This is a genomic window from Microbacterium sp. NPDC089696, from assembly GCF_044749125.1.
GTDB lineage: Bacteria > Actinomycetota > Actinomycetes > Actinomycetales > Microbacteriaceae > Microbacterium.
The window spans coordinates 560,261-782,963 of the sequence record NZ_JBIVHF010000002.1 but is presented as its reverse complement, the minus strand read 5'-3'; the positions used below and the strand labels follow the sequence as shown (position 1 = coordinate 782,963).

Sequence of the window (222,703 nt, the reverse complement as noted above, 5' to 3'; positions counted from 1 at the left end):
ACAGGCACAGATGCTTGTCGAAGGCGAACTGCGCGGACAACCATCTCACGGCGTGCGCCGGCTGCCGGTTCTTTCAGAACGGCTCCGCAACGGAGTCTCGACCTCGGGAATGCAGCCCGTCGTGACCTGGAAGGGACATTCGCGCGTCGACATCGACGGGCAGGCATGTCTGGGCCCCGTCGTCGCCCACCATGCGATGGATCTCATTGTGTCAGCTGCTCGTGAGCATGGCATCGCGGTCGCGTCGATCCGCAACGCAGGACACATCGGCATGCTTGCCCCGTACGTCGAGCACCTCGCGACACAGTCATGCGTCGGAGTGGTCCTCACCGTGAGTGAGGCCCTCGTCGCGCCCCACGGCGGATCTCGGGCGATGGTAGGAACGAACCCCATTGGGATTGGCGTCCCGACGGCCGACGACCCGCTCATCCTGGACATGTCGACCGCTGCCGTCTCCGCAGGAAAGGTTCTGGACTACGCCGCTCGCGGTCAGGCCCTTCCGTCTGGCTGGGCAGTGGACGCGGCCGGGCAACCGACGACGGATGCCGTGGCGGCGACCATGGGGGCGATCTCTGCGTTCGGAGGCGCGAAGGGATATGCCCTCGGCGTCGCCTTGGAGCTTCTCGTCGGAGTGCTTGCTGGGTCAGCCTTCGGCCGCGATGTCTCCGGCACCTTGGATGTCGACCTCCCGCCGACGAAGGGTGACGTGTTCATCGCTATCCCCGTGCAGCCGGACTCGCCCGCATTGTCAGCGGCCGCGGCCTATCTCTCCACGCTGAGGCAGGAAGGTGCGCCAGGGTCTCCGGTACTCATTCCAGGAGATCGAGCGAGGCAGCTGCGCGCGAAACGCCTCGAGCACGGCATTCCTGTCGACGCTCAACTCTGGGACCAGATTCTCGAACTGCACGCCGCCTCATCAAGGAGCACTACATGACCACCAGCATCGGCGTTCTGCGCCTCCCGCGATCCATTCAGTTCGGCTTCGGATCACGCGAGGCCATCCTGCACGCGGCGCATCAGCTCGGTGAACGCGCGTTCATCGTCGTCGACCCGTTCCTCGCACCGAGTGCCGAGTTCCAAGGCATTCTCCGACAGCTCGACGAGGCAGGCGTCACCACGTGCGTTCACACCGAGGTCCTGCCCGAGTTGCCGGTGACCTCCCTGCAGGCTTCCGCCGAAGTCGCTGCCGCGTTCGCACCAGACGTGATCATCGGATGGGGCGGGGGAAGCGCGCTGGATGCGGCGAAGCTTGTCGCGCTCCTCGTCGCTCACGGTGGAACCCTCGCCGACTACTACGGGGAGAACGCGGTCCCCGGGGAAGTGCTCCCGCTCATCGCGGTTCCCACCACAGCAGGCACAGGATCCGAAGTCACGCCGGTCGCCGTTGTCGCGGACACCGAGCGTGAGCTGAAGGTAGGGATCTCAAGCCCCTACCTCATCCCTCACACCGCCATCGTCGACCCAGAACTGACGCTGGGTGCTCCGCCGACAGTCACGGCGTATTCCGGGATCGATGCGCTCGTTCACGCCATCGAGTCGTACACCGCTGCTGATCTGAGCACTGTCTTCAACGAAAGCCAGCCAGTGTTCATCGGTCGCAACGCCCTGAGTGACCCGCTGTCACTCGAAGCGGTACGCCTGATCGGGCCGCATCTCGAACGAGCGGTGAACACACCATCGGATCGCGACGCGCGTGCTGCAATGGCGAAAGGAAGCCTCCTCGCGGGGCTCGCCTTCGGTAACACCGGAACGCACCTTTCCCACGCGATCCAGTACCCCATCGGCGCCCTCACGCACACACCGCACGGACTGGGAACCGGACTGATGCTGCCCTATGTGATGCAGGCGATCTCCTCGGCGGTTCCCGAACGACTCGCTCGAATCGGAGATGCTCTCGGGACTGAGTCGACCGCGGAGGCCGCCATCGAGCGTGTGGCTCAGATCGTGCATCGAATTGGTGTGCCCGCCTCCCTCGCAGACATCGGCATCAAGCAAGGCGACCTTGGAAGAATCGCCGAGCTCGCTCTCTCATCACGTCGACTCGCCGGGATCTCCCCAGTCCCCGCCGACATCGACCTCCTCACGCACATCCTCACAGCCGCCCACGCGGGTGACCGCGCATCTCTGCGCGCATAAAGATCGGAGACATCGCATGGAACTGTTCACACGTCTGTACGTCGACGGCGCCTGGCGCGACGGCGCCGACGGCACGACATTCCCCGTCATCGACCCTGCTGACGGGACAGAGATCGCACAGTTCGCCGCAGCCAGCGAAGGCGACTGCCTTGACGCGGTCGCGGCGGCCGCACGAGCGCTCCCTGGATGGTCGGCCACTGCGCCACGAGCCCGCAGCGAGATCCTCCGCCGCGCATACGACATCCTCACGGATGAACTCGACGTCTTCGCGGAGATCATTGTGCGCGAGAACGGCAAAGCGTGGGCGGACGCGGTGGGCGAGGCCAACTATGCGAAAGAGTTCTTCCGTTGGTTCGCCGAGGAGGCCGTCCGCATCCCCGGCGAGTATCGTCTCTCGCCCGCCGGCGACAAGCGCATCGTCGTGACCCGACAGCCCATCGGAGTGGCACTGCTGATCACACCGTGGAACTTCCCCGCGGCGATGGCGACTCGTAAACTCGCCCCCGCCCTTGCCGCCGGCTGCACCGCGATCCTCAAGCCTGCACGAGAGACCCCTCTCACCGCTGCCTACATGGTCGATGTCATGGAACGAGCCGGCGTGCCATCCGGAGTCGTGAACTTGGTCACGCCGGTTCCGACTGGTCCCCTCGTCCGAAAGATGGTCGATCACCCGGCCGTGCGAAAGCTCTCGTTCACCGGGTCGACCGAGGTGGGGCGCGAACTCCTTCACGCTAGTGCAGACTCCGTGGTCTCCACGTCGATGGAACTCGGCGGCAACGCCCCGTTGATCGTCCTCCCCGGCGCGGACCTCGACCTCGCGGTCGAAGGTGCCTTCCTTGCGAAGATGCGAAATGGAGGCTCAGCGTGCACCGCGGCCAACCGTTTCTATGTGCACACCGACGTCCATGACGAGTTCGTGGCGCGCATGCGGGACCGCCTCTCGAGAGTGTCCTTCGGCAGTGGCCTGGATCCCGCAAACGACCTAGGTTCCCTGGTGTCGGTCGGCGAGCGGGACAAGGTGGCCGCCTTGGTGAGTGCGGCGGTAGACGACGGTGCGACGGTCGAGCTCGGGGGATTGACTCCTGACGTCGAGGGTGCGTTCTACCCGGCGACCCTCCTGACATCGGTAGAGCACGGAAGCCGCATCAACGCGACTGAGATCTTTGGTCCCGTCACAGCTGTCGTCCGCGTCCCTGACATCGGCACCGCTGTGCGGATGGCGAACGACACCGAGTTCGGTCTCATGGCCTATGTATTCGGTGACGAGGACGAAGCTATCGCCGTGGCCCACCGGCTCGAGGCGGGAATGGTCGCTGTTAACCGCGGGGTGGTGAGTGATCCCGCCGCGCCGTTCGGCGGGATGAAGCAGTCGGGCCTCGGCCGCGAGGGCAGCTCCGAGGGGATTCTCGAGTTCCTCGAAGAGCAGTACATCGCTCTGAATCCCTGACCTGAGTACAGCCGCGAAGCACCGTGGGACGGGGTCAGCGCACACGCCATCACACCTTCCTCAAACGTGACGGCGGACGACTCCATGCATCACGCCCCCAGGCCAGCCGAGGGCGCTACTGAACGAGGTAGCGCTCTCGGAAGGTGCGGAGCCGACGGCGATGGTTGGTCAGCCCAACCGCTGTTGTCCCGGGCTGTCGTGAACGAGGGGTCCTCGGCCTAGACGCGCAATTCTTGTCGTGGCCCAGGTCGCGCGGGTCGTCGTCGCTAGCGCAACGTTACGCAACGAACTATCGTGGGTTCATGACTACCGAAGTCCCTAAGCGAAAGCGCCGCAGGCCGAGCATTCATGCGGTCGCAGAGATCGCGAGCGTCGCACCATCGACGGTGTCGAGGTATCTCAACGGCAAACTGGAGATTGCTGCCGATACCGAAGAGCGGATCCAGTCCGCGATGACCGAGATCGGCTACATCAAACCACAAGCGGAGGAGTCCTCGACCAGGACGCCACTCATCGCAATCGTCGTTCCCCGAGTCGAGATCGCCTACTTCGCAGACCTGGCCGACCGTGTGGCTGATGCAGCAGAGAGGGCAGGGCTGGAGACGGTGATCTGCACCACTCGTAGCCGCGGCTTCAAGCGAGGATCCCTCATCGAACAGCTCTTGTCCCTCCCCATTGCGGGCGTCGTGTTCGCCGGAACCAATAGGCACAACGATGGCGTGCGTCAGTTCCAGGAAGCGGGTATCCCCGTCGTCGCCATCGCGGAGCCGGTGGAAGGTCTCGAACTCGATAGTGTGCGCGTCGACTACCGTTCGGGAGCCAATCAGGCTGTTGCATACTTGGCCAGCTTGGGGCACAAGTCCATAGGGATGATCGGGGGCCCCCCTTGGTTGGGATCGAATGTCGCCGCCAGATCGGGGTTCGAAGATGCACTGACGCAGTGCGGGCTGCAGCCTCGGCCAGAGCTTCAGCTGTTCGGTGAGATCAGCCGGGACTTCGGCTACTCCGCACTCTCGCAGCTGTTGCTCGAGACGGAACGTCCGACAGCGATCTATGTCACCGCCGATGAGATCGCGCTCGGCGTCTATTGGGCCGCGCGGGATCTTGGGGTGTCCCTGCCAGAAGAGCTCTCAATCGTCAGCTCGGATGACATCTCCACGGCGCAGTTCCTCACCCCGGCGCTGACATCTGTGCGGCTTCCGCGAGAGAAGATGGCCGACCGTGCAATCGACATCCTGCTCAACAGACTTGCCGGCGAGATGTCGACGAGTGTTGCAGACCTTGTCCTGCCCGTCACGTTGCAAGTGCGAGGCTCCGCCGTCGCTCGAAAGTAGTGGTCGCGCGAACAACATTCGCGAAACACTTGCGCAACGTTGCCTGAATGGTGCATGCTCTCTGTAATCGCTTTACACAGAGAGGTGCCTCACGATGGCTCGCTACGCACACGTCCCCCTTCCCGCCTTCGGACTCGGTGAGAACCCTGCCGAAACGACGGTGGAGGAGTACCAGCAGCGGATCGCCCAGGCGCGTGAGCTGATGAAGTCCAAGGGTCTCGACACGCTCGTCGTGTACGGAGACCGGGAGTACTTCGGTGACCTGTACCACCTGATCGGCATCGACCCGCGTTTCGAGGAGGGGCTGCTTGTCCTCACCGCTGATGACAGCACGATCATCCTCGGCAACGAGAACCTCGGCCGCCCCAACCGTGAGATCGGCCACAAGGTCGTCCTGTGGCAGGAGCTGAGCCCCGGTGGGCAGCGTCGCGACGCCGCATCGACCCTCGAGAGCCTGTTGCGCGGCGCCGGTGTTACCGCCGGATCCGTTGTCGGAGTCAACGGTCAGAAGCGTCTGAGCCCTGCATTCTTCGAGTCGGCGGCGGAGCAGTTCTCCGCTCCTGCATACCTCGTCGACGCCCTTCGGACGCTGGTCGGAAACGGCGAGCTGCGCGACGCGAAGGACCTGTTCACGCACCCCGACTTCGGTCTTCGCTCCGTCGCCACCGTCCACGACATCTCGCGGTTCGAGTTCGGCTCGAGCGTCCTCTCCCTCAGCGTTCTGCGCGCGATGGAAGGCATCACTCCCGGCGTGAACGCTGACGAGCTCAGCGACGGCTACTTCAGCCGCGGAGTCTCCGAGACCGTGCACCGCATGCTCAACTTCGGATACCGCGTCGGACTCGGCTCGCCGCGACCGCTTCCCGCGCGCCTCGGCGACAAGTTCCAGCTCGCGCAGGGCATCCAGGGCGGCCTGACCGCACGCGTCGGTGTCATCGCCGGCGGTGAGAGCGACCTTAAGCCCGAGCAGGCGGAGCTGTTCAACGCCCTCACCCTCAACTACTTCGATGTGCTCTCCGCATGGCACGAGACGGTGCGCGTCGGCGCTGACACCGCGGACGTGTTCGACGTCGTCGACGGTATCCGCGACGACTCCGTGTGGCAGTTCGCCCTCAACCCCGGCCACCAGCTGCACTACGAAGAGTGGAGCAACAGCAACTTCTGGAAAGACGACCACCAGATCCTCCGCTCCGGCTCGATGCTGCAGTGCGACGTCATCCCCGTCACTGCACGCGCAGACGTCGAGGTCGGCATCGAGGACGGGCTGGTCCTCGCGGACGCCGCGCTTCGCGACGAGATCGCGAACCTGTACCCCGAGCTGTGGGGCCGCATCCAGGCCCGTCGTAGCTTCCTCGCGGACAGCATCGGCGTGCAGCTGGACGAGTCCCTCCTGCCGCTGAGCAACACCCCTCTCTGGCACACCCCGTACGTGCTCGATGGTGCACGCAACCTCACCCGATAAGGAGCCGAGACCATGACACACGCAGACAAGACCATCGTCATTCGTGGCGACGGGATCGTTGACGGCACGGGAGGGCCCGTGAAGGAAGCGGTCGACATCGTTGTGACCGGAACGAAGATCGAGCGGATTGTTCCTCGGGAGTCGGAGACGTTCGCGGCCGATGTGGAGATCGTCGACGCATCCGGCTCGACTCTGATGCCGGGCCTCATCGACTCGCACATGCACTTCTTCGGTGTGCCGAGCCATCAGCTCCAGCGGCTTCCGAAGGAGACCGAGTCCTACCGCGCGCTTCGCGCGGCAGGCGAGGCCCGCAAGATGCTGCTCGCGGGCATCACGTCCGCTCGCGACCTCGGCTCGTCCATCGGACCGGATGTGCGCCGAGGCATCAACGAGGGACACATCCCCGGGCCGAAGCTGGTGACTGCTGGCGAGTTCATCACCACCACTAACGGCACCTGGGAGTACACGGACCTCCCCATTGAGTGGGCTCGTGAGCGGGACATCATCGCTGATGGCGCGGATGGGATGCGTGAGATCGTGCGTCGTCGGACGCGCGCCGGTGCGAACGTGATCAAGCTCGGTCTGTCCAAGGGGTATATCGACGACCAGTACCACGCGTGGGGCGATGACCCGAACATGCAGCTCGCAGCGATGACCCTCGAAGAGGTCGAGGCTGCGGTCGACGAAGCCCATATTCACGGCATCAAGGTCAGCGCGCACTGCATCGGTGAAGCCGCAGTCGTCCTGGCCCTGGACGGCGGCATCGACATCATCGAGCACGGCTACGCCATCACCGAGGAGACTCGGGCGCGCCTGGCAGCATCCGGGAAGCTCGTCGGTTCGACGATCTCTCAGCTGTACAGCCACCAGGCCGCCTACGTCGAGTACAACTACCCCCAGTGGGAACGGGATGTGTTCGACCGTCACACGACGCAGATGAAGATCGACTTCGTTCGCAGCCTCGCTGCTGGTGTTCGCTTCGTCCTCGGATCCGACCTCATCGGTTACCCCACCCACCCGCAGGACACCGCGGCACGCGAGTTCCAGTACGCGGTCGAGTGGGGAATGGGCCCGGAGGAAGCACTGGTCGCGGGGACCGCCCGTGGTGCGGAAGCCCTCGGTGTCGAGAACGAGACCGGCACGCTCGAGGTCGGCAAGTACGCCGACATCATCGCCGTCCCCGGTGACCCCATCGCGGACATCACTCTTCTTCAGCGACCGTCACTGGTCGTGAAGAACGGGCAGCTCATCCGACACGGCAGCAACATCCTCATCTGAAGGAAAACACAACCATGACACTCCTCAATGACAACGGCGTCTCCCTGAGGGAGGACGACCCGAACGAACCGTACATGCGGTTCCAGGATGTCGGGCTGCGCTACAGCGAGCGTGGCCCGGCGATCCTCTCCGACATCAACCTCGACGTGAAGAAGGGCGAGATCGTCTGTCTTCTGGGGGCAAGCGGGTGTGGGAAGTCGACGCTGCTGAACGTCGCGGCCGGATTCCTTGAGCCGACCCAGGGGAAGGCGCTCCTCCAGGGGAGCGAGATCTCAGGCCCGGGTGCGGACCGTGTGATGGTCTTCCAGGAGGACGCTGTGTTCCCCTGGTACACGGTTCGGCAGAACGTCGCCTACGGTCTGCGTGTGCGCGGTGTCTCGAAACAGGAGACGGCCGAGCTCGTCAACGATGCCATCAACCTGGTGGGGCTTACCGAGTACGCCGATGCGTACCCGCGTGAGCTCTCCGGCGGCATGCGCAAGCGGTGCGACATGGCCCGAGCCATCGTCCTTCGACCGGAGTCGATTCTGATGGACGAGCCTTTCGCTGCTCTGGACGTCATGACGAAGGAGCGGCTGCAGGTGCAGTTCCGTGAGATCAGTGAAGCACAGAACTCCACGTCTCTGTTCGTCACTCACGATCTCGAGGAAGCGCTGTTCGTCGGTACGCGCATCGCGATTCTTCGTAAGGGTGCGGGCCCGTTCCTCACCCTCGCAGACGTCCCGTTCGGCGCGCATCGAGAGGTGGAGATCAAGACGTCCCCGGAGTTCCAGAAGCTCCGTCGTGAGCTGGCTGATGTCATCGCCAGCGACCCCTCCCACAGGAAGGCCGCATGATGTCAACGACCACGCAGATTTCCACCCGATACCGTCGTCCGCCCAGCGCTTGGCGCAGCCGGAGCCTTCGGGCTATCGAGGCGCTCGTCGTGCCTGTCGCGCTCCTCGTCCTCTGGGCTGTGGTGACGTCCGCGGGCCTCATCGACACGCTGTTCCTGCCGAGCCCTGAGATGTTCTGGAACAGCCTGGTGGGTCTTGCGCCGCTGCTGCCCAGCGCAATCGGGATGACGGTCAGCCTCACCCTCGCCGGCTTCTTCATCGGCACACTCGGGGGCATCATCGTCGGACTGCTGCTCGCGTACAGCTTCAGGATCCGCAACTTGTTCGGTGGCGTGTTCGAGGCGTTGCGCCCCGTCCCGGTGTTCGCATTGATCCCGCTGTTCATCCTCTGGTTCGGTCTCGGCACGACACCGCAGATCATCCTCGTCGCCTTCGGCACCTTCGTGGTGCTGGTGGTGACGACGTTGGAAGCGATCCGAAACGTCAGTCCGGTGTACGTCAAGGCCGCGCTCAATCTCGGTGCCAGCCGCAGCTTCATCTACCGGACCGTCATCGTCCCCTCCATCACCCCGCACCTTGTCGGTGCCGTCCGAGTGAGCGCCGCAGCCTCCTGGGGGCTGGGAGTCGCCGCGGAGTTCATCGGCGCACAGGACGGCCTGGGCTACCTGATGCTCAATCGGCAGACGTTCCTCGACACCGCCGGGATCCTCGTCATCGTCGTGATCTACAGCCTCATCGCGTTCTTGTTCGACACCCTCATCCGCATCGGCCAGCGGCGACTGCTGCGCTGGACCGGTCGCAACCAGTTGTCCTCGCAAGTTGGTTCCGTCCTAGGAGTGAAGTAATGATGCAACACACCAAGCGCACTACCCGATCCCTTCTCGCCTCCCTTGCCGGCCTGTCTGCTGTCGTCGTCGCTCTCAGCGGCTGCGCGAGCGGCGCCGCCGAATCCACAGATGATGAGCTGACGACGGTGCGGATGTCCGTGCAACCGCTGCATCAGTACGTGGCCTGGGAGTTCGCGGAGCAGAGCGGCATGGCCGAGGAACTCGGTCTGGATCTGGAATTCACCTACCTTCCGCAGGTGGACACGGCCGTCCAGTCCCTCGCCCGCGGCGACCTCGACATGATTAGCACCTGCGGAGCATGCAACTTCCCGTACCTCGCGCAGTCGCCCGACCTTCGCGATGCCCTCATCATCAGCCAGTTCAAGGGGTTCATTCTCGTGGGGCAGGACGGGGCACCCAGCTATGACGCCCTCGTAGAGAGCGGGACGAGCCCGGAAGACGCACGCCAGGAGGTCTTCGACTACCTGAAAGGTCGCACCTTCGTCCTTCGCGAGTCGGCCTTCGGAGCGCTCGTGAACGGCCTGCTGAAGGAAGCTGGCCTCACCCGTGACGATGTCACGATCCTCGACGTCGCCGACGACGCACGTGCCGGCCAGGCGTTCCTGCAGGGCCAAGCGGACTTCTACATGGGCTCGCTCGCTCAGGAGTCCAAGCTTCTGCGTGATTACCCAGACCGTGCCGTCAACATGGGCGGCGCAGAGATCCTCGGCCCGGGTGGGCTCTGGTACGACACAATGGCTGTCGATCAGGACTGGCTGGACGAGAACCCCGAGACGATGGTCAAGATGGCTGCACTCTGGGCGCGCGTCGCCCGGTACGTCACGGAGAAGCCCGACGACGTCGTGCCGCTCATCACGGAACTCATCAACAAGAACTCCGGCTCTACCTTCTCCGATGAGGAGATCGAACAGCTGCTCAACGACTTCCTCGGCTTCGCGACCCTGGATCGCTGGGAGAACGACACCTACAACCCGGACAGCGACCTGTACTGGAAGAAGTCCATCGACTTCTACGCAGCCCAGAACGTCACCGACGGAGTTCTTCCTGAGAGCGTTGACGTCGACCAGCACTATGTTGACGAAGAGATCTACAGCCAGCTCACAGGCGACCAGGAACTGCTCGACTGGGTCAACGCACCTCTGACCTGAGCACGGCATAACTGGGCACGCGACCTGCGTCGCGTGCCCAGTTTCGTCCCCCCAAAACGTTCGACGACGAGAGAACACCATGGCGAAGACCCCGCGCACCCTTCGGCTCTCCTTTCCCCAGTGGCAAGGTGGAGACATTACCGGCTACCGCCTCGGAGCGATGGTGCTCAACCAACTGCTCCCGGCTCCGGGTCACATGATGAGCGAGGCAGTCGCCGTGCCACTGGCGCCGGCCGGCCGAACGGGACTGCTCGCAAGCGACGAAGAGAACCTGACGTCGTCCTACGGCCAAGTCCACGCGCAACTCCAGCAAGCCGTCAACATCATCACCCGCGCTGATCCCGACCGCATTCTGACCATCGGCGGCGACTGCGCCGTATCCATCGCACCGTTCGCATGGCTGGCGTCGAAGTACCCGGAGTTTGGCGTCGTATGGGTGGACGCTCACCCGGACATGTGGGCAGCCGATGCGCAGCCGCACGCGAACGCCCGGGCAGCTTCCATTCTCAGCGGCCAGGACGCCACCGAACTCGGCACGCTCCTTCCCACGACCGTTCCGGCCGACAAGTTTGTCTGGGTGGGTACTCGCGCGGAGGTCGTGCCGCAACTGGTGGACCTCGACCGGGTGTGGAGCAATCGCGTCCGGGTCGACGAGGTCGAGACCTCTCCGCGAACAGTCGTGGAGCGTCTGCGTCGCAAGGGCGTCCGACAGATTGCGGTGCATTTCGACCTCGATGTTCTCGACGCCGACGAGTTCCACGGTGTCGCGGTCGGAGAAGACGCAGGCATGACCTGGAAGGGCATCGCTGCGCTCCTACAGAGCCTGGACGAAGAGTTCGAGCTCGTCGGGCTCACCGTCGCTGAACACATCCCCGAGGGGCTGGAAACACTGCGCGAGATCATCTCGTCCACCTCGCTGATACGCCCGTCCTCTGACGCGCACTGACTTTCAAACCTCCCCCTCCACATCCTGATCCAAGGACCCGACATGACCCGTCCAGAAGAATCTCGCCAACTGGTCGAGACGAACTCTTTCAACCACGTTCCCGAGTCCGGGCGACATGGATCCGTGTTCGGCCAGACGCAGTTCTGGTTCATGATCAACGCGACCATCATCACCGCGTTCGCGGGGACCGTAGGACCTCTCGCCGGGCTCAGCCTTGGGTGGACGCTCGTGGCGATCCTCGTCGGCAACGTGGTCGGGGTGAGCTTCCAGGCCTTCCACGGAGCACAGGGTCCGCACATGGGGCTGCCTCAGATGATTCAGTCCAGAGTGCAGTTCGGTTCTCGAGGTGCTCTCATCCCCATTGCGGCCGCTGCCATCATTCAGATCGGTTTCGGCATCTTCAACCTGGAGACAGCGAGTCAGTCGCTCGGATCCATCACCACGCCCCAGCCCGTGATCTACCCTCTCGTGCTGGGAGTCGTCGCAGTCGCGGTAGCCATCGTCGGATTCCGCCTCATCATGGCGGTAGAGAGAATTGCCTCGTACTTCATGGTCGCGAACCTCGTGTTCCTCGCCATCGCCATCTTCGTCGTGCTCGACATGCGCACTCTGTTCAGTGTCGGCGAATTCGTACCTGCTGCATTCATCGCCCAGATCGCCGCGGCCGCCAGTTACCAGATCGCACTCGCCCCAATGGTCTCTGACATGACCAGGTATCTTCCGACACGTATCGGAACAAAGGCAGTGGTCGTGTCAGTTTTCTGCGGCACCCTTGTCTCCGCAACGTGGATTGAGGGGCTCGGCGCGGTGGCCGTCACCGCGTTCCCGGAGCAGGACGCCGTCAGCGCACTCGCGGAGATCGGCAACGAGTTCGGATTCGGACTCGGCACCATCATGCTTGTCATCGCGGTCGTGGTCACGCTCGCGACCTTCACCCAGGGGATGTACAGCGGTTCTATCGCGGCACTCAGCGGTATCGAAGCCTTCAAGCACCTCGAACCGACAGCACGACTTCGCGCGGTAGCGCTCGGCGTCGCTGGGGCCATCGTCATCGCTGCCAGTCTCCTCGTGCCAGCAGACATCCTGAGCAACTTCGGGGTCTTCCTCGCACTCCTCGGCTATCTGCTCATCCCGTGGACGGCCATCAATCTCGCGGACTACTACCTCGTGCGTCGTGGGAAGTACTCCATCACAGACATCCTGAAGCAGGACGGTGGCATCTACGGGAAATGGAACGCGAACGGTCTGATCAGCTACGTGATCGGGCTCGTATTCATGGTCCCGTTCATCGTGGTCCCGTTCTACACAGGTCCGGCCGCCGCGTTCATTGGCGGGACGGATCTGAGCTTCCTCATCGGTTTCATCGTGGCTGCGACCGTCTACGTCATTCTCAGCAGGCGTGTCGATCTGCGAACCGAGTTCGAGATCGTCGATGCCAGCCCAGTGAGCACTGGCACGATTCGTCAGGCAGCGCGGCGCTAGCTGGACCTGATGTAAGCGTGGTCCGGTCGAACGCGGACCACGCTTACAAGAGAGGCGTCATGAGGAGACCTATGGGGCCCACGGTGCATGGAACCGGTTCGCTCTAACTTGTCTCAAGGCTCTGCCGCGCCTGGAGATCACGACCCGCTCATGTCATACGATGCCGATAACGTGACCCGAGTCGGCGGGCAGCGTCGCGTAGGGGGGAACGCCAATGAAGTTGCTACGGGCACACATCCGGGGCATCGGGAGACTCGTCGACTCGACCATCAAACTCGACCAGAAGCTCATTGCAGTGGTTGGGCCTAACGAGGCTGGCAAGAGCACCTTGCTCAAGGCTCTCGAGATGGTGAACGGCGAGCTCACCTTGCCTCCGGAAGAGCGTTCCAGAGCGGTGGAGGTCGCCGACGATGACGACGTGGTTACTGTCGACTTCGAGCTAGGGCCCGACGACCTCGATGTTCTCAATGACTTGAACTTGGCGGTGCAGCCAAGGACTCTCTCGCTGTCTCGAGCCCCGGACGGTCAGGGATCTGTGGGCATCGTTCCATACCCGCGCACGGCGCTTGGCGATGTGGTTGAGCAGGTTGCCGTCTTTCGAGGGGCTGTCCCAGGTCTCGACGGGGTCATGCGGGTCGATACGGGGAACCCGAACGCGGACGAGAGCCCCGAAGAGTTTGAGCATAGAAGGTCTGTTACGGAAGACCTTCATGAGCTCGGGGCGGCTCTGGCCGCGTACTTCGAGGAGGCGCGCCGCGCGCGAAGCGTCGGGGACGAGCTCCTGTCATCCGGGCGAGATCTGTTCAAAGAGCTTGCTCGGTACTCGAGTCCGACGGCGCTGAGGTCGGCGTGGGCGAAGATCGAAGGCTGGCTCGCCAAGCCCTCGCCCGAGCCCATCGTCCGAGAGCGGCTGGTCAAGCGCATACCGTCAATGGCGTTGTTCTCGGATCCCGACCGGAACCTGAAGTCCGCCTACACGCTGGATCAGGCGCTGCTGAGCGACACTCCTCGTGCCCTCGCGAACCTCGCGCGACTCGCGGAACTTGATCTCGCAGCCCTGGTGGCCGCGGTCGAGACCAACCAAGTGTCGCGACGCAACACCCTCCGGAACCAGGCCAATCGCAAGCTCATCGCCCACTTCTCATCCGCATGGAAGCAGTCGTCGCTCGCAGTCGACCTCAACGTCGAAGGCAAGACCCTTCGGATCGGTCTGATCGAGGACGAGGTCTTCTCCTCGATCCTCGAAGAGCGGTCGCAGGGGCTCAGGTCGTTCGTCGCGCTCACGGCTTTCCTCGCATCGCGGGAGCTAGACGTTCCACCGATCCTGCTCATTGATGAAGCCGAGAATCACTTGCATATCAATGCGCAGGCCGACCTCGTGGAGATGCTGTCAAGGCAGGATCAAGCAGCGAAAGTGATCTACACCACACATTCGCCAGCCTGCCTACCCAGCGACCTCGGCGTCGGTATCAGGGCGGTCGTGGTCGACGGCGACGAGACCAGCCACATCGAGAACAGTTTCTGGGCTCAACGAGCCCCCGCGATGACTTCGCTGATGATGGCGATGGGCGCGTCGGCGGCCGCGCTCACCCCTGCACGCTGCGTTGTTGTGGCTGAGGGGGCCGGCGACATGATCCTTCTGCCTACGCTCATCCGGCTCGCAACCGGGCTGCCGCGCCTCCCCTACCAGATCGCGCCGGGGCTCTCCGAGCTGCCGTCCGACCTCTACCCGGAGCTCGACTTTCAGGCAGCGAAGGTCGCCTATCTCGTAGACGGTGATAGAGGTGGAGTGGAACTCGCCCGGACTCTTGGCAGAGCGGTTCCGAGCGACCTCATCGTCTCCCTCGGAGTGCCAGGTGCAGAGAACCTGCTTCGAGAGGCGAGCTACATGGCTGCGATGGAGAAGCATCGCGGCGAGCACGCGGCGGTTAGCGCGACGAGCGCGCTGGAACTCCCCGACCGCTTTTCGGCCTCGTGGGCGAACGCGGCCAGGGACTGGCTTAGTGAGTCGGGAGTCCGCCCACCCTCGAAGGTCGCGGTTGCTAGCGAGTTCGCTGAAGACCAGAACCTCGAGATCGACCCGGGGGTTGCTGATCTTCTCCGAGCAGTGCACGAACGATTGTGCGTAGCCCTCGGCCTGAACGCTTAACGCTGGCTACGGCTCGACGAGGTTCACTGCACCGAACGACAAAGCGGTGGAGTGAGGCGTCGTCGGGCGTTGACCGCGACTAGGCGCTCTCCGACCGACTTTTCTAGCGTCGGCCGAGGATCGACGGCCGTGGGCTCCCGGAAACTTCAGTCTGGAGTAAGTCTGGATTGTCCGGACTAGCTTTGGAAATCACAGTTCGTGAAGCTACTGGGTTGAAGACTTGTGGACCTCGCGTGAACACTCGGATCTATGCGGTGTTCCCCGTTTTGAGGTGGCTCGGTCCGAGGTGGGTGGTGTCGTTGAGCGTGGCGACGGTGTGGTTGTGGAAGTAGTCGTCCTCGACCAATCGGGTGATGCTGCCGGAGTTCACTGTGAAGCTCACGCGGTCGAGAGCGTCGATCGGCATTCCGATCCAGCGGGCGATGATGAAGGTCGCGGACCCTCCGTGCGTGACGATGATCTTCTGCCGGGCAGGGGCCCGCATGATCGTCTCCATGCCGGAGTAGACGCGACGTGCCCATTGCAGCTTGGTTTCGGCACCCTCCAGTCCCTCGTCGTGGTCCATGCGTTCACCGTTCGCAGGCGGCGGGACGAACCTCTCCCGGAACCAGGCGTCGGGCTTGCCCTCACCGACGCCGTAGGACTTCTCCCGTAGCTCTGACAGCCACACTGGCTCCAGTTCCAACCGTGCGCCGACGACTCCCGCTGTCTGGGCAGTGCGGCGAAGCTCAGAGCTGTACAGGGTTGCGCCCGGCGCGACGGTGCCCTTGAGAGCCTCGGCGATCTGTTGCGCCTGGTACAGTCCGCGTTCCGTCAGGTCCGAGTCGAACCAGCCCCCGACTCGTCCTTCGACATGGTGTGTCGCTTCGGGATGGGTGACGACGAAGATCTCTTTCACACCACTGATCCCATCATGTGGTCGAGCATCAGCGAGGGTCCGTGTCGAGCACTGCGCCGACGCCCGTGAGACGTGAGGGATCGGCGAGCACGTCGAGCGCGACGATCCGGTCATCGACGACGTCGAACGCCATGATCGACACGACCACGCCCCGCATGACGGCGGCGACGCCGGGCCTGCCATCGATTCGGATCGGGGTGGAGTGCGCCGCAAGTCTGCCGGAGAGGACGGCCTGCTCGGCGATGGCGCGAGCACCTTCGACGATCTGGGTGGATGTCCCGTAGTCCGCGCGCAGTGTCGCTCCGTCATCGAGGAGGGACAGCAGAGCCGTGAGGTCTCCGTCTCGTGCAGCGATCAGCCAGGCATCGACCATCCGTCGTTCCTTGCCGCGATCCGTGGCTCGGGGTTCGTCCGAGCCACGCACTCGTCGCCGGGCGCGTGAGGCGAGCTGACGGACGGCGTCCGAGGATCTGTCGAGCACCTCGGCGATCTCGTCGAACGGGCGGCCGAAGACATCGTGCAGCACCAGGGCGATGCGCTCGGCGGGGCTCAGCGTGTCGAGCAGGACGAGCAATGCGGTGCTGATCCGGTCGCTCTGCAGCACGAGATCTGCGGGGTCCGCATCGACCGCGGCAGGTTCGTCGCGCCACTGCTCGACCTGCCAGGACTGCTCGCGTGTGCGTCGCGGGGTGCGTAGCATATCGAGGCTCACGCGGGAGACGACGGTGGTGAGCCAGGCCTCGAGGTTGTCGATGGTGGTGACGTCGATGCGCTCGAGGCGCAGCCAGGTCTCCTGGATCGCGTCGTCGGCGTCGGCGGGGGAGCTGAGCAGTCGTGTCGCGATCGCTCGCAGCCGCGGACGCTCGGTCTCGAATCTCCTCGCAAGAATTCTTCGGTCGGTCATGTCACATCTCCTCATCGTTGATCGTCTTCATGTCGACGAGGGAGAGCCCTCGAATGTGACAGGAGACCATCACCATGAACACCCCACTTCTCGTGACCGGCGGTACGGGCACCATCGGACGCCGTGTCATCCCGCTGCTCCGGGCCGCAGGGCGCGACGTCCGCATCGCTTCGCGGAACCCACGGGCTGATGAGCCCGGTATCCAGCATGTCCGCGTCGACACCGTCAGCGGCGACGGACTCGCCGCCGCGCTCGGGGGTGTGGACGTCGTGCTCCACCTTGCCGGCGGCGCGAAAGGTGACGACATCGCCGCACGCAACCTCGCGCAGGCTGCTCGGGAGTGCGGCGTGCAGCATCTGATCCTCATCTCCGTCGTCGGGGCCGATCGGATGCCGATCGGGTACTTCCGCGCGAAGGCCGCCGCGGAGCAGGCGATCGCCGACTCCGGCGTGCCGTGGTCGATCCTGCGTGCGGCGCAGCTGCACGAGTTCGTGCTCCCGATCATCCGGGGGATGGCGAAGCTGCCGCTGCTCCCCGCGCCCGGGGGACTCCGCTTCGAGCCGGTCCACGCCGACGAGGTCGCAGCGCGACTCGCCGACCTTGCGCTCGGCGACCCTGCGGGCCGAGTAGCGGACGTCGCGGGTCCCGAGATCCTGGACGCGCGCCAGCTCGCGCAGGCGTACGCCGACATCAACGGCGGTCGCATCCGCCGGCCACTTCCTGTCCGCATTCCCGGAGGTGTCGGACGTGCGTACCGCGCCGGCGAGAACCTGGCCGGAGCACACGCGGATCGTGGCGCGCGGACCTGGCAGGACTTCCTGCACGAGTCGCACACTGATCCCGCCACCGCCGCTAAGGTAACCGGATGAGACTCGGGCTGTCGCACGTCATCGAGCCGCGACTGGCGCCGCTGGTGGAGGAGACTCGCGCGTTCTACGCGTCCAGAGGCACAGGAGTCGGACCGCGTAACCGCGACGAGCTGGTCGTCGCTCGGGCGGCCACCAAGCCCGCGGTTCCGTCTCACCCGCCGGCGGTAGAGAACGTGGTTCACCACGAGGGGCGAAGCGTCCCCATCCGCGTTCACCCTCCGACGACCGGCGACGTACGGGGCGCTCTTCTCGACGTGCACGGAGGAGGCTTCTACATGGGGAGCGCCACCGCGGACGACGTGCGGAACCAGGCCCTGGCCGACGCCCTCCGCATCGCCGTCGTCAGCGTCGACTACCGCCTGGCCCCGGAGAACCCTTGGCCTGCCGCCCCGGACGACAGCGAAACCGCCGCGTTGTGGCTCGCCGAGCACGCCGCAGAGCTGTTCGGCGTCGGTCGCCTCGCGATCCAGGGGTTCTCCGCCGGCGCCACGCTCGCCATGTGCACCCTCCTCCGTCTACGGGATCGTGGCGTGAAGGCGTTTGAGGGATCCGTGCTGCAGTTCGGCACCTACGACCTCAGCGGGCTCACACCGAGTGGGAGACTCATCGCGGACGAGTACTTCATCGAGGCCTACGTCGGGTCCGCACCGGATCGCACCGTTCCCGACATCTCACCGGTGTTCGCCGACCTCTCCGGTCTCCCGCCGACGCTCATGGTGATCGGCGAGGACGACATCCTGCTCGACGACAACTTCGCAATGTCCGCGCGTCTGGTCGCCGCGGCGAACGACGTCGAACTGCGGGTGTATCCCGTAGCGCCCCACGGATTCACGCGTCACCCGACGCCCATGGCGACGGCGGCGCAGACCGACATCCATGCATGGCTCGACGCGCTCTACGATGCGGGGAGGACCTGATCGAAGCACGCCGTCGAGTCGGGCGACGAGCGACTCAACGGGGGGCGACTTACGCGTCGGTCCGCGGAGGCAGTAGGTCCGCGTAGAACTGCGCAGCACTGGCAGCATCGATCGCGTGGGTCTCATCCTCGGCGACACCGCGTGCGCTGAGCCGCGCACCAAGAACAACGGCACGGATTTCCACGGCTCATCGACCTCAGTTCATGTAACAGTTCGAGCGATACGGGATTCAGCACGGAAAGAACTGGCTCTCGATCACACCGAGCGGTCCTCACGGAGCATTCGAGGAGGTTCGGCGGTCTGCGCGTGAGTGGGGGCCCTCATATTCGCTGTTACATGGATCCTCGATGGGTGAAGAAGCAAATCTCTGCTGGCAACGCGTCTGAGGCTGGGGCCTATGCCGAACACATCCTCGACCAGACGACGTACGCGTTCCGAATCCAGCACATTGGCTACCTGCGCCTCACGCCTCCGGTGCTGGCCCGAATCGCAGGGCGAGACGAACTCGTCGACAAGATCAATGAGAACGTCGACGTCATCACCTGGGGAGGCGCGTCTATGGACGCCGATTCGCGAGATTTCTATCGGCGAGAGTTGTTCCCGAACGTGAACATCGTCGCCGGGTTCGGTACTACCATGGCGTTGGGAAGGTGCGCAGCCGAGCGCCTCGGCGTCGATACCGACGACGCGATCCTCGATCCGACCATCGACCCGTACAGCACGTTTCAGGTGCGTGATCCCGACACCGGCGAAGTTGTTGAGTATGGCGAGCGAGGGCAGCTGGTCGTCCACCACGTGAGCAAGTCCTTCCTTCTTCCGAACAACGCGGAGCGAGACTCTGTCATCCGACGCGCACCTCACAACGCGGATCAGTTGGGTGACTCGATCGGGAGCATCGCACCTCTTGATGCCTTCAAAGGTGTGGAGGTCATCGAAGGCGTGTACTGACGAAGCAGAAGAGGTGGTGGGTCTTCGCAGACCCGCCACCTCTTCTCTACTCTCTTCCCTCCGGATTCGATCAACCGAAGTTATGTACGCCGTACGGCGACAACGTTATGTCCAATCCGCGAGCTCTGGGACGGCGTCGGTGTTGACCCGGAGTCCGATGCCCGGTTCGGTGGGCAGAGCGGGGACGCCGCCGTCAACGGGAGGTTCGCCGAGGAACAGTGGGGATACGCGTTGGTCGAGGCCCCAGTAGCTGGGGTTGGTGAGGTGTTCGATCCATCCGCAGTTCGGCTGGGAGAGTACGACGTGGAGCGTTGCGGCGGAGTAGACGTGGGGGATAACCTCGACGCTCGATCCGGAGGCCATCTGCGCGATGCGTCGCATCTCGGTGATGCCGCCGACGCGGTGCACGTCCGGCTGCAGTACGTCGGCGGCGCCGGCGTCGAGCAGGTGCTGGAAGCCGTAGCGGGTGAACTCGTGCTCGCCGGTGGCGATCTGCACGATGCCCATGTCGCGCAGGCGCGCGTGACCCTCGACGTCGTCGGGGATGAGAGGCTCCTCGACCCAGCGCAGCGAGAACTCGCCGAGTGCGCGGATCATCTCCATCGCGTAGGGACGATCCCAGCCCATGTACGCGTCGCTCATGATCTCGATGTCGTCACCGACCTCTTCGCGGATCGCGGCGATGTAGCGGAGGTTCTGCATCATGCCGGCGCGTCCTTCGGCGGGGCCGTAGCCCCAGTTGGCCTTGACGGCGGTGTAGCCGCGGTCGACGTAGTCGCGGGCCATGCGCTTGACCTCGGTGAGGTCGTCGTCGGGCTGGACCTTGCTCGCGTAGGCGATGACCGACTTGCCCGAGGCGCCGCCGAGCAGCTGGTAGACGGGGACGCCGGCTTGCTTGCCGAGGGCGTCCCAGATGGCGATGTCGATGGCGCTGATGGCCTCTATGGCGGCGCCCTTGCGCCCATAGACGATGGAGGAGCGATACATCTCTTCCCAGATGCGTTCCGTCGCGTGGGCGTCGAGGCCTTCGGCGATTCGTCCCAGGTGGGCGTTGACCATGAGCGCGGCCGCGCCGACGCCATCCTCGGAGTAACCGATGCCGAAGGTGCCGTCCTCGAGCTCGACGCGAACGACGATGATGCCCTGGGGCCAGGTGTACCAGGACCAGCCGTCTCCGCGGCGCGGGAAGGTGTTCATCGGGCTCGGCCCGCGGACGCTCTTCTGCTGCTGCCAGAAGTTGCCCCACATGGACTGGGCGACATGGCGGGCTTCGACGCTGACGATCTTCATGATTCCTCGCTCACTTCAGTGTGACGGCCACTGTGGTCGTGTGGGGCTAGTCTACTCTCAGATGCACATGTAGCATTACCGTTGCAAGGAATGCACCACAACGAAGGAGTCGACGTGCCTCAGATGGAAATGGATGTGGTGACCTGGGCTGGCCCGGATCACCTCGAGCCGCAACGACGCCCGAAGCCGGACGTCGCACCCGGATGGGTCGTGCTGCGCACGGATCGTGTCGGGATCTGCGGATCGGACCTCTCCATCCTCCATGGACATCACGCGCGTGCCCAGCCGGGAATCGTGATCGGCCATGAGTTCATCGGCACGGTCGCGGAAGCGGGCGACGGTGTGGACATCGCGGTCGGTACTCGCGCGGCGGTCTTCCCCCTGATCTCCTGCAAGGACCAGGCGGACGGCACGGTCTGTGACGCCTGTGCGGCCGGTCATGAACACGTCTGCGCACGTCTCGGCCTGTACGGCGTCGACGAGCCCGGCGCGTTCGCCGAATTCGTGGCCGTCCGGGCGCACTCGCTCGTGCGGCTCGCCGACGGCGTCGAAGACGCACTCGCGGCACTCGCCGAGCCGCTCGCTGTCAGCGTGCACGCCGTCGAACGCTCCGGCCTGGAGCCGGGTCAGTCGGTCGCCGTCTTCGGGGGCGGCCCCATCGGCATCCTCACCGCTCTCGTCGCCCGCCAGCGCGGTGCGAGCTCGGTCGTCGTGGTCGAGCCCAACGAATGGCGGGCGGGAGTCGCGCGTGAGCTCGGGTTCGAGGTGCTGTCGCCCGCTGACGCCGTCGGCAGCATTCGGGAGCGCACCGGCGGTGCCGGCGCGCACGTCGTCTTCGATGGTGCCGGTCACCCGTCTGTGACCCCGCAGCTGACGGATGCCGTCCGCATTCGCGGCACTATCGTCATCGTCGGCGTCTATGCGACCCCGCCGGCGACGGACCTACGCGCGGTGAACTTCCGCGAGCTCACCATCATCGGTACCCGCGTCTACCGGTTCGAGGACTTCGTGGCGGCGGTGGATCTGCTCGACGGAGACAAGCTCGGCCTGCGCGCACTCCCCGTGCTGCAGTTCCCGCTCGACGAGTCGGCGGAGGCGTTCACCCAAGCGCAGAAGGGGATCGGCAGCATGAAGGTGCTCGTCGCCCCGAACGGAGGACTGGTCCATGCCTGAGTTCGCACGCACAGGACGCCACGCACCCGGCGTCGCTGTCGTCGTCGGAGGATCCGGCGGCCTCGGGTCCGCCGCCGCCGAGCGGCTCGCGGCCGACGGACACCACGTCGTCGTCACCGGCCGTCGCCTCGACGCGCTCGACACCGTCGTCGCTCGGATCACCGATGCGGGCGGCCGCGCGGAGGCGCGAGTCCTCGATACCGCCGACCCCGCGGCTGTGCGCGAGGTCTTCTCGGCCATCGCCGATGAGGTCGGCACCGTGACGACCCTCGTGCTGTCGGCCGGTACCAACACGCCGCAGCGTTGGTGGTCGACGCTCACCGATGAGGACTTCACACGCATCGTCGACACGAACCTGTCCTCGGTCACCCGCTGCATCCTCCGGGTGCTGCCGGGGATGCGCGAGGCCGGTTTCGGGCAGATCATCGTGATCTCCTCGTGGGCAGGTTTCCGTTACATGTCCGTCGCCGGTGCCGCGTACGGCTCGTCGAAGACGGGCCTGTCCTTCCTCGTCGAGTCTCTCAACGACCAGGAGGGGCGCTCCGGCATCCGCAGCACCCTGCTCTGCCCGGGTGAGGTGGATACGCCCATCCTCAAGACTCGCAACCCTCCGCCCCCGCAGGAGGAGATCGACCGGATGCTCGTGCCCGAGAACGTCGCCGAGGCCGTGGGCTGGATCACCGCGCTCCCCAGCGGCGTGTGCGTCAACGAGCTCGTGCTCACCCCGACCTGGAACCGCATTTACGTCGCTGACTCCGCCTACCCGCCGAAGGCCGTCTGATGCGCGTCATCGTCAACGACGCGAACGTCGGACCGTGGCTCGAGCAGGACGCGACCCTCGCCGAGGACGGCATCGAGATCGTCCTCACGGATCCCGTGGGTGCACAGGCGATGCTCGCCGATGCGGACGCCTACGTCGGCATCTACTTCCCGGACGAACTGCGGACGGCGACGAGCGAGCGGTTCGCGTTCCTGCAGGTCACCGCCGCCGGAGTGGACCACATCGACCTCGACGCGCTCGCTCCCTCGGTGACCGTCGCCAACGCGTACGGGCACGAGCGCTCCATCGCCGAGCATGTGCTCATGGTCTCGCTGGTGCTGAGGCGTCGCCTCTTCGCAGCTGACCGGGCGCTGCGTGACGGGCGGTGGGCCAGCAGGCTCGTCGATCCCGCTGCCCCGAGCTTCACCACGCTCCGGGAAGCGAAAGTCGGCATCGTCGGCTGGGGGCACATCGCTCAGGAGATCGCGCGCACGGTTCGCGGCTTCGGTGCATCGGTCGCCGCGGTGACCCGTACCCCTGCGCGCGCGGAGGAAGCGGATCTGGCCGAGTGGATCGGCGGGTACGACGACATCGAGCGTCTGGCCGCCGAGTCGGACATCCTCGTGCTCGCCTGCCCGCTGGTCGAACGCACGCACCACATCGTCGACGATGCCGTGCTCTCCGAGCTCGGTTCGACCGGCATCGTGGTGAACGTCGCCCGAGGCGCCGTGGTCGACGACGCAGCACTGTATCGGGCGCTCGCCTCCGGCAGCATCCTCGGCGCAGCCATCGACGTGTGGGATGTGCCGGCCGGCACGGCGCCGGTCTCGACGCAGCCATTGGCCGAGCTCGACAACATCGTGATGACTCCGCACTACTCCGCGACGGCGACGGACACCTATCGCGTCAGGGCGGGGCAGGTGGCCGACAATCTGCGTCGTGTCCACCGTGGTGAGCAGCCGAGCACGCTGGTGAAGGCGGGTGTCCGGTGACGGCCTGTGATGTGCTGGCCATCGGCGAGACGATGGCCATGGTGACGCCGGTCGCCGGCGGCACGCTCAACGGCCGCTCCGCGCTGGTCCTGCATCCGGGTGGTGCGGAATCGAACGTCGCGGCGAGCCTCGCGCAGTTCGGGGCGAGGACGGAATGGGCGAGCGCCGTCGGGGCAGATGCGCTCGGTGACATGATCCTGTCAGAGGTCGCCTCTCACGGGGTGGGCACCAGCCACGTCCGACGTGACGCACACGCCCCCACCGGTGTGTACTTCAAAGATCCGAAACCCGACCGTACCGACGTGCTGTACTACCGTGCGGGCTCCGCAGCCAGCGCGATGGGCGTCGACCGACTGGACGACTGGACTCCTCTGAAACCTCGTCTCGTGCACGTCTCGGGCATCACCCCGGCCCTGTCGGCGACGTGCGAGGCGCTCATCGAGGCGGTGGTCGTGGAGCGGGTCTTCGGCGACGCCGTGGTGAGTTTCGACGTCAACCATCGCCCGCAGCTGTGGGCAGGGGATGCCGGACCGGTTCTCCGCAAGCTCGCCGCTCACTCGGACATCGTCTTCGTCGGGCGAGACGAGGCGGAGCGTGTGTGGGGGACCACGGATGCCGACTCGGTGCGGGCGATGTTCCCGGACGTGCGCCATCTGGTCGTCAAGGACGGTGATGTCGAGGCGGTGTCGTTCACCGACGGGGGACGTGTCGCCATGCCCTCGCGACACGTCGATGTGGTCGACCCTGTCGGCGCCGGTGACGCATTCGCGGCAGGATGGCTCATGGCGCACCTGCGCGGCGAGACCGAGCCCGACAAGCTGTCTCTCGGTCATTGGACGGCCGCCCAGGTGCTTCGCGCGGCGGGAGACCTCGCACCGCTTCCCGACTACACCGACGCGCTGAGCGCCGCCATACACGCATCGTCGCCTACGCTGACGATGCCCGCCTTCGACCGAGAGAGCTGACCATGTCGCAGACAGTGTCCCGCGCGATTGACATCGTCGATTACGTCTCCCGCGCCAACCGGACCATCGGCGAGATCGCCGACATGCTCGGCGTGCACAAGTCCACCGCGCTGCGGCTGCTGCAGACCCTCGAGGAGCGTGGCTTCGTCCGCCGAGGAGTCGACGGTCGCTACGGGATGGGGTTCGAACTCATCGCCCTCGGGCAGCTCGCTCTCGACCAGGTCGAAGCACGGACCATCGCGCACGATGCGCTCACGGAGCTCGCGAACTCCGCCGGACACACGGTGCACCTCGCGCAGCTCATGGGCGACACCATCGTCTACGTCGACAAGGTCGACGGACGCGGCAGCGTCGCGATGGGATCGCGTATCGGTCTGACCGCGCGCACGAACACGGCCGGGGTGGCGAAAGTCATCGGCGCCTTCCAGACACCAGAGGTGCAGGACAAGCTCATCGCCGGCGCGGACTTCCGCCGATACACCGACACCACCATCACAAGTGCGGACGCGATGCGGGAGGAGTACCAGCGGATCGTCGAACGCGGATGGGCGGAGGACGACGGCGAGATGGAAGAGTTCATCAACTGCGTCGCATTGCCGATCCGCGACGCACGCGGACGCGTCACGCACGGCATGTCGGTCACGGCGCTGCGCGCCGTGTCCTCGCTCGAGGAACTGCGTGAGCACCTGCCGGAATACCGCGAGACCGCGAACCGCATCTCTCGCGACCTCGGATGGAGGGGAGCGCTGTGAGCGACACCTACTTCTCGGATCGACTCTCCACGATCCCCGTCATCGGCATCTTCCGCGGGGCAACCCCGGAGCGCACGCTCGAACTGTGTGAGTCGGCGTGGGCGGAAGGGGTGGAGCTCGTCGAGATCCCCGTCCAGTCCGTCGACGCGCTCCCGTCGCTCGATGCGGCGGTCGCCGCAGCGGGGACGCGGGCGGTCGGGGCTGGGACCGTGACGACCGTCGAGCAACTCGAGGATGTGCTGCGTCGCGGGGCGGAGTTCATCGTGTGTCCCGGCCTGCACGTCGACGTAGTGCGCGAATGCATCCGCAGGGGCGTGCCGGTGCTGCCCGGCGTGGCGACGGCGACGGAGATCGCCGACGCGGTCGCACTCGGTGCGAGTTGGGTCAAGGCGTTCCCGGCATCCGTGCTCGGCGCCGACTGGGTCTCCGCCGTCCGTGCACCGTTTCCCGACGTGTCCTTCGTGGCGACAGGAGGGATCGACGCGTCCAACGCGCGGTCGTTCCTCGACGCCGGATGTCGGGGCGTCGCCGTCGGTTCGGCGTTCGGCTCGCCGGACGCTATCGCCGCCTTGCGCAGCGCGGTCGCCCCGAGCTGAACACCGCCGCGGATGCCGGCCGGGGGAGTGCTCCCGCGGCCGGTATTCGTCGTGCCTTTCACGCCCATCAGTCGTGGGAAATCGGCCTCGACACGGAGTTGACAGAGCCGCCCTCGCGTTCTTACTATTGTGTTTATTGCACACCTGTTGCAACATATGCATCAAGATCGAAGAGGATCGGAGCCTCACATGGCCACATCAGTCGCTCAGGCGCAGACGCCGGAGCAGCGCGCTGCGACAAAGCGCGTCGTCGTCGCGAGTTCCATCGGAACCGCCATCGAGTGGTTCGACTTCGCGCTGTACGGCGCGGCGACCGCTCTCGTGTTCGGCCCGCTGTTCTTCCCCGGAGAGAACAAGCTCGCCTCCACACTCGCATCGTTCGCCGTCTTCGCCGTCGCGTTCGGTGTCCGCCCCATCGGCGGCATCATCGCCGCGCACATCGGCGACCGTGTCGGCCGCAAGCCCGTCCTGATCTTCACCGTCACCCTGATGGGCGTCGCGACGGTCGGCACAGGCCTTCTGCCGACATACGACGCGGTCGGCGTGCTCGCGCCGGTTCTGCTGGTGCTGATGCGAGTTCTGCAGGGTGTGGGTGCAGGCGCGGAGTTCGCCGCAGCGGTGACCACGGTCTCGGAGTACGCGCCCACCGGACGCCGTGCCTACTTCACCAGCTGGATGCAGGCATCGGTCGGACTCGCCATCGCCTCGGCGACCGGTCTGTTCGCGCTCCTCACCCTCATCCCGACCGAGGTGCTGCAGGGCTGGGCATGGCGTGTGCCGTTCATCGCCAGCTCGGTGATCTTCGTCATCGCGATCTTCATCCGCCGCCGCATCGAAGAGACCCCCGAGTTCAAGAAGGTCAAGGGCGACGCCACGGCCGTCAAGGCAGAGAAGGTTCCGCTCATCGCCGCCTTCCGCGAGGCGCCCCGCGGCGTCATCGCCGGCTTCCTGTGCGGCACCGGCCTGAACGTCTGCGGCTACCTCATCAACACGTTCTCCATCAGCTACGTCGTGAACACCCTCGAAGTGGCGCCCATCGTCGGCACGCTCGCCGTCGTCTGCGGCACCGGCCTCAGCTTCCTCACGATCCCGCTCTGGGGCCGCCTGGCGGACAAGATCGGCTACCGGAAGGTGTTCGCCGGCGGCGCGATCTTCCTGCTGCTGTACATGGTCCCGTACTTCATGCTGCTCGGCACGAAGAACCCGGCGCTCATCATCCTCGCCGCGATGGTCGGATACGGCGTCGGACAGGGCGCCATGCTCGCTTCGCAGTCGGCATACATGTCCGAGCTCTTCTCGACCCGGTTCCGCTTCTCCGGCATCACCGTCGGCCGCGAGATCAACGTCGCCCTCCTCGGAGGCACCACACCCCTCATCGCCACGGCTCTCGTCGCCGCCGGCGGAGGCGAGCCGTGGCTGGTCATCGCGTTCGCTGCAGCAGCCCTGCTCGTGACGATCTTCTCCCTCGCCATCGCCAAGCCCGTAGGCATCGGCGACGAGGCCATCGACAACACGGAAGGTTCGACGACTCCGAAGGCCGCGGCCACCACTGCTTCCTGACGAGAAAGGCTGGGCCCGCTCCGCGCCGGGGCGGGCCCACTCTGCGACGAGCTCTCGTGTAACGCGGCTCGTCATCGGATAGGACGGCGTCCGCACCCGCGCTGAACGCCTCACGTCGTGCGTGAGTACGTGATGTCGAAGTCGTGCGCCCAGGTCCCCCCGTCGTCGCGAGATGCGAACCATGCGCCCGTAATCGTGTCGAGGGATACTCGCGCCTCGAACCGCTGATGGAATCCCGGGTCTTCGCGCTTCATGATCCACGTGCCGTCAGCGAACATCATCGTGTAGGCGCGTGATACGCCGCGCTCGTCGGCGTAGAGGACCTGATAGTCATCGCGGTCCTCATTCCGACCGATCACCTGCACAGCAGTCGGCGGGCCACTGGGGATGACCGATCTCAAGACGAGGAACGCGCCGCCGTCGAGCCAGGACCCTGTCATCTCACCGACGAGCGACGCGTTCGGCGGGACGAACTCCGCATTTGTGACAGTGATACGCCAGATGCCGACGAGAGCCGCCAGTGGGGCGAGCGCCGGATTCTCAAACTCCTCGAGCACCTGATGCCTCCGATGCGTGACTGTGTGAGTGACGATCCCACAACCGCGACGTGAGTGCTACCCAGTTGGAGCGCTGACTGTCGTGCTGCCCCCGAAGATGTGGGCCGTAGCGGCGTTCGGTCGGATAGCGCTGATGAATGAATCTATCGACGGCTTCGGCGTTGGGCTGGAGCGAAGGGATCGCCGAGACGCTCGAACGTGATCAACACCGCTAGTAGAGGTTCGCGCCGACATCGCTTCTCAGTGAGGCTACCGACGGCTTCGTGCCAGGGGTTTCGTCCTCCTTCCGTGCGCAGGGAGGCAAGGAACAAGTATGGACTGGCTTCGTCAGCGACCAACAATAGGCGGCTTCGTGCGCTGCGGCCACTTCTGGCTCGCGGTCGGTGCCAAGTCACAGTTCTGGTCGGGGCTTCGGTGAACTAATTGGCGCTCGGGTACAGACTCGTTTCTAGGGCGGTCTCCAGCCGAGAGATCGTCCGAAGGTCGGGCCAAACCGATCCGTTAAGCACGTGACGGATCGCGCCCTCGCTGATTCCTGCCGCCGCAGCGACCGAACGCACACTACGCTTCCCGATGGCATCTCGTAGGTTCAGAGCGAATCGGCGTGCAGTCTCAGCGGCCTGATCGGAGGAGGGCTGGTTCGGCCAAGAGGTTGAGAGATCAGCGGGCGACGGGCGTTCGTTGCGTGCCATTTCATCTCTCCCGTGAGACAATTGCGAGCGTTCCCAGTGTTTCCATGGATCAGTTCCCCGATCTGGTGCACTTGGTGTGACGAAGATCAACTTCAACCGTCATTTGGATCATTTAGGGCGACGTCTCATACTCGCGCGGCGGCGGGCCTCCCAGCCGGTGCGGACCATCTCGTCGACCGAGTAGCGCATCCTCCAGTCGAGGTCGCGAGCGGCGAGCTCGCCCGTCGCCACGATGCGGTCGGGGTCGCCCGCGCGGCGCGGGCCGATCTCGGGAGTGAAGTCGATGCCGGTGACACGCGCCACGGCATCCATGATCTGCTTCACGCTCAGCCCGTCGCCGGAGCCGAGGTTGTACGCGGGCTCGACCGGCTCCCCGGCCGCGAGTCGCTTCGCCGCGGCGACGTGCGCGGCCGCGATGTCACCCACGTGCACGTAGTCGCGCACGTTCGTGCCGTCGTCCGTGTCGTAATCGTCGCCGAAGATCTTCGGCGTGCGGCCGTCGAGCAGCGCCTCGAACACGATCGGGAAGAGGTTGTGCGGGCTCACGTCGTACACGGTGGGGTCGGCCGATCCGACGACGTTGAAGTAGCGCAGCGAGGTGTGCCGCAGCGGAGCGTCCGAGTCCGCCGTGGCGACGGCCTGGTCGCGGAGAAGCCATTCGCCGATCAGCTTCGACTCGCCGTAGGGACTGGCCGGGCGCTTGGCCGTGTCCTCGACGACGAGGGGCACGTCGGGCGTGCCGAACACGGCTGCGGACGAGGAGAACACGATGTTCCAGACGCCCGTCGACTGCATGGCCTCGAGGATCACGCGGGTGCCCTCGACGTTCTGGGCGTAGGTGTGCAGGGGGCGCTGCACCGAGACCCCCGCGTACTTGTAGCCGGCGACGTGGATCACGCCCTCCGCTCCGTACTCGCGCAGCGCGCTCTCGACGAGCTCGCGGTCGAGGATGCTGCCGCGCACGAACGGCACGCCTGCGGGGGCGAACGAGTCGACGCCGCTGGAGAGGTCGTCGATGATGACGGGGTCGAGGCCTGCGCCCGCGAGGGCGCGGACGACGTGGGCTCCGATGTAGCCGGCGCCGCCGGTGACGATCCAGGACATGCATTCCTCTCCTGCCGCGATGCGCGGCTCCGGCTCCATTGTCCCAGGGCGGTCAGGAGTCGCGGTGCGCGCCCGCCGAGGGGATGACGGTGAACACGACCGGTGGAGTGAAGCCGGAGGATGCGAACGCGGCGCGCACGGCCTCCGTCACCGCCCCCTCCTCGTCTCGCTCGATCAGCGCGATGGCCGCGCCGCCGAACCCTCCTCCGGTCATCCGCGCGCCGATCGCGCCGGCGCCGATCGCGGCGTCGACCGCGGTGTCGAGCTCCGGTACGGAGATCTCGAAGTCGTCGCGCATCGACGCGTGCGAGGCGACGAGGAGGTCGCCGATGGCTCGCGCTCCCTGCTCGCGGAGCGTGCGCACGGTGTCGAGCACGCGCTGGTTCTCGGTCACGACATGGCGGACGCGCCGGAACGTCACGTCGTCGAGCAGGTCCCGCGCGCGGTCGAGATCGTCGACGGACACGTCGCGGAGGCTCTCGGCCCCGAGCATCCGGGCGCCGAGTTCGCAGGAGGCGCGACGCTCGCGGTACCCGCCGGTGGAATGCGCGTGCGCGACGCGCGTGTCGATCACGAGCACGGCGAGGCCCGCCTCGAGGATGCCGACGGGCACGGGAACGGCGTCGAGCGAGCGGCAGTCGAGGAAGATCGCGGCGTCGGGCTCGCCGAGCATCGAGGCCATCTGGTCCATGATCCCGGTGGGGGCGCCGACCGCATCGTTCTCGGCCTTCCGGCCGATTCGGGCCAGGGCCGTGCGGTCGAGGCCTGCCGCCCACAGGTCGTTCAGAGCGGATGCCGTCGCGCCCTCGATCGCGGCCGACGACGAGAGACCGGCGCCGACCGGCACGTCCGAGGCGATCGCGATGTCGAGACCGGAGCCGACGACTCCCGTCCCGCGCAGCGCCCAGGCGACACCGAGCGGGTACGCCGCCCACTCCGGCACGCGCGGCTCCTCGCCGGCGGGCGTCGGGAACAGGTCGTCGAGGCCGTCGAGCGCGACCTCCACCGGCTCGTCCGCGAACGTCGAGACCACGCGGATGCGGTCGTCGTCGCGGCGGCCGACCGCGGCCACGGTGCGCTGCGGGATCGCGAAGGGGAGGACGAAGCCGTCGTTGTAATCGGTGTGCTCGCCGATGAGGTTGACGCGACCGGGCGCGGACCAGAGGCCCTCGGGGTCGTGCCCGGTCAGGCTCGCGAAGAGCGAGGAGGCGGTCGCGGGCGTGGTCATGCGGTCGCCTCGGGGATGCTCCCGACGGCGTCGCGCAGCCGGGCGGCGCCCTGCTCGGGCGTGACCTCGGCCGCCCAGGCGCCCATCGCGGCCTCGGAGCCGGCGAGGAACTTGAGCTTGTCCGCCGCACGGCGAGGACTCGTGAGCTGCAGGTGCAGGCGCACCCCGTCGCGGCCGCGGCGCACGGGGGCCTGGTGCCAGGCCGCGATGTAGGGCGTGGGCGTCTCGTACAGAGCGTCGACGCCGCGCAGCAGGCGCAGGTACAGCGGGGCGAGCTCGTCGCGCTCGGCATCCGTCGTCCCGGCGAGGTCCGCGACGTGCCGGTGCGGCATGAGGTGCACCTCGAGGGGCCACCGCGCGGCGAACGGCACGAACGCCGTCCAGTGCTCGCCGCGCAGGACCACGCGCTCGGAGCCCTGCTCGAAGTCGAGGATGCGCGAGAACAGATCGACGCCGGTCTGCTCGATGCTCTCGAGCACGCGGGTCGTGCGCGGGGTGACGTACGGGTAGGCGTAGATCTGCCCGTGCGGATGCGGGAGCGTGACGCCGATCGCCTCGCCGCGGTTCTCGAACGGGAACACCTGCTCGATGCCGGGAAGCGCCGACAGTGCGGCCGTGCGGTCGGCCCAGGCTTCGATCACCGTGCGGGCGCGGGTGACGCTCTGCGTGCCGAACGAGCCGGTGTGCTCGGGACTGAAGCACACGACCTCGCACCGTCCGACCGAGGTGCGGGTGCGGCCGAGGCCGAGCGTCGCCAGATCGTCGAGCCCGCGGGGAGGATCGACGGCGGGAGGGGCTCCGTCGTGTGCGGCGGTCAGCGCAGGGCCGAACGCGGGGGAGCGGTTCTCGAACACCGCGACGTCGTACTGCGAAGGCACCTCCGACGGGTTCGTCGGCGTCTGCGGGGCGAGCGGGTCGGCGTCGGCGCTCGGCATCATGACGCGATTCTGCCGGTTCGCCGCGACCGTGATCCAGTCGCCGGTGAGCACATCGAGTCGCATGGTGGCGGTCTCGCCGCGGGGGTCGAGCGTGCGCGCGTCGATGCCCCGGTCGGGGCCGAGGGTCGTGCCGGGGTCGTCGAAGTAGAGCAGCTCGCGACCGTCGGCGAGGGTGGTCGTGCGTTTGACGACCCCACCGCGGAGGGTCTCGGTGCGCGGCTCTGCGGCATTCTCCGTGTTCACGTCAACATGCTTGCACGCCAGGCGTGGTAACGTCAACACGATCAAGTTGCGGAGGGAAGGACGGCCGGTGAGCGACGACCCTCTCGTGAACGCCCGCTCGGATGCGGCGCGCTCGCGACGCGCCTCCGGAACGGGGCGCGTGTCGATGGCCACGGTGGCCGCTGCCGCCGGCGTCTCCGGGCAGACCGTGTCGCGCGTCGTGAACGGGAGCCCGCGCGTCGACCCCGAGACGCGCGATCGCGTCGAGCGGGCGATGGCCGACCTCGGATACCGTCCGCACCGCGCTGCGCGCGCCCTGCGCACCGGTCGCTCCCACACGATCGGCCTGGTCGTCACGACTCTCGCGACCGTGGGCAACTCGCGCATGCTGCAGGCCACGGCCGAGGCGGCGGCCGAACGCGGCTACGCCCTCATGCTCGTCACCGCGCGCGACTCGGTGGCCGACGCCTTCACGCGCCTGGCCGAGCAGGAGGTCGACGGCGCACTCGTGCTCAACGAGGCCTCGGCCCTCGTCCCCGCGGTGGAACGCCCCGCGGGTCTGCGGCTCGTCGTGGTCGACGCCCCGGCCGACTCCGGACTCGTCGTGGTGCACAGCGATCACGCGGGCGGCGCGGCGGCCGCGACCAGACGGCTGCTCGCGGGCGGCCACGCGACCGTGCACCACGTCGGCGGTCCGGAGGGCTCCTTCGCGGCGGCCGAGCGCGAACGCGGGTGGCGGGAGGCGCTCCAGGCCGCGGGGGTGGACGCTCCGCCGGTCGTGCGGGGCGACTGGTCGGCGGAGGCCGGGCATCTCGCGGGTGAGGCCCTGGCGACGGCGTCCGCGGTGTTCTGCGCGAACGACCAGATGGCCCTGGGGCTGCTGCGCGCGCTCGCCGAGTCGGGGCGCCGTGTGCCGCAGGACGTCGAGGTCGTCGGCTTCGACGACGTGCCGGAGGCGGCGAACTTCCGTCCGCCGCTCACCACGGTGCGCCAGGACTTCGCAGCGCTCGCGCATCGCGCCGTCGAACTGCTCGTCGCCGAGATCGAGGGCGAGCACGCCGACCCTCCGGCATCCACCGTCGTCCCGACGGTCCTGGTCTCGCGCTCCAGCACTCGCTGACCCGTCGTCGAGAGATCGGAAACGCCTCTGACGCGGGCGCTTCCGAGGCGTTATCCATCTCCCAACCTGTGCGAGAGGCGAGAGAGCGTTTACTGGGGCGGCTTGCGCCCACCGCACGCGCGTGTCATGATCTGGGAAAGCGTTTACCCGCACGAGCACCTCCCACGGAACGGATCACGAATGGCACAGGCGACCACCCGCGAGATCGGGATCATCATGAACGGCGTCTCCGGGCGCATGGGCTACCGGCAGCACCTCGTGCGGTCGATCCTCGCGATCCGCGAGCAGGGCGGGATCGAACTCCCCGACGGGTCGCGCATCACCGTGAAGCCGCTGCTCGTCGGCCGCAACGAGGCCAAGCTCGCCGAGCTCGCGGCGTTGCACGGCATCGAAGATTGGACGACCGACCTGGATGCCGCGTTCGCCGACCCGCAGTGGGAGATCTACGCCGACTTCCTCGTGACCAAGGCCCGCGCCTCCGCGATCCGCAAGGCCATCGCCGCGGGCAAGGCGATCTACACCGAGAAGCCCACCGCCGAGTCGCTCGACGAGGCCCTCGAACTCGCCCGTCTCGCCGATGAAGCCGGCGTCAAGACCGGTGTGGTGCACGACAAGCTCTACCTGCCCGGCCTGCAGAAGCTCAAGCGCCTGATCGACTCCGGGTTCTTCGGCCGCATCCTCTCGGTGCGCGGCGAGTTCGGCTACTGGGTGTTCGAGGGCGACTGGCAGCCCGCGCAGCGCCCCAGCTGGAACTACCGCACCGAAGACGGCGGCGGCATCATCTCCGACATGTTCCCGCACTGGAACTACGTGCTCGAGAACCTCTTCGGCGAGGTGAAGAGCGTGTATGCGCAGGCCGCCGTGCACATCGCCGACCGCTGGGACGAGAGGGGCGAGCACTACACCGCGACCGCCGAGGACGCCGCGTACGGCATCTTCGAGATCGAGGGCGGCATCGTGGCCGAGATCAACTCCAGCTGGACCGTGCGCGTGAACCGCGACGAGCTCGTCGAGTTCCAGGTCGACGGCACGCACGGCTCGGCCGTGGTCGGCCTGTTCGGCGCCAAGATCCAGCCACGCAACGCCACCCCCAAGCCGGTGTGGAACCCCGACCTGGAGGACGGCCACGACTACGATGCCGACTGGCAGAAGGTGCCGACGAACGAGGTGTTCCTCAACGGCTTCCGCCAGCAGTGGGAGGAATACCTCGTGTCGTACGTCGAGGGCACGGACTACCCGTTCGACCTGCTCGCGGGCGCCCGCGGTGTGCAGTTCGCCGAGGCCGGACTGACCTCCAGCGCCGAGGGCCGCAAGGTCGCGCTCGAGCCCCTCGCGCGAGGCTGAGCATGAGCGCGCTCACACTCCTCGCCCACGACGGCACGACCGCCGCGGTCGACCTGCAGGAGGGCGGCGGCTACACCCGACCGACCGCGCCGCTGCGGAGCCGCGTCGCCTACGCCGCGGCGCACGTCGTGCCGAAGACGCACGCCGACAACACCCCCGGGCAGCCCGCGGACATCGACTGGGACGCGACGCTCGCGTTCCGCCGCAACGTGTACTCGTGGGGTCTCGGCGTCGCCGACGCCATGGACACCGCGCAGCGCAACATGGGCCTCGACGCCGCGGCGACACGGGAGCTCATCGCCCGCAGCGCCGAGGTCGCGCGCGAGGAGGGCGGCGCGGTCGTGGTCGGCGTCAACACCGACCACGTCGACGAGCAGCGCATCACGCTCGCGCAGGTGATCGACGCGTACGTCGAGCAGCTGCACTTCACCGAGGAGCAGGGTGCGGGGCCGGTGCTCATGGCGTCGCGGCACCTGGCGCGGGCGGCGACGGATGCCGAGGACTACCGCCGTGTGTACCGCGCGGTGCTCGAGCGGGCGACCGCGCCGGTCGTGCTGCACTGGCTCGGACCGGCCTTCGACCCGCAGCTGGCCGGCTACTTCGGGCATGACGACTGGGAGTCGGCATCCGCGGTGCTCCTCGACATCATCGCCGAGAACCCCGACAAGGTCGCCGGTGTGAAGATGAGCCTGCTGAACGCGGACTCGGAGATCTCGGTGCGCGAGCGTCTGCCGCAGGGCGTGCGCATGTTCACGGGCGACGACTTCCACTACGTCGGCCTGATCGGCGACGACGATTCGGGCACGCACTCCGACGCCCTTCTCGGCGCGTTCGCCGCGATCACCCCGGTCGCCTCCGCCGCGATCCAGGCGCTGGACGCGGGGGACCCCGCGCGGTACCTCGAGATCCTCGGGCCGACCGAGGCGCTCAGTCGGCAGGTGTTCGCGGTGCCCACGTTCTACTACAAGACCGGTGTCGCGTTTCTGTCCTGGCTCAACGGGCACCAGCCCGCGTTCCAGATGGTCGGCGGCCTGCACTCGGCGCGCAGCCTCCCGCACCTGAGCCGCATCGTCGAGCTCGCGAACGCGTCCCTCGCGCTCGAGGACCCGCAGCTCGCGCGCGAGCGCTGGCACGGGATGCTCCGCCTGAACGGAGTGGACGCGTGACGGCCGCGCACGCCGGCGCGACCTCGCCGGACCCGCGCCTGAGCATCAACCAGGCGACCGTCAAGCACGCGGATCTCGCGACCGCGCTCCGTGTCACTCGGGATGCCGGCATCCAGGCCATCGGTCTGTGGCGCGAGCCTGTGAACGAGGTGGGGCTCGACGTCGCGGCGCGCATGCTCGCCGACTCGGGGCTGCGCTTCACGACGCACTGCCGCGGCGGGTTCTTCACGCTGCCGACGGGTCCGGCGCGGGTCGCGGCGCTCGACGACAACCGCCGGGCCATCGAGGAGACCGCCACGCTCGCCGCGGCCGGTGCGGACGGCTCGACGGCCGTGCTCGTGCTCGTCGCGGGCGGGCTGCCGGAGGGGTCGCGCGACCTGATCGGCGCGCGCGAGCGGGTGCGCGACGCGATCGCGGAGCTGGCGCCGGATGCCGAGGCCGCGGGCGTCACGCTCGCGATCGAGCCCCTGCATCCGATGTACGCCTCCGACCGGGCGGTCGTCTCGACGCTCGGCCAGGCGCTCGACATCGCGGCGGACTTCGCCCCCGAGGTGGTCGGCGCCGCGGTCGACACGTTCCACATCTGGTGGGATCCGCAGGTGCTCGCGCAGATCGCCCGCGCCGGCCGTGAGGGGCGCATCGCGACCTACCAGGTGTGCGACTGGAAGACCCCGCTCGCGGCCGATCCGCTGCTGTCGCGCCACTATCCGGGCGACGGCGTGATCGATTTCGGATCGCTCACGCGGGCGGTCGTCGACGCCGGGTACGACCGTGACATCGAGGTCGAGATCTTCCACGCCGACGTCTGGGCCGACGCCCCCGAGAACGTCGTGCGCCGCACGGCCGAGGCCTTCGGGGCCGCGGTGTCGCCGCACCTGCCGTGACTCGCGACCCCGCCCAGTAGGCTCGCCTCATGAGCCTGCCGGAAAGCCCTTCCCGCGCGCGCCCGCCGCGTCCCGCGCGCGGCGCGGCCCCGACCCTGCACGACGTCGCCCGCGAAGCCGGGGTCTCGCTCGCGACCGCCTCGCGCGTGCTCAACGGGTCGGATCGCAAGGTGGCCGAGTCGTTCCGCGAGAAGGTCGAGCAGGCCGCCGCGTCGCTCGGCTACACGGCGAACGTGTCGGCGCAGGCGACGGCCCGCGGCACCTCCCCGGTCATCGCCCTGCTCGTCGCCGACATCGCCGACCCGTACTTCGGCCTCATCGCGGCGGGCGTCGCGCGCGGAGCGGACGAGCACGGTCTCGTCGTCACGATCTCGATCACCGAGCGCGACCCCGCGCGTGAGGCGCGCATCGTCCGCGCGCTTCGGGGGCAGCGGCCGCAGGGACTGATCATCGCCGCTTCGAGGACGAGCGGGGACTCGGATGCCGACACGATCGCTGAACTCGACGGCTTCGCGCGCTTCGGCAGTCGCGTCGTCACCTTCGGCGCGCGGGTCGGCGAGAACCGGCACGTCGAGATCGACAACCGCTCGGGCGCCGAGGACCTCGGCCGCCGGATGGCCGACCTCGGCTACCGGTCGGCGATCGCGCTCGCCGCCGCGCCGGGAATCCTGACGTCCGACGAGCGTCTCGCCGGGTTCCGCAGCGGATTCGAGGCGGGCGGGGGGACGGTCGACCGTGTGCTGCGCGGGGACTTCCGTCGCGATGCCGGTGCCGAGGCCATGACGGCCGCGCTCGTGGACGGGGTCGAGCCCGGGACGCTCGTCTTCGGCATGAGCGACGTGATCGCGATCGGTGCCATGGCGGCCATCCGCGACGCCGGGCGCGAGGTCGGCGGCGACATCGCGGTGTGCGGTTTCGACGACGTGCCGTCCAGTCGAGACGTGACCCCGGCGCTCACGACCGTCCGCGTGCCGCTGAGCGACATCGGCTATCAGGCGTTCCGCGCCACGATCGACGTCGACTGGGAGCAGACGCCGCTGCCGCTCGAGGTCCTCGTGCGGTCGAGCACTCCCGGGCGGTCGAGCACGCCGGTGGTCGGCGCATGACCCGCGTGGTGCTGGCGCCGGACAGCTTCAAGGGCACGATCACGGCCGCGGACGCCGCGGCGGCGCTCGCCGACGGCTGGGCCACGGTCGACCGCGACGCCGAGTTCGTGCACCGTCCGATGGCGGACGGGGGAGAGGGTACCGTGGCCGCGTTCGCCGCCGCGGTCCCCGGAGCTCGCCGGATGCCCGTGACGGTCGACGGTCCGGCCGCGAGACCTGTCGAGACGTCGTGGCTCCTGCTGCCTCCCGACGCCGACGCGCCCGGAGGGACCGCCGTGGTCGACCTCGCCTCGACCTCGGGCATCGAGCTGCTCGACGAGCTGCGCCCCTGGGACGCCGACACCACCGGCTTCGGCCAGGCCATCGCCGCGGCGCTCGATCACGGCGTCTCGCGCCTCGTCGTCGGCATCGGATCCAGTGCCTCCACCGACGGCGGCACGGGGATGCTGTCGGCGCTCGGCGCCCGGTTCCTCGACGCCCACGGCATCCCTGTCGCCCGCGGGGCGCGTGGTCTCGCCGACATCGCCACTGTCGACCGGAGCGCGCTGCGCGCGGCCCCCGAGGTGCGCGTGCTCACCGACGTCACGAACCCGCTGACCGGCCCACGCGGCGCAGCGACCGTGTTCGGCCCCCAGAAGGGTCTCGACTCGGTCGACGACATCACGACGGCGGATGCCGGGCTCGCGCGCCTCGCCACCCTGCTCGACATCGACCCGACTACCCCGGGCGCCGGGGCGGCCGGAGGCACCGGCGCGGCGCTCGCGGTCTGGGGTGCGACCCTCGCACCCGGGGCCGCCGAGGTCGCCGAGCTCATCGGCCTCGAGGAGGCCGTCCGCGCAGCCGACGTCGTCATCACGGGCGAAGGCTCGTACGACGGTCAGTCGGGCGACGGCAAGGTCCCCTCGTTCCTCGCCGGGATCGCCGCCTCGTCCGGAGCGACCGCCCTGCTCGCGGCCGGACGCATCACCGCGGATGCCGACACGGCGCTGTTCGCGGCATCCGCGTCGCTCACCGCGCTCGCGGGTTCGTCGGATGCCGCGCTCGCCGAGCCCGCCCGCTGGCTGCGCGAGGCCGGCGCCGCGCTCGCCCGCACGCTCTGAGCCGCGCCGACCCGCCCCCCCGAACTCAGCCCTCGAGCGCGGCCGAGACGACGGCCCTGGCCTCGTCCTGCACCTGGGCGAGATGCTCGGGGCCTCGCAGGCTCTCGGCGTACAGCTTGTAGACGTCCTCCGTGCCGGACGGGCGTGCCGCGAACCACGCGTGCTCGGTCTGCACCTTGAGGCCGCCGATCGCGGCGCCGTTGCCCGGAGCGTGCGAGAGCTTGGCCGTGATCTCCTCGCCCGCGAGGGTCGTGGCGGTCACCGCATCCGGCGCCAGCCTCCCGAGCGTCGCCTTCTGCTCGGGCGTGGCTGGCGCGTCGACCCGCTGGTAGGCGGAGGAGCCGAACGCCTGCTCCAGCTCGGCGTACCGCTCCGAGGGGGTCTTGCCCGTCACGGCGATGATCTCCGCGGCCAGCAGGCAGAGCAGGATGCCGTCCTTGTCGGTCGACCACACCGATCCGTCCTTGCGGAGGAACGAGGCGCCGGCCGACTCCTCCCCGCCGAACGCGACGCTGCCGTCGAGCAGCCCGGGGACGAACCACTTGAACCCCACGGGGACCTCGAGCAGGCGGCGGCCCAGCGACTCGGCGACGCGGTCGATGATCATCGACGACACGAGCGTCTTGCCGATCGCGGCGTCCCGCGGCCACTCGGCGCGGTGGGAGAACAGGTAGTCGATCGCGACCGCGAGGTAGTGGTTCGGGTTCATGAGCCCGGCGTCGGGCGTGACGATGCCGTGGCGGTCGGCGTCGGCGTCGTTGCCCGTGAGCACGTCGAAGTCGCCCTTCTTCGCCACGAGCGAGGCCATCGCCGACGGCGACGACGGGTCCATGCGGATCTTCTCGTCCCAGTCGAGCGTCATGAAGCGCCACGTCGGGTCGACCTCGGGGTTCACGACCGTGAGGTCGAGGCCGTGCACCTCCTTGATCAGCTGCCAGTACTCGACCGAGGCGCCGCCGAGGGGGTCGGCGCCGATGCGCACGCCTGCGGATCGGATCGCATCGACGTCGATGATCGACGACAGGTCGCGCACGTACGCGTCACGGAAGTCGTAGCCGGGCAGAGCATCCCAGTCGATGTCCGAGAACCGCTCGCGCTTCACGCCGTCCAGCCCCGCGGCGATCAGCTCGTTCGCGCGGTCTGCGATCCAGCCGGTCGCGTCGGTGTCGGCGGGGCCGCCGTGCGGCGGGTTGTACTTGAAGCCGCCGTCGCGCGGCGGGTTGTGGCTCGGCGTCACCACGATGCCGTCGGCCCGACCTGCGTCGTCGGCGGCGCGGCCGCGGTTGTGGGTGAGGATCGCGTGGCTGAGCGCGGGCGTCGGCACCCAGGCGTCGCGGGAGTCGACGCGCACGTCGACGCCGTTCGCGACGAGGACCTCGATCGCACTGCGCTCGGCCGGCAGCGACAGTGCATGCGTGTCGCGGCCGAGGAACAGCGGACCGGTGATGCCCTGTGCGGCGCGGTAGTCGACGATCGCCTGCGTGGTCGCGAGGATGTGGTGCTCGTTGAAGCTGCTCGACAGCGACGACCCGCGATGACCGCTCGTGCCGAACACCACGCGCTCCGCCGCGACGGCGGGATCCGGCGTCCGGTCGTAGTAGGCCGCGATCAGCTCGTCGACGTCGATCAGGTCTGTGTCCTCCGCGGGGAGGCCGGCGCGGCTCGTCATGCAGACAGTCTGCCCCCATCTCGGCGTCCGCGCACGCCGATGACGGATGCTTGACACGGGGCGGATCCGCGGTCCCGACGCGTGCCCTACAGTGAAACGCGTGACCGAACGCCGCACCTACAGCTATCTGGGACCCGCAGGAACGTTCACGGAAGCGGCGCTCGAGCAGGTCGCCGAGGCCCGCGGACAGGACTGGCGGGCCGTGCACAACGTCGGCGAGGCGCTCGCCGACGTGCTCGAGGGGCGCAGTCACGCCGCCATGATCGCGATCGAGAACTCGGTCGAGGGCGGTGTGTCCACCACGCAGGACGCCCTCGCCACCATCCCCGGACTCCGGATCATCGGCGAGTACCTCGTGCGCGTGAACTTCGTGCTCGTCGCCCCGCGGGGCACCTCGCTCGCCGATGTGAGCGTGATCGCCGCGCATCCGGTCGCCTACGCCCAGTGCCACGGGTGGCTCGGGGAGCACCTGCCCTCCCACTCCCACGTGCCCGCGGCGAGCAACGTCGCCTCCGCCATCGGGGTGCTCGACGAGTCGCTGCCCGCGCAGGCGGCCATCGCCGCTCCCGGAGTCGTGAAGCACCTCGACGTCGACGTGCTCGCGACCGACATCGGCGACAACGCGCAGGCCGTCACGCGGTTCGTGCTGGTCACGCGCACGACGACGGCTCCGGAGCCCACCGGTGCGGACAAGACCTCGCTCATCGTCGAGCTCCCCAACGACCACCCGGGATCGCTCCTCGAGATGCTCGAGCAGTTCTCCACCCGGGGGATCAACCTCTCGCTGATCCAGTCCCGTCCGATCGGCGATGAACTCGGCCGCTACCGGTTCGTGATCGACGCCGACGGGCACGTCTCCCACGAGCGCATGGCCGACGCGTTGCTCGGCATCCGCCGGTTCAGCCCGCGCGTCGTGTTCCTGGGGTCGTACCCGCGTGCCGACCGCCAGATCGTGCAGTACCCCGACCGCTATGCGGACGACGTGTTCGTCGAGGCGCGCGACTGGCTGCGCGGCATCCTCTCCGGCGAGCCCGAGGCGTAGCCCGCGCGGGCATGCCCCCGGGCCTCGGCTCAGTGCTCGCGGAACATCGGCCAGTCGCTGCCCGGCCGCATCTTCGCGTGCAGGGCGCCCTTCGCCGACGCGAGGCTCGGGTACGTGCCGGATGCCGCATCCGAACCCGCCATCACGACGGTGTACCCCTCGTCATCGTGGCGGATGCTGCCGACCACGCCGTTCGTTCCGTATGCCACCCAGAGGGCCAGGGTCTTCGTGCTCATGGTCGAACCCCTTCCGTTGCCGCTGACGCTACGCCCGCGGACGCGCGAAAGCCACCCCTTGCGGAGGGCGGGTCGGATGCCGCGGGGGCCTAGAGTGCGGCGGCGATGAGCTCGAGCGTCTGCGCGCGACCTCCCGCGGCGTCGCGCGGTTCGGCCTCGTAGGCTCCGGCGACCGGCGACAGCATGACCTCGTCGACGCCGTGCGTCGTCGCGAACGTCTGCAGCTCGGCCGCGACGGACTCGCCCGTGCCGACGATCCACCGCGAGCGCGCGGCCTCGACGACCTGCTGCTCGGCGGCATCCATCTCGGCGGCCTGCGCTTCCTCGACGGTCTCCAGGGCGATGAGCGGCTTGTTCAGCCGCAGCCGCGCCATCATGCGCAGCTGCGGCAGGGCGCGGGCCTCCGCTTCCTCCTGCGTCGGCGCGGCGACGGCGTTCACGGTGAGGAACGTGCGGGGCTCGGGGTGCTCCTCGCTCGGCCGGTACGAACTGCGGTACAGGTCGAGCGCGCGTTCGAGGCCCTGCCCCGAGAAGTGGTTCGCGAACACGTAGGGCAGACCGTGCGAGGCGGCCAGCTGCGCGGAGTAGTCGCTCGATCCGAGCAGCCAGATCTCCGGGGCGCCGGTCGCGGCAGGCGTCGCCCGCACGGTGTACTCGCCGCCGGACGTGAAGCGCACGGTGGCGCCCTCATCCGAGGTGAGAGCCCCGATGTCCTGCACATGGCGCGGGAACTGCTCGACGTCGCTGGTCGTGCCCGATCCGCGGAGCAGCTGCGTGATGACGGGGTCGCTGCCGGGGGCGCGACCGAGCCCCAGGTCGATGCGCCCCGGTGCGATGGCCTCGAGTGCGGCGAACTGCTCCGCGACGATGAGCGGCGCGTGGTTGGGCAGCATCACGCCACCGGAACCCAGGCGGATGCGCGCGGTGCGCATCGCGGCGGCGGCGATCAGCACGGGGGGAGTGGTCGACGCGACGGCCGGCATGTTGTGGTGCTCGGCGAACCAGTAGCGGCGATAGCCCAGCCGGTCGGCCGCCTCGGCGAGAGACAGGGAGGCCGCGATGGCCTCGGCGCTGGTCTGCCCGGTGCGCACCGGGACGAGGTCGAGGACGGAGAGAGCAGTCACCCCCAGTCCAACCCGCAGACGGCGGCGCGCATTCCCCGCGCAGTATCTTGAAGGGCATGGATGCCGAGATCTTCTATGTGCTCGTCGGTGCGGTGGTCGTCGCGGCGGTGGCCCGATGGCGCGGCTGGCCCGCACCGCTGCTCGTGACGGTGGTCGCGCTCGCGGCATCCTTCCTGCCCTTCGTGCCCGACGTCGACATCGACGGGCATCTGCTGCTGAACCTCGTGTTGCCGCCGCTGCTCTACTCGGCTGCGCTCGACGTCTCGTTCGTGGGGTTCAAGCGCAGCCTCCCGCAGATCCGCCGCCTCGGCATCACACTCGTCCTGCTGACCTCGCTCGCGGTCGGGCTCGTGGCGTGGTGGATCCTCCCGTCGCTGACGCTGCCCGGAGCGCTGCTGCTCGGCGCGATCGTGGCCCCGCCCGACGCGGTGTCGGCCGCCGCGATCGGCCGCAAGCTCGGTCTGCCCCGCCGCATCATGACGGTGCTGTCGGGCGAGAGCCTCATCAACGACGCGACCTCGCTCACGCTGTACCGGGTGTTCGCGGCGATCATCGCCGGCGCGACGCTCACGGTGTGGGACGGCGTGTGGCAGTTCCTCCTGGCGGTCGGAGTGGGCGTCGTCGTCGGGCTCGTGTTCGGCGCCGTGCTGCACCAGCTGCGCATGCGCGTGAACGATGCGGTCGTGATCGGCACGTTCGGGCTGCTGGCGCCGTTCGGGGCCTACGCGATCGCGGAGCACCTGCTCGGATCGGGTGTGCTCGCAGTCGTCGCGATGGGCCTCTTCGTCGGCTACAACTCCCCGCGCACCGACTACACGACCCGTCAGCAGGAGAAGCCGCTGTGGCTGTCGGCCGACCTGCTGCTCGAGAGCTTCGTGTTCGCGTACATCGGCCTGCAGTTCCCGCGGGTGCTGAGCGACCTGAGCGGCGAGGAGGTCCCGCGCATCCTGCTGCTGTCCGGTGTGGTGCTGCTGGTCGTGCTCGTGATGCGTCCGCTGTACGTGTATCCGACGAACATGTGGTCGAATTTCCAGGACCGCAAGCGCCTCGAACGGTGGGATCGCAGCGTCGCCTCCGGGGCGTTCGACGAGCGGCGGCGCGAGTCGAAGCGCTGGAAGGAGTACACCCCTGAGGAACTGCGGTCCAAGATCGTGCGCGACCGCATGGCGGGACTGCAGCTCACCTGGAAGGACAACGCCGTGATCTCCTGGGCGGGGATGCGCGGCGTCGTGACGCTGGCGACCGCGCTCGCCGCCGCCGACCTCGCGGGACTCTCGACCGAGCCCTCGCACGCGATCGTCGTCGTGGCCTTCATCGTCACGGTGGGCACGCTGCTGCTGCAGGGCCTCACCCTGCCGATGCTCATCCGTCGGCTCGGCATAGCGACGGACTCCGAGGAGGAGGAGGACGAGCGCGCGCTCGAGGCCGTCAAGGAGAAGAGCCGGGCGGCCGGCAAGGAGTTCCTCACCGCGAAGCGCGCCGAGTGGGAGGCGAAGCACGGACCCGCCGACCTCGACATGTTCGACGCGTTCACGAAGCGCATGACCCGCGTGCAGAAGGACACGGACGAGGCGCAGGAGGTCGAGGATGCCGCGGTGCACCGGCCCTCGTTCGACGACCTCGTGGCGCTCTCGCGCGGGTGGCTGCAGGTGCGGCGCGACATCCTCGTGCAGGAGCGCGACGCCGGCAACCTCGACGAGGAGGTCATGCGCGAGCTCATGACCGCGATGGATGCCGAGGAGCTGGCGCTCGACACCCGCGGCGCCACCCGCCAGCAGGGCCGCGCCTGAGCATCCTGTCCTGATCCCGCCGGGTCCTGCCGACACCTCGTCTGGGCGTCGAAACCCACCACTCCCGCCGAAGCCCACCACGCCGGACGCCGCTACTGGTGGGCCTCGACGCGGGGGGTGGGTTTCGACGACAGTGACGGGGATGTGCAACGGCTGGGGGACGCGGGCTGGGGCGGGGATGCAGAAGCGCCCCGCCCCGGGAGGGGCGAGGCGCTTCGGGACATGCGGGTCAGCGAGTCGCGGCGGGCTCCGTCTCGGATGCCGCGGCGTCGGCCTCGGGCTCGTCGTCGGTGTCGTCGGCGAACGGCAGGCCCTCGCGGGGTGCGTTGTAGAGCTCCTCGTTGAGGATCCCTTCGCGCTTGGCGACGATCGCGGGCACGAGCGCCTGACCGGCGACGTTGACCGCGGTGCGGCCCATGTCGAGGATCGGGTCGATCGCGAGCAGCAGGCCGACGCCCTCGAGCGGCAGTCCGAGGGTCGACAGCGTGAGCGTCAGCATGACGGTCGCGCCCGTGGTTCCGGCGGTGGCGGCGGAGCCGACCACCGAGACGAGGACGATCAGCAGGTACTGCACGAAGTTCAGTTCGATGCCGAAGAACTGCGCCACGAAGATCGCGGCGATGGCCGGGTAGATCGCGGCGCAGCCGTCCATCTTGGTGGTCGCGCCGAACGGCACCGCGAACGACGCGTACGAGCGGGGCACGCCGAGGTTGCGCTCGGTCACGCGCTCGGTGAGGGGCAGCGTGCCGATCGACGAGCGGCTGACGAAGCCGAGCTGCACGGCGGGCCACACGCCCGAGAAGTACTGCTTGATCGACAGGCCGTGCGTCTTCACCAGCACGGGGTAGACGACGAACAGCACGATGGCGAGGCCGATGTAGATCGCGATCGCGAACCAGCCGAGCGCGGCGAGCTTCTCCCAGCCGTACTTGACGACGGCCGCGCCGATGAGGCCGAACGTGCCTATCGGGGCGATGCGGATGATCCACCACAGCACGCGCTGGATGACCTTGAGCAGCGACTCGGTGAACGCGAGGAACGGCTCGGCCTTCTTGCCGGCCTTCAGTGCCGCGATGCCCACGGCGACCGCGACGACGATGACCTGCAGGATGTTGAAGTTCACGCTCGAGGAGAACGTGCCCTCGACCGCGCCGGGATTGGTGCTCACGCCGATCCCGAGGAAGTTCTGCGGGATGAGGCCGAGCAGGAAGTTCCACCAGGTGCCGACCGTGTACGGGTCGCTGGGCTCGAGGCCCTCACCCGCGCGGGAGCCGGGCTGGATCACGAGGCCCAGCACGATGCCGATCGTCACGGCGATGAACGCGGTGATCGCGAACCAGAGCAGCGTCTGCCCCGCGAGGCGTGCGGCGTTCTGCACGCGGCGCAGGTTCGAGATGCTCGCGACGATCGCGGTGAAGATCAGCGGCACGACGGCGGCGCGCAGCAGCGTCACGTAGGAGCTGCCGATCGTGTCGAGCGTCGCGGAGAGGCCGTTCGGGCTGTCGGCGGTGGCGCCGAGCTGGCGGGCGATGAGGCCGGCGGCGATCCCGAGGACGAGGGCCGCGAGGATCTGGAAGCCGAACGAGGTCAGCAGCTTCCGGACCGGCCCGCGGGTGTCTGGCGCCTTGACGGCGCGCGCGGTGGTGCTCATGGGGTGGGGACTCCAGGGTCGTTGCGCGTCTGGGGGCGCGCGTGGACGGATCGATGCGCGCGAAATGCACGCCATATCGGTCAACGCTAGGAGCGCCCTGACATTCCCCGGGCCGATGTGACGAAGGATGACGGATGCCGCGGCATCCGTCATCCTTCACGTTCCGAGGCGTCGCCTCAGGCCGCGCACTCCTGCAGGTGATCCGCGATCACCTTCGTCGTGATGTCCTTGTCCTCCTGGTTGGCCTGCTTGTCCTCGCCGTTCGCGAGGTAGTTGAGCGTCTCGTCGCTGAGGTCGGAGTCGACCAGGTACTCGGCCAGGCACTGCGAAGCATCGGCGTCGATCGTGTCGCCGAAGCCCTGCTCCTCGAAGACCTTGCCGATTCCGGCGGCGACGTCGTCCGCCGACGGTCGGGGTGCGGCTCCGCCGCAGGCGGCGAGCGAGAAGGCGAGGGCCGCGATGGGCAGGGCGAGGAGGATGCGGGAGGCGGGGCGCAGGTTCCGGTCGTTGAGCTTCATGCCTCGACCGTATCCATGCACAGGGGATTCATAGAAGGGGGTTGCATGGGGAGAAATCCCCACTCCCCGGCTCTGTCGCCGCCGCGCGCGGAGTGCCACGATGGCGTCATGTTCATGGTGACGACGAACGACATCCCCGGCTACCGCATCACCCAGGTGCTCGGGGAGGTCATGGGGCTGACTGTGCGCTCGACCGACTTCGGTCAGGGCTTCACCGCAGGGTTCCGCTCGCTCGGGGGCGGTGAGATCCCCGAGTTCACGCAGGTCATGTACGAGGCGCGCCAGGTCGTGATGGGCCGGATGTGGGCCGAGGCGCAGCAGCGCGGCGGCAACGCGATCGTCGCGATGCGCTTCGACGCCGGCTCGATCGCGAACTTCACGGAGATCTGCGCCTACGGCACCGCGGTGGTGGTCGAGCCGCTCGCGTCCGCCGCGGCATCCACCGCCCCGCAGCCTCCCCAGCCGCCGGTCGCCTGACGGCACGCCGACCGCCCGGCATCCGCTCGCTGTCCGGCATTCGTTCCGGTCGCACTTCGTTCCGGGTCGCACATCGTTCCGGGTCGCACATCGTTCCGGTCGCACTTCGTTCCGGGTCGCACATCGTTCCGGTCGCACTTCGTGCCGCCCGTGTCGGATTCCGACGGCACGAACTGCGACCCGGCGCGCCGGCGGTGGCACGAACTGCGACGGGAAGCACGTGCGGAGACCGTCGAGGTCCTCGGAGCGGCGACCCGAGCCCGGATCAGGCGAGCACGAGCAGGTCGCCGACCTCGCACTGCAGCGCCTCGCAGATCGCGCGCAGGGTCGAGTAGCGGATGGCCCTGGCCCGGTCGTTCTTGAGCACCGACAGATTGACGATGCTCACGCCCACGCGTGCGCTCAGCTCGGTCAGCGTCATCCCGCGCTCGGCGAGCAGCTCGTCGAGACGGCAGTGGATGCCGGTGAGCTCGTCGTCGCTCTCGGCCGGGCTCACACGAGCCCCCGGGTGTCGTCGGCGAGCGTCTCGTTCTCGCGTTTCAGCGCATCGCGCTCCTGCTGCAGACGGATGCCGTGGCGGAACACCGCGGCGAGCGCGGCGAGGAAGAGCGCACCGGCGAACGGCAGCATCGTCACGGTGAGCTGGTACGTCGACGGGTACCACGCGTAGTCCGAGGGAGAGAACACCTCGCGCAGAGCCGCCGTCGCGGTGATCCCGCCGAGCAGATCGTGGGCGATCCCGATCACGAGGACGGCGATCGCGCCGCCCGTGAGCGTGCGCGGAAGTGTCGCCGAGAAAGCGCGACCCCGCAGCGTCCGGAAGCAGACGATCGCGAGCAGGGCGATGGGGATCGTCCACAGGAGGACGGTGCTGATCTGCGACGATGCTGCGAGCATCCGCAGCCCGAGGGAGGCGTGCGCGACGGTCAGGTCCGACAGCGCCGCCGAGGAACAGCGCAAGGTCGGGGTGCTCGAGGCCGGGGCATCCCCTCCGTCGTCGCGGGAACACGGCAGGTCCGCGGGCCAGTCGATCGACGTCCCACTGGGGCCGGGCACTTCCGCCCAGTCGACCGTGAAGGCCTTGATGACGAAGATGACGATGCTCGCCGCTGCCATCACGAGCCAGAGTCCCGTGATCGCGAGGGTCGCGTCGAGCGCGATGGTGCGGCTGCCGCGCAGACGTCCCGCGAGCGCGATGACCGCGACGATGAGCGCGAACACCCCCAGCGCGATGCCGATGCTCGCGAGTGACGAGTCCAGCGTCTCGGCTCCGAAGCTGAACATCAGACGAGTCCCTCCGTCTCCTTCTGCAGGCGGTCGCCGATCGAGAACACCGTGGTGATGAGCGCGATCACGAACGCCGCGAGGATGAAGGGAAAGGGCTCGACGGTGATGACGGCGTTGTCGATCGCGTTGTCCGTGAGGCGCGACACCGTGGCGTTCGCGAGCATGTTGTCGAAGAATCGCACGCCGGAGAAGCCCAGGAGGCCGGTGATGCCGGCGGTCGCGACGAGCGCCGTGCGCCCGCGGCCGAAGATCCTCCCGCCGATGGTGCTGCGCGCGAGGAGGATCAGGCAGGCGATCACGACGACGACCGCGATGATCTGCACGACCTGCGCGAGAATTCCCGGAACGACGGCGACGAGGGGGAGCTGCGGGGCGAGGATCGTGCCGCTGTCGAGTGCGACCGGGATCGTGCCGCCGGTCGCCAGGGGGAGATCGACGCTGTCGCCGAGGAACTCGATCGGCACCGCGACATCGGTCCCGCGCGCCAGCTCGACGATGCGGGTGATCGAGAAGACCGTGAAGTACAGGGCGATCACCACACCGGCGATACAGAACCCGACGAGGGATGCGACGTCGCCGCGGCTCAGCGTGCGGTCGTTCTTCGTGGAGGACATCGTCCGCTCCTTATCGACTATCGTTGTTACCGACAATCGTTAACATATCGACTCTCGATATGCGCGTCAACACCGGCATCCGCATCTGTCCGTCTCCGCCCGTCGCCGCACTCCCTCGCCGGCCGTCATGGCACTATGCCGACGGCGAACACGGGCATACCACCCGCGCGCGGTGGTTACTCTCGATGTACAAGCGCTTCATGCGTCTTCGCCAGTGTCGAACAACACGTGCGAATAAAGGAGTCACAGCATGTTCGAGAGATTCACCGACCGAGCCCGTCGTGTGGTCGTCCTCGCCCAGGAAGAGGCGAAGATGCTCAACCACAACTACATCGGCACCGAGCACATCCTGCTCGGCCTCATCCACGAGGGTGAGGGCGTCGCCGCCAAGGCGCTCGAGAGTCTCGGCATCTCCCTTGACGCCGTCCGCGAGCAGGTCCAGGACATCATCGGCCAGGGTCAGCAGCAGCCGACCGGGCACATCCCGTTCACGCCGCGCGCCAAGAAGGTGCTCGAGCTCAGCCTCCGCGAGGCCCTCCAGCTCGGCCACAACTACATCGGCACCGAGCACATCCTGCTCGGCCTCATCCGCGAGGGCGAGGGCGTGGCCGCCCAGGTGCTGGTCAAGCTCGGCGCCGACCTGAACAAGGTCCGTCAGCAGGTCATCCAGCTCCTGTCCGGCGCCCCCGGACGCGAGCCCGCCGCCGTCGGCGCGCAGTCGAACGACACCCCGAGCGCCCAGGGCGGCTCGCAGGTGCTCGACCAGTTCGGCCGCAACCTCACGCAGGCCGCGCGCGACAACAAGCTCGACCCCGTCATCGGGCGCGAGAAGGAGATCGAGCGGGTCATGCAGATCCTCTCGCGTCGTTCCAAGAACAACCCCGTCCTGATCGGCGAGCCCGGCGTGGGCAAGACCGCCGTCGTCGAGGGCCTCGCGCAGGCCATCGTCAAGGGCGACGTGCCCGAGACGCTCAAGGACAAGCAGCTCTACTCGCTCGACCTCGGCTCGCTCATCGCCGGTTCCCGCTACCGCGGTGACTTCGAGGAGCGTCTGAAGAAGGTCACGAAGGAGATCCGCACGCGCGGCGACATCATCGTCTTCATCGACGAGATCCACACCCTCGTGGGTGCGGGCGCTGCCGAGGGCGCGATCGACGCCGCCAGCATCCTCAAGCCGCTCCTCGCGCGCGGCGAGCTGCAGACCATCGGCGCCACGACCCTCGACGAGTACCGCAAGCACTTCGAGAAGGATGCCGCTCTCGAGCGCCGCTTCCAGCCGATCCAGGTGAACGAGCCGAGCCTGCCGCACGCGATCAACATCCTCAAGGGGCTGCGCGACCGCTACGAGGCGCACCACAAGGTGCAGATCACCGACGGCGCGATCGTCGCGGCGGCGAACCTCGCCGACCGCTACGTGTCGGACCGCTTCCTGCCGGACAAGGCCATCGACCTGATCGACGAGGCCGGCGCCCGCCTGCGCCTGTCGATCCTCTCGAGCCCGCCCGAGCTGCGCGAGTTCGACGAGAAGATCGCCGCCGTGCGCGAGCAGAAGGAGATCGCCTCCGAGGAGCAGGACTTCGAGAAGGCCGCCTCGCTGCGCGACGAGGAGAAGAGCCTCCTCGCGGAGCGTCTGCGCCTCGAGAAGCAGTGGCGTTCGGGCGACGTCGCGACCCAGGCGGTCGTCGACGAGGGCCTGATCGCCGAGGTGCTCGCCCAGGCCACCGGCATCCCCGTGTTCAAGCTGACCGAGGAGGAGTCCTCGCGGCTCGTCTTCATGGAGAAGGCGCTGCACCAGCGCGTCATCGGTCAGGAGGAGGCCATCGCGGCCCTCTCCAAGACGATCCGTCGTCAGCGTGCGGGCCTCAAGGACCCGAAGCGCCCGTCGGGCTCGTTCATCTTCGCCGGCCCCACGGGCGTCGGAAAGACCGAGCTGGCCAAGGCTCTCGCGGAGTTCCTGTTCGACGACGAGGCCGCGCTGATCTCGCTCGACATGAGCGAGTTCGGTGAGAAGCACACCGTCTCGCGTCTGTTCGGTGCCCCTCCCGGGTTCGTCGGATTCGAAGAGGGCGGCCAGCTCACCGAGAAGGTGCGCCGCAAGCCGTTCAGCGTCGTGCTCTTCGACGAGATCGAGAAGGCGCACCCGGACATCTTCAACTCGCTCCTGCAGATCCTGGAAGAGGGTCGTCTGACCGACGGCCAGGGTCGCGTGATCGACTTCAAGAACACCGTGATCATCATGACCACCAACCTCGGTGCGCGTGACATCGCCGGCGGTCCCGTGGGCTTCCAGATCGAGGGCAGCAACGCCACGACCTACGAGCGCATGAAGGGCAAGGTCAACGAGGAGCTGAAGCGCAACTTCAAGCCCGAGTTCCTGAACCGCGTCGACGACATCATCGTGTTCCCGCAGCTGAACAAGGAGGAGCTGGTGCAGATCGTCGATCTGTTCACCAAGCGCCTCGGCGAGCGTCTGCTGGACCGCGACATGACGATCGAGCTCTCGCTGGCCGCCAAGGAGCGCCTGATCGAGATCGGGTTCGACCCGGCGCTCGGCGCCCGGCCGCTGCGTCGCGCGATGCAGCACGAGGTCGAGGACCGTCTGTCGGAGAAGATCCTGCACGGCGAGCTCAACCCCGGCGACCACGTGAAGGTCGACGCGAAGGACGGCGAGTTCCTCTTCGACCACGGACCCCGTGGCGAGAAGGTCGCGGTCGGCGTGAACACCGGTGGCGGCGAGATCTCCGCGACGCCGGACCTCGCGATCACCGGCAACGACTGAGATCGACACCGAAGGGGCGGATGCTGCGGCATCCGCCCCTTCGTCGTGTCCGGCGGGCGATCAGGCGGACGGTTCTAGGCTGGAGGACGTGAGCGAGTACATCGTCCGTCCGGCGCGCAGCGCCGACGTCATCGGCATCAGCGCCCTCCTGCGTCCGATGGTCGAGCAGCGCATCCTGCTCGGCAAGGACCTCGCGGTCCTGTACGGCGCCGTGCAGGAGTTCGTGGTCGCCGAGGCCGACGGCGAGCTGATCGCCTGCGGGGCGCTGCACGTGTTCTGGGAGGACCTCGGCGAGGTGCGCACGCTGATGGTGCGCGACGACTGGCTGCACCACGGCGTCGGCGGCGCGATCGTCGGGCGCCTCGAGGAGCAGGCGCGCGAGCTCGGTCTCAGCCGCCTATTTTGCCTCACCTTCGAGGTCGCGTTCTTCGGACGTCGCGGCTACACGCCGATCGGGGAGCAGGTCGTCGACCCCGACGTGTACTCGCAGCTCCTGCGCAGCGGCGACGCGGGTGTGGAGGAGTTCCTCGACCTCGCGCACGTCAAACCGAACACGCTCGGCAACACCAGGATGCTGAAGCGCCTGAACTAACCTGGGATCATGCCCCGCCAGTCCGCCGCCGTCTATCGTCGCCGGCGCATCGTGGCGCTCATCGGGCTCGTCCTCTTCGTCGCGTTCGTGGGCCTCTCGGCCTGGCTGCTGATCACGCGGCCCTGGGCGGCGGAGACCGACGCGTCGCCCGTGCCGACCTCGACCGGCACGCCCACGCCCAGCGTCACCCCGACCCAGGGCACGGAGTCGCCGTCGCCCGATCCGACGGCGGAGGAGACCCCCGGCGTCGTGGCGTGCGAGGCGAAGGACATCGTCGTCACCGCGGTCACCGACGCCGACACGTACGCGGCCGGCGTACTGCCGAACCTGTCGATCTCGCTCACCAACAACGGAGCGACGGATTGCACGATCGACGTCGGGTCGACCACGCAGGTGTTCACGGTGTCGAGCGGCGCCGACGTCTGGTGGCGTTCGACCGACTGCCAGGAGAATCCGAGCAGCATGATCGCGACGCTCGCGGCCGGCGCGACGGTCGCGAGCAAGGTCCCGGTCGTGTGGGATCGCACGCGCTCCAGCGTCGAGACCTGCGCCCAGGAGAACCGTCCTCGGGCGCCCGGCGGGGGCTCGTCGTATCACGTGGCGGTCGAGATCGGCGGTTTCGCCGGAGCCGCCACGAAGCAGATCCTGCTGTACTGATCCGCGGTCGCGGCGGTTCGACACCCCCGAATACCTACCTGCACTCAGTATCGGGGCTGACACCCCGCTTTCTTTGGGATACCATTGGAAACGGCTCTCTGATCATGCGGCGCTCATGCCATCCCCAGTGGCGTCGACTCACAGCGTCCCCAGCGCTTCGACACTTGCCGCGCGAGAGCCCGAGGGCCCTCTCGAGTACCCCAGTCCCCAATGTGGGACTCGAGAGGGCCCCAATCACCTCCCGGGCGGATTCCGACGCGACGCCGTGCGCACCGTGAATAAGCTGGAGTCATGGCAGCGAAGAAGGCGAAGGCCGGCAGCAGCAAGCCCGCACCCGAGGACTTCCGGTCGGATGCTCTCGCGCAGGCCCTCGAGAAGCAGGACGTCGCGGCCGTCGCGCTGGCGCTCCGCCACGGCACCACAGTCGTGCCGTTGGTGAAGCCCGGAGCGCGTGACAACCCTCTCGACAGCGGGGAGGTGTGGACCTACCGGGACCCGTCGAGCGGCGACCTCGCCCTGCTCCTGTTCAGCGACGCGAAGAACAAGCCCGCGAACCTCCCGCCCGGCGTGGGCATCTACTCCGCCGACTGGCTGCGGAAGTTCCTGACCTCGCACCCCATCACGACGGTGTTCCTCGACATCGCGGGCCCGCATCCCATGCAGGCGTCTCCCGAGGAGATCCTCAAGGCGCTCGACGCCTGACGTCAGAACGGCGGGATGTCGGCCTCGCGTCGGCGTGAGGTGTTGCGCGCGCGGACATCGTCGAGCGCAGCACGCAGCGTCTTCGACCGGTCGTCGACGACCTGCTCGTAGCCCAGGCGCGCGGCCTCGGACCGGCGCTGCGTCGACTGCGTCACGGGACGGATCTCGCCCGCGAGGCTGAGCTCGCCCACCGCGGCCACCGTCCGCGGAACGGAGATCTGCTGGATCGACCCGGCCACGGCGATCGCGATCGCGAGGTCGGCCGCGGGTTCGGTGAAGCGCACTCCGCCGACCGTGGACACGTACACGTCGAGCGTGCTGGTCTTGATGCCGGCGCGGCGCTCGAGGATCGCGAGGACCATCGCCACGCGCGAGGAGTCGAGCCCGTGCACGACCCGCCGCGGGTTCGGCGCGGTGGTGCCCACGGTGAGCGCCTGCACCTCGACCGGCAGCGCGCGACGGCCCTCGAGGGAGATGGCGACGCAGGTGCCGGGTTCGGTCGCGCCCTGCGACAGGAAAAGGCCGGACGGATCGGGCACCTCGGCGATGCCGTCGCCGGTCATCTCGAAGCATCCCACCTCGTCGGTGGGGCCGAAGCGGTTCTTGAGCGCGCGGATGAAGCGCAGCGTCGTCTGGCGGTCGCCCTCGAAGTGGCACACGACGTCGACGAGGTGCTCGAGCACCCGGGGGCCGGCCACCTGACCGTCCTTCGTCACATGCCCGACGATGATGACCGGGAGGCCCCGTTCCTTGGCCACGCGGATCAGCGTCGCGGCGACCTCGCGCACCTGACTCGGCTGGCCCGCGGCCCCGTCGATGAGCGACGACGACACGGTCTGCACGGAATCGACGATCACGAGCTGCGGAGCGACATCGTCGATGTGGCCGAGGATCGTCGCGAGATCGGTCTCGCTCGCGAGGTACAGCTCGTCGTGCAGCGCACCCGTGCGCTCGGCGCGCAGTCGCACCTGGGCGGGAGACTCCTCGGCGCTCGCGTACAGCACGCGACGGCCCGACTGCGCCGCCTTCGCCGCGACCTCGAGCAGCAGGGTCGACTTGCCGACCCCGGGCTCGCCGCTCAGCAGGATGGCGGCGCCGGGCACGATCCCGCCGCCCAGTACGCGGTCGAACTCGCCCACGCCGCTCGTGCGTCGGGGCGCATCGGTCGTCGTGATCTGCGTGATCGGTCGTGCCGCACGGTCGGCCGACGGCGTGAGCGGGGTCACGCGGCTGAGGATGCCGGTCTGCGCACTCTGCTCCTGCACCGTGCCCCACTGCTGGCACTCGCCGCAGCGGCCGACCCACTTCGCCGTCGTCCATCCGCACTCGGTGCAGACATACGCGGGAGGAGCGGGTTTACGGGCAGCCATGCAGCCAGGCTATCGCCGGCATCCGACATCCCTATCGCTGCGCGCATTATTCACGGCCGAAGCCCTCGATGTCGCGCAGCGGCCACGGGATACTGGAGCCATGGCCAACGGAGCGCCCGTGTGCGGGCCGATCTCGACGTTCTCCCGGGTGCGAATCCTGCACCTGGTGCAGAGCCGCGCGGAGCGCACGATCGGCGAGCTGTGCGACGCGACGGGCCTGCACGCCAACACGGTCCGCGAGCATCTGCAGCGTCTGATCGAAGGCGGCTACGTGATCCAGGTCACCGAGCGCCGCACGACCCGGGGCCGGCCGCGCATCCTCTACAGCGCCGCGACGGGGACGGGCGACGCCTCCAGCCCCATCGCCCGAGGCAAGGCGAAGGCCGCGGCCCAGCGCGGCGACCTGCTCCGCCGGATGCTCCCGGCATCCGCCTCCGTCCTGGGTCGTGACGCGACCTACCAGCTGGACGCCCTGATCGAACACTTGGAGGAGAGCGGCTTCGAGCCCGTCGTCGATGACGAGCAGCTCACGGTCGACCTCACCCCGTGCCCGCACGCCGCGGGCCGCGCCGAAGACCGCCCGATGCTGTGCTCCGTGCATCTCGGCCTCATGCAGGGGGTGCTCGCCGAAGCGGGCGGGCCGCTCGCTGCCGAGGCCGTGCGCGCCTCCGGACTCCCGGAGGAATGCACCGTGCAGCTGCGTCTGACGGAGATGACCGCCGCCTAGGCGACCATCTGTCCTCCCCGACCGGCGACCCCACGAGGGTCATCGGTCCCCGATCCGCGCGGCCGCAGGCTCAGAAGAAGGAGTGGCCACCATGGAATGGCTCGACCCGCTCGCCCTCTCGCGATGGCAGTTCGGTCTCACGACCGTCTACCACTACCTGTTCGTGCCGCTGACGATCGGCATGGCGCTCGTCGCCGCGATCTTCCAGACCGCGTGGGTGCGCACCGGCAAGGTGCAGTACCTCCACCTCACGCGGTTCTTCGGCAAGATCTTCCTCATCAACTTCGCCATGGGCGTCGTGACCGGCATCGTGCAGGAGTTCCAGTTCGGCATGAACTGGTCGGACTACTCGCGCTTCGTCGGCGACGTGTTCGGCGCCCCGCTCGCGTTCGAGGGTCTGCTGGCGTTCTTCTTCGAGGCCACGTTCATCGGCCTCTGGATCTTCGGCTGGGACAAGCTCCCGCAGAAGCTGCACCTCGCCACGATCTGGTGCGTCTCGATCGGCAGCATCCTGTCGGCGTACTTCATCATCGCGGCGAACGCGTTCATGCAGAACCCGGTCGGCTACGTGTTCAACCCCGAGACGAACCGTGCCGAGCTCACGGACTTCTGGGCGCTGCTGACGAACCCGGTCGCGCTCGCCGCCTTCCCGCACACGATCTTCGGCGCGCTGATGTTCGCCGCCGGCGTCGTGATCTCGGTGTCGGCCTGGCATCTGGCCCGCGGTCAGCACTTCGACACCATGCGCATCTCGCTCAAGTTCGGCCTCTGGGCGATGATCGTCTCGACCGCGGGCGTCGTGCTCACGGGCGACCAGCTGGGACTCGCGATGTACGCCGCGCAGCCCATGAAGATGGCCGCGGCCGAGGCGACCTTCAACACCGTGTGCGGACCGGATGCCGCGTTCAGCCTCTTCACGCTCGGCACGCCCGACGGCAGCTCCGAGCTGTTCAGCATCCGGGTGCCGTACCTGCTGTCGCTGCTGTCGACGCACACGTTCGACGCCTGCGTGCACGGCATCAACGACCTCAATGCCGAGTACGCCACGACCTTCGCCGACACCGGACTCACCGAGTTCGCGCCGATCCTCTGGGTCACGTACTGGGCGTTCCGCTGGATGATCGGCCTCGGCATGGCCGCCGGCCTCGTCGCCGTCGTCGGCCTGTGGCTGACCCGCAAGGGCGCCAAGAAGGCCCCGGCGCCGTGGATGTGGAAGCTCGCGATCTGGTCGTTCCCACTCGCACTCGTCGCCAACATCATGGGCTGGGTGTTCACCGAGATGGGTCGACAGCCGTGGATCGTGTTCGGCCTCATGACCACGAAGGACGGCGTCTCGCCCGGCGTGACCGGCGTCGACGTGCTCATCTCGCTCATCGCGTTCACGGCGATCTACGCGTCGCTCGCGGTCGTCGAGGTCCGACTCATCGTCAAGGCCGCGCAGAAGGGCCCTGACACCGACGAGCAGCCCCACGAGGAGACGGCCCAGCTGCCGTCTGTCGTGTACTGAGAGGAAGGAACACCATGGATCTCGCAACGCTCTGGTTCTTCATCGTCGCCTTCTTCTTCGTCGGCTACTTCGTGCTCGACGGCTTCGACTTCGGCGTCGGCATGTCGCTGCCGTTCCTCGGCAAGGACGACGTCTCGCGCCGCCAGGTGATCAACACGATCGGCCCGGTGTGGGACCTCAACGAGACGTGGGTCATCGTGGCCGGCGCCGTGCTGTTCGCGTCGTTCCCCGAGTGGTACGCGACGCTGTTCAGCGGGTTCTACCTGCCGCTGCTGCTCATCCTGCTCGCACTCATCCTGCGCGGCGTCTCGTTCGAGTACCGCCACCAGCGCGACAGCCTGAGGTGGAGGCGCGGCTTCGACCGCATGATCGTGATCGGCTCGGTCGTACCAGCGCTGCTGTGGGGCGTCGCGTTCGGCAACATCGTGCAGGGCGTCGCGCTCGATGAGAATCACATCTATGTGGGCGGGTTCTTCGCGCTGCTGAACCCGTACGCGCTGCTGGTGGGCGTCACCACGCTGCTGCTGTTCTTCCTGCACGGCGTGCTGTTCGTGGCGCTCAAGACCGACGGTCCGGTGCACGAGGACGCGCACCGGCTGGCGAAGCTCGCGGCCGGTCCCACGATCCTCGCCGCCGCCGGCACCGTCGTGTGGACGGCCGTGATCGCGATGAACCGCGAGGCGCCGCTGCTGTGGCTCGTGATCGGGGCCGGCGCCCTCGCCGCCGTGGCGCTGATCGCCGCGGTCGGGTTCTCGATGCTGCGGCGCGACGGCTGGGCGTTCGTCGCCGGGATGGTCACCGTGATGCTCGCTGTCGTGATGCTGTTCGCCGCCCTGTTCCCGTACGTCATGCCGTCGACCATCGCCGATGCGAACAGCCTGACGATCGCGAACGCGTCGAGCACGCAATATACGCTGGAGATCATGAGCTGGACCGCGCTGATCGCGACCCCGCTCGTGCTCGCCTATCAGGCGTGGACCTACTGGGTGTTCCGCAAGCGCGTCACCCGCCGTTCGATCGAGGGGGCTCCGGCGCACGCGTGAGTGAACTTCGAGGTTCCGGTCGCACTTCGTGCCGCGAGTCCGTCTCGGCAGCGGCACAGACTGCGACCGGAGCGGCAGTCGGGGCGCACGCGTGAAACCCGTCGACATCCGGCTCATCCGGTACGCGAGCGCGGCACGGGGGTTCCTCGTGCTGTCCGGCCTGATCGGCGTGCTGCAGACCGCGGTCGTGATCGCCTTCGCCTGGATGCTCACGGATGCGGTGACCGGCGCCCTCGCCGGCCGGGACGTGACGGCGTCCCTGCTCTGGCTGCTCGCGCTCGCGGCGCTGCGCGGCGGGTTGATCGCGGCGTCGGACGCCGCGGGCATGCGCGCCGCCGCGAAGACCGGGATGCAGCTGCGATCGGCGCTCATCGCCGCGATCGGGCGTCTCGGACCCGGATGGCTCGCGCAGCGCAACGGGGCGGGGCTCGCGGTCACCGCCGGGCACGGCCTGGAGGCGCTCGACGCGTACTTCGCGCGCTACATCCCGCAGCTCGTCCTCACGGTCGTGGCCACGCCCGTGATCCTCGTCGTGATGTGGTGGCAGGACTGGCCGAGCGGACTCACCGCCGCGATCACGCTGCCGCTCATCCCGCTGTTCCTCATCCTCATCGGCATCGCGACCCGCACGGTGCAGCGTCGCCAGTGGCAGACGCTGCAGCACCTGGCCGCCCGGTTCGCCGACACGGTGCAGGGACTCGCGACACTGCGCCTGTTCGGCCGGGAGGGGCGAGCGGCGGCGCAGATCGAGCACACCGCCGACGAGTACCGCCGCGAGACCATGAAGGTGCTGCGTTTCTCGTTCCTCTCGGGCTTCGCGATGGAACTGCTGTCGTCTCTCGCGGTCGCGCTCATCGCCGTGGCCGTCGGGTTCCGGCTGCTGTCGGGCGACCTGTCGCTCGAGGTCGGGCTGTTCGTGCTGCTCCTGGCCCCCGAGGCCTTCCTGCCGATCCGCCAGGTCGGGGTGCAGTTCCACGCCGCCGCGGAGGGCGTCGCCGCGACCGAGGACGTGTTCGCGGTGCTCGACGAGGCGGGGGATGCTCGCCAGTCGCCCCTCCACCGGCCGCCCCGCGAGGAGCGCAGCGACGAGACGAAACGCGCCGCACGCACCCTGATCGTGACCGACCTCCGCGTGCGCGACCTCCCGCCCGTGTCCTTCACGGCCGATCCCGCGACGATCACCCTGATCGAGGGGCCGAGCGGCGCCGGCAAGTCGAGCCTGCTCGCGGCGCTCCGCGGGGCGGTCGCGTTCGACGGCACCGCGACCGTCGGCGGCGTCGACGTCCGCGACCTGTCGCCCGCCGACTGGCTGGCCTGGGCGGGGCAGCGGCCCCAGCTCAGCCGCGGAACGGTGGCCGAGAACGTGGCGCTGGGCGACCCGGAGCCCGATGCCGAGCGCATCCGTCGCGCCCTCGACGACGCGTGTGCCGATGAGGTCGACGCCGCGCTCGAGCTGGGCGTGCAGGGGAGCGGTCTGTCGGGCGGTCAGGCGCAGCGGGTCGCGGTCGCGAGAGCGCTGCACCGGCAGGCGCGACGGCCGGATGCCGTGCTCGCGCTCGACGAGCCGTCCAGCGCTCTCGACGCCGACACCGAGCGGCGCCTGTGGACGACGCTGCGCGCGCGAGCGGATGCCGGGGCCACCGTGCTCCTCGTGTCGCATCGACGGTCGGCGCGCGACATCGCCGACCGGATCGTGGAGCTGGGGGTGCGGGTATGAGCACCGGCATCCGGTCCGTCGCGCGCGTCGACCGCGTCCGCGAGGTGCTGCGGCTCGCCCAGCCGCCGTTCCTGCGTTTCCTCCCCGGTCTCGTCTGGGGTGTGCTCTCGGCCGGAGCGGCCGTGAGTCTGCTGGCGGTGAGCGGCTGGCTGATCGTGAGCGCGTCGATCGTCGACTCCCTCGTGCCGCTGTCGATCGCGGTCGTCGGGGTGCGGTTCTTCGCGGTGACCCGGGCCGTGACGCGGTACCTCGAACGTCTGAGCGGGCACGACGCGGCGTTGCGGCAGCTCGCCTCGACGCGGGCCGACATGGTCCGTCGGCTCACTCCGCTGTCGCCGGCCGGGCTCGGTCGCACGGATCACGGACGCGTCCTGTCCGCCCTCGTCGACGACGTCGAGAACCTGCAGAACCTGCCGCTGCGCGTCGTGCAGCCGCTCGCGGTGTCGGGTGCGGTCGCCGTGGGAGCGGTCGTCTTCCTGCTGTTCGTCTCGGTGCCCGCAGCCCTCACGCTCGCGGTCTGCCTCGTGGTCGCCGCGCTCGCCGCGGTCGGACTCGGCTGGCTGTTCGGCTCGCGCGCCGAGGCGGTGGTGTCGGAGCGGCGGGGCGACCTCGCGGCCGCGCTCACCGACTACGTGGGCGGTCTCGACGTGCTGCTCGCCTACGGGGCCGAGCCCGAGGCGCGGGAGCGCGTACGACGAGCGGATGCCGCGCTGCGGCGTGCCGTGGGGCGGGCGTCGCTCGCGCAGGCCGTCGCGGCGGGAGTCGTCTCGGCCGTGGCCGGTGCGGCGTCGGTGTGGGCGCTCGCGGCCGCCGTACCCGGCCTCGGCTCGGCGATCGACGGTCCGTGGCTCGCCGTCGCCGTGCTCGTGCCGATGGTGGTGTTCGAGGTGTTCGGTGCGGTGCCGATCGCCGCGGCATCCTGGCGGAGCGTGCGATCGAGCGCCGAGCGCATCGTCGATGTGCTCCCCGACCGGATGCCGGAGCAGCTGCGTCCGGATGCCGGGGTCGACGACGCGGTGGACGGGTCGCCGACGCTGCGACTGCGTGACGTGCGGGCGGACTGGCCCGGCGGCGCTCCGGCGCTGCGCGGCGTGGACCTCGATCTGCATCCGGGGGAGCGCGTGCTCGTGTCCGGGCCGAGCGGTGCGGGCAAGAGCTCGCTCGCGGCGGTGCTCGTCGGATTTCTGCGCGCGGAGGGCTCGTACAGGGTCGGCGGGGTCGAGGCGGCCGCGCTGTCGGGTCCGGCGCTGCGGCGCACGATCGGCCTTTGCGAGCAGAGTCCGCAGCTGTTCGACGAGGACATCCGTCAGAACCTGCTGTTCGCCCGGGACACCGCGACCGACGACGAGCTGCTCGGCGTGCTCGACCGGGTCGGCCTGGGGGAGTGGGTGCGCGAGCGCGGGGGCCTCGACGCGCGCGTCGGCGACCGTGGCGGGCTCGTGTCGGGCGGGCAGGCGCAGCGGATCGCCCTCGCCAGGGCGCTGCTGCGCGGCTTTCCCGTGCTCGTGCTCGACGAGCCGACGGCGGGCGTCGACCCCGATGCCTCGGATGCGCTGCTCGCGGACCTGCTGAGCGCGGCGGGGGAGCAGTCCGTGCTGCTGATCTCGCATGTCGCTCCGCCGGCCGGATCGGTCGACCGGGTCGTGCGGCTGGAGGACGGCCGGACCGTCTGAGGTTCGCGTCGGCGAGCACAGCTTCGGATCCGGCGGGTGACGCGCCGACGGCATCCGTGCCGTGACGGCGTGTCGCCGGCGATGTCCGAAACTGTGCCCGGCGGGGTTACAGTCCGGTCAGACGTTGAGGTCGGCTCGCGGCTCCATGACGATGCCCTGAGCCTCGAAGGCGCGGCGGCGCTCCTCGATGCGGCGGTGCAGCTCGACCTGGGCGTCGTCGATCAGCTGGGCGTCGAGCTCGACCGTCGCGGGATGCGGGTCGCCGTGGTTCGCGGTGATGTACGCGTCGAGCTCGGGGCCGGACGTCCACGACGTGATGAGCGCGAATCGCGGTGCCACTCCGCGGTGCCAGACGGCGTGCCAGAAGCGCTGGGTGTCGACGATGATGCGCGACCCCGCGTGCAGCGGCAGGCGGATCTCGGTCGCCGGGTCGAAGCGGTCGCTGCGGAGGACGAGCAGCGAGTCGGGATCGTCGGTGAGGTTGTAGTAGCCGCGCACGACCCACCCGGTTCCCTCGTCGTTGAGGCGGTTGTTGTCGTCCTGGTGCAGGTTGTAGATCGCGTCGGCGTAGGTGTTCGGCTGCAGCTCGATCACGCGGCAGCGTCCGACGCCGGCACCGGGCTCGAGCGCGCGGCGCTGCAGGGTCGGGGCGATCGCCACCTGCGACGGCACCCACACGCCGTCCTTGTCGGTGCGCGGAGGCGTCTGGTTCCAGAACCCGTTGCACTCGATCTCGCCCGCATAGCTCGCGAGAGGTGCGAAACGCGTGACCCCCGACGACCTCCACCCGATGTACTCCAGGTCGAGCCATTCGGCGGGGTCGGATGCCTGGTCGTGGTCGTCGAGCACGACGTAGCCGGTCTCGGCCAGCGCCTCTGACGTGATGTAGCCCATGTGCGCATCCCTCCGTTGCGTCGCTTAGGCCATCCTAACTATGCTGTGCGCGACGTGCCCGGGGTGCGGCCGTGCATATGCCGCCGACGCCCCGATTCGCGCGGGGACGCGGACTGTCGTAAGCTAGTCGGCGGTGACGTGTCCGAGCGGCCGAAGGTGCAACTCTCGAAAAGTTGTGTAGGGTAACCCCCTACCGTGGGTTCAAATCCCACCGTCACCGCCAGAAAAACCCCCGAGAGATCGGGGGTTTTTTCCTATCCGGGGCGGGGCGGGGCGCGGTGCATCCGAGGGGTGTCGCCGGGCGGCGTCGTCCCTGGTTCGACGTCGCCCGGCGACGGTCAGGCCTGTTCGATGTCGGAGAACAGGCCGATGAACGGTACGCCGGTGCCGATCAGTCGCTGGAAGAACTCTCCGGCGATGGGCGTGGTGACAGCGGCCGAGGCCGCTTCATACGTTTCGAAGTACAGGTCGAGCGTCCGGTGGGCGGGAGTCGGAGTCCCGTCCTCCTTGGGCCAGACCCTCGCCGATTCGAGGCGCTGCAGCGCCGGGAGCTGCGAGGCGAGTTCTGTGATCTCCGCGTAGGCGTCCTCGAATCTGGGCGGGTCGGTGGGGTTCTCGATGACGAGGGTGATCTTGGTGGGCATGGTGGCACGTCCCTTTCGTGGTTGTCGAATCGGCTGTCAGGCGGCCGGTCGGCCGTATGTTTCGAGGAGTCGGAGCCAGACCTCGCTGATGGTCGGGTAGGCGGGAACGGCATGCCAGAGCCGCTCGATCGGCACCTCTCCGACGATCGCGATGGTCGCGGCGTGCACGAGCTCGGCGACGTCCTGCCCGACGAACGTGGCGCCGACGATCACTCGCCGGTCCTCGTCGACGATCAGCTTCGCGTGTCCGGTGTAGCCGTCGGCATGGAGCTTCGCGCCGCCCACCCAGCCGAGGTTGTACTCGACCGCGCGGTAGCGGAGCTGCTGCTGCCTCGCGCCCTCTTCGGTGAGGCCGACCGCGGCCACCTCGGGGTCGGTGAAGACGACGCGCGGCACTGCCGCGTGATCTGCCGTGGCGACGTGCTGTCCCCACAGCTCGTCGGAGACGGGTGTTCCGTCGAGTCGCGCCGCGATGGCCTCTCCGGCCGCTCGCGCCTGATACTTGCCCTGATGGGTGAGCAGTGCGCGTCCGTTGACGTCGCCGACCGCGTACAGCCAGTCGGTCCCGGTCACGAGCATGGTGTCGTCGACGGGGATGCCGCGGCTGACCTCCAGACCGAGATCCTCGAGGCCCAGACCGGCGGTGGCGGGGCGGCGCCCGGTCGATACCAGGAGTTCGTCGGCGCGGATCGCGGTGCCGTCGTCGAGGGTGATCGTGACGACGCCGTCGGCGTCGCGCTCGATCCTGGTGGGGGTGGCCGCGGTGTCGACGGTCACGCCCTCCGCGATCAGGGCGGCCGCGACGTGTTCACCGACGAACGGCTCTTCGCGCTCGAGCAGGCGAGTGCGGGAGAGCAGCGTGACCTGCGAGCCGAGAGACGAGAACGCGAAGGCGAGCTCGGTGCCGGCGACTCCGCCCCCGATGATCGCGAGCCGGGGCGGGACGCGGTCGGCCGAGGTGGCTTCCCTCGTACCCCACGGCGCTGCGTCGGCGAGCCCGGGGATCGGTGGGAGGACCGGGACGGAACCGGTCGCGACGGCGACGGCCTTCGCGGAGTAGACGCGATCGCCGACGGTCACCTCGCCGGTGCCGGTGATGCGGCCGTGTCCGCGGATGAGGTCGATGCCGGCGGATTCGAGCCAGGAGACCTGACCGTCGTCCTTCCAGTCATCGGTGAATGTCGTGCGTCGTGCGAGAACGGCCGCGACATCCAGGTGATCGGCGACCGCCTCGCGCGCTCCGGCGAGACGTCGGGCGGCGCGGACCGCATGCCCGCTGCGGAGGAGGGCCTTCGAGGGCATGCACGCCCAGTACGAGCACTCACCGCCGACGAGTTCGGATTCGACGACGGCGACGCGAACGCCGCGCTGGGTGGCGTAGTCGGCCACGTTCTCACCGACCGGCCCTCCGCCGATGACGATCAGGTCGTAGTCGTACGCTGCGGGGGCGGTCATGCGGCCACCTGCTTCTTCAGCACGACGGACAGCCGGATGGCGGAGATCAGGAAGAACACCGCGCCGACCAGGGCATAGCCCGCGGCGCCGGTGATCATTCCGCTGCCCTGCGCGCCCTGGGCGACGAACGCGGCGCCGGCGAACAGCGAGATCCCACCGGAGAGCATCTGCGGAACCTGACCGCCGGAACGGCGATTGCGGATGGCGGTGATGAGCTGGGGGAGTCCGGCGCCGATGGCCCAGACGCCCCATACGGTCAGCGCGGTCGCGGCGGACACCGTCGACGCCCAGCCGAGGGTGATCGCCACCAGCACGCTGACGATGACGTTGATCCACTCCGAGACCTTCGCCCGGCGGTTCTCACCTTCGGCGCGGATCTGCCAGAAGACGGATCCCGCGTCGAAGAGCGGGTACACGATCAGCAGGATCGTGAGGAACGGTCCCAGGGTGCCCCCGGTCAGGAACAGCAGTGCGGCCCAGACGACGGTGAAGCCGAAGCGCACGAAGTAGAGGCGGCGCAACGCGCTGCCCAGGGTGGTCGAGGGGCGGATGTCGGACATTCTCGGCTCTTCTCTCTGATGAAGGTCAATTGGTAGAGTTACTAGTACGTCTACATAGGGACGATAGACCTCTTCCCGCGCTGGCGCAACCAGCTCGATCCAGACCGGAGTCAGAAGTGAACGACGGTGTTCTCAACGCGGGTTCATCGCGGCGAAGATCTCCGCGTATGCCCCGTCCCTCTCTGCCCACCGACGTGCGTGGTCGCGTTCGAGGAGAATCTCACCGTTCGGGTGATCCTCGCGTTCGAGTGCATCCATCACGGCGGCGATGTACTCGTCGACCGGCATGGCGCGGGGATCCTCGGCTTGCAGCGATCCGGTCAGGGCCGTGCGGAGGTAGGGCGGCAGGAGCTCGATCACCTCGATCGGTGTCTCCCGGAGCTGGTGACGGAGCGACGTGAGCCACGAGTGCAGGAACGCCTTGCTCGCGCAATAGGCCGGGAAGCCGGCGAGCGGGACGAAGGCGAGCGCTGACCCCGTCGCGATGATGGTGGCGTCCGATGACTCCTTGAGGATCGGCAGGAATGCCGCTGTCGTGCGCATCACCCCGAGGACGTTCGCGTCGACGACGGCCTCCGCATCCGAGATGTCCCAGTGATCGTCCACCACGTCCTCGGGACGCGAGACGCCGGCATTGGTGACGAGGACGTTCAGCTCGGGGTGCTCGGCGCCGACGAGATCGGCGACGCGTCGCAACGACTCACGGTCGCCGACGTCCAGCTGCAGTCCGAGGATGCCGGGACGCTCGGCGGTGATCTCGTCGAGTAGCGGCTGTCGCCGGCCGGTGATGATCACTCGATTCCCGCGGTCATGGAGTGACTCGGCGAAGGCGCGGCCGATGCCGCTGGTTCCGCCGGTGATGAGGATGGTGTTTCCTGAGATCTTCATTTCGTTCGTCCTTCTCGAGGAGAAGGCCGCGGGTGCTCCGTCCGGACCGGCGTCGCCGCTCGCGGCAGAGCAGGCCTGCGTGCGGGTGGACATCGTCTCGATGCGGGTGGGCATCACCGTGGCGCTTCGACTGTCGAGTTCCCTCTGCTGAGGCCCATTCGCTGTCGGGTGCGTTGGATGACGATAACGCCTGCGGCATGCCACGGTAACGGCTGCGTTCCCGACGATAGTCACCGAACGGTCACTCGTCAAAGCGGCTTCATCTCGAATGCCGGGGCGGCGGAGAGGACGACGGAGGACGCAGCGAGATGACGAGCGCGACGCCCGGTTCCTGTGATCGACGGGTTAGGGTCCTAGACATGACGACCCCGGCCGACACCCCGACACGAGTCCGACGCGGCGGCTGGTCGGTCGTCGGGGGCGTGCTCGCCGTCCCCGCCGTGCTGCTCATCCTCGCGGCGGTGATCATCGGCCCGCAGTTGGGGATCCAGGCCGCGAACGACGCCGCGGCTCGCGGGGTCGAGTCCAGTCTTCGCGACGTTCCCCTTCCTGCGGGCGCGGAGCTCGTGGACTCGATCGCGGTGGCGGGCAAGCTCAGCGGCAACGGCAACGGGATGCAGTATCTCGGCGCACTGCTGATCCGGAGCGACCAGACGATGAGCGAGCTCCAGGCCCACTACGACTCCCAGACCAGTGCCGGCGACCTGACCATCGAGGTGTCGGGATCCCAGGGGCTGAACGGGCTGCACAGGACTCCGGGGTTCCTGGGCGAGCCGGACGGCCCGGGGACGTTCCTCGTGTTCGCCTGGGGCGATGGGCCCGGCCCGCTCTTCGAGGACTCCGACATCCGCGGGCACTGAGATCCCGAGGCTTCCGCGCCCGCGCGATAGCACCATCGCGCCGGTCGGGCGAGTTCGATACGACGCGACGGCCTGATTACCGTGGAGACCCATGGGAGACGTGAGCGCACCGACACTGACCTGGGACGACTTCGGCGCCCTGTGCCGCGCGGCTGTGCGCGGCGCCGGCGGGTCCGTCCGCACCGCGAGGGCGCTCGCATCGAGCATCGTCGCTGCCGAAGAGCACGGTCGCCGCGAAGTCGGGGCCGCGCATCTGCTCGACTACCTCGATGCTCTGCGCGACGGTCGGCTCGTGGGCGATGCGGAGCCCATCGTGCGGCATCCCCGCGGCTCGTCCGTCCTCGTCGACGCGGCCGGCGGGACGGCGCAGGCCGCGTTCGACGAGGCGTTCCCCACGGTCGTCTCGGCCGCCGCGCAGGCGGGTGTCGCCGTGCTTTCGATCCGCGACTCCTACAGTGCGGGGGAGCTCGGATACTACGCGCGGCGTCTCGCCGCGGAGGGACTCGTGGCGCTGGTCTGTGCGAACTCGCCGGCGCTCATGAGCGTGTACTCGGCATCCGCGCCCGTCACCGGCACGAACCCGATGGCGTTCGCGCTGCCGCACCCTGCGGGGCCCCGCTCGTTCGACCAGGCCAGCAGCGCGACGGCCTGGGTGTCGGTGCGTCAGGCGGCCACCGACGGCAGGGCGATCCCGGAGGGCTGGGCGGTGGATGCCGACGGTGAGCCCACCACCGATCCCGATGCCGCGCTCGCCGGCGCGCTGCTGCCTTTCGGCGGAGCGAAGGGGTCGAACGTCGCGATGATGATCGAGATGCTCGCGGTGCTCTCGGGCGCGGACTTCTCGGCGGACGCGGCGCCGTTCGACTCCGGCTCGACGCCTCCGCGGCTCGGGATGTTCGTGCTCGCCCTGGACCCTGCGGCGTTCGACTCCGGGTACGTGGAGCGGGTCGAGCGGCATCTGCGGGCGGTGGCCGAGGCGCACGGTGCCGACTTCGGCCGACGGCACGCGACACCGGCGCACGTCGAGCTCGACGAGCAGGTGCACGCGGTCCTGCGTGCGGCGGCGCAGGGAGACGCGGGGGTGTCGCGATGAGGAGCACGCTCATGATCCAGACGGTGGAGGCGCACACCGAGGGCCTGCCGGTCCGCGTCGTCACGGGCGGGGTGCCGACGATGCCGGGCGCCACCATGGAGGAGCGCCGACAATGGTTCCTCGCGCACTCCGACGATCTGCGCACGCTCCTCATGAACGAGCCCCGAGGGCACGGCACGCTCTCGGGAGCGATCCTGCAGCCGCCGACGATCGCCGACGCGCACTGGGGAGTGCTGTTCATCGAGGTCACCGGCGTGCTGCCGATGTGCGGTGCCGGCACGATCGCGGTCGCCACCGTGCTCGTCGACGCGGGCATGGTGCCCGTGGTCGAGCCGGTCACCGAAGTACGGCTCGACACCCCCGTCGGGCTGATCACCGCGCGGGTGCAGGTCGCAGACGGCAAGGCGCAGGCGGTCACGGTCGTGAACGTCCCCTCGTACGTCGTGGAGCAGGACGCCGAGGTTGAGGTGCCGGGGCTCGGAGCAGTGCGGTACGACATGGCGTACGGCGGCAACTTCTACGCGTTCGTGGAGGCCGCGGCGGTCGGCATCCCGTTCGAGCGCGCATCCGCCGAGGCGTTCACCGCGACGGGACGCGCGATCATGCGCGCGATCGACGAGCAGCGGCTGCCGGTGCATCCGACAACCGGGTTCTCGGGGTGCGAGCACGTCGTGTTCCTCGCCGAGGGATCGGATGCGCGGCACACGCGCCATGCGCTGATCAACCATCCCGGGTGGCTGGACCGCTCGCCCGGAGGGACGGGGACCAGCGCGCGGATGGCCGTCCTGCATGCGCGCGGAGAGCTCGCGATCGGTGACGATCTCGTGAACGAGTCGTTCATCGGCACGACGTTCACCGGCCGGCTCGTCGACCGGACGCTCGTCGACGGGATCGACGCCGTTATCCCCGAGATCACCGGGCGGGCGTGGATCACCGGGACCGCGACGTTCCTGCTCGATCCCGACGACCCGTTCCCGCACGGCTACACGGTCTGAGACCCCGCGGCCTCCGGTCGCGCGCTGCGACGATTCAGCTCGCGGGGAGCGCGATCCCGGTCCGGAGGCGCGATGACGCGCAGATTTCGCTTGAATGTACGTTCAGTCTCACCTCTGCGTGGATCCGCCGATGCGCAGTTCGGGGGCGAGACGATTGCGGCGCAGCGCGCCCGTGCCTCCACGGATCCGATCGACGAGCAGGGTCACGGCGTCGGCCGCGATGGACGGCAGCGGCTGCACCACGGTCGTGAGGGTCGGCCACGAGATGCGCGACAGATCGCCGCCGTCGAAACCGGTGACGAGGGTGTCCCGCGGCACGTCGTGACCGCGTTCGCGGAGGCGGGCGATGAGTCCGACAGCGATCTGGTCCGAACCCGTGACGATCGCGTCGGGGAGGGAGCCGGCCGCGAGGATGTGGTCGGCTGCGGCCGTGCCGTTCTCGACGCTGAACTCGCCGCGGTAGGTGGCGCCGATCTCGATGTCGTGGCGCCGAGCGAGCCGGTGGAACCCCTGCCAGCGCTCGACTCCGCTCGTCGTGGCGTCGTCGGTGCCGGCGTAGGCCACCGTGGTGACGCCCTGCTCGACGAGGTGCTCGAACAGCAGCTGCATCCCCAGTTCGTTGTCGACCCCGACGAAGTCGGCGATCGGTCGATCGGTCGCGCGGTCGACGGTCACGACGGGGATGTCGTCGGGCACGTTGACGATCGACGGCATCGAGGCGGTGCGGTCTGAGGCGACGATGAGGATGCCATCGACCCGACGGTCGCCGAGCACGCGCAGTCGGCGCACCTCCTCGTCGACGAACCCGTGCGAGTCCGCGAGCAGCAGCTCGAAGCCCGCTCGGCTGAGTTCCTCCTCGACCGCGTCGATGAGCTGCGCGTAGAACGGGATGCTGATGACCGGGACGATCATGCCGACGAGCCGGGTCGACCCGTCGCGCAGCGCCCGGGCGATCGGGTCCACGCGGTAGCCCAGCTCGGCGGCCACCGCGCGCACGCGGTCGACCATCTCGCGCGAGACGCGAGGCTTGCCGGCCAGCGCGCGGGAAGCGGTGGCGATCGAGACGCCGGCCCCGGCGGCGACGTCGGAGAGGGTGACGGTGGACTTCACGGATGCTCCGTTCCTCGATCGGGATCCCCGGGTTCGAGCGATACCTCGGTGCTAAAATCGCTGACGAGTAAACGATTACATGAAACGTAGCAGAAGGGATGCGCCATGCCGACGCCCGTCATCCTCGACTGCGATCCCGGATACGACGACGTGTTCGCGATCTGGCTGGCGGCCGCGCACGAGTCGATCGACCTGCGCGCCATCACGACCGTCGCGGGCAACGGCACCGTGGATCACACCGCGCTCAACGCACGCGTCGCCTGCACGGTGGCCGGCGTCCGCGGGGTGCCGATCGCCCGCGGGTCCGAGTCCCCGCTCGCGCAGGAACTCGCGCCGGCGGACTGGATCCACGGGGCGAACGCGCTCGGCGGGGTGGACCTGCCGGATGTGGCGATGTCGCTGGACGACCGCGATGCGGTCGCGGTGATCGCCGACGTGCTGCGCGACTCCGCCGAGCCCGTGACGATAGCCGCGACGGGGCCGTTGACGAACATCGCGCACGTCGTGCAGCGGCATCCGGACCTGCTGTCGGGGATCGAGCGGATCGTCTGGATGGGTGGATCCACCGGCCGGGGCAACGTCTCGCCCTATGGCGAGTTCAACGCCTCCACGGATCCCGAGGCGCTGGCGCTCGTGCTCGACAGCGGGATCCCGTTCACCATGGTCGGGCTGAACATCACGCACCAGGCGCTCATCACCCGGGAGGTGCGGGCGCGCATCCGGGCGATCGGCACCGAGACCGCGCGCTTCGGCGCCGATCTCATGGAGCGGTTCTGCTCCACCTACGACGCCTTCGGCGACATGCCGGACGGTCCCCTGCACGATCCGCTGACCGTCGCGATGATCATCGACCCGGAGGTGGCGACGACCGTGCGCGCCCGGGTCGACGTCGAACTGCGCGGAGAGCACACACGCGGAGCGACGGCGGTCGACCTCCTCGAGCTCGCGCATCGGCGCCCCAAGAACGCGACCGTCGCCCTCGAGCTCGACGTCGAGCGGTACTGGCGCCTCATCGAGTCCGCGGTCGCCGCGCTGCGCTGATACGACCGTGTCGCGGGGGCGCTCCTGCGGGCGTCAGCGAGACGAATCCGGACCTCAGGTGTAATCGTTTACACGCCTGTGTCACAGGTCGATAACTCGCTTGACAGCGCCCTCGGGCAGTCGCTTCGCTGTGTTCATGCCGCGTAAACCGTTTCTCAGATTGGGAAACACTTTGCATCCGCGGTCCTCGCGCCGTCACGGCGGGACACGAAGGAGTGACATGGAGAAGATCATCCTGGACTGCGATCCGGGCCACGACGACGCGATCGCCATCCTGCTGGCGGCCGCGAGCCCGGAGATCGACCTGCTCGGCATCACCACCGTCGCCGGCAACCACACGATCGAGAACGTGACCCGGAACGCCCTGTCGGTGTGCACCGTGTTCGGCATCCGCGTCCCCGTGGCGCGCGGCTCGGAGGGGCCGCTCGTGATCGACCAGGTGATCGCCGAGGAGATCCACGGAGTCACCGGCCTCGACGGACCGTACCTGCCGCCGGCCTCGTTCGACCTCGATCCTCGTCACGCGGTCGACTTCATCATCGAGACCGTGATGGCCCACGAGCCGAACACGGTGACCCTCGTCCCCGTCGGCCCGTACACGAACATCGCGCTGGCCGCCCGCAAGGAGCCGCGCATCGTCGAGCGCGTCAAGCAGGTCGTCGTGATGGGCGGCGCCTACACGCGCGGCAACATCACCCCCGCGGCCGAGTTCAACATCTACGCGGATCCGGAAGCTGCGCACGTCGTGTTCAGCGCCGGGTGGCCCGTCACCATGATCGGCCTCGACCTCACCCAGCATCAGGCGCTCGCGACCCCCGAACTGCAGGAACGTGTACGCGCGATCGGTGGGGACATCAGCCGGTTCATCCTCGACACGTGGGACTTCGTCCACACGACCCACAACGGACTGCTCGACATCCCGTACCCGGCGATCCACGACGCCTGCTGCGTCGCCGCGGTCATCGATCCCGACATCATCACGGTCGAGAAGGCCGACGTGCGCGTCGAGCTCGAAGGCCGCTGGACCAAGGGGCAGACCGTGGCGAACTTCGAGAGCGCCTCGGGGATGCGTCATTTCGGCGGGACCGCGAGCGCGCAGACCGACTATCGCACCGACGTCGCGATCACCCTCGACTTCGAACGCTTCGCAGACCTCATCGTCGACTCCGCCACCGCGCTCACCCACGCTCGGGTCTGAGCGCGCCCGCACCCGAATCACCCCTCACCCGAATCACCACGAAAGGACCGTCCATGAACACCACGCGGTACAGCCTCATCGCCGCGGCTGCCGTCCTCGCCCTGAGCCTCAGCGCGTGCAGCTCCCCGACCGCCGGCGGAGACGCCGGCGGCGACGACTCCCGATCCGTCGCCAACGTCGTCCCGGGCGCACTGGGCGACCAGAGCTTCTACGACGACGCCGAGAGCGGCATCGCCGAGCTGAAGTCCGACGGCTACACCACGACCACCCTGCAGGGCGACGCCAACAACCCCGCGCAGTGGAAGGCCAACCTGCAGTCCGTCTCGACCGGGCAGAACGACGTCGTCGTGATCGGCAGCTCGACCTCCTCGGACACGATCACCGAGGTCGCACCGAAGTTCCCCGACCAGCACTACATCTTCTACGACGGCGTGATCGACGCTCCGAACGTCGCCTCGCTCACGTACAAGCAGAACGAGGGATCGTTCCTCGCCGGTGTGCTGGCCGCACTCGCCACGACCCAGACCGCCGACTTCCCGCTCGCCGAGGGCAGCAAGAAGGTCGGACTGGTCGGAGGCATGGACATCCCGGTCATCAACGACTTCGCCGCGGGCTTCAGGGCCGGCGTCGAAGCCGTCGACCCGAGCGTCGAGGTCCTCGTCAGCTACGTCGGCTCCTTCAGCGACTCGGCCAAGGGGTACGACCAGGCGACCGCGATGTTCGATCAGGGCGCCGACGTCGTGTACCAGGTCGCGGGCGGCGCCGGCGTCGGCGTGCTGCAGGCCGCGGCCGACGCCGACAAGTACGCGATCGGCGTCGACAGCAACCAGAACGCCCTGCAGCAGGGCCACATCCTCGCTTCGATGCTCAAGCACGTCGGCGCGTCGATCGTGCAGGCCGTGAAGAGCGACGAGACGGGCGACCTCGCGTACGGCGAGACGACGTCCTTCGGACTCGCGAACGACGGCGTCGGACTCACGTTCGATGACAACGGGGACATCGTCCCGCAGTCCGTCATCGACGCGGTCGACGACTACAAGCAGAAGGTCGTCGACGGCGAGATCGACGTCCCGAGCGGCTTCTGACCGCTCACGGTGGCGGAGGCGACCGCCTCCGCCACCGCCCCTCGTACTCGAAGGAGAGAACAATGGATCGGCCGATCCTCGAACTGCGTCGGATCACCAAGACGTTCGGCGCCAAGGTCGCGAACCGCGACGTGTCGCTCCGCATCCTCCCGGGCACCGTCCACGCCATCGTGGGGGAGAACGGTGCGGGCAAGTCGACCCTGATGAACATGATCTCCGGCAACCTCCAGCCGGACTCGGGCGAGATCGTCGTCGACGGCAGCCCCGTGGTGGTCACCGACCCGAAGCGGGCGGATGCGCTCGGCATCGGCATGGTCCACCAGCACTTCAAACTCGTGCCGTCGCTCAGCGTCGCGGCCAACATCTTCCTCGGCAACGAGACCAGCAGCCTCCCCGGAGTGCTCGACCGACGGGCCATGGACCAGCGTGTCACGGAGCTGAGCTCCGAGCTCGGCCTCGCGCTCGATCCGCGCGACCGCGTGCAGGATCTCTCGGTCGGCGAACGTCAGCGCGTCGAGATCGTCAAGGCACTCTCCCACGACACCCGCCTGCTCATCCTCGATGAGCCGACGGCCGTGCTCACACCCGCCGAGACGGACGAGCTGTTCGTCGTCGTGCGTCGACTCGCCGCGCAGGGATGCGCCGTCGTCTTCATCTCGCACAAGCTCGGCGAGGTGCTCGCCATCGCCGATGAGATCACCGTGATCCGCGACGGCGAGGTGGTGGGCAGCCGCCCGGCCGAGGGGCTCAGCCAGAGCGACATCGCCTCGATGATGGTCGGCCGCGAGGTGCTGCTGCGCATCGCGCACACCCCGCCCCGCCCCGGTGCCGACGTGCTCGCGGTCGACGGCCTCTCGGCGATCGACCAGCGCGGCGCCGTCGCCGTGAAGAACCTCTCGCTCACGGTGCGCTCCGGCGAGATCGTCGGCATCGCGGGCGTCGAGGGCAACGGGCAGTCCGAACTCGCCGCCGCGATCGCCGGCATGTACCTGCCTCCCCGCGGGCGCATCGCGATCGCGGGCGACGAGGTGACCACGGCGTCCGTCGCCGAACGCCGGGCGCGCGGCCTCGCCTACATCCCGGAGGACCGGCACGAGGAGGGCGCGGCGCCCGCGCTGAGCATCGGCGAGAACATCGCGGCCGGTCACCTGCGCCCGCCGATCGCCCGCCGCGGCTGGCTGTCGTTGCGCTCCGTGCACGACTACGCGCAGCGCCTCATCGCGAAGTTCGACGTGCGCGGCGCTCGGCCGGACACCCCGATCGGATCGCTGTCGGGCGGCAACATGCAGAAGGTCATCATCGCGCGGGAGTTCGAGTCCGAGCCTGCGTTGCTCATGGTGTCGCAGCCGACCCGGGGCGTCGACGTCGGCGCGATGGAGTTCGTGCACAACTCGATCGTCGACCTCCGCGACAAGGGCGCGGGGGTGCTGCTGTTCTCCGCCGACCTCAACGAGGTCATGAGCCTGTCGGACCGTCTGCTCGTGATGTACCGGGGCGAGGTCGTCGCCGAGTTCACGCAGGAGAACATGACCGAGCTCGCGGTGGGCCTCGCGATGGCAGGAGTCCCGCCGACGGCCGAGGCGCTACGCGAGGCGGCGGTCGAACGGGAGCGCGTCGCCGCCGAGCTCGAGGCCAGCGGCACCCGGCTCGTCGACGGATCCGCCGAGGTCGCGATCGTCGAGGAGGTCGCGACGACCTCGGTGGTCGTGCCCCGGACGGTCGCGGTCGAGACGGCGCCGAGGAGCGTCAGTGCCGTCCTGTCAGAGTTCGCCTCGCACACCTTCCGCAGCGCCACGCAGCCGATCGTCGCCGTGCTCGCGGCGCTCGCGATCGGCGCCGTCGTGATCCTCGCCATCGGCCAGAACCCGATCACCGCGTACGTCGAGCTGTTCACCTCGGCCTGGCGCACGCCGTTCGGCATCGGCAGCATCATCGCGATGTTCGTCCCTCTGGCGATCATGGCCGCAGGCACGATCGTGTCGTTCCGCGCGGGATTCTTCAACATCGGCGGCGAGGGGCAGCTCTACTTCGGCGCCTTCTTCGGCGCTTTCGCCGGCTTCACGTTCCACGGTCTGCCCCCGCTGCTGCACATCCTGCTCGTGCTGCTCTTCGGTGCGGCCGCGGGAGCCCTATGGGGTCTGATCCCCGGCTTCCTCACCGGGTTCCTGAAGGTCGACATCGTCGTGATCACCCTGCTCCTGTCGCAGGTGGCGCTGCTCATCACGAGCTTCTTCGTCACGGGGCCGTTCGCCGACCCCACCGCGACGCTCGCCGGCTCACCGCGCGTGGACGCCTCCGCACTCCTGCCGGTCTTCGACCCCGCGTTCGGCTTCGGACCCGATCTGCTCATCGCGGTCGGCATCGCCGTGCTCCTGGGCCTCGTGCTGAACCGCACCACCTGGGGCCTCCGTGTGAAGGAGCTCGGCGAACTCAACCGCTTCGCCGACTACATCGGCACGTCCTCCAAGGGCATGGCGATGCAGGTCATGTCGGTCAGCGGCGCCGCAGCCGGCCTCGCCGGAGCCCTCTTCGTGATCGGGCCGAACGGCGGGCGCTTCCTGCAGGCGTTCTCGCCCGGATTCGCGTTCCTCGCGATCACGGTCGCGCTCCTGGCCCGCCTCAACCCCTGGGCGTCGCTGGTCGCGGCGCTGTTCTACGCGACCATGATGGCCGGAGGCACCGGCATCCAGGCGGTCGGCGTGCCGTTCCCGATGATCAGCGTCCTGCAGGGGCTCATCGTGATCGCCATCACCGCCACCTTCGCCCTCTCGTTCCGCAGACGGCGGCAGTCCACGAAGGGCGCATCGAAATGAACGAGATCCTCGCACAGGTGCTCACGGTCGGCACCCTCGCCGTCATCCTCGCCAAGACCACGCCGATCCTGCTCGCCGCGATCGGGGGCGGCCTCAGCCAGGTCGGCAACATCCTCAACATCGGTCTCGAGGGCCTCATGCTCGTCGGAGCCTTCGCCGGCATCGCCGTGGGCGCCGTCACGAACCCGTACGTCGGGGTGCTCGCGGCCCTCGGCGCCGGTGTCCTCCTCGCGCTGGTCTACGCCGTCGCCTCGCTCGTGTTCAAAGCCGACTACATCGTCGTCGGCATCGGCACCAACCTCCTCGCGATCGGCATCACCGTGCTGCTCCTCACCGTGCTCTACGGCAACGCCGGAGTGACCCCGGGAGACGTGAAGTCCGTGCTGCCGAAGATCGATCTCGGTCCGGTGGGTGACGTCCCTGTCCTCGGGCCGATCTTCGACGACCACACGATCCTCGTCTGGGTCGCGCTGCTGCTGGTGCCGGTGTACTGGTTCGTGCTGTACCGCACCCGCTACGGCGTGCACCTCCGCGCGGTCGGCGAGGACGAACCGGCGGCGCTCGCCGCGGGCATCCGGGTCTTCCGGGTGAAGTTCCTGTCGATCATCGTGTCGGGAGCCCTGTGCGGACTCGCCGGTGCTCAGCTGGCCATGGCCTCGGTGGGCTCCTTCACCGCCGGGATGACGTCGGGGCGGGGGTTCATCGTCGTCGCGGCCGTGATCTTCGCCGCCGGGCGCCCCGTGCCGACGCTGGTCGTCTGCCTGATCTTCGGCGCGGCCGACGGACTCGCCGACCGCCTGGCGCTGGGTGGCGTGAACTCGTCGCTGGCGCTGCTCACGCCGTACGTCATCACGATCATCGCGCTCGTGGTCGCCGCCCTGCGCATCCGCGCCGCGATCCGGGCCCGCACCCGGCGCGGCCTCGCGCAGCTGACCGCCTGAATCCGCACGACCGTGCACGAGAGGAACGAAGAACAGATGAGCCACGTCGCCGTCCTCGGCAGCGCGAACGCCGACCTCGTGGTCGAGGTCGACCGCAGACCCGAAGCGGGGGAGACCCTGCTGGGATCGGATCTGCGCGTCTTCGCCGGGGGCAAGGGCGCGAACCAGGCCGCGTCGTCGGCGCGTTCCGGCGCCGAGACGTCGTTCATCGCGTGCGTGGGCGACGACGACCACGGGAGTCTGCTGCGCACCGCACTCGCGGACGCGGGTGTCGACGTCGCCGGGATGGTCCGCGTCGACCGCCCCACCGGCACGGCTCTGATCCTCGTCACCCCCGACGGGGAGAACTCGATCGTCGTGTCGCCCGGGGCGAATCACGCGCTGGACATCGATCGGGCGGATGCGGCGGCGGCGCGCTGGGCGGACGCCGACGTGCTCGTGCTCAACCTCGAGACGCCGCTTCCCACGGTCGAGCACGTGGCGGTCGCGGCGGCGGCGCGCGGAGTTCGGGTGCTGATGAACGCCGCGCCCGCGCATCCGCTCCGTCGCGACGTCCTCGAGGTCTGCGATCCGCTCGTCGTCAACGAGCACGAGGCGCGCATCCTGGCGGACGGCGGCGACGGCTCGGACTCCTTCGAGGGCCTCGCCCGGATCCTCCTCGATCGCGGCGCCCGATCGGTCGTCATCACGCTCGGTTCCGCGGGAGCCCTGCACGCGGACGCCGAGGGCTTCGGGACGGTGCCCTCGTACGCGGTCGACGTCGTGGACACGACCGGCGCCGGCGACGCGTTCGTCGGCGCGATGGCGTGCGAGCTCGCCCGCGGCGTGGGGCTGCGCGATGCGGTGGCGTTCGCGACCGCGGCGGCGGCGGTGTCGGTGCAGTCGATGGGCGCGCAGTCCTCGTATCCGGACCGCGACGCGGTCGAACGGTGGCTGACGACGACGTTCTGACAGCGTAGTCAGGACGCGCTCGGATCTGACAGCATGGAGGAGAGGTTCAGCGTCGAGTCGTTCGTCGTGGGCCGCAGCAGAGCGATCGAGGCCCCGGGGCAGATCGCATCCCCGAGCTCGAAGGCGGACACCCGTGACGATCGCAGCACCTCTCACCACCGGCTGGACCCTCGGCGCCGTCGACGTGGCACCCGGATCGCCCGCGGCGGCGCTCCCCGCCGTGATCCCGGCGACCGTGCCCGGCACGGTGCACACCGATCTCCTGGCGGCAGGGCTGATCGACGATCCCTATCTCGACCTGAACGAGCTGAAGGACGAGTGGATCGGCCACACGGAGTGGGCGTACCGCACCGTGATCGACTGGCAGGGCAGCGCGGAGGAGCGCACCGACCTCGTGTTCGACGGTCTCGACACGGTCGCGATCGTCACGCTGAACGGCGTCGAGATCGGACGCACGTTCAACCAGCACCGCACGTATCGCTTCGACGTGAGCGCCCTGCTGCAGGTGGGCGAGAACGCCCTCGAGGTGCGCTTCGCCTCGGCGTGGGAGTACGCGGAGGGCGTCAAGGCCCAGCTGGGCGACCTCCCGAACGCCTACCCGACGCCGTTCGGCTTCATCCGCAAGATGGCAGCGAACTTCGGGTGGGACTGGGGCCCCCAGCTCGTCACGGCCGGCATCTGGAAGGACGTGCGGCTCGAGTCCTGGTCGGGCGCCCGGCTCGCCGAGGTGCGCACCGCCCTCACCCTCGACGGGGAGGCCGGTGTCGCGCACGTCACGGCCGTGCTCGAGACGACGGATGCCGGGGTGAGCGCCGACCGGGTCCTCGCCGTCGATATCGCCGGTCAGGGCGTCGAGGTCCCCGTCGCGGGCAGCACGGTCGAGGCCGAGGTCCGCGTGCCCGACGTCGCCGTGTGGTGGCCCCGCGGCATGGGGGAGCAGCCCCGGTACGACCTGACCCTCGAGGTCCGTGACGACGAGGGCGTCCGCGACTCCTGGTCGCGTCGGGTCGGATTCCGCACCGTCGAGCTCGACACCTCGGAGGACGAGACGGGTGCGAAGTTCACCTTCGTGATCAACGGTGTCCCGCTGTTCATCCGCGGCGCGAACTGGATCCCCGACGACTGCTTCCCCTCGCGGATCACGCCCGAGCGCTACCGCGACCGCATCGAGCAGTCGATCGGCGCGAACCTCAACCTCCTCCGGGTCTGGGGCGGCGGCATCTACGAGCGCGACGAGTTCTACGACATCTGCGACGAGCTGGGCGTGCTCACGTGGCAGGACTTCCTGTTCGCGTGCGCGGCGTACCCCGAGGAGGAGCCGATCCGCTCCGAGGTGATCGCCGAGGCGCACGACAACGTGCTGCGCCTGTCGACGCACCCGAGCCTCGTGCTGTGGAACGGCTGCAACGAGAACATCTGGGGATGGTTCGACTGGAACTGGCAGGAGCCTGTCGGCGACCGCACCTGGGGTCTCGGGTACTACACCGAGGTGCTTCCCGAGATCGTCGCCGAGCTCGACCCCACCACGCCGTACTGGGCCGGCAGCCCCTTCTCGGGATCGATGGATGTGCACCCCAACGAGCCGTCGCGGGGCAACATGCACATCTGGGACGTCTGGAACCGCGTCGACTACACCGTCTACGCCGACTACGCGCCGCGCTTCGTGTCGGAGTTCGGCTTCCAGGGACCGCCGACGTGGTCGACGCTGACGCGCGCGATCCACGACGAGCCGCTCACCCCCGAGTCGCCCGGGATGCTCCTGCACCAGAAGGCCGACGACGGCAACGGCAAGCTCGCCCGCGGCATGGCGCCGCACCTGCCCGAGCCGCAGTCCATGGAGGACTGGCACTTCCTCACGCAGCTCAACCAGTCGCGCGCGATCGTGTTCGGCACCGAGCTCTACCGGTCGCAGCGTCCGCATTGCATGGGCACGATCGTGTGGCAGATCAACGACTGCTGGCCCGTGACGTCCTGGGCAGCGGTCGACGGCGACGGTCGGCGCAAGCCGCTCTGGCACGGACTGCGCCGCGCGAACGCCGAGCGCCTTGCCACGGTGCAGCCCACCGCGGACGGCGGGCTCGCGCTCGTGCTCGTGAACGATTCCCGCGAGCCGTGGTCGGCCGACGGGGACCTCCGCCGTCTCGCCTTCACCGGTGACGTGCACGCCGAGCAGGCGGTGTCGGTCGTGGTGCCGGCGCTCGACGCCGTCACCATCTCGCTCGACGCGGAGATCGCCCGGCCCGGGGACGCGCGGGCCGAGGTCGTGAGCGTTGAGGTCTCGGGGGCGCGACCGATCACGCACCTGTTCGCGGAGGACAAGGACCTCGATCTCGAGGCGCCGGAGCTCCGCGTGATCGTCGGAGCGTGGGACGACGGCCGCCAGACGGTCGAACTCGCCGCCGACCGATTCGTCCGCGGCGTCGTGCTGTACCCGGACCGCCTCGCACCGGACGCCTGGGTCGACGACGCGGATGTCGACGTCGTGCCGGGGCGGACGACGGTGCTGACCGTCGAGACGGCCGTGCCCCTCGATCCGTCCGCGCTCGGCACGCGCCCCGTGCTGCGGAGCGTCAACGACGTCATCGGCTGACGCGCGGAGCCGCCGCCACCCGGACGACCCCGCGCGCCCGAGCCGTCGGCCTCGTATCCTCGGAGCAGGTGGGAGTCTGACGGAAGGACAGGGCGATGGAGCGTGTCGACACGATCGTGGTCGGAGCGGGGGTCTCGGGCCTCACGGCGGCGCGGCTGCTGGCGGATGCCGGTCAGCGCGTGCTCGTGCTCGAGGCGCGGGACCGTGTGGGCGGCCGCGTGCACACCGATCGCACGGGGGCGGCGACCGACCTCGGGGCGTCGTGGATCCACGGCGTCACCGACAGCCCCGTCGCCGCAGCGGTCGCGGCGTTCGGGATGCCGACGGTCGAGTTCACGGTCGGCGGATACCAGCCCGACAGTCGGCCGATCGCGTACTACGGTCCCGACGGGGCTCGGCTGAGCGACGAGGCGGCGCGGGCGTTCGCCGCCGACGTGCACGCTGTCGACGCGACACTGCGAGAGGTGGTCGAGGGCTCGGCGCCCGACGCGTCGTACCGCGACGTGACCGACGAGGCGCTCGCACGTCAGGGATGGGATGCCGAGCGCGCGCAGCGCGTGCGCGAGTACCTGGAGCACCGCTCCGAGGAGCAGTACGGCGTGTGGATCGAAGATCTCGCGGCGCACGGGCTCGACGACGATTCGATCGACGGCGACGAGGTCGTGTTCCCGGAGGGGTACGACGTGCTGCCGACCCGGCTCGCCGAAGGTCTCGACGTGCGGCTCGACCATGCGGTGACCGCGGTCGACCGCCGTGACGGCATCCTCGTCCGCACCGAGCGCGGCGAGTTCGCGGCCGACGCTGCGATCGTCACGGTCCCGGTCGGGGTGCTGCGCTCCGACGCGATCACCTTCACCCCGCCGCTGCCGCCCGTGAACTCCGAGGCGCTCTCCCGCCTGGAGATGAACGCGTTCGAGAAGGTGTTCCTGCGCTTCCCCGAGCGGTTCTGGGACGAGGGCGTCTACGCGATCCGTCAGCAGGGTCCGGAGAGCCGCTGGTGGCACTCCTGGTACGACCTCACGTCGCTCCACGGCCAGCCGACGCTGCTGACGTTCGCCGCGGGACCGGCCGCCCGCGGCATCCGGGACCGGAGCGACGAGGAGGTGGTCGAGTCGATCTTGGAGCAGCTGCGCCGCCTGTTCGGCGCCCGGGTCCCGCAGCCGCTCTCGGTGCACCGCACGGACTGGCAGGACGACCCGTGGTCGCACGGCTCCTATGCGTACATGACCGTCGGCTCGACCACGGCCGACCACGACGACCTCGCGACGCCGGTCGACGGCGTCCTGCACCTCGCCGGCGAAGCCACGTGGACCGACGACCCCGCCACCGTGCCCGCCGCGATGCTCTCGGGTCACCGCGCCGCCGAGCGCGTGCTGCACCGCGCGGTGCCGATCGAGCGGCTCTGGGCGCACGCCTGACCGGACTGCTCCCGGCACCGCTCTTCCATCGCGATCACAGCATCCGCTCGATACAGTGATCATCGAGCCGTCCGTCGGACGAGCGACTCGCATACGACCCCAGGAAGAGACCTGTGAGCCGTCACCGCCCCGCCCCTGATCAGGAGGGTCGATCTACCGACCCCTTCGTCTTCGTGCGAGGGGGTGAGTTCGGATGCTGGAGGCAGTGCTGACGCTGCTGCTCGGCGTGCTGCTGACGCTGGCGATCATCGCCGCGTGCGGGTTCTTCGTCGCGCAGGAGTTCGCGTACATGTCGGTCGACCGGTCGCGCATGGCGGCCCTCGCCGAGAAGGGCGACGCGCAGGCGAAGCGCGTCCTCGCGATCACGAAGCGCACGTCGTTCATGCTCTCCGGCGCGCAGCTGGGCATCACGGTCACAGGCCTCCTCATCGGCTACGTCGCGGAGCCGCTGATCGGCGAGTCCATCGGCACGCTGCTCGGCGGCGTCGGCATCCCGCCCGCGGTGTCGGTGCTGATCGGCACGACCGGGGCGCTGCTGCTCGCGACGATCGTCACGATGATCTTCGGCGAGCTGTACCCCAAGAACCTGGCGATCGCGAGCCCGGAGCCGCTCGCCCGCGCCCTGGCGATGCCGACCCGCATCTATCTCGCGGCGTTCGGCTGGCTCATCACGGTGTTCGACGTCGCCGCGAACGCGCTGCTCCGACTCGTGCGCATCGAGCCGCTCGAGGACGTCGACGAGAGCGCCACGGCGCGCGACCTCGAAGCGATCGTGGAGGAGTCCCGCGTGAGCGGCGACCTGCCCGACGACCTGTCGATCATCATCGACCGGATGCTCGACTTCCCCGAGCGCGACGTCGAGCACGCCATGGTGCCGCGGTCCAAGGTCGACACGATCGCCCCGTCGACCACGGTCGCCGAGGTCCGCGAGCTGATGTCCACGGGGCACACGCGCTATCCCGTGATCGGCGACGAGGACATCCCCGTCGGCGTCGTCGAGCTCATCGACCTGCTGCGGCTCGTCCCCGCCGGCAGCGCTCCCGTGTCCGAGGTCATGCGCCCCCCGGTGATCCTGCCCACCGCCATGCGCCTCCCGCTCGCCCTCGACCGCATGCGCCAGACGCGCAACGAACTGGCCTGCGTGGTCGACGAGTACGGCAACTTCGACGGCATCCTCACCGTCGAGGACCTGACGGAGGAGGTCGTCGGGGAGATCGAGGACGAGCACGATCCCGACGCCGTCGCCGTGACCGACGGCGAGGACGGCTGGACTCTCGCGGGCGACGTGCACCTCGACGAGATCGAGCGTCTCATCGGGCACGACCTCGCGGAGGACGACGCCGAGACCATCGCGGGTCTCGTCGTCAGCGTGCACGGCGACCTGCCCCGATCGGGCGACGTCGTGCGGATCGACCTGCCCGCCAAGGCGGCCGAGACCGTGCAGGGCATCGAGATCGACCGCTGGCTCGACGTGCGCGTGGTCGAGGTCGCCCGCCACGTGCCGGCCGTCGTGCACATCGCCCTGCAGGAGTCGGGCGGCGATCCCGACCCGGATGCCGAGACCACGACGGAGGTGGCCCGATGAGCTGGTGGATGGTCACCCTGATCACGACGGCGCTGATCGTCGCGAGCGCGTTCTTCGTCATCGTCGAGTTCGCGCTGCTCGCCGCCCGGCGTCACCGCCTCGAGGCCGAGGCCGACACGAGCGCCTCCGCTCGGTCCGCCCTGCGCGGTCTCAACGAGCTCACGGTCATGCTCGCGTTCGCCCAGCTGGGCATCACGGCGTGCACGTTCCTGCTCGGCGCGATCACCAAGCCCGCGATCGACTACGCGCTGTCACCGGTGTTCGAGGCGTGGGGGCTGCCCTACATCGCGGCCGACATCATCGCGTTCATGCTCGCGCTCATCGTGGTGACGTTCCTGCACCTGGTGATCGGCGAGATGGCGCCGAAGTCCTGGGCGATCGCGCACCCCGAGACCGCGGCCAAGGCCACGAGCATCCTCGCCCGCGCGCTCACCTGGCCGCTGCGCCCGTTCCTCCTCTGGATCAACCGCATCGCGAACCGCCTCGTGAAGGCCTCGGGCGTCGAGCCGGTCGAGAAGGCCGCGGCCGGCGGTCAGGACGTCGACACGATCCGTGAGCTCGTGGCGCACTCGCGCGCCGCCGGGACGCTGGAGGTCGAGTACTCGGAGCCGATCGTGCGAGCCATCTCGCTCCAGTCGCTCACGGTCGGCGAGATCGTGCGGACGGATGCCGCCCCCACCGCGGTGCCGCAGGGGGCGACGGTGCGCGACGTGCAGGCCGTGGCCGCAGCCTCGGGGCACCTGCGCATCCTCGTGGGGGAGGGGGCGGCGGTGAGGGTCGTGCACGTGCGCGACACGCTGTCGCTCGACGCCGAGACCCCGGTCGCCGGGATCGCGCGCGACGTCACGACCGTCGTCCCCGACGCCGGCGCCTACGACACGCTCAGCCGCATGCGCCGCGATCACGTGCAGCTCGCCGCGGTCGTCGAGGGCGACGCGCTGATCGGCGTCGTGACCCTCGACGACCTGCTCCGGGAGCTGCTGCCCGCGACGGTGTGACGAGACGGTGTGACGAGACGGTGTGATGCGGGCCGGAGGGGTCAGGCCGTGACCTGACTCCTCCGGTACCGCCGGCTGCTGATCGCGAGCAGCGTGCCTCCGATCAGCGCGGCGACGAGCGACCCGGTGAGCACGCCGATCTTGACGTGCTCGTCGGCGACCGAGGCGCTGCCGAAGGCGAGCTCGCCGATCAGCAGCGACACCGTGAAGCCGATCCCGGCCACGAATGACATCCCGATGAGGTCGAACCAGCGCAGGCTCGGGTCGCGCCGCAGCGCGGGGATGCTCCCGACGCCGAGGGTCGTGAGCAGGATTCCGATGGGCTTGCCGAGCACGAGCCCTGCGACGATGCCGATCGTGATCGGGTCGGCGAACGCCGAGCGCAGACCCTCGGCCCCGCCGATCGCGACGCCGGCCGAGAAGAACGCGAACACGGGGACGGCGAACAGCGTCGCGACCACACCCCAGCGGTCGGCCCAGTGCGGCGCGAGACCCTCGCGCATGCGCTCCTCGCCGCGACCCACGATCACGTGCGCCCGGTCGGTCGGCCGCACGGGAACGGTGAACGCGAGCAGCACACCGGCGACGGTCGCGTGCACCCCCGAGGCGTGCACGAGCGCCCACGTCGCGAGGGCCAGCGGCAGCAGGATCCACCACGACCGGATGCCGCGTTGGGCGGCGAACGCGAAGGCGGCGAGCGGGAGCACGGCCAGACCGAGCCAGATCAGGCTGATGTCGTCGGTGTAGACGGTCGCGATGATGGTGATCGCGATCAGGTCGTCGACCACCGCGAGCGTGAGCAGGAACACCCGAAGGGCCGGCGGGAGGAAGCGTCCGACCACGGCGATGACGGCGACCGCGAAGGCGATGTCGGTCGCGGTGGGGATCGCCCATCCGCGCGCGGCATCCGCTCCGGCTCCGGTCGTGAGCAGCAGGAAGATCAGCGCGGGGACGAGCACGCCGCCCGCGGCGGCCGCGACCGGGAGTGCCGCGGCGCGCGGGTCGCGGAGGCGCCCGGTCGTGAACTCCTCCTTCAGCTCGAGGCCCACGACGAAGAAGAAGATCGCGAGCAGGCCGTCGGCTGCCCACGCACCGACGCTGAGCTCGAGGTGCAGCTCGGGGATGCCGAACGTGAAGTCCCGCACGGCGGTGTACCAGCCGGACGCGGGGCTGTTGGCGAGGATCACGGCGGCGACGGTCGCGGCGAGCAGGAGCACCCCCGCGGTGACGTCGCTGCGGACGGTGGAGCGGATGCCGCGCCACAGCTCATGCGGGGCGAGGGGGAGACGGGGAGACGACGGGGATGACGAAGACATGGGGACCTCACGGTAGGGACGCAGCACGGACACGAGCGCGCGCACCGGTGCCGGTGGCGCGTCAGTGCCCTGGCGGCGGGCAGCCCGCGATCTCGCCGTGGGACAGCGTGCCCCAGACGCTCGTCCACCCGTTCGTCCCCGGGTGCATGACGACCTTCGCCCAGGACGCCATCGGCGTGGCCGACGGCAGTGCTCGCGGGGCGCGAGAGGCGCCGGAGGTCGCGAGGGAGGGCATGCCTCCAGACTATCGGGGCGTCCTGCGAGGGTGCTGGAGTGCGGTCGATCCGCCGTGGGTCAGCGCGAGGTCGGCGGGAGCTTGTCGACGCCGTGCCGCGAGGGTGCGCCCGGTTCGGCGGCCGTGTCGGGGGAGGCATTGCCCTCCCCGGCCGGAGCGTCGGTGCCGGGGTAGTGCGGCTCGTCGATCTCGACGGCCTTGTCGCGCTCCTCGAGCGGGGGCAGGTGGTCCAGGGGCTGCTTGATGTCGTCGGGGTGGCTCATGACGACAGCATCCGCGCCCCCTGTCGCGTCGGCCAGGGGGTTGCACGACTATCGGGCGTGTGCGTCGAATCGATACGATGGAGACCGTCGAGGTTTGTAACCTCTCCTTCCATATTTCTTCTTCCCCTCCCGAGAGCGGTTCGCGTGTCGCACGAGCAGCCCCCGCGGCCCGAGGCGTCGGCCACGCGGTACATCCTCCGCTCGCGCCTGCTGCGCGGCGCGTTCCTGAGCCTCGTGATCTCCGGGATCGGCATGTCGATCACCGCGCCGCAGATCACCCTGTTCCTCGTCGAGGAGCTGCACCTGACCGATTCGCAGGCCGGGCTCTACTTCCTCACGAACCTCGTCGCGCCGATCACGGGCTACATCGTCGGCTCGCTCTCGGACCGCATGGGATCGCGACTGCTGGTGTTCCGCATCTCCGCGGTCGCGGGATTCGTGGGCTGGGCGCTCATGGCCGTCGCGATGCAGGCATGGATGCCGTTCGCGATCAACATGCTGCTGCTGAGCGCCGCCGGCGCCGGGGCGGCGCAGCTGCAGGCCGCCGTGCGCGACGAGCTCAATGCCGCGCCCACCCCGGCCGACAACAGCGTGATCGCGGTCATGCGCACGGCCATGGCCTTCGGGTGGGTCGTCGGCCCGGTGCTCGGCGCCGTGCTCGGTGCGGCGCTCGGTCTGCGCCCGCTGCTGTTCCTCACCGGTCTCAGCATCCTGTTGTCGATCGTGCCGCTCATCGGGGTGCGGACGCCGCCGGTGCGGTCCGGCCGGGCGTCGCCGATCCGTTCGGCGGCCGACGATCCCGCCGAGCTCGGCGCTGCCGAGCCCGTCCGCGTCGAGGCCGTCGGCGCAACGAACGTCGCGATGCGGCGATCGATGGCACCGCTGCTGCTGTTCACCGCGATCTACATCCTCATCATGTGCGGCGAGACGGTGAAGCTCGCGTACCTCCCGCTCTACATGGACAGGACGCTCGGCATGGACGCCGGCCTCCGCGGAGCGGTCATCGGCCTGCAGCCGCTCGTCGAGCTGCCCCTGATGCTGTTCGCCGCGAAGCTCGCCGACCGCTTCGGCGTCACGCGCGTGCTGCTGGGCGGAGCGGCGATGGCGGTCGGCGCGCACGTCGCCTACGCCTCGGCGGATGCTGTCGCGCAACCGATCCTGCTGCTGGTCCTCGGGCAGCTGCTCATGGCCGGGGTGATCGCGACGTTCGGGGTGCTCGGCATCACCGTGGCGCAACGACTGCTCCCCGAGCGCGTGGGCACGGCATCCAGCGTCTTCCTCAGCTCTTACGCGCTCAACGCGGCACTCGGCGGCTTCCTGGGCAGCGTCGGCGCCGCGTGGCTCGGCATGCCGCATCTCTTCTGGATCCCCGCCGGCATCGCGGCACTCGGAGCGGTGTCGCTCGTGGTGCTGAGCGCGGTGGTGCCGCTCGGGACGAAGGGGCGGGGACCGACGGCACCCTGACCCCGCCTAAATGAGTACGATCGTACGCACAATGGTACGATCCCTTCATGATCGATCACTTCGCCGGCGACCCTCGCTCGAACCGTGAGCGGATGCTCGCGGGCGACCTCTACATCGGCGACGACCCCGAGCTCGCCGCACGCAGCGCGCGCGCCGCACGCCTCGCGGACGTCTATCAGCGCCAGACCCTGGCAGGCGACCCCGCCGCACGCGGGTGGCTCGACGATCTGATCGGCGACCTGGGCGCGGAGGTCGTGATCCGCCCGCCTCTGCACGTGGACTACGGCGAGAACATCTCCATCGGGCCTCGGACCTTCATCAACTTCCATCTCACCGCGCTCGACGTCGCGCGCATCACGATCGGCGCCGACTGCCAGATCGGCCCGAACGTGCAACTGCTCACACCCACGCATCCGATCGATCCGCAGCAGCGTCGCGACAAGCTCGAGGCCGCGGAGCCGATCGTGATCGGCGACAACGTGTGGCTCGGCGGGGGAGTGATCGTCTGTCCGGGCGTCACGATCGGCGACAACAGCGTGATCGGGGCGGGCTCGGTCGTGACGCGCGACATCCCCGCGAACGTCGTCGCGGTGGGCAGTCCTGCTCGGGTCGTGCGGTCGATCGAGGCCTCTCGTGTCGGCTGAGGGGCGATCCGGGCGGACCGCGGGTGGCAGCCGCAGCGGGCGCCGGAACGATCCCGAGCGCCGCGATCGCATCATCGCGGCGTGCCTCGACGTGATCGCCGAATCCGGCGTGGCCGGGGCCTCGCATCGTCGCATCGCCGAGGCGGCAGGGGTGCCCCTCGGGTCCATGACCTACCACTTCGACGGCATCGGCGAGCTGCTCCGCGAGGCTTTCACGCTGTTCTCGCAGACGATCAGCGAGCGCTTCGAGCTGCGCATGGCCGCCGCGCGCGATCAGGAGTCCGCGCGAGCCGCCGTGGTCGCGATCATCCAGGAGGACGTGTTCGGCGACGGGCGCGAGCTCGTCCTGTCGCATGAGCTCTACACGCTCGCGGCGCGTGAGCCCGCCTACCGCGCGCTCACCACGGCGTGGATGCGGCGCAGCCGCGCCGCCCTCGAGCGTCACTTCGACCCGGAGACCGCCCGACTGGTCGACGCCATGATCGAGGGGATCTCGATCCATCGGGCGCTCGACGAGGAGCCGCGCGACCCGGGAGAGATCGCCGAGGCGGTCGCGCGCGTCACAGCGTCGCGATAGCCCCGCGTCGCAGGGGTCCGCGGCGCGCGCCCCATCGAGCGCATCCGCAGCGGTGGAAGACTGGTCCTCGCGGGCGGCCTCCCGATGCTTTTCGGGCTCAGGGCTGGACGCCAATAAAATAGTATGTAAAATACTATTTGATTCGGAAACGCGATCGAAGGACGATGATGACCACAGTTCTGTACACGGGCGGCACCGGCCGCATGGGTCGGGTGATCCGCGACGGTCTCGCCGGGCGCTACGACCGCGTCATCCTGTTCTCGCGCCACGCCCCCGAGGAGCCGCTGCACCCGGGGGAGGAGGTCGTCCTCGGCGACCTCGCCGACCTCGACCTCCTGACGGATGCCGCGCAGGGCGTCGACGTCATCGTGCACCTCGGCGGTGTCGCCGACGAGTCGAGCTACGACGACATCCGCTCCTCCAACATCGACGGCACCCAGCACGTGTACGAAGCCGCGCGGCGGGCCGGCGTCGGTCGCGTCGTCTACGCGAGCTCGAACCACGTCGTCGGCTTCCACGAGGCGACCACCGTGCTCGACGAGAGCGCCCCGCTGCGTCCCGACACGTTCTACGGCGTGTCCAAGGCCTTCGGCGAGGCGCTCGCCAGCCTGTACCACGAGAAGTGGGGGATCGAGTCGGTGCTGCTGCGCATCGGCACGTTCCGTCCCGCACCCGAGGACGTGCGCCAGCTCGCGCTGTGGCTCAGTTGGCGCGACGGCATCGAGCTCGTCCGCTGCGCGATCGAGAACGGCCCCGTGGGCTGCCAGATCGTGTACGGATGCTCCGCCAACAGCGACTCGTGGTGGAACGGCGCCGCGGGGTGGGCGGCCATCGGCTACGTCCCCCAGGACGATGCGGCGGACCACGCCGACGGCGTCGACTCCGACGCACCGGCGCCGCGGTTCCACGGCGGCGCCTTCACGGCCGCGGACTACGAGGGAGGCATCTGGTGACCACCGCTTCGACCGGGGACGCGCGCCACGCCGACGTCCTCATCACGACCGCCTTCCTCGCGCCCGGCGACGAGGTCGACATGCTTCTGCGCGACGCGGGATTCACGACCAGGCACGAGCCGGAGCTCGACGCCCTCCCCGCCGAGGAGCGCACCGCGATCCTCGGCGAGGCGCGCGCGATCATCGCCGGCACCCGCCCGCTCGGCGCCGACGACCTGTCCGCCGCCGCGCGCCTGCAGGTCGTGGTGCGCACGGGGGTCGGCTACGACAGCGTCGACGTCGACGCGGCGACCCGTCGCGGCATCCCGGTGTGCATCACCGCGGGCGCCAACCGTCAGGCCGTGGCCGAGCACGTCTTCGCCCTGTTGCTCGCTTCGGCGCGGCGCATCCCCGAGAACGTCCGCAACCTCGCGGACGGACGCTGGAACCAGCTCACCGGACGCGAGCTGCGCGGAGCGACCCTCGGCATCCTCGGGCTCGGCTCGATCGGCAAGGCCGTCGCGACGATCGCCCGCGGCTTCGGGATGCGGATCGCGGCCTACGACCCGTACTTCGACGAGGAGTTCGCCGCCACCCACGGCATCCGCCGCGCGACCCTCGACGAGGTGCTCGCCGACTCGGACTTCGTGACGCTGCACCTGTTCCTCGACGACTCGACACGCGACCTGATCGACGCCGAGCGCCTCGCGCTCATGAAGGACGACGCGATCATCGTCAACACCGCCCGCGGCGGCATCATCGACGAGGACGCACTGGTGGATGCCGTGCAGCGCGGCGTCATCGGCGGCGCGGCGCTCGACGTCTTCGCGCAGGAGCCGCTCCCCGCCGACAGCCCGCTGCTGCGCACGCCCGGCATCCTCGCCACCACGCACGTCGCCGGGGCCACGCGCGAGGCACGCGGAGAATCGGGGCGCATCGCCGCCGCCACCGTGATCGCGGTCCTCGGCGGCGGAGAGCCGCAGTTCGTCGTCAACCCCGACCACCGTGCCCACGTGTCCCCGGAGGTCCCCGCATGATCTCGCTGTACAGCGGCCTGGTGGTGAAGCAGGCGCTCGAGGAGACCGTGATCCCCGCGTACGAGCGCGAGACCGGCGAGACCGTCGTCACCACGTTCGAGCCGACCACGGTGCTGCTCGACCGCATCGCGGCCGGCGAGCGCCCCGATCTCCTGCTGGGGGTGTCGTCGTCGGTGCGCGAGCTCGCGGCGCAGGGCGTGCTCGATCCCGCTCAGGTGACGGACATCGCGGTGTCCGCGGTCGGCTTCGCGCGGCTCCCCGACGGTCCGGCTCCGGTCGACGAGGGCGAGGCCGCGTTCCTCGACTACCTGCGAGCCGCACCGGCCGTCGCCTACACGCTGAGCGGAGCGAGCGGACTGCACTTCATGTCGGTGCTGCGCGAGCGCCGCCTGCTCGACGAGATCGACGAGAGGGCGGTGCGCTTCCCCTCGGGGCTCACGGCCGAGGCCGTGGTCGACGGACGGGCGAGCGTCGCGATCCAGCAGGTGAGCGAGCTGCGGTCGGTCGCCGGCCCCCACGTCGTCGCCCCGCTGCCGCACGCCCTGCAGTCGTACGGACGCTTCGCGATCGGCGTGCGCCGCGAGACGCCCGCGGCGTCGGCGTTCGCCGAGACCCTCGTACGCGCCGACGCCCGTCGTGCGTTCGCCGACATCGGGCTCGCCGCCCCCTGACGCCGGGCGCCCTCCGCCATCCCCGTCATCCGAAAGAAGAAGAACATGAGAAAAGTCATTGTCGACACCGACACGGGCGTCGACGACGCACTGGCCCTGATGCTGCTCGCCGCGGACCCCGAGGTCGAGATCCTCGCCGCGATCAGTGTGTTCGGGAACTGCGAGAGCGAGCGCGCCGCCGACAACGCGCGCTACGTGCTCGACACGGTCGGTCGATCCGATGTGCCCGTGTACCGCGGAGCGTCCGTGCCGCTCGAGCAGGAGCTCCAGCTCAACCCCGGAGTGCACGGCGAGGACGGCTTCGGCAACACCGGACTGCGACCCGCCGTGTCCGTGCCCGCAGAGCCCGACGGCGTGCAGATGCTGCTCGACCTCGTCGACGCGCACGACGGGGAGATCGACTACGTCGCGCTCGGCCCGCAGACCAACCTCGCGCTCGCGCTGCATCGCGAACCCCGGCTGCTGCAGCGACTGCGCAGCGTGACGATCGTCGGCACGCTCGGTCCCGCGCTCTACCACGACACCGAGCCGTGGGCGGATCGTCGGTTCCGCGTCTCCCGCGACCCCAACGTGTCGTTCGACCCCGACGCCACGCAGGAGGTCGCGCGTCACGAGGGCGTCGTCACCTGGTGCGGCCCCTACGTCACGCGCCAGGCGCTGGTGCCCGAGCGCTTCTTCCTCGACATCGCGGAGGAGACGGGCTCGCCCGCCGCGCAGCTGATCACCGCGATCAGCGCCGACTACGCCGGCTTCTACACGCGCTCCTACGAGCGCCCGGACGACGAGCGCATCATGGGCATCAACGACAGCCTCGCCGTGGCGACGCTGCTGCGTCCCGAGCTCGTGGCCGCCTCCGTGCAACGTCCGCTGCAGACGTTCGAGGATCCGGCCACCGGCGATCGCTACCTCGCCGGAGTGCATCCGGTGCGCGGCGAGACCAGGCCACTGCACCGCGTCGTCGTCGATATGGACTTCGACGGCGTCCTCGACCTGATCGGGGAGACGCTGCGTCGCCCCGTCCCCTGGAACTGACCACCCCTCCGAACGACCCGAACACCCGATACCCGACCACCCCACTCTCACGGGGTAGAGCGAAGGAGCTCGAATGAGTACTGACGAAGCAGTGACGACGACCGCACCCCAGCAGCTGAAGGGCAAGGCGAGCAAGACCGAGCGCCGCAACCTCCGCGCCCTGAGCTGGGGCCACGCGCTCGAATGGTACGACTGGGCGATCTTCGGGTTGCTGTCCGTCTACCTGGGAGCCGCGTTCTTCCCCTCGGACAACCCCCTGGCGTCGACCTTGAACGCCCTTGCGGTCTTCGCGGTCGGGTTCGTCGCCCGTCCGCTCGGCGGCGTGGTGTTCGGATTCGTGGCCGACCGGTTCGGCCGACGCAAGATCATGATCTTCGCGATCGGCGCCGTGGCCCTGGGCAGCTTCATCATCGGCGTGCTCCCGGACTACGCCACGATCGGCGTCGCCGCGCCCATCATCGTGGTGGCCGCACGCCTCCTGCAGGGCCTCTCCGCGGGCGTCGAGGCGCCGCTCGGCACCGCGTACGCGCTCGAGCTGGTGCCCAACCGCCCGGGGTACGTGGCCGGGTTCTTCGCGTTCTTCAACAACCTCGGCAACCTGCTGGCGCCGCTGTCGATCTTCTTCATCAGCTCGCTGCTCGGCCCTGCCGTCCTCGCCGCGTGGGGCTGGCGCATCCCGTTCCTGGTCGGCGGCGTCTTCGGCCTGCTCGTCCTGTGGCTGCGCCGCACGCTGCCCGAGACGATGAACACCGAGGCGATCCGCACGGTCGGCGCCGTGCCGACCTCCGAGAACTCCGTGTGGCGCGACGTGCGCAAGTACTGGCTGAGCGTGCTCGCGGCGATCTTCATCGTCGGCGCGATCCAGGCGTACAACTACACGTGGATCGCGGGCCTCCCGAACCTCGCGAACGGCACGTTCGGCGAGGACCCCACCGCGGTCTTCGCGATCACCACCGGCATGGGCATCTTCCTCACGCTCGGGGCTCTGGGCCTCAGCCGCATCCTCGATCGGTTCCCGATGTCGCGCTGGTTCGTCGTCGCCCGACTGCTGGCCATCCCGACGATCTTCCTCGCGCTGCTGTACTCGCAGCCCGGCGTCGGGACGCTCGCCGGGGTGATGTTCGGCGGAGCGATCGTGCTCCTCCTCAACATGACGATCTTCGTCGTCGTGTCGAACTCCCTCCTGCCGCAGCACATCCGCGGCACGGCTCTCGGACTCGGCTACGGCCTCGGCGTCGCGATCTTCGGCGGCACGGCGTCGTATCTGCTGCTGTGGCTGCAGAGCCTCGGCCTGATGTGGGTCTTCCCGATCTACATCGCGACCCTGTGCGCGATCAGCGTGGTGCTGTACGTGCTCGCGAAGCGCCGCAACGGCCTCTTCGTCGGGAAGTGACGCCCTGATGGACCTCTGGCGCGAGATCGTCGGTTGGGCGGGCAGCGCCCTCCTGATCACATCGCTGATGCAGCCGACGATCTCGCGCCTGCGGTGGGTGAACCTCGGCGCATCCACGCTCCTCATGGCGTACAACCTGCTGCTCGGCAGCGCCCCCATGGTCGCGCTCAACGTCACGCTGATCGTGATCAACTGCGTCTACCTGTTCCGGGCGAGGCGCGCGGCGCGCGCAGCATCCGAGCCCGTTGTCGCATCCGCCCCCGACCCTGCATCCGCCCCCGACCCCACGGAAGTACCCGACCGGCATCCGAGCCGCGCGGACAGAGAGAAAGCACGCACATGGAACGACTGATCATCGACACCGACCCCGGGATCGACGACGCGGGAGCGCTGTTCTGGGCGCTCGCCTCCGACGCCTTCCAGATCGAGGCGCTGACCACGGTCTTCGGGAACGTCCCCGTCGAGACCGCGACGATCAACGCACGCAAGATCGCGACCCTCGCCGGTCGCCCCGACCTCCCGATCTGGAGCGGCGCCGCGCGACCCCTCGTCGGCGAGCCGCACTTCGCGGAGCACATCCACCGCCCCGGCGGAGTCGGCTACTGGGAGTACCCCGACCCGGATCCCGATGCGGTCGTCCCCTCCGACGCCGTGCTGCGGATGATCGACACGGTCATGTCGTCGCCCGGGGAGATCACGATCATGGCGCTCGCGCCGCTCACGAACGTCGCGCTGGCGATCAAACTGGAGCCGCGGTTCGCGCAGTCGGTGCGTCGCATCATCTACATGGGCGGAGCCGCCCTCACGTGGGGCAACGTGACCCCGGTCGCGAGCGCGAACATCTACAACGACCCCGAGGCCGCGGAGATCGTCGTGAAGTCGGGCGCCCCGCTCACGCAGGTCGGCCTCGACGTGTCGCGGAGCTTCGCGCTCAGCCCCGCCCACATCGCGACGCTCTGGGAGTCGGAGTCGCCCATGGGCCGCGCGCTGTGCGAGATGATCGGCTACCCGGATCGCCACGACGACCCCGACGAGATGCCCGAGTGGAAGACCGAGGGCATGCACCTCAACGACGTGCCGTGCGTCGCCTACGCCCTGAACCCCGACTGGTTCACGGTGCGCCGGCTGCGCGTCGACATCGAGCTGCACGGCGAGCACACCCGCGGGCAGACCGTCGTGCAGATGATCGACCGCTGGAAGGGCGAGCCGAACGTCGACGTGCTGTTCGACATCGACGCCGCGGCCGTCGCCGACGCGCTGACGGCGGCGGTCACGGCGCACCGCTGACGGACGGATGCCGAAGGGGCGGGTGAGGATTCCTCACCCGCCCCTTCGTGTGTGCGGATCAGTCGGCGGGTCGCAGGGCCTCGGCCTCGGCCGCGGTGAGCGGTCGGGTCGGCATGCCGCGCAGCAGCAGGAACAGCTTCGCGGTCTCCTCGAGTTCTTCGAGCGCGTCCATCGCCGCCGACAGCGAGGCGCCGGCGACGACGGGGCCGTGGTTCCGCAGCAGCAAGGCGGTGTGCGTGCGCGCGGCCGCCTCGGCGATGCCCTCGAGCGCATCGTCGCCCGGCGCGTGGTACGGCAGCAGCGGCAGACGTCCCACGCGCATCGCGAAGTAGGCCGTGAGGGGCGGGAGCGCATCGGTCTCGTCGAGGTCGCGCAGGCACGACACGGCGGCGGCGTGCGTGGAGTGCGTGTGCACGACGGCCCGTGCGGAGGGGCGTGCGCGCAGCACGGCCGCATGCAGGAAGGCCTCCTTCGACGGACGGGGCCCCGCGAGGTGCGCTCCGGAGGCGTCGATCAGCGACAGGTCGTCCTCCGTCACGGTGCCGAGGCTCGACCCGGTCGGGGTCACGAGGATGCCGTCGCCGGTGCGCAGCGACACGTTGCCCGTGCTGCCGTGCGTGAGCCCGCGGTCGAACAGCGACCGAGCGGCGCGGATCACCGCGGTGCGCTCCGCGCTCATGCGGGAGCCTCCGCGTTCTCCGACGGGTCAGCCGACGCCGTCACGAGCAGATCGGGCTCGCCGAAGTTGCCCGATTTGAGGAGCAGGCGGATGCCGTCGGCGGCATGGATCCACGGCACGCCGCGGGCGGCCTCCACGCCGATCTCCCCGGCATCCACGCCGAGCGCGGCCACCACGGCCCCCGAGGTCTCCCCGCCGGCCGTCACGAAGCGGGCGACGCCGCGCTCGCGCAGACCCTGCGCCACGAACGACAGCGCCGATTCGAGGATCGCGGCCGACTCCGCGACGCCCAGCAGCTCCTGCACGCGGTGCAGCTGCTCCGGGGGGAGGGAGGCGTAGACGAGCGGGGCGCCGTCGGCCCCGGAGTCCGAGGTCGACTCGAGGCCGTCGTACCAGGCCAGTGCCGCGGCGGCGAGACGCGCGGGGTCCTGCTCCCGGAGGGCGTCGAGCCGGAACGCGGGACGCCCGGCGTCGAGCATCGCGTCGATCTGCTCGAGCGTGCGCCGCGAACAGGAGCCCGCGAGGACGACGGCGCGGCCCGCGGCGGACGGCGGGGTCGGCGCCGCGGCGGCGTCACCGCGCTGCTCCGCCACGACGCGGGCCAGCGCGCCGGCGAACCCGGCCGCGCCTCCCCACAGCGCATCGTCCGCGGAGGCACGAGCGATCGCGACGAGGTCGTCGTCCGTGACGGCGTCGGGCAGCACGTAGTGGACAGCGCCGGCGAGACCGGAGATCGCGTCCTGCACGGCCTCGGGTCCGCGGCGCACGACGTCGAGGGGCACCGCGGCGCTCGCGGGCGCGGGGAGCTGTCCGTCGAGCAGACGCACCAGATCGGAGTCGCGCATGGGGGTGAGCGGGTGGTCGCGCATCGGCGATTCCGCGAGGGGCGTGCCGTGCACGAGGAGCTGTCCGGCCTCGACCGTGCGTCCGTGCTCGGGAGAGCTCGGCGTGGTCACGACCCGATCCGCGCCCACGAGGGCGGCGAGGGCATCGAGCACCGGGCCGATGTTGCCCTCGGCCGTGGAGTCGAAGGTCGAGCAGTACTTCAGGTAGAGCTGCGTCGCGCCGGCCGCGAGGAGCGCCTCGGCGGCCGAGAGCGACTGCGCCACGGCATCCGCCGCGGGGATCGTGCGGGTCTTGAGCGCCACGACCGCGACGTCCCACGACGCGTCGATCGCGCCGGGGGAGGGTTCGCCGAAGACGATCCCCGTGCGCAGGCCCTGCCGTCGGCACGCGACGGCCACATCGGTGCCGCCGGTGACGTCGTCGGCGATGATGCCGATCATCGGTCTCCCTCCCGCGGAGTCAGCCGGTCGCGCAGGGCGACGGCGGAGCTGGCGGGGCCGGACACCACGGGGAGCTCCACGGCCGCGCTCAGAGCGGGGCCCGCCGGGGCGAGGGAGTACTGGGCGAGGAAGATCGCGTCCACATCAGCGGCGAGGGGTCGACACGCGTCGATGAGCGCGGTCACGAGGGCCCCGGAGTCCTGTGCCTTCGTCGCGGCCATCGCCGCGGGCACGGCGACGCCCGCGACGGTCGTGTCCGCGCCCGAGCGCGCGAGAGCCTCACGCAGTCGGGCGACCGAGTCGTCCTTCGCGCCCTCGAACGAGGCGACGACGAGCACGTGGCGGTAGCCGGCATCCGCGATCTCGGCGAAGGCGGCCTCGTCGGGCGCCAGCACGGGGGCGTCGCGCTGGAGGTCGGCGACCACCGGGCCGTACAGGGAGCACGTGAGCAGCACGCCGTCTGCTCCTTCGGCGAGCGCATGGTCGATCAGGCGCGTCATGCGTGCGCGGAGCGCGTCGTCCAGGCCGCCGCGCTCGTCGGCGTCGCGGAGCAGTCGGTCGTCGAGGATGTTCCACACCTCGGCGTCGGGGTAGAGCTCGTCGAGTGCGGCCGTGGCCGGGCCGATCGCGGCCGTGACGGCGCTGATGAGAGCGATGCGCGGGGGAGTGGTCATGCGGGGAGGCCCTTCATCCAGTCGAGGCCGCTCACGGTGTCGGTGAGCGGCTGGTACTCGCAGCCGATCCAGCCGTCGTAGCCGGACTCGGCGATGGTCGCGAAGATCCGATCGAAGGCGATCTCGCCGGTCCCGGGCTCGTGGCGCCCCGGAGGATCGGCGATCTGGATGTGCGCGATCCGCCCGCGGTGCGCGAGGTAGGTCGTGATGAGATCGCCCTCGTCGATCTGCGCGTGGTAGAAGTCCATGAGCAGTCCGACGGCGTCGCGGCCCACCGCGTCGACCACCGCGGCGGCCTGAGCCTGCGTGTCGAGCACGAAGCCCGGGGCGTCGCGCTTGTTCTGCGGTTCCAGGAGCAGCCGGACACCGGTGCCTCTGGCCTGCTCCGCCGCCCAGCCGATGTTGTCCTGGTACAGCGCGAACGCGCGGTCGCGCTCCACGCCGTCGGGCACGATGCCGGCCACGACGTGCAGGAACGGGGCGCCGAGCGCCGTCGCGTACCGCAGCCCCTCGAGCACGCCCTCGCGGAACGCCGCCTCCGCGCCGGGCACGCACGCGAGACCCTGACGCGTCGGAGACCCCGCCGGGCCCATGGGCGTGTTGATCAGCACCTGCGCGAGGCCCGACTGCCGGAGCAGGTCGGCGAGGCGCTCCGGTGCGTGGGCGTACGGCGCGGGGTATTCCACGCCGCGGAACCCGGCGCGGGCCGCGGCGTCGAACCGCTCCTCGAAGGGATGCTCCGTGAACAGCCACTTGAGGTTGGCGTCGAATCGCAGGGCGGTCATTGTCTCTCCTCGGCAGGGGCGGACCGGGGCGGCCCGCCCGGGGTCAGCGGATGCTCCGGTCGGCCTCGCCGCGCACGCCGTCCGCGAAGAAGCCGATCCGGGCCGACTGCGGAGCGAGGCGCACGGCCTCCCCCGCGTCGAGTCCCAGTGCCACGTCGTGGCCGGGGACCAGCACCCCGTCGGTGTCGCGGATCAGCGAGCGCAGGCGATCGACGCTCGCGCGGCTGGCGTCGGCATCCATGGTCGAGTCGACCTGCAGCGTGTTGAGCTCGAACACGTTCTTCACGGCGTCTCCCGCGAACACGTGGGAACGGTCGGCGGCCTCGACGTGGAAGGCGAGGTGGCCGGGCGTGTGGCCGGGGCTCGCGATCGTCGTGATGCCGGGAAGCACCTCCTGGCCGTCGCTCATCCGCTCCACCCCCTCGCGACGGCGGCGCAGCTCCTGCACGTGCAGGTCCGGCACGAACGGCGTGCCGGCGGGCTGCGTCTCCGCCCAGGCGAGCTCCTCCTCGCCGACCCAGGTCGTGGCGTTCGGGTACATCGTGAAGTTGCCGACGTGGTCCCAGTGCAGATGCGTCACGAGGACGTCGGTGATGTCGGCGGTGGTCAGGCCGAGTGCGGCTAGACCGTCGTGGATCAGGGGGATGTACGCGGGCGGACCCGCATCGACGAGCACTCGGCGGTCGGCGTCCTGGAGCAACCACAGGCTGCTCCAGCCGAAGGCCCCGTGCGAGGCGGATTTGCCCGGGAAGCCGTCGACGAGGGTGTGCAGCGAGTACATGGGTCGATTCTCTCCCTTCGAGCGGGGGAGCCGTGCTGTCGTCGTCGAAGCTCTCCGCAATCAATAGTATCGACAATACTATTGTATTTGGGTGGAGAGGGCGAGAAGGAGGAAGCCAGCACATGGCGGCCGCCGCTCGGGGGCCCGCGGGATGCGGCAGGTCGTGGTCAGGGGTCGAGCAGGCGACCCGCTGCACCGTCGATGTGCTCGCGCATCCGCTCGCGCGTGCCCTCGACGTCGTGGGCGCGGATCGCGTCGAGGATCGCGCGGTGCTCGGGTGCCGCCCACTTCGCGCCGGTGCGTCCCAGCTTGGAGAAGAGGCGGAAGCGCTGGATCTGACCCGCCAGGGTGTCGTATGCGGTCGCGAGGAAGGGGTTGCCCGCGTGCGCGGCGATCAGGCGGTGGAAGCGGTCGTCGGAGCGCCAGTAGATCCGGAAGCCCTCGGTCTCGCGGTCGGCGTGGTCGATCGACGACTCGAAGTCCGTCACGGTCTCTTCGAGGCTCGCGACGAACGCGTCGGTCGCGCGGGCGGTGGCCTCCGCCGCGAGGTGCGGCTCGATGAGCAGACGCGCGTCGCGCAGCTGGCGCACCTCGGTGAGGCTCATCATCGGGGCCACGCGATAGCCGCGCAGCGCCTCGCGGTGCACGAGACCGGTGTGCTCGAGCCGCGCGAGCGCTTCGCGCAGCGGCGTCGGGCTGACGTTGAGCTCACGCGAGAGGGCGCCGATGTTCAGGGGCTCGCCGGCTCCGCGGATGCCGTCCATGAACTGCCCGAGCAGGACCTCGTACATCTGGTCCGCGACGGGCGTGCGTGCACCGCTCTCTGCCACCATTGCCTCCTCCGGGGCGCGCGGCCCACGACCCATTCTGACCCATGGCGGCGTCGCGGCCGTGGAGCGGAGCGTGGGGAACTGCTCGGGTGAGGCCGGGGGAGGCGGGTCCTCACGCTCCGATCGCGCGCATCAGAGCGTCGTCCTCGGTGCCGCTGAACTCCACGACGCGGTCGTGCGCGATGCGGTACATGCCGAACTCGGCGACGTTCACGTGCCGACGCGTCGGGGCGATGCCGCGATACACGCCGGTGTGCGTCCCGCTCCCGCGGAGGTGGGCGGCGATGCGGTCGTCCTCCACGACGAGCTGGATGCGCCGCCATCGCCAATCCGGGAAACCGTGGAACAGGTCGGCCACGTCGTCGATCCAGGCGTCGGCGCCGGCGGGCAGGTGGGCTCGTCGCACTCGAGGGTCGAGGAGCTCACGCACGGCGTCGAGATCGTGCCGGTTACAGGCGTCGAGATAGTCCTCGAACCACCCGCGCAGCTCCCACGTCTCCGTCATCCTCCGATCCTCGCATCCCACCGATAGTTGCACTTTTGCAACCAATAGATGTATAGTTGACACTTATCAACTTTCTAGACGGAGCTCTCCTACAGTGACAACCCCCTCATCCACCTCCGCCGAGACCACGCGCTCGGCCCGCGAGGTCTTCACCGCGATCTCGGGACTCGTCGTCGGCATGTTCGTCGCCGTGCTCTCGGGCACCGTCGTGTCGACCTCGATGCCCGTCATCATCGCCGACCTGGGCGGCACCCAGTCCCAGTACACCTGGGTCATCACCGCGAGCCTGCTGGCCACCGCGGTCAGCACCCCCATCTGGGGCAAGCTCGCCGACCTCGTCGACCGCAAGATCCTCGTGCAGATCTCGCTCATCCTGTTCACGGTCGGCACCGTGATCGCCGGCTTCTCGACCGACACGAACATGCTCATCGCGGTCCGCGTGATCCAGGGCATCGGCGTCGGCGGGCTCATGTCGCTCGTCATGATCGCGGTCGCGCTGATCATCTCCCCGCGCGAGCGCGGCAAGTACATGGGCGTCGTCGGCGGCATCATGGCCCTCGGCACGATCGGCGGCCCACTGCTCGGCGGACTCCTCACCGACGTGTGGGGCTGGCGCTCGAACTTCTTCGTGGGCGTGCCCTTCGCGATCCTCGCGCTCGTGCTCCTCCAGTTCACGCTGCACCTGCCGAAGCCGCAGCGCGACACCAAGGTGTCGATCGACTACTTCGGCATCGTGCTGCTCGCCGTCGGCGTCTCGACCCTGCTCATCTGGGTCTCGATGGGCGGCAGCCAGTTCGACTGGGACTCCTCGACCAGCATCATGCTCGCCGTCATCGCGGGCGTCGCGCTCGCCGCCTTCATCACGGTCGAGTTCTTCGTGAAGGAACCCATCGTCCCGATGTCGCTGTTCCGGAACCGCACGTTCACGCTCTCGGTCATCGCCTCGATCGCGATCGGCGTCTCGATGTTCGCGACCTCGGTCTTCCTCGCGCAGTACTTCCAGCTCGCCCGCGGCGCCACGCCCACCGAGTCCGGTCTGATGACCATCCCGATGATCATCGGCCAGATGGGTGCGTCGATCGTGATCGGCCAGCTCGTGAGCCGCTTCGGCAAGTGGAAGGGCTGGATGCTGACCGGCTCGCTGCTCACCACGGTCGGCGTGAGCCTCATGGCCACGCTCCGCTACGACACCCCGTTCGGCCTCGTCGCGACGTACATGTTCGTGCTCGGCGCCGGCCTCGGCATGGTCATGCAGAACCTCACGCTCATCGTGCAGAACGACACCGCGCCGCAGCAGCTGGGCGCCGCCTCGTCGAACGTCAACTTCTTCCGCACGATCGCCGGCACCATCGGTGTCACGATCATGGGATCGCTGCTGTCGACGAGCGTCGCCACGTACGTGAAGGACGGACTCGAGGGCTTCGCGCCCACCACGCAGGACGAGATCGACGCGCTGCAGCACCTCGGCTCGGGTGACGTGCCCAAGGTGGGACAGCTGCCCGACAGCATCCGCGCGATCGTCGAGGGCGCCTATGGCCACGGCATCGCCGACGCGTTCATCATCGCGATCCCGCTCGCGGTCATCGCGGTCATCGCGATCGCGTTCATCCGCAACAAGCCGCTGTCGACGAAGAACGCCGCAGAGCAGATGCGCGACCAGGTCGAGGAGTCCGTGATCGAGGTCTCCGAGGCCGAGGTCGGCGCCTCCACGGGCGTCATCCGGATCTCGGGCCTCGAGTCCGGGTCCCCGGCCCCCACGACCTCGCCGGTGACCGTGCTGGAGCGCGAGGACCGGGAGTCGAAGGGCTGACATGAGCGCCCCGGACGCCCTGGCCGCCCCCGAGGTGGAGGCCGCGATCGGCGACCTCCAGACGCATCTGAACCTCATCTTCGCGAGGACTCGGACGCTCTGGAGGGAGTCCGCGGCTCGCATCGCCCCCGACCTGCAGGTGGGCGGCTACAAGCTGCTCACCTTCATCGATCGGGCGGGGACGGCCAGTGCCCACGAGCTCGCGGAGCGGTTCGAGATGGACAAGTCCGTCATCAGCCGTCAGGTGCGGATGCTCGAGGAGCTGGGGCTGCTGGAGTCCCGGCCGGACGAGCGGGACGGTCGGCTGCGCGTGCTCAGCGCCACGCCGACCGCCCGCGCGGCTCTCGCCGAGCTGCGTCGCGATCACAGTCTGAGGCTCCACGCGGTGATGGCCGAGCTGTCGCCCGAGGAGGTCCGCGCGGCGTCGAAGGTGTTCCGGCTGCTGTCCGAGGTGTGACGCACGGGGACTCGTGCTCGTCACGGGATGCCTCCGAGTGCCGTGACCACGGATCTCCGGACCTGCCGCTTCGCCGTATGCTGGCGACCATGAGCGCCGCCGACGACCCCGCCGACCTCGACGACGCGGTGCATCGCGTCGAGCACGAGCTCGGACGCCTGTTCGCCCGCATCCGGGTGGGCTGGCGCGAGGCGGCGATCACGGTGCACCCCGACCTGCAGCCGCTCGGCTACCAGGTGCTCACCTCGATCGCCTCGGGCAAGGCGACCTCGGCCGGGGCCATCATCGACCGCCTGCAGACCGATAAGTCCGCCGTGAGTCGTCATGTGCGTCAGCTCGAGCAGCTCGGTCTCGTCGAGAGCGTCCCGGACCCCGACGACCGCCGTGCCCGCGTGCTCGTCGCGACGCCCCTCGCGCAGGAACGGATCGCGATCGCCCGGTCGCGCTACGAGGCCAGGCTCGGGGAACGGGTGCGCGGATGGTCGGAGGAGGACCTCGACCGCTTCGTCAGCCTCCTCGGCGACCTGACCGGAGGATGACCGCCGCCGGATCTCGGACGACCCGAGAAACGCACCAGCCCCCGCGGGAATACACCGTGCGCTGCCGGGCTTGGCCCTCTTCGTGAGTCTTTTCGAGCCCGCCGCCTTCGGCGCCCTTGCCCTGTCCAATCGCGTCGTCATGGCGCCCCTGACCCGCACCCGCGCGGACGACGACGGTGTGCCGACCGAGACCATGGCCGAGTACTACCGCCAGCGCGCCGGACAGGGTCTGATCATCACGGAGGGGACGTGGCCCGCGGCCGAGGGCAAGTCGTATCCCGGACAGCCCGGCATCGTCACGCCGGCGCAGATCGAGGGCTGGCGTCGGATCGCGGAGGCCGTGCACGAGGCCGGCGGCACGATCGTGATGCAGCTCATGCACGGTGGTCGTGTCGGCCACCCGGAGATCTCGGGCGAGCCGCGGGTCGTCGGGCCGAGCGCGCTCGCCGCGCCGGGCGAGACGCACACGCCGGTCGGGAAGGCGCAGATGCCGGTCGCGCACGCGTTGACCCTCGACGAGATCCCGATGGTCGTCGAGCAGTTCGCGCGGGCCGCCCGCAACGCGATCGCGGCCGGTCTCGACGGCGTCGAGGTGCACGGTGCGAACGGCTATCTCGTGCACGAGTTCCTGTCGCCGGTGTCGAACATCCGCGACGACCGGTACGGAGGGTCGCCCGAGAACCGTGCCCGCTTCGCGATCGAGGTGACGCGCGCGGTCGCCGCCGCGGTGGGGGCCGACCGCACCGGAATCCGCCTGTCGCCGCAGCACAACATCCAGGGCGTGCTCGAGGAGGACGACGCCGACGCCCGCGCCACCTACCTCGCCGTCGCCGAGGGACTCGCGCTCGACCTCGCGTTCGTCGACGTGCTGGCCGCCGACCCGACGACGGAGCTCGTGCAGAGCATCCGTCGCACGGCCGGTGCGCCCTTCATCGTGAACACCGGGTTCTCGGTGCCGACGACGTTCGCTGCCGCGGAGGAGCTCGTGACCGGCGGATGGGCGGATGCCGTCGCCGCCGGCCGCCCCGTGATCGCGAACCCCGACCTCGTCACCCGCTGGCACGCGGAGGCCGAGCTCAACGAGCCGCGCCCCGCCCTGTTCTACGGACGCACCGCCGAGGGCTACACGGACTATCCGGCCCTCGACGGTGCGGGCGTGATCAGCTGAACAGCACGATCGTGTAGGCGGCGAACAGCACCAGGTGCGTGGCGCCGTGGGTCGCGGTCACGCGTTTCGCGGAGAACGTGGTGACCGAGAGCAGCAGCGTCGCGCCGAGCATGAGCAGGTTCGCGGGGGATTCGGCGAGGATCACGGTCTGGCCGGTGAGCATGCCGATCACGAGCACCGCGGGGATCGTGAGGCCGACCGTCGACACGAGCGCACCATGGCAGAGGTTGTTCACGCGCTGCGCCTCGCCCGCGAGAGCGGCCCGCACCGAGGTGATGGACTCCGGGAGGAAGACGATCGCGGCGATGAGCACGCCGGCCAGGGCGGAAGGGGCCCCGAGGCGTCCGAGACCGTCGTCGAGCAGCGCCGCCATGTCGTGCGAGAGGAGCACGATGGGCAGCACCGTCACGACGAGGAGCACGAGCCGGACGAGGACCTCGATGCGATGGGCGGCGATCGTCTCGCGGATCCCGGCCTGCGCCGCATCGTTCGCGGCGTCGGCCGCTGCGAGCGTCGTCGCCCGGACCTCGGTGAAGTCCTCGGCCTGTGCGCCCATCTGCCGGGTCAGGAAGAACGCGTAGATCCCGAGCGTGAGGACCACGATCGGGATCTCCTGTCCGAGCGTGTACGCACCGTCGTCGCCGATGAGCGCCGGGAGGCCGAAGGCCAGAGTGACGAGCAGCACGAGCATCGCGAGGTAGGCGGACGTGCCGGTGCGGTTGTGCTGCAGGCCGCGGTGGCGGAGACCGCCGAGGAGCAGCGAGAGCCCGATGACGAGGTTGAGGATGATCATCGCGACCGCCATGACGGAGTCGCGGGCGATGGTCGCGTGCTCGCCCGGCCCGAGCATGACGGCGGAGATGAGGATGACCTCGATCAGCACGATCGACAGCGTCAGCACGAGCGAGCCATACGGGTCGCCGAGCCGGTGCGCGAGTGCTTCGGCCTGCTTCACGACGCCGAACGCGCAGACGAGGATCACGCCGACGATGGCGACGAGTCCGATCACGAGGATCGGCGCGGGGGCGGGGGCTTCGAGCAGCGGATGCGCGAGCAGCAGGGCGCCGAACGCTCCCCAGCCCAGCGCGATGCGAGCGACATCCGAGGGGCGGATCAGATCGACGATCCGGGTGGTGGGACGGGTACGGGTGCGTGCGGCGTGCGACATGGTCGCGCTCCTTCGAAGTGGGGCCGTCCCCGACTGAGGATGACGAGCGGGTCGTCCCGGTCGTCGCGCGGTGCCGTTGCACCGACTCTCACATCACGGACTCCAGGATAGGCGACGAAGTGGAACAACACCTGAGCATGGTCGCGGGCGGACGGTACGACGCCAGACGGCGATACGTGCAGAATTCCGATACATCGCTAGCGTGGGGGGATGCCGTTCCCGCTTCCCGCCGCCCCTCCGGGGACACTCGTCGCGGGGTGGGGTGACTACGGGCGGCTCCTCCGGATCGCTGCGGAGGCTCAGCTCCGGATGCTCGTGCGTCAGCCATCGTTGGGCTGGCTCACGCTCGCGCTGATCGTCGTGCTGGTCGTCGAGGCCTTCTGGTTGGCCGACCTCACGGGCTCGCGAGCACCGCTCGTCGTGATCCCGTCCGTGGTGGTCGGCGGCGGCGTCGTGTTCCTCCTCGGGCACACGGCGTACCGCGTGATCGATCCGCGCAGGCTGGTGCTGCTCTCCCCGACACGGGGCTCGGTGGTGGACCTGCGGTTCAGCCCGGATTCTCGTATCGAGCCGAGCAACCACACACGTCTGCGGGGCGACGCCTCGGCGCCGGCTCTCCGCGCGACGATAGCGGCGTGGGCGCGATCCTCTCCGATCGCTCGCTCGACGTTCCGTGCCCAGAACGCGAAAGTGGCGGCGCTGTACGCGTCCCACGTGCCGGAGCTCGTCGTCGGCGATGCCGACGTACTCGGTCGCGTGGAGTTGATCTTCCCCGGCGCCGGCCCGTCGCACGACCCGCGCCCGCCGGGTTCGCTCGACACGTGATGCCTCCGGTCGCGTGCCCTCATCCGGCACGCGGCCGCGCAGCTCGGTCAGGTCGTGCATCCGGGAGGCTGAGTCGTGGCGCTCTCCATCGTCGGGCCGGGTCCCACCACGCAGGTCCACGGACTTCGGGCACGCCGTCCGCCATCCGGATCTCCCACCCTGAGGACCCCAGGCTGCGATGATGCCACCAGCACAGCGGCACGCCGTTGTCGGTGTGCGTCGGCCCGCCGCGGGCGTGCTCGGTGACGTGATGGATCTCGCACCAGGACGCGGGGACGTGGCATCCCGGGATGAGGCACTCCCTGTCACGGGCGACGATGGCTCGACGCTGATGCACCGTGAAGACCCGGTCGGTGCTGCTGATTCCGATGATGCGCCCCTCATCGAGGATCACGCGCTGCATGGTGCCGCCGCAGCCGACGTGCGCGGCCACGCTGACCGGAACCTGATCCCACGCGCCGGGAACGTGCGCGCGCCCGGTGCCCGCCGCGAGATCCGCCGCGTCGACCGTGACGACGAGTGTCGGGGCGGCGCCTCCGAGACTGGGCATGTCGCGGTGGCGGGCGGCGATGCCGAGAGCGGCGGCGAGCGCATCGTGACGCTTCTGCGCCGCTGTGCGGCTGTCGATCACCTGCCGCGGGTCGTCGTTGTAGGGGTCGTGCTCCGAGGCGGCCGCGCCGCTCGAAACTGACGCGTCACGGGAAGCGCCGCCGTGCTCGTCGTCAGCGCTCCCGACGCCGGCGGTCGGCACGAAGCGCACGCCCGGAGCCGATGGGCCGTCGCCCTTGGGATTGTTCAGCGCATCGAAGATCAGCTCGAGCTGCGCAGCCACTTCGGGCGTCAGAGATCCCGCGATGGGCCGAAGCCCGTCGCGAAGGCGCCCGACCGTGATGCCGCGTCGCCGCGCGGAGTCGTCGGACGGTTCGTCGCCGTCGGGGTCGAGCACGGCGACTAGCGCCTCGGCCAGAAGCCGCAGGTACTCGGGCAGAGGCGCCGGACCACGGGTCGCATGGTCGTCGGTCGCTCGGGTGTCGGCATCCGGCTCGGCGGCTGGTTCGATGTCGGCGTCACGATCGAGGTCCGCATCGCGCGGTCCGCGCGCCGCGTCGGCGAGGCATTGGTCGACCGCGAGTCGATCGTCGAGCCCGATCCGGTACGCGACCTTCTCTATGGGCGTGATCGCGGCCAGCACGCCGGCGATTCCGACTGCGCCGTCGACCAACGTGTCGCGCAGCGCAGGCCAGCGCGCCGGCAGTCTCTCGCCCGAGACGATGCTGACGTCGCGACGGACGGCGTCGACGACCTTGTTGAGGCGCGCCGCGCCGGCGGAATCGACCAGAAGCGCGCGTCGGAGCAGTTCGTTCTCGCTGCGGCAGCCGGCGGAGTGGGCGAACTCGGCGTCACCGGTTGCGACCGTCTCGACGATCACCGCCTCGATCCGCCGTAGCGCGGCGCCCGCCGTCGCCAATGCCTTGACGCGTTCGCGTGCGGGGAGCGCCGCGAGCGAGCCATCACCGAGCACTCGATCGAGGTCGGCGACGACCTGATCGAGCAGCAGCGTGGTTGTGGAAGGCATGACCCCATTCCACTCGGGGCCACCGACATTCCTGACTCCGGATCGCGCTCTTTCTCCCTGTTCAGAGGGATATTCCGATACTCCTGCGCGAAGTGCGGGAGCCCCTGCATATCGCGAGAAAGCGGACCCCCAGGCCCACCCCCAGGCCCACCCCAGGCCCACCCAGGCCCACCCGAACCCCGCGCGCGTCTCCCACGGCATCCGCTCTGTCAACCCTCTGTCCTGCGCACGCATCGCCTCGGAGTCTGGCTGTCCCGCCATACGCGACGACACGACACGCATTCACCCATACGAGACGCACACGAGGAGAACCCATCATGAAGGCACTCACCTGGCAGGGCACGCGCACCGTGACGGTCGAGGAGGTGCCCGATCCGGTGATCCAGCATCCGACCGATGCGATCATCCGGGTCACGTCCTCGGCGATCTGCGGATCCGACCTGCACCTGTACGAGCTCCTCGGGCCGTTCCTCGATCGCGGCGACATCCTCGGACACGAGCCGATGGGCGTGGTCGTCGAGGTGGGCGGCGAGGTCGCGAACCTCGCGGTCGGCGACCGTGTCGTCGTCCCGTTCACGATCTCGTGCGGACACTGCTTCTTCTGCCGTCAGGGCCTGCAGTCGCAATGCGAGACGACCCAGGTGCGCGAGTACGGCAGCGGCGCGACCCTGTTCGGCTACACGAAGCTCTACGGACAGGTGCCGGGCGGGCAGGCGGAGTACCTCCGGGTCCCGCTGGCCGACTACAACCACATCAAGGTCGCGTCCGACCTGCCCGACGAGCGCTACCTGTTCCTCAGCGACATCCTCCCGACGGCCTGGCAGGGCGTCGAGTACGCGAACGTCCCCGACGGCGGCACTCTCGCGGTGATGGGTCTCGGACCCGTCGGCCAGTTCGTCTCGCGGATCGGCCTGCATCGCGGCTACCGCGTCCTGGCGGTCGATCCGGTCGCGGAGCGTCGCGAGATGGCTGCCCGGCACGGCGTGGAGACGTTCGACCTCTCCGACGACGTCGTCAGCGAGCTGCGTGATCTCACCGAGGGGAGGGGAGCGGATGCCGTCGTCGACGCGGTGGGCATGGAGGCGCACGGCAATCCGGGGGTCGGCGTCGTGCAGAAGGCCGTGGGGCTGCTGCCCGATGCGCTGGCCCAGAAGATGATGGACAAGGCCGGAATCGACCGACTCGCCGCCCTGCATGCGTCGATCGACGTCGCCCGCCGCGGCGGCACGGTGTCGCTCAGCGGCGTGTACGCGGGCGACGCCGACCTCATGCCCATGAAGACCATGTTCGACAAGCAGCTCAGTCTGCGCATGGGCCAGTGCAACGTGAAGCGGTGGATCGACGACCTGATGCCGCTCGTCGAGGATCTCAGCGACCCTCTGGGCGTCATGGACCTCATGACGCACGACGCACCGCTCGAGGATGCGCCGGAGCTCTACGAGACCTTCCAGCGCAAGGACGACGGCTGCATCAAGGTGGTGCTCCGCCCCTCCGCGAGATAGCCGAGCCGGTGCAGCGTCTCGGCATTCCGCCACCGCAGCAGGGGAGTGGTCACGAGACCGGGCAGCAGCGTCGCCGGACCGTTCACCGGTTCCTCGTCGATGCGCACCATGCATCCGCTGCCGTACGACCGCACCCGGATCGTGACCCGCGCCTCGCCGATCGGCCACCCCTTCGCGCGCATCACCATCCGCCGCGGCGGATCCCAGTCCTCCACGACCGTCGTGTCGTCGAGCAGCGCGGGCCAGACTCCCACGGAGTGGTGCAGCTCGGCGCCCGGACGCGGCCAGGTCTCGTCGACGTCGCGCATGCGCGACGCTCCGACCACCCATCCCGGATATAGCCAGCCGTCGCCGAGTACTGCGAACACGTCCTCGGGCCGACAGTCCAGGGTGCGAACGTTCTTCGCCATGTCATCCACCTCTCATCGGTCCCGTGCATGCTCGGCGCAGACGGAGGCCGCGCCCAAGGGGCTTGACGCGCGCGTCGACGACGCTCAGAGAACGGCGCGGCAGCCCCGCTAGCACACCGCGCCCGTGCGCGCCTCCCCCTGGAACGCCACGGCACCGCCTGAGAGCCTCGCGGCATGGCACTCCTCGATCTCCCCGGCCGAGCCGTCCGTCGCCTCGGTGCACTCGCTCACGACGACGCTCCCTCCCTCCTGACCCGCGGCTACGGCTTCGGCCCCCGCATCTGGAGACGCGTGGCGCCGGGAGCCCGCTCCGCACCGATGCGGCTGCTCGGCGACGAGGCCGTGTTCGTGCGCGGCGTCGAGGGCGTCGAGCTCTTCTACGACCCCGAGCGCATCGCCCGGCACGGGGCCATGCCCGCGATCGTGCAGGAGAGCCTGTTCGGCCATGGCTCCGTGCACAGCCTCGACGGTGAGGCGCACCGGCATCGCAAGGCGACCTTCGTGGACGTCGCGTATGAGGACGCGCAGGTCGAGCGTCTCCTGCCCCTGCTCGAGCGCGAGTGGCGTCTCGAGCAGCGGGCGTGGCTCGACGGCGGCACCCGCACCGCATACGACGCCGCGGTCGGGGTGTTCGGGCGGGCGATCATGCGCTGGGCCGGCCTGCCGGGCTCCGGCGCGGCGAAGACCCGGTGGGCGGCGCGCCTCGCGCAGATCGTCGACGGGTTCGGATCCCCGTACTCGCCCGTCTACCTCGCGGCGCTCGCGAACCGCTGGTGGTCGGATCGGCACTCCATCCGACTCATCGAGGCCGTGCGTCACGGCGCTCTGCGCGCCGACGCCGGCACCGCCCTCGAGCAGTGGGCGCATCATCGTGACGAGCACGGCGAACTGCTGCCGGCCCGGGTCGCGGGGGTCGAGCTGCAGAACAGCATCCGTCCGATGATCGCGGTGGCGCGCTTCGTCGCGTTCGCGGCGAAGCAGCTGCACGATCGACCCGAGTGGCGGGAGCGGATCGCCGCCGAGGCGGACGAGCGCGGGATGCTCGTGGGCGGCCCGCTCGCGGTGATGTTCGCGCAGGAGGTCCGCCGCACGTCGCCGTTCGTGCCGATGCTGCCGGGATGGGCGATCGCCGATATCGAGATCGACGGACAGCACGTCGAGGCCGGCGGACGGGTCGTGCTGGATCTCCTCGGGACCGACACCGACCGGCGGGCGTGGTCGCGCCCCGACCGCTTCGACCCCGAGCGGTTCCGCGACGTCGGCGACGACTACGAGGCGCTCGCCGCGTTCGTCCCGCACGGCGGCGCCGGTGTCGCGACGGGGCACCGCTGCCCCGGGGAGAAGCTCGCGATCGCCGGGCTCGCCGCCGCGATCGCGGCGCTCAGTCACTCCGATCTGCGCCTCCTCGGCGAGGGGCTCGACGTCGACCGCCGACGCCTCCCCACCCAGCCGCGGTCCGGCGGGCGGGTGCGCTCGGCGACGGCGTCAGGTCGGTGCCCGTTCCACTGAGCGGCTCGCCGGATCCGCATTGTCAAGGGGCCTGCCTCCCGACGCGATCGCGGGGATGCTGGTCCCTCAGCCCGGGGAACGCCGCACCGCCGACCGAACCCGACCAGCCACCGACGAAGGGAGCCACCATGTCGGACACCGGACCCGCGGACGAGACGCCGCTGATCCCCGAGGAGCTCGTGCCGAGGCAGGTCTCAGACGATCCCGTCGCCAACGATCCCGACGCCGCCGGCGTCCCGAACGAGGACGGCGGGGACGACCACGACCACCCCGATCAGCGCCGCCACCGCGACGAGGACGGCGGGGACGACCACGACCACCCCTGAACCATCTCGCCTGATCGAGGCGCAGAGACCGCCGGTCGCACTCTCGCGGCCGGCCCACGGCGCCCGCCGCTCGGTTTCCCCCTTCCGCGTGCGGTGGGCGTCGCTCGCGTCCGGCACCGGGTCGACGGACGGCGTCAGCCCCGCCCCGACCGGTCCGTCCCCTCCGGCAGCGACCGGGTCGGCACGATCACGATCTCCTGCACCTTCCAGTCGAGGTCGGTGATGCGCTCCTCGAGGTCGGTGATGTCCGCGAGGGCGACCTTGCCCCGATGCGGCACGACGAACGCCTCGATGTGGAACACCTGCCCCTGGTCCCGCATCCGCACCGACGCCTCCTTCACCCACGGACGCGAGCGGATCGTCGACAGGACGTCGCCGGCGAGCGGGTGCGGTGCGGCGCTGTCGTACGTGCGGGCGCGCTGGTCCATGAGGTCGATCACGGCGGTCTTGGTGTTCTTGACGCCGTCCCAGATGATGCCGAGCGAGATGAAGAGCGCGGCGGCGCCGTCGAGCCACCACAGGCCGACTCCGACGCCGAGCACGCCGACGATCGACGCGACCGTGGTCTGCCAGTCGGCCTTCGCCATGTCGGCGTCCGCGTACAGGAGCTTGTTGTGCAGCACGGGGGCGAGCTTCGACTTCGCCGGCCCGTAGAAGAAGACGGGACCCACGATGACGACGGCCATGACCGCGACCATGAGCCAGCCGAGCCAGATCGTCTGCCCGAACAGCACGACCGTGCCGATGGTCGGATGCTCGGCCGTGACGAGCCCGACGACCGATTCGCGGGCGAGGTTGAGGCCGACCGCGAGCAGCGCGACGCCCGCGACCAGATGGCCGACGCCCATCGCCCGATGCAGTCCGTAGGGATGCTTCACGCTGGGCCGCCGGCGGACGAAGATCAGCGCCGTGAGGAAGGCGATCTGCGGGATGAGGGACAGCATGTCCTCGATCCACGCGGTCCGCATGGCCTGGGAGTTGCCGACCACGAGCGCGATCACCGCGATCGTGACAGACGTGTACGCGATCGTGAACCACTCCCACTTCACGGCCGAGCGCAGCGCCTTCTGCTGCTCCTCCGGCAGTTCGGTGCGTCCGATGCGCTCGACAGGACTCACGAGCCGACCTCCTGGTCGAGATAGCGTTCGAGCGCGCTGAGGAACGCGTTCTCCCCGAGAGGCACGAACAACACGATCGAACGCCCGTCCGCACCGTCGATGCCCGGGAATCCGCGCGTCATCCCCGCCTTGTCGACCCACAGCGTCGCGTCGGTCATGCCGCCGGCGATCAGGTCGAGGTCGTCGCGTTCCAGCATCCCCACGAGGGTCTCCTCCGAGGCCTCGGTCCACTCGACGTCGGCGTCGATGCCGTCGGCGAAGCCGTCGACCAGGTCGGGGAGGCTTCCGGTGGGCTCGCCGTCGTCATCGGCGGCGATGAGGCCGGGGTCGGCGGACCAGCCGACCCGGAGCTCGCCGCCGGTCACTCGCTCCAGCGTGCCGTCGGGGTCGGACGGGACGGCGAGGCCGCATCCGGCGAGACCGCCGGCGAGTGCCAGGGTCGCCGCCGCCGCCAGGAGGGAGCGCGTCGTTCTCATAGCGTGATGCTCCTGCCGCGGAGGGGCGCATCACAATGCAGTTGACGGGCGAGGCGGCGAGGGCTAGCAGGGAGCCGACCTCGGCGCCCGCTACGGTAGGGCACATGGCATCGGCCCTCCGCACGTTCGGGCGCATCCTCGCGCGGCACTGGCCCGCGCTGATGGCCTGGTATCTGGGCGGCGAGGCTCTGCACCGGCTGCTGATCGAGCTCGCGGGGTTCGTGGGCGGCCACACGACCCTCGGAGGCCTGCTCCTCCTGCCGCTCGCGGTCGCATCGCGGCTGGTGTCGTACGTGGCGATGTACCTGACCGTGCGCCCGACGCTGCCCCACAGCCGGCGCGACGACGCCGGGGGCCGCGGGAGTTCGCGTCGGCGACCCTGGCCGCGATTCTGCCGTTCTTCGCGTTCTACACCGCCTGGGGGATGCTCGACGCCGACCAGATCGACTTCTTCCGCGTCGCGAGCGCGATCGCCCTCGCCGACTCGGGCTACCAGCTCGACCAGGTCGGTGACCGCGGCGGTCTGATCGCCGTCGGGGTCCTGCCGGTCACGGTGCTCGTGATCGCCCTCGCCGCGCGCCTCGTGTTCATCCGGCTCTCGGCCCGACTGCCCCGCTGGACCGTGGTGCTGGCCGTGTACGCCGAGGTGCTGTGGACGTTCATGCTCTTCACCCTCGTCGCCCGGTGGTGGAACGGCGTCCTCGACTGGGTCGCCCGGCGCGAGGTGGTCGGCGGGCTGCAGGCGTTCGGCGACTGGTTCGCGGTGAACCTCGCCCCGGTCGCGGTGGTGTGGGAGGTGGGCACGGGGATCGTCGGCGTCGTGATCGCCGCGGTGATCGTGCCCGCGGCGTGGCTCACCGTCGCGGGCGTCGTGTTCGGCACGACGTTCGACTCGACGCCCTCGTTCGCGCGCTGGGGCGGCGGCGCGACGCGCGGCGCCGTCGTCAGCGTCGCGCGGACGATCGTCCTGCGGCTGGAGGGCCTGTGGGCCGCGGTCGCTGTGATCTGGCGCGGCGGCCCGCTGCTCTTCGGGACCTACGCGCTCGCGTACGCCGTGTGGTCCTGGGGCGAGCAGTCCGGCACCCGGGGCGTGCTCCAACTGATCGGCGGACACGAGGAGTCGTTCTGGGCGGGGGTCTATCCGCTCGTCCTCGTGGCCGTCGCCGCGATCGCGGAACCGCTGCGCGTGGCGATCGTGGCGACCGCGTACGACAGTGTGCTCGCACGCCCGCAGGCCGGGCTCGACACCCGCCCGTCAGGGCTCGACGACGAACCTCGCGACGTCGGAGTCGCGTCCCTCGATGTCGAGCACGAAGGGACCGTCGGCGTCCTCGGGGAGCAGGAAGACCAACAGGATGCGGTACGACGAGGGCTCCGCGATGCATGAGGTCTCACCCTGACCGGACGGCACGTCGACGCCGCTCCGTGAGCTCACCCAGGTCCGTGAGGTGGCGGCCTCGGTCAGGGTGGCCGTCCCGCAGGCTCCGGCGTCCGGCCCGCCGCTCGCGCGCAGACGGATACTGAGCGTGCGGGTGCCGTCCGGGGACTCGAACTCGCCCCATTCGGCGGGCCCGACGGTCAGCGTCTGCCCCGACACGTCCGCGGCGTCCTCGGCCTCGATGACGCGGTCAGCGGGCCGGATCGAGGGGACGACGTCGAGCCAGACGTACGTGCCGACCACGGCGATCGCCGCCACGGCGAGGGCGATGAGCGCCCTGCGCTGCCTCCTCCACCACGTCACGGTGCACCCGCCTCGGACCGGGGGATGTCGGCGTGGGGCGTGCGGTCGAGGCCGTCGAGCACGATCGGGACGACGACGAGGTCGTCGAGCTCCGCCGTGAGGTACGAGGTCGTGAGGCGCAGCTCGGCCGTGCCCGTCGTCACATCCGGGGGCAGCTCGAACGCGAGCACGCCGACCGTGTCGATGCCCACGCGCAGCGCGGTCCCGCGCAACGACGCCCCGGGGCGCTCGCTCGCCAGGAAGACCCTGCCGTCGACCGCGAGCGTCGCGAGCTGGATCGTCGCATCCACCTCGGTGCCGTGCGCGGAGGCGGCGACGGTCACCAGCAGCCAGTTGCCCCCGGCGCTCCAGCCGCCCGGATCCTCGACCTCGTCGGCGAACGCGGCGTCGGTCACGGTGGCGACGATGGTGCGCGACTGCACGGCGTCGCCGGGCGCCCCGCGCACCGAGAACGGGGCCGTGACGTCGTCGTCCGTGGGCGTCACGGTCACGATCGCGCCGGCGACGACCACGAGGACCGCGCCGAGGAGCCAGGGGAGCGCGCGCCTCACGGTGCTCGCTCCGCGGGGACGACGATGCGCGCGACGAGCTCGGCCGGACGCCAGGTCACGACGCGCGACGACAGGATGACGGCGCCGCGGCGCACCTCGACCTCGTGCACGTCGATCGCGACGTCGCGATCGACGTAGGCGTCGTCGGGCACCGTGAACGCGAACGTCACCTCGCTCGGCACGCCCGGCTGCAGCACCACCTGGCCGGACGACCCGTCGTCGCGCCAGACCGACACGACCTCGAGCGGCGTCACGCCGACGAGCTCGAGCAGCGGCCGGTCGGTGTTGACGAAGCCGGCGCGTGTGCGGTCCGCGGTCGTCGCGACGCCGACCGCCTCATCCGAGAGGTTCTCCATGCGCGTCGTCAGCACGAGCAGGCTCTCGCCGGCGTCGGCGCTGAGGAACTCCGACTCCACGGCATCCGTGAACTCCGCATCGACGACGGCGATCGCGTACGCCGACGTGCGCACCTCGTCGCCGGCCCCGACCTCGGCGTGCGTCGTGCGCGCGGTCGCGTAGCCGCCGACGAGACCGACCACGACGAGGACGACCGCGACCGCGCCCGCCGCGAACCAGATCCACCGGGGGACCTCGGCGAACGAGCGTCCCCAGCGTGCCACGACGGCGCGCGCCGCCGCACTGCGTCCCCCCGAACCGGTCACGGGGTCAGCCTATCCAGAGCGGGGGCCGATCGTGCGAGCCGGTCGCCTCAGGCGCACGTCTCGAACACGTGTCCGTCGGTGTCGGCCGTGAGCAGCTGCCGGTCGCGCAGCACGACCGAGCGCGGCGTCTCCGGGTCCGCGCACACCTCGTCGAACGGACGGGGGAGCTCGTCGGTGTACTCGATGTCGATGACGTGGTCGCCGTACACGTCGGTGTAGGCGCCGCACTCGCTGTACACCGCGCACTCCTCGACCACCGCGAAGTCGAAGCCGGCTCTCTCGTGCAGTGCGACCGCGTCCTCGGCGGCGTTCTTCTGCCCGGCGGCGAGTCCGGCGTCATGGGCGATCCCGACGAGCTCGGTGGCCAGCGCGAGGTTGTCGTCGAGCGACAGCGCGTCGTCCGACCGGGAGTACGTGTCGAGGTTGTCGAACTCCACGGCCTGGAAGCCCGCGTCGGCGCAGCCCTCGATCCACGGGCCGACGATCGCGGCGATGCGGTCGCGCTGCGCGGAGGTCGACGTGTCGAGCAGTGCCTCATCGGGCCAGTCGGGGTCGAACACGGGACCGTCGTCGCCCTGCAGCAGCAGATCCTCGGGCCAGACGTCGAATTCGCCGGGTTGGGTCTGAAACCCGTTGACGTAGCAGATCGAGTAGACGCCCTCGGCGGGCTCGTCCGAGCGGTCCCGGCCGACGACGCCCACGCCGTCGGCGGGGTCGTACGCACCGCCCAGCTGGTAGTCGGGGACGGCGCCGTCCGGCCACAGCGCGACACCGGTCGGGGAGGACGCCGCCGGAGGACCCGCATCCCCTCGCGCGTCCTCCTCCGCCGGAACAGCGCAGCCTGCGAGTGCCACGACCAGGGCGGTTGCGACCGCGGCCGTCGTGAGGCGTCTCACGACGTAGGCAGCGTCGTGAGGTCGCGTCGGCGCTCGACGCGGTCCTTCACGAGGAACAGCGCGATGATCGTGAGGATCAGGTAGACGTAGACCGACAGTCCGGCGAACGTGAGGAGCGGCGAGGGCGCATCCCCGGCCACGTCGATCCCGCCCGTCGCGAGGAACGTCGTGGGATCGGTGATCGCGTGCAGGAGGATCGGCCAGATCAGGCTGCCGGTGACGCGCAGGGTGAGGTACATCGCGACCCCGAACAGGAACGTGAACGCCATAGTGAACAGCACGGTCAGGAGGGGCTGCCCGCCGAGGAGGTTCGAGGAGTGCAGCAGCGCGAAGAGCAGCGACGACAGCACCATGACCCAGCGCTCCGAGTAGCCGCCGCGGCGCAGCAGGTTCACCGCCAGACCGCGCGTGAGGAGCTCCTCCGCGAGGCCGATGAACAGACCGGAGAGGAACGTCAGCAGGATCACGCTCACCGCGTACCGGCTCCAGTCGGTCCCCGCGACGCGCAGGACGGCGGCGAGGAGCACCAGGACCGGGGCGATCCACATCCACCCCTTGCCCTTCACCGGCTGTCGGCCGAAGAGCTCGGGGAGCCACTTCAGGGAGGCGGCGAACGCGAGGAGGATGAGCGCGCCCACGGCGATCGGCAGCAGCAGCGTGATCGCCACGGTCTGCGGACTGCCGAACTGGTCGCTCACGTCGAACCGTCCTGCGAACAGGATGCCGATGAGCTGGGACGCCCCGAGGTACAGGGCCATGTAGACGGCGGCGACGAGGACGGCTTTCCACCATCCGCCCCGGTTCCAGAACCGCAGCCAGGGCGTGGCGGAGTGCGAGTCAGGCATGGTCATGGACATCACCGTACAGTTCGGCGACCTCCTTCGACCCCATTCCCTGTGCATAAGTCGGGTGCTGAGGCCATCCCGCGGGCGAGTCCTCCCACGCCTCCTGACGTCCGTAGGGCAGGAGGTCGACGAGCCCCTGCAGGTAGCTGAGCCGTTCGGTGCCGCGGCCGTTCGTGTGCCAGGTGCGGTAGACGGTGTCGCCGTCGCGCAGGAACACGTTGACTCCGAAGCCCTCCCCGGGCCCGGCATCCATGTCCGACCCGAAGGTGCTGTCGGCGCTCGAGTACCAGGCCATGGTGTTGCCGACCTTCGCGCGGTAGGCGAGCGCCTCGTCGATCGGGCCGTTCGTGACGATCACGAAGCGCGCGTCGTAGTAGCGCTCGATCACGTCGAGGCGCGTGAACTGGGAGGTGAAGCCCGTGCACCCGGGGCACTGCCACTCGTTGCCGTCGGACCACATGTGGTTGTAGACGATGAGCTGCGCGTGCCCGTCGAACACGTCTGCGAGGGTCACCGGCCCCTCGGCGCCCACGAGCGTGTACTCGGGCAGCTCGACCATCGGCAGCCGACGGCGCTGCGCGGCGATGGCGTCGAGCTCGCGGGTGGCCGCCTTCTCGCGCACACGCAGGGCGTCGAGTTCGCGGCGCCACGCGTCGGCGTCGACGACCGGCGGGAGAGGAGTCTGGGTCGTGCTCACGGTGGACCTCCGGATGCTCGGGCGCCGAGCTCTGCGCGGCGCTGCCCCTCAGTCTGCGCCCGGCCGGCGACACGGTCAACGCCCGTGCATCCGATCCGGCGGCGTCAGCTCTCGGGGACCGCGGCGACCTCGGCCGCCTGCTCCTCCGCGGGGTTGCGGCGGATGCCGATCCACGACACCACGCCGCCGAGCACCAGGAGGGACGCCGTGACCCAGGCCGCGCTGTGGAAGCCGGCGAGGTCCAGCGTGCCGCCGATGATGGTCGACAGCATCGCGACGACGAGCAGACCCGCGACGCGCGAGACGGCGTTGTTCACGGCGGAGGCGATGCCCGAGCGCGACTCGTCGATCGCCCCGAGGATCGCCGAGGTGAGCGGGGCGACCGTCAACGACAGGCCGAGACCCATCACGATCATGGCCGGGAGCACCTGCCACCAGTAGTCGAAGTCCTCCGCCACGAGCAGCAGCATCACCGCGCCCGCCGCCATCACGAGGGGACCCACCGTCATGAAGATGCGCGGCCCGTAGCGTCCTGCCCAGGAACCGGCGCGCGAGCTCACGAGGATCATGAGGATCGTCATCGGCAGGCTCGCGAGACCCGCGGCCGTCGCGCTCAGGCCCGCGCCCTGCTGCAGGTAGACCCCCACCACGAAGCCGTTGAGCGACAGCGCGGCGTACACGAAGAGCGTCGCGAGGTTGCCCCACGCGAAGTCCCGCACGCGGAACAGCGACATCGGCATGAGCGGTGTCGAGGAGCGCTGCTGACGCACGAGGAACCAGGCGAACAGGCCGGCGCCGACGATTCCCGGCAGCCAGATCGCGGGGGAGGACCATCCGAGGTTCGGCTGCTCGATCAGCGCGAACACCACGGCCCCGAGCCCCACGGCGCACAGGATGCCGCTGATCCAGTCGACCCGGACCCCGCTCGGCCTCTCGTTGAGCTTCAGGCGGGCGAGGAGGAACAGCGTGACCCCGATCGGCAGGACGTTGATGAGGAACACGAAGCGCCACGACAGGAAGTCGACGAACAGGCCGCCGAGCAATGGGCCGACCAGCTGCGCGCCGGTCGTGAACGCCGTCCACACGCCGATCGCCCGCGACTGCACGTCGGAGCGCATGGTGGCCGTGATCAGGGCGAGCGAACTCGGCACGAGCAGGGCTCCGGCGGCCCCCTGGGCCGCGCGGGCGATGATGAGCACGAGCGGGTCCGGTGCTGCGGCGACCGCGACGGAGGCGACGCCGAACGCGATCAGCCCCACGCGCATCACCAGCACGCGCCCGTAGGCGTCGGACAGCGAGCCCGCGAGCAGGATCAGGGCGCTGAGCGTGATGAGGTACGCGTCCACGACCCACTGCTGCGTCGTGATCCCACCGCCGAGCTCACGACTGATCGCGGGCAGCGCGACGGTGACCACGGTCCCGTCGAGGAAGGTCACGAACGACGCGAGCACCGCGACCGAGATCACCAGCCGCTGGAGCGGTGCGAAGCGAGAGGTTGCCACACGCCGACACTACTGCGGCCGGGAGGGGTGCGGGGCGGTCGTGGAGCGATAGAGATCGCGCAGACCGGCGACTCCGAGGCGCTCGACGGCGCGGCGCTGACGGTGCGCGCCGCTGCCGTCGCGACGGATCCGGGCGAGCTGCGTCGTCACGAAGTCGGTGTCGTCCTGTTCGTCCAGCGCCGTGACGAGGCGCGACAGCATCCGCCCGGCCACGACCTCGGCGGGGGCGGCGTCTCCGGTCGTGGGGTCGACGACGCGCGCGGACATGCCGTAGCGCGCCGCCGTCCACAGCGACGCGTCGACCGCGTCGACGCCGATCTCCGGTCCGCCGTCGAGGTCCTCGCTCGTGAGGATCGCGCGGCAGAGCGCGGCGACGAGCAGGGTGTCGTCCACGTCGAGCTGCGCGTCGCACACGCGCACCTCCACGGTCGGGAACCGCGCCGAGAGACGGATCGTCCATCCGAGCGAGGACTCCTCCGTGATGCCGCCGAGCGCGAGCAGCGCGTCGACCCGCGCCCGATAGTCGGAGTGGTCGTAGACGTGCGGCGGCGTCCACGCCGTCGGGAGACGACGGATCACGACCGACCGCCAGCTCGCGAAGCCGGTGGACCGGCCGCGTGCGAACGGCGAGTTCCCGGTCAGCGCGAGCAGCACCGGCATCCAGGCGCGAGCCCGGTCGAGCGCCCGCACGCGCTCCTCGTCCGACGGCATCTCGACGTGCACGTGCAGTCCGTTGACTTCGTGACCTCGGCTGATCTCCCCCAGGATGTCCGCGACCGCGTCGTAGTGCGGCAGCGACAGGATCTCCGGGTGCGGGGAGGCGAGGAAGGGCGTCCCGGTGGCGGCGGCGATGGCACCCCGCCCGGAGACATGGCGCGCGAGCGTCGAGCGGAGGCCGCGGAGCTGCTCCGACGCCTCGGCGATCGTCGAGAGGGGAGCGGTCGCGGTCTCGATCTGGCTCGTCAGATACTCGGGCGAGATCGTCCCGCCGTGGTGGGCGCCGACCAGTCGCTCCCGGGCGTCCCCGTCCAGGGCGAGCGGCACCAGGGTCTCGCCGTCGACGAGGACGAACTCCTCCTCGACGCCGAACCGTGTCATGCGGACGCCTAGTGGTTCCTGAGCGCGGAGATGAGCTCGGCCTTGCGCTTGCCGCTGTACCCGGTCAGGCCGATCTCCTTCGCGCGCTTCCGCAGCTCGGGCACGGTCCAGTCCTCGTAGTCGCCGTGCTCGCCGCCGCGGCGGCCCACGGTGCTGCGACCGTCGCGAGCGGCGGCGTTCGAGATCCGCGCGGCCTTCTCCTTCGAGGCGCCGTCGTCGCGGAGCTCCTCGTACAGCTCCGGATCCTTGAGCGAGTTGTTCCTGCGTCCTGGCATGTCTCCTGCTCCTCTACTCACGTTCGGACACCCCGCGTCAAGCCCCTCGGAGAGATGGTGTCGGCGGCACTACGTTGTGAAATCAAGAGGGGCGCCACCGCGCCCCGAAAGGAAGGGAAAGACCGATGAACATCCTTCTGATCATCATCATCGTCGTCGCCATCATCCTGGCGATCACCGGTGGACTCGTCCAGTCGCTGCAGTTCCTGCTGTGGGTCGGACTCGTCCTGCTGGCGGTCGCCGTGATCGCGTGGCTCATCCGATCGATCTCGGGGAACCGTACGCGCTGACCCGATCGAGAAGGAGAGGGGGTCCGCTTCGGCGGACCCCCTCTTCGTCATCTCACTCGCGGAAGCCGTCCTTCAGACCGTCGCCCACGTTCTTCGCGGCGTCCTTGACGTTCTCGCCGGCCTGCTTGGCCGAGGCCTTGGCCTGATCCGCCTTGCCCTCCGCCTCCAGACGCTCGTTGTCGGTGACCTTGCCGACGCCTTCCTTGACCTTCCCGGTCAGCTTCTCGGCGCTGTTCTTGATGTTGTCGCCTGCACTCATGATGCGTGTCCTTTCATCGTCCGATCAACGGGACCACCACCCTCGCACGGGCGCGCGAAGCGGCCTACGGGATTGACAACCGGCCGTCTCCGTGACAGCCGGACTCCCCGTCGACGCCCGGGGGATCCCCGGCTACCCTGGCCTCAGGCGGGTGGACCTGCCCGCTCACACTCCGGCTCAGGCCGACGACGGAAGCGGTGCGCGATGGACTCGATGATGATGGACGTCTGGCGGACGAACATGTCCTCGAAGCCGGACGCGTCGATGATGGACATGGCCGCGATGGACATGTCCGTCCTGCAGGCCTGCATGGACGCGTGCTCGGCCTGCGAGCAGGCGTGCACCGTGTGCTCGACGCAGATGATGGACTGCTCGCCCGCCTGCATGAACTGCGCCGACATGTGCAACACCATGATGCGCGGCATGATGCGGATGCAGGGCATGACGCCGGCGTCGATGATGGCGATGCTCGACGCGTGCATCGCGATGTGCCAGACCTGCATGGACGAGTGCATGGAGCACGCTGCCCACAGCGAGGTGTGCCGGATGTGCGCGCAGGCATGTCAGGCGTGCATGGACGCCTGCATGGCCGTCAAGGCCATGATGATGCCCGCCTGAATCCCTGCGGCTGAATCTCTAGACCCGCGCGACGTTGAACCGTGTGCGCCCGACGGCGAGGACGCCGTAGCGTCCGTGCAGCGCCACCGGGGTGCCGACGGGAGCCTCGAGCGCGGCGCCCGCGCGGTTCCACAGGTCGTGCGTCTCACCGTCGAGCGTGCGCACGACGAGGCGTCCGTTCGCGGCATCCGCGTGCTCGACGACGGCGTCGGTCCAGTCCGAGGGCGTCGCCGACGCGAGCCGCGCCTGGATGAGATGCAGCGCGTGTCCCGGCGCGAACGAGGAGCAGACGTCGCCGTGGTCGCACATGCACGCCGAGACCTCACGCACCGTCGCGGGTGAGAGGCGGTTCTGCGGCGTGGACACGGGTGCTCCTTCGGATCGAGGTGTCCGGCAAGAGTAGGTCGGTCGTCGACGGGAGGGAATCCGGGCCGACACGAGACGACACAAACGGGCGTAGACTCGCCGGGTGCTGTCATCGATGAGCGCCCCGGAGCGGGCGCGGAACGGAGCCGCAGGCGCGATCAGCGCCGCGGGCAGAGGCTGACGATCGGCCGGAGGCGGAACATCCCGTCCCCGGTGCCACGTCGTACCCGGCATCCCGTCGGGCCCTTCTCCTGACATCCCGCCGCATCCACCGCGGCCCGTTCGAAAGCACACACTCATGCGTCCCCTCGACGAGCGCGTCCTGCGCGCCTCCTTCCTCAACGCCTCCCGCAAGGAGGTCTCCGACCTGCACCTCCCTCCCGGATTCGACGAGATCGACTTCGACAAGCTCGATTACCTCGGCTGGACCGACCCGAAGATGCCGCGCCGCGCCTACGTCGTGGTCTGGATCGACGACGTCGCGACCGGCGTGATCCTGCAGCGCGCCGAGCAGCGCGTGATCGCCCGAGCGCAGTGCTCGTGGTGCGAGGACGTGACGCTCCGCAACGACGTGCAGCTGTTCGTCGCGCGCAAGGCCGGCCCGGCCGGACGCAAGGGCGACACGATCGGCACGCTCGTGTGCGCCGAGTTCGGATGCTCGAAGAACGTCCGGATCCTGCCGCCGCTCGCGTACCAGGGCTACGACCGCGAGTACGCCAGGGACGTGCGCATCCTCACTCTGCAGGAGCACGTGCAGGCGTTCGTCGCCGCGGTCGCGGGCTAGTCGACCTTCTGTCCGACCACGACGCGCACGTGCGCGGACGCCGCGTCGGCGAGTTCCGCGGAGCGCCGCGCGAACTCGCCGACGCTGCGTCGGCCGGGCCAGTCGTCCGGCAGCATCGCCGGGGGCAGGCCCGGATCCACGTAGGGCAGCACGCGCCAGGCGTCGAACAGCCGCACGTAGGCCGCGAACGGGTCGGCGGGCAGCGCCTCCAGGGAGCGCTGGAACGCGAGGTGCTCGTCGCGCAGCGCCGCCAGGTCCCACCACCCGGCGGCGGCGTCGGCGGCGGTGCCGCCGAGGACCGGCAGCGCATCGCGGAACAACGTCACCCAGCGTCGCGCGCCCAGGTCGTCGACGACCTCCTCGACCTCGCTCTGCAGGTGCCCGGGGCAGATCCACAGCGCGGCCGACACCGTGCCGGCGCCGATCCACTGCAGGCGCCGTCGCAGCTGATGCCGCACGCTGCGGGCGCTCTCCGGGATCGAGAACGATACGAGGCACCAGCCCTCGGCATCCGTCATCTCGCGCATCGCGAAGAGTCGCCGGTCGCCGCGCTCGAGCATCGGCACGGCGTCCGGGTTCAGGCGGTAGCCCGCCGCGCCCCGCCGCTCCGCGAGCAGGAGTCCCTTCTGCTTGAGGCGAGCGATGCTCGTGCGGGCCGCCGCCGCCGGGATGCCGAGGTCGCCCGCCAGGGTCACGAGGTGCGCGGTCGACACCCAGCCGCCGAGCGGGCGCAGGTAGAGCCCGATCAGGGTGCGCAGCAGCGAGGCCGTGCTGCCGGGGCGGGCGTCGATGTCGTCGAGCACCGCCGTCCGCCCGGCGGCGACGTCCGGCGGGGACCCCCTGCGACTCTCAGCGTCCACTCGACTCCAGGGCATCGCGCACGGCGATCACACCCGTCACGGTCTCGACGAACGAGGTGCTGAGCGGCGAGAGGCCGAGGCGGATGCCGTCGGGGAAGCGGAAGTCCGGGATGACGCCGTCCTCCCAGAGTCGCTGCGTCACGGCGCGGAACTCCGGATGTCCGATCGTCACGTGGCCGCCGCGCCGCTCGGCATCCCGCGGGCTGAGCAGCCGCACGCCCAGCGGGGCGAGGAGCTCGTCGTGGGCGCGCACCGCGAGGTCGGTGAGCGCCTCCGACTTGGCGCGCACGGCCTCGATCGTGGCCTGCTCGATGAGGTCGAGCATCCCCTGCATCGCCAGCATGGACGTCACCGGCGGCGTGCCGCTGAGGAGCTGCCGGATGTCTCCGGCGGGGACGTACTCGGGTCCCATCGCGAAGATGTCGGCGGCGCTCCACCACCCCTGGATGGGCTGGCGCAGCACGCCCTGCAGCGAGCGGCGCAGGTACGCGAACGCGGGGGAGCCCGGCCCGCCGTTCAGGTACTTGTAGGTGCACCCCACCGCGAGGTCGACGCCCCACTCGTCGAGCTGCATCGGCACGACGCCCGCCGAGTGGCACAGGTCCCACATCATGAGCGCGCCCGCGTCGTGCGTCGTCGCCGTGATGCCCCGCATGTCGGCGAGAGCGCCGGAGCGGTAGTCGACGTGGCTCAGCGACACGACCGCCGTGCGCTCGGACAGCACGGCCTCGACGTCGGCGATCTGCACGCCGAGCACCGGGTCGGGCTCGATCCAGCGGATCGTCGCCCCCGTCTCGGCGGCGACGCCCTCCGCGAGGAAGCGGTCGGTGGGGAAGTTCCCGGCCTCCATCACGAGCTCGGTGCGCGAGGGGTCGTGCGCGAGTGCGGCGCGCAGGAGCTTGTAGATGAGCACGCTCGTGGAATCGGCGACGACGGTCTGTCCCGCGGCCGCGCCCAGGGAGAGAGCGCCGATGCGGTCGCCGAGCTCCATCGGCAGCGCCATCCACTGCTCGTCCCAGGAGCGGATGAGCCGCGTGCCCCAGTCGTCCTGTGCGAAGGCCGCGAGTCGCTCGGGGACGTCTCGCAGCGGGCGGCCGAGCGAGTTGCCGTCGAGGTACGCCGTGACGCCCCCGGCGGGCGCGAACGCGTCGAGGTGCGCGCCGAGCGGATCGGAGGCGTCGAGCGCGGCGGCGAGCTCGAGGAGGGTCTCCGCGGCGGCGCGGGTGTCGTGGGCGGTCATGTCAGTTCTCCAGATCGGCCGCGGTGAGGCGGCGGGCGCGGGTCGGGTCGGCGTCGCGGTGCGGCAGGAGCAGCAGCACCGATGCAGGGTCTCGGGGGTCGCCGGGCGCGAGAGCGCGCAGCAGCGCGGGGGCGTCGAGTCCGGCATCGCGGAGTGCGGCGATCTCGAGGGCGTTCAGGTCGACGGGGGTCGGGCCGTTGCCCATGTCGGTGCCGTAGAGCACCCGGCCGCCCGCGGCCTGGAAGCGGCGGACGTTGTCGAGGGCCACGTGCAGGTCGGCCCCTCCGTGGATCGCGAGCGTCGAGATCCAGGAGACGGATGCCGCCTGCTCGGCGATCTCGTCGTCGTCGAGCCGCTCGGTGAAGGGCGCGTGCGCGAGCGTCGCGACCCCGAGCCGGGCGACCCGCTGCGCTTCGCCCCGGCCCTCCGCGTGCGCGACGACCGGCAGGCCGACGGCGCTCGCCGCCTCGACGATCGCCCGCAGCACGATGTCGTCGAACACCGGGCCGGCCGTGCGGTTGCTCGCGACCTTGATGCAGGAGGCGCCCGCCTCCGCCATCTCGGCCACGGCGGTCGCGGCGTGCGCCATGCTCGACGCGTCGTTCTCGATCTCACGGACCGAACCGGCCGGAGCCCACTCGCGGTCGGAGGGGTAGCCGCCGGTCGGCGTGAGGAAGGCGCCGGCGTACTCGATGCGGGTGGCCGGCGCGCCCTCGGCCAGAACCGACAGCACCCCCGGGTTCCCGCCGAGATCGACGACGCGGCCGAGGCGCGACGCCGCGAGCAGTTCGTGCTCGACGAGCTGCAGGTGCACATGGTGGTCCGTGAACCCGCCGACGATCACTCCGTCGAGACGGGGCAGGTCCGCGGGGTCGGGCTCGTCGCGCAGCAGCATCCGTCCGCCGTCGTCGAGCGCGACGGCGCCCTCGCGCCATCCCTCCCCGTCGAAGAAGATCGCTGTGCGCATCAGCCGCCGATCTCCGTGCGCACCGTGTACAGCTCGGGGAAGAACGTGAGATCGAGCGCACGCTGCAGGAAGCCGACGCCGCTGGATCCGCCCGTGCCGACCTTCATGCCGATCGTGCGCGCGACGGTCTTGAGGTGGCGGAAGCGCCAGAACTGGAAGTTGTCCTCGAGGTCGACGAGGTCCTCGCAGGCCTCGTAGAGGTCCCAGTGCGTGCCCGGATCCTGGTAGATCTCGCGGATCGCCGGCACGAGTTCCGGCGTCTCGCGATAAGGGAGCCGCACGTCGCGGTCGAGGATCTCGGCGGGCACCGGCAGGCCGCGGCGGGCGGCGAAGCGCAGGAACTCGTCGTACAGCGTCGGCTTCTCCCACTCGGCCTCGAGCAGAGCGCGGTTGGCGGGGTGATCCGAGAAGACGCCGAGCATCTTCTCGTTCTTGTTGCCGAGCGCGAACTCCACCGCACGGTACTGCACGGACTGGAAGCCCGAGGAGTTGCCGAGCGCGCCGCGGAACTGCGCGTACTCGGTGGGGGTCAGCGTCGCGAGCACCGACCACTGCTGCGTGATGACGTCCTGGATGCGCTTGATGCGCGCGATGCGCTTGAGAGCCTCACGCAGGTCGTCGCGGGCCAGCAGCTCACGCGCCGACGACAGCTCGTGCAGCAGCTGCTTGAGCCACAGCTCGGTGGTCTGGTGCTGGATGATGAACAGCAGCTCGTCGTGGTGCTCGGGCACGCTGACCGGGTTCTGCGCCGTGAGCAGCTGGTCGAGCGACAGGTACGACCCGTAGGTCATGCGGCCGGACAGGTCGGTGACGATGCCCTCTTCGAGTGCGCGCTCGTTCTCGGTGCTCATGCCCCGAATGTATCACTTTCGTGGCGAGCGTCACACTAGTGAAATATGGCGAGGGGATCCGCCGGAGGCGCGGACTCCGCGTCGGATCGTCCGCGGCGCTCCCTCCGTGTCTCGACCACGCCGAGGACCACGGCCACCGTGGTCCAGATGACGAGCGCCCCCGCGAGGAGGAGCAGGACGAGCACGAGGACCCAGAAGGCGACTGTCCACACGATGGAGAACATCAGCATCCGGGTCCCCCCTCCGCGCCGAGACGACGGCGGTCGCGGGTGCGCGTGAGCTCGTCCATGTGGTCAGCGTAGACCGTCCCGGGATACGGGTGTCCTTCCTCGACGGAGGGGCGTCCGGTGGATACCGTCGGAGCATGGGTGACAGCATCGAGGCGCGGACGTTCACGCGCGAGGACCGCACGCAGTTCCGCGCGAAGGTCGAGCGATGCCTCGACGCCCTGGCGTCGATGCTGGCCGACGGGCGGTTCGCCGACGTGGACGCGCCCGACTCGCAGCTCGGGATGGAGATCGAGCTGAATCTCGTCGATGAACAGGGCGCACCGAGCCGGAGCAACGAGGCGGTGCTCGAGGCGATCGCCTCTCCGGCCTTCCAGACGGAGCTGGCGCGCTTCAACGTCGAGGTCAACGTGGCCCCGCGGCCGATCGGAGGCGGCCACCTCCGGGAGCTCGAGGGCGTTCTGCGCGGCGCCCTCGACGTCGCCGACGACCGGGCGCGCTCTGCGGGCAGCGGCCTGGCGATGATCGGGATGCTCCCGACGCTCGACGAGACGCACTTCACGGAGCGCTGGTTCTCGGCCGACCCGCGCTACAGCCTGCTGGGTCAGCAGATCCTCGCAGCGCGCGGCGAGGACATCGAGTTGCAGATCGACGGGGTCGCGCTGGGCGACGACCGCCCCGATGAGCGGCTCGCGATGGTGTGCGACACCATCCTGCCCGAGGCCGCCTGCACCTCGGTGCAGTTGCACCTGCAGGTCGCGCCGGACTCGTTCGCGTCGTACTGGAACGCGGCGCAGGCGATCGCCGGACCGCAGGTGGCGCTCGCGGCGAACTCGCCGTTCTTCGCCGGCAAGGCGCTGTGGCACGAGACGCGGATCCCGATGTTCGAGCAGGCCACCGACGTCCGTCCGCAGGAGCTCAAGAACCAGGGCGTGCGTCCGCGCGTCTGGTTCGGCGAGCGCTGGGTGACGTCGATCTTCGACCTCTTCGAGGAGAACTCGACCTACTTCCCCGCGCTGCTGCCCGTGTGCTCGGACGAGGATCCCTTCGAGGCGCTCGCCGAGGGACGCGCCCCCGAGCTGTCCGAGCTGCGCATGCACAACGGCACGGTCTACCGCTGGAACCGTCCGATCTACGATGCCGGCGACGGAACAGCGCACCTGCGCCTCGAGAACCGCGTGCTGCCCGGAGGTCCGAGCGTCGTCGACGTGATGGCGGATGCCGCGTTCTACTACGGCCTCGTCCGCAGCATGGCGGAGGCCGATCGGCCGATCTGGACGCAGATGACGTTCGACGCCGCAGGCGAGAACCTGCACGCGGCCGCACGCGGCGGCCTCGACTCGCGGCTGTACTGGCCGGAGGTCGGCGGGATCAGTGCGCGAGAGCTCGTGCTGCGGCGGCTCCTTCCGTCCGCGGCCGAGGGGCTGGATGCCTTCGGCGTCGACCCGGAGGTGCGCGATCGGTATCTCGGCATCATCGAACAGCGGTGCGTCACCGGCCGCAACGGTGCCGTCTGGCAGCGGGAGAACGTGGCGGCTCGCGAGCGGTCAGGCGCGTCGCGGTCCGCGGCCCTGCACGGGATGCTCGCCGACTATCTCGGGCGGATGCAGGCCGGCGAGCCCGTGCACACCTGGACGCACTGACCCGGGTGGAACCTGCCGGTCGTCGAGCGAGGAGCGCAGCGACGAGCGCCGTACTGAGCGAGCGCAGCGAGCCGAAGTGACGAAACGCGGTCCCGTTACAGCGCGGGCGTTCGCGGCGGGGGAGTGCGACGCTCGCCCGGGGCGCCGGACGCCTCGAACGCGGCCGCGAGCCGCAGCAGCCTCGTGTCGTCGTAGGCGCGGCCCGCGAACGTCAGACCGATCGGCATCCCGATGTCGGCCATGAGCCCCATCGGCACCGTGACCGTCGGGATGCCGAGGTGGCGCACCGTGAGGTTGCCGTTCGCGATCCACGTCCCGTTGCGCCAGCCGAGGTCGGCCGACGCCTCGTTCACGTCCATGTCGGCCGGGCCCACATCGGCGACCGCGGGAAACACGACGGCGTCGAGCCCCAGGTCGTCCATCCACTGCTCGAGGTCGACGCGGCGCGTCTCCTCCAGTCCGCGCAGACCGTCGGGAAGCTCCGGCATGTCGGCGATCCGGACCCCCGGGTTCCTGCGCACCCAGTCGGGGTACTCGGCGATGTCGTCGTCGAACCCGGTGTACCGGTCGGGCAGCGCCCCCGCCGGATGCGGGAAGATCGTCGCCCCGTCGACGTCCGCGAGCGTCGACAGTCGCGGATCGCCGTTCGCCTGCAGGAAGTCCTCCCAGCCCCACGCCGACAGGTCGACGATCTCGCGGCGGAGGTACTCGGGCGACACGAGGCCGCGCGTCGCGATGGTGGGGGATCCGGGGCGGTCGCCCTCGTAGTTCGACACCACGGGGAAGTCGACCTCGACGACCGTCGCGCCCGCCGCCTCGAGGTCGCGGCGGGCGGCCTCCCAGCGTGCGAGCACGGACGCGCGGGTCTCGATGCGCTGCCCCGTCGGTCCGCCGATGCCGGGGGAGGCCGCGGTGCCGGCATCCGGATCGGCGTCGATGTACATCCGCGGGATGCCGATGCGGGCGCCCCGCAGGGCCTCGGCGCCGACCGCGAGCTCGCGGTACGACTCCGGCCGCACAGTCGACGGCGCCGGGATCTCCACCCACGGCTGGGCCCGCCAGAAGTCACCGCGGGTCTCGGCGTCGTCGGCCACGATCACGTCGAGCACCTCGAGCAGATCGGCCATGGAGCGGGCGTGCGGCACCACGACGTCCATGGTCGGGACGAGGGGCCAGTTGCCGCGCGTGGAGATCACGCCGCGTGAGGGCGTGTACGTGCACAGGGCGTTGTTCGTCGCAGGGCCGCGGCCGCTCGACCAGGTCTCCTCGCCGAGCCCGAACGCCGCGAAGCTCGCCGCAGTCGCCGTGCCGGAGCCGTTCGAGGAACCCGAGGCGAACGGCGCGGTGAGGAAGTCGCCGTTGTACGGGCTCTCGGCGCGACCGTAGACGCCGCGCTGCATGCCGCCGTTCGCCATCGGCGGCATGTTGGTGAGGCCGAGGCAGATCGCCCCGCCCGCGCGGAGTCGCTCGATCGTGAACGCGTCGTGCTGGGCCACCAGGTCCGCGAACGCGGGGCTGCCGGATGCCGCGGTGAGGCCCCGAACGAGGTAGCTGTCCTTCGCGGTGTAGGGGATGCCGTCGAGCGGCCCGCGCGTCTCGCCACGAGCCCGCCGGGCGTCGGAGGCCTCGGCCTCGGCGCGCGCCTCGGGGTTCGCGACCACCACGGCGTTGAGCGCGGTCGCCGTGCCGGGGGCGTCGAACGCCGCGATGCGGGCGAGGTACGCCTCGACGAGGTCGACGGCCGTCACGGCGCCGCTCTCGAGCGCGCGGCGCAGGTCGGCGATGGAGGCTTCGTGGACGTTCACGAGCTCGCACCGGAGATCCGAGGCTGCTGCTGCGTGATGCAGTGGATGCCGCCGCCGCGGTCGAACAGCGGCCGGGCGTCGACCGTGACGACGCGGCGCCCCGGATACACGTCGGACAGGATCGCGCGGGCTGTGGCGTCGGCCTGGGCGTCGCCGAAGCCGCACGCGACCACGCCGTCGTTCGTCACGAGGTGGTTGACGTAGCTCCAGTCCACGAAGCCCTCGTCGTCGCGCAGCGTCGCGGGAGCCGGGAGGTCGACGATCTCGAACCGTCGACCCGCGGCATCCGTCTGCTCCGACAGGTGCGCACGCAGGTCGCGGGTGACCTCGTGGTCGGGGTGGTCGGGGTCGCGCTGCTCGTGCAGGAGGAGGCGTCCGGGCGAGACGAGTGTCGCGACGATGTCGACGTGACCGTTCGTGCCGAACTCGTCGTAGTCGCGGGTCAGGCCGCGCGGCAGCCACACGGCCTTCGTGGCGCCGATCGTGCGCGCCATCTCCGCCTCGACGCGCTGCCGGTCGGCGTAGGGGTTCCGGCGGGGGTCGAGCTGCACCGTGTCGGTGAGCAGCACGGTGCCCTCGCCGTCGACGTGGATGCCGCCCCCTTCGTTCACCAACGTCGAGCTGACGAGCTCGGCTCCCACGACGCCGGCGATCAGTCGCGCGTGCTCGGCGGCCTTGCGCCACTGCGCCCAGGCGGGGGCGCCCCAGCCGTTGAAGATCCAATCGACCGCGCCGAGCACGCCCGGCCGGTCGTCGTCGACCACGAACGTGGGACCGGAGTCGCGCATCCAGAACTCGTCGACCGGCGCCTCGACGATCTCGACGCCGGACCCGAGCATCCGACGCGCACGGTCGCGCTCGGACGGGTCGACGAGCATCGTGACCGGCTCGAACTCGGCGACCGCGTGGGCCACGGCGGTCCAGGTGGCGTAGCCCTCCTCGCGCTCGGCCGCGCTCTCGCCGAGCGTCGGCCCCTCGGCGGGGAACGCCATCCAGGTGCGCTCGTGCGGTGCGGTCTCGGCGGGCATGTGCCAGGCCATGTGCTCGTCTCCTCGCTGTCGACGCGGCTCCGCATCGACGCTATTGAACATGCGATCAACGGGTGCTACGGTAGCCCGTGATGAACACGACGTCAAGACCCGCGGCGCCGCGACGGCTCCCGCCCGAGGAGCGCGAGCGGTCGATCGTCCATGCCGCCATCGATCTCGCGTCCGAGAGCGGACTCGAGGCGCTGACCGTCCGCGCCGTGGCCGCCCGCGTCGGGGTGACGCCGGCTCTCGTCGCGCACTACCGCCCCGTCATGGACGCGTTCGTCGCCGAGGTGTTCACGGCGATCGTGTCGGCCGAGCGCGACGAGGTCATCGCCTCCTATGACCCCGCGCTGGACCTGCGCACCAACCTCCTCCGGCTCATCGAGACCCTGCTCGACGACGCGCGCGACGACGTCGCCATGGTGTGGGCGCAGTCCTGGGCCATCGGCGTGCGCAACGAGACGCTCGCCGCCCGAGTGCGCTCCGAGATGGACGGATGGCAGAGCGCGCTCGAAGACCTCATCGCCCGGGCGATCGCCGAAGACCCGCGCCTCCGTGTCGACCCCGCCTCCTCCGCGTGGATGCTGCTCGCGATGGTCGACGGCATGAGCGCGCACTCCCTCGTGGGGTGGGCGCCGCACGACCGCGCGGCCCTCGCCCGCCGCACCCTGGCCGCCGTGCTCGACGCGCCGGCCGACGACCACCCCGCCTCCGTCGCAGTGACCGAGAGTTAGGACCCCGCTCATGGCAGCAGACCGCATGCACGCGGCATCACCCGAGTCGACCGCGATCGTCGACGCCGTGCTCGACTACTCGCGACGACGGATGCTCGCAGCCGACGTCCCGCTCGACAAGCCGCAGACGCCGGCCGAGCTGAACCGGCTCGTGGGCACGACCATCACCGACGCGGGCCTCGGCGCGCAGCGCGCCCTCAGCGTGTTCGAGCACATCCTCGCGCCGGCGTGCCTCACCACCAGCCACCCCTCGTACCTGTCGTTCATCCCCACCGCGCCGACCATCGCGTCGATCGCGTTCGACCTCGTCGTCTCGGCCTCCGGTCTCTACGGCGGCAGTTGGCTCGAGGGCGCGGGGGCCGTGCACGCCGAGAACGAGGTGCTGTCGTTCCTCGCCGCCGAGTTCGGGCTGCCCGACACCGCCGGCGGAGTGTTCGTGCAGGGAGGGACGATCGGCAACCTGTCGGCGCTCGTCGCGGCGCGCGAGTCCGCGAAGGCACGGCTGGCCGAGCGCGGCGTCGAGCCGCCTGCGCGCTGGAAGATCGTCTGCAGCGTCGAGGCGCACTCCTCGAACAAGTCGGCCGCGAAGGTCATGGACGCCGACGTGCTGCTCGTCCCCGCCGGCGACGACGGCGTGCTGCGGGCGGATGCCGTGCGCGCGGCGCTCGCGGAGCACGGCGACGAGATCTGCGCGGTGGTGGCCACCGGGGGATCGACGAACTTCGGCATCGTCGACGACATCGCCGGGATCGCGGCGTTGAAGGACGAGTTCGACTTCTGGCTGCACATCGACGGCGCCTACGGCCTCACGGCCATGCTCGCGCCCGAGGCGCGACCCGTGTTCGCGGGGGTCGAGCGCGCCGACTCCGTGATCGTCGACCCGCACAAGTGGCTGTTCGCGCCGTTCGACTGCTGCGCCCTGATCTATCGCGACCCCGAGGCCGGACGCCGTGCCCACACGCAGCACGCCGAGTACCTCGACACGCTGACGGATGCCGGCGACTACAGCCCCTCGGACTACTCGATCCAGCTGACGCGTCGCCCGCGCGGCCTGCCGCTGTGGTTCTCGCTCGCGACCTACGGCGTCGAGGCCTATCGCCAGGCGGTCAGCGCGACCCTGGCGCTCACGCAGCGCATCGCGGCCGAGATCGCCGCCCGCCCCGAGCTGCGTCTCGTGCGCGACCCGCAGCTCTCGGTCGTGGTGTTCGAGCGCGAGGGATGGGAGCGGGCGGACTACGACCGCTGGTCCGACGAGCTGCTCGACTCGCAGCGCGCCTTCGTCGTGCCGAGCTCGCACCGCGGACGACCGAACACGCGCTTCGCGATCCTCAATCCGCTCACCACGTTCGAGGAGCTCACCGGCATCCTCGACACGATGAAGTAGCGGGCCGGTCGATTCAGCGCGCGCCCGACTCAGCGGGTGGTGTGCTGGTCGAGGAACTCGAGGGTCCGGTCGAGCGCGGTCTGCGCGTCGGGCAGGTCGAGGTGGAACTGGTACTCGTGCGGGAGCGACGGCTCGTGCGGCGCCGGCCAGAACAGGGTCGTGACGTCGACACCGAGCTCGTCGAGGCGCTGCGCCATCGGGATCGACTGCAGCCAGGTGAGACCGTCGCCGTTGCCGCCCGAGATGTACGTGGTCGGGAAGTCCGCCGTGACCCAGTCGATCGTCGACATCGTGGCGCCGGTCGAGTCCTCGGCCCAGGTCTTGGTTCCGGAGTAGGCCCACATCGCCGACTTGAACCCCCACCCGGCGATGCCGTCGAGCCGCGCGAGCGCCGCGAGGTCGTACACGCCGCAGTTGAGGATCGTGGCGACGAGCTGCGATGCCTCGATAGACGGCTCGACGGCCATGATGTCGGCGTAGTCCGGGTTCGTGACGAGCGTCGCCATCTGGCTCGCGAGCTGCCCGCCGGCGGAGTCTCCCGCGAGCACGATCTGCTGCGGGTCGACACCCAGGTCGGCGGCGTGCTCGTCGATGTACGCGAGCGCGTCGTTGAGCTGCGTCACGGCGAGCGGGTACACGCCCTCGGGGCCGATCGTGTAGTTCACGCCGATCGTCGTGTAGCCCTCCGCGGCGATGATGCGCAGGTAGGGGTCGACGTTCTCCTTCTCGCCCGAGATCCACGCGCCGCCGTGGATCCACACGACGGTCGGCAGGGGGCCGGCCGCGGACGCCGGGGCGAAGACGTCCATGGTGGTGTCCGCTCCGGCATCCCCGTAGGCGATGTCGAGCTGCTCCGTGAGCTCGACGTCGGGCACGTGCTTCTGCATCTCCGCGGCGGTCGCGTCGCCGCCCTTCTCGAACACCGCCCGGATGAGCAGGGCCGAGGGCCAGGGCGTCACCGAGGTGATGACCGCGACCACGGCGATCACGGCTGCGATCACGAGCAGCGCGATCCGCGTCCGACGCCACGGGCGCCGCGAGCGGCGAAGATCATCGGTCGTCGTCGTGGACTCCTGTGCGGACTCCTCGGCGGGCGCGCTGGTGGCCATGGAAACCCCTCTCCGCGCTCAGTGTGCCAGTATTCCGGTCCGCCGCGCACGCGGGGGCGCCCAGGCGAGGGGCGGGGTGGGCCGCGGCAGCGACTACGCGGCCGGGGTCGCGGCGGGACCGACGGATGCCGCGGGGGTGCGCGTCAACCCGCGGGTGACGCCCATGCGGTCGAGGCGCTTCGCGACGAGACGGGCCAGCCAGGTCATCGCGACGGCGCTCGCGGCGGCCAGGGGGTACACGGCGAGGCGCACGCCCTCGGGGGTGTCGGCGGTGAAGATCGCCTGTGCCGGGAACGCGTACGCGAGCCCGATCAGGCCGTTCGCGACGTAGAACAGCCAGGTCGGCCAGCGTCGGTACAGCGTCGCGAGGAACGGCAGCTCCTGGCACAGACCCACGGTCGCGGTCGACAGCACGGTCGAGAACCCGTACGGAGTGAACGGCGCGATCACGAGCCCGGCGATCACCGAGGTGAGCAGCGCCATGCCCGGGCGGTGCGTGATCGACTGCATGAGCACTCCGCCGAAGAACCAGAAGCCCAGGAACACCGTGTAGAGCAGCGGTGCGGCGGCGATCGCCGCGCTCGAGAAGACGCCGAAGATCGGCAGGAGGACGATGCCGCTCGCGACGCCGATCGCGGCGCAGGTGAGCAGGAGACGGGTGCTGATGTTCTTCATGCGTGTGCGCCCGTGGCCTCAGCCCGTGGCCTTCCCTTCGATCCAGTAGAACTGCGTGAAATGGTGGCCCCGATCGAGGCCCAGATGCTCGCGGAGCGCCCCGCGCACGTGCTTCACGAGGGTCTTCTCCCCGGCGGCCCAGCCGTACAGGCCCGGCTGCGATGCGACCGAGGAGCGGATGGCGCGGTCGAGGGCGGCCCCCCGGTCGCCCTCGCGCGCCACCCACTCCCACGTCCCCCTGTCGCGCTCGACCCGGGGGAGCGAGGCCCGATCCTCGTGCTCCTCCTCCAGGAAGACGCGCGTCTCGACGTCGGCGGGGACCGACTCGAGCCAGGTGTTGATCGCCGGGAGTGCGGTGGAGTCACCGGCCAGCACGAGCGTGGTCGTGCCGTCGGGGATGTCCACGCGGGCCGGCGTCAGCGCGACCTCGGCGGTGTCGCCCACGACCGCGAGCCTCGCCCAATCACCGGCGGGACCGGCCACGTCGTGCAGCACGAAGTCGAGGCTGAAGGTCTGCGTCCCGGCATCCACGCGCACGAAGGTGTAGCCGCGCTGGACGACGAAGCCCTCGCCCTTCGCCGGGTGCGGAACCCAGAGGCGCAGCCACAGCGTCGGGAACATCTCGAGGCCGTCGGTGAGCGTGGGCGTGCGGAACTCGATCCGGCGGTACCACGGCGTGAAGTCCCGGATGCCGACCACGTCGACCTCGTGGTTCGCGATGCGCATCAGGCGCATGACACCCCGCTGCCAGTTGGCGGCCATCAGCGCACCGCCCCCGCCGCGGCGAGATGCCATCCCGACGCGCGCGAGCGCTCGTGCCAGAAGTCCGCGTACCGTCCGCCCGCCGCGAGCAGCTCGGTGTGCGTGCCGCGTTCGACGATGCGTCCCCGGTCGAGGAACAGGATCTGGTCGGCGTGCTGGATGGTCGACAGGCGGTGCGCCACGACCATCACGGTCTTGTCGCGGGTCAGCTCGTGGACACCGCGCACGACGGCCGCCTCGTTCTGCGGGTCGAGCGCGCTCGTGGCCTCGTCGAGCAGCACGATCGGGGCGTCCTTGAGCAGAGCCCGGGCGATCGAGACGCGCTGGCGCTCGCCGCCGGACAGCGCGGTGCCGCCCTCGCCGACGTTCGTGTCCCAGCCCTCGGGCAGCCGCTCGACGATCTCGTCGACGCGGGCTGTGGCCGCGGCACGCGCGATCTCCTCGTCGGAGGCGTCGGGTCGCCCGATCCGCACGTTCTCGGCGATGGACTGGTGGAACAGGTAGACGTCCTGGAACACGAGCGAGAACTGCTCCATGAGCGTGGTCGAGGGGTAGTCCGAGATCGCGTGCCCGCCGACCTCGATGCGTCCGGAGCCGACGTCGTAGAAGCGGGACGCGAGCCGCAACAGGGTGGTCTTGCCGCTGCCGCTCGGACCGACGAGGGCGGTGGTCGTCCCGCTCGGCACCGTGAACGAGACGCCGTCGATCACGGGTTCGGCTTCGTCGTACCCGAACGTCACGTCGGTGAAGCGCACGCCGGCGTCGACGGGGCGCACGTCGAGTGCGGACTCGGGCAGCACCGGGGTGTCGAGCAGATCCGTGACCCGGTCGGCGGCGTTCGCCGCCGCACGCACCGCGGTCGACAGCTCGGCCGCCTGGTTGAGCGGATCGATGAAGCGCGAGCTGACCGCGATGAGTGCGATGGCGGCGGGCACCGACAGAGTCCCGCCCGAGGCGAAGGACACCACGAGGTAGACGAGTCCGACGAAGGTCAGCTGCACGAGGAAGGAGAACACGACGAGTCCAGGGACGGAGGCGACGACCAGTCCTCGGCCGACGCGGCGCTGGGCGGTGAGGGCGTCCTGCATCCCGCGATTGCCGGTCGTCGCCGCACCGAACGCTCGGAGCACCGGCTGCGCCTGCGCGAACTCGATCACACGCGAGTTCGCCTCCTCGGCCGCCGTGTGGGCCTTGGCCTCCGCGCGCGCGTACAGGCCCTGGCCCCAGCGGTTCACGAGGGAGAGGAGCGGGGCGGAGATCACCATCGCGAGCGACACCCGCGCGTCGATGAACAGCATCCCGACCGCGACGCCCGCGGGCACGAGGATGCCGGTGACGAGCGGCGTCAGCAGATGGGCGAACACGCCCATCGCGTCCTTGACGCTGCTGCTGATCAGCCGCGACACCTTTCCCGCGGTGGCGGAGCCGAACCAGCCGAGCGGGAGCGTCGCGATGTGGTCGCCGAGGCGGGTCTGCAGCGAGTGCATCATGCCGGTGCCGACCTTCAGCCCCAGCACGGCCTGACGGTAGCCGCAGACGAAGACAACGACGACGAGCGCCGCGATGCCGGCCGTCCAGGCCCAGGCGGTGGCCAGGTCGCCCTCGAACACCGCCTCGAGCAGCGGCACCAGCAGCACGTACGCGGCGGACTGCGCGAGAGCGAACAGCACGATCGTCGCGAGGTACAGCGGGACCATCCCGCGGTACGGGTCGGGGACCAGACGCAGCACCTTGCGGATCATGCGTGCACCTCCAGAGTGTCGGTGGCCGAGGCCGAGGCCGCGGCAGTGGGCGGGGTCGCGGTGAGGGGCGCGTTCGCGACCTCGGTGAGTGCGCGCTCGTCGGCGGCCCACAGGCGGGAGAACAGTCCGTCCGAGGACCGCAGCTCGGCGGGGGTGCCCCGCTCGACGACGTGCCCCTCGTCGAGCACGACGATCTGGTCGACGTCGACGATGGTGTGCAGCCGGTGGGCGATCACGAGCACGGTGCGGTCGGCGACGAGCACCGCGAGGGCGTCCTGGATCGCGGCCTCCGACTCGGGGTCGGCGAAGGCCGTCGCCTCGTCGAGCACGAGGACCGGTGCATCGGCCAGCAGCGCGCGAGCGATCGAGAGGCGCTGCGCCTCGCCGCCGGAGAGGCGGGCGTCGACGCCGATCTCGGAGTCGTACCCGCGAGGCAGTTCGAGGAGGCGCTCGTGGATCTGCGCGGCGCGGCACACGCGTTCGAGGTCGTCGTCACCGGCATCCGGCCGCGCCAGCAGCAGGTTCTCGCGCACGGAGCCGGCGATGAGCTGCACGTCCTGCAGCACGAAGCCGACCGATCGGTACAGGTCCGCCGAGCGCAGATCGCGCAGGTCGTGCCCGTCGAGCGTGATGCGTCCGCCGGTCACGTCGTAGAAGCGCGGGACGAGGCGGGCGAGCGTCGACTTGCCCGATCCGCTGGGGCCGACGAGGGCGGTGATGGTCCCGGGGCGGAGCTCGAGGTCGACGCCCTTCAGGACGGGATGCCCCTCGCGGTACCCGAACTCCACGCCCTCGAACCGCACCAGCCCGGAGGAGGGACCGGGTCCGTCGGCCGGATCGATGAGCTCGGCGGTCTCGGTCAGCTCCCACAGGCGCACCGAGGCGGCGGATGCCAGGCGCAGAGCCTGCATGCCGTACCCGAACGTGAGCACGGTGCCGCCGATGCCGAGGCCGACGAGGATGAACGGCACGAGGGCTGCCGGCTCCATCGCGCCGCCGCCGAGGAGACCGAGCGCGGCGACGAGCACGAACAGCATCACGACCACCGGGTTGAGCAGCTGGCTGCCGATGCCCTCGAGGCGCGTGATCGGTCCGACCCAGCCACGGAAGAAGACCGCGTAGCCGTCGATGGCCTCCTGATAGCGGTGGTGTCCCTTGCGGGGCTGGCCGAACGCGCGAACGACCTGGATGCCGTCGACGAACTCGATGGTCGTCTCGCTGACCTGCGTCTGCCACCCCTCGTAGGTCGCCATCTTCGCGGCGTACCCCGGGCCCATGATCCGCGACATCACGAACGCGTAGATGAGGATCGGCACGAGCAGCAGCAGGGCGAGGCGCCAGTCGACGAGCAGGAGGTACGCGAAGGTCGCCAGCGGTAGGGTGAGGGCGCCGACGAACTCGAGGCGCGCGTGGGCGACCAGGTAGTGCAGGGCGTCGACGTCGTTCTGCAGGAGCTTCTTGACCTCGCCGGAGCTGCGTTCCGTGAACCACCCGAGGGGCACCCGGGAGAGCTTCGCCGCCAGCAGCGTCCGGAGCGTGTACTGGTGCTCGGCATCGATCAGGTGCGACCACAGCAGGGCGCCGGACTGCAGCAGCCCGCGGAGCGCGAGGATCCCGAGGGCCAGGAGGAGCAGCCCCCACACCCGCGCCCAGTCGGGAGAGGTCGCGAGCAGCTCGCGGCAGACCTCGGCGATGAGGAGGAACGGCACGACGGCGCACAGGGAGGCGATCGCGACGATCGCGCTCGCCAGGGTCAGTCGCGCGGACACGGGGCCCAGGATCGCGCGGTCGGCTGCGCGCTGCCGGAGCCGCGCCTCGCGGCGTGCGGCTTTCGCGGCGCCGCGCTCGGTCGTGTCTGTCATCTCGGCCCTTCTTTTGCAATGAGTTATTGCAAAACAGGAAGAGCGTAGCCGAGAAACGATCGGTAAGGCAAGGGTAGCCTTACCTGTTTTCCCTCCGCGCTCGGGGAACGCCGGAGCGCGGCGGGTAGCATGAGCCGATGTCCGTCCCACCCCGTCGAGGCCGTCCCCCGCTCACGTCGCGCGCGGCGATCCTCGACGCCGTGCTCGAGATCGGGCTGGACCGGGCAACGACCTCCGCCGTCGCGGAGCGGCTCGGCGTCGACCAGTCGACTCTCTATCGGCACATCTCGAGCCGCGAGGAGATGCTCGATGCCGCGGTCGGCGTCGCGGCGGCGCGGGCGGTCTGGCCGGATCCGGGCGAGGACTGGGCGCAGTACCTCCGCGATTGCGCGCAGGCCATGTGGACGATGTTCGTGTCCACTCCCGGACTCGCGCAGCGCGTGCGCGGGATGACGTCGATGCCCGAGGCCTTCGTGTTCCAGGCGTACCGCGTCGTGGAGCACCTGACCGTCGCCCTCGGCTTCTCGTTCCGCGAGGCCGCGCTCATCGTCGACACGATCGGCGACATGACCGCCGATTCGTACCTCACGATCGAGCTTCTCGACCGGGAGGTCGACGGGGAACGCACCTTCCGGGAGCTCGCGATCGAGACGATGGAGGATGCCGGCGATGCGGTGCCCGACGAGGGGATGGCGCAGGAGTACCTCGAGGTCATGCGCGACGCGATGGGCGAGCAGGGCAACCCCAGCAGCTGGTGGCGGGACAAGGTCGAGCTCGTGATCGACGGCGTCCGGCTGCGGCTGGAGCGGCGCGATCGGTGAGCGAGGTCGCGTACGACGGGATCCGGCGGGTTCCGCCGGGGTATCTGCTCACGACGTTCGAGTACGACATGGACGACCCGATCGTGTGGCCCGCGCACCGGCATGACGAGCACGAGCTGCTGTGGTCGGTCGGGGGCATGGCTCGCCTCGAGGCGGACGGGCGCGTGTGGGCGATCCCCCCGGCGCTCGCCGTCTGGGTGCCGTCGAGGGTCGCGCACCAGGCGTCGGCCGAGCGCGGCGCGCGTGTGCGGGCGACGTACTTCACCGAAGGAGGGCCGCATGACGGTGCGATGCCGAGTGTGGTCACCGGTGTCGCCATGACCGAGCCGCTGCGCGCGCTGCTCGACCACAACCTCATGGGGACGGTCGACACGGATGCCCGGATGCGGGTGCAGCGCGTCATCCTCGATCTGCTCGTGCCTGCACCGCGCGAGTCGTTCGAGCTCGTCATGCCCCGGAGTCCTCATCTGCACATGGTTGCGAGTGCCATCCTCGCCGACCCCGGCGACAAGCGCACGACCGCCGACTGGGGGTACGAGTGCGGCATGCACGGCCGCACGCTCGCGCGGCAGTTCGAGGTCGAGACCGGCATGACGTTCACGCAGTGGCGCATCCTCGCCCGCCTGCAGCTCGCGATCCGGGAACTGACCCACGGCCGTTCGATCGTGTCGGTCTCGCGTCAGGTCGGGTACCGAAATCCGTCGACGTTCATCGATCACTTCCGCGAGCTCACGGGGCAGACTCCCGCGGAATACGTGCGAGGGGCGCGATCGCCGCGGCCGTCGACCGGCTGAGCCCGTACCGAAACCGGTACAACTCGTCCCCTCCCCGGCATGGGTGATCGTCTAGCTTAGGTCAGGCAACCCTTACCAACGCCGGACGGTCGATGACCGCCCGGCGTTCCCCTGCGATCACAGGAGAAACATGTCCTCCCTCACCTCGGCGCGCCCGAATCGCGCCGTCCGCCTCCTCGGCCTCGTCACGGCATCCGCCGCAGTCCTCGCGCTCGCCGCGTGCAGCGCCCCGGCGGAGGGCGACTCGGCCGACGGGACGCGCGTCTACGAATCCGCCTTCGGCGATGTCGAGATCCCCGAGACGATCGAGCGCATCGTGTCGGTCGACTTCTACACGCCCGCAGCCCTGCTCGACATCGGGGTCACCCCGGTCGGCGTCGTGAACAGCTACTTCACGGACACCGAGGGTGTAGCGATCCCCACGCAGTACTCCGACGCGATCCGCGAGTCGGACGCCGAGTCGATCGGCGAGTACTACGAGCTCAACCTCGAGGCCGTCGCCAAGGCCGATCCCGATGTCATCATCGCGACCAGTGACTTCCTGCCCCTGGACGACCCGCTCCGCCCGGAGCTCGAGAAGGTCGCGCCGATCATCACCTTCGAGGCGCGCGACGGCGAGAGCTGGCGGACGCGCGCGACGGAGCTGGCCGAGATCCTCGACAAGGAAGGCGTCCTGCAGCCGCTCATCGACGAGTACGACGCGCGGCGCGATGAGATCAAGGAGCAGTACGCCGACGTCCTCGCGAACGAGGCCGTGACCGTGTTCGTCGCGAACGAGGACGACTGGGGCACCTACGGCGACACGCACTTCGCCACGCCCATCCTCCGGGACCTGGGAGCCACGTTCCGCGAGCAGGCGGATGACGAGATCAACGAGGCGAAGTTCCCGAACTGGTTCTCGTACGAGAACCTCGATCGTCTCGCCAACGCCGACGTGATCCTCGACGCACGCAGCGACGACGACGTGCTGGCGCCGCTCGCGACCAACGCGGTCTGGCTCAACCTCCCGGCGGTGCAGAACGGCATGGTCGTGGACTACATCCCGCTGTCGCCCACCGGGTCGTTCGGGTGGGCCTCCGAGAACCTCGAAGACCTCGCGGACATGCTCGCCGTGATCCAGGAGAAGGTCGACGCCCGCGGCTGATGACCGTCCTGCACGACCAGGAGGTGACGCGCACCGCCCGCCCCGCCCAGGGCCCGGTGCGCGTCACCGTCTCGCGCACCCTCTTCCTGCTCGCGGCCGCGGTGCTGCTCGCCGTGGTGTTCCTGCTCAGCCTGTGGGTCGGCGCGCGAGGCATCCCGTTCGCGGAGATCTGGACCGCCCTCTGGCATCCCGACGGCGGGGAGACGTCCTTCATCGTCCACGAGATGCGCATGTCGCGGGCGAGCCTCGCTCTCGTCCTCGGCGCCGCGCTCGGGGTCGCCGGCGCGCTCATCCAGGCGCTCACACGCAACCCGCTCGCCGACACCGGCATCCTCGGCGTCGGCGCCGGCGCGAACGTGGCTGTCGTGATCGCGATCGGTCTGTTCGGCGTCACCGCGATCTCGCAGTACCTGTGGTTCGCGTTCGTCGGGGCGATCCTCGTGACCGTGCTCATCTACGCCCTCGGCTCGATCGGGTCGGTCGGCGCGACCCCCATCCGCCTCACGCTCGTGGGCGTCGCGCTCGGTGCGCTCCTCGGCGGATTCGCCTCCGCCATCACCATGCTCCACCCCGAGTCCTTCGATGACATGCTGCGCTGGAGCGCCGGCTCGCTCGCCGGACGCGGCTGGGGGACGCTCGCGACGGTGGCCGTCCCCATCGCGATCGGCCTCGCCATCGCCGCCGTCGCGGGCCGGCCCCTCAACGCGATCTCGCTCGGCGACGACCTCGCCCGCTCCCTCGGCGCGAACGTGGTGCGCACGCGCATCCTCGTCATCATCGCGGTGACGCTGCTCGCCGGGGCGGCGACGGCGGCCGCCGGGCCCATCGGATTCGTCGGTCTGATGGTCCCGCACGTGGTGCGCTGGTTCACCGGTCCCGATCAGCGCTGGATCATCCCGTTCTCGGCGGTCGGCGCCGCCCTGCTGCTTCTCGCCTCCGATGTCATCGGCCGTGTCGTCCTCGCCCCGCAGGAGCTCGAGGTCGGCATCGTCACCGCCTTCGTCGGTGCCCCGGTGCTCGTCCTCCTCGCTCGTCGGACGAAGGTGAGCGGGCTGTGACCGCCACGGTCGACTTCGGCTACCGCCGGCTCGCCACGCGTCGGATGCCGTGGTCGGGTGCCGTGTCCCTCCGCGCCGTGCTCGTCACTCTGGCGATCGCCCTCGCGACCGCGGCCGGCGTCATCCTCTCCATCTCGACGGGGACCTACGACATCCCTCTCGACGAGGTGGTCGGCGGACTGCTCGGCACGGCCGACGGCGGCGTGGTGCTCGTGGTGCGCGAATGGCGGATGCCGCGGGCACTGCTCGCCGCGCTGTTCGGCCTGGCTCTCGGGATGTCGGGGGCCATGTTCCAGTCGCTCACCCGCAATCCGCTCGGATCGCCCGACATCATCGGCTTCTCGTCCGGGTCGTACACGGGGGCTCTCGTCGTGATCCTCGTCACGGGCGGCGGGTACTACGCCGTGGCGTCCGGAGCCCTCGTCGGCGGTATCGTCACCGCACTCGTGGTGTTCGTGCTCGCGTACCGTCGCGGCGTGCAGGGTTTCCGGCTGATCATCGTGGGCATCGGCGTCTCGGCGCTGCTCGCGGCGGTGAACACCTACCTCATGCTGAAGGCGACGACGGAGGAGCAGCTCACCGCCGGGGTGTGGGGGAGCGGATCGCTCAACGGCGTGTCGATCGATCACCTGCTCCCCGCAGTCGTCGTGCTCGCCGTGCTCGTGCCCGCCGCGCTCGCCCTCTCTCCCGCGCTCCGGGTGCTCGAGCTCGGCGACGATGCGGCCGGATCGCTCGGGTCGCGGCCGACCGTCGTACGGCTCGTCGCGATCGTCGTGGGCGTCGCGCTCGTCGCCCTCGTCACGGCGGCGGCGGGGCCGATCGCGTTCATCGCGCTCGTGGCTCCCCAGATCGCTCGACGGCTCACCCGGTCCGCCGGCATCGGCCTCGTCGCGGCCGGGATGACCGGGGCGCTCCTGCTCGTGATCAGCGACTTCCTCGCGCAGCGCGTGTTCGCCCCGCTGCAGCTGCCCGTCGGCATCGTCACCGTGTCCGTCGGCGGCTTCTACTTCGTCTGGCTCCTGATCAGGGAGACACGACGCCGATGACCGCACCCCCGAAAGATCCGCATCGCATGACCGCACCCGCTCCCGCATCCGCCGCATCCGCTCCGGCAGCCGTCCCGGCCCGCCTGCATGCCGACGACGTCTCCATCGGCTACGACCGGCGGGTGATCTCCGAGCATCTCGACGTGCGCATCCCGGACGGCTCGTTCACGGTCATCGTGGGGCCGAACGCGTGCGGCAAGTCCACGCTGCTGCGCAGCCTCGCCCGCCTGCTGAAGCCGTCAAGCGGTGCCGTGACGCTCGACGGGCGCTCGATCGCGAGCATGCCGTCGAAGGCTCTCGCCCGCGAGGTCGGGCTGCTGCCGCAGACGTCTCTCGCACCCGACGGGATCGTCGTCGCCGACCTCGTCTCCCGCGGACGCTACCCCCATCAGAAGCTCATCAGGCAGTGGTCGGCCGAGGACGAGCGCGCCGTCGCCGCAGCTCTCGCGGCGACGAACACGACCGGACTGTCGACGCGGCTCGTCGACGAGCTGTCCGGCGGCCAGCGCCAGCGCGTCTGGGTGGCGATGGCACTCGCGCAGGAGACCCCGATCGTGCTCCTCGACGAGCCCACCACGTTCCTCGACATCGCCCATCAGATCGAGCTGCTTGAGCTGTTCCGTCGACTCCATCACGAGGGACGCACGCTCGTGGCGGTGCTGCACGACCTCAATCACGCCGCGCGCTACGCCACCCACATCATCGCGATGAAGGACGGCGCGGTCGTCGCCGAGGGCACGCCGCGCGAGATCGTGACGGCTGAGCTCGTGCAGGAGGTCTTCGGACTCGACTGCGTGGTGATCGACGACCCGGTCGCAGGCAGTCCCCTGGTCGTGCCGAGAGGATCGGCGACGCTCCCGTGCTGAGACGAAGTCGGCGCGGTGCGAGCACGAGATGTCCGCTGCGCGACACGAGGCTCGCCTATGGTGAAAGTGACGCGGGTCGAGACGGACGAGCGTCCGTGAATCCCCTCCGGAGTACCTGATGTCCCGCTCTGCCCCTGCGCCCGCCGAGCGTCCCCGTTCCGCGGCGGACCCGACGTGACCACCACCGTCGGCAAGGTCTTCCAGGAGGGCGTCTGGGGTCGTGGACGCCGGATCCGCGCCGTGCTGTCGGTCGTCGGCTTCTGCGGCCACCAGTTGGCCGAGGTCATGGTGCCCGTCGCGGTCGGCGTCGTGATCGACCGGGCGATCGCCCCGGGAGACCCGGTCGCCCTCGCCTGGGCGCTCGTGTTCCTCGTGGCGGTGTTCGCGGTGCTGATCTGCGCCTGGCAGCTCGGCGACCGCGCCGGCACCCGGGTCTACGCGCAGGGCGAGCACGCGCTGCGGCAGGGCGTGCTCGGACTCGCGCTGCGTCGCCGCACGCGCCGCCCCGCGGGCGAGGTGCTGACGATCTCTTCGTCGGATGCCGGGCAGACCGCCGGGTTCTTCTGGGTCATCGCCGAGCAGGCCGCGTCGGCGACCGCCGTGCTCGTGGCGTGCTTCACCCTGCTCGTGATCGCCTGGCCGCTCGCGATCGCGGTCGTGATCGGCACGCTCGTGCAGGCGTTCGTCGTGCACGCGGTCAGCGGCGGTCTGCGGCGCCGCGGGTACGAGGCGCAGAAGCAGGCGGCGCGTCTCGACGCGGTGAGCACCGATTTCGCGACCGGTCTGCGTGTGCTCGGCGCGCTGGGCGGAGCCTCCCGGGCGACCGAGCGCTATGTGGCCGAGAGCGCTGTCGCGGCCGAGGCCGCCTACCGCGCCGAGAAGGCCGCGGCCGGCCTCGCGGCCCTGAACCTGCTCGTGAGCGGACTCGCCTTCACGGGCGTCGCGATGCTCGGCGGCTGGCTCGCGCTCGACGGCGCGATCACCGTGGGCGGCTTCGTCACGGCGATGGGCCTCGCGCAGACCATCCGCGGGCCGTTGCAGGCGCTCGGCTATCTGCCGGCGGCGATCGCGTCGAAGCACGGCTCGGCCCGGCGCATCGCGGAGTTCTCGGTCGAAGCGGGCGCGGTCGCCGACCGGGTCTCCGCGCGCGGTTCCGCGAGTCGTGCGGTGCGGACGTCGGACGACCGGGACGTCGTCGCGCGCCTGTCGGTCGGCGGCCGTGACATCGAGGTCCCGGCAGGCCAGGTCACCGGCATCCGCGCCGACCCCGACCGCATCGTCGACCTCGCGCGGCTGTTCGGCGGACTGCGTCCCGCGGAGCCCGGCGAGCTGCTGATCGGCGGGACGGACGCGGCGCACCTCGGCGACGAGGGGCTGCGCGCGGCGGTGTTCGCGCCTCCGCACGACGCGGCCGTGTTCAGCGGCACGGCGGCCGAGAACATCGCCGAGCACGTCCATGAGGCCCATCTGTCGGCATCCGCGTTCGACGAGGTGCTGCGCCGGCTCCCCGACGGTCTCGACGAGAGAGTCGGAGAACGCGGTCTGCGCCTGTCGGGAGGACAGCGTCAGCGGCTCCTGCTCGCGCGGGCGCTGCACCAGCCGCAGCCGCTCCTCGTGCTGCACGAGCCCACGACCGCGATCGACCCCATCACCGAGGCGCAGGTCGCCTCAGGTCTCGCGAGCGAGGGGCGCACGATCGTGCTGCTCACCGATCGGGCCTCGCTCCTGTCCAGCTGCCATCGGGTGCACGACCTGAGGGAGGCGCACGCATGAGCGACGAGAAGCTCCCGATCGCGAGTCGTCGCGACACCGCCCGAGGACTCCTCGCCGCCCTCGGCCACCGCCGTGGGCTGGCGCTCTCGGCGATGCTCACGCTGTGCGCGGGTGTCGGCGCCGCGCTCGTCGCGCCCTGGATCATCGGGCTCATGGTCGATGACATCGTCGCGGGCGGCGGTGCCCTGCTCCCGTACGGCCTCGCGCTCGCGGGGTCACTCGCCGGCGGTGCCGCCCTCACCTGGGTCGGCCGCGTCCTGCTGGCGCGCCTCGGTCAGGGGACCATCCGCGAGGTGCGCGAGGCCGCGTTCGGCACAGCCCTCGCCCAGCCGACCGCCCGCATCGAGGCCGCGGGCACGGGTGACCTGGTGGCGCGGCTGTCCGGCGACGTGCGAGCGGTCGGCGAAGTCGTCGAGGAGGCGCTGCCCGCGTTCCTCACCGCCCTGTTCGGCATCGTGCTCAGCATCCTCGGCCTCGGTCTGCTCGACTGGCGCTTCGCGCTGGCGGCGCTCGCGGCCGCGCCCATCCAGTACTTCTCGCTGCGCTGGTTCCTGCGCCGCTCCGCACCGGTGTACCGGGAGCATCGCGCCGTGGTCGCCGAGCGGGGTCAGCGCACGATCGAAGCGGTGCGCGGCGTCGACACCGTGCGCGCGCTGCGCTCCGAGGAGCGTCACCTCGACCGGATCGCGGAGTCGAGCACGCAGGCCATCGCTCTGGAGGTGCGGGCGACGAAGGTGCGCAACGACTTCAACGTGTTCCTCAACGGCGCCGAGCTCGTCGGCCTCTCGGCGGTGCTGCTCGTCGGATACCTCCTCGTCACGGGCGGCCACGTCGAACTCGGCGCGGCCTCGGCGGCGGCGCTGTACTTCCTCGGCCTGTTCGGCCCGATGGGGACGCTGCTCTACCGGATCGACGAGCTGCAGGATGCCGGGGCGAGCCTCGCGCGGCTGTTCGGCGTGATCGGACTGCCCACCCCGCGGGATCGGGGGACGGGTTCCGTGGTGGCCGAGCGTCGAGGGGCGATCGAGGTCGACGGCCTGTCGTTCAGCCACCTTCCGGACCGGCGCGACCTCGACGACGTGTCGCTCACCGCCGAGCCGGGGGACACCATAGCGATCGTCGGTGCGAGCGGCGCGGGCAAGACCACCCTCGCGCGAGTGCTCGCCGGCGCGCTGCCCGTGGGAGGCGGCGCGGTGCGCCACGACGATCGGGGCATCCAGGACTGGCATCCGCACGACCTCCGCGACGCCGTCGTGATGCTGAGCCAGGAGCCGCACGTGTTCGCCGGTACGGTGCGCGACGACCTCGCCCTGTTCGGCGACGGCGACGAGGGGCGGATGCGCGCCGCGATCGACCGGCTCGGCGCCGACTGGATCCTGCGCCTGCCCGAGGGACTCGACACCGTGATCGGGGAGTCCGGGCATCCGCTCACGCCCGGTCAGGCCCAGCACCTCGCGCTCGTTCGGGTCGCCCTGTCGTCGGCATCCGTCGTGATCCTCGACGAGGCCACCGCGGAGGCGGGATCGGCCGACTCGGAGCTGCTCGACGGGGCGTCGCTCGGCGCCATCGACGGACGTACGGGCATCGTGATCGCGCATCGGCTGAGCCAGGCCGTCGTGGCCGACCGCATCCTCGTGATGCAGGACGGCCGGGTCGTGCAGTCGGGAACGCACGACGAGCTCGTGGCGGAGACCGGGCCCTATGCCGAACTGTGGGCGGCCTGGACGCGGTGGTGACGCGCCCACCGTTCGGGACGCCCGTGGCGCGTGCGGTCAGGCCGTGAGGGCGCGGATGATGCGCTGGGTGGCGTAGTCGAACGCCGCGTCGACGTCGCCGCCGAGGCGGAACGCACCGCTGAGCTCCATCTGCAGGAACCCCGTCGACCATGCCGTGAACAGGCGCGCGGCGTCGAGCGCGTCGTCGGCGCCGACCAGGGCCTCGCACGCCCGGAGCACGGGGCGGGCCGTCTCGCGGAGGGCCTCGGGCGGGGCAGACGAGGTGAACAGGAGGCGGAACCCCTCGGGCTGGTCGTGCGCGAAACCACGGTAGGCGCCGGCGATCCCGGCGAGTCCGCCGTCGGTGCGCTCGAGGCGTTCGGTGAGGTCGTCGGCGATCGCCTGGGTCACGGCGGAGAGCAGGGCGTCGCGATCGCGCACGCGCTTGTACAGCGACGGGGCGCGCACTCCGACGCGGGCGGCCACGGCCTGCATCGTGACGCCGGCGGGTCCGTTCTCCTCGAGGATCCCGCGTCCGGCCGCGACGATGGCGGGGAGTGAGGTGCGGTCGGGTGTCGGCATCCGGTCCTCCGGGTTCTGGTCACGATGGCTATTGACAATAGCCATGATAGCTACGTATCGTAGCCTTCGCAACCGAAGGGATTCGCCATGAAGCTCGCACCGCACCTCCACCGTCTGGGCAACGACATCGTCGCCTCGTACCTCATCGACCTGCCCGAGGGGATCACGCTCATCGACGCGGGGATGCCGGGGCACTGGCACGACCTGCAGCGCACGCTCGTCGAGATCGGCCGGCCGATCTCCGACATCCGCGGCGTCGTGCTCACCCACGGCGACGGCGATCACATCGGCTTCGCGGAGCGACTGCGCACCGAGGCCGACGTGCCGGTCTTCATCCACGCCGCCGACGCCCACCGCGTGCGCACCGGGGAGAAGCCGAAGACGCCCATGGGCCCGTCCCGCCTCGGCCCGATGCTCGGGTTCCTCGCCTACGGCATCCGCAAGAACGCGCTCCGCACGCGGCAGGTCGCCGAGGTCGTCGAGGTGGCGGACGGCGACGTGCTCGACCTGCCCGGCGCACCCGTGATCATCGGGATGCCGGGACATTCGCCGGGCAGCGTCGCGATCCACGTGCCCGCGGTGGACGCGGTGTTCGTCGGAGACGCGCTCACCACCCGGCACGTGCTGACCGGTCGTGAGGGTGCGCAACCGGCCCCGTTCACGGACGAGCCGGACCGCGCGCTGGACTCCCTCGACCGGCTCGCCGCCGTTCCGGCGTCCTGGGTCCTGCCCGGGCATGGCGCCCCGTGGCACGGCACGCCCGCCGACATCGCCGCCGCGGTCAGAGCCGCCTGACCTCCACCCGCCTCAGAGCGCCGCGAGCACCGAGGCCGTATCGCCGATCGTCAGCTGCGGCGGGTACAGGCCCATGACGTGCACCGCGGCGGCGTGGTTCTCGGCCGTCGAGCCCGCACAGGCGTCGGCGACCACCGTGACGCGCGCCCCGGCATCCGCGGCGGCGAGCGCCGTCGACAGCACGCAGCAGTCGGTCGAGACGCCGGTCAGCACGACGTGCGCGCCGTGTCCGACGACCGCCTCGATCGCGGGTCCCCACTTGCCGAAGGTCGGCAGGTCGAGGGTCGGATGCGGGGACAGGTCCTGCGCGGCAGGCACCAGGTCGAACAGGGGGTCGTCGGCGGGGCGGTCGGCGAACGGCCACTCGGCGAAGTAGTTGCCCCAGGCCGTGGAGCGGTCGGCCGTCGGCATCCAGCGAGTCACGAGCACGCGGTCGCCGAACGCGGCGGCGAGCTCGCGGATGCGTACGATCGCCTCGCCGAAGAACGGAGAGCCCCACGCCGAGTCCGGCGACGCGAAGATGTGCTGGGGGTCGATCACGACCAGCCAGGGCCGCGCATCCGGCTCCATCACGCCGTCTGCTCCTGGCGGCGGATCACACCCGCGCGCGCGAACCACGTGAAGACGAACGACAGCACGAGGGCGAAGAACACGCCGAGGTTCGCGTACGCCCAGTCGCCGTCGACGCCGCCGACGAGGAACAGCAGATATCCCTGCCAGTTGTTCCACGGTGCGGCCTCCGCGAAGCCGTTGAGCACCAGGCCCCACCCGATCACGCTCGTCACGATCATGGTGCCGATCGAGATCCAGTCCCAGGCGCCGTAGCGGCCGCGGCTGTCGAACAGCGCCTCCTCGTCGTAGTCCTTCCTCCGGCGCAGGATGTCGGCGATGAGGATGCCGGCCCACGAGGCGAGCGGCACGCCGAGCGTGATGAGGAAGCTCTGGAACGGGCCGAGGAAGTCGGTCGCGAAGAACACGACGTAGATCGTGCCGAGGGTGAGGATCACGCCGTCGATCGCGGCGGCGGACGGGCGGGGGATGCGGATGCCCAGGCTCAGCAGCGTGAGGCCGGAGGAGTAGATGCCGAGGACTGCGCCCGAGACGAGGGCGAGCACGGCGGTGAGCAGGAACGGCACGAGCACCCACACCGGCAGGATCGTCGCGAGGGCGCCGATCGGATCCGCCTGGACGGCGGCGAACAGGTCGTCGTTCGAGCCGGCGAGCAGCAGGCCGAAGATCACCAGGATGACCGGGGCGATCGAACCGCCGATCGTGTTCCAGGCGACGATCGCCCCGTCGGAGGCCGTGCGCTTCTGGTAGCGCGACCAGTCGGCGGCGATGTTGATCCAGCCGAGGCCGAACCCCGTCATGACCATGACGAGCGCGCCGATGACCTGGCCGAGGCCGCCGTCGGGACGCGCCATCACCGCGGCGAGGTCGATGCTCGGGGCGGCGAGGATGACGTAGAGCACGGTGACCGCGCCGGTGAGCCAGGTGAGCACCGACTGCAGCTTCATGATCGTGTGGTACCCGAGCACCGAGGCTGCGACGATCAGGGCGGCGACGATGACGGTCGCGACGATCTTCAGGGCGATGCTCTCTCCGTCGCCGCCGAGCTGCGTGATGACGGTCGCGGTGGCGAGCACGGCCATGATGGCGAGGAACGTCTCCCACCCGATGGACGTGAGCCACGAGACGATGCCCGGCACCTTCTGCCCCTGCACGCCGAACGCCGCGCGCGAGAGCACCATGGTCGGAGCGGAGCCGCGCTTGCCTGCGATCGCGATGAGCCCGCACAGCAGGAACGACACCACGATGCCGATGATCGACACGATCGTCGCCTGCCAGAACGAGATGCCGAATCCGAGCACGAACGATCCGTACGACATGCCGAACACCGATACGTTCGCCGCGAACCACGGCCAGAACAGGTCGCGGGGCTTCGCGGTGCGCTCGGACTCGGGGATGATCTCGATGCCCGCGCGCTCGATGAGGGCGCCGCGGGTCTCCACGGGCTGGATCTGCGTCATCTGCTCATGATGGCACCGACCCGCGCCCGTGGGGCGGAGCGTGACACTCAGCCGGCGAAGAACGCTCCGGCGACGCGCGTGAGGTCGTGCAGGTCAGAGACCCCCGCGAGCTCGCGCGCCGAGTGCATCGACAGGATCGGGATGCCGACGTCGACGGTGCGGATGCCGAGGCGCGTGGCCGTGATGGGACCGATCGTCGACCCGCACGGCACGTTGTTGTTCGACACGAACTCCTGCGTCGCGATCTCGGCCGCGTCGCACCAGCGGTGCCAGGCGGCCGCACCGACGGCATCCGTCGCGTAGCGCTGGTTGGCGTTGATCTTGAGGATGGGCCCCGAACCGAGGACGGGCTGCACCACGGGGTCGTGCTTCTGCGCGTAGTTCGGGTGCACCGAGTGGCCCACGTCGCTCGAGAGGCACCACGACGAGGCGAAGGCCTGTCGGCGCTGCGAGGCGTCGGCTCCGAGCGCGTCGTACACGCGGCCCAGGATGTCTTCGAGGAAGGGACCGGCGGCGCCGGAGCGCGAGTTCGAGCCGAGCTCCTCGTGGTCGAACGCCGCGAGCACGGCGATCGGGCCGGACTCCGCGGTGCCCGCCTTCTCGAGGGCGACGATCCCCGCGTGCACGGAGGCGAGGTCATCGAGACGTCCCGAGGCGAAGAACGCGTCGTCCTTGCCGAACACGGCACCGCGGGCGGAGTCGGCGATCACGACGTCGTAGCCGCGGATGTCGTCGGCGTCGACCCCGGCGGACCCGGCGAGCTCGGCGAGGACGTCGGCCTCGGTCGCATCGCCCAGACCCCACACGGGCTGCGTCTCGGTCTGCTTGTCGAGCGCGAGACCGTTGTTGTTGACGCCGCGGTCGAGGTGCACCGCGAGCTGGGGCAGACGCAGGAGGGCGCCGGTGTCGGCGAGCACGACGCGCCCGTCGGAGAGCGCCAGACGGCCGGCCAGACGCAGTTCGCGATCGAGCCAGGAGTTCAGCAGCGGACCGCCGTACACCTCGACCGCGGCCTGCAGCCAACCGCGGCTGCCGGTGGTCGGCTGCGGCTTGAGCTTGAAACCGGGCGAGTCGGTGTGGGCGCCGAACACATGGGTCGGCGTGGTGGCCGTGGCGTCGGACGGCACGGTCCACGCGATGGCGGCGCCGTCGCGGACCACGACGTAGCGGCCGCCGGGGACGATCTCCCAGGCGTCCTCCTCCTGCAGGGGCGCGAAGCCCGCGGCCTCCAGGCGCCGGGCCGTCTCCGCGGCGGCGTGGTAGCTGGAGGGCGAGGCGGCGACGAAGTCGGCGAGGTCCTCGGCGTGGGCGATGGCGTCGGGGGTGACGGGCATGGTCGACCTTCCTGGTGGCGTCCTTCGATCGTAATCGGCGGGCGCGGGGCCGTCGTGGCGCGGGCGTCCGGCGCGCACCCCGTTCACCCGCGCGTCATCTTCCCGCGGTACGGTGGTCCCGATAGCGCCTAGGGTTCCGGGGCGCGACACCGTCCGGGAGGTCGGGGTCGCCCCGTCTGGTCCGAGCGGCGCCACGGCAGCCCTCCGCAGGGATGCCGTCATCTGACAGGACAAAAGCCCGGAGGACCCTGTTCGTCGCGCCCCGCGATGGATGGAAGGGTCGGTCATGTCCGCTTTCGCGTTCGTCCTCGTCATCACCGCCGCTCTCGCGCACGCCGCCTGGAACGTCATCGCGCACGGGGTGAGCAAGGCGGGCACGCCGTTCCTCTGGTGGGGCGCCGTGGGCAGCACGGTCGTGTGGATCGGCGTCATCCCGTTCACGGGCGGCCTCGGCACCGACGACCTGTGGGGCTTCGCGCTGGGCGTCGCGGTGTCGGGCGTGCTCCACGTGCTCTACATGGCCGTGCTGCAGCGGGGGTACCGGGAGGGCAACCTGTCGACCGTGTACGCGACGGCGCGCGGCACCGGACCGTTCCTGTCGGTGATCGTGGCGGTGCTGCTGCTCGGCGAGAGACCGTCGCTGCTCGCGCTGGTCGGAGTCGCGGCGATCATCGTGGGGGTCGTGGCGATCGGGCTCGTCGACCGCGGCCGGGGAGGGGGAGCGCGGCGCCGTCTCGATCCCGGACTCGTCTTCGGTCTGTTGACGGGCGTCGCGATCGCCGCGTACACGATCTGGGACGCGAACGCCGTGCGCACCTGGGGTCTGTCACCCGTCGCGTTCATGGTCGGCACGACGCTGCTCGAGATCCCCTTCTACACGGCGGGGGTGCGCCGGCGGTGGCCTGCCGTGCGGATGCTGTGGACCACGCAGTGGCGGCGGATCGTCGCGTTCAGCATCCTGTCGCCGCTGTCGTACATCCTCGTGCTCACGGCGATCCAGATCGCGCCGGTCGCACTCGTCGCTCCACTGCGCGAGGTGAGCGTCGTGCTCGTCAGCCTGTTCGGCGTGTTCGTGCTTCGGGAGAGCCGCCCGGGATGGCGCATCGCGGCATCCGCGGTCGTCGCCGCCGGCATCGTGCTGCTGGCGCTCTGACGGCGTCATCGCGCCGTGCTGATTGGATGGAGTCGTGATGACGTGGGAGTTCCGTGCTGCCGGACAGGCGGACGCCGAGTGGATGGCCGAACTGCGTGCCGTCGTCATGCGTTCCGACCTCGAGCGGCTGGGGCGTTTCGACCCCGTGCGGGTGCGGACCCGGTTCCTCGACGCTTACGTGCCGGAGGCCACGCGCGTGGTCGTGGTGGACGGGGCGGATGCCGGACTCGTCGCCGTCCGGCCGGAGCGCGACGAGACCTGGATCGAGCACTTCTACCTGGATCCTTCGGTGCAGGGGCGCGGGATCGGCGCCGCCGTGCTCTCGACCCTGCTCGCGGAGGGCGCGGTCGGGGACACCTTCCGGCTGAACGTGCTGCAGGGCAGCCCCGCGAGGAGGTTGTACGAGCGGCACGGTTTCGTCGCTCATGCCGCGGACGAGGTCGACGTCTTCATGACGCGGGCCTGCTGAGCATCGCTCGCCGGCGTGACCGGTTGAGATCGGGTGTGCTCCCGTGGGACCTCAGCGGAACTCGACGAGTCCCGCGTGGGCCGCGGTCACGAGGATCTGCACGCGATCGCGCACGTGCCACTTCGACATGATGCGCCCGAGGTGCGCCTTGACCGTCCCCTCGGACACGATGAGCGAGCGGGCGATCTCGGCGTTCGACATGCCCTGCGCGAGGCGCTGCAGCACCTCCTGCTCGCGATCCGTGAGCTCCTCGAGAGTGCCGTCGCTCGCAACCGGCTCGGTGTCGCGCACGTGCTTGATGAGCAGCGAGGCGATGCGCGGGGAGAGCGAGCTCTGTCCGCTGTACACCTCGCGCACGGCGGAGACGATGCTCGCGGCGCTGGAGTCCTTGAGCATGTACCCCGAGGCGCCCGCGCTGAGCATCGGCAGCACCGTGTCGCTGCCGTCGAGCGTGGTGACGGCGAGGATGCGGATCTCCGGCCACCGCTCGGCGATCACGGCTGTCGCCTCGATGCCGTTCATCTCGGGCATCTGGACGTCCATCATCACCACGTCCGGGCGTTCGCGCTCGACGGTGTCGATGCCTTCGAGTCCGGTCTCCGCCTCGGCGATCACGGTGATCTCGGGGTCGCGGGAGACGAAGTGGGACAGGGCAGAGCGCACGAGGGGATCGTCATCGACGATCACGACACGGATTTCCGGCATGGAGGAAGCCTACCTGCGGCGAGCCTCACCGCGAAGGACTAGACGTTCGTCTAGTTGACTCTGGCCAGAAGACAGATGTGCAGCCCCGGCACTCACCGAGATGATGAATACATCACTAATCAAAAGTACAACTCAGGAGGTGAATTTCATGGGCTTTTGGAACGCAGTTGGCAAGATGTTTGGCTTCTATTGATAACTTACCTGGAACTTAGAACATACTGAAGTATGGTCTTCCGTTCCCCCCGCCGAGTCGGTTCTGACCCCGCCCGTTTCGGGCGTGGGGAGAGACCCACCGTCATCGAGCGGATAGCGGTGCTGGGAATCGTCGGGACGATCGTCGTCATCAATGTCGTGGATGCGCTCGTGTCTGCGAACGTCGACCCCCTCGCTACAGTGATCGGGATCGCGCTGACAGGAATGTTGGCGGTGTTCCTCTGGTCACCTCTCATCGCGGTATGCGGACTCGGCATCATCTTCGCGCTCTCCTTTCTCGTGGGAGCGGAGTCGCAGAGTCTGATCATCCTCGCGATCGCTGCAGGGCTCGTAGTCCGATTGGGCTGGAGTTCGCTCGTTTTCATCTATGCAGGAGTGTTCCTGCTCGCAACGGCTCTGGTCGCTGTGGGCATCAACACGAACCCGATCAACGTCGGCGTCTACCTCATCGCCGCCGTGGTCTCCAGCGTCATCGGGTACGCGCTGCGACTCGCCTTCGCACGAGGGCGCAAGCTCGAGGTGGAACTGGCCGAGAAGGCCGAACAGGAACGACAGGCGGTTCTCGCCGAGCGACGATGGATCGCCGGCGAGTTGCACGACAGCATCGCCCATCACCTCACGGTGGTGTCGCTGCACGTGCAGATGCTCGACGACGCCGACGCGAGTCCGGCGTCACAGGAGGCCATCCGCATCGCGGCCCGAAAGGCCATGACGGACCTCCGCTTCGTGATCGATCTCGCCGACGACGGCCCCCGTGCTTCGGGCATGCCGGCCGGCGATCTCGCCGCCTCGATCGCCGAGGCCACCGAGGAGTTCGAATCCGCCGGCCAGACCGTGCTGCTCGTGGGCGATCCCGCCGATGAGCGCATCCCGCGCGCGGCCGAGATCATCTTCGCGCGCATCATGCGCGAGTCCGCGACCAACGTCCTCAAGTACGCGGGGCAGGGTCAGGTCGAGATCCGCCTCGACGTGACCGACGACGCCGCCGGCCTGACCGTCGCGAGTCCGCTCTCGGCGACGCCCCGGCGCGAGCTGTCGTCCAGCCGCACGGGCATCGGACGCATGGCGGAGCGTGTGCTCGGCGCCAGCGGCGAGTTCAGTGCGGGAGAGGTCGACGGGCGCTGGGTCGTCTCGGCTCACCTGCCGATCGCCCGCCGGGCGCGTGCGGAGGACGACGACGCGCCTGCGACGGATGTCGGCGCTCCCACCGCAGAGACGGTAGAGTCCTCGGAGAGCCCTCGCGTCGAGACCCGCATTCTCCGCAGGACTAGACGAAAGTCTATGTAAGGTCTCGACGTTCGACGGTGTTCCATGGTGCATCTGGGCGCTTACCTTGGTACTACCCCAGAAATAGCGCATCCCCAGCGCTTTGATCGCGAGCGCGATCCTTGGAATCTGATCCCCATCGCGCTCGCGATCGGCTTCTTCTCCAGAAGAACGTCGACGTCCCGACTCTCGATCGAGACGATCGTCAGCCGCCCACTGCACGCATGTAGTGCCCGTCCGTGGATATCCCGGACGCCGCCACCGTGAAGCGCACCACCTCGCTGAGATAGCGATCCTCCGACGCCTCGAAGATCCGGCCGTCCGCGTCGCGGGAGATCCGGCTGAGACGCAGGATCGGCGCCCCCTGCGGAATGCGCAGCAACGCGGCATCCTGCTCGTCGGCGGCCACGGCGTCGATCTGATGCTGAAGACCGACGATCGGATGTCCGATCGAGGCGAGATACTCCGTGATCGAGATCGCGTCGGTGTCGACCTCGAAGAGCCTCCGCCCCGGGACCTCCGTGTAGAACAGGCGCTCGAGCATGGTCGGACGTCCGTCCAGCGAGCGGAGGCGCACGACGCTCACGATGGTGTCGTCAGAGGCGACTCCGAGCAGTTCGGCGCGATCACCGGCCTTCCGCAGGCTCACCTCCTGCGTCTCGGCGCCGGGCGTGACGCCCAGCTCGCGCGCCCAGCGCGTGAAGGGCACGGACACGTCGACGGCCTGGCTCGCCTTGCGAGCGACCACACGCGCCGGGCGCCCGCGTCCGGTCTCGATCAGCCCCTCGCCGCGCAGGCGTGCCAGTGCGTTGCGGATCGGTCCGCGAGACGTGCTCCACCGTTCGGCGAGCTCCGCCTCGGTGGGGATGTCGTCTCCCGGGCGCAGCGCGCCGATCGCGATCTGGGTCCGCAGGTCGTCGGCGATCTGGGTGTACACAGCTTCAGCCACATAGGCATACTACTTCGCCATACCCATCGCCGCCCCGCTGTTCCATGCGTGTTCATGCGGAGGAATCGCGAGGGAATCGCGGGTGAACGAACCCTGAACACTTCCGAGTTAGGTACATACCTCGACCCCTGTCCTGTCAGAGTTGCTCATGGATCACCCCTCACACCTCTGAAAGGTCCTCATGAAGCTTCGCGCTCTCCCCGCCCTCGCCGGCGCCGCGATCCTCGCGCTCGGCCTCGCCGGTTGCTCCGGTGCCGCCGACGCGACCGACTCCGGTTCCGACGCCGCCGCGGCGTCCACCGCCGGCGGCTTCGCGGTCGACGAGAACACGCTCGTGTTCGGCGTCGTGCCCGACTCCGTCGACACCGAGACCAACTACCAGCCGCTCATGGACTACATCGCAGAGATCACCGGCAAGACGGTCGAGTACCACGAGTCCACCGACTACGCCGCACTCATCGAGGCCGCGGTCGCCGGCAAGGTCGACGTCGCATCGTTCTCCGGCTTCACCTACGTGACCGCGACGAACAACGGCGCGAAGCTGACCCCGATCTCCTCGATCGTCACCGAGGAGGGCCAGGAGCCCGGCTACTACTCGCAGGCGATCGTTCCCGCGGACAGCGACATCGACAGCATCGAGGACTTCAAGGGCAAGAAGGTCTGCTTCGTCGACCCGTCCTCGACCTCCGGCTACCTCTTCCCGTCGTACAACCTGCTCGAGGCCGGCATCGACCCGACGACCGACATCACGCCGGTCTTCGCGGGCAAGCACGACGTCTCGGTGCAGAAGGTCGGCGAGGGCGTGGAGTGCGAAGTCGGCTTCGCCGAGGACTCCGAGGTCGCCAAGTCCGACGCCGTCAAGGTGATCGACGAGACCATGGTGCCGGGCGCGCCGCTCGTCTACTCCTCGACGCTCCCCGACGATATCGCGCAGGAGCTGATCGACGGCCTCGGCCAGATCACGATCGACGACATCATCGCCGCGGGCATCGAGAGCGCCGACTCGGACGCTTTCCGCAACGTGTTCCACGCCACGGAGCCGGTCGACGACGAGTACTACGACCTCATCCGCGACATCTGCAAGGAGACCGAAGCGGAGCAGTGCAAGGCCTGACCGCCTGATCGGGACGGAACGCGTCGACCTTCGGCGCGTTTCGTCTCGCTTCGCTCGCTCAACGACCAGAACCGGGAGAACACCCATGAACACGGCATCCGAGGCGCTGATCCGTCTCGACGGCGTCACCAAGACCTTCGGCTCGACCACGGCGCTGAAAGACGCGTCCCTCCAGGTCGCGCGCGGCGAGATCGTCGTGCTCCTGGGACTTTCCGGCTCCGGCAAGTCGACCCTGCTGCGGCACCTCGACGGACTCGAGGTGCCCACGGCCGGGTCGGTCGAGGTGCTCGGCTCCCAGGTCCCCGCGCTGAAGGGTCGCGCCCTGCGTGCCCTGCGCAGTCGCGTGGGCTTCATCTTCCAGCAGTTCGAGCTCGTGCCCTCGCTCACGGTGCTCGAGAACGTGCTCACCGGATCGCTGTCGACCGTGCGCGGGCCTCGGCTCGGCCTGTGGGGCTACTCGAAGGCGTCGAAGCTCCGCGCTCTCGAGCACATCGATCGCGTCGGACTGCTCGATCGTGCCTACCAGCGCAGCGACACCCTCTCCGGCGGGCAGCAGCAGCGCGTCGCGATCGCCCGCGCTCTCATGCAGAAGCCCGACATCCTGCTCGCCGACGAGCCCGTCGCCTCGCTCGACCCCGAGTCCAGCGACCAGGTCATGGCGCTCATCCGCGAGATCGCGGCCGACGAGGGACTCACGGTCGTGTGCAGCCTCCACCAGGTCGACCTCGCGATCTCCTGGGCGGACCGCATCGTCGGCCTCCGCCACGGCGAGATCGTCCTCGACACCCCGACCACCGACCTCACGAAGGCGGAGGTCATGGAGATCTACGGCCGCGTCGCGACGACGACCGCCGAGATCCAGGCGGTGCAGCTCGAGCTCACCGAGACCACGGCGGACCTCGCCGAGGCCGATCGCGAGGCCGCCGTCGCGGCTGCCGCCGCCGTGGACAAGGCTCCCGTCTCGTGACGCTCCTCGACACCTCGGCGGCGGCCGCGGCCGGCGCGTCGGTCGCGGCACGCGCGCCGCGTCGCCCGGTCTCGCCCGAGCGCATCGCCGCTGGTCTCACGCTGCTCGCGCTCGTCGTGCTCGGCATCCTCGCCGTGCGTGAGGTCGACATCTCGATCCCCGCGATGGTGCAGAGCTGGGGCAACGCCGAGAACTTCATGGCGCGGGTCGGCGGACTCTCCTTCCCCGAGTTCGGCGACCTCGTCTGGCTGATCGCCCTCACGGTCGGACTCGTGCTCGTCGGCACCCTCCTCGCGGCGGTGCTGTCCGTGCCGATCGCGTACCTCGCCGCCGCGAACACAACCCCCGGCAACGGATGGCGTGCCGCCGCGCGCTTCGTCGGCGTGCTGACCCGTGCGCTGCCCGACGTCGTGCTCGCGATGGCGTTCGTGCTCATGTTCTCGCTCGGCACCCTTCCCGGCATCCTCGCCATCGGCATCCACTCGATCGGCATGATCTCGAAGATGTTCGCCGATGCGATCGAGCAGATCGACGAAGGACCGCGTCTCGCGATCCGCGCCGCCGGCGGATCGAAGGTGCAGGAGTTCACGGCCGGCATCCTCCCGCAGGTGCTCCCCAGCTGGGTCGCCACGGTGCTGCACCGCAACGACATCAACCTCCGGGGCAGCGTCGTGCTCGGCTACGTCGGCGTCGCAGGGCTCGGCCTCGAGATGTCGTACGCCTTCAAGGCCCTCAACTACGGCAAGGGTCTCGGCATCGCGCTCGTCATCTTCCTCCTCTGCATCGTCATGGAGATCGTGTCGAGCATGGTGCGCGGAGCGATGCTGGGCCAGCAGAAGCACACGCGCTCGTGGATCGACCGCCTCATCCACCCGCGCCTGCGGGACGCGGATGCTGCCGCGCCCGCGGGCCGTCCGGCCTGGGCCGCCACACCGCAGACCGCCGTCCGTCGCCCCTGGACGGCCGAGCGGGTCCGCAACACGACGGGCGTCGTCATCGCGGTGCTCGTCGTGATCGGCAGCGTCATCGTCAGCCAGATCAACTGGATGGACTTCTTCACCTTCTGGGCGAAGCTCCCCGACGTCGCAGCGAAGTTCTGGCCCCCGTCCTTCGGCAGCTACGACGCCTCGGCCATGTTCCTCGCGATGCGCGACACCGTGGCGATCGCTCTCGCGGCGACCGTGCTCACGCTGCTTCCGTCGCTGCTGCTCGGCTCCCTCGCGGCCTCGAACGTCGCGCCGAACTCCGGCATCCGCGGCACCGCGCGCCTCCTGCTCGTCGGCATCCGCGGCATCCCCGAGCTGATCCTCGCGATCGTGCTGGTCGTCATCACGGGACTCGGCGCGCAGGCCGGTGTGATCGCGCTCGCGATCGGCGGCATCGGGCTGCTCGGCAAGCTCATCGCCGACTCCTTCGAGGAGGTCGACCGGGGCCCTGAGCGCGCTCTGCGCGCGGTCGGAGCCACGCGCCTGCAGACCTACGCCTCGGCCACCGTGCCGCAGGGGGCGCAGGCGCTCATCGGGCACAGCTTCTACATGCTGGACACGAACATCCGCGCGGCGACGATCCTCGGCATCGTGGGCGGCGGCGGGGTCGGCTACTACCTGCTCAACGCGAGCCAGGGTTCGCGCTACGAGACGGTCACGGCGATCGTGCTCATGATCCTCGTCACGGTGCTCGTGGTCGAAGGACTCGCGATGTGGATGCGGAGGGTGTTCCGGTGAACGGCGCGCAGGGTGGGCAGGACTCCGCCGACCTCGTCGTGGTCGGCTCGGGCATCGTGGGCCTCGGCGCCGCCTACGCCGCGGTGCGCCGCGGGCTCCGCGTCGTGGTGGTCGACCGTTCCGACGCCCCCGTCGGCGCGACGATCCGCAACTTCGGGCACCTGTGCATCGGCGCGCAGACGGGGGAGGCGCGGCGCTACGCCGACGCCTCGCGCGACCTCTGGCTGCGCCTCGCGCGGGATGCCGGGTTCTGGCTCCGCGAGTCGGGCACGCTCGTCGCGGCCCGCCTCGACGAGGAGGTCGCGGTGCTGGAGCGTGCGGCGCAGGGCGGCGGCATCCGCATGCTGGACGCGGACGAGCTGCGTCGACGCGCTCCCCTGCGGGCGGACGGCCTGCGGGGCGGCGCCCACATCGAGACCGACCTGCAGACCGATCCGCGGGCCGCGGCCTCGGCGATCGTGCGTCACCTCTCCGCGCTCGGCGTGGAGTTCCGGTTCCGCACGGCCGCGACGGAGGTCGGGACGGGAACGGTGCGGACGACGCGGGGCACGATCAGCACCGGAGCCGTCGTCGTCGCGGCGAACCACGACGTCGACCAGCTGCTGCCCGATCTCGCCGAGCGTGTCGGCGTGGAACGCTGCGTCCTCGACATGATGCGCGTCGCCGCCGATCTGCCGCGCCCGCTCCCGGCGCCGCTGCTGACGGGCTGGTCGCTCGTGCGCTACGGCCGGTTCGCGGAGGGGCCGGAGGCCGGGGCGCTGCGCGAGCGCCTGCACGGCGAGCGCCCCGATCTCGCCGCGTTCGACCTCAACCAGATGTACACGCAGCTGCCCGACGGCACCCTCATCCTGGGGGACTCGCACGCGACAGCGACGGCGCCGCTCCCTTTCCAGCCGGAGGCCGCGTTCGCGTCGTTCCTCGCCGAGGCGGAGACGCTCTTCGAGACGTCGACTCCGCGCGTGCTGGAGCGCTGGCAGGGCGTGTACGCCAAGGGGCCGCAGGACTTCCTCGTCGACACCGGCGTCGAGGGGGTGCTGGTGCTCGCCGCGACCACCGGCATCGGCATGACGACGGGGCTGGGGCTCGCCGAAGAGAATCTCACCGCCGCCTTCGGGTGGACACCTGCAATGGAAGGAACATCATGACCGCTCACGAACCTCTTCCCCTCGAACTCGTCGTGCTCGACATGGCAGGGACCACGGTGCTCGACGACGGGGTCGTGGAGTCGGCCTTCCAGCGTGCGGCCGAGCGCACGGGCGTCGCCGATCGGATGCCGTGGGACGATGCGCTGCAGTACGTGCGCGACACCATGGGCCAGTCCAAGATCGACGTGTTCACGCACCTCGCCGACGGCGATCGCGAGGCCGCGACCCGGGCCACGGCCGCATTCGAGGGCGCGTACGCCGAGATCGTCGCCGAGCAGGGCGTGACGCCGATCACGGGTGCGGCCGACGCGATCCAAGGGCTGAAGGATGCGGGTCTCTCGGTCGTGCTGACGACCGGTTTCGCTCCCGTCACGCGTGATGCGCTGATCGACGGCCTCGGCTGGGGCGGACTCGTCGACCTCGCACTGTCGCCCGTGGACGCCGGACGCGGACGCCCCGCGCCCGACCTCGTGCTGACGGCGCTGCTGCGCACCGAGACGTCGTCGGTCCGCGCGGTGGCGGTCGCGGGAGACACCGTCAGCGACGTCGAATCCGGCCGCCGTGCGGGTGCGGGCTTCGTCGCCGGAGTGCTCACAGGCGCACACGACTTCCGCGCGCTCACGGCCGCCGGAGCGGATGCCGTGCTCTCCGACGTGACGGCGCTGCGCGGCTCTTTGGCCGAGCACGGGCTGCTCCGTCTCGTCGCGACGTCCTGAGGCGCAGGACATGGGCACACTGCTGATCCGTCCGCCTGGTCATCGCCGGGACGTCACGCTGCGCCCCGCCGCCACGGCGATGGTCTGGATCGGCGAAGGGCACCCGCACGAGACGATCGCCGTGCCGGGGGTGGCTCTCGGCGACGATGACGTGCTGGTCGCGGTCGAGCTGTCGACGATCTGCGGCTCCGACGTGCACACCGTCCAGGGGCGTCGTTCGGCGCCGGTGCCGCTGGTGCTCGGGCACGAGTGCGTCGGACGCGTGATCGCCACGGGCGATGCCGGTGCGACCGCGGTCGACGGGTCCCCGCTGCGCATCGGCGATCGCGTGGTGTGGTCGGTGACGATCTCGTGCGGGACGTGCGACCGGTGCGCCGGCGGACTCCCGCAGAAGTGCCGCACCCTGGGCAAGTACGGGCACGACCGGATCGGCGTGCACGGCGACCTCACCGGAGCGTTCGCGAGCCACGTGCAGGTGCGCGGCGGCACGGCGATCGTCCGGGCGCCGGAGTCCCTGCCCGCCTCGGTGCTCGCTCCGGCATCGTGCGCGACGGCCACGGCGTGGGCCGCCGTCGCCCGGGCCGCGAGGGATCGGCATCTCGAGGGCGCGGCGGTGCGCATCCACGGTGCGGGACTGGTCGGACTCACGGCTGCGGCGATCGCGGTCGAGCAGGGGGCGACGGTCGAGGTCCTCGATCCGAATCCGCTGCGCCGCGCCCTGGCGTCGCGTTTCGGGGCGACGTGCCTCGACCGCGACCCCGACGTCGTGATCGAGGCGTCCGGTCATGCGGTCTCGCAGTCCCTGGAGGGCGTCAGCACGGGCGGCACCGTCGTGCTGGTCGGCAGCGTGTTCCCGGCCGAGCCCGTGCCGTTCGACGCCGAGAGCGCCGTGCGGCGCCTCGTCACCATCGCGGGCGTGCACAACTACACGGGTGTCGATCTCGCGGAAGCGGTCGCCTTCCTCGCCGGACGCGGACGCGCCTACCCGTTCGCCGACGCGGTGGGGGAGGTGCGGCAGCTCGCGGCGATCGATGAAGCGCTCGTGGCCGCGGCCGCGCCCGATGCGCCGCTGCGGATCGGTCTCGTCCCGGGGCGCTGACTTTCGCCGACGCGCACGCGCGCATACGTGCAGACTCACAGCCACACGGATGAGCTACCCCAAGCCGAGCGGCGCGTCAGACGAACATGACTCGTCGTCGTGGGGGGTCGGTGTACGTGCGTCCGAGGGGGCTGGTCCAGGTGACGTCGCCGCCGGGACCCTGGCGGGCGGTCCACCGATATTGGTCGTCGATGTCGGGGTGTTTGAGGGTGTGGTGGGTGCGGCAGAGGTGGCTGAGGTTGTCGGCGCGTGTTCGTCCGCCGAGGGCGTGGTCGTGGGTGTGGTCGATGTCGCAGCGGTGCACCGGCATTCGGCATCCGGGGAAGCGGCAGTGCTGGTCGCGCGCGCGGAGGAACCTGCGCATGGGTTCGGTGGGGGTGTAGGTGTCGGTCTGCGTGACGAGTCCGGTGGGATCGAGGAAGAGGCGGGACCATCCGGTGGTTCGTCCGGCGAGGCTCCGTGCGATGTCGGGGTCGAGCGGGCCGTGTCCGTCGAGTTCCGCGGGCCGGTCGTCGCTGCCGGTGAGGGTGGTCGCGGCGACGGTGACCTGGATGCGCGCCTGGATGGTGTCCAGTCCGGTGCCGAGGGTCTCGGAGGGGTCGGAGGCGAGGAGCAGGTCGGTGAGGAGGTCGGCACGGATCTGGTCGAGGGTGCGCTCATCGGCCGGGACGTGCTCGATGTCAGGGCTGGACGGATCCGTGAGCGGGTCGACGAGTCCGGCGAGCGGGTCGATCGTGTACGTTCCGTCTTCGCCGTGGATGATGTTCTGCCTTTGGTCGGCGTCGAGGCGTGGATCTCCGGGCACGAGGTCGCGCGCGAACTCGTCGTCGGGGGCGGAGGGTTCGAGCGGCGGGAGGACGGGTTCGCGGTCGTCGCGGGTGCGGACGATCTCGCGGGCCATGCGGGTGAGGCGGTCGGCGATCGCGACGGCGAGCGCTTCGGGGAGCACGGCGGTGAGCAGGGCGAGGCCGTCGTCGACGGACCGCACGCTCACGCAGCGTTCGCTCGCCGCGCGGCGGTGGCGTTCCACGATCGTCTCGGGAACGAGCGCCGCGGCGACCTGACGGGCGTGGGTGCGGGTGCGGGCCGGGGTGTCGTGCTCGGCGACTTCGAGCACTGCCTGCTCGAACAACGTCAGGGTGCCGGCATCCACGTGCTTGTTGCGGACCGCTTCGCCGACGATCCCGCTCGCGCGGACGATCTCCCGGACATGCCTGACCGTGATCGCGCCCGCCCGGAACGCGGCACGCACTCCGGGCAGGTCGACGGAGAGGGTGCGGGCGTCGGTGAACGCGTACTCCGCCGACCCGGTGGGCAGGTGCCCGGCGGCAGCGTACTCGGCGATCATCGACCGGTAGATCGCGTCACGGTGGAACGGGCTGTCCGCGACATCCGCGTCGTGCACCGCGATCCGCTGCACGAGCAGCTCCGACGCCTGCGCTTCCAGCACCGCGATCTGCCGCCGCACATCGACCCAGTCGTCGAGCAGGCGGCACCGCTCCTCCATGTCGAGGTCGAGATCGGTGCGCCGGGTCATGCCTCCAGTTTAGAACAAATCTTCGAATCCATCCGGAGTCCCCCACGAAACATACCGGCATCCTCATCCTCGCGGCTGCGAGCCCGGCACCCTCTCCGCATGCGACGCCAGCAGTTGCACGGCCGCATCGACCGTGTCGTCGAGCACGTCCTGCGGATCGCCGGTCAGCTCGAGCATCCGACTCCCGACGCCGTCAGCGGTCGCCCAGCCGAGGAAGACGGTACCGGGAGGATGCCCGCCCTCCGGTCCCGGGCCGCCGACGCCCGTCGTCGCGACGCAGAGGTCGGCGTCGAAGAGGTCCCGCGCGCCCACGGCCAGCTGCTCCGCGCAGGAGGCCGAGACCGGATCGGTCCCCGGCGTCAGACCCAGCACCCGTTCCTTGACGTCGGTGAGATAGGCGACGATGCCGCCCGCGAACCAGTCGCCGGCATCCTCCGCGGCCCCCACGGTGTTCGCGAGCCGCCCGGACGTGAGCGACTCCGCGACGCACAGGCGGAGTCCGCGCTTCGTGGCGAGCTCGCTCAGCCTCGCCAGCGCGTCGTCCACCGCCGTCACTGCGAGATGCCCTCGACCGTCTTGCCCGTCGAGGCCGCCGACAGCGACAGCGCGACGTCGGCCTGGCTCACGATGCCGACCAGGCGGTGCTCCTCGATCACGGGCAGTCGACGCACCTGGTGCTCCTGCATGCGCTCGAGCACGACGCGAACGTCATCGTCGGCGGCGATCGTCACCGGCTTCCCCTTCGCGAGCGCGCCGGCCGGGGTCGTCTCCGGGTCCATGCCCATCGCGACGGCACCGACCACGATGTCGCGGTCGGTGAGCATGCCCTTCAGCCTGCTGTCCTCGCCGCAGATCGGCAACGCGCCGACGTCGAGGTCCGCCATGACCGAGGCGGCGATGCGCAGGGAGTCGTTGACCCCGATGCACCGGGGGCTCGGGGTCATGATCTCCCGCGCGGTCGTCATCGGCCCGACTCGGCCGCGGTCTCGTCGGTGTGCGCGGCATCCGCCTGGTCGGAGTAGTCCGGACGCGGCTCCTGCAGCGGCTGGTCCGAGTACTCGCCCCCGAGTCGACCTCCGAACGGCCGTCCGTGGTCGGCGAACTCCTCGCGCGCGAACGTGAGCGTCCAGTCGCCGATCGTGAACTGAGCGCCCGTGCGGAGCGTCTCGGTGCGGTCGCCCGGATGCGTCGCGTCCGCGGCCGGGTTCGTGTTCATCTCGCCCTCGCCGTGCATCTCCAGCACGTACTCGTCGCGCTCGTCGTGCGTGATCGTGGCGTGCACGGGATCGGCATCGGGGATCCGCAGGTCGGCGTCGGCGGCGGAGCCGATGCGCACGACCTCGCCCTCGAGCGCGAACTCGGAGCGGTCGTCGTCGTGGGTGACGCGCAGGCGGGGATTCCCCGCCCCGTACTCCGCGTGCGTCGTCGTGGGGGTGTAGCCCTCGTCGGAGCGGTCATCGATGTGTCGTGCGTTCATGCGCAGGCCTCCTCGCGGTTCACAGACGACGTTAGATCGAGAGCGCCGGGACGCGGAAGGGGTTGACTTCGCCGTCACGCATCGTCCGACTCCCCGAACTCGAGCGCCGGGAGCAGATCCTCCGGTACGAGAGTGATACCGCCGGTGCTGGAGGCCGAGTTCGCCATCGCCGCGATCCATTCGGAGCGGAGCGGCACGGGCACAGGGTCGTCGAAGATGAATCGGAGCGGGATCGAGGGATGCAGCCAGATCGTCGTGCGTCCTGGCGCATCGCCGTCCGGATGCTGCCAGCTCAGCGTGAAGCTCTCGTTGCGTCGCAGTTTGGTGGCGATCACGACCTTGAGGTGAGCAAGGGCGCGATCCTCGATCTGGATCGGATTATCCGCACCGTCGTAGTAGATCATTCCCATAGGATCGACGCTACGCACATGCGCGCCGTCACGACAGGGGATGTGCGACGGAGCGTCCGGATCGAGCAGGAGAGGGGCCGATGGGCAAGTTCATCTATGAGGGAAGCGTCAAGACGGAGATCGAGGACCGCGCCCTCACGCATCTGCAGCTCGTGATCACCGCGAAGCTGCGTCGTTCCGAGCCGTTCCCGTTCAGCTGGCGTGAGGACGCGAGCGTCGGCGGAGGCCGCACGACCGTGTGGATGCAGCCGGGCAGCTCGCTCGTGTTCAAGTACTTCGGCAGCCGCCAGCCGTCGATCAACCGGGCGTGGATCGAAGCCCTCGCGTACACGGCCAATGCTCCGAGCGGTCTGTATCTCGTGCCCGAACCGCAGGAGCAGCACGCGTCGTCGTCCGAGCACGTGGACGACTCGGTCACGCCGCCCCTCTGATCTGCCGTCGCGGCCGCCCCGGTTCGGGGCTGTCAACCCCCTGCCGATGACGGCTTCCTCCCGTGAGTCTCGAATGACACGGATCGAGAGGAGCGACATGACCGATGACACCACCGACCCGCGCCACGCGCACCGCGACGAGGGTTTCCCGGCGCAGCAGCAGGACCAGCCGGGGCTCACCGACGACACCCGTCCCGACCCCGACCACGGCGAGGATTCGTATCGCGGTCACGGGCGGCTCGAGGGACGCCGCGCACTGATCACGGGCGGAGACTCCGGCATCGGCCGCGCCGTCGCGATCGCCTTCGCCAGGGAGGGCGCCGACGTCGCGATCGTCCATCTGCCGGAGGAGCAGGAGGATGCCGACGAGACGCTCGCGCTCGTGCGCGCGGAGGGGCGCACGGCTCTGGGCCTGGCGGGGGACGTCCGCGACGAGGACTTCGCCACCGGAATCGTCGCAGAGACGCGCAGCGGCCTCGGTGGACTCGACGTGCTCGTCCTCAACGCGGGCTACCAGCACGACATCGACGGCTTCGAGACGCTCAGCACCGAGCGGATGCGCCGGGTGTTCGACACCAACCTCGTCGGGATGCTGTTCACGGCGCGCGCCGCGTTCCCGCACCTCGAGCCCGGAGCGAGCGTGATCGTCACGGCGTCCGTGCAGGCGTATCAGCCGTCGCCCGGCCTCATCGACTACGCCATGACGAAGGCCGCCCAGGTCGCCGTCGTGAAGGCGCTCGCCGAGGAGGCGGGGCCACGCGGAGTGCGCGTGAACGCCGTGGCGCCGGGGCCGATCTGGACGCCGCTCATCCCGGCGACGGGGTGGGATGCCGAGCGCCTGGCGACCTTCGGAGACGACACGCCTCTCGGCCGCGCGGGTCAGCCCTCGGAGCTCGCCGGGGCGTACGTGTACCTCGCCTCGGACGACGCGTCGTACACCTCGGGCGCGGTGCTCCCGGTGACCGGCGGCAAACACCTCTGAGGGCCTCTCCACAGGACGGTCGTCCCGCATCGTGCGACCGTCCTGCGGCCTAGGCTGGACGAGTGCAGCAGTCCGCGTCCTCCCGCCCGCTGGTGGGCGTCGCCCTCGTCATCGGTTCGTGCCTGTCGCTGCCCTTCGGCGCGGCCGTCGCGGCGCAGCTCTTCCCGGTGCTCGGACCCTGGGGAGTGACGTCGTTGCGGGTCGCGATCGCCGCCCTGCTGCTCCTCGTCATCGTCCGGCCGAACCCCCGTGGATGGACACGCGCGCAGTGGACCGCCGCCGCGTTGTTCGGCCTCTCGCTGGCTGCGATGAACGCGTGCTTCTACGCCGCGATCGACCGCATCCCGCTGGGACCCGCGGTCGCGATCGAGTTCCTCGGGCCGCTGATCCTCGCGGCCGTCCTCACCCGCCGCCTCGCCGATTTCGCCTGGGTGGGCGTCGCCCTGCTCGGCATGGTGCTGCTGGGCGTCGACGGGCTGATCGGCGCGGAGCCGCTCGACCCGATCGGCGTGCTGTTCGTGCTCGTCGCCGCGGGATTCTGGATCATGTACATCCGGATGAGCGCCCGTGTCGGCGCGCTCATCCCCGGCAGCGGCGGTCTCGCGATGGGCCTCGCGATCGCCGCGGTGCTGCTGGTCCCCGTCGGGGTCCCCGCGGCGGTCACGGTGGCCGGCGACATGCAGCTGCTGCTGCTCGCGGCGATCACCGCCGTGCTTTCGTCCGTGATCCCGTACAGCTTCGAGCTGGCCGCGCTCCGACGACTGCCGCAGCGCGTGTTCGGCGTGCTGCTGAGCCTCGAGCCGGCGTTCGCGACACTCGCCGGCTGGCTGGTGCTCGGGCAGTCGGCGACACCGTTGCGGATGCTCGCGGTCGCGCTCGTGGTCGCGGCGAGCGTCGGCACCACCCTCGGCGTGCGTCGTCTCCGGAAGAGGGACGAGCCCGGCCCGTTCACCGGACCCATCCCACTGCCCGACTGACCCGCGGCCCGCTCCGAGGGGTCGCAGGCCTCGGCCGTCACCGGGCGATCGCCGGCACCGGCAGCGGATACCGGCGTCGCAGGAGCACCCGCTGCACGAGCGTCCAGGCGACCGTCACCGTGAGGTACAGCGCCGCGGCCAGGGGCACGAAAGCCGCGAACACGGCCGTGAGGTAGTGCAGGGCACCCGCCACCCGCATCATCGCCGGCGAGTTCAGCGGCGACTCCTCGGCGCCCTCGACGGGAACGGGGCGGAACACCCGGCGCGAGATCTCGGCGACGGCCACGATGATCGCGAGCAGCACGCCGAACACGAGGAACGTCGCGGGTGTCGCGGTGCCGCCGAACAGCGCCGAGACGAGGCTCGTGCCGAGCGGGGCGCCGAAGAGCTCGTGCGTGAGGAGGTCGTTGGGATGTCCGGCGATCTCGGGGCGCAGGAACAGCGTGTAGATCAGGCCGACGACGGGAGCCTGCGCCAGGACGGGCAGCATCCCCGCGAACGGCGAGGTGTTCTCCGAGCGGTAGAGCTCCATCATCTCCTTCTGCAGGCGTTCGGGGTTCTTCTTGTGGCGCTTCTGCAGTGCGCGCAGCCGGGGTGCGAGACGCGCCCTGGTCTGCTCGGCCTTGGCCTGCGAGACCCCGACGGGGATCAGCAGGGCGCGCACCAGGAGCGTCACGAGCACGACGGCGAGGGCTGCGGCGGATGCTCCGGCGAGGGGTTCGACGAGGGTGGCGAGGCCGGCCAGGGCGCCGTAGGCGGCGTCGAGGAGCGCGGCGAGGGGAGGGAAGGCGAAGATGTCCATGGAAGTCCGTTCGTGTGTCGGGAAGGGTCGGCGAAGGCCGCGCTATCCCGTACGAGAGACGGACTACGCGGCGACGGCGACTCCCGGCGCACGAGGACGAGGATGCCCGGCGGCATCCGGGTCGCTCTGCGCGAGCAGCGTCGAGGCATCGATCGCACGCAGCGGGTGCGGGGCGCTGCGCGGCGTCGGCGGCGCGAGGCTCAGCGCGACGGCGATCGTCAGGGTGGTCAGGGCGATCAGCGCGATCGCGAGACCAAGGGCGGCGGCGTCGGGCAGAGCCACGAGGCCGAGAGCGGACGCGACGAACGTCAGCATCTGCCCGAACCACTCGTTCATGCGCGCCTCCCTCCCCGCGAGCGTAACACCGCGTGGGAGCCGTCACCCGTCGGAGCCGGCCTGTCCGCTGCGGGCGTAGCCTCGAGGCATGAGTGATCTGCGCGCCCTGTTCGGCATCGAGCATCCGATCGTCCTCGGCCCGTTCGGCGGCCTCTCGTCGGTCGCTCTGACCGCCGCGGTGAGCGAGGCCGGCGGTCTCGGCGGCTTCGGGCTGTACGGCTTCGACGGCGACCGCATCCGCTCGACCATCGCCGCGCTGCGCGAGAAGACCGCTCGTCCGTTCGCCGTGAACATCTGGCTCCCCACCGGCGACGAGGTCGAGCCGAACGCCCAGCACACCGTGTTCGCCCAGGCGCTGCAGCCGTTCTACGAGGCCGTCAGGCTCGACGTCCCGGGGCGCCCGGAGAGTTACCTGCCGTCGCTCGACGAGCAGCTCGACGCGATCTGGGAGTCGGCGCCGCCCGTGCTCAGCGTCGTCTTCGGCGTGCCCTCGGAGGGGATGATCGACGAGGCGCGGCGCCGCGGCATCCGGGTCGTCGGCACCGCGACGACGGTCGCCGAGGCCGTGGCGCTCGCCGACGCCGGAGTGGATGCCGTCGTCGCGACCGGTCTGGAGGCGGGAGGCCACCGGGTCTCGTTCCTGCGACCGGCCGAGGACTCGCTCATCGGCACCCTGGCTCTCGTGCCGCAGGTCGTCGATGCCGTCGACGTGCCCGTGATCGCCGCCGGAGGCATCGCGGATCGACGCGGTGTCGCGGCCGCGTTCGCGCTCGGGGCGTCGGCCGTGCAGGTGGGCACGGCGTTCCTCGCGACCGCCGAGTCGGCGACGACCGACGCGCACCGCGACGCGATCCGCGCCACAGCCGCCGACGAGACCGTGCTCACCCGGGCGATGAGCGGCCGCCTCGCCCGCGGAGCCCGCAACCGCGCGGTGCGCGCGATCGAGGCGAGCGGCACGATCGCACCCTTCCCCATGCAGAACTGGCTGACAGGGCGCTTCCGGGCGGTCGCGAACGAACAGGGCCTCGGCGAGCTGCAGTCGCTGTGGATGGGACAGGGCGCCCCGCTCGCGCGCGCACGCACGGCATCCGACGCCTTCGCGGAGCTGCTCGCGGGAGTCCCGCGCGAGAAGTGACGTGGACCTGGCCAGATATCTGGCTAGAATGTGCACATGTCGACCCACAACGTCCTCGACGCGAGGAACAACCTCTCGCGACTGATCGTGGAGTCGCAGAGCGGGGAAGACGTCGTCATCACCCGGCGCGGGACCCCTGTGGCGCGCATCGTGCCGGTCGGCCCCGTCGACATCGTCAGGAGCGGGCGACTGCTCGTGGAATGGATCGACGCGGCGCCTCTCCCGCCTCGACTCGCACGCCCCTCTCGCGAGATCGACGCTCAGATCGCCGAGAGCCGGGACGCCTGGGAGTGATCTACCTCGACTCCTGCATCCTGATCTATGCGCTGGAGGACTCAGGCCCTCGCGGCGATGCCGTTCGTCGCCTGCTCCGGGAGACCGACGAGACCGTGGCGTCGAGCCCGCTGGCCCTGCAGGAGTGCCTCGTCCTCCCGATGCGGGAGCGCAATGCCGAGATGCGCGATCGCTATCTGGGCCTCTTCGATCACCTCGAGAGCATCGCCCTCGATACGGCGGTCTTCGTCCGCGCAGCCGAGCTCCGCGCGGACTTCGCCATCAAGACCCCGGACGCCCTGCACCTCGCCGCCGCGCAGACGGCGGGATGCACCGAGCTCTGGACGAACGACAAGAGGCTGCTCGCGGCCTCGCGAGGACTCGCCGTCGATCTGATCGATCGCGCCGCCTCGTCCTGAGGGCGCGTGACGCCTACAGGATGACGGTCGAGCGGCCGTGCACGATCACGCGGTCCTCGGCGTGCCACTGCACCGCCCGCGCGAGCACGAGACGCTCGACGTCGGCGCCCCGGCGCTGCAGCTCGGCCGCCGACTCGGAGTGCGTGACGCGCGTGACGTCCTGCTCGATGATCGGCCCCTCGTCGAGGTCGGCCGTGGCGTAGTGCGCCGTGGCGCCGATGAGCTTGACGCCGCGCTCCTTGGCGCGGGCATAGGGGTTCGCGCCGATGAACGCCGGCAGGAACGAGTGGTGGATGTTGATCACCGGGGCCTCGAGGCGCTCGATGAAGTCGTCGGTGAGGATCTGCATGTAGCGTGCGAGCACCACGAGGTCGACGTTGCCGCGGAGCAGCTCGAGCTGACGCTGCTCCATCGACCCCTTGTCGCCGGAGGGGATGTGCACGAACGGCACGCCGAACGAGCGCACGGCCTCCGCGAGGTCGGGGTGGTTCGACACGACCATCGTCACGTCGATGTCGAGCTGGCCGCGCTGCGTGCGCCACAGCAGCTCCATGAGGCAGTGGTCGTACTTCGACACGAAGATCGCGACCCGCTTGCGGCGGGCCGTGTCGTGCAGCGACCACTCCATGCCGAAGCGCTCGGCGACGACCGTGAGATCCGCCTCGAGTGCGACGCGGGCCGCGGAGAGGCCGGGCAGGTGGATGACCGTGCGCTGGAAGAAGCGTCCGCCCTCGGAGTCCGTCGAGTGCTGGTCGAGCGAGATGATGTTCGCGCCGTGCTGCGCGAGCACACCCGCGACGGCGGCGACGATGCCGGGCTGGTCGTCGCAGGCGATGAGCAGGCGGGCGGTGTCGGGCTGGGGCATGGGGACTCCTCGGGGGTGTGCATCGATTCTGCCGTGGATGCGACCCTCGGGCGAATCGCGGTCCTACCCTGGAGGGATGGACACGCTCGCGCCCCTCGCCTCGCAGCTGCTCGCCGATGCGCGCGCGGACCTGCAGGGCGCCCCCACGGAGGGGCTGGGGGAGGAGCGCGAGTCGCGCTGGCGCGGCCACCGCATCGTGAAGATCGGTCAGGTCTGGCATCTCGGCGTCCTCCTGCTCACGGACACCCACGCGCTCGCGACCGCCGAGGTGCTGCGCGCCGCCGACCCCGGACGACGCGGGTACACGGCCGAGTCAGCCCGCGAGCGCGCCGAGCGTCGGGCGCTGGCCCTGCGCGGCGGATTCGACGAGGGCGAGGTCGCCCACGTCGGCTGGTCGGTCATCGACGTGGACGCCGTGGACGCCGGCGGCGCATCCGGTCCCCTCGCGGTGGTGGAGGGTGTGCCGTCGGTGCGGTGGAGCACGGCCGGCGGATGGATGCCGCTCGAGACGTATCTGCGCGAGCGCGTCGAGCTCCTGCGCGGCTGAACCCCGGTTGCCTTGTCAGCCCGCGAACGTCTCGGCGAAGCGCCGCAGCAGCGCCGCCCCCTCCGTGACGGAGGCCGCGAGCACCTGACCCTGCACGAGGTCGAACTCCTCGGGGTCGAAGTACCCGGTCGTGCGGTAGAACGTCATGCGGTCGGCGAAGTCCCGGGGCGTCGGCTCCGGGTGGAACTGCGCCGTGTACAGGTGCGTGCCCACGCGGTAGGCCTGGACCGGACAGGCCGCGTTCGTCGCGAGCAGCACCGCGCCGTCGGGCAGCGCCGCCGCGGACTCCTTGTGCGCCGTGAAGACGGTGAGCGCCGGGGAGCTGGGACCGAACACCGGATCGGCGGCGCCGGCCTCGGTCGTCTCGATCACGGTGGCGCTGGCCGGCTCCGGGGTGTCGGTCGTGACGTCGCCGCCGAGCATCCGCGTCACCACGCCGATGCTGAAGCATGTGAAGAACACCGCGACGCGCCGGTCGATCGCGAGCCGCGCGAGGGTCTCGAGATCGGCCTCCACGCGCCTTTGCTCGGCCGTCTTGTGCTCGTCGCTCACGTTGAACGGCGAACCGCCGACGACGATGCCGCGATACCGGCTCAGATCGACCGCGTCGAGGCGCTGCGAGAGCAGGTCGAGGCGGTCGACGACGTCCGCGCCGAGCGCCCGCCGGAACGAGGCGTGCTCGGCATCCGCCGCCCCCAGCTCGGGACGCACGCAGACGTAGAGAAGCGAGACCACCACGCGAGTCTAACGAGCGCTCGGGGTCTCGCCCGACGTGGCCGTCACCGGGACGAGTTGGCCGTGCGGCCCCGCACGATGCCCACGAACGTGTCGACGTCGGGGGTCGTCCGATCACGCAGCCAGGCGAGAGCCACGGTCGAGGTCGGGCCGTCGACGAGCGGCCGGTGCTCGACATCCTTGCGGTGGTGCAGACGCGCGAGCGACATCGGCACGATCACGACGCCGGTCCCCGTCGCCGCCGTGGCGATCGCGTCGCCGGTCGACATCGCGGAGAAGCGCGGGGCGACCGCGTCGGGCACATCGAGCGTCCCGAGCGCATCGTCGTTCAGCGCGATCACGACCTCGCCGGCCAGGTCGGCGATCGTGAGCTCCTCGGCCGCGAGCAGATGCGACTCGACGGAGGCCACCACCACCGGCACCTCGTCGTAGAGCGGGATCACGTGCAGGGCGTCGTCCGTGAGCGGCAGGCGCACCAGGGCGGCGTCGACCTCGTCGAGGGCGTCGCGCTGCGCGGCCACCTCGATCGGCACGAGCTCGAGCGGCACGTGCGGCATCCGCTGCTTCCACGCGTCGATCCACTTGCCGGGCGTCGCGCCGGGAACCGCGCCGAGCCGGAACGTGCGCGGCTCCTCGGGCTCGGGTGCCGGGGCGTCGAACACGATGCTCGAGGTCTTGCGCGGGGGCTTGGGCGGCGGGAAGCGCTGCGCGGGCGCGGCCTTGTTGCGTCGCGCGGGCGTGCCCTTTCCGGAGCCCCGCGGCCGTCGTCCCTGGTTCGCCATGTGTCCCAGGCTACTCGCCGCGCGCTCCCTCACCGCCCGGGCTCGCGACGTCAGGCCGCGAGCCAGAGTCCCTTCGGCGTGGTGGCGATCGTGAGTCCGGCGGCGACGGTCTCGTCGTCGCCGATCCGCGCACCGCGGACGATGCGCGCCCCCGCGCCGATCTCGGTGCGGACGCCGATGTGCGCGTGGTCTCCCACGGCCGCGCCTTCGCCGATGTGTGCGTGCGCGTCGATGAACGCGCCCTCGCCGATCACGGCATCCGGTTCGATCCACGCGCCGCGGGCGATGGACGCGCCGGCGCCGACGCGTGCGCCGGGTTCGATGTAGGCGCCCGCTTCGATGTGCGCCTTCGGATGGACCTTCGCGCCATGCGCGACGAGACCCCGACCGTTGGCGTGCTTGCGGTAACGCAGCGTGTCGCCTCGGTCGTTCTCGATGTCGACGTAGTTCTTGCCCACGATTCCTCCCGTGCTCCGGAGTCTCCCGGATATATGAACAACCACAGATGGTTCGGATTCATTCCCCGGAATGGATGGGACGGATGTGTCGCCTCAGCGCTGGCAGACGGGGCACCAGAACGTCACGCGCTCGCGCGTCGGGTCGGCTCCGAGCTCTCCGCGGCGGATGAGCGTGCCGCAGCGGCGGCAGGGCCGACCGGCGCGGCCGTACACCCAGGTGCCCTGCCCGGGACGGTCGACGCCCGTGAACGTGCGATGGCGGCGGTCGCGGTTCGCGCGGATCGTGCGGACGCCGAGCTCGATCAGCGCGGCGGCGTCGACCTCGGGCGTCGGCGTCGTCGGCAGCACGCCCCTCAGGAACAGCAGTTCGGCGGCGTACTCGTTGCCGAAGCCCGCCACGTTGCGCTGGTCGAGCAGCGCGACGTGGATGCTGCGTCGGTCGGCGCTGAGCCGGCGCACGGCTTCGGCCGCGTCCCAGTCCGGCGCGAGCGGATCGGGGCCCAGGTGGCCGATCAGCTGCTCTTCGTCGCGGGTGGGCACGACCTCGATGTCGGCGAGGTCGATCCCCACGGCCTCGCGCTGCGCCGTGCCGACGATCGCGCGCACCTTGAATGCCGGATGGCGCCACTTCTCGCCCGGGCGGTAGACGAGCCAGGCGCCGTCCATGCGCAGATGGGAATGCAGCGTGCTGTCGCCGATCCGCAGCAGCAGGTGCTTGCCGCGGGAGCCCGACGACACGACCGGCTGACCCGTGAGGTCGACCGTGGCGGCCTGAGGCACCCGCAGGTCGAAGCGCGTGACCTCGGACCCGACCAGCGCGTCCTCCAGGCGCCGGGCGGTGCGGAAGACGGTATCGCCCTCGGGCATCAGACGGATCCGGCGCCCGGAGAGGCTCCGGGGGGAGGGGGGAGCGGAGCGGGCGTCGCCCCGGGGGCCGGGGGCGGCGGGACGGGTGGCGCGGGGAGTGCCGCACGCTGCACCATCGTGCGGGCAAGCATCGTCGAACCGGCGACCGCGGCCGGCATGACCGCGACGGCGCCGCCGGGGATCAGGAAGCACAGCTGCGTCGCGACCCCGAAGCCCAGCACGCGGGCGCGACTGCCGCGGAACAGCGCCGCGCGGTCGGCAGGCGTCAGGTCGCGAGCGTCGAAGGCCCGTGCCGTGAGCTCGCGCGCGAGCATCCGTCCGGTGAGGATCACGCCGACCACGGGTCCGAGGAACCCGCCCACGAGAGGAACGACGCCGAGCAGCAGCACGACGACGGCGACGAGCACGCCGAGCAGCACGAGACGGATGCCCTCGCCGAGCGCCATCCAGAATCCGCCGCCGTCCGTCTCGGGTGCGTCGCCGAGATCGGCCTCGACCGCACGCCAGATGCGCTGGTAGAACGGATCGCCGATCGCGAGGGCGAGGGCCGTGAACACGGTGCTGGCGAGAGCGAGCGCGGCCGCGAACAGGATGACGCCGACGGCACCGCGGAACAGTCCGCGCCACGGCTCGATCCAGCCGTCGGCGAAGGGGGTGATCGCGTCGGAGACGGCGCCGAGCGAGAGGGCCAGGGGGATCAGCGCGGCCAGCAGCAGCACGGCGGCGATGACCGCGGGCACGAGCCCGAGAGCCATGAGGCCCGGGCGGGTGCGCCACGTCCCGAAGCCGCGCAGCAGCATGCGGACGCCCTCGCCGAACTCGCCGATCATGGGTCCAGCCTAGGAGCACGCGCCGACACCGGTGGCGAGCAGGCGGCGGCGCCTACGACGACACGGGGCTCGCGGCGATCGCCCGCAGCATCCGGACGTCGACGTCCTCCAGGGACGGGACACGGTGCACGCCCGGCGGCAGGCTCCGTGCGAGGTCGCCGACCACCACGGTCGCGCAGCCCGCGGACACGGCCGACCACGCGCCGACCTGGGAGTCCTCGAGCACCACGCAGCGCGACGGGTCGAGGCCCAGCGCGGCGGCGCCGTCGAGATACGGATCGGGTGCCGGCTTCGTGCGCGTGGTGTCGTCGGCGGTCACCATCACGCGGAACGCCGACAGGTCGACGCTCCGCGTGAAGCGCTCGACCCAGTGGCGCGGCGAGGAGGTCACCAGCGCGAGGGGCACCGCGGCGTCGACGAGGGCCCGGAGCAGTTCGGGGGCTCCCGGGCGCCACGTCACCGACTCGGCGTACGCCGCGAGAGCCCGACGGTCCAGGTCGTGAGCCACCGCGGATCGTGGTCCGTCGAGGTTCAGGCGCTCGCTCAGCAGAGCCGCCGCCCTGTCGAGGTCGAGACCCTCGGAGGCGGCGGCCAGACCCGCGGCATCCGCTCCGTCGTGGTCGTGCACGAACCGCTCCACGACGTGCAGCCAGGTGCTCTCGGTGTCCAGCAGGGTGCCGTCCATGTCGCTCAGCACGCCCCATCCGGGTGCGGGATCGTGTGTCATGGGTCGCCCTCCGGTCGCGTCGATCTCGAACGGACCGCCGAGTCCATCCCCGCGGGGGGAGGAGGACGGTGCGCGGCCTGAGGGGGAACAGCGGGTGAACGCCGAGCGGACGGATCGGGAAACTCCGCGGACAGGTGCGTGCAGGTGTGCAGGATGCCGGGGCACACGCGTTCCCCGGGGCGGAGGCGGGGATACGCTGACGGGCGGACCGAGCGCGCCGGCCCGCACCCGACCCGGCGCCGCGGAGAGGAGACGTCGTGCACCGGTATCGGGAGATCGCCCGCGACCTCACCATGCAGATCGCCGACGGCGCGTTCGACGCCACCGGGATGCTGCCCGCCGAGGCGCAGCTCGCCGTGACCTACGAGGTGTCGCGCGGGACCGTGCGCAACGCGCTCGTGCTGATGGCCCGCCAGGGAGCGATCGCCCCGCGTCGCGGGTCAGGGTGGCTCGTGCGGACGACCGTGCTCAGCCAGCGCTTCTCGGAGATGCGCTCGTTCGCGCAGTGGGCGCGGAGCCGGGGAATGGAGCCCGGTGGGCGGGTCGTCGCCCAGCAGCGGCGCGCGGCGACCGCGAACGAGGTGCGGCGATTCCGTGGCGGTCAGGGCATCGGCGACGTGCTCGAGGTCGTGCGGCTGCGGATGCTGAACGGTCGTGTCGTCATGCTCGAGCGCACGGCGTACCCGTCGTGGATCGCGCCGCTCGTGGAAGACCTCTCGCCCGAGGAGCCCTCGGTCGTCGGCGCGCTGGAGGCACGGGGCGTGCGCATGGTGCACGGAGAGCACTCGATCGACGCGATCGCCGCGCCCAGCGAGGACGCCCGGCTGCTCGACGTCCGCCGGTCGAGCCCGCTGCTGCGCGTGAACCGCGTGAGCTACGCGTCGGACGGCCGCGCGATCGAGGCGGGCGACGACCGCTACCTGCCCGACGTCATGTCGTTCCAGGTGCAGGCGTCCCTGCAGGGGATGTCGCTCACTCGACAGACCGGCTGAGAGCGGCGGTCTCAGATCGCCTTGCGGAGCGTGTAGCCGCGCGGCGTCGCGACGAAACCGGCCTCCTGCAGCGCGGTCGCGAGCTCGGTGCCGTAGACGCCCTCGCCGTTGACCTTCTCGACCGTGAGCGTGTCGAGGCGGCGGGCGCGCGACGTCGCGACGAGGTCGGCGGCCGCCGCGCGCAGCACCTCTGCCTCGTCGGTGAAGCAGATCACGGTGCGACCGCCGCGCTCGAGGTAGAGAACGAGAGCGCCGTCGACGAGGACCACCAGCCCGCCGGCCTTGCGACCGGGGCGGTGCGAGACGTCGTCGCGGCGCGGCCAGCCGAGCGCCGCTCCGTACGGGTTGGCCGGATCCGTGGCCGCGAGCGTGACGGCGCTCCGCGGCGGAGGATCGGCGAGCCCCGCGAACGTGCGGAGCCGGTCGACCGTGGCCGAGGCCGCGAACTGTGCCGCGCCGAGCTTCTCGATCACGTAGCCGCGACGGCAGTGGCCGGCCTCCTCGAAGCCGGCGAGCACACGGTACGCCTGGGCGAAGCCGCCGGGCACGCCCTCGGCCTGCACGGCACCGCGCGTGACGACGCCGTATCGGTCGAGCAGCAGACCGGCCGTCACCGTCGCCCGACGTGCGGGGTCGTCCTCGGTCGTGGGCAGCAGCGACCAGCGACCGCCGATCGACGAGGGGCGCGGGGCGGGGCGGGCGAGCGACATGCCCCGGTAGGCACGGGTGCGCGGGGCTCGGCGGGTGACGCGGTGGGCCTGCGAGCCTCCCGCGAGCAGCGAGCGGATCGGCGCGAACGTGTCGTTCGTGACCCGGCCGGCCCACGTGAGGTTCCAGAGCGCCTCCAGGACGGACTGCTCGTTCTCGGCCTGCGTCATGTCGCGCAGCCGTGCGGCGAAGTACGCGCCGCCCGCGCCGAGGGCGTCGAGCACGCGCGCCTCGAGCGAGTCGGCGGCGATCTCGTCGTCGGGCTCGGGCAGGGTGAAGGGCGCGAGGTCGGCCGGGTGCAGCGAGATCCATCCGTCACGGCCGGGCAGGGTGCCGTGCCCCGACCAGATCACCTCCCCGGCAGCCGTGAGCTCGTCGAGCAGGGCGGGCGAGTAGTCGCGCACGCGTGACGGCAGCACCAGGGACTCCCAGGCGCTCGCCGGGATCGGCACGCCCGCGAACTGCTCGATCACGGAGAGTACGCCGTCGATGCCCTCGAGCGGACGGTGCAGGTGCTGCCAGTCGGGCAGGAAGCGTGCATAGGCCTCGGGGGAGACGGGCTCGACACTGCCCCGGATCGCCGCGAGCGAGCGCATCCGCAGGCGCCGCAGCACCTCGGTGTCGCACCACTCGGTCTCGCTCCCGGAGCCGGACGCCTCGGGCAGGAAGTACCCGCTCGTCACCCGACCGGAGTGCTCGAGCCGCTGCAGCGTGTGCCGGGCGACCGCGGCGCCGATGCCGAGGCGTGTCGCGAGCGCGTCGGTCGTGAAGGGGCCGTGGGTGCGGGCGTGCCGGGCCACGAGGTCGCCGAGAGGATCGGCCATCGGCTCGAGGAACGCGACGGGGATGCCGGTCGGCAGCGCCACTCCGAGCGCGTCGCGCAGGCGCCCGGCGTCTTCGATCGCCGCGACGCGCGCGACGCCGGCGATCGTCACGGGGATCGCCCGTCGCGCGGTCACGAGGGCGTCGAGGTGCGCCGCGGCGTCTGCCACGGTCGGCGTGCCGGCCGTGCCGTTGCTTCCCGATTCCGTCTCCGCGCCCGTCGCCGGGTCGGACGAGGGAGTCAGCCGCAACGCGACCTCCTCGGCGTCCAACGGTCCGAGCACGCGGAGCAGGTCGGCCACGCCTTCGAGGCCGCGCGCGCGACGCTCGGGGTCGAGACGCTGCACCTCGCGCTCGAACTGCGCGATGACCGCGGGGTCGAGGAGCTCGCGGAGCTCGACCGTGCCGAGCAGCTCGCCCAGCAGGGCCGGGTCGACGGAGAGCGCGGCGGCGCGGCGTTCGGCCAGCGGGGAGTCGCCCTCGTACATGAACGCGCCGACGTACCCGAACAGCAGGTCGCGCGCGTACGGGGACGGCTGCGACGGCTGCGTCTCGACGAGGCGGATGCGGCGGTCGGCGATCGACGTCGCGAGGCGGCGCAGTGACGGCAGGTCGTAGACGTCCTGCAGCACCTCGCGCAGGGTCTCCAGGATCACCGGGAACGTGGGATGACGGCGCGCGACCTCCAGCAGCTGCGCCGACCGCTGCCGCTGCTGCCAGAGCGGGGTGCGGCGGTTGGGGTTCGTGCGGGGCATCAGGAGCGCGCGGGCGGCGCACTCGCGGAACCGCGACGCGAACAGGGCGGAGCCGCCGACCTCCTGCGTCACGAGCTGTTCGAGCTCGTCGGGGTCGAACACGAACAGCTCGGCGCCCGGGGGGTCGGACTCGGCATCCGGCAGGCGGACGATGATGCCGTCGTCGCTCGCGACCGCCGATCCCTCGACGCCGAGCCGCTCGCGCACCCGTGCGTTGATCGCCAGAGCCCACGGGGCGTGCACCTTCATGCCGTACGGGGAATGCAGGATGACGCGCCAGTCGCCGACCTCGTCGTGGCCGCGCTCGACCGTGAGGGTGCGGTCGGTCGGGAGCGTCCCTGTGGCCTCGCGCTGCTCGGTGAGGTGCGCCATGAGGTTGGTCCTGGCCTGCTCGTCGAGCCCCGCGTCGATCAGCCGCTGGGCGGCCTTCTCGGGCGCGGCCGACGACACCTCGCGAGAGAACCTCCCGAGCGCCTCTCCGAGCTCGAACGGGCGCCCGATGCCGTCGCCGTGCCAGAACGGCACCTTGCCCGGCTGTCCGTACGCGGGGATCACGTTGACGCGGTCGTGCGTGATCTCGGCGATGCGCCAGCTCGTCGTCCCGAGCGTGAACACGTCGCCCACGCGCGACTCGTAGACCATCTCCTCATCGAGCTCGCCGACTCGCGCGCCGGTCGACTCGCCCGCGACGAAGACGCCGAACAGTCCGCGGTCGGGGATCGTGCCGCCGCTCGTCACGGCGATGCGCTGCGCGCCGGGACGGCCCGTGAGCGTTCCGGCATCCCTGTCCCACACGAGTCGGGGACGCAGCTCGGCGAACTCGTCGGACGGGAAGCGTCCGGCGAGCAGGTCGAGCGTCGCCTCGTACGCCGATCGGGGCAGCGACTGGAACGGCGCCGAGCGCCGCACCGTCTCGAACCATTCCTCGACGCTGATCGCGCCGAGTGCACTCGCCGCGACGGTCTGCTGCGCGAGGATGTCGAGCGGATTGCGGGGCACCTGGATCGCCTCGATCTTGCCCGCCAGCATCCGCTCCGTCACGATCGCGGTGTGCAGCACGTCACCGCGGTGCTTGGGGAAGAGGGCGGCGCGGCTGATCTCGCCGACCTGGTGGCCGGCGCGGCCCACGCGCTGCAGTCCCGACGCGGCGGAGGGCGGCGCCTCGACCTGGATCACGAGGTCGACCGCGCCCATGTCGATGCCGAGCTCGAGGCTGCTCGTGGCGACCACGCACCGCAGCACCCCGGACTTCAGCTCCTCCTCGACCTGGGCGCGCTGCTCCTTCGACACCGAGCCGTGGTGGGCCTTCGCGAGCACGGGATCGGCGCCCGCCGTGGCGCCGGCCTGGGCCATCATCGACGCCGGCACGGTCGCCTCGGGGAGGGCGACGCCGATGCGCTCGGAGTAGATCTCGTTCAGCCGGCCGGTCAGGCGCTCGGCCAGACGTCGGGAGTTCGAGAACACGATCGTGGAGTTGTTCTGCAGGATGCGGTCGACGATCGCCTCCTCGACGTGCGGCCACACGGAGCCCGTGACCTCGGTGTACTCGGCTGCGCTCTCGTCGACGGCGCTCGCCGAGGCTCCGGGCGGCGGGGGCGGGTTGGTCATGTCGTCCATCGGGACGACCACGCCGAGCTCGAAGGTCTTGGATGCCGGAGGGGCGACGATCTCGACCGGGGCTGCTCCGCCGAGGAAGCGCGCGACCTCGTCGATGGGTCGCACGGTCGCCGACAGGCCGATGCGCTGCGCGGGCTCGTCGTGCCCGTGCGAGGCGCGGAGGGCGTCGAGGCGTTCGAGGCTCACGGCGAGGTGCGCGCCGCGCTTGGTCGCCGCGACCGCGTGCACCTCGTCGATGATGATCGTGTGCACATCGCGCAGGGTCTCGCCGGCACGGCTCGTGAGCATGAGGTACAGCGACTCGGGGGTCGTGATGAGGATGTCGGGCGGATCGGACACGAGCTTGCGCCGGTCGCTCGACGTGGTGTCGCCGGAGCGGACGCCCACGGTGACGTTCGGCGAGGGGAGATCGAGCCGACGGGCGGACTGGCCGATGCCGATCAGCGGCGACCGGAGGTTGCGCTCGACGTCGACGCCCAACGCCTTGAGCGGGGAGATGTAGAGGATGCGGGTGCGCGACGCGTCGGCATCCTTCTTCGGTGCCTTCTTACCCGTCGCTGGTGCGTCGATCGCGCCCGCGGCGATGCGCTCGCGGAACACGCTGTCGATCGCCCACAGGAACGCCGAGAGCGTCTTGCCCGAACCGGTCGGAGCGACGACGAGGGCATGCTTGCCCTGCGAGATGGCCTCCCACGCGCCGGCCTGGGCCGGCGTGGGCGCGGTGAAGGCACCCCGGAACCAGTCCTGCGTGGCCGGGGTGAAGCGCTCCAGCACATCGCCCATCCCTCCATCATCGCCCGTGCCACCGACATCGGCTCCCGGATTGTCCGAGGTCGGGAGCATGCTGTAGGCATGGCCGCGCACACCACGAACTACCGCACCACGTTCATCGAGGTCGCCGATGACTGCCCGGTCGACCACGCCGAAGAACCGCCCGCCGGCGACAAGCCGACGATCGCGGCACTCCACTACCGCCTGATCTCCGAGCAGCCGTACGGTCGCACCTCCGACGACGTGATCTTCACCACCCATGCGCTGCGACAGGGCATCGACCCCGACGACGCCGCGGCGCGCGAGGCGTTCTTCGCCAAAGGGCAGCCGTGCCTGCGGTCGTCGCCGCTGGGCAAGCGCTACGGCTGGGGCCTCGACCACGACGAGGAGGGGCGGGTCGCCCTCGTGCCGCGCGAGTCCGAGGAGTACGCGCTCCGCGCCGCCGACCCCGCGGTCGCGCACACGCGCGCGATGCGGAGCCGGCGGGCTTAGGCGTCAGTCAGTCAGTCAGCCGGAAAGGAGCGCGATCACGGCCCAAGCTGCGCCGACGGAGATAGCACTCATGATCACGGCGCCGACCCACATTCGCTCCACCGCGAAGCCGATGGCCGCCACGATGCAGGCGGCAGCAAGGAACGCGAGAGTGATCGAAGACCAGCCCGAGGCGATCTCTGGAGCGGCGGTGTCTCCTTGCAACGTGACGACGAACGTCGTACCGAGTGTCAGCAGCACGCTCACCGCGAACGCCAGCCACAGAACGGCAGCGATCCTCTCGATGAGAGCGGCGAGGCTCCCCGGGGCAGTGATCTTCAGGGCGGACGAGAGTTGCTCGGATACTCGAGCAAGGAGTTCAGCATCGTCCGGCAGTCGGCTGAGCTCCCTCATCCGGCGGTCATCTGCACGGAGTCCACGGAGCATCGACGAGTAGGCCCTGACCTCGTCGGCCGTCGCGGCACCGTCGATTGCGATCGCATACCGTCCCGCTTGATCATTGTGACCGTTCTGGCGATACCAGGATACGAGTGCCGTACGCGCCTCGTCGTCGGAGGGATCGTCCGCGAGGCGCGACTTGAACACCCCCAGCTCCTGTGGGCTGAGGGGGAACTCCATCGGGTTGCCTGACACCGGTTCATTATGGCGGGCGCGCATCCGGTTGCGAGACTCCGGTATGCCAGGGAAGGTTCCGTCGTGAGCACCACGACGAAACCTCCCCGAGTCCTCGATCCGAAGGTCAGTCGACCTGCTGCAGCATTCCCTCGGCATCGATCTCGAGCGTGAGGTCGAGATCGAGCCGGGCGAGGAACGCGTCGTCATGGCTCACCACGAGCACCGCGCCCCGATACGCTCGCAGCGCCTCGACGAGCTGGTCGACCGTGTCGATGTCGAGGTTGTTCGTCGGCTCGTCGAGCAGCACCAGGTGCGGCGCGGGATCCGACAGCAGCAGCTTCGCCAGTGCGACCCGGAAGCGTTCGCCGCCCGACAGTGCGGACACCGGCCGGTCGGCGGTCGCCCCGCGGATCAGGAACCGCGCGAGGCGGTTGCGCAGCTCCTTCTCGGGGACGTGCGGCGCGGCATCCGCGATGTTCTCGAACACCGAGCGCGTCTCGTCGAGCCCGTCGACGCGCTGCGGGAGGTAGCCGACCCGCTCCGTGAGCGGCAGCGCTGTGAGCGGACCCCGCGCGCGGTGGTGCACGAGGTCCTCGAGCAGCGTCGTCTTTCCGGCGCCGTTGCGCCCGATCAACGCGACCCGCTCCGGACCCTGCACCACCCAGCTGCGCTCGCCGTCGCCCAGCTCCGCGATGCGCCGACCCGGCGCGACCTGTGGATCCGGCAACTCGATCTTCATCGAGGCGTCGGCGCGGATGCGCCGTCCGGCGTCGTCGAGGGCCGCCCGCGCCGCATCCTCTTTACCCGCGACCTCGGTGCGCAGGCGACCGGCCGACACCTGCGCTGCGCCGCGCCGCCCGTGCGCGATGATCTTGGGCACACGCTTCTCGATCTCCGCCTTCTTGGCGGTGCGGGCCCGGTGCGACAGCTTGACCTCGGCCTCGATGCGCTGTCGCTTCTCCTTGCGGAACTCCTGCTTCGCGGTCGCCTCGGCCTGCCGGGCGGCGTCCTGCTCGGCGTCCAGCCAGGCCCGCCATTCGGAGTACGGCCCGCCGAACACGCTCAGCGTCTGGGCGTAGAGCTCGGCGGTGTCGTCCATGAGCTCGAGCAGCGACAGGTCGTGGCTCACCACGATGAGCGTGCCCTTCCAGGCGCGCACCATCGCCGCGAGCGCGGCGCGTGCATCGCGGTCGAGGTTGTTGGTCGGCTCGTCGAGCAGGGTGATCGGCGCTCGCCGCAGCCGGATGCCGGCGATCGCGACGAGCACCGCCTCGCCGCCCGAGAGCTCGCCGATGCGGCGATCGAGGAAGTCCGGGGAGAGTCCGGCCTCGGCGAGGGCCACCTCGGCGCGCGCCTCGATGTCCCAGTCGTCGCCGACGGCGTCGAAGTGCGCAGGGTCGACGTCACCGGTGCCGATTGCGCGCACGGCGTCGAGGGCCTCGGCCACGCCGAGCAGCTCGACGACCCGGCGATCCACGTCGAGCGTGAGCTGCTGCGGCAGATACGCGACCTCGCCGGTCGTCGACAGTGTTCCCGAGGTCGGGGTGAGCTCCCCGGCCATGAGGCGCAGCAGCGTGGACTTGCCGGCGCCGTTGCGGCCGACGAGTCCGGTGCGGCCGGTGCCGAACGAGCCGGACACGGCGTCGAGAGCCGTCGAGCCGTCGGGCCAGGTGAAGGTCACGCGGTCCAGCGTGACGGAGGCGTGAAGGGTGGGGGTGGTCATGGGGTCTCCTGTCGAGTGCGAGGGTGCACTGACACCGGTCGCCCTGCTCCCGCGATGCGGGGTCGCGAGAAGCGGAGGCCGTCAGAGAGACAGCGGGCGGTGGTCGGCCGTGGAGTCGGCGATCGTCGGGTCAGCGCGCGGATAGAGGAGCGCGGAGGCGACGATTCAGATCAAAGGACTTCCAGACACGGCGGACAGGACTCCCTGACGATACCCGGGCGTGTCGTCATCCGCAACCTCCCGGGCGTGTCGCGACCTCCGCCGCACGGGGGATGCCGTCGCGCGGCGCCTTCCGTACGGTGGAGTCATGGCAGATCGCGAACCGAGCCCCCAGGAGATGCGCACGCGACTGGGACTGGGCGCGGGCATCGCGGTCGGCATGGGGGTCGGAGTGGCCCTCGGCGTCACCTTCGACAACCTCATCCTGGGGATCGGCATCGGACTCGTGATCGGCCTGTCGCTGTCCGTCGCCATCAGTCAGGCACCCTGGCGGCGGGACAAGCGGATGCCGGGCGACGACCTCGAGGAGAGAGAGGACGGCGACGGGGACGCCGGGGAGCCGCCGGTCCGCTAGCCCGTCTCGGCGATGCGCTCCAGCCACTTGGCGAGGAACGCGCGCACGTCTCCGAGCTCCTCCTCCGAGATGCTGTGCGTGAGCCCGGTGTACACCCGCCCGGACAGCTCGGAGTGCCCGGGAAGCCATTCGGCCGTGTGCGCGACGAGCGCGTCGGGGATCACGTCGTCGTGCGAGCCGCGGCCCCAGAAGACGGGCGGGCGGAGTCCGACGAGCTCGGCGTCGCGGGGGAGCTCGCCCGGTGCGACGTAGCCGCTCAGCGCGACCACCGCGTCCACGCGCTCGGGGTCGAGGCGCAGCGCCTGCAGTGCCACGGCGGCGCCCTGCGAGAAGCCCAGGAACGCCACGGAGGAGGCGTCCGCGGCCTCCTCGTCGAGCCAGCGCAGGAACGCTCCGGCCGCGGCGGTCACGCTCTCGGCGCTGCGGCCGTCGAGTCCCTCGATCGGATACCACGAGCGTCCGGGCATCGGCCACGGCGGAGCGAGCGGTGCGGCGACGGACGCCACGGCGATCCGCTCGGGCAGGTACGGGACGAGGCCGAAGAGGTCGTGCTCGTCGGCGCCGTAGCCGTGCAGGAGCACGAGAAGCGGCATCCCGCGTCGCTCACCCGCGGACCAGCGCGTGAGGGCGCCGTCGAGTCTCAGTTCCTCGCTCACGGCTCCATCCTGCCAGGGGAGGCCGACACGGACCCTCCGCGACGTCGTATCCCGGTCGTCGCTGTCGACGCGCGGGCGCGGCTGGTAGAAATGACTCATGGCCGTCCGCACACCCGATCCCGATCCCGAGCCCGACGACGGCATCGGCGGGTTCGGCGATGCGCAGCCCCCCGTACCCGACGCCAACCCCGGCTGGCTCAGCGAGTTCGAGCTCGAAGAGGCGCGACGGCACCTGCCGATGCTCTACGTTGAGGCGATCCCGGTGCGCACCGACGGCTCCGGGCAGGTGACCGAGCTCGGCATCCTGCTCCGCTCCACGCCTCTCGGCGAGATGACGCGCACGATCGTGTCCGGCCGCGTCCGCTACGGGGAGACGATCCGTGACGCGCTGTTCCGCCACGTCGAGAACGACCTGGGTCCCATGGCGTTCCCGTTGCTGCCCGCGTCCCCGCTGCCGTTCACGGTCGCGGAGTATTTCCCGCTTCCCGGTGTCAGCGCGTACCACGACGACAGGCAGCACGCCGTGTCACTCGCGTTCGTCGTTCCGGTGACCGGCACGTGCGAACCGCGTCAGGACGCGCTCGAGGTCACCTGGTTCACGCCCGAGGCCGCGGCGTCCGACGCCGTCGCCGCCGAGATGGAGGGCGGCCGCGGCACCCTCATCCGTCAGGCGCTCGCGAACCTCGGCCTGCTTCGCTGACCTCGACTGACCCCGATGCTCAGGGAGCAGTGAGGCGGGCGAGCTCGGCGACGAACTGGTCGACGTCGGACTCCTCGGTGTCGAAGCCGCACATCCACCGGACCTCGTTGCGGGCGGCGTCCCAGTCGTAGAACCGGAAGCTCTCGCGCAGTCGGTCGGCCACGCCGTCGGGCAGCGCCGCGAACACGCCGTTCGACTGGGTCGGCTGCGTGAACGTCACGCCGTGGACGGAGCCGTCGGCGATCCCGGCCTCGATCGAGCCGCGGAGGCGCTGGGCCATGGCGTTCGCGTGACGGGCGTTGCGCAGCCACAGGTCGCCCTCGAGCAGCGCGATGAGCTGGGCCGACACGAATCGCATCTTCGACGACAGCTGCATGTTGAACTTGCGCGAGTACGTGAGACCGGTCGACGCCTCGGGGTTCAGCACCACGATGGCCTCGCCCAGCATCGCACCGTTCTTCGTACCGCCGAAGCTCAGGACGTCGACGCCGGCGTCGCGGGTGAACGCACGAAGGGGCAGGTCGAGCGCCGCGGCCGCATTCGAGATGCGGGCGCCGTCGAGGTGCAGCGTCATGCCGCGCTCGTGCGCGTGGTCGGCGAGGGCCCGGATCTCCTCGACGGAGTAGAGCGTGCCGAGCTCGGTGGACTGGGTGATCGAGACCACGAGCGGCTGCGCGCGGTGCTCGTCGCCCCAGCCCCAGGCCTCGCGGTCGACGAGCTCGGGGGTGAGCTTGCCGTCGTCGGTGGGGACGGAGAGGATCTTGAAACCGCCGATGCGCTCGGGGGCGCCGCCCTCGTCGACGTTGATGTGCGCGGAGGATGCCGCGATCACGGCGCCCCAGCGGGGAAGCATCGACTGGATGCCGGTGACGTTGGCTCCGGTGCCGTTGAACACGGGGAACGCGTGCACGCCGTCGCCGAAGTGGGTGCGGAAGACCTCCTGCAGGCGCTCGGTGTAGGCGTCCTCGCCGTAGGCGATCTGGTGCCCGCCGTTGGCCCGGGCGATCGCCTCGAGGACCTCGGGGTGCACGCCGGAATAGTTGTCGCTCGCGAAGCCGCGGATGGCGGGATCATGCTGAATGCTCACCGGACAAGCCTAATCGGGCGGCCGAGGGGAGAAGCCCTACCGGATGTCCGAGGCTGCCCCTACTCTCGGACCCATGGAACGCACCGTGGCGAAGACGGCCTTCGCGAACGTTCTCGTCAACACGCTCATCGCGAACGTGACGACGAGCTTCCTGTGGTTCGCGCTCACGTTCTGGGTCTACATCGAGACCCAGTCTGTGCTGGCCACCGGCATCATCGGCGGCGCCTACATGCTGTTCATCGCGTTCTTCGCGATGATCTTCGGCACGATCGTCGACCGGCACCGCAAGCACACCGTCATGCTGCTGTCGAGCGTGGTCTCGGCGGTGGCCTTCCTGCTCGCCGGCGTCCTGTACGTCTGGCAGCCCGAATCGGCGATCCTCGACCTGGGCGGGCCGTGGTTCTGGGCGTTCTCGCTCCTCATCCTGTTCGGCGGCGTGATCGAGCAGATGCGCAACATCGCGCTGTCGACGACCGTGACGCTGCTGGTCCCGGCTGACAAGCGCGCGAACGCCAACGGACTCGTCGGCACCGTGCAGGGCCTGGCGTTCCTCGTGACGAGCGTGTTCTCCGGGCTGTCGATCGGCTTCCTCGGAATGGGGTGGACCCTGGGCATCGCGATCGTCGCGATGGTGCTGACCTTCGTGCACCTGCTCTTCATCCGTATCCCCGAGGGCACGCCGACGCCCGATCCCGAGGCCGCGAGCGCGCTCGACTTCCGCGGCAGCGTCGCAGCGATCCGGCTCGCCCCGGGGCTCTTCGCCCTCATCATCTTCTCGACCTTCAACAACCTCATCGGCGGCGTCTACATGGCGCTCATGGACCCCTACGGGCTCACGCTGTTCGACGCGCAGACCTGGGGCTTCGCGCTGGCCTTCGCGTCGACCGGATTCCTGATCGGCGGCGGCGTCGTGGCCAAGTTCGGCCTCGGGAAGAAGCCCATGCGCACGCTGCTCCTGGTGGTCATCGCGATGGGCCTGCTCGGCTCGGTGTTCATGTTGCGGGAGTGGTGGCCGCTCTACGTGGTCGGGATGTGGATCTACATGGCGCTCGTGCCGCCGGTCGAAGCGGCCGAGCAGACCGTGATCCAGAAGGTCGTGCGCTTCGACCGGCAGGGCCGCGTGTTCGGCGTCGCCGCCGCGATGGAGGCGGCAGCCGCACCCGTCACCGCGTTCCTCATCGCGCCGATCGCGGAGTTCGCGGTCATCCCGTACATGGAGTCCCGGGCGGGGCAGGAGCAGTGGGGATGGCTCCTCGGCGACGGGGACGCGCGGGGGATCGCACTGATCTGCCTCTTCGCCGGACTCGTCATGGTCGTCGTCGGCACGCTCGCGTTCTTCACCCGCTCGTACCGCAAGCTCACCGACCTGTACGCGAACGCGCCCGAGCAGGATCTGCCCGGAGACGGCGCGGACGCAGAGGGAACGGACGCCGAGGGAACGGACGAATTGAGCACGGGCGGAGCGGCGTCTGATGACGTGGATGCCGTCGCTCCGAGCGTCTCACCCCTCGACGCACCGGCGCCCGTGCGCGGGACGCCGCCGGAGGTCCCCGACGCGCGCCGCTGACGAGAACGGCCGATCGGACGGTCGATCGACGAAGCGACCGACGAAGCGACCGCGTCAGTCGTCGAGCAGACGGATCTAGTCGAGCAGACGGACCTGATCGTTCAGCGCGGCGGCATCCTCGTCCCAGAGCGCCACGATCCGCGGCGCGAGGGAGGAGGGATCCAGCGCCTTCGCCCGGTAGACGACGGACGCCGCACGCAGAGGCTGGTCGGCGTCCCGGGCGGCCTTGGCATAGCCCTGCGCGACGGCACGCGCCCACGCCTCGCTCGCCGCCTTGACCGCGGCGTAGTTCGCACCTCCCGCGAGCGGACGCCCCACCGCGGTCGACGAGACGATCGTGAAGCGTCCGGCCTCCGCAGCGCGCAGCAGCGGGTCGAACGCCCGGCTGGTCGCCCGCACGGCCTCGAGGGCGGGCAGCAGCGCGGCGAAGTCGTCGTCGGACTGGCCGGCGAGCCCGCCCCCGCCACGCCAGCCGCCGACGAGCGGGATCACCGCGTCGACGGCCCCCAGCCGCGAGGCGAGATCGGCCATCGCGTCGAGCGACGTCGCGTCCGCGACCTCGACCTCGGCTCCGAGAGCCGTGAGCGGCGCGAGGCGCTCCACCGATCGACCGGTCGCGACGACGCGGGCCCCGGCCTCGATCAGGGCGGACGCCACGGCGATGCCGGAGGCGCTGGTGGCCCCGGCGAGGACGATCGTGCGGTCTGCGACGCTCATGCTCTCCACTCTCGCGGATCAGAACGACTTCTGCGGCCACGGCCCCCTGGCGTGGCCGCAGAAGTCTCGTCCGGCCGTCAGATCATCGGCCGGAACCCCGGAAATGCGCTCGAGTCAGTCGTCGTCGCCGCGGATGCCGACGGTCGACTCGATGACCGGCTTCATCTTCTTGTCGAGGGTCTCGAAGAACATCGACAGCGGGAACTCGTCGTCCATCACGGCATCCGTGTAGCCCTTGGGCGCGCCGGCGAGGATCTCGTCCGACAGGCCGCGGGCCCACTGCGAGGCCGGGTGCGGCGTGAGCGTGCCGCGCACCAGGTCGTAGGCCGCGAGCCAGTGGGCGACCTTCGGGCGGTCGATCGAGTGCCAGTACAGGTCATCGATCGCATCGCCCAGGGCCACGACGGCATCCGGCACGGCGTCCCAGTCGAACGCCAGGGCCGTGTCGGTCCAGTGCAGCACGCCGCGCTGGTGCAGCCACGCGAACAGCAGCTGTCCGCCGACGGCGTCGTAGTTGCGCACCCGCGTGCCGGTGATCGCGAAGCGGAAGATGCGGTCGAAGATCACCGCGTACTGCACGAGACCGGCGTGGTCGTGCATCTCGCGCTCCGCGTCGGTGAGCTCCTCGCCGGCCTCGATGCGCGCCGCGAGGGCTCGTTCGATCTTCACCGACTCGCGGAACGCCGTCATGTCGCAGCGCATCTCCTCGAGCGAGTAGAGGAAGAACGGCATCCGCTGCTTGATCATGAACGGATCGAACGGCAGGTCGCCGCGCATGTGCGTGCGGTCGTGGATGATGTCCCACATCACGAACGCGCGCTCGGTGAGAGCCTGGTCGTCGAGCATCGCGGCGGCGCGCTCCGGAAGCTCGAGGTTCGTGATCTCGGCGGCGGCGCGGGTGACGCGACGGTAGCGTGCGGCCTCGCGGTCCTGGAAGATCGCGCCCCAGGTGAACGACGGGATCTCGCGCATCGCGACCGTCTCGGGGAACAGCACGGCGGAGTTCGTGTCGTACCCGGGGGTGAAGTCGACCAGGCGCAGCGAGACGAACAGCTTGTTGCCGTAGTCGCCGGCTTCGAGGGCGGCGATGAACTCCGGCCAGATGGTCTCGACGAGGAGCGCCTCGACGAGGCGATCGCTCGACCCGTTCTGCGTGTACATGGGGAAGACCACGAGATGGCGGATGCCGTCGACGCGGTGCTGCTGCGGCTGGAAGGCCAGGAGCGAGTCGAGGAAGTCGGGAACGCGGAAGTCCTCCGAGGCCCAGCGCTCGAAATCGATCACGGACGCGGCGAGGTAGTCGGCGTCGTGCGGGAACGCCGGAGCCAGGGCGCGGATCGCGCCGACGATCGCCGACACAAGCTCGCGGGCGGCGGCGTGGTGCGCGGCGTCGGGGATCGAGCCGTCCTTCACCTGCATCTCGCGGATCGCGATCGCGGCGTCCTTGAGCTGCGCCCACGCGGCGCTCTGCTCGGCGACGGACGCGTCCTCGACGACCTCGGGTTCGCCGACGATGGCCTGAGAGTTCAGGGTGGGAGTGGACATGGAACCTCCGATCGCGAGTATTGCCGTAAAAATTCCGGTCATTATGGAATCCTGACGATAATCTTACATCCATGGATGATGCTGTCGACCGATCGATCCTCGCCGCGATCTCCCGTGACGGCCGAGCCACGCTGGCTCAGCTGTCCGAAGCCGTCGGCCTGTCCGTCTCGGCCGTGCAGTCGCGGCTGCGACGGCTCGAGAGCCGCGGCGTGATCACGGGCTATCGCGCCGTGCTCGATCCCGAGCAGGTGGGGGCGCCGCTCTCCGCGTTCATCGAGATCACCCCGCTCGACCCCGCCCAGCCTGACGACGCCCCCGACAAGCTCGAGCACCTCACCGCGATCGAGGCGTGTCATTCGATCGCCGGCGATGCGAGCTACATGCTGTTCGTGCGCGTCGCCACGCCCCGCGACCTCGAGGAGCTCGTGCGCGACATCCGCCTCGCCGCGAACGTCAACACGCGCACGACCGTGGTTCTCCAGACCTACTACGAGCACCGCCCGATCATCACCGTCGCCGAGGCCTGAGCGCGGGGTGGTGCGCGCGCCGGTCGCACCGCGATACTGAGACCGGCATCCACCGACCCCAGGAGCATCCATGTCCTTCCAGGCGTACCTCGACAAGGTCGAGGCCCAGACCGGCCTCACCCCGCGGCAGTTCATCGAGCTCGCGGCGGAGCAGGGCTTCGACGAGACCACGAAGTCGACGGTCGTGCTGAACTGGCTCAAGGAGGAGTACAGCCTCGGGCACGGACACGCGCAGGCCATGGTGCACGTGATCCTCAAGGGCCCGAAGATCAGTGACAAGCACGTCGGCACGGGCGGAGCGCACGGCGACAAGTCCGACACGCTCTGGCTCGACGGCAAGGACAGCAACCCCAACCCCTGACGGGCGGGGAGAGCCGCGGCCAGTAGGATTCCCTGCGTGGCAGCATCCTCCCAGCGCAAGAAGAGCACCAGGTCCCGTCGCACGCCGGCACGCGCGAGCGGCAACCCCGCCAAGCGCCCGGTCGTCGAGGCCGGCCCGGTCACGGCGCGCGACTGGATCGGCGCCGCCCGGCTGCGCACCCTGCCTCTCGCCGTCGCCCCCGTCGTGATCGGCACGGGAGCCGCGCGCAGCACCGGACCGGAGTTCCACTGGGTCATCGCCCTGGCCTGCCTCGCGGTCGCCGTGCTGCTGCAGATCGGTGTGAACTTCACGAACGACTACAGCGACGGCATCCGCGGAACCGACGCCGTGCGCGTCGGACCCGCGCGTCTCACCGCCTCCGGTCGCGTGAAGCCCCGCACGGTCCTGGTGATCGGACTCGTGTTCTTCGCTCTCGCCGCCGCGGTGGGCGTCGCGATCGTCGTGCGCACCGGCCAGTGGTGGATGCTGGCGATCGGCGCCGCGTGCATCGTCGCCGCCTGGTTCTACACGGGCGGCAGACGCCCTTACGGCTACTTCGGCCTGGGCGAGGTCTTCGTCTTCGTGTTCTTCGGCCTCGTCGCCACACTCGGCACGACCTGGGTGCAGATCTTCGCCCTGCCCTCGCAGGCGTGGCTCGGAGCGGTCGCCGCGGGGCTCTTCGCCTGCGCCGTGCTGCTCGCGAACAACCTCCGCGACATCGACCAGGACCGCCTCGTCGGCAAGCGCACGCTCACGGTGCTGATCGGTCGCCGCGCCACGCAGGTGCTGTTCACGCTGTTCGTGCTCGCACCGTTCGGCATCCTCGTCTTCCTCGCGCTGCTCTACCCGATCGGATGGATCGGTCTGCTGGCGCTCCTCGCGGGGGCCCCGGCGATCCTCATCGTGTGGACGTACCGAGAGGCGAAGGAGCTCGTGATCGCGCTGGCGCTCACCTCGCTGACGGCGCTGCTCTACGCGGGTGCGCTGTTCTGGGCGTTCGCGGGCTGACCCGGGGTCGGCGTCAGGGGCGGTCCGACTCGTTCGAGTCGATCGCCGCGTCCTCGGCATCCGCGTCGGCCTGCTCTCCTGCGGAGCGGCCGGATCGACGCTCCTGGATCCGCGCGGACGCGTCGGTGAGCGGGGTGCGCAGGAACAGCATCGAGATGCTCATGCCGATCAGGGCCGCGAAGATCGCGGCGAGCCACCAGAACTCCCGGAAGATCGGGAAGAAGAACCAGAGGATGGCGAGCGGGACGAGGAACGCCAGCAGCCGGAGCACGGTGTAGACGAGGAGGGGCGCTGGTTTCTTCACGCCCCCAGTCTACGTTCGGGTGCTGAGCAGCCGGCTGGGACGGTGGGAGTCAGAGGCCGAGGGCGCCGAGCGGGATGCCGCGCACGACGCGTTTCCACGGGTGCTCGCCGAGCGTCCACAGCAGACGGGCGTCCGGGTCGAGCGCGAGGTCCTCGCAGCCGACCGGGAGAGGAATGCGGCTCCGCGTCAGGGCGTCGCGCGTCCCCGTCCACAGCGCGCCGGGGCGCAGGTGGTCGGACTGCGACACGAAGTGCCGGTCCCCCCACCGCACCGCGCCCTGCATGCGGGGGATGCCGGGGGAGAAGCGCTCTCGCTCCGTGAAGCCGCCGTCGTCCTCGGGGATGTCGAACTCGGCGATGCGTCCGGTGTCGTCGGGCGTGTACTCGCCGATCAGCACGCGGCGCAGCGGCGTCCCATCGGCGTCGATCACCCGTCCGAGGTACGAGCAGCGCAGGTCGATCGGATGCACGCGCGTGCGTTCGGCGACGAGCGCGCTGACCTTCGGCCCCTTGGGCGATGCTCCGGCCAGCCGGCGCGCCTCGGCGCCGTGCACGCGACGGATCCGCGACAGGTCGAACTCCCACACGCCCCGTCGTGTGGCCGCGACGAACAGGCGGTCGCCGAACCAGGCGATCCCGCCGGCGTGGATCGGCGCGGGCTGCAGCACGCCCTCCTCCTCGACGGCGAGCAGCACGTCGAGGTGCCGGGACCGGTCCAGGTCGACGAGGGCCACGCGCGAGGCGAGGTGGTGTCCGTCGAGACGCTGCCGGAACCAGCTCACCGCCAGCGTGCGACGGCCGTGCCACACGCCGAGGTCGACGCCCTGCGGATACCAGCGCCGCGTCCACGAACGAGCGGTCAGCCAGCGCAGGTCGACCGCGGTGCGCCGCTTCTGACGCACCGGGCGCCAGGTGGTACCGAACGGCCAGAGCATGCCCTCCATCGTGGTCGATCGCGACGGCTGATGCGAACCGAGTCGTGCCGATGCCGGAGCGAGTCACCCCGCGTTCACCTGCAGGTCGCCGACCGGCAACGAGCGCCTGACACCATGCCGGGACCGTCCACCCCGGGAGATCCGTGCGCACACCCCTCGTCACCGTCATCCTTCCTGCGAAGGACGCCGGCGCCTACATCGGCACGACGCTCGAGACGCTGACCCGTCAGTTCGACGATCCGGCCGCTCTGCAGCTCGTGGCGATCGACGACGGGTCCCGAGACGACACCGGGGCGATCATGCGGAGGTATGCGGAGCGGATGCCGCATGCCACGGTGATCGCGAATCCGCGGCCCCAGGGCCTCGCGACGGCGCGCAACCAGGGACTCGCGCACGTCGAGGGCGAGGCGTTCACGTTCCTCGACGGCGACGACTGGATGCAGCCGCAGCGCCTCGCCGTGCTCGCACGCCGCCTGCAGGATCACGACTGCGACCTCGTGCGCACCGACCACGTGACCGTCACGGGGAGCCGGCGCGTCCTGGTGCGGGCGCCGTTCGCGTGGCGCGAGACCGTCGCGCCGCCGCGGGACGCGATCCTGCCCGAGGACGAGCCGACCATGGTCGACTACCCCTTCGCGTGGGCGGGGCTGCTGCATCGCCGCGTGCTCGACCAGGGGCTCGCCGACTTCACCCCCGGTCTGTTCACGGCCGAGGACCGCCCCTGGATCTGGCGGCTGCACCTGCACGCCCGCTCCTTCGCCGTGGTGGACGCCCCCGCGCTGCTGTACCGGCGGGGCGTCTCGACCTCCCTCACGCAGGTGCGCGACCGACGGCAGCTCGATTTCGTGACCGCGATGGGGGAGGTGCTCGACATCGTCGAAGCGGATGCCGAGGCCGAGCGCTTCCTGCCCAAAGCGGTGTGGACCGTGCTGGCGCTGAGCTCGCGTCATCTCGTGCGTGCTCGTCGCATGACGCCGTCGCTGCGGTCGGAGATGCGCTCCGGCATCCGCGACCTCCTCGGGCGTCTGCCGCGCGACGAGTCGTCCGCGGTGCTGCGACGGCTCGACGGCCCGCGGCGTCGCGTGCTCGCATCGCTGCTGCGCACCGTGGGGCGTGCCGCATGACCCAGCTCTTCGCCCTGCACAGCGCCTACGGTCTCGCGACGGCGGCCGCGGCGATCGACGGCGGTCTCCTCGGCGAGCACGGCGACCGTCTGCTCGTGCCCTTCGTCTCGGCACGCGTCCCCGAGACGACCGTCGGCATCGCCGCGGATCCCGCGCTCGCACGGTTGCGTTCGCGCTTCGATCGGATCGAAGACCTCGATGCGCTGCTCGGCCCCCTGCATCCGAGCTCCTGGGCTCCCGACGACGCCGACCTGCCCGTGCTCGAACGGCTGATCACCCGCGCCTGGGACCTCGACCCGGACGACCTGGAGCTGCTGGTGCAGAGTCCGCAGGTCGCCCCGGCGCGCACGCTGATGGCGCTGTTCCCGCGGGCGCGCCTCACGATCATCGGCGACGGGCTCATGACGTACTCGCCGATGCGGGTGCGGATGCCGCACACCGTGACGGCCCGGATCACGCGGGTCGTGCACGCCGACGTCGTGCCGGGCGTCGCGCCCCTCGTCGCCTCGCCGCACGCGGAGACCGTGCCCGTGGCCCCGGAGCTGTTCCGGCGGGCGCTGGCCGATGCCGCGACCGACGAGACTGCACTGCCCGAACCCGCCGACGGCCGGGACGTGCTGGTGCTCGGGCAGTACCTCGCCGCGCTCGGCCTCATGACGGGCGCGGAGGAGGTCGCGCTGCAGCGGGACATGATCGACCACGCCGCGCTCCGCGACCCGCGACGCATCGTGTTCAAGCCGCACCCCTCGGCGCCGCCGCGCGTGACCGACGCGCTGCGCGAACGGGCTGCGTTCCACGACATCGAGTTCCTCGAGTACCGGGGAGCCCTGTCGGCCGAGCTGCTCGCCGAGCGCCTCGACGTGCTCGCCGTGATCGCCGGGTTCTCGACGGCGCTGCCCACCGTGCGTGCGCTGTTCGACCGCGACATCGACGCCGTCGGGACGGATGCCGTCCTGCGGCGCCTCACCCCCTACGAGAACAGCAACCGCATCCCCGCCACGATCGTCGACGCGCTGACCCGTGCGGACTCGCCCTACCGCGAGCCCGCCCTGCTGCAGCTGCTGATCGACGCGGTCGGCTACGCGATGCAGCCCGTCGTCGCGGGGCACCTGCGCCCCCGCGCGGAGCGCCTCCTCGACGGCATCCGTCCCGCAGACCGCGACCGGTACTTCTCCGCGCAGCGGCTGATCGAGCTGGGCCTCCCCGGGGCGCCGGAGCAGAGTCTCGTGCAGCGCGCGATCCGTCCGGCCGGGGGCGTCGGCCGCGTCGAGGAGCTCAAGCTCACGGCGCTCGGAGCCCGGCGACGGGTGGGGCGCGCGTGGCGCGCGCTCCGCGGACGGTGACGGCCATGGCGAGAGACGACGGACGAGAGGAGACCGCATGACGACGGTCGCGATCATCCCGGCACGCGGCGGATCGAAGGGCGTGCCGCGCAAGAACGTGCAGCGCGTGGGGGGCGTGCCCCTGGTGGAGCGCGCCGTGCGCACCGCGCTCGCCGCCGAGGGCGTCGACCTCGTGGCGGTGTCGACCGACGACGCCGAGATCGCGGCGGTCGCGTCGTCCGCCGGCGCCGTCGTGGTCCGGCGCCCCGCCGACATCTCGGGCGACGCCGCCTCCTCCGAGAGTGCGATCCTGCACGCCCTCGACGAGCTCGAGGCCGACGGGCACCGCATCGACATCGTGGCCTTCCTGCAGGCGACCTCTCCCTTCATCCCCGGTGACGCCCTGTCGTCGGCGGTGCGCGAGGTGCAGGCCGATCGCGCCGACAGCGTGTTCTCGGCGTTCGAGACGTACGGCTTCCTCTGGGGACGCACCGGTGACGACGCGGCCGTGGCGCTCAACCACGAGGCCGGGCACCGCCCCCGTCGCCAGGACCGCGAACCGCACTACCTCGAGACCGGGGCGTTCTACGTGTTCCGCGCCGAGGGGTTCCGGGCCGCGCGGCACCGGTTCTTCGGGCGCATACGCATCGCCGAGGTGCCCGAGTGGACCGCGATCGAGATCGACGACGCACAGCAGCTCGAGATCGCCCGCGCGCTCGCCGCGCTGCACGAGGCGCCCGCGCGCATCCCCGTGCGGGCCGTCGTGACGGATTTCGACGGCGTGCACACCGACGACACGGCCAGCGTCGACGCCGATGGCGTGGAGCGCGTGCGCGTGAGTCGTGAGGACGGCATGGGGGTCGCTCTGCTGCGTCGTGCCGGCATCCCGATGCTCATCCTGTCGACCGAGGTGAACGCTGTCGTGCGCGCCCGGGCGGAGAAGCTCAAGGTGCCCGTGCTGCACGGCATCGACGACAAGGAGTCCGCACTGCGCGGCTGGGCCGAGGAGAACGGCCTCGACCTCGACGAGATCGCCTATCTCGGCAACGACGTCAACGACCTGCCGGCCATGCGGATCGTGGGCTGGCCCGTCGCGGTCGCGAACGCGCACCCGCGGGTGCTCGCGGAGGCGCGGGTCGTGCTCACCCGGCGGGGAGGCCACGGCGCCGTGCGCGAGCTGATCGAACGGGTGTTGCCCGCCTGACCGGTGCCTGACGGGTGCCGGTAACCCTCCTGTCGCACGGAGTTCACCCTCGGCGCGTACCCAGGACAGAAGGCCATTTCGACGACCGGAGGAATCATGACTGTCAGCATCGGATCGCGTGTCATCGGAGGCGGTCGTCCCGCCTACGTCATCGCGGAGATCGGCCTCAACCACAACGGCGACGTCGAGATCGCCAAGCGCCTCATCGACGTCGCCGCCAAGGCGGGCGCCGACGCCGTGAAGTTCCAGAAGCGCACCCCCGAGATCTCGACCCCCGAGCACATGCGCGACGTGCAGCGCGAGACGCCGTGGGGCACCATGACCTACTTCGAGTACCGCCACCGCATCGAGTTCGGCCGGGACGAGTACGTCGAGATCGGCGACTACGCGACGATGCGCGGCCTCGACTGGTTCGCATCGCCGTGGGACGTGCCGAGCGTCGACTTCCTCGAGGACCTCAACGTCGTCGCCCACAAGGTCGCCTCCGCGAGCCTCACCGACACCGAGCTGCTCCTCGCGCTGCGCGAGACCGGCAAGCCCGTCATCCTGTCGACCGGCATGTCGACCATGGAGCAGATCGACCGTGCCCTCGACACTCTCGGCACCGACCGGGTCGTGCTCATGCACGCGACGTCGACGTACCCGCTCGAGCCCGAGGAGGCGAACTTGCGCATGATCGCCACGCTGCGCGACCGGTACGCCGGGGTGCCCGTCGGGTACTCGGGCCACGAGCGCGGGCTGCAGATCTCGCTCGCCGCCGTCGCGCTCGGCGCCGTCGCGGTGGAGCGCCACATCACGCTCGACCGCACGATGTGGGGCTCCGACCACGCGGCGTCCCTCGAGCCCACCGGCCTCGAGCACCTCGTGCGTGACATCCGCGTGATCGAGACCGCTCTCGGCGACGGCGTGAAGCGCGTGTTCGACAGCGAGCGCGCCCCCATGGCGAAGCTGCGTCGCGTCACCGCATGACCGTGAGCATGCCCCAGGCGCTGCGCGTCGTCGCGATCGCCGATGCCGACTCCTTCGTGAAATGGTCGGCATCGCTGCTCGGCGGCGTGCCCGGCATCCGTCCCCATCTGCTGCTCGTGCAGACGCCTCTCACCGCGAGCGTCGAGCAGCAGCGGACGGCGCTCGCCGGAACCGGGCTTCCGGAGTCGGCCGTGACCCGGCTGTCGTTCGGCGAGACGACGGGATGGCTCGAGGGCCAGCGCCCCGACGTCGTGCTGCTCGCCGGCCGCGGACCGTTCGTGCGTCTGCTCGGCCGCGTGATCGACCGCCTGTCGCGGCGCCCGGTCGTGGTGGCCGGGCTTCCGGGGATGGCGATCCCGGCGCAGCGCGGAGCCCTCGACTACCGTCGGCACGCCGACCTGCTCGTGGTGCACTCGCACCGCGAGGAGCGCGCGTTCGCCGAGCTCGGGCGTCGCATCGGCGTGACGCTGCCGACCGCCCTCGCGACGCTGCCGTTCGCGCGCCCGCGTTCGCGCATGCTCGCCCCCGACCGGGCCCGCGTGCTCGCCGGGGAGCAGACGGCGCGTCCCGGCGGCACGCTGCTGGCCGACCGTCCGGAGCCGTCGACCGACACCGGAGCACGGCGTGCGGTGCGCACTCCCGCCACCGACATCGTCTTCGCCGCGCAGGCCCTCGTGCCGATGGACCGCGAGGATCGGGCGGAGATCGCGGCGACGCTCGTGCGCGCGGCGGAGGCCGATCCGCAACGGCGGGTCGTGGTGAAGCTGCGCTCGCGTCCGGGGGAGGCGGAGACCCATCTCGAACGCGACCCGTACCTCGACCTGCTCCCCGCGCGTCGTCCGGAGAACCTCGTCGTGTCGTACGACTCGATGGCGCACGCTCTCTCGACCGCGGCGGGGCTCGTCACGGTGAGCTCGACGGCGGCGATCGAGGCCACAGCGCTCGGCGTGCCGGTGATCGCACTCGACTCCTTCGGCGTCAGCAAGGGCCTCCTGAACACGGTGTTCGTCGGCAGCGGTCTGCTCGGCGGTCGCAGCGAGGTCGTGGCCGGGCGCTTCCGGCAGCCCCACCGCGACTGGCTGCGCGACAACTACTTCCACCCCGCGCGGGAGTCGACGTGGTGGAGTCGGGTCGAGGAGCTCGTGGCGCTCAGACGGGCCGGGGCGCTCCCCGCGCGGACCGTGCCCGCGGCGCGCGGCGGCTCGATGCACGAGGCCTGGCACCGTGTGAGCGTGCTCGGACCGGAGGACCGGTCGCTGCGCGGCGCGGCGGCTCTCGCGCTGGGCGTGCCGGCGACCGCGGCGATCTCCCGTCTGCGACGCGGCCGGACGACGGTCGACGGCGGCACGTGGGCCGACGCCTCGACGGACTTCACCCTCGAGCCGAACCCGTTCCACGACTCGATCCGCCGCTGAGCGCGAGCCCGGAGCACGGGAGCCGGAGCCCCCGGACCGACTCCGAGTCTCAGTTGCTGCGGCGGATCGCCCGCACCCCGACCACGAGTCCGACGACGGCGACGGCGAGCGCGGCGATCCAGCCCCACAGCACCGTGATGTCGCCGAGGTCGCCGGCGAACAGCGCGCGTTCGGCCTGCACGACCCAGTTCACGGGGTTCACGGTCGCGACCGCCCGCATCCACGCCGGGCCGTCGTCGAGCGGAAGCAGCATGCCGGACAGGATCAGCAGCGGGAAGATCAACGACTGCTGCACGCCCCAGAACAGCCACTCACGGTCCTTGGTCGCCAGAGCGAGGGCGTACGACAGCGACCCGAGTCCGACGCCGAAGACCGCGAGCAGCGCGAGTCCGATCAGCAGGCCGGGCACGTGGATCGCGAAGCCGAAGGGCCAGGCGATCAGCACGATCACGAGCGCCTGCACCACGATCGGCGCGATCTCCTTGAGCGCGCGCCCCACGAGCAGCGACGAGCGCGCGAGCGGGGCCACGAGGGTGCGCTCGTGCGAGCCGGTCATCATCTCGTACTGCAGGTTCGACCCCGTCGCGCCGGTGCCGAAGAGCACGATCATCACGAGCACGCCGGGCACGAACCACCCGAGCGTCTCGCCGACGGGCTCGCCGGAGCCGCCCACCAGCAGTGGCGCGAAGAGTCCGAGGAACACGAGAGGCTGCACCAGGCTGAAGATCAGCGTGAACGGATCGCGGAGGGTGGGACGGAGCTCGCGCGTGAGCACGTGACGGGTGTCGCGGGCGAGGCTCGGGCGCACGAGGGTGTCGGTGGTGGTCGCGGTGCGGTTCATGAGAGGACTCCCGTCGGGTCGGTGGTGGTCGCGGTGGTGGTCGCGGTCGCGGTGGTGTCGGTCGTGTCGGATGCCGAGGCGTCGCCTTCGCCCGCCTCGCGCAGCGTGCGGCCGGTGAGCGCGAGGAAGACGTCGTCGAGAGTGGGCGGCACGCCGGTCGCCCGGTGCACGAGGATCCCCGCAGCGTCGAGGTCCCGCACGATCCGCGGCAGGAGGCGGTCGCCGTCCGGGGCTGCGAGCGTGACCGTGTCGGCCTCCAGGGTCGTCTCGGCGTCGCTGATCCGCGCGATCACGGGACGCGCGGCCGCGGCATCCGTCTCGCTCGCGAAGCCGAAGCTCAGCACGTCCCCGGCGAGCGTGGCCTTGAGAGAGGTCGCGTCGTCGTCGGCGATGATGCGTCCCCTGTCCATGACCATGACGCGCTCGGCGTAGCGGTCGGCCTCCTCCAGGTAGTGCGTCGTGAGGAAGACGGTCGTGCCGTGCTGGGTGCGCAGGTCGAGGATGTGCTCCCAGAGGTTCGCGCGACTCTGCGGGTCGAGGCCCGTGGAGGGCTCGTCGAGGAACAGCAGCGGTGGGGCGTGCATGAGCCCGAGCGCGATGTCGAGGCGCCGCTTCTGCCCGCCGCTGAGCTGCTGCACCGTGCGGGTCTGGAACGAGCCGAGGTCGAGGGACTCGATCAGCTCGTCGGCCCGCCGGATGCTGTCGCGTCGCGTCATGCCGTAGAACGCGCCCTGGCTGAGCAGCTCGTCTCGGACGCGCTGCGCGAAGCTGCCGCTCGTGAGCTGTCCGACGTAGCCGATCCGGGCGCGCACGCCCGCGGCATCCGAGCGGATGTCGTGGCCGACGACCCGCGCCGTGCCGGCGGTCGGCGGGATCAGGGTGGTGAGCATGCGCAGGCTCGTGGACTTGCCGGCGCCGTTGGGACCGAGGAAGGCGACGAGCTCGCCGCGTGCGGCGGTGAAGGTGAGGTCCGTCACGGCTTCGACGGGTGCCTTCTTGACGGTGAAGACCTTGGTCAGGCCTTCGGTTTCGATGAGGGGTTCGTTCGTCATGTCTCGACGGTAGGAGGCAATCAGGACAGATCCTGTCCGCGATCTCTGCGAATCTGGAAGCATGTCCGACACCACCTCGCGCGCGCTGACGCTGCTCAACCTGCTGCAGACCCACCGGCACTGGCCCGGCACCGAGCTCGCCGCACGGCTCGGCGTGACCGAGCGCACCGTGCGCCGCGACGTCGACCGGCTGCGCGACCTCGGCTACCGCGTCGAGTCGACGCCCGGTGCCGCCGGCGGGTACCGGCTCGAGGCGGGCAGCGCCGTGCCGCCCCTGCTCCTCACCGACGACGAGGCGGTCACGATGGCGATCGGGCTCCGGGTGGCCGCGACGCAGCAGCTCGTCGACGGAGCCGAGGTCACGCTCACCGCGCTCGCCAAGCTCGAGCAGGTGCTCCCCGCCGCGCTGCGACGCCGCGTCAACGCGCTCGCCGCCTCCGTGCAGCCGACCACCGCGCGCACCGCGCCCGTGATCTCGCCGCTCGTGCTCGGGGAGCTCGCGCTCGCCGCCCGCGACCACGAGCGCGTGCGGCTGCGCTACGTCGACCGGGAGGGCGCCGAGAGCATCCGTCGGGTCGAGCCGCACGTGCTGTCACCGGCCGACCGCAACTGGTACCTGCTGTGCTGGGACCTCGAGCGCGACGACTGGCGCACGCTGCGCGTCGACCGGATCGTGTCGGTCGAGCACACGCGCGTGCTGTTCCCGCCGCGGGACATGTCCGAAGAGGAGGTGCAGGAGCGCATCCTCCTGGCGACGTCCTGGTCGCCGCAGAAGATCGAGGCCGATGTCGTCATGGACCTGCCGATCGAGACCATGCGCGAGCACTTCGGCATCTGGGCCGACGGAGCCGTCCCCGAGGGCGACCGCACCCGCTGGCCGGTCGGGGGCTCGGACTGGCGCGAGGCCGTGTACGGGATGTTCTACGTGCCGACGGGGGTCGAGTACACGACCGATTTCCCCGAGCCGCACCGGGCCGAGCTGCGCGAAGCGCTCGGTCGCCTCATCCGCGCCCTGGACGCCCCGGCGCCCCCGTCACGCTTCTGAGCGACGCGGAGTCGAGGCGTGAAACGGGAGGATCGACGGCGGATTCGCGTCGTTCCAGCGCTGGAACGTCTGCACGGTCCAGAACCAGGCGAACAGCACCAGCGCCACGACCTCGCCGATCAGCACGGCCGGGGTCTCGCCGAACGTCTGCCGGAAGACGATCGCCGCGACGAGGAACAGCAGATCGAGGATGAGCAGTCCCGCGATCACGCGGTAGATCACGCGCTGGCGCGGCGTCGGAGCGGTCTCGTGCACATCGAGCGGGCCGCCCGCGTAGAGGATCGGCACCGCCGCGAAGCATCCGAAGAACAACAGGGTCACCGCGAAGTGGATGCTGTGCACCGGCCAGAAGTTGAACGGGAAGTCCTGGTTCAGGGTCGGCGCGAACGCGAGCGCCACGACCACGGCCGCGGTGAGGAGCGCGATCGCCGACACGATCACGGCCGAGCGGTTCGGGGTGCGCGTGCGGGCGCGGATCACCGCCATCACCACCACCGTCGTGACGACGACGATCGCATACACGGCGATGCCGGCCTTCGCCCCTCCCACGGCCGCGGAGGGGATGCAGTCCGTCGCGGAGGGGCATGGCAGATGTCCTTCCGCGCGGGCGTCGGCGATCCCGGTCGGCACGATCGCGATGAGCGGAGCGAACACCGCGCAGATGTCGAGCAGCGTCGTCGCACGACTGCGGCCGGACAGCGCGAGAAGCGCCACGGCCACCGCGAACAGGCAGCCGGTGAACACGTCGCGCATCGGGGTGTAGAACGCATGGCTGATCGACGTGAGCGGATGCCAGCCGAGCTGGAGCGGCTGCCACGTGACGACGACGCTCTGCACCGCGACGCCCATGAGCAGTGCGAGCACGACGAGCACGAGCGACAGGCGCAGATAGCGGTGGGTCTTCTGGCCGGTGGAGGCGGAGTCGACGTCAACGGCCATGCCCGCGACGCTACACCGAACCCGCCGACGCTCCACGACCGCCCGCGGATGTCGCTCGATGTCGGATGCCGTCACGCGACGACACGCAGGGTTAATCCAGGGAATGGTCCTGGTGGATCAGATCACGGCGGGGTAACGTCGACCCCATCGCGGCGATCCGGGCGGTCCCGGGCCTCAGCTCATATCTGACGGCGTTGCGGGTTCGACTCCCGCCGTCGCGTCCACTCCGGACGCAGTGCCTGCGACGCTATATCTCGCGTCGTGCGGGACTCCGATCTCCGCCTCTCGCTACGCTCCGTGCGTGTCCGTGATCCACCTGTACGCCGACGAGACGGGGAACCTCGACTACAAGGCGCCGACTTCACCGACTGAGTCCGGGTACTTCGGGTTCGGCACCGCCATGTTCGTCGACGAGCACGGCGGTGCGATCTGGAGAGGTCACGAGCTGCGTACTGGTCTCGCGGACAAGGGGATGCAGCTTCCGGGCGGCTTCCATGCGAAGAACGACAGCGTCGCGACGCGCACCGAGATGTTCGACGTGATCCGGGAACTGGGGCCCCGCATCGACACGACCTTCCTGTACAAGCCCAACGCGTACGAGTACGTCAAGGCGAAGGGGCAGATGTACCTGTACAAACTCGCCTGGTATCTGCACATCAAGGAGGTCGTGCTGAGGGTGTCGTCGCGAAGTGACCGGCTCGTGATCGTGGCGGGCAGTTTCGGCACCCATCAGCGCGCGACCCAGGCACGCGAAGCGATCCGCGACGTCTGCGATCAGATCGATCGGCGGATCACCCTCTGCGTCTGGGACTCGCCGACGTCTTGGGGGCTGCAGGTCGCGGACTACGCCCTCTGGGGTGTGCATCGACATCTCGTCGGCAAGGGCGGCGCGTGGTACCACGACGCGATCGCGCCTTCGTTGGCGACGACCTTCAGGCCTTGGGGTGTCGCCCCAGAGAAAATGTCGGCTATCCCCTGAGGGAAGAGATCCCCTGGACCTCTTGTCGCCGACGCCCTCAGCGTAGCAGGGCCGTCTGACATCCTCCCTCAGCGTCCGGCGAGCCGTGCCTCGACCTGGTCCCATCCGCCGTCGAGCACGACGAAGCCGGCTTCGAGCGTCGCGAGCTGGTCGTCGCTGTCGGTCACCAGCAGCTGCAGCTGCAGCACGAAGCGGGAGAAGACGCGCAGCTCGGCCGTGGGGGCGTCGAGGTCGAGTTCGTCGGCGATCGCATCGGCCAGGGCGTCTTCGTGGCGCAGCCACATCTTCGCGGCGTAGTCGCGCAGCGCGGGGGTCTCGTTGAGGAACCGCATGAAGATGCGGGCCACGTCCTCGCCGTGCTCGTCGAGGTTCACCCCGATCTCGCTGCGGTAGAAGTCGTGGATCGCGCGGCTGATCGTCACGCCCTCCGCCCTCTCGCGCACCGCGGCGACGAGCCGGTCGCGCTGCTCGTCGTCCTCGTCGAAGACGAGCGCCTCCTTCTGCGGGAAGTGCGCGAACACGGTCGTGGGGGAGACGTCGGCGGCGTCGGCCACCTCGCGGATGCTGACTTCGTCGAACCCGCGCTCGAGGAACATCATCGTCGCGACGTCGGAGATGTTCTTGCGCGTCGCGGCCTTCTTGCGCTCGCGGCGGCCGAGGGGCTCGCTGGTGGTCATGCCCTCACTCTATCGCGAAGTCGGTACAAAACTGGCTTGACACCAAAACTGGTATTGATACAGTTACGGAGTGACTTCACTCAAATCGCCCGCGCGCAGCGACAAGCGCGCCTGGGTCATGCTCATCGTCCTCACGATGCTCACCGTGATCGGCATGACCGTCGTCCTCCCCGTGCTGCCCTTCGTCGTCCTGCAGTACGTCACCCACGAGCACGATCTCGCGCTCTGGGTCGGCGTGCTCGAGGCGATCAACGGACTCTGCGCGTTCCTCGTCGCGCCGTTCCTCGGCCGACTCTCCGACCGCTTCGGCCGCCGCCCCGTGATCATCGCCGCGGCCTTCGGCGCCGCGTTCTCGATGGCGCTGTTCGGCATCGGCGGCGCCATCTGGGTCCTCGTGCTCGCCCGCGTCATCCAGGGCCTCACCGCCGGCGACATGCCCGCGCTGTTCGCCTACCTCGCCGACATCACGCCGCCCGAGAAGCGCGCGCAGCGCTTCGGCCTGCTCGGCGCGCTGTCCGGCATCGGCATGATGCTCGGCCCGGCGATCGGAGGCCTCCTCGCGGCCGTCAGCCTGCAGTTGCCGGTCTTCCTCACGGCCGCGGTCTCGCTCGTGATCGCGATCCTCAGCCTCTTCCTGCTTCCCGAGAGCCTCAAGCCCGAGAACCGCATCCCCGCGATCCGCGCCCGCGACGTGCAGCCGTTCGCCGTGTTCAAGGAGGCATTCGGCCGCACCGAGCTCCGGGCGCTCATGATCGGCTTCGGCCTCCTCGCGCTGCCCTTCGGCTTCTTCGTGAACAACTTCAGCGTGCTCGCGCTCGACTCGATCCAGTGGGGCCCGACACAGATCGGCCTCCTGACGGCGGCCGTCGGCATCATCGACATCCTCATCCAGGGCGTGCTGCTCGGCATCCTGCTCCCGCGGATCGGCGAGCGCGGCGTCATCGTCAGCGGCATCGTCGCGCAGATGATCGGCCTCGCCGGTCTCGCGATCGTCGCCTCGGTCCTCGCCCAGCCGTGGGTGTTCATCGTCGGCGCACTGCTGCTCGCCGCCGGACAGGGCGCCTCGCAGGCCGCCATGGACGGCGCGATGTCCAACGCCGTCGGCGACGACGAGCAGGGCTGGCTCGGCGGGGCGACGCAGTCCTTGAACGCCGCCATGAGCACGGTCGCGCCGCTCATCGCCGCCGCGCTCTACACGACCGTCAGTCACGCGGCGCCGTACTGGCTCGGCGTCGCGCTCATGATCGTCGCGGCGATCGTCGTCGGCCGCGCGCACATCGCGAACACGGCCAAGCACGAGCCGGCATCCGCTCCGGCATCCGACTCCGAGCCGCTCGAGCCCGTCGCGCGCTGAGCCCCGCTTCCCGGCAACGCGGACGACGTGCCGGATCTCGGACGATCCTCCCCGGATCGTCCGAGATCCGCGTGCGTCGCCGAGATCCGTGATGCCGGGAGCATTCCGGACGGGGTGGATGATGGAGGCATGCCCGCTCCGCACCGCCCCGGTCTTCGGGTGTCCGGCGCGCTCACGATCCCCGAGGCCGAGCTGTCGTGGAGGTTCTCCCGGTCGTCGGGCCCGGGCGGTCAGGGCGTGAACACCGCCGACTCGCGTGTGGAGCTGGTGTGGGATGCCGCGCACAGCGCCGTCCTCTCACCCGTCCAGCGCGAGCGCGTGCTCGACCGGCTCGCGGCGCGGCTCGTCGACGGCGTGCTGACGATCGCGGCATCCGAACACCGCGCCCAGCTGCGCAACCGGGATGCCGCGCGCGAGCGCCTCGCGGCCGTGGTCGGGGCGGCGCTGCGGCCTCCCGCGCCGCCTCGCCGGCCGACGAAGCCGAGCCGCGGCTCGAAGGAACGCCGCCTCACGGCCAAGCACCGCCGCACCGACGTCAAGCAGCTGCGGCGGAAGCCCCGAGACCTCTGAGATCGCTGTTCCGCCGCGGTGCCCGGGGATCCTCTCCTGTGGCGACGGCTCCGATCGCAGTTGGTGCCGCGGTCGACGCGCTGGTCCGTGTTCCGGTCGCAGAAGGTGCCGCTCGAGCGCCGTCTCGGCGGCACGAAGTGCGACCGGAACGCGGGACGGCCGTGGGTCGCCGGCACGCCGTGCGACCTAGTCGCCCCCGCCGCGCACGAGCTCGAGTCCGGCGCCGGCGAACTGCCGCAGCGTCGCGTCGGGCAGGAACGCCCTCGTCAGGGCGGGCCCGATCGCCGCGAGGTCGCTCTCGTCGCGGAACAGCAGGTACATGGTCTCGTAGCGCGGGTGGAACTTCTGCTTGAAGCGGTGCAGCGAGCCGAAGCCGTACACCGGCTCCAGGGCTTCGGCGAGCCGGTCGCTCAGCGCCGCGATCATGCCCGCGTCCGGCGGGTAGTCGTGCGCGAGCGGAGCGCCCGAGAGCGACATGATCTCCGCGCCCTCCTCGGAGAACAGCTGCGCCGACGAGCCGATCAGGAACTCCATGACGGGCCCGAAGCCTCCGTCACGCCGTCGCATGAGGTCGAGCGTCCATCCGCGCACCCCGCCGTCGCCGCCGTACACGGGCAACCACGACAGGAATCCGTCGACGTCGCCGTTCGGCGCGAGGGCGAGCGCCAGCCGCACCTCGGGGTCCTCCGCCTCCTCGAGCGTGCCGAGCGTGAAGCGCATCTCGGGCAGGTCCTTGTCTCCGACCCACGCCTCGGAGATCGCGCGCAGCTGCTGCTGCACGCCCCACGACTCCGACTCGAGGTGCGTCATGCGGAACGTCATGTCCTCGCGCCCCGCCTTGTTGAGCGAGGTGCGCACCGAGTTCCAGCGCTTGCCCGTGAACTGCAGTCCGGGGAGGTCGACGATCGTGTCGTCGGCCACGACGAGGCTGCGCCATCCGGAGGGCACGGCGTCGCGAGTGGCCTGGTCCGCGCTGAAGAAGCAGGGGACGAGCCCGGCGTGCTCGGAGACGCGGATGAAGTCCGCGACCGCCGCGGATCTCTCGGATGCGGGTCCGATCGGATCCGCGAGCGCGAGTGCGACACCGCTCCGTCGCTGGTAGGCGACGATCCCGCCGTCGGTGCGGGCGTAGCTGTTGCCCTCCCAGGTCGTCATCCACGACAGGGTCCCACCGCCGTGCGTGCGCAGCGCGTTCTTGACGTCGTCCGCGGTCGGGGCGGGCTGCGCGCCGAGGAGCGACTTGCGCTTGGCGCGGAACGCGCGGCGTACCCACACCAGATACACGAGCATGATCACCCAGAGGATGCCGTTCGCGAGCGCGAGAGCGGTGTCGCCGTCCCACCGCAGATCGATCTCGGCCTGCGTCGCGATGGAGATGAGCGCGAGCACGAGCCCCGCCACCAGGATGTTGAATATCCCGAGCAGGAGCACGAGCACCCAGGCCCAGCGGCGTCCGCGTCGCAGACCGTTCACGAGCACGAGGATCACGACGAGATCGATCGCGAGGTCGATGAATCCGCCGGAGATGGGGTCGGTCGAGCCGAAGGGGCCGTCGGTCGCGACGAGGGTCGTGATGATCTCGACGGCTCCGAGCACGAGGATCGCGATCACGGCGATCAGGCGCTGCTCCCGGACCGTCGTGTGGCGTACCCGCAGCGACCGGTCGACGCTCAGGATCAGCAGCACCGCCAGCAGGTGCTCGAGGTCGGCGACCTTGCCCCAGAACAGCATCGCGATGAACACGAACCCGAGGAGGATCAACCAGCCGCGCACCCGCCACGGGGGCCGGAACAGGCCGACGGCCGCGGCGATGCACGCCATGGTGCCGCCCGAGGCGCCGACATCCAGCGCCTGCGCCTGCGTCGTCGCCCACGCCCACGGGAACAGCGACAGGACCGACAGGAGCAACGCGGTCGCCAGGATCGCGAACAGCTGCCCGATGCCGTAATAGGCGAGAGCGACGCGGCTGCCCCGCCGATGCTCCAGGTACGCCATCCCCCAGAATCCGGCGATCGTGAAGACGTAGACCCACGGCTGGTTCACGAAGAACGTGCCCGTGATCGGCGTCCACCACTTCCCGTCGACGAGGTTCGGCAACCCGTAGGCCACGTCGCCGAACAGCACCGACTCCTCGAACGGGCGCCACAGGCCCTGCCACACCACGCCGACGACGAGGATCAGAGCGACCAGGGTGAGTGTCGCGGGGATCCTCCGGGCGAACGCCAGGACGGGATGCGGGGTGCGACGCGCCTCGGTCATGCGCCTCAGCGTAGCGACGGAGGCGCGTCGGCGGGAGGTGGAGAGTCGAGACGCCGGCGCGGGGTGTCGCTCGACGGCGATCCGGTGTGGGATGGAGGCATGAGCGCACAGGCCGTCACGCGACGACACCGGATCGCCGTCCGGGGGATCGGAGTGCTCGCCGCGGCAGCCCTCGGTCTCGCGGGCTGCGTCTCGACGACGGTGGCCGAACCCGGCGCGACGGTCGACACCGTCGTCGACGGACTCGACGCACCCTGGTCGATCGCCTTCCATGACGGGACGGCTCTCGTGAGCGAGCGCGACAGCGCGCGGATCCTCGAGCTCGCCGACGACGGCGGGACGCGCGAGGTCGCCGTGATCGACGGAGTCGCGCCCGGGGGAGAGGGCGGGCTGCTCGGGCTCGCCGTGCACGACGACGAGCTCTTCACGTACTTCACGGCCGACGGGGAGAACCGTGTCGAACGACGGGCCATCGCGGGCGAGGCAGGGGCGCTGACGCTGAGCGATGCGACGGTCGTGATCGACGGCATCCCCGCCGCGGGGAACCACAACGGCGGCCGCCTCGCGTTCGGGCCCGACGGGATGCTCTACATCACGACCGGGGACGCCGGTGACCGCGACAGCGCGCAGGACCTCGACGCGCTCTCCGGGAAGATCCTCCGGGTGACCCCGGCGGGTGCCGTGCCGGACGACAACCCGTTCCCGGGCTCACCCGTCTACAGCTACGGTCATCGCAACCCGCAGGGCATCGCGTGGGATGCCGCGGGCACCATGTACGCGAGCGAGTTCGGCCAGGACACGTGGGACGAGCTGAACGTGATCGAGGCCGGCGGGAACTACGGATGGCCCGACGTCGAGGGCATCGCCGGCGACGACGACTTCATCGATCCCGTGCAGCAGTGGGCGCCGGACACCGCGAGCCCCAGCGGCATCGCCGTCACCGGCACGGACATCCTGATCGCGAACCTCCGCGGCGAGCGCCTGCGCGTCGTGCCGCTCGACGACCTGTCGGCGGGTTCGGAGCGGTACATCGGCGAGCTCGGCCGGCTGCGGGACGTGGTCGTCGCCCCGGGCGGCGCGGTGTGGCTGCTGACGAACAACACGGACGGTCGCGGCGGTCCGCGGGAGGGCGACGATCGGATCACGAGGTTCGACGCGGGCTGACGCGCTCCCGATACTCTCGCAGCATGGAGGAGACGACGACCGCGCCGGGAGCGTGGCGCACCGTGGCCTCGGCGGCCCGCATCGCCGGGCGTCTTCTCCGGCGCCGACTCGTGCTCGTGCTCGTCGTCGCGATCGTCACGCAGGGCCTGTACGTGTGGGCGGTCCTGCCGCTGCTCCTGACGCTGTTCCAGGGGGCTCTCGACATCGCGGGCGTCGACGGCCTGAGCGTCGACGGCCTTCCCGGGCTGCTCGGCAGCCCGCTCGCGCTGCTCGTCCTGCTGCTGCTCGCGGTCGTGGCGACGGCGTTCGTGCTCGTCGAGATCAGCGTCTTCTCGATCGTCGGACATCTGTGCCTGCGCGGCGAGGCGCCGAGCGTCCGGGCGATCCTCCACGGTCTCGGCGCGCTGCTGCGTCGCGTCGCGAGCTGGCAGGCGCTGCTCTTCGCGGGGTATGCCCTGCTCGTGCTGCCGCTCGCGCACCTGGGCGTGGGGGCCACCATCACCTCGCACATCGCGATCCCGGCGTTCATCTCCGGAGAGCTCACCAAGACCACGGCCGGAGCCTGGATCTACGCGCTCGCGATCCTCGCGATCGTCTACCTGGCTCTGCGGCTCGCCGCGACCGCCGCCGTGCTCGCCGGAGAGGATCGCACCGTGATCGGCGCCATGCGCCGCAGCATCGTGCTCACGCGGCGCACGCAGCTCCCGCTCCTCGCCGTCTTCGCCGTCGTGGCGGTGGTCGCCGGTGCCGTGCTGATCCTCGCCGTGCTCCTCGGAGCGGTCCCCGTCGCGCTCGCGTCGGAGTCGGGTGCGGGGAACGACGTCGCCGGCAGCGCACTCGCGCTCCTCGACCTCGTGCGCTTCGTCGCCGCCGGGCTCGCGGCGGCGTTCCTGTCGTTCCTGTTCGTGGCGCTGTCGCGCGGGACGGAGGCCGCACCCTCGACCGGCGAGCCGGTACGCGACCGTCTCTCCCGCGCGGTCGCGGTCGTGGTGGCGGTGCTGTTCGTGTTCTTCGGCGCCCCGCCGGTCGCGTTCGCGTCGATCGCCTCCGCCGAGACCGTGGCACCGCCCCTCATCATCGCCCATCGCGGGTACACGGCGTTCGGGGTCGAGAACACGATCCCCGCGCTGCGTGCCGCGGCGGACGCGGGAGCGGATGTCGTCGAGATGGACATCCAGGAGACCGCCGACCAGGGGTTCGTGGTGATCCACGACGCACGTCTGCAGCGTCTCGCCGGCGATCAGCGCTCCGTCGGCGCCCTCACGCAGGACGAGGCCGCGGCGATCACCGTGCGTCAGGGGGAGTTCGAGGCCCGCATCCCCACGCTCGAGGAGTACCTGCGCACGGCCGACGAGCTCGGCATCCGCGTCCTGGTCGAGGTCAAGCCGCACGGGGGCGAGGCGCCCGGTCTCGCGGGTCGCGTCGCCGCCGCCCTGAACGAGCTCGATCCGGATCATCGGCACCTCGTGCAATCGCTCGACTCCGACGTCGTGACGGGCGTGCGCGAGGCCGATCCCGAGCGCGAGGTCATCCTCGTCACCGGGTTCCAGATCGGCAACGCGCCCACGACCGACGCCGACGGGGTGGCGGTGGAGGACTGGTCCTACTCGGACGAGATGCTCGTGCGACTGCATCAGCAGGGCAAGACTCTGTTCGTGTGGACGGTGAACGACGCCGGGCTGCTCACCGAGTACGGCGGCAGCGGCGTCGACGGGATCATCACCGACGAGGTCGCCGAGGCGGTCACGCTGCGCGAGGTGCAGCAGAGCATCGGCGACCCGGTCACGCGCTATCTGTCGGCGGCCACACGCATCGTCGCCGTCTTCTGAGGGGCGGGCCCGGTCACCGGTCCGCGCCGATCGCCTCCTCGATCGCGGCCTCCAGGTCGTCCCACGCCTCCAGGGTCACGGCCTGGCCGTCGATGAAGAAGCTCGGGGTGCTGCGGACGCCGAGCTTCTCGCCGTCGCTCTTGTCGGCCTGCACGCGCTCGAGGGTCGCGGGGTCGGCGATCGCGGCGTCGTAGGCCGCGAGATCCAGGCCCAGATCCTCCGCGAAGCCGCGGAACACCTCGGGGGTCTCGACGCTGTTCTCGCCCCACTGCGCCTGCGTCTCGAACAGCCGGTGGTACATGTCCTCGAAGCGGTCCTGCTGCGCCGCGGCTTCGGCGGCGAGCGCGGCCTGCGTCGAGTTGATGTGGCCGGGGAGCGGGAAGTACCGCACGACGTAGGTGATGTCTCCGGCGAACCGGGTACGGAGATCCTCGACGATCGGGTAGAAGGCGCCGCACGCCTCGCACTCGAAGTCTAGGAACTCGACGACCGTGACGGCGCCGTCACCGCCCCGGTCGAGGACGTGCGAGTCGGTGCGGACGGTCTGCAGGCGCTCGCCTTCGGGTGGGGCCGGTTCGGCGGCTCGCTGCGTCATGGTGAACACGATGGCGACGATCGCGAGCACGATCGCGACGCCGAGGGCGATCAGGGTCGCTTTGACAGGGGTCTTCATTGGTCTCTCCCAGAGGGTGTGTCAGGCACGGATGATCCAGGACGGGCTCGTCGCCGGAGGTGGGGTCGGATGCCGCGGTGCGGCGAGCCCGGATCAGGTGCGGGAGAGGGAGAGCTGGACGAGCGTGAGGGCGGGGACCGCGCGGTGCGGACCCGCGCGGGGCGGAGCGGCCGCGCGCCGGGCGTCGGCAGGGCGCAGCAGCGCCCCTCCGACGGGGAGTCGTCGGAGCACCAGCACGAGGAGGAAGCAGCACAGCGCCGCGATCACGACCGTGCCGACGTCCACCGGCGCGGCGTCGGCGACCGATGCCGAGACCCCTGCGGATCCGTGACCGTGCTCGGCGGAGGCGGAGGCCCCCGGGGCGAGGCAGAGGCCCGCGTGCGCGTCGGCGGTGCGGTGCGAGGTCGACCAGGCGCCGATCAGCAGCAGCAGCGCGAGGCCGAGAGCGAGGGCGACCCTGACGATCAGCATCCGCTCGGTCCCGCGCGACGACGGCCGGAATGTCGGGGTGCGCATGGTGCGCGCAGTCTAACAATCCGGCCTCGGTGCCGCCTCCGGGGCTCCGAGCGGAGCCGCGGTCGATACGCGCACCTACACTGGAGGGGTGGCGAGACTGTTGATCGTAGGCGGCTTCCTGGCCGCCGTGTTCTGGGTGTTCAGCATCGTCGACTGCGCCGTGCAGCCGTCGACGCGTCACCGGGGCGTGCGCAAGGCCGTCTGGATCCTCATCGTCATCCTGATCCCCGTCATCGGCGGCATCCTGTGGTTCACGATCGGCCGCCGCCGCGCGAACGAGAAGGGGGCGATCCGCGTTCTCGCACCGGACGACGACCCCGAGTTCCTGCGCAGCATCAGCAAGAGCGAGCAGGACGCGCGCATCCGCCGTCTCGAAGAGGAGCTCGCCAAGCTCGAGGACGAGACCGACGACGGCTCCGCCCCGGACCCGCGTCCGTGACGTCATCTCCGGCGATGGATGCCGCGGCATCCCTCCTCGCGGAACTCGTCGCCCACGGGGTGCGCGAGGTCGTCCTCTCGCCGGGTTCGCGCTCGCAGGCCCTCGCGCTCGCCGCGGTGCACGCCGCCGATCAGGGGGCGCTGCGCGTGCATGTCCGGATCGACGAGCGCGTCGCGGGCTTCACGGCTCTGGGCCTGTCGCGCGAGACCGGCGTCCCCGCGGCGGTGATCTGCACCTCGGGAACCGCCGCCGCGAACCTGCTCCCCGCCGCGATGGAGGCGTTCCACGCGGGTGTGCCGCTGCTGCTGCTCACCGCCGACCGTCCGCCCGAGCTGCGCGGCGTCGGGGCGAACCAGGCGACTGTCCAGCCGGGTCTGTTCGCGGCGTTCGCGCGCGAGCAGATCGACGCGCCGGTCCCCGGAGACGGACCCGCCGACGGCGACTGGTCCGGACTCGGCGCGCGCGCGGTCGCCGCAGCGATGGGCGGAGAGGCCGCGCACGGACTTCCCGGCGTCGCCGGTCCCGTGCACCTGAACCTCCCGTCCCGCGAGCCGCTGTCCGGAGCGCACCCCGTCGTCGACCTCGTGCCGGGTGAGGCGCCTCGTCCGACCGCGGAGACCCCGTTCGAGATCGTTCCGGGGCTCCGCACCGTCGTGATCGCCGGGGCGGATGCCGGGCCGGACGCCGAGGACATCGCGCACGCCGGTTCGTGGCCGCTCCTCGCCGAGATCGTGAGCGGAGCCCGGTTCGGCCGCCGTCTCGTGCACGGCTACCGCGCGCTGCTCGACGACCCGGAGCTCGGCGGCCGCGTCGAACGCGCCGTGGTGCTCGGTCACCCGACCCTGAGCCGTCAGGTCGCACGCCTCCTCGCGCGATCCGGTGTCGAGGTGATCGCGGTGCGCCGCGGCGGCGAGGCTCTCGATCTCAACGGCCGGACGACCTCGGTGAGCGGCGTACGGGTGGTCGACGGTCCGGCCGATCGGGAGTGGCTGGGGGCCTGGCTCACGGCATCCGCCGTGCATGTCGTCGACCTCAGCGAGGCCGCGCCCGACCAGGACGGTCTCGTGTCGGCCGACCCCGCCGTGCGACGCGACGCCGTGGCCGCGGAGCTCGCCGCGGTCCGCCGTCCGCTCGACCGCGAGCTGCTGGTCGACGCGGTGTGGCGGGCGACCTGGCCGCACGACCGTCTGGTGCTCGGGTCCTCGCGCCTCGTGCGCGTCGCCGATGCGGTGCTCCCCGGCAAGAAGGTGCCCGTGCACGCCAACCGCGGTCTCGCCGGGATCGACGGCACCGTCGCGACCGCCACCGGCATCGCCCTGGCGAGCCAGGCGGGCGGCGCCCCCGGCATCACACGCGTGCTGCTCGGCGACCTCACGCTGCTGCATGACGTCGGATCGCTCCTCCTGCCGCCCGACGAGGACGAGCCGCGTCTGCAGGTCATCGTCGGCAACGACGGCGGGGGCACGATCTTCGATGCGCTGGAGGTGGCCTCCACGGCCGACCGCGCCGATCTGGACCGGGCGTTCTACACCCCGCACGCGGTACGCCTCGAGCAGCTCGCGACGGCCTACGGCTGGGAGTACCAGCGCGTCA

General features: G+C 70.2%; 221 protein-coding genes, 1 tRNA gene and 1 pseudogene (2 of these 223 cut by a window edge). 126 read left to right on the top strand and 97 right to left on the bottom strand.

Features of this window, described 5'->3' with window-relative positions; all coding sequences use genetic code 11:
* The 12 genes from ACIPY8_RS14190 to ACIPY8_RS14135 form a co-directional block, all read left to right on the top strand.
* Positions 1–934, top strand: the 3' portion of a protein-coding gene (locus ACIPY8_RS14190) for an Ldh family oxidoreductase (RefSeq protein WP_400819360.1). 110 nt of this gene lie to the left of the window's left edge; only the last 934 of its 1,044 coding nucleotides appear in the window; its start codon lies beyond the left edge, outside the window; its stop codon occupies positions 932–934.
* Positions 931–2,136 (top strand): iron-containing alcohol dehydrogenase, encoded by a 1,206-nt coding sequence (locus ACIPY8_RS14185; protein ID WP_400819358.1) that lies wholly within the window; start codon positions 931–933, stop codon positions 2,134–2,136. The genes ACIPY8_RS14190 and ACIPY8_RS14185 overlap by 4 nt, the downstream gene beginning before the upstream one ends.
* A 16-nt stretch (positions 2,137–2,152) precedes the next feature.
* The gene (locus ACIPY8_RS14180) at positions 2,153–3,583 is read left to right on the top strand and encodes an NAD-dependent succinate-semialdehyde dehydrogenase (protein WP_400819355.1); all 1,431 of its coding nucleotides are present in this window, start codon (positions 2,153–2,155) and stop codon (positions 3,581–3,583) included.
* 302 nt (positions 3,584–3,885) lie between these two features.
* The gene (locus ACIPY8_RS14175) at positions 3,886–4,917 is read left to right on the top strand and encodes a LacI family DNA-binding transcriptional regulator (RefSeq protein WP_400819352.1); all 1,032 of its coding nucleotides are present in this window, start codon (positions 3,886–3,888) and stop codon (positions 4,915–4,917) included.
* 94 nt (positions 4,918–5,011) lie between these two features.
* Positions 5,012–6,379: an aminopeptidase P family N-terminal domain-containing protein gene (locus ACIPY8_RS14170; RefSeq protein ID WP_400819349.1), complete on the top strand. Its 1,368-nt coding sequence runs from the start codon at positions 5,012–5,014 to the stop codon at positions 6,377–6,379.
* A 12-nt stretch (positions 6,380–6,391) separates the two neighbouring features.
* A complete protein-coding gene (locus tag ACIPY8_RS14165; RefSeq protein WP_400819347.1) occupies positions 6,392–7,657 on the top strand; it encodes an amidohydrolase family protein in 1,266 nt (421 codons plus the stop codon).
* Positions 7,658–7,671: 14 nt separating this feature from the next.
* Entirely contained in the window at positions 7,672–8,493 is an 822-nt protein-coding gene (locus ACIPY8_RS14160) for an ABC transporter ATP-binding protein (protein ID WP_400819345.1), read from the top strand.
* Entirely contained in the window at positions 8,490–9,338 is an 849-nt protein-coding gene (locus ACIPY8_RS14155; RefSeq protein WP_400819343.1) for an ABC transporter permease, read from the top strand. The genes ACIPY8_RS14160 and ACIPY8_RS14155 overlap by 4 nt, the downstream gene beginning before the upstream one ends.
* Complete coding sequence (locus ACIPY8_RS14150; RefSeq protein WP_400819341.1) at positions 9,338–10,489, top strand: ABC transporter substrate-binding protein; 1,152 nt, start codon at positions 9,338–9,340, stop codon at positions 10,487–10,489. The genes ACIPY8_RS14155 and ACIPY8_RS14150 overlap by 1 nt, the downstream gene beginning before the upstream one ends.
* 79 nt (positions 10,490–10,568) lie before the next feature.
* Complete coding sequence (locus ACIPY8_RS14145; RefSeq protein ID WP_400819339.1) at positions 10,569–11,435, top strand: arginase family protein; 867 nt, start codon at positions 10,569–10,571, stop codon at positions 11,433–11,435.
* Positions 11,436–11,477: 42 nt separating this feature from the next.
* Entirely contained in the window at positions 11,478–12,917 is a 1,440-nt protein-coding gene (locus ACIPY8_RS14140) for a purine-cytosine permease family protein (protein WP_400819336.1), read from the top strand.
* Between the two features lie 214 nt (positions 12,918–13,131).
* Complete coding sequence (locus ACIPY8_RS14135) at positions 13,132–15,066, top strand: AAA family ATPase (RefSeq protein ID WP_400819334.1); 1,935 nt, start codon at positions 13,132–13,134, stop codon at positions 15,064–15,066.
* A gap of 247 nt (positions 15,067–15,313) precedes the next feature.
* Here ACIPY8_RS14135 and ACIPY8_RS14130 read toward each other — a convergent pair whose 3' ends face one another.
* Together ACIPY8_RS14130 and ACIPY8_RS14125 are read right to left on the bottom strand one after the other, a co-directional pair.
* The gene (locus ACIPY8_RS14130) at positions 15,314–15,964 is read right to left on the bottom strand and encodes a histidine phosphatase family protein (RefSeq protein ID WP_400819331.1); all 651 of its coding nucleotides are present in this window, start codon (positions 15,962–15,964) and stop codon (positions 15,314–15,316) included.
* 28 nt (positions 15,965–15,992) lie between these two features.
* Positions 15,993–16,868, bottom strand: a complete 876-nt coding sequence (locus ACIPY8_RS14125; protein ID WP_400819329.1) for a sigma-70 family RNA polymerase sigma factor — start codon at positions 16,866–16,868, stop codon at positions 15,993–15,995.
* Between the two features lie 74 nt (positions 16,869–16,942).
* Here ACIPY8_RS14125 and ACIPY8_RS14120 point away from each other — a divergent pair, with 74 nt between their 5' ends.
* The 3 genes from ACIPY8_RS14120 (at position 16,943) to ACIPY8_RS14110 (ending at position 19,602) form a co-directional block, all read left to right on the top strand.
* Positions 16,943–17,737, top strand: a complete 795-nt coding sequence (locus ACIPY8_RS14120) for an SDR family oxidoreductase (protein ID WP_400819326.1) — start codon at positions 16,943–16,945, stop codon at positions 17,735–17,737.
* Entirely contained in the window at positions 17,734–18,654 is a 921-nt protein-coding gene (locus ACIPY8_RS14115) for an alpha/beta hydrolase (RefSeq protein WP_400819325.1), read from the top strand. Before ACIPY8_RS14120 ends, ACIPY8_RS14115 begins: the two co-directional genes overlap by 4 nt.
* A gap of 351 nt (positions 18,655–19,005) precedes the next feature.
* Positions 19,006–19,602: a hypothetical protein gene (locus ACIPY8_RS14110; protein WP_400819322.1), complete on the top strand. Its 597-nt coding sequence runs from the start codon at positions 19,006–19,008 to the stop codon at positions 19,600–19,602.
* Between the two features lie 105 nt (positions 19,603–19,707).
* On the opposite strand, the gene ACIPY8_RS14105 is transcribed toward ACIPY8_RS14110, so the two are convergent.
* Positions 19,708–20,892, bottom strand: coding sequence for an enolase C-terminal domain-like protein (locus tag ACIPY8_RS14105; RefSeq protein ID WP_400819320.1), 1,185 nt, complete (start codon positions 20,890–20,892; stop codon positions 19,708–19,710).
* Positions 20,893–21,015: 123 nt separating this feature from the next.
* Here ACIPY8_RS14105 and ACIPY8_RS14100 point away from each other — a divergent pair, with 123 nt between their 5' ends.
* The 7 genes from ACIPY8_RS14100 (at position 21,016) to ACIPY8_RS14070 (ending at position 27,690) form a co-directional block, all read left to right on the top strand.
* Positions 21,016–22,065 carry a zinc-binding dehydrogenase gene (locus tag ACIPY8_RS14100; RefSeq protein ID WP_400820347.1) on the top strand — a complete coding sequence of 350 codons (1,050 nt, stop codon included), beginning with the start codon at positions 21,016–21,018 and terminating at the stop codon, positions 22,063–22,065.
* A complete protein-coding gene (locus tag ACIPY8_RS14095; RefSeq protein ID WP_400819318.1) occupies positions 22,058–22,846 on the top strand; it encodes an SDR family oxidoreductase in 789 nt (262 codons plus the stop codon). Before ACIPY8_RS14100 ends, ACIPY8_RS14095 begins: the two co-directional genes overlap by 8 nt.
* Positions 22,846–23,817, top strand: coding sequence for a 2-hydroxyacid dehydrogenase (locus ACIPY8_RS14090; protein ID WP_400819316.1), 972 nt, complete (start codon positions 22,846–22,848; stop codon positions 23,815–23,817). The genes ACIPY8_RS14095 and ACIPY8_RS14090 overlap by 1 nt, the downstream gene beginning before the upstream one ends.
* The gene (locus ACIPY8_RS14085) at positions 23,814–24,782 is read left to right on the top strand and encodes a sugar kinase (RefSeq protein ID WP_400819313.1); all 969 of its coding nucleotides are present in this window, start codon (positions 23,814–23,816) and stop codon (positions 24,780–24,782) included. The genes ACIPY8_RS14090 and ACIPY8_RS14085 overlap by 4 nt, the downstream gene beginning before the upstream one ends.
* A 2-nt stretch (positions 24,783–24,784) precedes the next feature.
* Positions 24,785–25,534 (top strand): IclR family transcriptional regulator, encoded by a 750-nt coding sequence (locus tag ACIPY8_RS14080; RefSeq protein WP_400819311.1) that lies wholly within the window; start codon positions 24,785–24,787, stop codon positions 25,532–25,534.
* The gene (locus ACIPY8_RS14075) at positions 25,531–26,130 is read left to right on the top strand and encodes a bifunctional 4-hydroxy-2-oxoglutarate aldolase/2-dehydro-3-deoxy-phosphogluconate aldolase (RefSeq protein ID WP_400819309.1); all 600 of its coding nucleotides are present in this window, start codon (positions 25,531–25,533) and stop codon (positions 26,128–26,130) included. The genes ACIPY8_RS14080 and ACIPY8_RS14075 overlap by 4 nt, the downstream gene beginning before the upstream one ends.
* Positions 26,131–26,319: 189 nt before the next feature.
* Complete coding sequence (locus tag ACIPY8_RS14070) at positions 26,320–27,690, top strand: MFS transporter (protein ID WP_400819306.1); 1,371 nt, start codon at positions 26,320–26,322, stop codon at positions 27,688–27,690.
* A gap of 110 nt (positions 27,691–27,800) precedes the next feature.
* Here the strand turns inward: ACIPY8_RS14070 and ACIPY8_RS14065 are convergent, their stop codons facing one another.
* From ACIPY8_RS14065 to galT, 5 genes are all read right to left on the bottom strand, one after another.
* A complete protein-coding gene (locus ACIPY8_RS14065) occupies positions 27,801–28,247 on the bottom strand; it encodes a hypothetical protein (protein WP_400819303.1) in 447 nt (148 codons plus the stop codon).
* A 419-nt stretch (positions 28,248–28,666) separates the two neighbouring features.
* Complete coding sequence (locus ACIPY8_RS14060) at positions 28,667–28,939, bottom strand: multiprotein-bridging factor 1 family protein (RefSeq protein ID WP_400819301.1); 273 nt, start codon at positions 28,937–28,939, stop codon at positions 28,667–28,669.
* 108 nt (positions 28,940–29,047) lie between these two features.
* Complete coding sequence (galE, locus tag ACIPY8_RS14055; RefSeq protein ID WP_400819299.1) at positions 29,048–30,043, bottom strand: UDP-glucose 4-epimerase GalE; 996 nt, start codon at positions 30,041–30,043, stop codon at positions 29,048–29,050.
* Positions 30,044–30,095: 52 nt separating this feature from the next.
* On the bottom strand, positions 30,096–31,271 hold the full coding sequence (gene galK / locus ACIPY8_RS14050) for a galactokinase (RefSeq protein ID WP_400819297.1): 1,176 nt from the start codon (positions 31,269–31,271) through the stop codon (positions 30,096–30,098).
* On the bottom strand, positions 31,268–32,452 hold the full coding sequence (galT, locus tag ACIPY8_RS14045; protein ID WP_400819294.1) for a galactose-1-phosphate uridylyltransferase: 1,185 nt from the start codon (positions 32,450–32,452) through the stop codon (positions 31,268–31,270). Before galT ends, galK begins: the two co-directional genes overlap by 4 nt.
* Before the next feature lie 145 nt (positions 32,453–32,597).
* Here galT and ACIPY8_RS14040 point away from each other — a divergent pair, with 145 nt between their 5' ends.
* From ACIPY8_RS14040 to ACIPY8_RS14015, 6 genes are all read left to right on the top strand, one after another.
* Positions 32,598–33,551, top strand: a complete 954-nt coding sequence (locus ACIPY8_RS14040) for a LacI family DNA-binding transcriptional regulator (RefSeq protein WP_400820344.1) — start codon at positions 32,598–32,600, stop codon at positions 33,549–33,551.
* 180 nt (positions 33,552–33,731) lie between these two features.
* Positions 33,732–34,895 (top strand): Gfo/Idh/MocA family protein, encoded by a 1,164-nt coding sequence (locus tag ACIPY8_RS14035; RefSeq protein WP_400819292.1) that lies wholly within the window; start codon positions 33,732–33,734, stop codon positions 34,893–34,895.
* A gap of 2 nt (positions 34,896–34,897) precedes the next feature.
* Entirely contained in the window at positions 34,898–36,061 is a 1,164-nt protein-coding gene (locus ACIPY8_RS14030) for a dihydrodipicolinate synthase family protein (RefSeq protein ID WP_400819290.1), read from the top strand.
* Entirely contained in the window at positions 36,058–36,945 is an 888-nt protein-coding gene (locus ACIPY8_RS14025; protein ID WP_400819287.1) for a sugar phosphate isomerase/epimerase family protein, read from the top strand. The genes ACIPY8_RS14030 and ACIPY8_RS14025 overlap by 4 nt, the downstream gene beginning before the upstream one ends.
* Positions 36,946–36,974: 29 nt before the next feature.
* Positions 36,975–38,051 carry a LacI family DNA-binding transcriptional regulator gene (locus ACIPY8_RS14020; protein ID WP_400819285.1) on the top strand — a complete coding sequence of 359 codons (1,077 nt, stop codon included), beginning with the start codon at positions 36,975–36,977 and terminating at the stop codon, positions 38,049–38,051.
* Positions 38,048–39,151 carry a glycerate kinase gene (locus ACIPY8_RS14015; RefSeq protein ID WP_400819282.1) on the top strand — a complete coding sequence of 368 codons (1,104 nt, stop codon included), beginning with the start codon at positions 38,048–38,050 and terminating at the stop codon, positions 39,149–39,151. The genes ACIPY8_RS14020 and ACIPY8_RS14015 overlap by 4 nt, the downstream gene beginning before the upstream one ends.
* A gap of 25 nt (positions 39,152–39,176) precedes the next feature.
* Here ACIPY8_RS14015 and pgm read toward each other — a convergent pair whose 3' ends face one another.
* The gene (gene pgm / locus ACIPY8_RS14010) at positions 39,177–40,820 is read right to left on the bottom strand and encodes a phosphoglucomutase (alpha-D-glucose-1,6-bisphosphate-dependent) (protein ID WP_400819279.1); all 1,644 of its coding nucleotides are present in this window, start codon (positions 40,818–40,820) and stop codon (positions 39,177–39,179) included.
* Positions 40,821–40,866: 46 nt separating this feature from the next.
* On the opposite strand from pgm, the gene pheA reads away from it, so the two are divergent.
* Positions 40,867–41,862 (top strand): prephenate dehydratase, encoded by a 996-nt coding sequence (gene pheA, locus ACIPY8_RS14005; RefSeq protein WP_400819277.1) that lies wholly within the window; start codon positions 40,867–40,869, stop codon positions 41,860–41,862.
* Positions 41,863–41,891: 29 nt separating this feature from the next.
* Here pheA and ACIPY8_RS14000 read toward each other — a convergent pair whose 3' ends face one another.
* A complete protein-coding gene (locus tag ACIPY8_RS14000) occupies positions 41,892–42,098 on the bottom strand; it encodes a methyltransferase (protein WP_400819274.1) in 207 nt (68 codons plus the stop codon).
* A gap of 89 nt (positions 42,099–42,187) precedes the next feature.
* Complete coding sequence (locus ACIPY8_RS13995; RefSeq protein ID WP_400820342.1) at positions 42,188–43,228, bottom strand: LLM class flavin-dependent oxidoreductase; 1,041 nt, start codon at positions 43,226–43,228, stop codon at positions 42,188–42,190.
* Between the two features lie 50 nt (positions 43,229–43,278).
* Here ACIPY8_RS13995 and ACIPY8_RS13990 point away from each other — a divergent pair, with 50 nt between their 5' ends.
* The gene (locus ACIPY8_RS13990; RefSeq protein ID WP_400819272.1) at positions 43,279–45,012 is read left to right on the top strand and encodes a cation:proton antiporter; all 1,734 of its coding nucleotides are present in this window, start codon (positions 43,279–43,281) and stop codon (positions 45,010–45,012) included.
* Between the two features lie 229 nt (positions 45,013–45,241).
* Here the strand turns inward: ACIPY8_RS13990 and ACIPY8_RS13985 are convergent, their stop codons facing one another.
* The gene (locus tag ACIPY8_RS13985) at positions 45,242–46,663 is read right to left on the bottom strand and encodes a dicarboxylate/amino acid:cation symporter (RefSeq protein WP_400819269.1); all 1,422 of its coding nucleotides are present in this window, start codon (positions 46,661–46,663) and stop codon (positions 45,242–45,244) included.
* Positions 46,664–46,839: 176 nt separating this feature from the next.
* Positions 46,840–47,181, bottom strand: a complete 342-nt coding sequence (locus ACIPY8_RS13980) for a hypothetical protein (RefSeq protein ID WP_400819267.1) — start codon at positions 47,179–47,181, stop codon at positions 46,840–46,842.
* A gap of 108 nt (positions 47,182–47,289) precedes the next feature.
* Between ACIPY8_RS13980 and ACIPY8_RS13975 the strand changes: the two genes are divergently transcribed.
* A complete protein-coding gene (locus ACIPY8_RS13975) occupies positions 47,290–47,658 on the top strand; it encodes a YbjQ family protein (RefSeq protein WP_400819264.1) in 369 nt (122 codons plus the stop codon).
* A 265-nt stretch (positions 47,659–47,923) separates the two neighbouring features.
* Here ACIPY8_RS13975 and ACIPY8_RS13970 read toward each other — a convergent pair whose 3' ends face one another.
* From ACIPY8_RS13970 to ACIPY8_RS13960, 3 genes are read right to left on the bottom strand one after another with little or no spacing between them, the layout of a single operon-like run.
* Entirely contained in the window at positions 47,924–48,154 is a 231-nt protein-coding gene (locus ACIPY8_RS13970) for a helix-turn-helix domain-containing protein (protein ID WP_400819261.1), read from the bottom strand.
* On the bottom strand, positions 48,151–48,942 hold the full coding sequence (locus ACIPY8_RS13965) for a hypothetical protein (protein WP_400819258.1): 792 nt from the start codon (positions 48,940–48,942) through the stop codon (positions 48,151–48,153). Before ACIPY8_RS13965 ends, ACIPY8_RS13970 begins: the two co-directional genes overlap by 4 nt.
* Positions 48,942–49,559 (bottom strand): hypothetical protein, encoded by a 618-nt coding sequence (locus ACIPY8_RS13960; protein ID WP_400819255.1) that lies wholly within the window; start codon positions 49,557–49,559, stop codon positions 48,942–48,944. The genes ACIPY8_RS13965 and ACIPY8_RS13960 overlap by 1 nt, the downstream gene beginning before the upstream one ends.
* Before the next feature lie 250 nt (positions 49,560–49,809).
* Here ACIPY8_RS13960 and ACIPY8_RS13955 point away from each other — a divergent pair, with 250 nt between their 5' ends.
* From ACIPY8_RS13955 to ACIPY8_RS13940, 4 genes are all read left to right on the top strand, one after another.
* Entirely contained in the window at positions 49,810–52,338 is a 2,529-nt protein-coding gene (locus tag ACIPY8_RS13955; RefSeq protein WP_400819252.1) for an ATP-dependent Clp protease ATP-binding subunit, read from the top strand.
* An 88-nt stretch (positions 52,339–52,426) separates the two neighbouring features.
* The gene (locus ACIPY8_RS13950) at positions 52,427–52,930 is read left to right on the top strand and encodes an amino-acid N-acetyltransferase (RefSeq protein WP_400819249.1); all 504 of its coding nucleotides are present in this window, start codon (positions 52,427–52,429) and stop codon (positions 52,928–52,930) included.
* A 9-nt stretch (positions 52,931–52,939) separates the two neighbouring features.
* Positions 52,940–53,587 carry a hypothetical protein gene (locus tag ACIPY8_RS13945; protein WP_400819246.1) on the top strand — a complete coding sequence of 216 codons (648 nt, stop codon included), beginning with the start codon at positions 52,940–52,942 and terminating at the stop codon, positions 53,585–53,587.
* A gap of 291 nt (positions 53,588–53,878) precedes the next feature.
* Positions 53,879–54,289, top strand: a complete 411-nt coding sequence (locus ACIPY8_RS13940; protein ID WP_400819244.1) for a dehydrogenase — start codon at positions 53,879–53,881, stop codon at positions 54,287–54,289.
* Positions 54,290–54,291: 2 nt separating this feature from the next.
* On the opposite strand, the gene radA is transcribed toward ACIPY8_RS13940, so the two are convergent.
* On the bottom strand, positions 54,292–55,659 hold the full coding sequence (gene radA, locus ACIPY8_RS13935; protein WP_400819242.1) for a DNA repair protein RadA: 1,368 nt from the start codon (positions 55,657–55,659) through the stop codon (positions 54,292–54,294).
* Positions 55,660–55,759: 100 nt separating this feature from the next.
* Here radA and ACIPY8_RS13930 point away from each other — a divergent pair, with 100 nt between their 5' ends.
* From ACIPY8_RS13930 to cydC, 5 genes are all read left to right on the top strand, one after another.
* Positions 55,760–56,386, top strand: a complete 627-nt coding sequence (locus ACIPY8_RS13930) for a helix-turn-helix transcriptional regulator (RefSeq protein WP_400819240.1) — start codon at positions 55,760–55,762, stop codon at positions 56,384–56,386.
* A 91-nt stretch (positions 56,387–56,477) separates the two neighbouring features.
* On the top strand, positions 56,478–57,893 hold the full coding sequence (locus tag ACIPY8_RS13925; RefSeq protein ID WP_400819238.1) for a cytochrome ubiquinol oxidase subunit I: 1,416 nt from the start codon (positions 56,478–56,480) through the stop codon (positions 57,891–57,893).
* A gap of 14 nt (positions 57,894–57,907) precedes the next feature.
* Positions 57,908–58,936: a cytochrome d ubiquinol oxidase subunit II gene (cydB, locus tag ACIPY8_RS13920; protein ID WP_400819232.1), complete on the top strand. Its 1,029-nt coding sequence runs from the start codon at positions 57,908–57,910 to the stop codon at positions 58,934–58,936.
* 91 nt (positions 58,937–59,027) lie between these two features.
* Positions 59,028–60,653, top strand: coding sequence for a thiol reductant ABC exporter subunit CydD (gene cydD, locus ACIPY8_RS13915; RefSeq protein ID WP_400819229.1), 1,626 nt, complete (start codon positions 59,028–59,030; stop codon positions 60,651–60,653).
* Complete coding sequence (cydC, locus tag ACIPY8_RS13910) at positions 60,650–62,326, top strand: thiol reductant ABC exporter subunit CydC (protein ID WP_400819226.1); 1,677 nt, start codon at positions 60,650–60,652, stop codon at positions 62,324–62,326. Before cydD ends, cydC begins: the two co-directional genes overlap by 4 nt.
* A gap of 117 nt (positions 62,327–62,443) precedes the next feature.
* Here cydC and ACIPY8_RS13905 read toward each other — a convergent pair whose 3' ends face one another.
* Positions 62,444–63,220 (bottom strand): hypothetical protein, encoded by a 777-nt coding sequence (locus ACIPY8_RS13905; protein ID WP_400819223.1) that lies wholly within the window; start codon positions 63,218–63,220, stop codon positions 62,444–62,446.
* A 132-nt stretch (positions 63,221–63,352) separates the two neighbouring features.
* Between ACIPY8_RS13905 and ACIPY8_RS13900 the strand changes: the two genes are divergently transcribed.
* A tRNA-Ser gene (locus tag ACIPY8_RS13900) sits at positions 63,353–63,443 on the top strand.
* Positions 63,444–63,558: 115 nt separating this feature from the next.
* On the opposite strand, the gene ACIPY8_RS13895 is transcribed toward ACIPY8_RS13900, so the two are convergent.
* The 4 genes from ACIPY8_RS13895 to ACIPY8_RS13880 all read right to left on the bottom strand — a co-directional run bounded on the left by ACIPY8_RS13895 (position 63,559) and on the right by ACIPY8_RS13880 (position 66,767).
* Complete coding sequence (locus ACIPY8_RS13895) at positions 63,559–63,864, bottom strand: EthD family reductase (RefSeq protein WP_400819221.1); 306 nt, start codon at positions 63,862–63,864, stop codon at positions 63,559–63,561.
* Positions 63,865–63,900: 36 nt separating this feature from the next.
* The gene (locus ACIPY8_RS13890) at positions 63,901–65,319 is read right to left on the bottom strand and encodes a dihydrolipoyl dehydrogenase family protein (protein WP_400819218.1); all 1,419 of its coding nucleotides are present in this window, start codon (positions 65,317–65,319) and stop codon (positions 63,901–63,903) included.
* Positions 65,316–65,879, bottom strand: a complete 564-nt coding sequence (locus ACIPY8_RS13885) for a hypothetical protein (protein WP_400819216.1) — start codon at positions 65,877–65,879, stop codon at positions 65,316–65,318. Before ACIPY8_RS13885 ends, ACIPY8_RS13890 begins: the two co-directional genes overlap by 4 nt.
* A 132-nt stretch (positions 65,880–66,011) precedes the next feature.
* A complete protein-coding gene (locus tag ACIPY8_RS13880) occupies positions 66,012–66,767 on the bottom strand; it encodes an SDR family oxidoreductase (protein ID WP_400819213.1) in 756 nt (251 codons plus the stop codon).
* Between the two features lie 359 nt (positions 66,768–67,126).
* On the opposite strand from ACIPY8_RS13880, the gene ACIPY8_RS13875 reads away from it, so the two are divergent.
* From ACIPY8_RS13875 to ACIPY8_RS13865, 3 genes are all read left to right on the top strand, one after another.
* Positions 67,127–67,627, top strand: coding sequence for a hypothetical protein (locus ACIPY8_RS13875; RefSeq protein WP_400819211.1), 501 nt, complete (start codon positions 67,127–67,129; stop codon positions 67,625–67,627).
* 100 nt (positions 67,628–67,727) lie between these two features.
* A complete protein-coding gene (locus ACIPY8_RS13870; protein ID WP_400819208.1) occupies positions 67,728–68,720 on the top strand; it encodes an Ldh family oxidoreductase in 993 nt (330 codons plus the stop codon).
* Complete coding sequence (locus ACIPY8_RS13865; RefSeq protein WP_400819206.1) at positions 68,717–69,715, top strand: proline racemase family protein; 999 nt, start codon at positions 68,717–68,719, stop codon at positions 69,713–69,715. The genes ACIPY8_RS13870 and ACIPY8_RS13865 overlap by 4 nt, the downstream gene beginning before the upstream one ends.
* Positions 69,716–69,823: 108 nt before the next feature.
* On the opposite strand, the gene ACIPY8_RS13860 is transcribed toward ACIPY8_RS13865, so the two are convergent.
* Entirely contained in the window at positions 69,824–70,825 is a 1,002-nt protein-coding gene (locus ACIPY8_RS13860; RefSeq protein ID WP_400819203.1) for a LacI family DNA-binding transcriptional regulator, read from the bottom strand.
* Between the two features lie 105 nt (positions 70,826–70,930).
* Here ACIPY8_RS13860 and ACIPY8_RS13855 point away from each other — a divergent pair, with 105 nt between their 5' ends.
* The 10 genes from ACIPY8_RS13855 to ACIPY8_RS13810 all read left to right on the top strand — a co-directional run bounded on the left by ACIPY8_RS13855 (position 70,931) and on the right by ACIPY8_RS13810 (position 85,445).
* A complete protein-coding gene (locus ACIPY8_RS13855) occupies positions 70,931–71,866 on the top strand; it encodes a nucleoside hydrolase (protein WP_400819200.1) in 936 nt (311 codons plus the stop codon).
* A gap of 220 nt (positions 71,867–72,086) precedes the next feature.
* A complete protein-coding gene (locus tag ACIPY8_RS13850) occupies positions 72,087–73,064 on the top strand; it encodes a nucleoside hydrolase (RefSeq protein WP_400819197.1) in 978 nt (325 codons plus the stop codon).
* 53 nt (positions 73,065–73,117) lie between these two features.
* Entirely contained in the window at positions 73,118–74,149 is a 1,032-nt protein-coding gene (locus ACIPY8_RS13845) for a BMP family protein (protein WP_400819195.1), read from the top strand.
* A 62-nt stretch (positions 74,150–74,211) separates the two neighbouring features.
* A complete protein-coding gene (locus tag ACIPY8_RS13840; protein ID WP_400819192.1) occupies positions 74,212–76,962 on the top strand; it encodes an ATP-binding cassette domain-containing protein in 2,751 nt (916 codons plus the stop codon).
* The gene (locus ACIPY8_RS13835) at positions 76,959–77,903 is read left to right on the top strand and encodes an ABC transporter permease (protein ID WP_400819190.1); all 945 of its coding nucleotides are present in this window, start codon (positions 76,959–76,961) and stop codon (positions 77,901–77,903) included. The genes ACIPY8_RS13840 and ACIPY8_RS13835 overlap by 4 nt, the downstream gene beginning before the upstream one ends.
* Before the next feature lie 36 nt (positions 77,904–77,939).
* A complete protein-coding gene (gene rbsK / locus ACIPY8_RS13830; RefSeq protein WP_400819188.1) occupies positions 77,940–78,854 on the top strand; it encodes a ribokinase in 915 nt (304 codons plus the stop codon).
* Positions 78,855–78,987: 133 nt separating this feature from the next.
* Complete coding sequence (locus tag ACIPY8_RS13825; RefSeq protein ID WP_400819185.1) at positions 78,988–81,444, top strand: glycosyl hydrolase 2 galactose-binding domain-containing protein; 2,457 nt, start codon at positions 78,988–78,990, stop codon at positions 81,442–81,444.
* 95 nt (positions 81,445–81,539) lie between these two features.
* Complete coding sequence (locus tag ACIPY8_RS13820) at positions 81,540–82,862, top strand: flavin monoamine oxidase family protein (protein ID WP_400819182.1); 1,323 nt, start codon at positions 81,540–81,542, stop codon at positions 82,860–82,862.
* 193 nt (positions 82,863–83,055) lie between these two features.
* Positions 83,056–84,447 carry a hemolysin family protein gene (locus tag ACIPY8_RS13815; RefSeq protein WP_400819179.1) on the top strand — a complete coding sequence of 464 codons (1,392 nt, stop codon included), beginning with the start codon at positions 83,056–83,058 and terminating at the stop codon, positions 84,445–84,447.
* On the top strand, positions 84,444–85,445 hold the full coding sequence (locus tag ACIPY8_RS13810) for a CNNM domain-containing protein (RefSeq protein WP_400819177.1): 1,002 nt from the start codon (positions 84,444–84,446) through the stop codon (positions 85,443–85,445). The genes ACIPY8_RS13815 and ACIPY8_RS13810 overlap by 4 nt, the downstream gene beginning before the upstream one ends.
* A gap of 41 nt (positions 85,446–85,486) precedes the next feature.
* On the opposite strand, the gene nhaA is transcribed toward ACIPY8_RS13810, so the two are convergent.
* The 3 genes from nhaA to ACIPY8_RS13795 form a co-directional block, all read right to left on the bottom strand.
* Positions 85,487–86,761, bottom strand: a complete 1,275-nt coding sequence (gene nhaA / locus ACIPY8_RS13805) for a Na+/H+ antiporter NhaA (protein ID WP_400819174.1) — start codon at positions 86,759–86,761, stop codon at positions 85,487–85,489.
* A gap of 61 nt (positions 86,762–86,822) precedes the next feature.
* Positions 86,823–86,996, bottom strand: coding sequence for a hypothetical protein (locus ACIPY8_RS13800; protein ID WP_400819171.1), 174 nt, complete (start codon positions 86,994–86,996; stop codon positions 86,823–86,825).
* A 59-nt stretch (positions 86,997–87,055) separates the two neighbouring features.
* Complete coding sequence (locus tag ACIPY8_RS13795) at positions 87,056–87,259, bottom strand: hypothetical protein (protein ID WP_400819168.1); 204 nt, start codon at positions 87,257–87,259, stop codon at positions 87,056–87,058.
* On the opposite strand from ACIPY8_RS13795, the gene ACIPY8_RS13790 reads away from it, so the two are divergent.
* From ACIPY8_RS13790 to ACIPY8_RS13745, 10 genes are all read left to right on the top strand, one after another.
* Positions 87,170–88,723: an MFS transporter gene (locus ACIPY8_RS13790; protein WP_400819165.1), complete on the top strand. Its 1,554-nt coding sequence runs from the start codon at positions 87,170–87,172 to the stop codon at positions 88,721–88,723. The two genes, ACIPY8_RS13795 and ACIPY8_RS13790, sit on opposite strands and share 90 nt — an antisense overlap.
* Positions 88,724–88,770: 47 nt before the next feature.
* A complete protein-coding gene (locus ACIPY8_RS13785; RefSeq protein ID WP_400819162.1) occupies positions 88,771–89,367 on the top strand; it encodes a sugar O-acetyltransferase in 597 nt (198 codons plus the stop codon).
* A complete protein-coding gene (locus ACIPY8_RS13780; protein ID WP_400819160.1) occupies positions 89,357–89,944 on the top strand; it encodes a TetR/AcrR family transcriptional regulator in 588 nt (195 codons plus the stop codon). The genes ACIPY8_RS13785 and ACIPY8_RS13780 overlap by 11 nt, the downstream gene beginning before the upstream one ends.
* A 167-nt stretch (positions 89,945–90,111) precedes the next feature.
* A complete protein-coding gene (locus ACIPY8_RS13775; protein WP_400819158.1) occupies positions 90,112–90,897 on the top strand; it encodes an NAD-dependent epimerase/dehydratase family protein in 786 nt (261 codons plus the stop codon).
* Positions 90,894–91,913 carry a phosphoglycerate dehydrogenase gene (locus ACIPY8_RS13770; protein WP_400819155.1) on the top strand — a complete coding sequence of 340 codons (1,020 nt, stop codon included), beginning with the start codon at positions 90,894–90,896 and terminating at the stop codon, positions 91,911–91,913. The genes ACIPY8_RS13775 and ACIPY8_RS13770 overlap by 4 nt, the downstream gene beginning before the upstream one ends.
* The gene (locus tag ACIPY8_RS13765; RefSeq protein WP_400819153.1) at positions 91,910–92,584 is read left to right on the top strand and encodes a substrate-binding domain-containing protein; all 675 of its coding nucleotides are present in this window, start codon (positions 91,910–91,912) and stop codon (positions 92,582–92,584) included. The genes ACIPY8_RS13770 and ACIPY8_RS13765 overlap by 4 nt, the downstream gene beginning before the upstream one ends.
* 45 nt (positions 92,585–92,629) lie before the next feature.
* Positions 92,630–93,616 carry a nucleoside hydrolase gene (locus tag ACIPY8_RS13760; RefSeq protein ID WP_400819150.1) on the top strand — a complete coding sequence of 329 codons (987 nt, stop codon included), beginning with the start codon at positions 92,630–92,632 and terminating at the stop codon, positions 93,614–93,616.
* A 73-nt stretch (positions 93,617–93,689) separates the two neighbouring features.
* The gene (locus ACIPY8_RS13755) at positions 93,690–95,009 is read left to right on the top strand and encodes an MFS transporter (protein WP_400819148.1); all 1,320 of its coding nucleotides are present in this window, start codon (positions 93,690–93,692) and stop codon (positions 95,007–95,009) included.
* A gap of 7 nt (positions 95,010–95,016) precedes the next feature.
* Positions 95,017–95,361, top strand: coding sequence for a hypothetical protein (locus tag ACIPY8_RS13750; protein WP_400819146.1), 345 nt, complete (start codon positions 95,017–95,019; stop codon positions 95,359–95,361).
* Positions 95,349–96,296, top strand: coding sequence for a nucleoside hydrolase (locus ACIPY8_RS13745; RefSeq protein WP_400819144.1), 948 nt, complete (start codon positions 95,349–95,351; stop codon positions 96,294–96,296). The genes ACIPY8_RS13750 and ACIPY8_RS13745 overlap by 13 nt, the downstream gene beginning before the upstream one ends.
* Positions 96,297–96,354: 58 nt before the next feature.
* Here ACIPY8_RS13745 and otnC read toward each other — a convergent pair whose 3' ends face one another.
* The 7 genes from otnC to ACIPY8_RS13710 all read right to left on the bottom strand — a co-directional run bounded on the left by otnC (position 96,355) and on the right by ACIPY8_RS13710 (position 101,836).
* On the bottom strand, positions 96,355–96,975 hold the full coding sequence (gene otnC / locus ACIPY8_RS13740; RefSeq protein ID WP_400819141.1) for a 3-oxo-tetronate 4-phosphate decarboxylase: 621 nt from the start codon (positions 96,973–96,975) through the stop codon (positions 96,355–96,357).
* Positions 96,972–98,261: a 3-oxo-tetronate kinase gene (gene otnK / locus ACIPY8_RS13735; RefSeq protein ID WP_400819138.1), complete on the bottom strand. Its 1,290-nt coding sequence runs from the start codon at positions 98,259–98,261 to the stop codon at positions 96,972–96,974. The genes otnC and otnK overlap by 4 nt, the downstream gene beginning before the upstream one ends.
* On the bottom strand, positions 98,258–98,935 hold the full coding sequence (locus tag ACIPY8_RS13730; RefSeq protein ID WP_400819136.1) for an aspartate/glutamate racemase family protein: 678 nt from the start codon (positions 98,933–98,935) through the stop codon (positions 98,258–98,260). The genes otnK and ACIPY8_RS13730 overlap by 4 nt, the downstream gene beginning before the upstream one ends.
* On the bottom strand, positions 98,932–99,720 hold the full coding sequence (locus ACIPY8_RS13725) for a hydroxypyruvate isomerase family protein (protein ID WP_400819134.1): 789 nt from the start codon (positions 99,718–99,720) through the stop codon (positions 98,932–98,934). The genes ACIPY8_RS13730 and ACIPY8_RS13725 overlap by 4 nt, the downstream gene beginning before the upstream one ends.
* Positions 99,721–99,763: 43 nt before the next feature.
* Positions 99,764–100,501, bottom strand: a complete 738-nt coding sequence (locus ACIPY8_RS13720; protein ID WP_400819132.1) for an MBL fold metallo-hydrolase — start codon at positions 100,499–100,501, stop codon at positions 99,764–99,766.
* Between the two features lie 167 nt (positions 100,502–100,668).
* On the bottom strand, positions 100,669–101,331 hold the full coding sequence (locus tag ACIPY8_RS13715; protein WP_400819129.1) for a GntR family transcriptional regulator: 663 nt from the start codon (positions 101,329–101,331) through the stop codon (positions 100,669–100,671).
* A gap of 112 nt (positions 101,332–101,443) precedes the next feature.
* Entirely contained in the window at positions 101,444–101,836 is a 393-nt protein-coding gene (locus ACIPY8_RS13710; protein ID WP_400819126.1) for an ester cyclase, read from the bottom strand.
* 94 nt (positions 101,837–101,930) lie between these two features.
* On the opposite strand from ACIPY8_RS13710, the gene ACIPY8_RS13705 reads away from it, so the two are divergent.
* The 4 genes from ACIPY8_RS13705 to ACIPY8_RS13690 all read left to right on the top strand — a co-directional run bounded on the left by ACIPY8_RS13705 (position 101,931) and on the right by ACIPY8_RS13690 (position 105,810).
* Complete coding sequence (locus ACIPY8_RS13705) at positions 101,931–103,646, top strand: DHA2 family efflux MFS transporter permease subunit (RefSeq protein WP_400819123.1); 1,716 nt, start codon at positions 101,931–101,933, stop codon at positions 103,644–103,646.
* A 1-nt stretch (position 103,647) separates the two neighbouring features.
* A complete protein-coding gene (locus ACIPY8_RS13700; protein WP_400819121.1) occupies positions 103,648–104,103 on the top strand; it encodes a MarR family winged helix-turn-helix transcriptional regulator in 456 nt (151 codons plus the stop codon).
* Positions 104,104–104,192: 89 nt separating this feature from the next.
* Positions 104,193–104,642: a MarR family winged helix-turn-helix transcriptional regulator gene (locus tag ACIPY8_RS13695; protein WP_400819118.1), complete on the top strand. Its 450-nt coding sequence runs from the start codon at positions 104,193–104,195 to the stop codon at positions 104,640–104,642.
* 82 nt (positions 104,643–104,724) lie between these two features.
* Positions 104,725–105,810, top strand: coding sequence for an alkene reductase (locus ACIPY8_RS13690; RefSeq protein ID WP_400819116.1), 1,086 nt, complete (start codon positions 104,725–104,727; stop codon positions 105,808–105,810).
* Here the strand turns inward: ACIPY8_RS13690 and ACIPY8_RS13685 are convergent.
* Entirely contained in the window at positions 105,803–106,978 is a 1,176-nt protein-coding gene (locus ACIPY8_RS13685) for a calcium:proton antiporter (protein WP_400819114.1), read from the bottom strand. The two genes, ACIPY8_RS13690 and ACIPY8_RS13685, sit on opposite strands and share 8 nt — an antisense overlap.
* Before the next feature lie 210 nt (positions 106,979–107,188).
* Between ACIPY8_RS13685 and ACIPY8_RS13680 the strand changes: the two genes are divergently transcribed.
* On the top strand, positions 107,189–107,803 hold the full coding sequence (locus tag ACIPY8_RS13680; protein WP_400819111.1) for a hypothetical protein: 615 nt from the start codon (positions 107,189–107,191) through the stop codon (positions 107,801–107,803).
* A 19-nt stretch (positions 107,804–107,822) separates the two neighbouring features.
* On the opposite strand, the gene ACIPY8_RS13675 is transcribed toward ACIPY8_RS13680, so the two are convergent.
* Positions 107,823–109,379 (bottom strand): DUF222 domain-containing protein, encoded by a 1,557-nt coding sequence (locus ACIPY8_RS13675; RefSeq protein ID WP_400819109.1) that lies wholly within the window; start codon positions 109,377–109,379, stop codon positions 107,823–107,825.
* A gap of 317 nt (positions 109,380–109,696) precedes the next feature.
* On the opposite strand from ACIPY8_RS13675, the gene ACIPY8_RS13670 reads away from it, so the two are divergent.
* Positions 109,697–110,881, top strand: coding sequence for an alcohol dehydrogenase catalytic domain-containing protein (locus ACIPY8_RS13670; RefSeq protein ID WP_400819106.1), 1,185 nt, complete (start codon positions 109,697–109,699; stop codon positions 110,879–110,881).
* Here ACIPY8_RS13670 and ACIPY8_RS13665 read toward each other — a convergent pair.
* Complete coding sequence (locus ACIPY8_RS13665) at positions 110,815–111,291, bottom strand: SRPBCC family protein (protein WP_400819103.1); 477 nt, start codon at positions 111,289–111,291, stop codon at positions 110,815–110,817. The two genes, ACIPY8_RS13670 and ACIPY8_RS13665, sit on opposite strands and share 67 nt — an antisense overlap.
* 174 nt (positions 111,292–111,465) lie before the next feature.
* Here ACIPY8_RS13665 and ACIPY8_RS13660 point away from each other — a divergent pair, with 174 nt between their 5' ends.
* Both ACIPY8_RS13660 and ACIPY8_RS13655 read left to right on the top strand, forming a co-directional pair.
* The gene (locus ACIPY8_RS13660) at positions 111,466–112,800 is read left to right on the top strand and encodes a cytochrome P450 (RefSeq protein WP_400819101.1); all 1,335 of its coding nucleotides are present in this window, start codon (positions 111,466–111,468) and stop codon (positions 112,798–112,800) included.
* A 128-nt stretch (positions 112,801–112,928) separates the two neighbouring features.
* Positions 112,929–113,126: a hypothetical protein gene (locus tag ACIPY8_RS13655; protein ID WP_400819099.1), complete on the top strand. Its 198-nt coding sequence runs from the start codon at positions 112,929–112,931 to the stop codon at positions 113,124–113,126.
* 134 nt (positions 113,127–113,260) lie between these two features.
* On the opposite strand, the gene ACIPY8_RS13650 is transcribed toward ACIPY8_RS13655, so the two are convergent.
* Entirely contained in the window at positions 113,261–114,244 is a 984-nt protein-coding gene (locus ACIPY8_RS13650; RefSeq protein ID WP_400819097.1) for a cation transporter, read from the bottom strand.
* Positions 114,241–114,720 carry a transporter substrate-binding domain-containing protein gene (locus tag ACIPY8_RS13645; RefSeq protein WP_400819095.1) on the bottom strand — a complete coding sequence of 160 codons (480 nt, stop codon included), beginning with the start codon at positions 114,718–114,720 and terminating at the stop codon, positions 114,241–114,243. The genes ACIPY8_RS13650 and ACIPY8_RS13645 overlap by 4 nt, the downstream gene beginning before the upstream one ends.
* 424 nt (positions 114,721–115,144) lie before the next feature.
* Here ACIPY8_RS13645 and ACIPY8_RS13640 point away from each other — a divergent pair, with 424 nt between their 5' ends.
* Entirely contained in the window at positions 115,145–116,107 is a 963-nt protein-coding gene (locus ACIPY8_RS13640) for a hypothetical protein (protein ID WP_400819092.1), read from the top strand.
* 350 nt (positions 116,108–116,457) lie between these two features.
* Here the strand turns inward: ACIPY8_RS13640 and ACIPY8_RS13635 are convergent, their stop codons facing one another.
* The 8 genes from ACIPY8_RS13635 to ACIPY8_RS13600 form a co-directional block, all read right to left on the bottom strand.
* Positions 116,458–117,012, bottom strand: coding sequence for a hypothetical protein (locus ACIPY8_RS13635; protein ID WP_400819089.1), 555 nt, complete (start codon positions 117,010–117,012; stop codon positions 116,458–116,460).
* The gene (locus ACIPY8_RS13630) at positions 117,009–117,674 is read right to left on the bottom strand and encodes a hypothetical protein (protein ID WP_400819086.1); all 666 of its coding nucleotides are present in this window, start codon (positions 117,672–117,674) and stop codon (positions 117,009–117,011) included. Before ACIPY8_RS13630 ends, ACIPY8_RS13635 begins: the two co-directional genes overlap by 4 nt.
* 47 nt (positions 117,675–117,721) lie before the next feature.
* Positions 117,722–118,570 (bottom strand): endo alpha-1,4 polygalactosaminidase, encoded by an 849-nt coding sequence (locus ACIPY8_RS13625; protein ID WP_400819084.1) that lies wholly within the window; start codon positions 118,568–118,570, stop codon positions 117,722–117,724.
* On the bottom strand, positions 118,567–119,421 hold the full coding sequence (locus tag ACIPY8_RS13620; protein WP_400819081.1) for a CPBP family intramembrane glutamic endopeptidase: 855 nt from the start codon (positions 119,419–119,421) through the stop codon (positions 118,567–118,569). The genes ACIPY8_RS13625 and ACIPY8_RS13620 overlap by 4 nt, the downstream gene beginning before the upstream one ends.
* Positions 119,408–120,112, bottom strand: a complete 705-nt coding sequence (locus tag ACIPY8_RS13615; RefSeq protein WP_400819079.1) for a DUF899 domain-containing protein — start codon at positions 120,110–120,112, stop codon at positions 119,408–119,410. The genes ACIPY8_RS13620 and ACIPY8_RS13615 overlap by 14 nt, the downstream gene beginning before the upstream one ends.
* 104 nt (positions 120,113–120,216) lie before the next feature.
* Positions 120,217–121,614: an MFS transporter gene (locus ACIPY8_RS13610; protein ID WP_400819078.1), complete on the bottom strand. Its 1,398-nt coding sequence runs from the start codon at positions 121,612–121,614 to the stop codon at positions 120,217–120,219.
* Between the two features lie 9 nt (positions 121,615–121,623).
* The gene (locus ACIPY8_RS13605; protein WP_400819075.1) at positions 121,624–122,712 is read right to left on the bottom strand and encodes a YbdK family carboxylate-amine ligase; all 1,089 of its coding nucleotides are present in this window, start codon (positions 122,710–122,712) and stop codon (positions 121,624–121,626) included.
* A gap of 8 nt (positions 122,713–122,720) precedes the next feature.
* Entirely contained in the window at positions 122,721–122,987 is a 267-nt protein-coding gene (locus ACIPY8_RS13600; protein ID WP_400819072.1) for a Rho termination factor N-terminal domain-containing protein, read from the bottom strand.
* A 125-nt stretch (positions 122,988–123,112) separates the two neighbouring features.
* Between ACIPY8_RS13600 and ACIPY8_RS13595 the strand changes: the two genes are divergently transcribed.
* Positions 123,113–123,277, top strand: a complete 165-nt coding sequence (locus tag ACIPY8_RS13595; protein WP_200903832.1) for a hypothetical protein — start codon at positions 123,113–123,115, stop codon at positions 123,275–123,277.
* A gap of 52 nt (positions 123,278–123,329) precedes the next feature.
* Here ACIPY8_RS13595 and ACIPY8_RS13590 read toward each other — a convergent pair whose 3' ends face one another.
* Both ACIPY8_RS13590 and ACIPY8_RS13585 read right to left on the bottom strand, forming a co-directional pair.
* Entirely contained in the window at positions 123,330–123,536 is a 207-nt protein-coding gene (locus ACIPY8_RS13590) for a CsbD family protein (protein ID WP_400819068.1), read from the bottom strand.
* 143 nt (positions 123,537–123,679) lie between these two features.
* Positions 123,680–123,961: a hypothetical protein gene (locus ACIPY8_RS13585; protein ID WP_400819065.1), complete on the bottom strand. Its 282-nt coding sequence runs from the start codon at positions 123,959–123,961 to the stop codon at positions 123,680–123,682.
* Between ACIPY8_RS13585 and ACIPY8_RS13580 the strand changes: the two genes are divergently transcribed.
* Entirely contained in the window at positions 123,960–124,154 is a 195-nt protein-coding gene (locus ACIPY8_RS13580) for a hypothetical protein (protein ID WP_400819062.1), read from the top strand. The two genes, ACIPY8_RS13585 and ACIPY8_RS13580, sit on opposite strands and share 2 nt — an antisense overlap.
* Before the next feature lie 18 nt (positions 124,155–124,172).
* Here ACIPY8_RS13580 and ACIPY8_RS13575 read toward each other — a convergent pair whose 3' ends face one another.
* Positions 124,173–124,520 (bottom strand): hypothetical protein, encoded by a 348-nt coding sequence (locus ACIPY8_RS13575; RefSeq protein ID WP_400819060.1) that lies wholly within the window; start codon positions 124,518–124,520, stop codon positions 124,173–124,175.
* A gap of 298 nt (positions 124,521–124,818) precedes the next feature.
* On the opposite strand from ACIPY8_RS13575, the gene ACIPY8_RS13570 reads away from it, so the two are divergent.
* Positions 124,819–125,304 carry an FBP domain-containing protein gene (locus ACIPY8_RS13570; RefSeq protein WP_400819058.1) on the top strand — a complete coding sequence of 162 codons (486 nt, stop codon included), beginning with the start codon at positions 124,819–124,821 and terminating at the stop codon, positions 125,302–125,304.
* Here ACIPY8_RS13570 and ACIPY8_RS13565 read toward each other — a convergent pair.
* The 5 genes from ACIPY8_RS13565 to ACIPY8_RS13545 are packed head-to-tail and all read right to left on the bottom strand — an operon-like array spanning position 125,301 to position 129,452.
* A complete protein-coding gene (locus ACIPY8_RS13565) occupies positions 125,301–126,164 on the bottom strand; it encodes a PaaX family transcriptional regulator C-terminal domain-containing protein (RefSeq protein ID WP_400819056.1) in 864 nt (287 codons plus the stop codon). The genes ACIPY8_RS13570 and ACIPY8_RS13565 overlap by 4 nt on opposite strands.
* Positions 126,154–127,404 carry a kynureninase gene (locus ACIPY8_RS13560; RefSeq protein ID WP_400819053.1) on the bottom strand — a complete coding sequence of 417 codons (1,251 nt, stop codon included), beginning with the start codon at positions 127,402–127,404 and terminating at the stop codon, positions 126,154–126,156. Before ACIPY8_RS13560 ends, ACIPY8_RS13565 begins: the two co-directional genes overlap by 11 nt.
* A 1-nt stretch (position 127,405) precedes the next feature.
* Complete coding sequence (locus tag ACIPY8_RS13555) at positions 127,406–128,371, bottom strand: hydrolase (RefSeq protein ID WP_400819050.1); 966 nt, start codon at positions 128,369–128,371, stop codon at positions 127,406–127,408.
* Positions 128,371–129,222 carry a tryptophan 2,3-dioxygenase gene (locus ACIPY8_RS13550; protein WP_400819048.1) on the bottom strand — a complete coding sequence of 284 codons (852 nt, stop codon included), beginning with the start codon at positions 129,220–129,222 and terminating at the stop codon, positions 128,371–128,373. The genes ACIPY8_RS13555 and ACIPY8_RS13550 overlap by 1 nt, the downstream gene beginning before the upstream one ends.
* A 35-nt stretch (positions 129,223–129,257) precedes the next feature.
* Positions 129,258–129,452, bottom strand: coding sequence for a hypothetical protein (locus ACIPY8_RS13545; RefSeq protein WP_400819045.1), 195 nt, complete (start codon positions 129,450–129,452; stop codon positions 129,258–129,260).
* Positions 129,453–129,586: 134 nt separating this feature from the next.
* On the opposite strand from ACIPY8_RS13545, the gene ACIPY8_RS13540 reads away from it, so the two are divergent.
* Complete coding sequence (locus ACIPY8_RS13540) at positions 129,587–131,092, top strand: glutamate--cysteine ligase (protein ID WP_400819043.1); 1,506 nt, start codon at positions 129,587–129,589, stop codon at positions 131,090–131,092.
* Positions 131,093–131,187: 95 nt separating this feature from the next.
* Here the strand turns inward: ACIPY8_RS13540 and ACIPY8_RS13535 are convergent, their stop codons facing one another.
* Complete coding sequence (locus tag ACIPY8_RS13535; RefSeq protein WP_400819040.1) at positions 131,188–132,897, bottom strand: amidase; 1,710 nt, start codon at positions 132,895–132,897, stop codon at positions 131,188–131,190.
* A complete protein-coding gene (locus ACIPY8_RS13530; protein WP_400819038.1) occupies positions 132,894–133,937 on the bottom strand; it encodes an agmatine/peptidylarginine deiminase in 1,044 nt (347 codons plus the stop codon). The genes ACIPY8_RS13535 and ACIPY8_RS13530 overlap by 4 nt, the downstream gene beginning before the upstream one ends.
* 80 nt (positions 133,938–134,017) lie before the next feature.
* On the opposite strand from ACIPY8_RS13530, the gene ACIPY8_RS13525 reads away from it, so the two are divergent.
* A complete protein-coding gene (locus ACIPY8_RS13525) occupies positions 134,018–134,662 on the top strand; it encodes a TetR/AcrR family transcriptional regulator (RefSeq protein WP_400819035.1) in 645 nt (214 codons plus the stop codon).
* Between the two features lie 10 nt (positions 134,663–134,672).
* Positions 134,673–136,046, top strand: a complete 1,374-nt coding sequence (locus ACIPY8_RS13520) for a pyridoxal phosphate-dependent decarboxylase family protein (protein ID WP_400819032.1) — start codon at positions 134,673–134,675, stop codon at positions 136,044–136,046.
* Between the two features lie 29 nt (positions 136,047–136,075).
* Here the strand turns inward: ACIPY8_RS13520 and ACIPY8_RS13515 are convergent, their stop codons facing one another.
* The 5 genes from ACIPY8_RS13515 to ACIPY8_RS13495 form a co-directional block, all read right to left on the bottom strand.
* Positions 136,076–137,155, bottom strand: coding sequence for an alpha/beta hydrolase (locus tag ACIPY8_RS13515; RefSeq protein WP_400819030.1), 1,080 nt, complete (start codon positions 137,153–137,155; stop codon positions 136,076–136,078).
* A 93-nt stretch (positions 137,156–137,248) separates the two neighbouring features.
* Positions 137,249–137,830 (bottom strand): ECF transporter S component, encoded by a 582-nt coding sequence (locus tag ACIPY8_RS13510; protein ID WP_400819027.1) that lies wholly within the window; start codon positions 137,828–137,830, stop codon positions 137,249–137,251.
* An 18-nt stretch (positions 137,831–137,848) separates the two neighbouring features.
* Positions 137,849–138,592 carry a siderophore-interacting protein gene (locus tag ACIPY8_RS13505; protein ID WP_400819025.1) on the bottom strand — a complete coding sequence of 248 codons (744 nt, stop codon included), beginning with the start codon at positions 138,590–138,592 and terminating at the stop codon, positions 137,849–137,851.
* On the bottom strand, positions 138,592–140,334 hold the full coding sequence (locus ACIPY8_RS13500) for an ABC transporter ATP-binding protein (protein WP_400819022.1): 1,743 nt from the start codon (positions 140,332–140,334) through the stop codon (positions 138,592–138,594). The genes ACIPY8_RS13505 and ACIPY8_RS13500 overlap by 1 nt, the downstream gene beginning before the upstream one ends.
* Positions 140,331–142,196 carry an ABC transporter ATP-binding protein gene (locus tag ACIPY8_RS13495; RefSeq protein WP_400819019.1) on the bottom strand — a complete coding sequence of 622 codons (1,866 nt, stop codon included), beginning with the start codon at positions 142,194–142,196 and terminating at the stop codon, positions 140,331–140,333. Before ACIPY8_RS13495 ends, ACIPY8_RS13500 begins: the two co-directional genes overlap by 4 nt.
* 137 nt (positions 142,197–142,333) lie before the next feature.
* Between ACIPY8_RS13495 and ACIPY8_RS13490 the strand changes: the two genes are divergently transcribed.
* From ACIPY8_RS13490 to ACIPY8_RS13455, 8 genes are all read left to right on the top strand, one after another.
* Positions 142,334–143,017, top strand: a complete 684-nt coding sequence (locus tag ACIPY8_RS13490; RefSeq protein WP_400819016.1) for a TetR/AcrR family transcriptional regulator — start codon at positions 142,334–142,336, stop codon at positions 143,015–143,017.
* Positions 143,014–143,811 (top strand): helix-turn-helix domain-containing protein, encoded by a 798-nt coding sequence (locus tag ACIPY8_RS13485; RefSeq protein ID WP_400819014.1) that lies wholly within the window; start codon positions 143,014–143,016, stop codon positions 143,809–143,811. The genes ACIPY8_RS13490 and ACIPY8_RS13485 overlap by 4 nt, the downstream gene beginning before the upstream one ends.
* Positions 143,812–143,941: 130 nt before the next feature.
* Positions 143,942–144,955, top strand: coding sequence for an ABC transporter substrate-binding protein (locus ACIPY8_RS13480; RefSeq protein ID WP_400819011.1), 1,014 nt, complete (start codon positions 143,942–143,944; stop codon positions 144,953–144,955).
* Positions 144,955–146,013 carry a FecCD family ABC transporter permease gene (locus tag ACIPY8_RS13475; protein ID WP_400819009.1) on the top strand — a complete coding sequence of 353 codons (1,059 nt, stop codon included), beginning with the start codon at positions 144,955–144,957 and terminating at the stop codon, positions 146,011–146,013. The genes ACIPY8_RS13480 and ACIPY8_RS13475 overlap by 1 nt, the downstream gene beginning before the upstream one ends.
* A complete protein-coding gene (locus ACIPY8_RS13470) occupies positions 146,010–147,059 on the top strand; it encodes a FecCD family ABC transporter permease (protein ID WP_400819007.1) in 1,050 nt (349 codons plus the stop codon). The genes ACIPY8_RS13475 and ACIPY8_RS13470 overlap by 4 nt, the downstream gene beginning before the upstream one ends.
* A gap of 26 nt (positions 147,060–147,085) precedes the next feature.
* Positions 147,086–147,925, top strand: coding sequence for an ABC transporter ATP-binding protein (locus tag ACIPY8_RS13465; protein WP_400819004.1), 840 nt, complete (start codon positions 147,086–147,088; stop codon positions 147,923–147,925).
* Positions 147,926–148,099: 174 nt separating this feature from the next.
* Positions 148,100–149,698, top strand: coding sequence for an ABC transporter transmembrane domain-containing protein (locus ACIPY8_RS13460; RefSeq protein ID WP_400819001.1), 1,599 nt, complete (start codon positions 148,100–148,102; stop codon positions 149,696–149,698).
* Positions 149,695–151,434, top strand: coding sequence for an ABC transporter ATP-binding protein (locus ACIPY8_RS13455; protein ID WP_400818998.1), 1,740 nt, complete (start codon positions 149,695–149,697; stop codon positions 151,432–151,434). Before ACIPY8_RS13460 ends, ACIPY8_RS13455 begins: the two co-directional genes overlap by 4 nt.
* A gap of 36 nt (positions 151,435–151,470) precedes the next feature.
* Here the strand turns inward: ACIPY8_RS13455 and ACIPY8_RS13450 are convergent, their stop codons facing one another.
* A complete protein-coding gene (locus ACIPY8_RS13450; RefSeq protein ID WP_400818995.1) occupies positions 151,471–152,040 on the bottom strand; it encodes a TetR/AcrR family transcriptional regulator in 570 nt (189 codons plus the stop codon).
* A gap of 42 nt (positions 152,041–152,082) precedes the next feature.
* Here ACIPY8_RS13450 and ACIPY8_RS13445 point away from each other — a divergent pair, with 42 nt between their 5' ends.
* A complete protein-coding gene (locus ACIPY8_RS13445) occupies positions 152,083–152,790 on the top strand; it encodes an MBL fold metallo-hydrolase (RefSeq protein WP_400818992.1) in 708 nt (235 codons plus the stop codon).
* Positions 152,791–152,802: 12 nt separating this feature from the next.
* Here the strand turns inward: ACIPY8_RS13445 and ACIPY8_RS13440 are convergent, their stop codons facing one another.
* From ACIPY8_RS13440 to ACIPY8_RS13430, 3 genes are read right to left on the bottom strand one after another with little or no spacing between them, the layout of a single operon-like run.
* On the bottom strand, positions 152,803–153,360 hold the full coding sequence (locus tag ACIPY8_RS13440; protein ID WP_400820340.1) for a cysteine hydrolase family protein: 558 nt from the start codon (positions 153,358–153,360) through the stop codon (positions 152,803–152,805).
* Positions 153,360–154,820: a purine-cytosine permease family protein gene (locus tag ACIPY8_RS13435; RefSeq protein WP_400818990.1), complete on the bottom strand. Its 1,461-nt coding sequence runs from the start codon at positions 154,818–154,820 to the stop codon at positions 153,360–153,362. Before ACIPY8_RS13435 ends, ACIPY8_RS13440 begins: the two co-directional genes overlap by 1 nt.
* A 47-nt stretch (positions 154,821–154,867) precedes the next feature.
* A complete protein-coding gene (locus ACIPY8_RS13430; protein ID WP_400818988.1) occupies positions 154,868–156,154 on the bottom strand; it encodes a M18 family aminopeptidase in 1,287 nt (428 codons plus the stop codon).
* 286 nt (positions 156,155–156,440) lie between these two features.
* Here ACIPY8_RS13430 and ACIPY8_RS13425 point away from each other — a divergent pair, with 286 nt between their 5' ends.
* A complete protein-coding gene (locus ACIPY8_RS13425; RefSeq protein ID WP_400818985.1) occupies positions 156,441–157,307 on the top strand; it encodes an EamA family transporter in 867 nt (288 codons plus the stop codon).
* 37 nt (positions 157,308–157,344) lie between these two features.
* Positions 157,345–157,776 (top strand): GNAT family N-acetyltransferase, encoded by a 432-nt coding sequence (locus ACIPY8_RS13420; RefSeq protein ID WP_400818982.1) that lies wholly within the window; start codon positions 157,345–157,347, stop codon positions 157,774–157,776.
* A gap of 51 nt (positions 157,777–157,827) precedes the next feature.
* On the opposite strand, the gene ACIPY8_RS13415 is transcribed toward ACIPY8_RS13420, so the two are convergent.
* Positions 157,828–158,481, bottom strand: a complete 654-nt coding sequence (locus ACIPY8_RS13415; RefSeq protein ID WP_400818979.1) for a response regulator — start codon at positions 158,479–158,481, stop codon at positions 157,828–157,830.
* A 312-nt stretch (positions 158,482–158,793) separates the two neighbouring features.
* On the opposite strand from ACIPY8_RS13415, the gene ACIPY8_RS13410 reads away from it, so the two are divergent.
* A complete protein-coding gene (locus ACIPY8_RS13410) occupies positions 158,794–159,981 on the top strand; it encodes a sensor histidine kinase (RefSeq protein WP_400818977.1) in 1,188 nt (395 codons plus the stop codon).
* A 184-nt stretch (positions 159,982–160,165) separates the two neighbouring features.
* Here the strand turns inward: ACIPY8_RS13410 and ACIPY8_RS13405 are convergent, their stop codons facing one another.
* Positions 160,166–160,909: a GntR family transcriptional regulator gene (locus ACIPY8_RS13405; protein ID WP_400818975.1), complete on the bottom strand. Its 744-nt coding sequence runs from the start codon at positions 160,907–160,909 to the stop codon at positions 160,166–160,168.
* A gap of 181 nt (positions 160,910–161,090) precedes the next feature.
* Here ACIPY8_RS13405 and ACIPY8_RS13400 point away from each other — a divergent pair, with 181 nt between their 5' ends.
* From ACIPY8_RS13400 to ACIPY8_RS13375, 6 genes are all read left to right on the top strand, one after another.
* Positions 161,091–162,023, top strand: coding sequence for a phosphate/phosphite/phosphonate ABC transporter substrate-binding protein (locus tag ACIPY8_RS13400; RefSeq protein ID WP_400818973.1), 933 nt, complete (start codon positions 161,091–161,093; stop codon positions 162,021–162,023).
* An 85-nt stretch (positions 162,024–162,108) separates the two neighbouring features.
* On the top strand, positions 162,109–162,990 hold the full coding sequence (gene phnC, locus ACIPY8_RS13395; RefSeq protein ID WP_400818970.1) for a phosphonate ABC transporter ATP-binding protein: 882 nt from the start codon (positions 162,109–162,111) through the stop codon (positions 162,988–162,990).
* Positions 162,987–164,714: a phosphonate ABC transporter, permease protein PhnE gene (phnE, locus tag ACIPY8_RS13390; RefSeq protein ID WP_400818968.1), complete on the top strand. Its 1,728-nt coding sequence runs from the start codon at positions 162,987–162,989 to the stop codon at positions 164,712–164,714. Before phnC ends, phnE begins: the two co-directional genes overlap by 4 nt.
* On the top strand, positions 164,711–165,859 hold the full coding sequence (locus ACIPY8_RS13385) for a TIGR03364 family FAD-dependent oxidoreductase (RefSeq protein WP_400818966.1): 1,149 nt from the start codon (positions 164,711–164,713) through the stop codon (positions 165,857–165,859). Before phnE ends, ACIPY8_RS13385 begins: the two co-directional genes overlap by 4 nt.
* Positions 165,856–166,575, top strand: coding sequence for an HAD family hydrolase (locus ACIPY8_RS13380; RefSeq protein WP_400818963.1), 720 nt, complete (start codon positions 165,856–165,858; stop codon positions 166,573–166,575). Before ACIPY8_RS13385 ends, ACIPY8_RS13380 begins: the two co-directional genes overlap by 4 nt.
* A gap of 10 nt (positions 166,576–166,585) precedes the next feature.
* Complete coding sequence (locus tag ACIPY8_RS13375; RefSeq protein WP_400818961.1) at positions 166,586–167,674, top strand: alcohol dehydrogenase catalytic domain-containing protein; 1,089 nt, start codon at positions 166,586–166,588, stop codon at positions 167,672–167,674.
* 76 nt (positions 167,675–167,750) lie between these two features.
* Here ACIPY8_RS13375 and ACIPY8_RS13370 read toward each other — a convergent pair whose 3' ends face one another.
* The 5 genes from ACIPY8_RS13370 to ACIPY8_RS13350 form a co-directional block, all read right to left on the bottom strand.
* Positions 167,751–169,211 carry a DUF222 domain-containing protein gene (locus ACIPY8_RS13370; RefSeq protein WP_400818959.1) on the bottom strand — a complete coding sequence of 487 codons (1,461 nt, stop codon included), beginning with the start codon at positions 169,209–169,211 and terminating at the stop codon, positions 167,751–167,753.
* A 63-nt stretch (positions 169,212–169,274) separates the two neighbouring features.
* Positions 169,275–169,766, bottom strand: coding sequence for a CinA family protein (locus tag ACIPY8_RS13365; RefSeq protein WP_400818958.1), 492 nt, complete (start codon positions 169,764–169,766; stop codon positions 169,275–169,277).
* Positions 169,763–170,176, bottom strand: a complete 414-nt coding sequence (locus ACIPY8_RS13360; protein WP_400818956.1) for a CBS domain-containing protein — start codon at positions 170,174–170,176, stop codon at positions 169,763–169,765. The genes ACIPY8_RS13365 and ACIPY8_RS13360 overlap by 4 nt, the downstream gene beginning before the upstream one ends.
* The gene (locus tag ACIPY8_RS13355) at positions 170,173–170,688 is read right to left on the bottom strand and encodes an FHA domain-containing protein (RefSeq protein ID WP_400818953.1); all 516 of its coding nucleotides are present in this window, start codon (positions 170,686–170,688) and stop codon (positions 170,173–170,175) included. The genes ACIPY8_RS13360 and ACIPY8_RS13355 overlap by 4 nt, the downstream gene beginning before the upstream one ends.
* Before the next feature lie 74 nt (positions 170,689–170,762).
* A complete protein-coding gene (locus tag ACIPY8_RS13350) occupies positions 170,763–171,098 on the bottom strand; it encodes a hypothetical protein (RefSeq protein WP_400818951.1) in 336 nt (111 codons plus the stop codon).
* 80 nt (positions 171,099–171,178) lie between these two features.
* Between ACIPY8_RS13350 and ACIPY8_RS13345 the strand changes: the two genes are divergently transcribed.
* From ACIPY8_RS13345 to ACIPY8_RS13335, 3 genes are all read left to right on the top strand, one after another.
* Positions 171,179–171,529: an ATP-dependent DNA ligase gene (locus tag ACIPY8_RS13345; RefSeq protein ID WP_400818949.1), complete on the top strand. Its 351-nt coding sequence runs from the start codon at positions 171,179–171,181 to the stop codon at positions 171,527–171,529.
* A 97-nt stretch (positions 171,530–171,626) separates the two neighbouring features.
* Positions 171,627–172,511, top strand: coding sequence for an SDR family oxidoreductase (locus ACIPY8_RS13340; RefSeq protein WP_400818946.1), 885 nt, complete (start codon positions 171,627–171,629; stop codon positions 172,509–172,511).
* A gap of 62 nt (positions 172,512–172,573) precedes the next feature.
* The gene (locus ACIPY8_RS13335) at positions 172,574–173,488 is read left to right on the top strand and encodes an EamA family transporter (RefSeq protein ID WP_400818943.1); all 915 of its coding nucleotides are present in this window, start codon (positions 172,574–172,576) and stop codon (positions 173,486–173,488) included.
* 37 nt (positions 173,489–173,525) lie between these two features.
* Here the strand turns inward: ACIPY8_RS13335 and ACIPY8_RS13330 are convergent, their stop codons facing one another.
* Positions 173,526–174,290 (bottom strand): YidC/Oxa1 family membrane protein insertase, encoded by a 765-nt coding sequence (locus tag ACIPY8_RS13330; RefSeq protein WP_400818941.1) that lies wholly within the window; start codon positions 174,288–174,290, stop codon positions 173,526–173,528.
* 63 nt (positions 174,291–174,353) lie between these two features.
* Positions 174,354–174,626, bottom strand: a complete 273-nt coding sequence (locus ACIPY8_RS13325; protein ID WP_050722919.1) for a DUF6412 domain-containing protein — start codon at positions 174,624–174,626, stop codon at positions 174,354–174,356.
* 88 nt (positions 174,627–174,714) lie between these two features.
* Here ACIPY8_RS13325 and ACIPY8_RS13320 point away from each other — a divergent pair, with 88 nt between their 5' ends.
* Genes ACIPY8_RS13320 through ACIPY8_RS13310 form a run of 3 tightly spaced genes read left to right on the top strand, consistent with a single transcriptional unit; the run spans position 174,715 to position 176,453 of the window.
* Positions 174,715–175,761 (top strand): NAD(P)H-dependent flavin oxidoreductase, encoded by a 1,047-nt coding sequence (locus ACIPY8_RS13320; protein WP_400818939.1) that lies wholly within the window; start codon positions 174,715–174,717, stop codon positions 175,759–175,761.
* Positions 175,762–175,797: 36 nt separating this feature from the next.
* A complete protein-coding gene (locus ACIPY8_RS13315; protein ID WP_400818936.1) occupies positions 175,798–176,055 on the top strand; it encodes a type II toxin-antitoxin system Phd/YefM family antitoxin in 258 nt (85 codons plus the stop codon).
* On the top strand, positions 176,052–176,453 hold the full coding sequence (locus tag ACIPY8_RS13310) for a type II toxin-antitoxin system VapC family toxin (protein ID WP_400818934.1): 402 nt from the start codon (positions 176,052–176,054) through the stop codon (positions 176,451–176,453). The genes ACIPY8_RS13315 and ACIPY8_RS13310 overlap by 4 nt, the downstream gene beginning before the upstream one ends.
* 13 nt (positions 176,454–176,466) lie before the next feature.
* On the opposite strand, the gene purU is transcribed toward ACIPY8_RS13310, so the two are convergent.
* A complete protein-coding gene (purU, locus tag ACIPY8_RS13305) occupies positions 176,467–177,318 on the bottom strand; it encodes a formyltetrahydrofolate deformylase (protein ID WP_400818931.1) in 852 nt (283 codons plus the stop codon).
* Between the two features lie 76 nt (positions 177,319–177,394).
* Between purU and ACIPY8_RS13300 the strand changes: the two genes are divergently transcribed.
* Positions 177,395–177,865 carry a glutaminase gene (locus ACIPY8_RS13300; RefSeq protein ID WP_400818929.1) on the top strand — a complete coding sequence of 157 codons (471 nt, stop codon included), beginning with the start codon at positions 177,395–177,397 and terminating at the stop codon, positions 177,863–177,865.
* A 15-nt stretch (positions 177,866–177,880) separates the two neighbouring features.
* On the opposite strand, the gene ACIPY8_RS13295 is transcribed toward ACIPY8_RS13300, so the two are convergent.
* The 6 genes from ACIPY8_RS13295 to ACIPY8_RS13270 all read right to left on the bottom strand — a co-directional run bounded on the left by ACIPY8_RS13295 (position 177,881) and on the right by ACIPY8_RS13270 (position 182,264).
* Positions 177,881–178,600 (bottom strand): GMP synthase, encoded by a 720-nt coding sequence (locus tag ACIPY8_RS13295; protein ID WP_400818927.1) that lies wholly within the window; start codon positions 178,598–178,600, stop codon positions 177,881–177,883.
* 44 nt (positions 178,601–178,644) lie between these two features.
* Positions 178,645–179,382, bottom strand: coding sequence for a substrate-binding domain-containing protein (locus ACIPY8_RS13290; protein ID WP_400818925.1), 738 nt, complete (start codon positions 179,380–179,382; stop codon positions 178,645–178,647).
* A 50-nt stretch (positions 179,383–179,432) separates the two neighbouring features.
* Positions 179,433–179,840, bottom strand: coding sequence for a DapH/DapD/GlmU-related protein (locus ACIPY8_RS13285; protein ID WP_400818923.1), 408 nt, complete (start codon positions 179,838–179,840; stop codon positions 179,433–179,435).
* A 93-nt stretch (positions 179,841–179,933) separates the two neighbouring features.
* Complete coding sequence (locus ACIPY8_RS13280; RefSeq protein WP_400818920.1) at positions 179,934–180,707, bottom strand: DNA-formamidopyrimidine glycosylase family protein; 774 nt, start codon at positions 180,705–180,707, stop codon at positions 179,934–179,936.
* Positions 180,707–181,537: an EI24 domain-containing protein gene (locus ACIPY8_RS13275; protein ID WP_400818917.1), complete on the bottom strand. Its 831-nt coding sequence runs from the start codon at positions 181,535–181,537 to the stop codon at positions 180,707–180,709. Before ACIPY8_RS13275 ends, ACIPY8_RS13280 begins: the two co-directional genes overlap by 1 nt.
* Positions 181,538–181,589: 52 nt before the next feature.
* Positions 181,590–182,264, bottom strand: a complete 675-nt coding sequence (locus ACIPY8_RS13270; RefSeq protein WP_400818915.1) for an HAD family hydrolase — start codon at positions 182,262–182,264, stop codon at positions 181,590–181,592.
* A 257-nt stretch (positions 182,265–182,521) separates the two neighbouring features.
* Between ACIPY8_RS13270 and ACIPY8_RS13265 the strand changes: the two genes are divergently transcribed.
* On the top strand, positions 182,522–183,256 hold the full coding sequence (locus tag ACIPY8_RS13265; RefSeq protein WP_400818913.1) for a GntR family transcriptional regulator: 735 nt from the start codon (positions 182,522–182,524) through the stop codon (positions 183,254–183,256).
* A gap of 11 nt (positions 183,257–183,267) precedes the next feature.
* On the opposite strand, the gene ACIPY8_RS13260 is transcribed toward ACIPY8_RS13265, so the two are convergent.
* A complete protein-coding gene (locus ACIPY8_RS13260) occupies positions 183,268–187,941 on the bottom strand; it encodes an ATP-dependent helicase (protein WP_400818911.1) in 4,674 nt (1,557 codons plus the stop codon).
* A gap of 69 nt (positions 187,942–188,010) precedes the next feature.
* Here ACIPY8_RS13260 and ACIPY8_RS13255 point away from each other — a divergent pair, with 69 nt between their 5' ends.
* The gene (locus tag ACIPY8_RS13255; RefSeq protein WP_400818908.1) at positions 188,011–188,421 is read left to right on the top strand and encodes a DUF6157 family protein; all 411 of its coding nucleotides are present in this window, start codon (positions 188,011–188,013) and stop codon (positions 188,419–188,421) included.
* A 15-nt stretch (positions 188,422–188,436) separates the two neighbouring features.
* Here ACIPY8_RS13255 and ACIPY8_RS13250 read toward each other — a convergent pair whose 3' ends face one another.
* Positions 188,437–189,054, bottom strand: coding sequence for a hypothetical protein (locus ACIPY8_RS13250; protein ID WP_400818906.1), 618 nt, complete (start codon positions 189,052–189,054; stop codon positions 188,437–188,439).
* 106 nt (positions 189,055–189,160) lie between these two features.
* Positions 189,161–190,759 (bottom strand): ABC-F family ATP-binding cassette domain-containing protein, encoded by a 1,599-nt coding sequence (locus ACIPY8_RS13245; RefSeq protein WP_400818903.1) that lies wholly within the window; start codon positions 190,757–190,759, stop codon positions 189,161–189,163.
* Positions 190,760–191,066: 307 nt separating this feature from the next.
* On the opposite strand from ACIPY8_RS13245, the gene ACIPY8_RS13240 reads away from it, so the two are divergent.
* A complete protein-coding gene (locus tag ACIPY8_RS13240) occupies positions 191,067–191,333 on the top strand; it encodes a hypothetical protein (protein WP_400818901.1) in 267 nt (88 codons plus the stop codon).
* Here ACIPY8_RS13240 and ACIPY8_RS13235 read toward each other — a convergent pair.
* The gene (locus ACIPY8_RS13235; RefSeq protein WP_400818899.1) at positions 191,330–191,989 is read right to left on the bottom strand and encodes an alpha/beta hydrolase; all 660 of its coding nucleotides are present in this window, start codon (positions 191,987–191,989) and stop codon (positions 191,330–191,332) included. The two genes, ACIPY8_RS13240 and ACIPY8_RS13235, sit on opposite strands and share 4 nt — an antisense overlap.
* Positions 191,990–192,086: 97 nt before the next feature.
* Here ACIPY8_RS13235 and ACIPY8_RS13230 point away from each other — a divergent pair, with 97 nt between their 5' ends.
* Positions 192,087–192,689 (top strand): NUDIX hydrolase family protein, encoded by a 603-nt coding sequence (locus tag ACIPY8_RS13230; RefSeq protein WP_400818897.1) that lies wholly within the window; start codon positions 192,087–192,089, stop codon positions 192,687–192,689.
* A 19-nt stretch (positions 192,690–192,708) separates the two neighbouring features.
* Here ACIPY8_RS13230 and ACIPY8_RS13225 read toward each other — a convergent pair whose 3' ends face one another.
* Complete coding sequence (locus ACIPY8_RS13225; protein WP_400818895.1) at positions 192,709–193,776, bottom strand: threonine aldolase family protein; 1,068 nt, start codon at positions 193,774–193,776, stop codon at positions 192,709–192,711.
* A gap of 73 nt (positions 193,777–193,849) precedes the next feature.
* Here ACIPY8_RS13225 and ACIPY8_RS13220 point away from each other — a divergent pair, with 73 nt between their 5' ends.
* The gene (locus ACIPY8_RS13220) at positions 193,850–195,343 is read left to right on the top strand and encodes an MFS transporter (protein ID WP_400818892.1); all 1,494 of its coding nucleotides are present in this window, start codon (positions 193,850–193,852) and stop codon (positions 195,341–195,343) included.
* A gap of 75 nt (positions 195,344–195,418) precedes the next feature.
* Here the strand turns inward: ACIPY8_RS13220 and ACIPY8_RS13215 are convergent, their stop codons facing one another.
* Together ACIPY8_RS13215 and ACIPY8_RS13210 are read right to left on the bottom strand one after the other, a co-directional pair.
* The gene (locus tag ACIPY8_RS13215) at positions 195,419–196,060 is read right to left on the bottom strand and encodes an SDR family NAD(P)-dependent oxidoreductase (RefSeq protein WP_400818889.1); all 642 of its coding nucleotides are present in this window, start codon (positions 196,058–196,060) and stop codon (positions 195,419–195,421) included.
* A 114-nt stretch (positions 196,061–196,174) separates the two neighbouring features.
* Positions 196,175–197,605: a DUF6421 family protein gene (locus ACIPY8_RS13210; RefSeq protein WP_400818886.1), complete on the bottom strand. Its 1,431-nt coding sequence runs from the start codon at positions 197,603–197,605 to the stop codon at positions 196,175–196,177.
* A 71-nt stretch (positions 197,606–197,676) separates the two neighbouring features.
* Between ACIPY8_RS13210 and ACIPY8_RS13205 the strand changes: the two genes are divergently transcribed.
* The 3 genes from ACIPY8_RS13205 (at position 197,677) to ACIPY8_RS13195 (ending at position 199,501) form a co-directional block, all read left to right on the top strand.
* Positions 197,677–198,132, top strand: a complete 456-nt coding sequence (locus ACIPY8_RS13205; protein WP_400818883.1) for an Lrp/AsnC family transcriptional regulator — start codon at positions 197,677–197,679, stop codon at positions 198,130–198,132.
* Positions 198,133–198,202: 70 nt separating this feature from the next.
* Entirely contained in the window at positions 198,203–198,493 is a 291-nt protein-coding gene (locus ACIPY8_RS13200) for a DUF4287 domain-containing protein (protein WP_400818880.1), read from the top strand.
* 36 nt (positions 198,494–198,529) lie between these two features.
* On the top strand, positions 198,530–199,501 hold the full coding sequence (locus tag ACIPY8_RS13195; RefSeq protein WP_400818878.1) for a 1,4-dihydroxy-2-naphthoate polyprenyltransferase: 972 nt from the start codon (positions 198,530–198,532) through the stop codon (positions 199,499–199,501).
* Between the two features lie 13 nt (positions 199,502–199,514).
* Here the strand turns inward: ACIPY8_RS13195 and ACIPY8_RS13190 are convergent, their stop codons facing one another.
* Both ACIPY8_RS13190 and ACIPY8_RS13185 read right to left on the bottom strand, forming a co-directional pair.
* Positions 199,515–199,805, bottom strand: a complete 291-nt coding sequence (locus ACIPY8_RS13190; protein WP_400818875.1) for a DUF4229 domain-containing protein — start codon at positions 199,803–199,805, stop codon at positions 199,515–199,517.
* 49 nt (positions 199,806–199,854) lie between these two features.
* Entirely contained in the window at positions 199,855–200,739 is an 885-nt protein-coding gene (locus tag ACIPY8_RS13185; RefSeq protein ID WP_400818873.1) for a hypothetical protein, read from the bottom strand.
* 143 nt (positions 200,740–200,882) lie between these two features.
* On the opposite strand from ACIPY8_RS13185, the gene ACIPY8_RS13180 reads away from it, so the two are divergent.
* The 5 genes from ACIPY8_RS13180 to ACIPY8_RS13160 all read left to right on the top strand — a co-directional run bounded on the left by ACIPY8_RS13180 (position 200,883) and on the right by ACIPY8_RS13160 (position 206,773).
* A complete protein-coding gene (locus tag ACIPY8_RS13180) occupies positions 200,883–201,863 on the top strand; it encodes a glycosyltransferase family 2 protein (protein WP_400818871.1) in 981 nt (326 codons plus the stop codon).
* Positions 201,860–203,206 (top strand): polysialyltransferase family glycosyltransferase, encoded by a 1,347-nt coding sequence (locus ACIPY8_RS13175; protein WP_400818869.1) that lies wholly within the window; start codon positions 201,860–201,862, stop codon positions 203,204–203,206. Before ACIPY8_RS13180 ends, ACIPY8_RS13175 begins: the two co-directional genes overlap by 4 nt.
* A 37-nt stretch (positions 203,207–203,243) precedes the next feature.
* Positions 203,244–204,389: a cytidylyltransferase domain-containing protein gene (locus ACIPY8_RS13170; protein ID WP_400818867.1), complete on the top strand. Its 1,146-nt coding sequence runs from the start codon at positions 203,244–203,246 to the stop codon at positions 204,387–204,389.
* A 96-nt stretch (positions 204,390–204,485) separates the two neighbouring features.
* Entirely contained in the window at positions 204,486–205,358 is an 873-nt protein-coding gene (locus tag ACIPY8_RS13165) for an N-acetylneuraminate synthase family protein (protein ID WP_400818864.1), read from the top strand.
* Positions 205,355–206,773: a DUF6716 putative glycosyltransferase gene (locus ACIPY8_RS13160; protein WP_400818861.1), complete on the top strand. Its 1,419-nt coding sequence runs from the start codon at positions 205,355–205,357 to the stop codon at positions 206,771–206,773. Before ACIPY8_RS13165 ends, ACIPY8_RS13160 begins: the two co-directional genes overlap by 4 nt.
* A 49-nt stretch (positions 206,774–206,822) precedes the next feature.
* Here ACIPY8_RS13160 and ACIPY8_RS13155 read toward each other — a convergent pair whose 3' ends face one another.
* Both ACIPY8_RS13155 and ACIPY8_RS13150 read right to left on the bottom strand, forming a co-directional pair.
* Positions 206,823–207,614, bottom strand: coding sequence for an ABC transporter permease (locus ACIPY8_RS13155; RefSeq protein ID WP_400818860.1), 792 nt, complete (start codon positions 207,612–207,614; stop codon positions 206,823–206,825).
* Complete coding sequence (locus ACIPY8_RS13150; RefSeq protein WP_400818857.1) at positions 207,611–208,666, bottom strand: ATP-binding cassette domain-containing protein; 1,056 nt, start codon at positions 208,664–208,666, stop codon at positions 207,611–207,613. Before ACIPY8_RS13150 ends, ACIPY8_RS13155 begins: the two co-directional genes overlap by 4 nt.
* Positions 208,667–208,727: 61 nt before the next feature.
* On the opposite strand from ACIPY8_RS13150, the gene ACIPY8_RS13145 reads away from it, so the two are divergent.
* The gene (locus ACIPY8_RS13145) at positions 208,728–209,711 is read left to right on the top strand and encodes a helix-turn-helix transcriptional regulator (RefSeq protein WP_400818854.1); all 984 of its coding nucleotides are present in this window, start codon (positions 208,728–208,730) and stop codon (positions 209,709–209,711) included.
* Here the strand turns inward: ACIPY8_RS13145 and ACIPY8_RS13140 are convergent.
* On the bottom strand, positions 209,700–210,650 hold the full coding sequence (locus ACIPY8_RS13140) for a hypothetical protein (RefSeq protein ID WP_400818852.1): 951 nt from the start codon (positions 210,648–210,650) through the stop codon (positions 209,700–209,702). The two genes, ACIPY8_RS13145 and ACIPY8_RS13140, sit on opposite strands and share 12 nt — an antisense overlap.
* 148 nt (positions 210,651–210,798) lie before the next feature.
* Here ACIPY8_RS13140 and ACIPY8_RS13135 point away from each other — a divergent pair.
* Both ACIPY8_RS13135 and ACIPY8_RS13130 read left to right on the top strand, forming a co-directional pair.
* Positions 210,799–210,874, top strand: a pseudogene (locus tag ACIPY8_RS13135).
* Positions 210,875–210,885: 11 nt separating this feature from the next.
* A complete protein-coding gene (locus tag ACIPY8_RS13130) occupies positions 210,886–211,629 on the top strand; it encodes a DUF3800 domain-containing protein (RefSeq protein WP_400818849.1) in 744 nt (247 codons plus the stop codon).
* 68 nt (positions 211,630–211,697) lie between these two features.
* Here ACIPY8_RS13130 and ACIPY8_RS13125 read toward each other — a convergent pair whose 3' ends face one another.
* Positions 211,698–212,306 carry a TetR/AcrR family transcriptional regulator gene (locus ACIPY8_RS13125; protein WP_400818846.1) on the bottom strand — a complete coding sequence of 203 codons (609 nt, stop codon included), beginning with the start codon at positions 212,304–212,306 and terminating at the stop codon, positions 211,698–211,700.
* Positions 212,307–212,376: 70 nt separating this feature from the next.
* Here ACIPY8_RS13125 and ACIPY8_RS13120 point away from each other — a divergent pair, with 70 nt between their 5' ends.
* Positions 212,377–213,660: an MFS transporter gene (locus ACIPY8_RS13120; RefSeq protein ID WP_400818843.1), complete on the top strand. Its 1,284-nt coding sequence runs from the start codon at positions 212,377–212,379 to the stop codon at positions 213,658–213,660.
* A gap of 129 nt (positions 213,661–213,789) precedes the next feature.
* Positions 213,790–214,230: an alternative ribosome rescue aminoacyl-tRNA hydrolase ArfB gene (gene arfB, locus ACIPY8_RS13115; RefSeq protein WP_400818840.1), complete on the top strand. Its 441-nt coding sequence runs from the start codon at positions 213,790–213,792 to the stop codon at positions 214,228–214,230.
* 186 nt (positions 214,231–214,416) lie between these two features.
* Here the strand turns inward: arfB and ACIPY8_RS13110 are convergent, their stop codons facing one another.
* Positions 214,417–216,489: a bifunctional lysylphosphatidylglycerol flippase/synthetase MprF gene (locus ACIPY8_RS13110; protein ID WP_400818837.1), complete on the bottom strand. Its 2,073-nt coding sequence runs from the start codon at positions 216,487–216,489 to the stop codon at positions 214,417–214,419.
* A 99-nt stretch (positions 216,490–216,588) separates the two neighbouring features.
* On the opposite strand from ACIPY8_RS13110, the gene ACIPY8_RS13105 reads away from it, so the two are divergent.
* Both ACIPY8_RS13105 and ACIPY8_RS13100 read left to right on the top strand, forming a co-directional pair.
* Entirely contained in the window at positions 216,589–217,653 is a 1,065-nt protein-coding gene (locus ACIPY8_RS13105) for a PQQ-dependent sugar dehydrogenase (protein ID WP_400818834.1), read from the top strand.
* 23 nt (positions 217,654–217,676) lie between these two features.
* Entirely contained in the window at positions 217,677–219,482 is a 1,806-nt protein-coding gene (locus tag ACIPY8_RS13100) for a glycerophosphoryl diester phosphodiesterase membrane domain-containing protein (RefSeq protein WP_400818832.1), read from the top strand.
* Positions 219,483–219,495: 13 nt separating this feature from the next.
* Here the strand turns inward: ACIPY8_RS13100 and ACIPY8_RS13095 are convergent, their stop codons facing one another.
* Both ACIPY8_RS13095 and ACIPY8_RS13090 read right to left on the bottom strand, forming a co-directional pair.
* The gene (locus tag ACIPY8_RS13095) at positions 219,496–220,155 is read right to left on the bottom strand and encodes a DsbA family protein (RefSeq protein WP_400818829.1); all 660 of its coding nucleotides are present in this window, start codon (positions 220,153–220,155) and stop codon (positions 219,496–219,498) included.
* 93 nt (positions 220,156–220,248) lie between these two features.
* Positions 220,249–220,671, bottom strand: coding sequence for a hypothetical protein (locus tag ACIPY8_RS13090; RefSeq protein WP_400818827.1), 423 nt, complete (start codon positions 220,669–220,671; stop codon positions 220,249–220,251).
* Between the two features lie 88 nt (positions 220,672–220,759).
* Between ACIPY8_RS13090 and ACIPY8_RS13085 the strand changes: the two genes are divergently transcribed.
* Both ACIPY8_RS13085 and menD read left to right on the top strand, forming a co-directional pair.
* Positions 220,760–221,110, top strand: a complete 351-nt coding sequence (locus tag ACIPY8_RS13085; protein ID WP_400818824.1) for a PLDc N-terminal domain-containing protein — start codon at positions 220,760–220,762, stop codon at positions 221,108–221,110.
* Positions 221,107–222,703, top strand: the 5' portion of a protein-coding gene (menD, locus tag ACIPY8_RS13080) for a 2-succinyl-5-enolpyruvyl-6-hydroxy-3-cyclohexene-1-carboxylic-acid synthase (protein ID WP_400818821.1). It continues 80 nt past the right edge of the window; 1,597 of the gene's 1,677 nt are visible here — the first part of the coding sequence; its start codon is at positions 221,107–221,109; the stop codon falls past the right edge of the window. The genes ACIPY8_RS13085 and menD overlap by 4 nt, the downstream gene beginning before the upstream one ends.

Excerpts from the sequence above, each read along its gene's own strand:
- ACIPY8_RS14185 (WP_400819358.1), top strand. The coding sequence starts at position 931 with ATGACCACCAGCATCGGCGTTCTGCGCCTCCCGCGATCCATTCAGTTC.
- ACIPY8_RS14180 (WP_400819355.1), top strand. The coding sequence starts at position 2,153 with ATGGAACTGTTCACACGTCTGTACGTCGACGGCGCCTGGCGCGACGGC.
- ACIPY8_RS14175 (WP_400819352.1), top strand. The coding sequence starts at position 3,886 with ATGACTACCGAAGTCCCTAAGCGAAAGCGCCGCAGGCCGAGCATTCAT.
- ACIPY8_RS14170 (WP_400819349.1), top strand. The coding sequence starts at position 5,012 with ATGGCTCGCTACGCACACGTCCCCCTTCCCGCCTTCGGACTCGGTGAG.
- ACIPY8_RS14165 (WP_400819347.1), top strand. The coding sequence starts at position 6,392 with ATGACACACGCAGACAAGACCATCGTCATTCGTGGCGACGGGATCGTT.
- ACIPY8_RS14160 (WP_400819345.1), top strand. The coding sequence starts at position 7,672 with ATGACACTCCTCAATGACAACGGCGTCTCCCTGAGGGAGGACGACCCG.
- ACIPY8_RS14155 (WP_400819343.1), top strand. The coding sequence starts at position 8,490 with ATGATGTCAACGACCACGCAGATTTCCACCCGATACCGTCGTCCGCCC.
- ACIPY8_RS14150 (WP_400819341.1), top strand. The coding sequence starts at position 9,338 with ATGATGCAACACACCAAGCGCACTACCCGATCCCTTCTCGCCTCCCTT.
- ACIPY8_RS14145 (WP_400819339.1), top strand. The coding sequence starts at position 10,569 with ATGGCGAAGACCCCGCGCACCCTTCGGCTCTCCTTTCCCCAGTGGCAA.
- ACIPY8_RS14140 (WP_400819336.1), top strand. The coding sequence starts at position 11,478 with ATGACCCGTCCAGAAGAATCTCGCCAACTGGTCGAGACGAACTCTTTC.
- ACIPY8_RS14135 (WP_400819334.1), top strand. The coding sequence starts at position 13,132 with ATGAAGTTGCTACGGGCACACATCCGGGGCATCGGGAGACTCGTCGAC.
- ACIPY8_RS14125 (WP_400819329.1), bottom strand. The coding sequence starts at position 16,868 with ATGACCGACCGAAGAATTCTTGCGAGGAGATTCGAGACCGAGCGTCCG.
- ACIPY8_RS14120 (WP_400819326.1), top strand. The coding sequence starts at position 16,943 with ATGAACACCCCACTTCTCGTGACCGGCGGTACGGGCACCATCGGACGC.
- ACIPY8_RS14115 (WP_400819325.1), top strand. The coding sequence starts at position 17,734 with ATGAGACTCGGGCTGTCGCACGTCATCGAGCCGCGACTGGCGCCGCTG.
- ACIPY8_RS14105 (WP_400819320.1), bottom strand. The coding sequence starts at position 20,892 with ATGAAGATCGTCAGCGTCGAAGCCCGCCATGTCGCCCAGTCCATGTGG.
- ACIPY8_RS14100 (WP_400820347.1), top strand. The coding sequence starts at position 21,016 with ATGGAAATGGATGTGGTGACCTGGGCTGGCCCGGATCACCTCGAGCCG.
- ACIPY8_RS14095 (WP_400819318.1), top strand. The coding sequence starts at position 22,058 with ATGCCTGAGTTCGCACGCACAGGACGCCACGCACCCGGCGTCGCTGTC.
- ACIPY8_RS14090 (WP_400819316.1), top strand. The coding sequence starts at position 22,846 with ATGCGCGTCATCGTCAACGACGCGAACGTCGGACCGTGGCTCGAGCAG.
- ACIPY8_RS14080 (WP_400819311.1), top strand. The coding sequence starts at position 24,785 with ATGTCGCAGACAGTGTCCCGCGCGATTGACATCGTCGATTACGTCTCC.
- ACIPY8_RS14070 (WP_400819306.1), top strand. The coding sequence starts at position 26,320 with ATGGCCACATCAGTCGCTCAGGCGCAGACGCCGGAGCAGCGCGCTGCG.
- ACIPY8_RS14060 (WP_400819301.1), bottom strand. The coding sequence starts at position 28,939 with ATGGCACGCAACGAACGCCCGTCGCCCGCTGATCTCTCAACCTCTTGG.
- galE (WP_400819299.1), bottom strand. The coding sequence starts at position 30,043 with ATGTCCTGGATCGTCACCGGCGGCGCCGGCTACATCGGAGCCCACGTC.
- galK (WP_400819297.1), bottom strand. The coding sequence starts at position 31,271 with ATGACCACGCCCGCGACCGCCTCCTCGCTCTTCGCGAGCCTGACCGGG.
- ACIPY8_RS14040 (WP_400820344.1), top strand. The coding sequence starts at position 32,598 with ATGGCCACGGTGGCCGCTGCCGCCGGCGTCTCCGGGCAGACCGTGTCG.
- ACIPY8_RS14035 (WP_400819292.1), top strand. The coding sequence starts at position 33,732 with ATGGCACAGGCGACCACCCGCGAGATCGGGATCATCATGAACGGCGTC.
- ACIPY8_RS14030 (WP_400819290.1), top strand. The coding sequence starts at position 34,898 with ATGAGCGCGCTCACACTCCTCGCCCACGACGGCACGACCGCCGCGGTC.
- ACIPY8_RS14020 (WP_400819285.1), top strand. The coding sequence starts at position 36,975 with ATGAGCCTGCCGGAAAGCCCTTCCCGCGCGCGCCCGCCGCGTCCCGCG.
- ACIPY8_RS14015 (WP_400819282.1), top strand. The coding sequence starts at position 38,048 with ATGACCCGCGTGGTGCTGGCGCCGGACAGCTTCAAGGGCACGATCACG.
- pgm (WP_400819279.1), bottom strand. The coding sequence starts at position 40,820 with ATGACGAGCCGCGCCGGCCTCCCCGCGGAGGACACAGACCTGATCGAC.
- pheA (WP_400819277.1), top strand. The coding sequence starts at position 40,867 with ATGCTTGACACGGGGCGGATCCGCGGTCCCGACGCGTGCCCTACAGTG.
- ACIPY8_RS14000 (WP_400819274.1), bottom strand. The coding sequence starts at position 42,098 with ATGAGCACGAAGACCCTGGCCCTCTGGGTGGCATACGGAACGAACGGC.
- ACIPY8_RS13990 (WP_400819272.1), top strand. The coding sequence starts at position 43,279 with ATGGATGCCGAGATCTTCTATGTGCTCGTCGGTGCGGTGGTCGTCGCG.
- ACIPY8_RS13985 (WP_400819269.1), bottom strand. The coding sequence starts at position 46,663 with ATGAGCACCACCGCGCGCGCCGTCAAGGCGCCAGACACCCGCGGGCCG.
- ACIPY8_RS13980 (WP_400819267.1), bottom strand. The coding sequence starts at position 47,181 with ATGAAGCTCAACGACCGGAACCTGCGCCCCGCCTCCCGCATCCTCCTC.
- ACIPY8_RS13975 (WP_400819264.1), top strand. The coding sequence starts at position 47,290 with ATGTTCATGGTGACGACGAACGACATCCCCGGCTACCGCATCACCCAG.
- ACIPY8_RS13965 (WP_400819258.1), bottom strand. The coding sequence starts at position 48,942 with ATGTTCAGCTTCGGAGCCGAGACGCTGGACTCGTCACTCGCGAGCATC.
- ACIPY8_RS13960 (WP_400819255.1), bottom strand. The coding sequence starts at position 49,559 with ATGTCCTCCACGAAGAACGACCGCACGCTGAGCCGCGGCGACGTCGCA.
- ACIPY8_RS13955 (WP_400819252.1), top strand. The coding sequence starts at position 49,810 with ATGTTCGAGAGATTCACCGACCGAGCCCGTCGTGTGGTCGTCCTCGCC.
- ACIPY8_RS13945 (WP_400819246.1), top strand. The coding sequence starts at position 52,940 with ATGCCCCGCCAGTCCGCCGCCGTCTATCGTCGCCGGCGCATCGTGGCG.
- ACIPY8_RS13940 (WP_400819244.1), top strand. The coding sequence starts at position 53,879 with ATGGCAGCGAAGAAGGCGAAGGCCGGCAGCAGCAAGCCCGCACCCGAG.
- radA (WP_400819242.1), bottom strand. The coding sequence starts at position 55,659 with ATGGCTGCCCGTAAACCCGCTCCTCCCGCGTATGTCTGCACCGAGTGC.
- ACIPY8_RS13930 (WP_400819240.1), top strand. The coding sequence starts at position 55,760 with ATGGCCAACGGAGCGCCCGTGTGCGGGCCGATCTCGACGTTCTCCCGG.
- ACIPY8_RS13925 (WP_400819238.1), top strand. The coding sequence starts at position 56,478 with ATGGAATGGCTCGACCCGCTCGCCCTCTCGCGATGGCAGTTCGGTCTC.
- cydB (WP_400819232.1), top strand. The coding sequence starts at position 57,908 with ATGGATCTCGCAACGCTCTGGTTCTTCATCGTCGCCTTCTTCTTCGTC.
- cydC (WP_400819226.1), top strand. The coding sequence starts at position 60,650 with ATGAGCACCGGCATCCGGTCCGTCGCGCGCGTCGACCGCGTCCGCGAG.
- ACIPY8_RS13905 (WP_400819223.1), bottom strand. The coding sequence starts at position 63,220 with ATGGGCTACATCACGTCAGAGGCGCTGGCCGAGACCGGCTACGTCGTG.
- ACIPY8_RS13895 (WP_400819221.1), bottom strand. The coding sequence starts at position 63,864 with ATGCCCACCAAGATCACCCTCGTCATCGAGAACCCCACCGACCCGCCC.
- ACIPY8_RS13890 (WP_400819218.1), bottom strand. The coding sequence starts at position 65,319 with ATGACCGCCCCCGCAGCGTACGACTACGACCTGATCGTCATCGGCGGA.
- ACIPY8_RS13885 (WP_400819216.1), bottom strand. The coding sequence starts at position 65,879 with ATGTCCGACATCCGCCCCTCGACCACCCTGGGCAGCGCGTTGCGCCGC.
- ACIPY8_RS13880 (WP_400819213.1), bottom strand. The coding sequence starts at position 66,767 with ATGAAGATCTCAGGAAACACCATCCTCATCACCGGCGGAACCAGCGGC.
- ACIPY8_RS13875 (WP_400819211.1), top strand. The coding sequence starts at position 67,127 with ATGACGACCCCGGCCGACACCCCGACACGAGTCCGACGCGGCGGCTGG.
- ACIPY8_RS13865 (WP_400819206.1), top strand. The coding sequence starts at position 68,717 with ATGAGGAGCACGCTCATGATCCAGACGGTGGAGGCGCACACCGAGGGC.
- ACIPY8_RS13855 (WP_400819200.1), top strand. The coding sequence starts at position 70,931 with ATGCCGACGCCCGTCATCCTCGACTGCGATCCCGGATACGACGACGTG.
- ACIPY8_RS13850 (WP_400819197.1), top strand. The coding sequence starts at position 72,087 with ATGGAGAAGATCATCCTGGACTGCGATCCGGGCCACGACGACGCGATC.
- ACIPY8_RS13845 (WP_400819195.1), top strand. The coding sequence starts at position 73,118 with ATGAACACCACGCGGTACAGCCTCATCGCCGCGGCTGCCGTCCTCGCC.
- ACIPY8_RS13840 (WP_400819192.1), top strand. The coding sequence starts at position 74,212 with ATGGATCGGCCGATCCTCGAACTGCGTCGGATCACCAAGACGTTCGGC.
- ACIPY8_RS13835 (WP_400819190.1), top strand. The coding sequence starts at position 76,959 with ATGAACGAGATCCTCGCACAGGTGCTCACGGTCGGCACCCTCGCCGTC.
- rbsK (WP_400819188.1), top strand. The coding sequence starts at position 77,940 with ATGAGCCACGTCGCCGTCCTCGGCAGCGCGAACGCCGACCTCGTGGTC.
- ACIPY8_RS13820 (WP_400819182.1), top strand. The coding sequence starts at position 81,540 with ATGGAGCGTGTCGACACGATCGTGGTCGGAGCGGGGGTCTCGGGCCTC.
- ACIPY8_RS13815 (WP_400819179.1), top strand. The coding sequence starts at position 83,056 with ATGCTGGAGGCAGTGCTGACGCTGCTGCTCGGCGTGCTGCTGACGCTG.
- ACIPY8_RS13810 (WP_400819177.1), top strand. The coding sequence starts at position 84,444 with ATGAGCTGGTGGATGGTCACCCTGATCACGACGGCGCTGATCGTCGCG.
- nhaA (WP_400819174.1), bottom strand. The coding sequence starts at position 86,761 with ATGTCTTCGTCATCCCCGTCGTCTCCCCGTCTCCCCCTCGCCCCGCAT.
- ACIPY8_RS13800 (WP_400819171.1), bottom strand. The coding sequence starts at position 86,996 with ATGCCCTCCCTCGCGACCTCCGGCGCCTCTCGCGCCCCGCGAGCACTG.
- ACIPY8_RS13795 (WP_400819168.1), bottom strand. The coding sequence starts at position 87,259 with ATGAGCCACCCCGACGACATCAAGCAGCCCCTGGACCACCTGCCCCCG.
- ACIPY8_RS13785 (WP_400819162.1), top strand. The coding sequence starts at position 88,771 with ATGATCGATCACTTCGCCGGCGACCCTCGCTCGAACCGTGAGCGGATG.
- ACIPY8_RS13775 (WP_400819158.1), top strand. The coding sequence starts at position 90,112 with ATGACCACAGTTCTGTACACGGGCGGCACCGGCCGCATGGGTCGGGTG.
- ACIPY8_RS13765 (WP_400819153.1), top strand. The coding sequence starts at position 91,910 with ATGATCTCGCTGTACAGCGGCCTGGTGGTGAAGCAGGCGCTCGAGGAG.
- ACIPY8_RS13760 (WP_400819150.1), top strand. The coding sequence starts at position 92,630 with ATGAGAAAAGTCATTGTCGACACCGACACGGGCGTCGACGACGCACTG.
- ACIPY8_RS13755 (WP_400819148.1), top strand. The coding sequence starts at position 93,690 with ATGAGTACTGACGAAGCAGTGACGACGACCGCACCCCAGCAGCTGAAG.
- ACIPY8_RS13750 (WP_400819146.1), top strand. The coding sequence starts at position 95,017 with ATGGACCTCTGGCGCGAGATCGTCGGTTGGGCGGGCAGCGCCCTCCTG.
- ACIPY8_RS13745 (WP_400819144.1), top strand. The coding sequence starts at position 95,349 with ATGGAACGACTGATCATCGACACCGACCCCGGGATCGACGACGCGGGA.
- otnC (WP_400819141.1), bottom strand. The coding sequence starts at position 96,975 with ATGAGCGCGGAGCGCACCGCGGTGATCCGCGCCGCTCGGTCGCTGTTC.
- otnK (WP_400819138.1), bottom strand. The coding sequence starts at position 98,261 with ATGATCGGCATCATCGCCGACGACGTCACCGGCGGCACCGATGTGGCC.
- ACIPY8_RS13730 (WP_400819136.1), bottom strand. The coding sequence starts at position 98,935 with ATGACCACTCCCCCGCGCATCGCTCTCATCAGCGCCGTCACGGCCGCG.
- ACIPY8_RS13725 (WP_400819134.1), bottom strand. The coding sequence starts at position 99,720 with ATGACCGCCCTGCGATTCGACGCCAACCTCAAGTGGCTGTTCACGGAG.
- ACIPY8_RS13720 (WP_400819132.1), bottom strand. The coding sequence starts at position 100,501 with ATGTACTCGCTGCACACCCTCGTCGACGGCTTCCCGGGCAAATCCGCC.
- ACIPY8_RS13710 (WP_400819126.1), bottom strand. The coding sequence starts at position 101,836 with ATGACGGAGACGTGGGAGCTGCGCGGGTGGTTCGAGGACTATCTCGAC.
- ACIPY8_RS13700 (WP_400819121.1), top strand. The coding sequence starts at position 103,648 with ATGAGCGCCCCGGACGCCCTGGCCGCCCCCGAGGTGGAGGCCGCGATC.
- ACIPY8_RS13695 (WP_400819118.1), top strand. The coding sequence starts at position 104,193 with ATGAGCGCCGCCGACGACCCCGCCGACCTCGACGACGCGGTGCATCGC.
- ACIPY8_RS13685 (WP_400819114.1), bottom strand. The coding sequence starts at position 106,978 with ATGTCGCACGCCGCACGCACCCGTACCCGTCCCACCACCCGGATCGTC.
- ACIPY8_RS13680 (WP_400819111.1), top strand. The coding sequence starts at position 107,189 with ATGCCGTTCCCGCTTCCCGCCGCCCCTCCGGGGACACTCGTCGCGGGG.
- ACIPY8_RS13675 (WP_400819109.1), bottom strand. The coding sequence starts at position 109,379 with ATGCCTTCCACAACCACGCTGCTGCTCGATCAGGTCGTCGCCGACCTC.
- ACIPY8_RS13670 (WP_400819106.1), top strand. The coding sequence starts at position 109,697 with ATGAAGGCACTCACCTGGCAGGGCACGCGCACCGTGACGGTCGAGGAG.
- ACIPY8_RS13665 (WP_400819103.1), bottom strand. The coding sequence starts at position 111,291 with ATGGCGAAGAACGTTCGCACCCTGGACTGTCGGCCCGAGGACGTGTTC.
- ACIPY8_RS13660 (WP_400819101.1), top strand. The coding sequence starts at position 111,466 with ATGGCACTCCTCGATCTCCCCGGCCGAGCCGTCCGTCGCCTCGGTGCA.
- ACIPY8_RS13655 (WP_400819099.1), top strand. The coding sequence starts at position 112,929 with ATGTCGGACACCGGACCCGCGGACGAGACGCCGCTGATCCCCGAGGAG.
- ACIPY8_RS13645 (WP_400819095.1), bottom strand. The coding sequence starts at position 114,720 with ATGAGAACGACGCGCTCCCTCCTGGCGGCGGCGGCGACCCTGGCACTC.
- ACIPY8_RS13640 (WP_400819092.1), top strand. The coding sequence starts at position 115,145 with ATGCTCGACGCCGACCAGATCGACTTCTTCCGCGTCGCGAGCGCGATC.
- ACIPY8_RS13620 (WP_400819081.1), bottom strand. The coding sequence starts at position 119,421 with ATGACCATGCCTGACTCGCACTCCGCCACGCCCTGGCTGCGGTTCTGG.
- ACIPY8_RS13605 (WP_400819075.1), bottom strand. The coding sequence starts at position 122,712 with ATGACACGGTTCGGCGTCGAGGAGGAGTTCGTCCTCGTCGACGGCGAG.
- ACIPY8_RS13600 (WP_400819072.1), bottom strand. The coding sequence starts at position 122,987 with ATGCCAGGACGCAGGAACAACTCGCTCAAGGATCCGGAGCTGTACGAG.
- ACIPY8_RS13595 (WP_200903832.1), top strand. The coding sequence starts at position 123,113 with ATGAACATCCTTCTGATCATCATCATCGTCGTCGCCATCATCCTGGCG.
- ACIPY8_RS13590 (WP_400819068.1), bottom strand. The coding sequence starts at position 123,536 with ATGAGTGCAGGCGACAACATCAAGAACAGCGCCGAGAAGCTGACCGGG.
- ACIPY8_RS13580 (WP_400819062.1), top strand. The coding sequence starts at position 123,960 with ATGATGCGGATGCAGGGCATGACGCCGGCGTCGATGATGGCGATGCTC.
- ACIPY8_RS13585 (WP_400819065.1), bottom strand. The coding sequence starts at position 123,961 with ATGCCGCGCATCATGGTGTTGCACATGTCGGCGCAGTTCATGCAGGCG.
- ACIPY8_RS13570 (WP_400819058.1), top strand. The coding sequence starts at position 124,819 with ATGCGTCCCCTCGACGAGCGCGTCCTGCGCGCCTCCTTCCTCAACGCC.
- ACIPY8_RS13560 (WP_400819053.1), bottom strand. The coding sequence starts at position 127,404 with ATGACCGCCCACGACACCCGCGCCGCCGCGGAGACCCTCCTCGAGCTC.
- ACIPY8_RS13555 (WP_400819050.1), bottom strand. The coding sequence starts at position 128,371 with ATGCGCACAGCGATCTTCTTCGACGGGGAGGGATGGCGCGAGGGCGCC.
- ACIPY8_RS13550 (WP_400819048.1), bottom strand. The coding sequence starts at position 129,222 with ATGAGCACCGAGAACGAGCGCGCACTCGAAGAGGGCATCGTCACCGAC.
- ACIPY8_RS13545 (WP_400819045.1), bottom strand. The coding sequence starts at position 129,452 with ATGCTGATGTTCTCCATCGTGTGGACAGTCGCCTTCTGGGTCCTCGTG.
- ACIPY8_RS13540 (WP_400819043.1), top strand. The coding sequence starts at position 129,587 with ATGGGTGACAGCATCGAGGCGCGGACGTTCACGCGCGAGGACCGCACG.
- ACIPY8_RS13530 (WP_400819038.1), bottom strand. The coding sequence starts at position 133,937 with ATGGCCTGGCACATGCCCGCCGAGACCGCACCGCACGAGCGCACCTGG.
- ACIPY8_RS13525 (WP_400819035.1), top strand. The coding sequence starts at position 134,018 with ATGAACACGACGTCAAGACCCGCGGCGCCGCGACGGCTCCCGCCCGAG.
- ACIPY8_RS13520 (WP_400819032.1), top strand. The coding sequence starts at position 134,673 with ATGGCAGCAGACCGCATGCACGCGGCATCACCCGAGTCGACCGCGATC.
- ACIPY8_RS13515 (WP_400819030.1), bottom strand. The coding sequence starts at position 137,155 with ATGGCCACCAGCGCGCCCGCCGAGGAGTCCGCACAGGAGTCCACGACG.
- ACIPY8_RS13510 (WP_400819027.1), bottom strand. The coding sequence starts at position 137,830 with ATGAAGAACATCAGCACCCGTCTCCTGCTCACCTGCGCCGCGATCGGC.
- ACIPY8_RS13505 (WP_400819025.1), bottom strand. The coding sequence starts at position 138,592 with ATGGCCGCCAACTGGCAGCGGGGTGTCATGCGCCTGATGCGCATCGCG.
- ACIPY8_RS13500 (WP_400819022.1), bottom strand. The coding sequence starts at position 140,334 with ATGATCCGCAAGGTGCTGCGTCTGGTCCCCGACCCGTACCGCGGGATG.
- ACIPY8_RS13495 (WP_400819019.1), bottom strand. The coding sequence starts at position 142,196 with ATGACAGACACGACCGAGCGCGGCGCCGCGAAAGCCGCACGCCGCGAG.
- ACIPY8_RS13490 (WP_400819016.1), top strand. The coding sequence starts at position 142,334 with ATGTCCGTCCCACCCCGTCGAGGCCGTCCCCCGCTCACGTCGCGCGCG.
- ACIPY8_RS13480 (WP_400819011.1), top strand. The coding sequence starts at position 143,942 with ATGTCCTCCCTCACCTCGGCGCGCCCGAATCGCGCCGTCCGCCTCCTC.
- ACIPY8_RS13475 (WP_400819009.1), top strand. The coding sequence starts at position 144,955 with ATGACCGTCCTGCACGACCAGGAGGTGACGCGCACCGCCCGCCCCGCC.
- ACIPY8_RS13465 (WP_400819004.1), top strand. The coding sequence starts at position 147,086 with ATGACCGCACCCGCTCCCGCATCCGCCGCATCCGCTCCGGCAGCCGTC.
- ACIPY8_RS13455 (WP_400818998.1), top strand. The coding sequence starts at position 149,695 with ATGAGCGACGAGAAGCTCCCGATCGCGAGTCGTCGCGACACCGCCCGA.
- ACIPY8_RS13450 (WP_400818995.1), bottom strand. The coding sequence starts at position 152,040 with ATGGCTATTGTCAATAGCCATCGTGACCAGAACCCGGAGGACCGGATG.
- ACIPY8_RS13445 (WP_400818992.1), top strand. The coding sequence starts at position 152,083 with ATGAAGCTCGCACCGCACCTCCACCGTCTGGGCAACGACATCGTCGCC.
- ACIPY8_RS13440 (WP_400820340.1), bottom strand. The coding sequence starts at position 153,360 with ATGGAGCCGGATGCGCGGCCCTGGCTGGTCGTGATCGACCCCCAGCAC.
- ACIPY8_RS13435 (WP_400818990.1), bottom strand. The coding sequence starts at position 154,820 with ATGACGCAGATCCAGCCCGTGGAGACCCGCGGCGCCCTCATCGAGCGC.
- ACIPY8_RS13430 (WP_400818988.1), bottom strand. The coding sequence starts at position 156,154 with ATGCCCGTCACCCCCGACGCCATCGCCCACGCCGAGGACCTCGCCGAC.
- ACIPY8_RS13425 (WP_400818985.1), top strand. The coding sequence starts at position 156,441 with ATGTCCGCTTTCGCGTTCGTCCTCGTCATCACCGCCGCTCTCGCGCAC.
- ACIPY8_RS13420 (WP_400818982.1), top strand. The coding sequence starts at position 157,345 with ATGACGTGGGAGTTCCGTGCTGCCGGACAGGCGGACGCCGAGTGGATG.
- ACIPY8_RS13415 (WP_400818979.1), bottom strand. The coding sequence starts at position 158,481 with ATGCCGGAAATCCGTGTCGTGATCGTCGATGACGATCCCCTCGTGCGC.
- ACIPY8_RS13400 (WP_400818973.1), top strand. The coding sequence starts at position 161,091 with ATGAAGCTTCGCGCTCTCCCCGCCCTCGCCGGCGCCGCGATCCTCGCG.
- phnC (WP_400818970.1), top strand. The coding sequence starts at position 162,109 with ATGAACACGGCATCCGAGGCGCTGATCCGTCTCGACGGCGTCACCAAG.
- ACIPY8_RS13380 (WP_400818963.1), top strand. The coding sequence starts at position 165,856 with ATGACCGCTCACGAACCTCTTCCCCTCGAACTCGTCGTGCTCGACATG.
- ACIPY8_RS13375 (WP_400818961.1), top strand. The coding sequence starts at position 166,586 with ATGGGCACACTGCTGATCCGTCCGCCTGGTCATCGCCGGGACGTCACG.
- ACIPY8_RS13370 (WP_400818959.1), bottom strand. The coding sequence starts at position 169,211 with ATGACCCGGCGCACCGATCTCGACCTCGACATGGAGGAGCGGTGCCGC.
- ACIPY8_RS13360 (WP_400818956.1), bottom strand. The coding sequence starts at position 170,176 with ATGACGACCGCGCGGGAGATCATGACCCCGAGCCCCCGGTGCATCGGG.
- ACIPY8_RS13355 (WP_400818953.1), bottom strand. The coding sequence starts at position 170,688 with ATGAACGCACGACACATCGATGACCGCTCCGACGAGGGCTACACCCCC.
- ACIPY8_RS13350 (WP_400818951.1), bottom strand. The coding sequence starts at position 171,098 with ATGGGAATGATCTACTACGACGGTGCGGATAATCCGATCCAGATCGAG.
- ACIPY8_RS13345 (WP_400818949.1), top strand. The coding sequence starts at position 171,179 with ATGGGCAAGTTCATCTATGAGGGAAGCGTCAAGACGGAGATCGAGGAC.
- ACIPY8_RS13340 (WP_400818946.1), top strand. The coding sequence starts at position 171,627 with ATGACCGATGACACCACCGACCCGCGCCACGCGCACCGCGACGAGGGT.
- ACIPY8_RS13330 (WP_400818941.1), bottom strand. The coding sequence starts at position 174,290 with ATGGACATCTTCGCCTTCCCTCCCCTCGCCGCGCTCCTCGACGCCGCC.
- ACIPY8_RS13325 (WP_050722919.1), bottom strand. The coding sequence starts at position 174,626 with ATGAACGAGTGGTTCGGGCAGATGCTGACGTTCGTCGCGTCCGCTCTC.
- ACIPY8_RS13320 (WP_400818939.1), top strand. The coding sequence starts at position 174,715 with ATGAGTGATCTGCGCGCCCTGTTCGGCATCGAGCATCCGATCGTCCTC.
- ACIPY8_RS13315 (WP_400818936.1), top strand. The coding sequence starts at position 175,798 with ATGTCGACCCACAACGTCCTCGACGCGAGGAACAACCTCTCGCGACTG.
- purU (WP_400818931.1), bottom strand. The coding sequence starts at position 177,318 with ATGCCCCAGCCCGACACCGCCCGCCTGCTCATCGCCTGCGACGACCAG.
- ACIPY8_RS13300 (WP_400818929.1), top strand. The coding sequence starts at position 177,395 with ATGGACACGCTCGCGCCCCTCGCCTCGCAGCTGCTCGCCGATGCGCGC.
- ACIPY8_RS13290 (WP_400818925.1), bottom strand. The coding sequence starts at position 179,382 with ATGGCGAACCAGGGACGACGGCCGCGGGGCTCCGGAAAGGGCACGCCC.
- ACIPY8_RS13280 (WP_400818920.1), bottom strand. The coding sequence starts at position 180,707 with ATGCCCGAGGGCGATACCGTCTTCCGCACCGCCCGGCGCCTGGAGGAC.
- ACIPY8_RS13275 (WP_400818917.1), bottom strand. The coding sequence starts at position 181,537 with ATGATCGGCGAGTTCGGCGAGGGCGTCCGCATGCTGCTGCGCGGCTTC.
- ACIPY8_RS13270 (WP_400818915.1), bottom strand. The coding sequence starts at position 182,264 with ATGACACACGATCCCGCACCCGGATGGGGCGTGCTGAGCGACATGGAC.
- ACIPY8_RS13260 (WP_400818911.1), bottom strand. The coding sequence starts at position 187,941 with ATGGGCGATGTGCTGGAGCGCTTCACCCCGGCCACGCAGGACTGGTTC.
- ACIPY8_RS13255 (WP_400818908.1), top strand. The coding sequence starts at position 188,011 with ATGGCCGCGCACACCACGAACTACCGCACCACGTTCATCGAGGTCGCC.
- ACIPY8_RS13245 (WP_400818903.1), bottom strand. The coding sequence starts at position 190,759 with ATGACCACCCCCACCCTTCACGCCTCCGTCACGCTGGACCGCGTGACC.
- ACIPY8_RS13240 (WP_400818901.1), top strand. The coding sequence starts at position 191,067 with ATGGCAGATCGCGAACCGAGCCCCCAGGAGATGCGCACGCGACTGGGA.
- ACIPY8_RS13230 (WP_400818897.1), top strand. The coding sequence starts at position 192,087 with ATGGCCGTCCGCACACCCGATCCCGATCCCGAGCCCGACGACGGCATC.
- ACIPY8_RS13220 (WP_400818892.1), top strand. The coding sequence starts at position 193,850 with ATGGAACGCACCGTGGCGAAGACGGCCTTCGCGAACGTTCTCGTCAAC.
- ACIPY8_RS13215 (WP_400818889.1), bottom strand. The coding sequence starts at position 196,060 with ATGAGCGTCGCAGACCGCACGATCGTCCTCGCCGGGGCCACCAGCGCC.
- ACIPY8_RS13210 (WP_400818886.1), bottom strand. The coding sequence starts at position 197,605 with ATGTCCACTCCCACCCTGAACTCTCAGGCCATCGTCGGCGAACCCGAG.
- ACIPY8_RS13205 (WP_400818883.1), top strand. The coding sequence starts at position 197,677 with ATGGATGATGCTGTCGACCGATCGATCCTCGCCGCGATCTCCCGTGAC.
- ACIPY8_RS13200 (WP_400818880.1), top strand. The coding sequence starts at position 198,203 with ATGTCCTTCCAGGCGTACCTCGACAAGGTCGAGGCCCAGACCGGCCTC.
- ACIPY8_RS13185 (WP_400818873.1), bottom strand. The coding sequence starts at position 200,739 with ATGCTCTGGCCGTTCGGTACCACCTGGCGCCCGGTGCGTCAGAAGCGG.
- ACIPY8_RS13175 (WP_400818869.1), top strand. The coding sequence starts at position 201,860 with ATGACCCAGCTCTTCGCCCTGCACAGCGCCTACGGTCTCGCGACGGCG.
- ACIPY8_RS13170 (WP_400818867.1), top strand. The coding sequence starts at position 203,244 with ATGACGACGGTCGCGATCATCCCGGCACGCGGCGGATCGAAGGGCGTG.
- ACIPY8_RS13165 (WP_400818864.1), top strand. The coding sequence starts at position 204,486 with ATGACTGTCAGCATCGGATCGCGTGTCATCGGAGGCGGTCGTCCCGCC.
- ACIPY8_RS13160 (WP_400818861.1), top strand. The coding sequence starts at position 205,355 with ATGACCGTGAGCATGCCCCAGGCGCTGCGCGTCGTCGCGATCGCCGAT.
- ACIPY8_RS13155 (WP_400818860.1), bottom strand. The coding sequence starts at position 207,614 with ATGAACCGCACCGCGACCACCACCGACACCCTCGTGCGCCCGAGCCTC.
- ACIPY8_RS13150 (WP_400818857.1), bottom strand. The coding sequence starts at position 208,666 with ATGACGAACGAACCCCTCATCGAAACCGAAGGCCTGACCAAGGTCTTC.
- ACIPY8_RS13145 (WP_400818854.1), top strand. The coding sequence starts at position 208,728 with ATGTCCGACACCACCTCGCGCGCGCTGACGCTGCTCAACCTGCTGCAG.
- ACIPY8_RS13140 (WP_400818852.1), bottom strand. The coding sequence starts at position 210,650 with ATGGCCGTTGACGTCGACTCCGCCTCCACCGGCCAGAAGACCCACCGC.
- ACIPY8_RS13125 (WP_400818846.1), bottom strand. The coding sequence starts at position 212,306 with ATGACCACCAGCGAGCCCCTCGGCCGCCGCGAGCGCAAGAAGGCCGCG.
- arfB (WP_400818840.1), top strand. The coding sequence starts at position 213,790 with ATGCCCGCTCCGCACCGCCCCGGTCTTCGGGTGTCCGGCGCGCTCACG.
- ACIPY8_RS13110 (WP_400818837.1), bottom strand. The coding sequence starts at position 216,489 with ATGACCGAGGCGCGTCGCACCCCGCATCCCGTCCTGGCGTTCGCCCGG.
- ACIPY8_RS13105 (WP_400818834.1), top strand. The coding sequence starts at position 216,589 with ATGAGCGCACAGGCCGTCACGCGACGACACCGGATCGCCGTCCGGGGG.
- ACIPY8_RS13100 (WP_400818832.1), top strand. The coding sequence starts at position 217,677 with ATGGAGGAGACGACGACCGCGCCGGGAGCGTGGCGCACCGTGGCCTCG.
- ACIPY8_RS13095 (WP_400818829.1), bottom strand. The coding sequence starts at position 220,155 with ATGAAGACCCCTGTCAAAGCGACCCTGATCGCCCTCGGCGTCGCGATC.
- ACIPY8_RS13090 (WP_400818827.1), bottom strand. The coding sequence starts at position 220,671 with ATGCGCACCCCGACATTCCGGCCGTCGTCGCGCGGGACCGAGCGGATG.